Origin of the sequence: Streptomyces sp. Act143, assembly GCF_003143935.1 — a bacterium.
Lineage (GTDB): Bacteria > Actinomycetota > Actinomycetes > Streptomycetales > Streptomycetaceae > Streptomyces.
On record NZ_QFRX01000001.1, the window covers coordinates 5,835,816 to 6,060,845 of the forward strand.

Sequence of the window (225,030 nt, forward strand, 5' to 3'; positions counted from 1 at the left end):
GATGGTACTGCAGGGGGGACCCTGTGGGAGAGTAGGACGCCGCCGAACAAAATTTGAGAAAACCCCGCACCGGTTCGGTGCGGGGTTTTCTGCGTTTAGGCTCGGGGATATGCGCTACGACCTCGTGATCTTCGACAATGACGGTGTCCTCGTGGACAGCGAGCCGATCTCCAATCGACTGCTGGCCGCCTATCTGACGGAGCTCGGGCATCCGACCTCGTACGAGGACTCCATCCGGGACTACATGGGCTCCGCGATGCATCGGATTCATGATCTGGTGCTGGAGCGCACGGGGGAGCGGCTGCCGGAGGATTTCGACGACGTCTTTCACCGGCGGGTGTTCGAGGCGTTCGAGCGGGAGCTGAAGCCTGTGGAGGGCGCGGTGGACGTGCTCCAGGAGCTGGCCGGCGCCGGGGTGCCGTACTGCGTTGCCTCGTCCGGGAGTCATGAGCGGATTCGGGTGGGGCATCGGACGACCGGGCTGGACCGGTGGTTCGAGGAGTCGCGGATCTTCAGTTCGCAGGACGTGGGGCGGGGGAAGCCGGCGCCGGATCTGTTTCTGTATGCCGCTGAGCGGATGGGGGTGGCGCCGGGGCGGTGTGTCGTCGTGGAGGACAGTCCGCTGGGGGTGCAGGCGGCTGTCGCGGCCGGGATGGACGTGTACGGGTTCACGGCGATGACGCCTGCCGCCAAGCTGGCCGATGCCACTCAACTCTTCCGCGACATGAGGGACTTGAGCGGTCTGCTGGTGTGATCCCGGGCCTGACATTTGTCATGCCTGGCTCTGGACGATCGTTTCTACTGGGGGAGCCCAGGCGGACGAGAAGCTGAGGGCATGACGACGACGAGTGCGAACAAGCAGCAGAACCCCTTCCGCCCGCTGCTCCTGGACGTGGCGGTGCCTGTCGGGTCGTACTACCTCTTCCGGGAGGCCTTCGGGATGAGCACCTTCGCGGCGCTTGCCTGGAGCAGTGTCGCGCCGGCCCTGCGGACGGTGTGGGGGGTCGTCAAGGAGCGGAAGGTCAACGGGCTCGCCGGGCTCATTCTGGTCGTGAACCTGATGTCTCTGCTGCTCAGCTTCGTCTCCGGGGATCCGCGGCTGATGCTCGCCAAGGACAGTGCGGTCAGCAGCACGATCGGGATCGGGATTCTGGTGTCGGTGGTGTGGGGGCGGCCGATGATGACGGCCGGGCTCAAGCCCTTCCTGGTCAAGGCCGATGTGGCCAAGCAGGCTGCCTGGGACCGGCTGCTGGGTGGCGGCACTGCGAGGTCGGCGGACTTCCTGCGGGCCGAGCGGGTCTTCTCCGTGGTGTGGGGTGTGGTGCTGCTCGGGGAGTGCGTGGTGCGGATCGTGGGGGCGTACACCGCGCCCGTGGACACCATGGTGTGGCTCGGGTCGGTGATCATGGTCGTGGCGATCGGGCTCGGGATCGTCGTCGGTGGGGCGCTGGGCGCCGGGCCCATGGAGCGGATGATCGCCGCCGAGGTCGAGGCCGCCGAGGAGGCCATGAAGGCTCAGGTCTCCGTCGCCGCCTGATCGCACCGCCGTGAGCCGAAGCTGAAGGAAATTCATCTTTGGCTGGATCTACCCACGGGTAGCCCGGGGCCCTACGCTCGCCGCCATGACAGATGTGCTGCGGCGCGGTAGGGCCTCGTTGGCGTTCAGCTTCTTCGCGCAGGGGGTGGCCTTCGCTCTGCTCGTGACGCGGATTCCGGCGATCCAGGACCGGTACGGGGTCTCCGACGCGTTGCTGCCGGCCTTTCTGGCCGCGGTGCCGGTGCTGGCCGGGGTCGGAAGTGTGTCGACCGAGAAGCTGGTGAAGCGCATACCGCCGAGTCGGGTGCTGCGGTGGGCCCAGCCGGTGGTGCTGCTGGCGCTGCTCGGGGTCGGGGCGGGGGACGCGACGGTCGAGCTGGGGGTGGCGCTGGCCGCCTTCGGGCTGGCCGTGGGTGCGCTGGACGCCTCGATGAACATGCTCGGGGTCAGTCTGCAGCGGGCGTACGGGCGCAGCATCATGCTCAGCTTCCATGCCGTGTTCAGCCTGGGTGGGATCGTGGGGGCCTCGTTGGCGTGGGTGGGGGCGCACTGGGATCTGGCGCTGTTCGTGTCGTATCTGCCGGTGGTGGCCGTGCTGCTGCCGGCCGCGTTCGTCGGGAGCCGGTGGTACGTCGACGGGGGCGGCGCTGCCGAGTCGGTGGCGGAATCCGGGGTCTCCGGCACCTCAGGGACCTTGGATGCCTCAGGGGCCTCAGGGGCCTCAGGGGTTTCGGCGGGTGGGGGTGTGGTCTTCAAGGCGCTGTTGCCGTTCTGCCTGGTGATGACCTTCGCGTACATCGGGGACTCGACCGTTTCCAACTGGAGCGCGAAGTATCTGCAGGACGTGCTCGGGAGCAGTGAGCAGCTGGCGACCGTGCCGTACAACGTCTATATGGTCACCACCCTGCTCGGGCGGGCCATCGGGGATCTCGGGGTGCGGCGGTTCGGGGCCGTGGTGGTCGTGCGGATGGGGGCCGTCGTGGCGGCGATGGGGTTCGCCGTGGTGGCGTCGGCGCCCGGGGCATGGGTGGGGATGCTCGGGTTCACGCTGCTCGGGCTGGGGTTGTGTGTGCTGGTGCCACAGACCTTCGCGGCGGCCGGACGGTACGCCTTCGAGAATTTCGGTCCTGGGGCCTCGGACGCGGCTGTCGCGCGGCTCAATGTGTTCAATTACGTCGGGTTTTTGGTCGGTTCGCCGTTGGTGGGGGCGTTGGGGGACGCGTGGAGTTATCGCGGGGCGATGCTCGTGCCGATGGTGTTGGTGCTGGTGACGCTTGTGTACGCCCGGTCGTTCGGCACTCAACCGGACCGATACGGTGGCGGGCATGAGCGGCCGCGCACAGCTGATGTGGGACGAGGCAGTAACGGGCTATGACTTCGGTCCGGAGCACCCGATGGATCCGGTTCGGCTCGCCCTGACCCGGAGTCTGGTGGGTGCCTTCGGGCTGGACCGGGATGTGGAGGTCGTGGCCGCCAAGCCGGCGGGTGAGTCGACGCTGCGGCTGGTGCACCGGGAGGACTACATCGAGGCCGTGAAGGCGGCGTCGGAGAATCCCGGGGCGGCGGACGGGGCGTACGGGATCGGGACGCTCGACGACCCTGCCTTCGCCGGGATGCATGAGGTGTCCGCGATGATCGCCGGGCAGTCGGTGGGGGCGGCGGAGGCGGTGTGGCGCGGGGACGCGCTGCACGCGGTGAACTTCGCGGGCGGACTGCACCATGCGATGCCGGGGGGCGCGTCGGGGTTCTGCATCTACAACGACGCGTCCTTGGCCATTGCCCGGTTGCTGGAGCTGGGGGCCGAGCGGGTCGCATACGTGGATGTCGACGTGCACCACGGGGACGGGGTGCAGGCGGCGTTCTGGGAGGACCCGCGGGTTCTGACGATCTCGCTGCACGAGCATCCCCGGACGCTGTTCCCGCAGACCGGGTGGGCCGAGGAGACCGGGGCGGCCGGTGCGGCCGAGGGGAGCGCGGTGAATGTCGCGTTGCCTGCGGGGACCGGGGATGCGGGGTGGTTGCGGGCGTTCCATGCGGTGGTGCCTGAGCTGCTCGCCGAGTTCCGGCCGCAGGTGCTGGTCACGCAGCACGGGGCGGACACGCACTTCGAGGACCCGTTGGCTCATCTCGCCGTGTCGTTGGACGCGCAGCGGGCTGTGCAGGTGGCCTGTCATGAGCTGGCGCACGAGTACGCCGACGGGCGGTGGGTGGCGTTGGGCGGGGGCGGGTACGCGGTCGTGGAGGTCGTGCCGCGGTCGTGGACGCATCTCGTGGGGATCGCTGCGGGGCGGGAGTTGGCGCCGGAGAGTGTGATTCCGGAGAGCTGGCGGCAGGAAGTGTTCGCGCGTACGCGGCAGTTGGCGCCCATGCGGATGACCGATGGGCGGTGGCCGGTGGGGTGGGCCGAGTGGGAGGCGGGGTACGACCCTGCGGATCGGCTGGACCAGGCGGTGCTGGCTACTCGACGGGCGGTGTTTCCGTTGCGGGGGTTGTTGGCGTAGGACTGCGACTGGGGCCGGGGCCGGGGCTTGGACTGGGGCTGGGGCTGGGGTCGGTGGGACCTGGTGGGGGCGGGCTGGGGGCTGGGCGGGGGTGGGTTTCGCTTGCCCGCGCTGGCGGGGTGCCGCTGCGCCCACCCGTGCCGCCCCAGCGGCACGACTGCCCGCAGCCAGGGGAATGGCAGCGTCCAGGGCCGAGGGGGAGGCTCCCTGCGGCTGCCCGCTGCGGCGCGGGCTGAGGTTGAGGCTGCCAGCTGCGGCGCAGGCTGACGTTGAGGCTGCCCGCTGCGGCGCAGGCTGTGGTCGAGGCTGCCCGCTGCGGTGCAGGCTGTGGTCGAGGGGTGTCTGTTGTGGGTGTGGTGGGCGTACGGCTGTTGGGTCGTTACGCCGACTGTGCGGTGTTTTCCCGTTCCGCTGCCGGTTGTCGTGTGCGTCCGTCACCATCGCTCCCGTGTTGAGCACCGGCGCCCTGCGCGCCCATCTGCTGGCTGCTCGTCTTGCCGGGCCCGTGGCCACCTCCCGTGAGGAGAGTCTGCGGAGTTATCGGCTTTTCGCCGCTCGGGACCCTCGGCTGCTGATCGGGCTTGATCCTGAATGGTCGTGGGGGCAGCGGGATTTGATTGAGTTGATGGCCGATAAGTGTGGGGTTTCTCGTGATTCCAGACATACAACCGGTCATGATGTGATCGATCCTGAACGGACGCTCGCCGCGCTCGACGCCTTCGCTGCTCGGCTCGCCGCCGTGGCGGAGCGTGGCGCCGCGGTGTTGCTCGGCACCGGACATCCGCACCGACTGCTCGGGTTCTACGCCGCCTTGGCGGACGCGTTGTCGGCGGCGGGATGTGCCGTTCTCACCCCAGCGCAGGGTCACTGTGTCGACATAACGACCCGGTTCGGCCTACGCACGTACAACCTTGACTACGTACGAGGAGTCGCGCTCGTGCGGGAACCGGACGGGTCGAGCTCCGGTTGTGCGACCGGCGTGCACACCCACTCGCCGCTCCCGGTTCGCACCGTGCTGGCGGCCGCCGCGGAGCGCGGCACAGGGCTGCCCGAGCTTGTCATCGGGGATCACGGGTGGGTCTGCGGGGCAGGTCAGCTGGGGTTTGAGGCCATTGGGCTGGCCGACACGGATGATCCCGCGTTGTTCGTGGGGGAGGCCGAAGGGGTCGTGTCCGTAGTCGTTCCACTTGATGACGCTGTGCGGTCTGATTACTACCGGCCGCTTACCCGCTACGTACTCAATCGAGCGTGTCTGTCACAGTAGGCCGCCGATGGGTGCACCTCTTCCCCACTCGCATCACCCGCCCCTACATTGGGGAGTGAGCACGCAACGACGAAGAGTCACCGGAAGGGGAAGCCGGTGGCCGTCGAGTGCGGAAGGTTCAGGTGTGTCATGGCTGCAGCTGGCGAGAGGCCTCTGAACGAGGTTCAGTTCCTTACCGTGGCGGAAGTCGCCTCGGTGATGCGAGTGTCGAAGATGACCGTGTACCGGCTGGTGCACAGCGGTCATCTGCCCGCGATCCGGGTGGGGCGGTCCTTCCGCGTCCCCGAGCAAGCGGTTCACGAGTACCTTCGTGAGAGTTATGTGGGGGTGGAAACCGCCTGATCAACGGTCGGCGACGGCCTCGATTACGAGCTCAGCGCTCGGGCGGGTAGGCTAGCCCCTCGTAGGTCGTGTGGGCCCATGGCGCCCAAACACCGAGTGATGAGAAGTGAGCGAGGGTAGTCGTGGGCTCTGTTATCAAGAAGCGGCGCAAGCGGATGGCCAAGAAGAAGCACCGCAAGCTGCTCAAGCGCACGCGCGTTCAGCGTCGTAACAAGAAGTAGTACGGCGCTGCGCAGGCAGTGTGCATTGTGGCCCCCCACCACACCCGGTGGGGGGCCACACGCATATCCGCCTCGATATCCAGGAACCCGGTTCCTTCACATGGCCTGGTCTGGTCGTACGACTGTGGATGTCGTCACTTCGTGCATTGGGCGGTCATCACAGCGCAACATCGACCCGCTAGGTTGGCCGGAGGGACGGGACGAGTGCTGGAAGGAAGGCGCTGATCTTGGGCAAGGTCGTGCTCGTGACCGGAGTGGCCCGTCAACTGGGGGGCCGGTTCGTCCGACGCATCCAGCGTGACCCGCAGGTGGACCGGGTGATCGCGGTGGACGCCGTGCCGCCCGAGCACCATCTGGGCGGTGCGGACTTCATCCAGGCCGACATCCGGCAGGCGACCATCGCGCGTGTGCTCGCCGAGACGGGCGCCGACACGGTCGTACACCTGGACGTGACGGCGATGGCGCTGGGCAGCGGCAGCCGGACCACGGTCAAGGAGACCAACGTCATCGGCACGATGCAGCTGCTCGGTGCCTGTCAGAAGTCGCCGACGGTCAAGCGGCTGGTGGTGAAGTCCAGTACGAACGTGTACGGGTCCGCGCCCCGCGACCCCGCGGTCTTCACCGAGACCACCCCGCCCAAGTCCCTGCCCAGCGGCGGGTTCGCCAAGGACGCCGTCGAGGTCGAGGGGTATGTGCGCGGCTTCGCGCGGCGGCGGCCCGATGTCGCCGTGTGCGTGCTGCGCTTCGCGAACATCCTCGGGCCGAGCACCGACACGCCCCTTGCCTCGTACTTCTCGCTGCCGGTGCTGCCGACGGTGTTCGGCTACGACCCGCGGCTTCAGTTCGTCCACGAGGACGATGTGATCGAGGTGCTGCGCATCGCCTCGCACGAACCCGAGCGGGGCACGCTCAACAGCGGCACCTTCAATATCGCCGGCGACGGGGTGCTGCTGCTCTCGCAGTGCTCGCGGCGGCTGGGGCGGCCCACGGTGCCGCTGCTGCTGCCCGCCGTCACCTGGGCCGGCTCGCTGGTCCGCACGCTGGGAGTGACGGACTTCTCGCCCGAACAGATCCGGCTGCTCACCCATGGCCGGGTCGTGGCGACGGACCAGATGCGGGAGACGCTCGGGTTCCAGCCGAAGTACACGACGGCGGAGACCTTCGCGGACTTCGCGCGGGTCCGCGGCCCCGGGCTGCTGCCGCCGGAGGCCCTTGCGGGCGCCGTCGACCGGATCGCCGCGCTGCCGGCCCTGGGCGGCGGTCACCTTCCGAGCCACCCCCCGACGCAGAGCGCCAACTGAGGAGCGCATCAACGATGGCGGATGCCAAGGTCATTCCGTTCGACGACGACAGGTCCCGCGGGGCCGCCGTGCAGCGGCCGTCGCGGCGCCGAGGTACGGGGAGTCGGCGCAAGGAGTCCTCGCTGGTCCGTGAGGTCCAGCCCCTGCCCAGCAGGGCGCCGACGCAGGATGATGTCCCTGTGACGCGTGAGGAACAACCGCCGCCGGCCAGGCCGCAGGACGAGGGCGGTATCGAGCGGCGTATCGCCGGTGGTCTGTCGTTCCTGCGCCGCCGCCTCACTGGGGACTACGACGTCGACGACTTCGGTTACGACGAGGAGCTCACCGACCAGGTCCTGATGTCCCTGCTGCGGCCGGTGTACGAGAAGTACTTCCGGGTCGAGGTGAAGGGCATCGAGAACATCCCGGCGCAGGGCGGCGCGCTGATCGTCGCCAACCATTCCGGGACGCTGCCGCTGGACGGCCTGATGATGCAGGTCGCGGTGCACGACAACCATCCCGCGGGGCGGCACCTGCGCCTGCTGGCGGCAGACCTGGTCTTCATGCTGCCGGTGGTCAACGAGCTGGCCCGCAAGCTCGGCCACACCCTGGCCTGCGCTGAGGACGCCGAACGGCTCCTCGGCCAGGGCGAGTTGGTGGGGGTGATGCCGGAGGGCTTCAAGGGCATCGGCAAGCCGTTCAGCGAGCGCTACAAGCTCCAGCGCTTCGGCCGCGGCGGCTTCGTCTCGACGGCCCTGCGCAAGGGCGCCCCGATCATCCCGTGCTCGATCGTGGGCGCGGAGGAGATCTACCCGATGATCGGCAACGCCAAGACGCTGGCCCGCCTCCTGGGCTTCCCGTACTTCCCGCTGACGCCGACCTTCCCGTGGCTCGGCCCGCTCGGCGCGATCCCGCTGCCGACGAAGTGGACGATCCAGTTCGGCGAGCCGATCCACACGGACGGCTATCCGCCGGAGGCGGCGGAGGACCCGATGCTGATGTTCAACCTGACGGACCAGGTGCGGGAGCAGATCCAGCACACGCTGTACAAGCTGCTGGTGCAGCGGCGGTCGGTGTTCTTCTAGCCGGTCGTACGACGATGGGGGCGCCCTCCCCGGGGAGGGCGCCCCCATCGTCGTACCGCTGTGCCTAGTTGGCGTCTTCGCTGTCGATTCCCAGGCCCGGCAGCAGGCCCGGCAGGAGCGGGGAGATGGTGACCTCCGGCTCGTTGGTCGGCGTGGTGGAGGGGGAGGCGGTGCTTCCCGTCTCCGGTGGGTCGAGGAGGCCGCCGGTGTTGCCGCCGAGGAGGCCGTCCTCGCTGCCGGACGTGGCGGAGTGGCTGGGGCTGCCGGAGTCGGTGCCCGTGCCGTCCGAGGTGCCCTTGCCCTTGCTCGGTGCCGTGGAACGGTCGGAGCCGGACGCGCCCGTGGACGCCGTACCGGAACCGCCTTGCCTGTTGCCTGTGCCGCCGCCCTTCGTGGGGGGCTGGGGGAGCAGGGACTCGAGCGGGGCGACCTCTTCGTCTATGGCGTCGAACACCGACGACACCTGCTGACTGACGTCGCCCAGCTGGACGGGGAGGCGGTCACGGAGGGCGCCCCAGACCTCGCGGTGCGAGCGCGAGAAGGAGGAGAGGGCCTGGATGGGGCCGAGGGAGTCCGGGTCGCGTTCGTACGCCTCGTGCAGCAGGCGGTGGCCTTCGGAGGCGTCGTGCTGCATGCCGAACAGGGCACGGCGGATCTCGCCCAGCGACTCGTGGTCCAACTGGCCGCCGCGGTCGCGGTCCATCAGGCGACGGGCCTCGTTGAGCCGGGTGGAGGCCTGGTCGAGATAGGACTGGCCGCGTTCGTCGTCACCGTCGGACAGGTAGTTGAGCTTGAAGTCCTCGATGCCGCGCTTGAGGCCGTAGAGGGAGTCGCCCGGGAGGGCGTCCGAACTGGCCGCTGCGACTCCGCCGAAGGCTCCGGCGGCCACCCCGACACTGAGCCCGCCGGCGGCGAGACCCTTGGTGAGCCGGGAACGCGGTCGCAGTTTGCCCAGTCCGGTCGCCCGGTGGGCGCCCCGCGCGCGATGCGAGCGCTGCTCGGGCACCGACGCGTTGCCTGCCTCGCCTCCGACGGTGCCCTCTTGGAGCATGGCCTCGAACGCTGCCACCAGCTGGGCCCGCTGGACGACCTTGACCTCGGGATCCAGCTCCGGCTTCGGCAGCTCGCCGAGACATTCCGTGAGGGCCAGCATGCGCCCCTGCTCGGTCTGTTCGGCGGCGGCCGGGTCGGGCGCCGGTCCTTCGGCCTCTTGGGCCGCCGTGCCCCGGTCGGACTGGTCCTCCAGGGCCTGGGCGAAGGCGTTCGCCCGCCGGTGCGCCGATACGTTCGCGATCACTGGCGGCACCTCCTCTCGTCATGACGGTCGACTCCCCAGGGGGTCCTGAGGGTTGCACGCCCTGACCGCATGCACACGATCGAGTGATCGAAGTCGGCCGGGGAGTGACCACAGGGAGCCTGCATCCCGCACAACGAGCGGCGCGGCACTTGGGTTACGGACTGCGGATGATCGGATCGCGAAGTCAACAGACTTTAACTGACCGTGAGTTGGGCGTGGCAGAAAGTGGCGGAGAGTGGCGGAGGGCGGCCGGGGTCAGCGGGCGTCGTCCGGGAGGAGCCGGGCGAGGGTGCGGACGGCCCGGTACTGGAGGGTCTTGATGGCGCCCTCGTTCTTGCCCATCACGCGCGCGGTCTCGGCGACGGACAGGCCCTGGAGGAAGCGGAGCGTCACGCACTCCTGCTGCTGCGGGTTGAGGCGGCGGACCGCGTCCAGGAGGGCGGCGTTGGAGAGGGACTCCAGGACCGAGTCCTCCGGGGAGCGCTCGACCTCGTTGGCGTCGAGCATCTCGCCGGTGGTCACCTCCAGGCGGAAGCGGCTCGACTTGAAGTGGTCGGCGACGAGGTTGCGGGCGATGGTCACCAGCCAGGCGCCGAAGTCGCGGCCCTGCCAGGTGAAGGTGCCGATCCTGCGCAGCGCCCGCAGGAACGTCTCACTGGTGAGGTCCTCGGCGGTCGCCTTGCCGCCCACGCGGTAGTAGATGTACCGGTAGACGGTGTCGCTGTACTGGTCGTAGAGCCGCCCGAACGCGTCGGCCTCGCCGGCCTGGGCGCGTTCGACGAGGTCCATCATCCGGGCGCTGTCGCTGTCCGCGGCGGGACGGCGGGCGGTGGTGGCGGCGCCGGCCGAGCGTCCCCTTCTGCCGACGGCTGCGCTGCTCTCGGCCAGTGCGTAGCACGGGCCGGTTGGTGCGGTGGCTACGGCAAGGGCGGGGACGGCGTACGCGGTGGGGACGAAGCGCATGAGGTTGGTGACCGTCGCGCGCAGCGTAGCCAGGCCCGAGGCGTCAACCCCGACGTGTGAGTACACGGGACTCCCAGAGGCAGAGCTTCCATCACGTGCAGTGCGGGACCGTTCACCCGTCGTAGCGACGGAGGGGTACCGGATTGCGTCTGAGGAGAATAACGCTTCGTGCAGGCACTGCTACACCCAGTTGCTCTATTCATCGATTACGTCGCTTCTGTAACCGATTGATGCCCTCTCAAGTACCGCAGAGTGACCGGTTGTTGATCGCTTTGGATCGGGTTTCGGTCAGGAGCGGGGCGTGTTGTGGCCGTGTGCCGACAAGAGGACTGGATGAGGGTGGTGGGGGGTATCGCTCGTCTTTTGGGAGGACAGAAGACAAAGCCCACTTACCGGCGGCGGCGATGCAAAGCGATCGCCGCTGCGGTTCCTCCTGCCACCGCTCCCACTCCGGCCGCCGCCGGGATGCCCACCTTCGCGGCCTTCCTCCCGGTGCGGTAATCGCGCAAACGCCAGTCCAGTTGGCGGGCGTGCTTGCGCAGCTTTGTGTCCGGGTTGATCGCGTAGGGGTGGCCGACCAGGGAGAGCATGGGGATGTCGTTGTGGCTGTCGCTGTAGGCGGCGCAGCGGGAGAGGTCCAGGCCCTCCGCCGACGCCAACGCGCGTACCGCTTCCGCCTTCGCGGGCCCGTGCAGGGGTTCGCCGACCAGCTTGCCGGTGTAGACGCCGTCCACGGATTCCGCGACCGTGCCCAGCGCGCCGGTCAGGCCGAGACGGCGGGCGATCACCTGGGCGATCTCCACCGGTGCCGCGGTGACGAGCCACACCTTCTGGCCCGCGTCCAGGTGGGCCTGGGCGAGGGCGCGGGTGCCGGGCCAGATGCGCTCGGCCATGTACTCGTCGTAGATCTCCTCGCCGATGGACATCAACTCGGAGACGCGGTGGCCCTGGACGATGGAGAGCGCCGAGTCGCGGGCCTCCTGCATGTGCTCCGGGTCCTCGATGCCGGCCAGCCTGAACCACGCCTGCTGCCAGGCGAACCTGGCGAGGTCGCGGGTCTCGAAGAACTTCCGCTTGTACAGGCCCCGGCCGAAGTGGAACAGCGAGGCGCCCTGCATCACGGTGTTGTCGAGGTCGAAGAAGGCGGCTGCCTTGTCGTCGCCGAGTACCGGGAACTCCGGTTCCTCGCCCGGGCCGGGGCCCGGCGCGGAGGTCTCCTCGACCTCCTGCTCCTGTGACGACTTGCGCGCGGCCTCCGCCGAGGCCTCGCCTGCCAACACGCTCCGCGCCGTGGCGGAGCGCCTACGGGGAGTGAGCCATCCGAGAGCGGCCATGGCGTGAGCATAGCCAGTTTGTTCGGGGGTTCCGGAGTCGAGAGGTTTGGAGGGTGTGAACTCTCCGAGACTCTGTCGTTAAAGAACTGCTCGCAGGCCGGTTGGGGGGCGCGGGACAATGGCTGGTATGAGCCCCCTTTTCCGCCGGAAGTCCTCCGCAGCGCCCCAGGACAGGCTGGTCACCCTCATCCGCAAGCCCGGCTGTCATCTGTGTGATGACGCACAACTCGTCGTGGAGAAGGTGTGCGGCGAACTCGGTGCGACGTGGGAGCAGAAGGACATCTCCGCAGATCAGGCGCTGCACGACCAGTACTGGGAGCAGATTCCCGTCGTACTCGTCGATGGTGAACAGCACACGTTCTGGCGGGTGGACGAAGATCGACTGAGGCGGGCACTGACCGAGTAGTCCAAACGATCCGCAAACTCGCTTAGGATCGTTGGCGGCTTGGCCTTGGGGGTGGGATTCGTGAGGAGAGTGACCCGTTTTGCCCTCGAGACAGCAGTGCGTGACCCCGGTCACGTTGGCCGGGCAAATCGGACACCATCTTTGTGCACGCGTTCACAAAGACATAGCCTGCATTCGACGGGGCGGTCTAGGTACGTGTGACCGCCTGCAGCCCCGCTCTACCCGCAGGAGCACCGTGGCAACTGGCCGAACTCACCGACCGGCGACCCGTAGCCGAGGGATTCCCGAGGCCACCGTCGCCAGGCTTCCGCTGTACCTCCGCGCGCTGACCGCACTGTCGGAACGCTCGGTTCCCACGGTCTCCTCCGAGGAGCTCGCGGCCGCGGCGGGGGTCAACTCCGCGAAGCTGCGCAAGGACTTCTCCTACCTCGGTTCTTACGGAACGCGTGGTGTCGGGTACGACGTCGAGTATCTCGTCTACCAGATCTCCCGTGAGCTCGGGCTCACCCAGGACTGGCCGGTCGTGATCGTCGGTATCGGTAACCTCGGCGCCGCCCTCGCCAATTACGGCGGGTTCGCCTCCCGTGGTTTCCGGGTGGCCGCGCTCATCGACGCCGACCCGGCGATGGCCGGGAAGCCGGTCGCGGGCATGCCCGTGCAGCACACCGATGATCTGGAGAAGATCATCGAGGACAACGGCGTGAGCATCGGCGTCATCGCGACCCCGGCCGGTGCCGCGCAGCAGGTCTGTGACCGGCTGGTGGCGGCCGGTGTCACCTCGATCCTGAACTTCGCGCCGACCGTGCTGTCCGTCCCGGACGGCGTCGACGTGCGCAAGGTGGATCTGTCGATCGAACTCCAGATCCTCGCCTTCCACGAGCAGCGCAAGGCCGGCGAGGAGGCCGCCGGTGCCGACGGCGCCGCCCCGGCCGTCGCCGCGCGCGGTGAGTCCGCCGACCAGGGACCCGACGGGGACGTACCCGCCGTGATGCCGGCATGAGTCTCCTCGTCGTAGGGCTGAGCCACCGCAGCGCCCCGGTCAGCGTGCTGGAGCGGGCGGCGCTCCACGCCGACGCGCAGATCAAGCTGCTCCAGGACACGGTCGCCGCGGAGCCGGCCGCCGAGGCCGCGGTGCTCGCCACCTGCAACCGCATCGAGCTGTACGCCGACGTCGACAAGTTCCACGCCGGTGTCGCCGAGCTGTCCACGCTGCTCGCCCAGCACAGCGGGGTGGGGCTCGACGAGCTCACTCCCTATCTGTACGTGCACTACGAGGACCGGGCCGTCCATCACCTGTTCTCCGTCGCCTGCGGGCTCGACTCCATGGTCGTCGGGGAGGGGCAGATCCTCGGGCAGATCAAGGACTCCCTCGCCAAGGCGCAGGACCTGCACACCGCCGGGCGGCTGCTGAACGATCTCTTCCAGCAGGCGCTGCGGGTCGGCAAGCGGGCGCACTCCGAGACCGGGATCGACCGGGCGGGGCAGTCGCTGGTCACCTTCGGGCTGGAGCAGCTCGCTGCGGGGGGTGAGGTCGCGGACTGGGCTCGGGGGAAGAAGGCGCTGGTCATCGGGGCCGGGTCGATGTCCTCGCTGGCCGCGGCCACGCTGGTGCGGGCCGGGGTCGGTGAGGTGGTCATCGCCAACCGGACCGCGGAGCGGGCCGAGCGGCTGGCCGAGATCCTCAATGACGGGGCGTCCTCTCCTGGGGACGTGGTGGCCCGCGCGGTACCGATGGATGCGGTGCCGGGCGAGCTGACACGTGCCGATGTCGTGGTGTCTTGTACGGGCGCGACGGGGCTGGTGCTCACCGGGGACGCCGTTTCGGTGGCTGTCGGTGGGCGGGTGCCGGACGTGGGGGCCGGGGGCGGGGGCGTCGCGCAGCCCGGCGCTGACGGGGTGCCGCCTGCGCCCACCCGTGCCGCCCTAGGCGGCACGAATGCCCGCAGCTTGGCGGACCGGAATGCCGCAGGCTCCGCGGATGACGAGAACTGTCCGCTCGATCTGAACGCCGTTCAGGCCACGCCCGGTTTCTCCGTGCTCGGGGAAGCCGCCGTCGCCGGGATGGCCGCCGCCGAGCTCGAGCAGCATGCCGCCTGGGTCGACAACGCGCCCCGGCCGCAGGGCTCCGGGTCCGTCGTCGACGAGGCCGAGGCCATCGCCGCGCTCGCCGCCGCCGCGGCCCGCGTCGGGCGGATTCCCGAGCGGCGTCGGCCCGAGCCGCCCGCCGAGGGGCCGCAGCCCGTCCTCTTCCTGCTCGACCTCGCCATGCCGCGGGACATCGACGCCGCCGTGCACCGGATCGCCGGGGTGCGGCTCGTGGACATCGAGTCGCTGGCCGAGGCTTCCGCCGACGCTCCCATGGCCGCCGACGTCGATCAGGTGCGGCGGATCGTCGCCGATGAGGTGGCGGCCTTCGGGGCGGCGCTGCGGGCCGCGCACATCACGCCCACCGTCGTCGCGCTGCGCACCATGGCCGCCGATGTCGTGGCCATGGAGATGGCGCGGCTGGAAGGCCGGCTGCCCGGGCTCGACGACAAGCACCGCGGCGAGATCACGCAGACCGTGAAGCGCGTGGTGGACAAGCTGCTGCACGCACCGACCGTACGGGTCAAGCAGCTCGCGGCCGAACCCGGCGGTGCCGGGTACGCGGACGCGCTGCGGACCCTGTTCGACCTCGACCAGGAGACGGTCGCCGCCGTCTCGCGGGCCGAGGACAGCACCACCGATGAGGAAGGCCGAGGGTCGGCATGAGTACCAAGGCGCTACGGCTCGGGACCAGGCGGAGCAAGCTCGCCATGGCCCAGTCCGGGCAGGTGGCGGACGCCGTGAGCCAGGTGACCGGGCGGCCCGTCGAGCTCGTCGAGATCACCACGTACGGGGATGTGAGCAGGGAGCAGCTCGCGCAGATCGGTGGCACCGGTGTGTTCGTCACCGCGCTGCGGGACGCGCTGCTGCGCGGTGAGGTCGACTTCGCCGTGCACTCGCTCAAGGACCTGCCGACCGCGCAGCCCGAGGAGCTCTCGCTCGCCGCGATCCCGGTGCGCGAGGACCCGCGGGACGTCATCGTCGCCCGCGACGCGCTGAAGTTCACCGACCTGCCCCGCGGGGCGCGGATCGGGACCGGCTCGCCGCGGCGCATGGCCCAGCTGAACGCGTATGCGCGGGCGCACGGCCTCGACATCGAGACCGTTCCGATCCGCGGCAACGTCGACACCCGCATCCGGTACGTGCACGACGGTGAGCTGGATGCGGTGGTGCTGGCCGCGGCCGGGCTGAACCGCATCGGGCGCGTCGAGGAAGTGACCGACTTCCTGTCGGTCGACACGGTTTTGCCCGCTCCCGGCCAGGGAGCACTCGCGATCGAATGCGCCGCGGACCACGCGGACCTGATCGCCGCGCTCGGCGAGCTCGACGACCCGTTCACGCGGGCCGCCGTGACTGCCGAGCGGTCGCTGCTCGCCGCCCTGGAGGCCGGTTGCAGCGCCCCTGTGGGCGCGCTGGCCGACCTCCTGGCCGACGGGCACGTTGTCAAGGAAATGCGCCTGCGGGGGATAGTCGGTACCACCGACGGCTCTCGTACGGTGCAGCTGTCCACCACCGGTCCCGTGCCCGAGACGTACGACCAGGCAATGGCGCTCGGCCGTGAACTCGCGGCCGAGATGCTTGCCCAGGGCGCGGCCGGTCTGATGGGGGAGCGAGCACAGTGAGCCCCACCACCCTTCCTGCCGCCGGTCCTGAGCACGGGCACGTCACCTTCCTGGGTGCCGGACCCGGGGATCCGGGGCTACTGACTCTGCGCGCCGTGGAGGCGCTGGCGAGCGCGGACGTTCTCGTCGCCGAGCACGAGGTGCTCGACGTCGTACGCGTCCACGCCCGGTCGGGCGTCGCCGTCGTGAACACGGAACCGGGGTCCTCCGCGGACCCGGTTCCGGGCACAGGCACGCCTCAGTTGACGGTTGTTGACGGCTCGTCAGCAACCGCTGGTGTCCCCGCCGTGAGGGATGCCGCACATCTTGTCATGGAGGCCGCGCGGGGCGGCAGGCGGGTCGTGCGTGCGGTGTCCGGGGACCCCGGACTCGACGCGTACGCCGCCGAGGAGATGCTGGCGTGCGCCCGCGCCGGGGTGCCGTTCGAGGTGGTTCCCGGTGTCGCGGCGGCCGTCGGTGTGCCCGCCTACGCCGGTGTCCCGCTGCGGGACGCGCAAGGCGCGGACGTGCGGTTCGTGGACGCCCGGACCGCCTCCGACCGGTGCTGGACGGAGGTGGGGGCCTCGGACGGCACGGTCGTCGTCTCGGCGACCCTCGACTCCGTCGCCGCCGCGGCGGGCGAGCTGGTGGCCGCCGGCCGCAAGCCCGACACCCCGATGACGGTGACGGTGGCCGGTACGACCACGCGGCAGCGGACGTGGACGGCCACCCTGGGCACCATCGCCCAGACCCTCAAGCAGGCCAAGGTACTGCCCTCGCCCGAGGGCGGGCGGCCGGTGATAGCCGTGGTCGGTGAGCGTTCTGCCGCCGCCCAGCGCGACCAGCTGTCGTGGTTCGAGAACAAGCCGCTCTTCGGGTGGCGGGTGCTCGTGCCGCGGACGAAGGAGCAGGCGGCCTCGCTCTCCGACCAGCTGCGCTCCTACGGTGCCGTGCCGCACGAGGTGCCCACCATCGCCGTCGAGCCGCCGCGCACGCCCCAGCAGATGGAGCGGGCGGTCAAGGGGCTCGTCACCGGCCGGTACGAGTGGATCGCCTTCACCTCGGTCAACGCGGTCAAGGCCGTACGGGAGAAGTTCGAGGAGTACGGGCTCGACGCCCGGGCCTTCGCGGGTATCAAGGTGGCCGCGGTGGGTGAGCAGACCGCCAAGGCGCTCATCGCCTTCGGCGTTAAGCCGGACCTGGTGCCGAGCGGCGAGCAGTCGGCCGCCGGTCTGCTGGAGGACTGGCCGCCGTACGACCCGGTGTTTGATCCCATTGACCGGGTCTTCCTGCCCCGCGCCGACATCGCCACCGAGACCCTGGTGGCCGGGCTGATCGAGCTCGGCTGGGAGGTCGACGACGTCACCGCCTACCGGACCGTGCGGGCCTCGCCGCCGCCGGCCGAGACGCGCGAGGCGATCAAGGGCGGTGGCTTCGACGCCGTTCTCTTCACGTCGTCCTCGACGGTGCGGAACCTGGTCGGTATCGCCGGCAAGCCGCACAACGTGACGGTGATCGCGTGCATCGGGCCCGCCACCGCGAAGACCGCCGAGGAGCACGGGCTGCGGGTGGACGTGATGGCGCCGGAGCCGTCCGTGCACAAGCTCGCCGAGGCGCTGGCCGACTTCGGGCTGAAGCGGCGCGCCGCGGCGGTCGAGGCCGGGGACCCGGTGACGCGGCCGAGCGAGCGGCGGCCGGGGGCGCGGAGGCGTCGTACGACGACGTGAGGTGCGTCGGGTGGATCGCGGTGTACGGCCGTCTGACCTTCTGGTCGGGCGGCCGTTGCCGTGTCCGGGGCCGACGGAGTGTTGGTAAAGGGGGGCCGGGGGCGGGCGTAGCTTAGGGGTATGTCGAAGTACGGATCGTTTCCTGGTAGTCGGCCGCGGCGGTTGCGGACCTCGCCCGTGATGCGGCGGATGGTCGCCGAGACCCGGCTGCATCCCGCCGACTTCATCCTTCCCGCCTTCGTCCGGGAGGGCGTCAGTGAGCCGGTGCCCATCACGGCCATGCCCGGCGTGGTGCAGCACACCCGGGACAGCCTGAAGAAGGCCGCCGCGGAGGCCGTCGCCGCCGGGGTCTCCGGGATCATGCTCTTCGGGGTGCCGGAGGAGAGCAAGAAGGACGCCCTGGGGACGCCGGGGACCGATCCCGACGGGATTCTGCAGGTCGCCCTGCGCGATGTGCGGGCCGAGGTCGGCGACGAGCTGCTGGTGATGTCCGACGTGTGCCTCGACGAGACCACCGATCACGGGCACTGCGGGGTCCTCGACAGCGAAGGGCGGGTCGACAACGACGCCACCCTGGAGCGGTACGCCGAGATGGCCCAGGTCCAGGCCGATGCCGGGGCCCATGTCGTCGGGCCGAGCGGCATGATGGACGGGCAGATCGGCGTCATCCGCGATGCCCTCGACCAGATCGGCCGGGAGGATGTCGCCATCCTCGCCTACACCGCCAAGTACGCCTCCGCCTTCTACGGGCCGTTCCGGGAGGCCGTCGGGTCCTCGCTGAAGGGGGACCGCAAGACCTACCAGCAGGACCCCGCCAACGCGCGGGAGTCGCTGCGGGAGCTGGCCCTCGATCTGGAGGAGGGGGCCGACATGGTGATGGTGAAGCCGGCCGGGCCCTACCTCGACATCGTGGCCCGGGTCGCGGACTCCGTGGACGTTCCCGTCGCCGCCTATCAGATCTCCGGCGAGTACTCGATGGTCGAGGCCGCGGCGGAGAAGGGCTGGATCGACCGGGAGCGGGCGATCCTGGAGACCCTGACCGGCATCAAGCGGGCCGGGGCCCAGAACATCCTCACGTACTGGGCCGTCGAGGCGGCTCGGATGCTCAACGACGGTCGTCAGTAGGACAGGGCGTCGTCCGCCGCGGTCTGCCAGTAGGTCGGCGTCAGGGTGCTGTCGTAGTACACGCCCTTCGCGGGGAGTGCCGGGGTCGCCGACGCTCCCCCGTCGCTGTTCGGGGTGCCCGCCTGGAACATCACCGTCAGCTTCCTGCCGGTCGTCCCGCCGTCGCCGCTGCCGTCGGCGGCCGACAGCAGCACGCCCGCGTAGCCGGACTCGCCGGGGTTCAGGGTGACGACCGCCTGCGGGTGCGAGGCCTCGACCGGGCGCGGCGCCCACTGCATCTCGTCGAAGCGCAGCACCGGGTAGTAGGTGAGGTTGCAGGGCTTGGAGCCGGTGTTCTCGACCGTCAGGAGCAGGTGGTTGAGGGGGCGCGAGACCGGCTGGGCGGTGACGGTGGTGTTCGCGCCGTTGCAGAAGGGGTAGGCGGCGGGGTCGGTGTCGTCGCTGTCCGCCGGTACTGCCGAGGACGGCTGCTGCCGCGAGGGCTGCTGCGACGGGGACTTCGTGGTGCCGCTCGCGGGAGTGGCGGACGGCTTGCCCGTCGTCGGCGTCGCCGTCGACGATGCCGTGGGCTTGGCCGCTCCCTCGTCCGTCGTGCCGCTTCCGTCGTTGCACGCGGTCAGTGCGAGGGTGGCGAGGGTGAGTCCGGCGGCGGCGAGCAGGTGGCTGCGTACGGTGCGCATGGCAAGTTCCCTTTCGGAAGCGCTGGTTGGGATGATCAGAGCTTGCGGGGTGTCTCGTCCCGGCCGCCACAGCTGACCGGCCAGTCGGGACGCTGGAACGCCGAAACGGCGTCTGACCTGGGAGAACAGTCCGTTCCTGGAACGCCGGAACGGGATGACACGGGGGTGGAGAACGGTGACCGACGGCTCCGGCGCGGATGCGTTCGCCGAGTTCCTGCGCGAGTTGAAGGACCGCTCCGGGCTGAGTTACGGGGTGCTCGCCAAGCGGCTGCACATGAGCACGTCGACGCTGCACCGCTACTGCAACGGCGATGCCGTACCGGCGGACTACGCGCCCGTCGAGCGGCTCGCGCGACTGTGCAAGGCCACGCCGGAGGAGCTCGTCGAGCTGCATCGGCGGTGGGTGCTGGCGGATGCGGGGCGGGGGAGGAAGGGAGCGGCTGGGGCCGCAACCGCTCCTGCGGCGGCGCCGGTTGAGCCGGTTGCGCCGGTCGATCCGGTGCCGGCCGTGTCAGAGGCGGCGGCCTCGGGTGCGGATGCGACCGATGCGCCCCCTCGTCGCCGTCGTCGTACCGCTCTCGTCGCCGCCGTCGCCGCGGCCGGTGTTCTCGGTGCCGTCGGGCTTGCCGTGAGCCTGCCCCTCGGTGGGGACGACGAGCGGGGTGAGCGTCCTGCCGGGTCCGTGTCCGCCGCCGGTGACGACGGGCCGGGGGAGAGCGCGGCAGCGTCCCCCTCGGCGTCGAAGAGCTCGCCGTCGGACAGCTCGCCGTCCGTCTCCCCCACGGCCACCGTGGGGGACAAGGCACGGGGGCAGGGCGCCGGCGGGAAGGCGACGTCCACTCCGTCGTCCGCCTCCACCGCCGCCCCGCTGACCGTCGCCGCCGCCCCCTACTCCTGGGAGAGCCCCTGCTCCCAGCGCTATCTCATCGACAAGCCGCCCGGCGAGGTGCCCCCGCCGCCCGTCGAGCAGGACGCGGCGGCATGGGTGGCCGCCACGGGAGCGGTGTCGTCGGGGGAGCAGTACCTGACGCTCACCGTGCAGGGCACCGGCGCGGAGACGGTCGTCGTCAAGGATCTGACCGTGCACATGGCGGGCAAGCGGTCGCCGCTCGCCTGGAACGACTACGCCATGGGGTATCCGGGCGTGGGCTGCGGCGGCAATGTGCCGACCCGGTCCTTCACCGTCGCCCTCGACGCGGCGCGGCCCGCCGTCGTGCCCGAGGCGGGGCACCGGGACTTCCCGTTCAAGGTGAGCGAGTCGGACCCCGAGGTGTACTACATCAAGGCCGACGCCTCCGCGTACGACGTCAGCTGGTATCTGGAGCTGGACTGGTCGAGCGGTGCGCGCAGCGGAACGCTGCGGATCGGCGACGGGGACAAGCCCTTCCGGACCAGTGGCAACAACGGGCGTCCCGCCTACGAGTTCCCGCTCGGCGGGGAGGCGTGGGAGGCGGGCGACGGGTCGTAGCCCAGGGACGTGGAGGACGACGGGCCCTCGTCGCGCAGGCCCTCGCCGTCCTCGCACGCCGTGAGGGTGAACACGGCGACCACGACCGCCAGCACGGCCAGCAGCCGGGTGGTGCGGGTGGTGCGGACGGTGGGTGCGGACCTGGACATGACGCGGCCCTCTCGGGTGGGGGGTTCGGCGGGCCCAGCTTGGGCGGCGGTGCGTTGCCGGCGCCAGGGGTGGCGCGGGGATTCGGGACGCGGGAACAACGGAACGGCCTCTGAGCTGCGGTTCTGTGGCGTCCCAGGCCGAGGCCGCGGGACGGGCGGACCGCATCCCGGAAAGCTACTTGTAGGCGGCAAGTAATTGTCTAGGGTGCTGCGCATGACCCTTACGAGCGCACCCACAGCATCCGCAGACGTCGCCGCCCCGGCGCCTCCGCTCGCCGCACGGGCCCGGTCGATCGGTGGTTCTCCGGTACGGGACATCCTCGCCGTCACCGCGCGGCCCGAGGTCATCAACTTCGCGGGCGGGCTCCCCGCGCCCGAGCTGTTCGACGCCGACGCCATCGCGGCCGCGTTCGACGCCGTGCTGGCCGAGGCACCCGCGCAGGCGTTGCAGTACTCCACGACGGAGGGCGAGCCGACGCTGCGGACCGCGCTCGCCGAGCGGACGTCGGTGCGCGGGCTGCCCACCACCGCCGACGACGTCCTCGTCACCACCGGCTCCCAGCAGGCGCTGTCCCTGCTCGCGACCGCGCTCGTCGAACCCGGCGACACCGTCCTCGTCGAGGAGCCCTGCTATCTCGCGGCACTTCAGGCGTTCGGGTTCGCGGGGGCGCGGGTGCTGGGCGTGCCCGGCGACGCCGACGGTCCGGACCCGGAGGCGCTCGCCGAACTCGTCGTACGGGAACGGCCGAAGCTGCTCTACACCGTGCCCACCTTCCAGAACCCCACCGGCCGTACCGTCCCCGCCGAGCGGCGGGCCGCGCTCGCCGGCGTCGCGGCGCGGCACGGGCTGTGGATCGTCGAGGACGACCCGTACGGGGAGCTGCGCTTCGAGGGGGAGCGGGTGCCGTGGATCGCCGCGCACGAGGAAGCGGCGGACCGCACCGTGCTCCTCGGCTCCTTCTCCAAGGTCATGGCCCCGGGCCTGCGGCTCGGCTGGCTGCGCGCGCCCGCGGAGCTGCGGCGGGCCTGCGCGATCGCCAAGCAGGCCGCGGACCTGCACACCCCGACCGTCAACCAGCTTGCCGCGGCACGGTACTTGGCCGACAACGACCTCGACGCCCACGTGGCGCGGGTCGCGGCGGTCTACGGCGAACGGCGCGACGCGATGCTCGCCGGGCTGGCGAACGTCCTGCCGGAGGGGTCGAGTTGGCAGCGGCCCGAGGGCGGGATGTTCCTGTGGGTGCGGCTGCCTTCGGCGTACGACACGACGGCGTTGCTCGGCGAGGTCGTGCGGCACGACGTCGCCTACGTGCCGGGTGCGCCGTTCTTCGCGGGGCGGCCCGACCGGTCCACGCTGCGCCTGTGCTTCGTCACCGAGACGCCGGACCGGATCGGGGAGGGGCTGCGGAGGCTGGGGGAGGGCCTCAAAGGCTGAGGCTCAGCGGGCGGACCGGATGAAGGCGGCCCAGGCGGCGGGGGCGAGCTTGAGGGTGGGGCTCGTCTCCGCCGGGTTCTTGGAGTCGCGGATGTGGATGGTGTGGGGGGTGGCGGCGACTTCGAGGCAGGCGCCGCCTTCGCTGCCGCTGTAACTCGACTTGCGCCACTCGTAGGCGACTTCGAGGCACTGGCCGCCCTCGTCTCCGCTGTAGGTCGACTTGAACCACTGAAGTGCTTCGGCGCTCATTGCTCTCCTAGCAGGCGGTCGAGCAGGCCCTTCGAGTCCTGAGGGGTCAGGGCCTGTGTCCGCAGCATCGCATACTTGCGCGCCAGCCTGGACACCTCGTCCGCGTCCGAGACCCATTGGCTGCCGCGTTGCGACTCGGTGTACGCGAGGTGCTGGTGGTCCGGGGTTTCGAGGAGCGTGAAGGGCCCGTTCATACCGGCGTGAGAGGGGCTGTCGAGAGGCAGGAACTGCAAGGTGATGCAGGGGAGTTCGGCGGACTCCCGCAGGTGCCGGACCTGATCGAGACGGGTCGCCGGTCCACCGATCATCATGTGCAGCACCGGCTCCCAGACCACGAAGCTCAGCGTCGGCGGGCTCTTGCGGCATAGGCCCGCGTCTGGAGCAGGCCCGGCAGCACCGCGTTGTCGTACCAGGACAACGCGATCGCCTCCCGCTCATGCTCCATATAGAGCTCGGCCCACATCGGGAACTGGTCGATCTCCGGCAGGTTGGCCACCCCCGCCGGAAGCACCCCCTTGGTGTCCAGGATCTCGTCCAACAGGCCCGCCAGATCCGGCTTCAGGGCTCGCCGGCCCTGCTCGATCGACGCGATCGTCTCCTCGTCCAGCCCGACGAGGGTGCCCAGCGCACCCTGGGTGTAGCCCGCGGAGCGCCTCGCCGCGCCCAGTTGCTTGCCCAGCATCTTCATCGAGGTCAGGTTCTTCGGCCGCGGCGGCTTCTTCGCGCTCATGCTGGTCTCAATCCCCCGGGCCCACGTACGTCACCGGGTGGGAGCCCGTACAAAAAATCTGTACGGGTTCACTCGGTGATCCACCGTAGTGACTCTGCGCGACATTCGTCCCGTGAATGAGGAAAGCCAACTTCCCTGTCAGCGGGACCAGTTCTACGCCCGGGACCGCCGATCCGTGCCTGCTGCCAGGAAGTTGGTGCGGTGGGCGCTGTTCTACTGGGGGCTCGGTGACTGGGAGCGGGGCGAGGACGTGTCGCTGTGTGTGAGCGAGCTCGCGACCAACGCCCTGCTGCACGGGGCACCGCCGGGGCGGGGGTTCCTGCTGCGGGTGCGGTACGACGGGGCCGTGGTGCGGGTGGAGGTGCACGACAGCGGGGGCGGGGAGCCATGTGTGCCGGACTGCGCGGATGAGGGCGGGCGCGGGCTGTTGCTCGTGAGCGCGCTCGCCGACAAGTGGGGGGTGGGACAGCGGGACCCCGGCAAGGTGGTGTGGTGCGAGTTCGTCCACCCTGCCGGGGCCCCGCTCAGTTAGCTACGCGCAGTTGTGCGCCCCGCTCGTGCTCGACGCCACCACCACGTCCGCGCCGCCGAGGGCGGTGATGTGGAGGGCGTTGACCGTCAGGCCGGTCGGGGTTTCGGTCTGTTCGTTGACCACCAGTTTGGCGGTGGGGCCGAGGTCGATGGAGTAGTTGGGGATGTTCGGGACCGTGACCGGGGTCCCGGCGATCGTGAGTTTCAGGTCCGTCGTGCCGGTGCTCGCCTCGCAGGTGCTCTTCGAGGTGGCCGTCACGCCCGTCGCCGCCACGACCGGGAGGCCGGGGAGGCCCAGACTGACCTTCGCCAGGCTCGACTTGGCCGTCGTACCGCTCGGGCCGGTCGTGGTGGTGACGTCGGCGCACAGGGCGTCCGCCGTCAGGACCAGGGCGCTGATGTTCTGGGTGCAGGGCGGGGCGGCCGTCTTCGTGTCCGCGGTGCGGACCTCGCCGGTGTCGGGGGTGGGCGCGATGACGACCGGGAGGACCAGGACGGGGACGGTGGCCGAGAGGCCGTACGCCCGGCCCGTGACGTACTGGAGTTTCAGCTCGGCCGTGGCCTCGGACGCCTTGTACGCCTCGTCGCCCGCGAACGCCGCCTTCACCGGAACCGTCGCCGTGTCCGTCAGCGGCTGCGCGACCTTCTCGATCGTGCAGGACGCCTTGCCCTCGGCAGACGTCTTCGCCTTGCAGGTCTGGTTCGCGCCCAGGGTGAGTGTGACCTCGCGGTCGGCGACCGGGGTGCCGGACTCCTTCTCCTTGAGCGTCGCCGACAGGGCGGCCGGGGAGCCGTTGGAGAGGGTCGCCGGGCCGTCGTAGGTGAGGGCCGTGTCCTTCTGGACCGGCGGTTCCGGGTCGCCGGGGCCGCCCGGTCCGCCGTCGCAGCCGTTGGTGCTGGTGATGAACTTCTCGCCGTACTCACCCGGGTACGGCGTCAGGACCTTGCCCTCCAGTTCGATGTCCTGGTGGACGCCGTTGAGTTCCTGCTCGTAGTGCAGGTGCGGGCCGGTGACGTTGCCGGTGCTGCCGACCGTGCCGATCAGCTGGCCCTGCCGGACCTGGGCGCCGTCGGGGATCTCGTAGGTGGCGAGGTGCATGTACTCGGTGATCCAGCCGTCGCCGTGGTCGATCCGGATGTACTGGCCACCGCCGCCGGGCTGGTTGTGCCGGGTCGCGGTGCCCGCGGCCGAGGCGAGCACCGGCGAACCGGGGGTCGCCCTGCCGTCGGAGCGGATGAAGTCCAGGACGTTTCCGTGGCCCGGGTAGGTCGAGTACGTCCACTGGGACTGGCACTCGAAGGGGGCCAGGAAGGCCGGTTTGGCCAGCGGGGCCGGTTCGTCGGCGGCCGCTGCCGTGGTCGGTACCGCCAGGGCCAGTGCCGTGAGCAGGCCCGTCAGTAATCTGTTGCGCTTCCTCATCGTGAACGTCCCCCGTTTCACGCGCAGTTGTAGGCGTCGCTCGCGGCCGACGCGATGGTCACGTCCACACCGCCCGCCGCCGTCAGGTGCGCCGCGTTGACCGTGATGCCGTTCGCCGTCTTGATCTGCTCGTTGATCACGAGCTTGGCGGCGGGGCCCAGGTCGATCGCGTAGTTCGGCAGGTCACCGACGTCGACCGGGGTGCCGGCGATCGTCAGCTTCAGGTCGGCGGTGCCGGTGGTGGCCGTGCAGCTGCCGGTCGCGGTCGCCGTGACACCGGAGAGGGCGACCACCGGCAGGCCGGGCAGGCCGATCCGGGCGTCCTCGACGGTCGCGGTCGAGGTCGCGCTGCTCGGGCCGATCTTCGTCTCCACCTTCGCGCAGAGGGTGTCGGCCGACAGCACCAGCAGGTTGATCGGTGCGGCGCAGGCGGGGGCCACCGTCTTGGCGTCCGCCGCGCGGACCGTGCCGGTGTCCGGGGTGGGGGCGATGCCGATCGGCAGGGCGAGGACGGGGATGTGGGCGGAGAGGCCGTACGCCCGGCCGGTGACGTACTGGAGCTTCACCTCGGCGGTGGCTTCGGACGCCTTGTACGCCTCGTCGCCCGCGAACGTCGCCTTCACCGGGACTGTCGCCGCGGCGCTGAGCGGCTGGGCGACCTTGTCGATCGTGCAACTCGCCTTGCCCTGCGCGTCCGTGTTCGCCTTGCAGGTCTGCAGGGCGTCCGTCGGGCCGAGGGTGAGGGTGACCTCGCGGTCGGCGACCGGGGTGCCGGCGTCCTTCTCCTTGAGGGTGGCCGACAGGGTCGCCGGGGAGCCGTTGGAGACGGTCGCCGGGCCGTCGTACGTCAGGGCCGTGTCCCTCTGGACCGGGGGCTGGGTGCCGCCCTGGCCCACGTCGAGGAGGTCGTTGTCGAGATCGAGGGTGATACCGCCGTACGTCTCCTTGTTGGGGTCGTCCGCGGTCGGGCCGTCGTACTGCTTGACCCGCTGGTGGTTCGCCCACAGGTCGGCCGGGATCGCCCGGTCCTCGGTCGTCGCCACCTCGTCCCAGCGGGCGAAGTTGATGACGTCGGGCAGGACGTAGCCGCCGCTGTTCGCCGCGACCAGGTCGGTGGCGAGGGAGGAGGCGCTGCCGTAGGCGCCGGAGCGGTAGCCCAGTTCGTGGATCGTGTTGGTCCAGGACTGCAGGAAGGCGAGGACCTTTTCCCTGCCGGAGTTGTAGTGCTCCATGTTGTAGTAGAGGACCGAGCCCGCCGGGAGGCCGTAGTTCTGGGCCTGCGCGACGGCGTCCCGGGCCGAGGCCGCGCCCTCCGGGACCGGGTCGGTGATCGGCACGCAGTCACCGGTGCAGCTGCCCGAACCGGCCTCCGCCTGTGGGCCGACGTAGATCGGGATGAAGCGCCAGCCGTTGGTGTACTGCGTCTGCACCCACTCGGCGCTCGCCTGGTCCTTGCAGCCCGCGTTGACGCCGCCGATGTAGAACCCGATCGCGCCGTACGGTGATGCGGCCTTCCAGGCGTTCATCGTGGCGGTCGGCGGGGCGGCGCAGCGGTCGAAGCCCTTGCCCTGGTAGGAGGTGGCGTCGGCGGGGACGGCCTGGACGGAGACGCCGGGGGCCCTGGTGCCGGAGGTGGCGGCAGGCGTCGCCTCGGCCGCCGGAAGCCCGGCACCGGTGAGGATGCGCTTGATCTCGTCGCGGTTCTCGCCGTAGGACGCGGTGACGGTGATGTCGTCGGCCGTCGCCCAGTAGGTGTGCGAGGTGCGGTTCTCCGCGACCCGCTCTTCGGACGAGCCGGCGCCCGGCTCCAGCACGAGCGCCTCGGTACGGCCCAGCACGTCGGCCGGGCAGTCCTGTTGCGTGGCCGGCTTGCCGAGGTAGACGGCGTGACGGTCGTAGCGGACGCAGGTGTCGGGGTGCTTGGTGAGGTCGACGACGTCCCAGTCGGCCGGGACGGTGAACGTGTGGCCCCGGTAGCTCACTTGGGTCGTGTCGGAGGCCGTTGCGGCCTGCACCGGGCTGCCCGGCGCGGTGACGGTGAGTGCGGTCGCGGCGGTGAACGCGAGCAGCGCGCCGCGGACTGAACGTATGGATCTGCGGTGAGTGTTGATGATTTCCCCCGTGGTGATGGCATCGGCTCATCCGGGCCGATGCGACTCGGAGTGACCACGGGGAGCGTGACGGGGGTGTTGTGTATCGGTCAACGACACGGGGGTGCGGGGCGGGGCTAACCGGACGCCGTTACGGGCGAGTACGGCGCGGGGCGGTTTCGGAGCGCCGCCTTGATGTGTGCAAAGCGTGGTGTGGGGGGTTGGTGAAGCGCCGGGTCCCGTTCGGGCGCCGAGTGACCTGGTGCGGCGGGGGCGCACCAGGTCTTCACAGACGGCTCACAGCGGGAGTTGACCGGATGTGGGGGTCTTCTAGAGGCGCTCGGGGGTGCGGATGCCGAGGAGGGCCATGCCCTGGTGGAGGGTGCGGGCGGTCAGGTCGCAGAGGAAGAGGCGGTTCTCCTTCTGCTCCTCCGTGTCGGCCTTCAGCACCGGGCACTGGTCGTAGAACGTCGTGAACAGCGACGCCAGCTGGTACAGGTACGCGGCCAGCTTGTGCGGGGCGTACTCGGTCGCCGCCTCGAAGACCGTGGCACCGAACGCGTCCACGTGCAGGCCCAACGCCCGCTCCGCCGGGGCGAGTTCCAGCTCCGGGTGGGCGGCCGGGGCCGCCCCCTCGGCCCTGCGCAGGATCGACTTGATACGCGCGTACGCGTACTGGAGGTACACGCTCGTGTCGCCGTTCAGCGACACCATCTGGTCCAGGTCGAACTTGTAGTCCCGGTTCGCCGAGGTCGACAGGTCCGCGTACTTGACCGCGCCGATGCCGACGTACCGCCCGTTCTCGACGATCTCGTCCTCGGTCAGGCCCACCTTCTCGGCCTTCTCGCGCACGACCGCCGTGGCCCGCTCGACGGCCTCGTCCAGCAGGTCCTCCAGCCGTACCGTCTCGCCCGCACGCGTCTTGAACGGCTTGCCGTCCGCGCCCAGCACCGTGCCGTAGGCCATGTTGTGCGCGGTGACGTCGTCGGTCAGCCAGCCCGCCCGGCGGGCCGCCTCGAAGACCATCTTGAAGTGCAGGGACTGACGAACGTCCACGACGTAGAGCAGCGAGGTCGCGTGCAGGTCGACGACACGGTTGCGGATCGCGGTCAGGTCGGAGGCCGCGTAGCCGAAGCCGCCGTCCGCCTTCTGCACGATCAGCGGGACCGGCTGGTCGTCCTTGCCGCGGATGTCGTCGAAGAAGACGACGAGCGCGCCCTCGGAGCGGACCGCGACGCCCATCTCCTCCAGGAGGCGGGCGGTCTCCGGCATGCCGTCGTTGTACGCCGACTCACCGACGATTTCGTCGTCCCGGATCTCCATGTCGAGCTTCTCGAAGACGGAGTAGAAGTAGACCTTCGACTCGTCCACGAACCGCTGCCACAGGTCGAGCGTCTCCTTGTCGCCGGACTGAAGGGCGACGACCCGCTTCCGGGCGCGCTCCTTGAAGTCCTCGTCGGCGTCGAAGACCGCGCGCGAGGCCTTGTAGACCCGGTTCAGGTTCGACATGGCCTGCTCGCCGTCCGTGTCGGTCTCCGCGGACAGTTCGTCCGGGTTCTCGATCAGGTACTGGATGAGCATGCCGAACTGGGTGCCCCAGTCGCCGATGTGGTGCCGGCCGATCGTCCGCTCGCCGGTGAAGTCGAGCATGCCGCGCAGGGCGTCGCCGATCACCGCGGAGCGCAGGTGGCCGACGTGCATCTCCTTGGCCACGTTCGGCTGGGCGTAGTCGATGATCGTGATACCCGGCTCGTCCTTGAGGGGGACGCCGAGGCGGTCGCCGTCGGCGGCGCGGGCGGCGAGGGTCTCGGTGATCGCCTTGTCGGAGACGGTGATGTTGAGGAAGCCGGGGCCGGAGACCTCGACGTCCTTGATCACCTCGCCGGTGGTGAGGTGGGCGACGACGTCCGTGGCCAGGTCGCGGGGGTTCGCCTTGTTCTTCTTGGCGAGGGCGAGGATGCCGTTGGCCTGGTAGTCGGCCCGGTCGCTGCGTCGGAGCAGGGGGTCGACGTCGGTGGTCTCCGGCAAGGCGGCGGAGATGGCGGACGTGAGCTGCTGCTCGACGGAGGCGCTGAGGGGCGTGACCGGGGCCATGGGGTGGGAGCCGTTCTCCTCGGGGTTGCTTAGACGGAGTCAGTATCCCACGGGGGGTAAAAGGGTTTTTGCGGCTGCGGGCCGGTGGGGGCTGGTCGCGCAGTTCCCCGCGCCCCTGGAGGCGGCTGCGCCGCCTTCGGGCGCGTCCGCGAAAAGGCGTTTTCGTGCTTGCCGATGGAACTGGGACAATGGCAACGCCAGCCGTAGACCGTACCGGCTGCTTCAGGAGAAAGAAGGACGTGCCCCGTGGCTCAGAGCACCGAGACCACCGACTGGGTCTCCCGTTTCGCGGATGAGGTCATCGAGGAGTCGGAGCGTCGGGCCCCGGGCAAACCGGTCGTCGTCGCGTCCGGGCTCTCCCCGTCCGGGCCCATCCACCTCGGCAACCTGCGCGAGGTCATGACCCCGCACCTCGTCGCCGACGAGATCCGCCGCCGCGGTCACCAGGTGCGGCACCTGATCTCCTGGGACGACTACGACCGGTACCGCAAGGTGCCCAAGGGCATCGCCGGGGTCGACGACTCGTGGGCCGAGCACATCGGCAAGCCGCTGACCTCCGTCCCGGCGCCGGCCGGGTCGACGTACCCGAACTGGGCCGAGCACTTCAAGGCCGCCATGGTCGAGGCGCTCGCCGAGCTGGGTGTGGAGTTCGACGGGATCAGCCAGACCGCGCAGTACACGGCGGGCACGTACCGCGAGCAGATCCTGCACGCCATGAAGCACCGCGCCGACATCGACGCGATCCTCGCCCAGTACCGGACGAAGAAGGCCCCGGCCAAGAAGCAGCAGCAGAAGCCTCTCGACGAGGCCGAACTGGAGGCCGCCGAGGGGTCCGGCGCGGCCGGTGAGGACGACGGGTCCTCCGGGTCGGCCGGGTACTTCCCGTACAAGCCGTTCTGCGGCAACTGCGAGAAGGACCTGACGACGGTCACCTCGTACGACGACGACACCACCGAGCTGTCGTACACCTGCAACGAGTGCGGCTTCGCCGAGACCGTGCGGCTGAACGAGTTCAACCGCGGCAAGCTGGTCTGGAAGGTCGACTGGCCGATGCGGTGGGCGTACGAGGGTGTCGTCTTCGAGCCCAGCGGCGTCGACCACTCCTCGCCTGGGTCCTCCTTCCAGGTCGGCGGGCAGATCGTCGGGATCTTCGGCGGCAAGCAGCCCATCGGGCCCATGTACGCCTTCGTCGGCATCAGCGGCATGGCGAAGATGTCGTCCTCGCGCGGTGGCGTGCCCACCCCCGGTGACGCGCTCCAGATCATGGAGCCGCAGATCCTGCGCTGGCTCTACGCCCGCCGCAAGCCCAACCAGTCCTTCAAGATCGCCTTCGACCAGGAGATCCAGCGGCTCTACGACGAGTGGGACAAGCTGGACGCCAAGGTCGCGGACGGGTCCGCCCTCCCGGCCGACGTCGCCGCGCACTCGCGTGCGGTGCGTACGGCGGGCGGCGAGCTGCCGCGGACCGCGCGTCCGCTGCCGTACCGGACCCTCGCGTCCGTCGCCGACATCACCGCCGGGCACGAGGACCAGGCGCTGCGCATCCTCAGCGAGCTGGACCCGTCCGACCCGCTGTCGTCCCTGGACGAGGCCCGTCCCCGGTACGACAAGGCCGAGGCCTGGATCAACACGCACGTCCCCGCCGACCAGCGGACCATCGTGCGCGAGGAGCCGGACGCCGAGCTGCTGAAGTCCCTCGACGAGGCGTCCCGGGAGTCCCTGCGGCTGCTGCTGGAGGGCCTTGAGGCGAACTGGTCGCTCGACGGGCTGACCCACCTCGTCTACGGCGTGCCCAAGGTGCAGGCCGGGTTCTCGGCCGACGCCACGCCCAAGGAGCTGCCGCCGGAGATCAAGACCGCCCAGCGGACGTTCTTCGCGCTGCTGTACCACCTGCTGGTGGGCCGCGACACCGGCCCGCGGCTGCCCACGCTGCTGCTGGCGGTCGGGCAGGAGCGGGTGCGGAGTCTGCTCGGCGAGTAAGCGGTAAGAGGTAATGCAGAAGGAAGGGGTCCTCTGGTGAGGGCCCCTTCCCCATGTGTTCTCGTTACGCGATGTGGTCCTCTTCCAGCTCCGCGTTGTACCGGTTCGTGAAGCGGTTGACCATGCGCTTGGCCTCGTCCGGCGGGAGCACCAGGCTGAACTCGGCCTCCACGTTCTCGCTGAACTCACGCGGGGTGGGGTAGCCGGTGCCGCCTATCGACTTCTTGAAGACCTGGTAGTACGACTCCTCGTCCGGCTCGGGGGAGCCGCCGCCCTCGCCGAGTTCACGGGTGCGGTTGGGGGTCACCGGGATGGGGAAGCTGCCGGTCTCCTCCGGAGAGGGCTCCTCGTACGTCGGCTGGTGCTGCTGCTGGTACTCCTCGGCCTGGAGCTGCTCCTCGTACCACTGCTCGTACTGCTGCTGCGGGTCGTACGTGGGGTCGTAGCCGCCCTGGTACTCGATCTGCTGGGGGGCGTTGAACCAGGGGCTCTCGTCCGGCTCCGGCTGGTACTGCTCCTGAGCGGGCGCCGCCTGCTGCTGCGGGACGGGTGCCGCCTCGACGGCCCGCGGGGCGGGCGCGGGCGCCTCGACCTGGTGCGGGGCCGGAGGCAGCAGCGCGGGCTCGATGCCCGCAGCCGCCAGGCCCGCCGGGGCCGTCTCCGCCAGCGGCACGCCGTAGCGGGCCAGCCTCAGGGGCATCAGGGACTCCACCGGGGCCTTGCGGCGCCAGGAGCGGCCGAAGCGGGAGCGCAGGCGGGCCTGGTAGACCAGGCGCTCCTGCTCCAGCTTGATGACCTGCTCGTAGGAGCGCAGCTCCCACAGCTTCATGCGGCGCCACAGCAGGAACGTGGGGACCGGCGAGAGCAGCCAGCGGGTGAGGCGGACGCCCTCCATGTGCTTGTCCGCCGTGATGTCGGCGATCCGGCCGATCGCGTGCCGGGCCGCCTCCACCGCGACCACGAAGAGGACCGGGATCACCGCGTGCATGCCCACGCCCAGCGGGTCCGGCCAGGCCGCCGCGCCGTTGAAGGCGATCGTGGCGGCGGTGAGGAGCCAGGCCGTCTGCCGGAGCAGCGGGAAGGGGATGCGGATCCACGTCAGCAGCAGATCCAGGGCCAGCAGGACACAGATGCCCGCGTCTATGCCGATCGGGAAGACGTAACTGAAGTTCCCGAAGCCCTTTTTGATGGCGAGTTCGCGGACTGCGGCGTACGAACCCGCGAAGCCGATGCCGGCGATGATCACTGCGCCGAACACGACCACGCCGATGAGAACGCGGTGCATCCGAGTCAGCTGCATTGGCGCGGCCACCCGTACTCCCCTCCCCTTGCGTGTTGTTGCGCGCAACAGAGTGGCACATGCGTGCGGCGCACGGGTGGCCGGTAGGGCTCGGCGGCCCTTTTCAGCGCTTCGTCAGCTCTTCTTCGCGGCCGACTTGGACGGAGATGCGGAGGGAGAGGCGGACTTGGACGCCGACTTGGACGCCGACTTCGACGGGGACGGGCTCGCCGCCGTACCGGCCGATCCGCCGGAGGTGTTCGCCTTCGTCACCGACGCCACCGCCTCCTTCGCCGCCGTCTTCACCAGCTTCGCGAGGGTGTCGGCGCTCGGCGTCTTCTCGCCGGCCAGACCCGCGCCGTTGTAGTCGAGGGTGACGACGACGTTCTCGACGCGTGCGACCAGCGTCTGCTGCTTGAAGGCGCCTTCCTTCTTCTTGAGGTCGTAGCGGACCAGCGTGGCCTGGTCGCCCGTGCCCGTCACCGGCTCCGACTTCGCGTTCTTCGCGCCCTCCACCGACTGGGCGTCCTGGACCTGCTTGTCGTAGTACTCCTGCGCCAGCTTGTCGCCCTCGCCGCGCGTCGCGTCGGAGTCGAAGCGGAGCAGGGAGACGTTCAGCCAGCGGAACTGGGAGCCCTTGACGCCGTTGTTGTCCAGGCTCGACCAGGAGCAGCTGCCGCGCGTCGCGATGTCGTCCGACTTGCCCTGTTTGCCGGACTTGGACGCCTTCGGGACCAGGTCGCCGAGCGTGTCCTTCGACAGGGTGTCGCACGCGTCCGGCAGCGACTTGTACGCCGCCGCCTGCACGGTCGGCGACGGGCTGGCGGACGCGGAGGTCTCGGAGCTCTTGCCGCCGCTGCCGGTGGCGCCGCTGTCGTCCGACGACGAGCCGGAGTCCGAGGAACAGGCCGTGGCCACCAGCATCAGGGGGACGGCGGCTGCGCCGAGAAGAACCCGGTGGGTGCGCTTCGCTCGCTTGTCACGCTGGTCGCTCTGTGCTGCTCGCTGCATGGTTCCTTCACTCATGACGCTGCTCGTGCTCCTGCGGTCGGATCGGGTCCGAGGGGCCACGGTACGCGGTGGGACAGCTGTGCGGTTCCGCTTCGCGAGCATCGCCGAACGTCACCGAGCGGCGTCAGCCCGCCATCGCGTCGGCCAGTTCGGCGGCCAGATTCCTTGCCCTGTCCTGCATTTCCTTGCTGTCCGGGGTGATGCCGAGCATGGTCGGCTGCTCCTCGTACTCGACCCTCACGATCACGTTGGACGTGCGGAACACCACAGTCACGGTGCGCTGCCGGGCGGTCGAACCCGAACTGCTCACCACGTCGTTCAGGAACGCCTCGTCGCCCAGGTCGTCCAGGACGCGCGGCTGGAGATCGGCGGCGTCGGAGTCGTCGGAGGGCGAGGGAGAGGAGGAGGCGGTGGAGGAGGCAGAGCCGGAAGCGGACGCGGCGGAAGAAGGCGAGGCCGACGCGGAGGCGGACGCGGCATCGCTCGGCGTCGGCGAGGAACTCACGTCCGACGTCGCCGACTCGGACGGCTCCGGCAGATGCGCGGCCGTCTGCTGCTCCGCGAACAGCGCCTGCGCCTGGGTGTCGTCGCTGACGGCGTTGTCGTACGACACGACACGCTCCAGGTCGACGAGGAGATGGTCGGTGGCGTCGGCCGACTCCACCTTCCACTGGCAGCCGACCTTGCGGTCCGTGTCGAAGGTGGTCGTCGGGGTGCCCTGGTACGCCTTCTCCTGCTGCTCCTCGTCGGCGAGTTGCTGGATGCCGGGCAGCAGCGCGTCGAGGGTGTCCTGGCCGACCGCGCCGCAGGGCTCCGGGAGGGTGCGGTAACGGCCGGGCTCGGCCACGGCGGAGGCGGTGCCTGCGTCGCCCGGGTTGGAGTTGTCGTCCGTACCGCCGGTGTCCGAGCCGCTGGTGCAGCCGGCGGCGAGCAGCGCCACGAGGAGGGCCGCGACGCCGGGTACGTACGCCTTCCGCTGCACGGTCGGCTCCTCTCGATGCTGCTGGTCGGTGCTTGTCACTGCTGGTTATTCGCTTGCCGGGCGTGGGTGGCCCCTGCGCACCATGTGTATCGCACGCACAGCCGTGGATGCCGGTCCGTCGCCCCTTTCGTTGACCTTGGCGCCGGTTTTGCGATGTGAGACTTTGCAACTGATTCCGGGGGAATGAGGACGATATGTCGTACGTGGAAATGCCGGGTGCGAAGGTTCCCATCCGTATGTGGACCGACCCCGCGGCGGTGGAGGAGGTCGCGCTCCAGCAGCTGCGGAACGTCGCGACCCTGCCGTGGATCAAGGGACTGGCGGTCATGCCGGACGTCCACTACGGCAAGGGGGCGACGGTCGGATCGGTCATCGCCATGCAGGGGGCGGTGTGCCCGGCCGCGGTCGGCGTGGACATCGGGTGCGGCATGTCGGCGGTGAAGACGTCGCTGACGGCCAATGACCTGCCGGGGGATCTTTCGCGGCTGCGGTCGAAGATCGAGCAGGCTATTCCGGTGGGGCGGGGGATGCATGACAGTCCTGTGGAGCCGGGGCGGTTCCATGGGCTGGCCACCGGTGGGTGGGAGGAGTTCTGGGGGCGGTTCGAGGGGGTTGCGGAGGCGGTGAAGTTCCGGCGTGAGCGAGCGGCCTTGCAGATGGGGACGCTCGGAGCCGGCAATCACTTTGTGGAAGTAAACATTTGCGACTCCGGGTTTGTGTGGCTGATGCTGCACTCCGGCTCGCGCAACGTCGGCAAGGAGCTGGCCGACTACCACATCGGTGTCGCCCAGAAGCTCCCGCACAATCAGGGCTTGGTCGACCGTGACCTGGCTGTTTTCGTGGCGGACACCCCGCAGATGGCGGCGTACCAGAACGACCTCTACTGGGCCCAGGAGTACGCGAAGTACAACCGCACCATCATGATGGCGCTCCTCAAGGACGTGATCCGCAAGGAGTTCAAGAAGGCCAAGCCGACCTTCGAGCCTGAGATCAGCTGCCATCACAACTATGTGAGCCGCGAGCGCTACGAGGGCATGGACCTGCTCGTCACCCGCAAGGGAGCGATCCGGGCCGGTTCCGGCGAATACGGGATCATCCCGGGTTCGATGGGGACGGGCTCGTACATCGTGAAGGGTCTCGGTAACGAGAAGGCGTTCAACTCGGCCTCGCACGGTGCCGGTCGGCGCATGAGTCGGAACGCGGCGAAGCGTCGCTTCACGACGAAGGACCTGGAGGAGCAGACGCGGGGCGTGGAGTGCCGTAAGGACTCCGGCGTCGTGGACGAGATTCCGGGTGCGTACAAGCCGATCGAGCAGGTCATCGATCAGCAGCGCGACCTCGTGGAGGTCGTGGCGAAACTGAAGCAGGTCGTCTGTGTGAAGGGCTGACGCGGCGGGTCGTGTGTCGTCAGCCCTTCGCGGGGGCCGGCTGGGACAGGCCCCGGGGCAGTCGCTTCTCCAGCAGGGTCACCGCGTAAGGGCTGCCCAACCCGCCGTCCTTCGCGGGCTGTTCGCCGACGACCGTGTAGCCCGCCGACTCGTAGTACGTGCGCAGGCGGGGGTTGGTGGCGAGGCAGTCCAGGCGGGCGTGGGGGCGGCCTGAGGCGGTGATGCGGGTTTCCGCGTGGGTCAGGAGGGCTCGGCCGGTGCCGGGTGGGGCCAGGTGGGGGACCGTCATCAGGCGGTGGATGTAGCCGGCGTCCGCGGGGCGGGGGCCCCAGGCCGCATCGTCGGTCCACCAGAGTTCGTAGGCGCCGGTCAGGTGGGGGCCGGAGTGGGCCAGCCAGACCTCGCCCTCCGTCATGCGGCGTACGAAGTGGGCCTCGTCCTTCTCCGACGGCTTCCACTGGTCGATGCCCCGGGCCAGCATCCACAGGGCCAGGGAGTCGCGGAGCCGGACCAGCGTCTCCGCGTCCGCCGGAGTCGCCCTGCGGTACGTCAGGGGCTGCCAGGAGGTGGGCGCCGGCTCCAGGAGGTTCGCGCGGAGTCTCGCCGACAGGGCGTCCGCGTCCAAGCCGAGGGCCCGGCTGACGTAGCCCTCCACCGAGCCGTAGCGGGACCTGAGCTCCTGGAGGAACAGGCGCATCACCGATTCCGGGGCCCTGCCGAAGCCCAGCCAGGTCGGTGCCTTGCCGCCGTTCCGCGCCTTCCAGTCGGCCAGCAGGGCCGGAGCGGCCAGTTCCGTGAGGCTGTAGTCCTCGATGATCGTGGCCTCGTCGACGCCGAGGAGGCCGAGGACGAGGGCCGCGATCTCGCCCGTGCGGTCCTTGCCCGAGGCGCAGTGGAAGGCCACCGGGGCGTCCGCCTCCGCGATCAGCTCCAGGGCCCGGCGGATCTCCTTCGCGCCGTCCTCCGCGACCTCCAGGTAGCGCTCGGCCAGATAGGGGCCGGGGTCGACGTCGGGGCCCAACGACGGCTGGTCGTAGGGGCGGTGCTCGATGCTGAGGTTGATCCAGTCGAGGGAGGGGGCGGCCGGGACGCGGCCCCTCGCCTCGATCTCCCAGTCATGACGCAGGTCGATCACCGTGCCGATGCCGAGGGACAGGAAGCGGTCCCAGTCGGCGGTGCCGGTCGTCAACTTGCCCAGGGAGTCCGAGCGGTAGAGGCGGCCCGGGCGGACGCGCCGGCCGTCGGCCGTCGTGTAGCCGCCCAGGTCACGGAAGTTGTGCAGGCCGTCGAAGGGTACGTGTCTGTCCACAGGCGGTGACCCTATGGTCCCGGCTCCCTGCCGCGCTCGGCTATTTCGCGTGCGTGACCGCGTAGATCATCACGAACGCGACGATGTGGATGCCGAAGAGGAAGTACCCGAGGTAGTACCAGACGATCCGCTCGCGCTTCTTCTCCAGCGCCAGGCGCCGCCGCTCCGACTCGTCGGCCTCGGCCATCACAGCTCCCTGTGCACCTTGGTGTTCGACGCCTGGGCGCGCGGGCGCAGGACCAGGAGGTCGACGTTGACGTGGGCGGGGCGGGTGACGGCCCAGGTGATCGTCTCGGCGACGTCGTCGGCCGTCAGGGGCTCGGCCACGCCCGCGTAGACCTTCGCCGCCTTCTCCTCGTCGCCGCCGAAGCGGGTGAGGGCGAACTCGTCCGTCTTCACCATGCCGGGCGCGATCTCGATCACGCGCACCGGCTGCCCGACGATCTCCAGTCGGAGGGTCTCGGCGAGGACGTGGGCGCCGTGCTTGGCGGCCACGTAGCCGCCGCCGCCCTCGTAGGTGCCGTGGCCGGCGGTGGAGGAGACGACCACCACCGTGCCGTCGCCGCTCGCGATCAGCTTGGGCAGCAGGGCCTGGGTGAGGTTGAGGGTGCCGATGACGTTCGTCTCGTACATCGTGCGCCAGTCGGCCGGGTCGCCGGTCGCGACCGGGTCGGCGCCGAGCGCGCCGCCCGCGTTGTTGACCAGGACGCCGATCGTCTTGAAGGCGGTGGCGAACTCGTCGACGGCGGCGCGGTCGGTGACGTCCAGCTGATAGGCCGTGGCCTGGTGGCCCGCCGCGTTGATCTCCTCCGCCAGCGCCTCGATACGGTCCTTGCGGCGGGCGGTGAGGACGACCCGGTACCCGGCAGCGGCCAGTCCACGGGCCGTGGCGGCACCGATTCCGCTGCTCGCACCGGTGACGACGGCGATGCGGGAGGCGGCGGACGGGGCGGCGGTGGCCATGGGGTGCTCCTCGGGCGTGGTGGTGTGCGGGGCGGACTTCCGCCCAGGATAGGCGGGGTGCGGGGGATTCCCCGGGGCGGTCCGTATGGCGGAGACCTCGGCGGGCGGCGGCGCGGCTCACTGTCCTCGGGGCGCGTACATGATGACCGCCATGCCCGCGAGGCAGACCAGGGCGCCCGTGACGTCCCAGCGGTCGGGGCGGTAGCCGTCCGCGGCCATGCCCCACAGGATCGAACCGGCGACGAAGACCCCGCCGTACGCGGCGAGGATGCGGCCGAAGTGGGCGTCCGGCTGGAGGGTGGCGACGAAGCCGTAGGCGCCGAGGGCGAGCACGCCGCCGCCGATCCACAGCCAGCCGCGGTGCTCGCGCACGCCCTGCCACACCAGCCAGGCGCCGCCGATCTCGAAGAGGGCGGCGACGACGAAGAGGGCGGCGGAGCGGATGACGTTCATGGTCGGCAGGTTCGCACGGCGGCTTCACCTGATGGACGGCGCCTGCCCGCGGCTGCGCGTGGGATACATCCGTACGACCACGGTGGAGTCTCCTCTGAGGAGTGGGCGGTATGCGGGTTCGGGTGTTGGGTGCGTGCGTGGCGGTCGGGGCGGCAGCGGTGTGCGGGGTGGCTCCGGCTGCGGAGGCCGCGGAGGCCGTGCCTGACGTGCAGGCCGTGCAGGCAGTGCAGGCCGTGCCTGACGTGCGGGCCGTGGGCGGGCCCGACGACGGATGGGTGGCCTACGCCCCCGAGGCCGACCTCGCCTATCACGGTGCCGCGAGCATGGCCTCCGGCCGGGTCGACGTCCGGTTCACACCGCGCAACCACGGGCCGTCCGCCGTCCCGGACGCGACGGTACGGCTGCGCTGGTCGGAGCCGCTCGCCAACCGGCAGCAGCTTCCGGACGGGTGCGCGCGCTCGGGCGCGCGGGTGGTGCTGTGCCGGGTGGGGGCGCTGGCGGCGGACGGGCTGGGGGAGCGGATCGAGCTGCGGGTGCGGTTGCGGGGGGAGCCGTCGGAGGTGCTGCTGGAGATGGACACGGTGTGGAGCGCGGGGGTGGTGGACCGTAATCGGGCGAACGACCGGCAGCGGGTGCTGGTGCTGGACACCGGGGACTCGTACTACTTCTGAACGCCTGCTTCTGGCCCCTGCTTCTGACCGGTCCAGGGTCGGGGGTGTGTGCGTCGTACGCTTTCTGCACGGCGCAGACGACGGAGGTGCGGGGCGGTATGAGCGGAACGGCGCGGGAGCGGCTGCTGGACGAGCTGTCGGTCGTCTCCCGCCGGTACATGGCCTCGTACGCCCTCTTCAACCAGGCGGTCGCCGACCACCTCGGCCTGCACCCCACCGATCTGCAGTGTCTGAACCTGCTGACCCTGGAGGGCGGTCCGGTGACGACGGGCCGGATCGCCGAGCTGACCGGGCTGACGACCGGGTCGGCGACCCGGCTGGTGGACCGGCTGGAGCGGGCCGGTTACGTGGTGCGGGAGCGGGACGCGGAGGACCGGCGGCGGGTGCTGGTGGCCACCGTGCCGGAGAAGATCGTGGAGTTCGGGCGGATGTGGGACCGGCTCGGGGGCGGCTGGACGGCTCTTTTCGACGATCTGGACGCCGGCCAGCTCGGGCTGATCGTCGAGCACATGAGGCGGACGACCGAGTTCAGCGCGCGGCAGGTGGAGCGGTTGCGGGCCGGGGAGTTCTAGGCGACCTGCTCGTCCTGTGCGTCGTAGCGTTCGCGGGCCTCGTGGACCTCTTCGATGTGGGTCTCCGCCCAGTCCTTCACGGCCGTCAGGAGCAGGGCCAGGCTGTGGCCGAGCGGGGTGAGTTCGTAGTCGACGCGGACCGGCACGGACGGGGTGACCGTGCGGGCCAGGATGCCGTCGCGTTCCAGTGAGCGCAGGGTCTGGGTGAGCATCTTGGGGCTCACGCCGGCGATCTTGCGGCCGAGGTCGCTGTAGCGCATGGTGCCGGCGGCGAGGGCGGAGACGACCAGGCTGACCCACTTGTCGCTCAGGCGGTCCAGGAGCTGGTTGGTGGGGCAGCCCCTGATGAACGCGTCGTACTCGACACGGGCCTGTTCGCGGCGCTGGGCCGCCGTCATGGTCGCCATGACTCACCTCCGGGGGACAAACGCACTCTCAGGTAACTACTTACCAGGAGATAGTAGCTCTTCCTAGGGTTGTCGGCAGATGGAGCGCGGTCGCCGAGGAGCTCGGCGGTCGCCAACAGCCGGTTTACTCAAGGGAGTTGGCAGTCATGCGTGCTGCGGTCGTGAACGCGTTCGGTGGGGTCGAGGTCGTCGAGGTCGTGGAGACCGAGGTGCCCGAGCCGGGCGCGCGCGAGGTGCGGATCAAGGTGGCGGCGGCCACGGTGAACCCCGTCGACGCCGGGGTGCGGCAGGGCTTCTTCGGGGGCGCGGGCAAGCAGATCGGGCTGGGCTGGGACGTCGCCGGGACGGTGGACGCGGTGGGCGTCGCGAGCGCCTGGAGTGTGGGGGACCAGGTCGTCGCCCTCGACTACGGGATGGTGAAGCCGCTGGGCACCCACGCCGAGTACGTCGTCGTGCCCACGGACGCGGTGGCGCTGGCGCCCCGGACGGTGGGGGCGGTGGAGGCGGCGACGCTGCCGCTGAACGGGCTGACGGCCGCGCAGGCGCTGGATCTGCTGGGGCTGTCGGCGGGGCAGTCGCTGCTGGTGACCGGGGCCGCGGGGGCCGTTGGCGGCTTCGCGGTGCAGCTCGCCGCGGAGCGGGGGGTCGTGGTGACCGGGCTGGCCCGGGCGGCGGACGAGGAGTTGGTGCGTTCGCTCGGGGCGTCGGATTTCGTCGTCGAGGGGCGGGCCGGCGCGTTTGACGCGGTGCTGGATGCGGCGGTGCTGGGGGCGGGGGCCCTGGAGTGGGTGCGGGACGGGGGCACCTACGTGGGAGTCATTCCGCAGGCTGCTCCCGAGGGGGTACGGGGGGTGCGGGCCACGGCCGTCGAGGTCAGCGCCGATGGCGGACGGCTCGCGGAGCTGGCCGGTCTGGTGGATTCCGGGGTGCTGAGCCTGAGGGTGGCCGAGACCTTCTCCCTGGAGGACGCGGGAAAGGCGCATGCGGTGCTGGCCGGGGGCGGGGTCCGGGGACGGGTCGTGCTGGTGCCGGGTGCCTAGGAGCTCGGGGGCCCGGTTGATCGGCGGGTGCGGGTTGACTGTGGCTTGTCGCGCAGTTCCCCGCGCCCCTTCGGCGGCGTCAGTGATGCTGTTCCTTTTGCGGGCCGGCCGGCAGCAGGGCCGTCAAGGGCAGGCATGTCGTCACCGCCGCCGCCACCACCAGCAAGCTCATCGTGCCGTTCGTGTGGAAGTACACCGTCGTCACCGCCGCCGCCCCCGTCGCGTTGGCCAGTTGCTGGACCGCGTTCAGGGAGCCGCTCGCGCTGCCGGCCTCGGTGGGGGCGATGTCGCCGATCGTGAGGTCGTAGATCGTGCCGAAGCAGGTGCCCATGCCGATGCCGAGGATCACGAGGGGCGGGGTCAGGGCCCAACTGGTGGTGTGCGCGCCTGAGTGGTGGACGACGAGGGTCAGCCAGACGCAGCCCGCCAGGAGGATCAGCAGCCCCGTCACGGCGAGGCGGCGGCCGTAGGTGTGGATCAGGCCGTGGCAGGCGATCGAGGCGATGACGATGCCGAGGGTCAGGGGGATCAGGCCCAGCGCGGTGCCGGCGGGGGTGCGGCCCAGGCTCTGCTGGAGGAAGAGGGAGATGACGTAGAGGAGGCCGGCCGTCGCGGCGAAGGCGACCACGCCGAGGGTGAGGCCCGCCGCGAAGCCGCGGTTGCGCAGGAGCGAGGGCTCGATGAGCGGGTGGGCGGCGGTGCGCTGGCGGTGGCAGAAGGCGGCGAACGCCGCGAGGCCGAGGAGCAGCAGGGCCAGGGGGCGGGTGGTCCAGCCCTGTGCCGAGCCGTCGATCAGGCCGCCCAGTACGCCGAGCATCGCGCCCGCCAGGAGGGCGGAGCCGGGGCCGTCGACGGAGACGGAACGGTCGCCGGTGTCGCGGGGGAGCAGGCGGGTGGCGGCGAACAGGGCGGCGCCGCCCAGGAGCAGGTTGATCAGGAACATGGGGCGCCAGCCGAGGCCCGCGAGGTCGGCGTCGACCAGGAAGCCGGCCAGGACCGGGCCGCCGACGGCGGAGAGCCCCATCGCCGGGCCGAACAGGGCGAAGGCCTTGCCGATCTGGTCGCGGGGCCAGGTGGCGCCGAGGATGCCGAAGCCCTGCGGGATGACCAGGGCTCCGAAGGCGCCCTGGAGCAGGCGGGCGGCGACGAGGGCCGCCGGGGTGGGGGCGAGGCCGCAGGCCAGGGAGGCGGCGACGAAACCGGCGAGGCCGGCCAGGAACAGCCTGCGGCGGCCGTATCGGTCGCCGAGCCGCCCGCCGGGGACGAGGAGCACGCCGAGGGCGAGGGCGTAGGCGGCGCCGAGCCACTGGACGAGGCCGGGGCCGCCGCCGAGGTCGGCGGTGATGGTCGGGGCGGCGATGTTGGTGATCGTCGCGTCGAGGAGGTCGAGGACGTCGGCGGCCAGGATCACGGCCAGGATCGCCCAGCGGGTGCGGGCGGGGAGAACGCCTCCCGATCTATTTTCGTGATGCAGTATCTGTGTCACGCAGATAAATATGGGAGACGGCCCGCCGGGGTGTCAACCGGGATTCGTGTGGAATAACGGGGGCGCCGTGGCCGTTCGACGGTATGGTTGAACGGTCAACAACTTGGAGGGTGATCGGCCATGCAGTTCGGGATCTTCAGCGTCGGCGACGTCACGCCGGACCCCACGACGGGCCGGACACCGACCGAGCGCGAGCGCATCAAGGCCATGGTCGCCATCGCGCTGAAGGCCGAGGAGGTCGGCTTGGACGTCTTCGCGACCGGCGAGCACCACAACCCGCCGTTCGTGCCGTCCTCGCCGACCACCATGCTCGGCTACATCGCGGCACAGACCGAGCGGCTCGTGCTGTCCACCTCCACGACCCTCATCACCACCAACGACCCCGTGAAGATCGCCGAGGACTTCGCGATGCTCCAGCACCTGGCCGACGGGCGCGTCGACCTGATGATGGGGCGCGGGAACACCGGGCCGGTCTACCCCTGGTTCGGGCAGGACATCCGGCAGGGCATCAACCTCGCCATCGAGAACTACGCGCTGCTGCGCCGGCTGTGGCGCGAGGACGTCGTCGACTGGGAGGGCAAGTTCCGCACCCCGCTCCAGGGCTTCACCTCCACCCCGCGACCGCTGGACGGGGTGCCGCCCTTCGTGTGGCACGGGTCCATTCGCTCGCCCGAGATCGCCGAGCAGGCCGCCTACTACGGCGACGGCTTCTTCCACAACAACATCTTCTGGCCGGCCGACCACACCAAGCGGATGGTCGAGCTGTACCGGACGCGGTACGCGCACTACGGGCACGGGACCGCCGAACAGGCCGTCGTCGGGCTCGGTGGCCAGGTCTTCATGCGGGCCAGGTCCCAGGACGCCGTGCGGGAGTTCCGGCCGTACTTCGACAACGCGCCGGTGTACGGGCACGGGCCCTCGCTGGAGGACTTCACCGAGCAGACCCCGCTGACCGTGGGCTCCCCGCAGCAGGTCATCGAGAAGACGCTGAGCTTCCGCGAGTACGCCGGTGACTACCAGCGCCAGCTGTTCCTGCTGGACCACGCGGGGCTGCCGCTGAAGACCGTCCTCGAGCAGCTCGACATCCTCGGCGAGGAGGTCGTTCCGGTGCTGCGCGAGGAGTTCGCGAAGGGGCGGCCGGATGATGTGCCGGAGGCGCCCACGCACGCGTCGCTGCTGGCCGGGGTGAAGAAGGAGACTGTGTCATGAAGCTTGTCGTCGTCTCGGCGGGACTGAGCGTGCCCTCCTCGACACGGCTGCTCGCCGACCGGCTGGCCGCGGCCGTGGGGCGGCGGACACCCGTGGAGGTGCGGGTCGTCGAGCTGCGTGAACTCGCCGTGGAGATCGCGCACTTCTTCACCAACGGGTTTCCCGGCAAGGCGCTCGCCACCGCGCAGGAGGCGGTGGCGGGGGCCGACGGGCTGATCGTCGTCACGCCGGTGTTCTCGGCGTCGTACAGCGGGCTGTTCAAGTCGTTCTTCGACGTCCTCGACAAGGACGCGCTGGCGGGGAAGCCGGTGCTGGTCGCCGCGACCGGGGGCAGCGCGCGGCACTCGCTGGTGCTGGAGCACGCACTGCGGCCGCTGTTCGCCTACCTGCGGGCCGTCGTCGTGCCGACCGCCGTCTACGCCGCCTCGGAGGACTGGGGCGCGGAGGGGCTGGAGAGCCGGATCGAGCGGGCCGCGGGGGAGCTGGCGGGGCTGATGGCCGGACTGTCCGGCACCAGGGTCGGCACCGGCACCGGGGCCGCGGTGGCCGGCACGGCCGAGAAGGACAGGGCGGCCGGGGCGGCCGGGGAGACGGCGCGGGGCGGGGCGGACATCGAGGTCGTGCCCTTCGCCGAGCAGCTGGCCGCGCTGTCGCCGCGGCGGTGAGCGGGCGGCGGGGGCGCGGCGGGGGTCCGGGCGCGGTTGCGTCTGTCACGGTGAGAGGCCGGTAAAAAGGCTGATCGTCGGGTCGCTCACCCGGCTGAAGCGGCGGATGCCTTGGCAGTATGGAGGCGTGCCTCAGACCGTGCTGCTCGCCGAAGACGACCGCGCCATCCGTCATGCGCTGGAGCGCGCCCTGACCCTGGAGGGCTACCGGGTCACCGCGGTCGCCGACGGGGTCGAGGCGCTCGCGCAGGCCCACCGCACCCCGCCGGACGTGCTGGTCCTCGACGTGATGATGCCCGGGATCGACGGGCTCCAGGTGTGCCGGGTGCTGCGGGCCGAGGGCGACCGGACGCCGATCCTGATGCTGACGGCGCTCGTGGAGACCCAGGACCGGATCGCCGGGCTGGACGCGGGCGCCGACGACTATGTGCTCAAGCCCTTCGACGTGGAGGAGGTCTTCGCGCGGCTGCGGGCGCTGCTGCGGCGGACCGGGGGCGCGGGACCGGGCACCGGCGGAGCCGCCGCCGCGCCGGGTGCCGGCGGCGCCGCGAACGGGACTGCGGAGGCCGCCGCCGACGTGGCGCAGAAGGTCGCGGCGGAGCGGTACCTGGAGGCCGCCGGGCTGCGCATGGACCCGCAGGCGCGGCGGGCCTGGCGCAACGGGCGGGAGCTGGAGCTGACCCGTACCGAGTTCGAGCTGCTGGAGCTGCTGGTCCGCAACGCCGGGATCGTGCTCGACCACTCGACCATCTACGACCGGATCTGGGGCTACGACTTCGGGCCGGGCTCGAAGAACCTCGCCGTCTACGTCGGCTATCTGCGCCGCAAGCTCGACGAGCCGGGGGCACCGCAGCTGATCCACACCGTGCGCGGCGTGGGGTACGTGCTGCGGGAGGACTGAGTGGGGCGCCTCGCGCGGCTGCTGCGTCGGCGGCGGCCCGGGCTGGTGTCCCTGGGAACCACGTTCGCGGTCTCCTTCGCGGCGGTCACCGCCGCCGTCACCGTCCTCGTCGGCATCCTGTCGTACAGCGCGGCGGCCCGGCTGGTGCGGGTGGACCAGCAGTCCGTGTTCGACGAGGTCGTGCAGGACCTGCGGGACGAGGTGCGGCAGCACCGGATGGCGCCGGAGGACTTCTCCTCGTCGGCGCCCGGACACGATCTGGTGCGGCCTGCCCGTACGGATGTGCAGGTGCTGGGGGCCGACGGGTCCGTCGTCGATCCCGGCAGTCCCGGGCTGCCCGTGACCGGCGGCGACCGGGAGATCGCCGGGGCCGGGGCGGCCGGGGAGCTGACCCAGCACAAGGACGTCGACGTCGGCAGCGACGTGTACCGCGTGGCCACCGTGTCGCTCGGGGGCGGGCGGGGGGCCGTGCAGGTCGCCCAGGAGTTCAGCGACACCGAGGATCTGCTGCAGGCGCTTCAGCAGCGGACGCTCATCCTCATGGCGGCCGTGGTGGTCGGGGCCGGGCTGTTCGGGTGGTGGCTCGCCCGGCGGATCACCCGGCGGCTGGTCGTGCTGACCTCCGCCGCCGAGGACGTCGCCCGTACCCGGCGGCTCGGGGTGCAGGTGCCGGTCACCGGATACGACGAGGTGGGGCGGCTCGGGCGGGCCTTCGACCGGATGCTCGGGCGGCTCGCGCAGTCGGAGGAGGACCAGCGGCGGCTGGTGCAGGACGCCGGGCACGAGCTGCGGACGCCGCTGACCTCGCTGCGGACCAACATCTCGCTGCTGCGGCGGATCGACGAGCTGCCTCCGGAGACGCGGGAGGAACTGGTCGCGGACCTCGGGCAGGAGGCGCGTGAACTCACCGATCTGGTGAACGAGCTGGTCGAGCTCGCGGCCGGGCAGTCCGACACCGAGCCGCCGCAGCGGGTCGACCTCGCCGACATCGCGGAGGACGTGGCGGGGGTGGCCCGGCGGCGCACCGGGCGGGAGATCCTGGTGCGGGCGAGCGGGGACACCTCGACGGACGGGCGGCCGGGGATGCTGACCCGGGCGGTGTCCAACCTCGTGGAGAACGCGGTGAAGTTCGACCGGGAGGGGCGGGCGCCGGTCGAGATCCGGGTGTCCGGGCCGGCCCGCGCGGGCGTGGTGCGGGTGGAGGTCCTCGACCGGGGGGCCGGGATCGGGGACGAGGATCTGATGCGGGTCTTCGACCGGTTCTACCGGGCCGCGGACGCACGGTCGCTGCCCGGGTCGGGGCTCGGGCTGTCGATCGTGCGGGAGGTGGCGCTGGCGCACGGCGGGGCACCGTTCGCCGTGCGGCGGGACGGGGGCGGGATGGCGATCGGGTTCACCGTGGGGGGCGGGGCCTGAACGGGCCTGCGGCGGCTTTCCCTCGCGCGCAGCATGGAGGGCGTCGGTGCGGGCGGTGGTGGCGGTGGCGGTGGCGCCGGCGGTGCCGCGGACCGACGGTACGAAGTGAACGAGTCGAACGAGTCGAACTCGCCGAACGCGCCAACGCGCCGAATGAGTACCCGTACCCAGACCGGAGCGAGTGATCGCGCCCATCCGGCGCGCCCCCGCGGCGGCCTAGCGTTCCGGCATGGCCTCGAACGACTCCTCCTCCCGCCCCTCCGCCGCCGGCGCGCTCGGCTGCGGCTGTGTCGCGCTGGTCGCCCTGCTCGGTGTCGTCGTCGTGCTGTTCGTCGGGCTCGCCTGGGGCTCGGCGGGGTCGCCCGACTATCCCCGCGTCGCGCCCGAGGAGATGGCCGATCGGGCCTTCGAACGGTCCCAGGAGGCGTACGGCGTCCTGGGGTTCACCCGGACCGTGCCGCCGGGCGTCGAGAAGGTCGGGGTCAGCACCGAGAACACCTTCGACTCCGGCTTCTGCTACGACGGGGGCCTGCTGGGCCTGGACGACAAGACCGTCGACGGCGCCTACACGATGAGCCACGACTGGGCCCTGGACCGGGTGCCGGCGAGCCAGGCCGTGCCCGGGCTGCGGCGGCTGCACGAGCGGCTGAAGGACGACGGCTGGGAGATCACGTCCTACCGGGAGGGCACGGACGGGCAGGACTGGAGCCTGTTCGTGCAGCGGGACGGCGGCGACGAGCGGATGTCCTTCACGTGGTTCCCGGACCGCGGGTACTTCATCGGCGGTGCCAGCGTCCCCTGCGCGTACGACCCCGCCTGGGCGGAGGGGGACGTCGGGCCCGCGGGGGACGACGTGCGGCCGCCGGTGTTCGGGCCGGCGTCCTAGGGCCTGTCATCAAATTCCCGCCTGCCCGGCGACGCCTGGCACGCGCGCTCGCCTAGCGTCCGTCCCGGGCGCGCCGTCACGCGGCGCGCAGTGCCGTCGCCCCCTGCCGCCAGGCTCCCAGCAGCCTGGCGGCCAGGCGGTCCTCCAGATGCGTGGTCGCGCGGACGCCGAAGACCACGTCCGCGTCCAGGTCCGGCTCGCTCGCCAGCAGACCGTCGACGACGTCCTGCCGTACGACCTGCTCGTGCACGGCGTCGGCCTCGACGTGCTCGGTGTAGAACCGTACGGCCGCCGGCCCCGCCCCCGCCCGGCGCAGCGCCTCGGCGAGACGGCGGGAGCCGGGGGAGGAGGTCACCTCCACGGCGGCGAAGTGACCGACCAGCGCGCCGCGCAGCGCCCGGTGCAGGCCGAACAGGGACATCAGGTTGACGGTGGCGAGCGCCTCGGCGGGGGCCGCGTCGACGTAGTGGCCGTACGCCGTCTCCAGGTTCAGGTCCGCCATCAGGGCGGCGAACAGTTCCGCGTGGATCTCGTCCGGGCGGCCCGCGCCGAACTCGTCGAACTCCACCGCCACCATCCCCGCCTTGGCCCGCCCGTACAGCCGGGGGAGGACCCAGGCGTGCGGGTCGGCCTCCTTGAGGTGGTAGAGCGAGCGCAGGGCCGCGTACTCCCGCAGGTGGTCGAGGGTGCCCTCGTCGCGCAGGAAGTACGACACGCTCGTGCCGTCGGGATCGCCGGTCGGTTCGACCTGGAGCTCGTCGAGGGCGTCGGCGGCGGTGGTGTCGGTGGCCGGTACGTCCTCGCGCAGGGCGGTGCGGAAGCGGTCCTCCAGGGCGGCGCGGAAGGCGAGCAGGCCGCTGTCCCACTCCAGGGTGTCGGGGACGTCCCGGAAGCCGCGGTAGTGCAGCTCGTAGAGGGTGTAGAGGGCGAGCTGGAGGTCGTCGTCGTAGGGGTCGCAGGCGGCGGAGTCCGGCATGGCCGCCGGGGCCGGCGCGCCCAGGAGGGCGGCTCGCACCGCGGCGGACAGCGGGCCCCGGGGGGCGGGGAGCGGCGGGGGCCGGTGCCGGGAGTCGCCGGTCATGCCGGGCCGCCTTCGCCGGTCTTGTCGCCGCGGCGCTCGCGGCGGCGGTGGCTGGTGTCGCACCACGGGTACAGGCGGCTGCGGCGGCAGGTGCAGACGGCCACCTCGAAACGGTCGGACACCGTCACCCGGCCGTGCTCGTCGACGACTTCGACCGGCCCCTCGATCAGCAGGGGCCCGTCGCGCTGGACACGGACGCGGCGGGGGCGTTCAGACGGAACGGCCACGGATCACCACCAGTTCCTCGGTCGGGTCGCCGTTCACCAGGCCCCGGTCGCGCAGCCAGCCGAGCCGGGAGCGCAGCACCGGGCCGAAGGGCAGCCGGGTGCGGTCGACGACCTCCGCGTGCAGACCGGCCTCGGTGAGGCGGGCCAGCGTGGCGTCGACGCCGCACAGGTGCGAGTGGACGAGCAGCAGGGCGCCCGCGGGCCGCAGCACCGTCGGCGCGGAGTCGCAGACCCGGTCGATCAGCAGCCGGCCGTCCGGGCCGGCGTCCCAGGCGCGGGCGATGCCGCGGGGCGGGGCGGCGTCGGGGGCGGGCACGTAGGGCGGGTTGGCGAGCACCAGGTCGAAGCGGCGGCCGGGCACCGCCGAGGCGAGGTCGCCGTGGCGGACGCGCAGGCTCTGGCCGTTCAGCACGGCGTTGAACCAGGCGGTCGCGACCGCCCGCCAGGAGATGTCGACCGCGGTGACCCGGCCGCCGAGCCGCGCCGCCTCGACGGCCAGGGCCCCGCTGCCGGTCCCCAGGTCCAGGACGTCCGTCCGGCCCGTGATCGGTTCCCGGTGCAGAGCCCGCCCCAGGAGCCGGGTGTCGGCCTGCGGCGCGTACACGCCCCGCGGGACCCAGCAGCGGCGCGGGTCGGCGGGGGCGGGGCAGCCGACTGTGGTGGGGGTCATGGGTCTCCTGCGGGGTGATGGGGCCGGTGGGGTTCGTCGGGGCCGACAGAGCCCCGAGGAGGTGGGTACCTCGGGGCTCGATCCGGTCAGCCCGGTGCCTGCAGCGGCCGGGCCGCCAGGGCGCGGGCGACGCCGTGGAGGTTGTCGGCCATGGCGCGTCCGGTGCTGTGCGCCCAGTCGCGGCCCTTCTCCTCGTCCAGGTAGTCGGGGCCCGGTCCGGGGCCGAGATGCCAGTACGTCCAGGCCTGGCCGGGGATCGTGTAGCCGATGTCCGCCAGCGCTCCGGAGATCTCGCTGATGACGTGGTGGGCGCCGTCCTCGTTGCCGGTGACGACCACGCCCGCCACCCGGTTGTAGGCGACGGGGCGCTCCTCGTCGTCCGTCTCGCTCATCATCGCGTCCATGCGTTCCAGGACGCGCTGCGCGACCGAGGACGGGCGGCCCAGCCAGGTGGGGGAGGCGACGACGAGGATCTCCGCGTCCAGGAGCCGGTCGTGCACGCCGGGCCACTGGTCGCCGTCCCCGGCGTCGGTGACCACTCCGGGCGCGATGTCGAGGTCGACGGCCCGGACGGTGCCGACCTGGACGCCGTGTTCGTGGAGCCGTTCGCCGACCACCTCGGCCAGGGCCTCGGTGTTGGAGGGCTCGGGGCTCTGCTTGAGGGTGCAGTTGATGACGAGTGCCTTCACGGTTTCCTCCGGGCCGGGGAGGCCCTCGGTCGGTCCTCGGTCAGTCGTCGCCGCGGACGATGTTCCACTCGCCGCTCTTGTCCGTGGCGGACGGGCGGCTCCCGTCGTCGACGGGGGAGAGGCAGGTGCGTACGCCCTTGTCGCGTACGGCGCGGGCCTTGCGCCAGCCTGTCCTCGCCACGCGGAGGACGTCGGCCGGGTCGTTCTGGACGGTGGGCGCGGTCACGGCGGTTCAACTTCTTTCTGTCTTGTCGAGATGGCGACCGAGTTCCCTCCTGGGGCGCCTGAAAACGGTCGTGGGCGTCGGCCGCGTTCAGATGTCGCGCTGCTCCAGCGGTCGTACGGCCGGACCCTGGAGGATGCTGCCGTCCGGCGCGAACCGGGAGCCGTGGCAGGGGCATTCCCAGGCCTGCTCCGCGTGGTTGAAGGCCACGACACAGCCGAGGTGCGTGCAGTTCGCCGACACCGCCCGCAGCCGGCCGTCCGCGTCCCGGTGCACGGCACAGCGGTGGCCGCCCACCCGCAGCACCGCGCCGTCGCCCGGCGCGAGGTCCTCCGGAGCGGGCCCCGACAGGGGCGGCAGCCGGTCGCCGACGAAGTGCCGGGCGACCTGCGTCTGGTGCTTGAGGAAGGACACGCCCTCGCGGACGACGGACCCGAGGCGCCGCGGGTCGTACAGGCCGGCCCACGCGACCTCGCGGCCCGCCATCAGGTCGGTGAGCAGACGGCCCGCCATGATGCCGCCGCTCAGCCCCCAGCCGCCGAACCCGGTGGCCACGTAGGTGTGCCGGCTGCCGGGGTGGAGCGGGCCGACGAGGGGCACGGAGTCGGTGGAGTCGTTGTCCTGGGTCGCCCAGCGGTGGGTCAGCGTCAGCCCGCGGAAGCGGTCGTCGGCCCACTCCGCCAGCCGGGCGAAACGCTTGTCGACGTCCGCGGTGCCGGGGGTGAAGTGCTCGCCGGTGACGATCAGCAGCCGTACGTCGTCGCTCCGGCCGTCGCCGTAGGGCGCGCTGCGCACCGAGCGGGTGTTGCTCTCCGGCGTGATGTACATGTCGCGCGGGGCGCGGCTCGCGTCGATGGTCCCGGCCACCACCAGCTCACGGCGGGGCGAGAGCCGGGTGAACAGCAGGGCCCGGTCGAACACGGGGTAGTGGGTGGCCACGACCACGTCGTTCGCCCGCACCTTCACCCCGGCGTCGGTCGTCAGGACGCACGGCTCGCCCTCGGTGAGCGCGACGACCCGCGTCTCCTCGTACACCGTGCCGCCGCGCCGGCGCAGGTCGTCGGCGAGTGCCAGCAGGTACTTGCGGGGATGGAACTGTGCCTGCCGCGGCACCCGTACCGCGCCCGCCACCGGGAAGGGCAGCTCCGTGCCGGTGACGAAGGAGGCGGCGAGTCCCGCCTCGCGTGCCGCCGCCGCCTCGGACCGCAACTCGTCGACGCCGGCGGCGTCCTCGGCGTACGTGAACGCCGCCGCCTCCTCCCAGTCGCAGTCGACGCCCAGCTCCGCCACGATCTCCGCGGCGTGCCGGATGGCGTCCGTCTGCGAACGGGCGTACAGCCGCGCCCCCTCGGCGCCGCGCGTGCGGCGCAGCCGGTCGTAGACGAGGGTGTGCAGGGCGGTCAGCTTCGCCGTCGTACGGCCGGTCACCCCGGCGGCGAGCCGGCCGGCCTCCAGCACGGCCACCTCGCGGCCCTCCCGGACCAGTTCCCAGGCCGTGCTCAGTCCCGCCATACCGCCGCCGACCACCGCGACGTCGACGCTGAGGTCGCCGGCGGGCGGGGGCGCGGGGGTGCCGGGCGGGGCGGTCTCGAGCCAGTACGGCCCCCGGAGTCCTGCGTCGGCGTTCATGGCCGTCTCCTGTCTCGTGGTTGTCACTGATCGCGGTTCTGCAGCAGCCGCAGCACCGCCTCCTCCACCGCTCCCTGCGTGGCCGGTTCGCCGAACCGGACGTCCGCGCCGAGACGGTCCAGGGACGCGGCGATCGTGCGGCCCTCCTCGTAGAGCTCGACGACCCTGGGGTTGATGTACGAGGCGCGGCAGACGGCCGGGGTGTTGCCCAGGTACCCGGCCACCTCGCGGACGGCCCGGTTCACGGCACGGGTCCGGGCCGCGCGGGACTCCGCCGCGACGGGCTGCGCCACGGCGAGCGCGACCGCCGCGAGCACGGTGGCGTGCCAGGTGCGGAAGTCCTTGGCGGTGAGGTCGGTGCCCGCGCGCTCGCGCAGATACGTGTTGAGGTCGCCGGCGTGCACGTCGTGCCAGGCGCCGCCCTGCCAGTAGACGAAGAGGCGTTCGCCGCCGCGGTCGCCGCGCCGCAGCAGCGCCCGGACCGTCCGGCACACCGCGTCCTCGGCGAGCGACTGCTCCACGTCCTTGGAGTTCTTGGCGGGGTAGGCGAAGCACACCTCGCCCGCCCGGCAGGTGGTGTGCTCGCGGAGCAGGGTGGTGAGGCCGTGGGTGTCGTTGTCGCGGCGGTAGGAGTCGTTGCCGATCCGGAAGAACCCCAGGTCGAGCAGGCGGGCCGCGCAGCCCAGCACCCGCTCCCGGCACAGGCCCCGGGCGCCGAGGTCCGCGGCCAGGCGCTCGCGCAGCCGGGGCAGGGCCGGGACCACCTCCAGGACGTGCCGGTGCTTGGCCGCCTCCTGCTGCTCGCGGAACCGCGGGTGGTACAGGTACTGGCGGCGCCCCGCGGCATCGGTGCCGGTCGCCTGGATGTGCCCGTTGGCGGCCGGGCAGATCCACACGTCGGTCCAGGCGGGCGGTACGACGAGCTCGCGCAGGCGTTCCTTCTCGGCCGCGTCCGTGATGGCGCGGCCGGCCGGATCGACGTACCGGAATCCGCGACCGCAGCGCACGCGGGTGATGCCGGGGCCGTTCAGGTCGCTGGTGCGCAGCCGTGCCGTGCGCCGCGAACCGCCCGGCCCCCGCCCCGGGTTCACCGCCACGGTGTGCCGGGCCCCGCGGCCCCGGGGCCGGCGTCCGTCCCGTCCTCCGTGGCGCGGCACAGCAGCCGGAACCCCTGGAGCAGGGTCAGCGGCCACAGCACGGCGAAGCACCACAGCACGGCGGGTTCGGAGGTGCGGACGCCCATGACGACGAGGAACACCGACGCGCTCAGCAGGGCCGCCGTCGACAGCGGCAGCCAGCGGCGCGAGACGGGGCGGCGCGCACCGGGGCGCACCAGCCGGTGCGCACGGCGGCGGACTTGGCGGCGCATACGGCGGGTGAGGCGCCGGTCGGCGCTCAGTTCCGCTTCCATGCGGCTGAGGGCGAGACGTTCGTGCGGGGAGAGCACGACGTCGTCGGGGTCACTGCGCTCGTTCACGATCGGCACCTCTCTCGTCCCCGGCCGGGTTCCCCGGCCGAGTTCCCCGCCGGGATGAGGCGACGCCTGTCGGGTACTCGGCGCCGTGCACGCAAGGAAGCGACACAGGGAGGAACCCATGAGCACGGTGAAGAAGGCGGTCGAGGTGGAGGTGCCGCTGCACCGGGCGTACAACCAGTGGACCCAGTTCGAGGAGTTCCCGAAGTTCATGGAGGGCGTCGAGGAGGTCACCCAGCTCGACGACCGGCACAACCACTGGACCACCAGCATCGGCGGCATCAAGCGCGAGTTCGACACGGAGATCGTCGACCAGCTGCCCGACGACCGGATCACCTGGCGCTCCATCGGCGGCGACACCCGGCAGCGCGGCTCCGTCCGCTTCGAGCGGGTGGACGACATGCACACCAAGGTGGAGCTCACGATGGAGGTGGAGCCCACCGGCATGGCCGAGCGCGGTGCGGACGCGCTCGGCGTGATCGACCGCAGGGTCTCCGGCGACCTGCACCGCTTCAAGGAGTACGTCGAGAGCGGCGCCGACAGCGGCGGCTGGCGCGGCCGCATCCGCCCCGAGGACCCGGGCATGTCGCCGCTCTGACCGGCACGGCTGACCGCAACTGATCGCTCCTCGTCGCCGGGAGGCAGACCATGCAGTCCGAGGTGGACCGGATCGCGCAGCCCTGGGGCGAGCGCACCCCGTATGACCGCGGCGGTGCGTGGCCGGTGCGCGTCGACTCCTTCCTGGCGCCCGGGGTCACCGCGGACGGGGTGCGGCGGTGGGTGCCGTCGGCGTCACTGCTGCACTCCAACGGGGACGCGATGGACATCGCGGTCGCCGACGGCCGGATCGTGGGCGTGCGCGGCCGGGCCGGGGACCGGGTCAACCATGGCCGGCTGGGCCCGAAGGACCTGTACGGCTGGCAGGCCAACCATGCCCCGGACCGGCTGACCACCCCGCTGGTCCGGGCGGACGGCCACCTCGTGCCCTGTTCCTGGGACCTGGCCATGGAGCGGATCGTCACCCGCACCCGGGAGCTGCTGGCGGAGTCGGGGCCGGACGCGCTCGGCTTCTACACCAGCGGCCAGCTGTTCCTGGAGGAGTACTACACGCTGGCGGTGATCGCCCGCGCCGGTCTGGGCACCGGCCACCTCGACGGCAACACCCGGCTGTGCACGGCGACCGCCGCCGAGTCGCTGAAGGAGACCTTCGGCTGCGACGGCCAGCCCGCCTCGTACACGGACGTCGACCACGCCGATGTCATCGCCCTGTTCGGGCACAACATGGCCGAGACCCAGCCGGTGCTGTGGATGCGGGTCCTGGACCGGCTGGCGGGCGGCGATCCGCCGCGGCTGCTGTGCGTCGACCCGCGTCCCACGCCGGTCGCCCGCCACGCCACCGTCCACCTCGCCCCGCGCTCCGGCACCAACGTGGCCCTGCTGAACGCGCTGCTGCACGAGATCATCCGCACCGACCGCGTCGACCACGCCTACGTCGACGCCCACACCGTCGGCTACGAGCAACTGGCCGCGCAAGTGGCCGAGTTCACCCCCGCCCGGGCCGCCGGCATCTGTGACGTAGCGGCCGCGAAGATCATCGAGGCGGCCGAACTGCTGGGCGGCGCCGAGCGGTTGCTGTCCACCGTGCTCCAGGGCGTCTACCAGTCCCACCAGGCCACCGCCGCCGCCTGCCAGGTCAACAACCTCCAGCTGATCCGGGGCATGCTCGGCCGCCCCGGCTGCGGGGTGCTCCAGATGAACGGCCAGCCCACCGCGCAGAACACCCGTGAGTGCGGCGCCGACGGTGACCTGCCCGGCTTCCGCAACTGGCAGAACGACGACCATGTGGCCGACCTCGCCCGGGTCTGGAACGTCGAGCCGTCCCGCATCCCGCACGACGCCCCGCCCACCCCGGCGATGGAGATCTTCGGCAAGGCGGAGGAGGGCGACATCCGGCTGCTGTGGATCTCCGGCACGAATCCGGCGGTGTCCCTGCCCGAGCTGCACCGCATCCGCGCCATCCTGGGCCGCGACAGCCTGTTCACGGTCGTCCAGGACCTGTACCTCACCGAGACCGCGCAGTTCGCGGACGTCGTCCTGCCCGCCGCGACCTGGGGCGAGAAGACCGGCACGTTCACCAACACCGACCGCACGGTCCACCTCTCCGAGAAGGCCGTCGACCCGCCCGGCGACGCCCGGCCCGACCTGGACATCCTGCTGGACTACGCCCGCCGCATGGACTTCCGGGACAAGGACGGCCACCCGCTGATCCCCTGGCACGACCCCGAGTCGGCCTTCCGCGCCTGGCAGGAGTGCAGCCGCGGTCGCCCCTGCGACTACACCGGCCTCAGCTACGACCGCCTGCGCGATGCGGGCGGCATCCAGTGGCCCTGCACGGACGCGGCACCCGACGGCACCGAACGCCTCTACACCGACGGCATCACCTGGGCGGCGCCGGATGCCTGCGAGTCGTACGGCAAGGACGTGATGACCGGCGAGCCGATGTCCGAGGACGACTACCGCTCGCTCAACCCGGACGGCAAGGCGGTGCTGAGGCCGGCGGAGTACGAGCCGCCGGAGGAACCCACCGACGACGCCTACCCGTTGCAGCTGAACACCGGCCGCACGATCTACCACTTCCACACCCGCACCAAGACCGGCCGCGTCCCCCAACTGAACGCCGCCGCCCCCGAGGTGTGGGTCGAGATCTCCGCCGCGGAGGCCGCGCGGCACGGCGTGGCGGAGGGCGACCTGGTCGAGGTCGGCAGTCGGCGGGGTGCACTGCGCGGCCGGTTGCGTGTGACGGGCATCCGGGACGGCATGGTGTTCCTGCCGTTCCACTACGGCTACTGGGACACCGCGGAGGGCGACCGGCCCGGCAAGGACGGCGGCCGGGCGGCGAACGAGACGACCGTCACCGACTGGGACCCGGTCTCCAAACAGCCCCTGTTCAAGACCGCCGCCGTCCGCCTGACCCTCGTCGAGCACACCGACGGAGCGATCAGCCCGGCCCCCACCACCACGGCCTCCGCCCCGGCCGGCCCCTGCCCGGCACCGCCTACGACGGGCGGCGCGGCGGCCCTGGCGGGACAGACCGACAGCCCCTGAGGAGAAGTGGCCGAGCGCGGCAGACCTCGGCTCAGGGCCACACCAGGCAGTACGGCTGGTGGCCCGCCTCGTGGAGGCGGTGGCTGAAGTCCTGCCACTCATGCAGCAGCTGATACACGTTGAACGCGTCCCGCGGGCCGCCCCGGTCCGGGACCGTCGACCAGATGAACGCCGCCGCGCCCACCGCTTCCTCGCCGATGCCGCGCAGCGGGTCGACGACCGTCATGGGGAGCTTGACCACCGCGTAGTCCGGGTGCAGGACGACCAGTTCCAGCGGGGGCACCCGGTGCAGGGGAACGCCTTCTATGCCGGTGAGGACCATCGCGGCCATCGTCTCCGGCTTGATCTTGGTGAACATGCCGTTCATGCCGAGCTCGTCGCCGCCGAGTTCCTCGGGGCGCATCGAGATCGGGACACGGGCCGCGGTCGCGCCGTCGGGCGCGCCGAAGTACTTGTACGTCACCCCCACCCGACCACCATTCCTGCTCCCCGCCCTCAGCCGGTCGATCCGACGTTCGATACGTCGCTCGTCCTGCTCCGACTCACTCGGTACGCGTGCCGCTTCCGCTGCTTCCTCCGCGTCGCGTCGGTGCCTTCCCCGCCGGGCACGTCGAGGACCCAGGTCGTCAGTCCCCTCGCCCAGTCCGCCACCGCGATGCATATCTCCACCCGACTGCTTTTCTAGGACGCGTGGCCCCGGCCGCGCAACCCGATCATCGTGTCAGTGACCTCCCCCACGGCCGCCCGCCGAAACGTGCGTTGAAACACCTGTCCGCAGGATCCCCACGAGGATCTTCGCGGCCTGACGAACACCACGGGCCGTACGAGCTGTGTGTATCAGGTCCCAGTTTCGCAGATGCCACCGCACCTCAGCCCGCGGTCAGCCGGGGCGGCTGGCCTACCCTGAGGAGGAACGTCGGCAACCGGAGTCCGAGAAGTCGGAGAAGTCGCAGGTCATGAGCGAAACGCCCTATTCATACGATGCGCCTGCCTCACAGGCCCTGTTCGACCGTGCGGCCGCCGTCACACCAGGCGGCGTGAACTCCCCGGTGCGCGCCTTCCGCGCCGTCGGCGGCACGCCCCGGTTCATGGTGTCCGGCAAGGGCGCCTGGCTGACCGACGCCGACGGACGCGAGTACGTCGACCTGGTCTGCTCCTGGGGCCCCATGATCCTCGGGCACTCGCACCCCGAGGTCATCGCCGCCGTGCAGGACGCCGTCTCGCGCGGCACCTCCTTCGGCACTCCCGGTGAGGGCGAGGTCGCGCTCGCCGAGGAGATGGTCGACCGGATCGACCCGCTGGAGCAGGTGCGGCTGGTCTCCAGCGGCACCGAGGCCACCATGTCCGCCATCCGCCTCGCCCGCGGCTTCACCCGGCGGACCAAGGTCATCAAGTTCGCCGGGTGTTACCACGGTCACGTCGACTCGCTCCTCGCCGCCGCCGGCAGCGGGGTGGCCACGTTCGCGCTTCCCGACACGCCCGGCGTCACCGGTGCCCAGGCCGGCGACACCATCGTGCTGCCGTACAACGACCTCGAAGCCGTGCAGGAGGCCTTCCACCGGCACCCCGGCGAGATCGCCTGTGTGATCACGGAGGCCTCGCCCGGCAACATGGGCGTCGTGCCGCCGAGGCCCGGCTTCAACCAGGGGCTGAAGGACGCCTGCGCCAAGAACGGCGCCCTCTACATCTCCGACGAGGTCATGACCGGCTTCCGGACCAGCCGCGCCGGGTGGTTCGGGATCGACGGGGTCCGCCCCGACCTCATGACCTTCGGCAAGGTCATGGGCGGTGGCTTCCCCGCCGCCGCCTTCGGTGGCCGCGCCGACGTGATGGCCCACCTCGCCCCCGCCGGGCCCGTCTACCAGGCCGGCACCCTCTCCGGGAACCCGGTCGCCACCGCCGCCGGACTCGCCCAGCTGCGGCTGCTCGACCAGGCGGCGTACGACAAGGTCGACGCCGTGTCGGCGCAGATCCAGTCGCTCGTCACCGAGGCGCTCGCCAAGGAAGGCGTCGCGCACCGGCTCCAGACCGCCTCCAACATGTTCTCCGTCTTCTTCACCGACCGTGAGGTGCGCGACTACGAGGACGCCAGGAAGCAGGAGTCCTTCCGCTTCACCGCGTTCTTCCACTCGATGCTGGCGCAGGGCGTCTATCTGCCGCCCTCCTCCTTCGAGTCGTGGTTCGTCTCGACCGCTCACGACGAGCGGGCGGTCCAGAAGATCGCCGACGCCCTCCCGGCGGCGGCCCGTGCGGCAGCGGAGGCCACGGCAGCATGACCACCAGCACCGACATCACCGTCGTCCACCTCATGCGGCACGGCGAGGTCGCCAACCCGGACGGCATCCTCTACGGCCGCCTCGCCGGGTACCACCTCTCCGAGCTGGGCCGGCAGATGGCCGACCGGGTCGCCGAGCACCTCTCCCCGCGGGACGTGACGTACGTCTGCGCCTCCCCGCTGGAGCGGGCGCAGGAGACCGCGACGCCGATCGCCAAGGCGCACGGCCTCGACCTCGCCACCGACGAGCGGCTCATCGAGGCCGACAACGTCTTCCAGGGCAAGACCTTCGGCGTCGGCGACGGGGCGCTGAAGAACCCCGACAACTGGAAGCACCTCGTCAACCCCTTCAAGCCGTCCTGGGGCGAGCCGTACGTCGACCAGGTCGTCCGCATGATGGGGGCGCTGGACGCCGCCAAGGACGCGGCGCGGGGGCACGAGGCGGTGCTGGTCAGCCACCAGCTGCCGATCTGGATCGTGCGCTCGTACGTCGAGCGCCGCCGGCTGTGGCACGACCCGCGCAAGCGGCAGTGCACGCTGGCGTCCCTGACGTCCTTCACGTACCAGGGCGACAAGATCGTGTCCGTGGGATACAGCGAGCCGGCGATCGATCTGGTCCCGGCGCATCTGCGGGCGGGCGCCAAGCCGGTGAAGGGCAAGGACAAGGCCTTCGGGGCGTAAAACGGACAGCCGTGAGCCCTATGACACGTTCGTGACATTTGTTGTGAAAACCCTGTAAACGAGGGGAACCTCCCCGCTCGTCACGTCCTCTGAATGGGTGACCACCAGAGAACGTGACGAACGGGGATGCCATGCGCACTCTCAGCCGCAGGGGAGCCATCGGACTCGGCGTCGGGGGCGCCGCCGCCCTCGGGCTCGCGGGGTGCGGGACGCTCAACCCCTCAGACGGTCCGAGGCCGGCATCGGGTTCCGCCACCCCCGGCAACAAGCCCGGCAGCCAGGCCCACCGCGCCCGCCCCATCGGCGACGGCTCCACCTCGTACACCGGCAAGCAGCCCGGCCAGCCCGCGAAGCCCGAGCCGCTGGGGCCGGGGCAGACCCCGCCGCAGTTCGTCGTCTTCTCCTGGGACGGAGCCGGGGAGGTCGGCAACGGCCTCTTCCCGCGCTTCCTGGACCTCGCCAAGGAACACGGCGCGCACATGACCTTCTTCCTCTCGGGCCTCTACCTCCTGCCCGAGTCGAAGAAGCGGCTCTACGACCCGCCCAACAACCCCGTCGGCGCCTCCGACATCGGCTACCTCACCGACGAGCACGTCAAGGCCACCCTCACCAACGTCCACCGCGCCTGGCTCGAAGGGCACGAGATAGGTACCCACTTCAACGGCCACTTCTGCGGCGGCTACGGCAGCGTCGGCAACTGGACGCCGCAGCAGTGGCGCAGCGAGATCGACCAGGCGAAGTCCTTCGTGAAGGAGTGGCGCACCAACACCGGGTGGACCGACCTGCCGTCACTGCCCTTCGACTACGACAAGGAACTCGTCGGGGGCCGTACGCCCTGTCTCCTCGGCCAGGACAACCTGCTGCCCACCGCGAAGGAGCTCGGCTGGCGGTACGACGCCTCCTCGCCCGGCGGGCGCCAGGTGTGGCCGGAGAAGAAGGGCGGGCTGTGGGACCTGCCGCTCCAGCAGATCCCGTTCCCCGGGCGCAGCTTCGAGGTCCTCTCGATGGACTACAACATGCTCGCCAACCAGTCGGTCAACTCCACCAACGCGCCCAGCTACAACTACCCAGCCTGGCGCAAGCAGTCCGCCGACGCGTACATATCGGGCTTCAAGCGGGCATACGAGACGAACCGCGCCCCCTTCTTCATCGGCAACCACTTCGAGCACTGGAACGGCGGCATCTACATGGACGCCGTCGAGCAGGCCCTGAAGCACATCGCCGCGGAGAAGGAGAAGGGCGAGGATGTACGCCTCGTCTCCTTCCGGCAGTTCGTCGACTGGATGGACGTGCAGAAGCCCGAGGTGCTGGAGAAGCTGCGCGGGCTCGACGTGGGACAGACCCCTGCCGGGGGCTGGGCCTCCTACCTGAAGGAGACCTCGGGAAACGCCGCCTGATATGCGGGTTTCCGCCCGTGAGGGGGGTGCGCAAGATCCCCTGAACGGGCATGCGAAACTTTTCACATGAGTGCCGCCAGCAGCGCCCCCCAGCGCCCGAACCGCACCACACGCACCCGCCGCCGCGCCCTTCTTCTCACCGGAGCCGCCGCGGCCGCCGCGCTGACCCTGTCCGCGTGCAGCTCCGGCGGAGTGTCGGGGGGTGGCGGCGACACCAACTTCGTGACCGGCAACAACGGCGTCGACACCGTCGCAGAGGGCAAGCGGAGCGCGGCACCCGTGCTGTCCGGCGAGAGCATCGACGGCAAGAAGCTGTCCACCGCCGACTACAAGGGCAAGGTCCTCGTCGTCAACGTGTGGGGTTCCTGGTGCTCTCCGTGCCGGGCCGAGGCGAAGAACCTCGAAGCCGTCTACCAGGACGTCAAGGACCAGGGCGTCGAGTTCGTCGGCCTCAACACCCGGGACGCCAGCACCACCCTCGCGAAGTCCTTCGAGAAGGAGTTCGGGATCACCTACCCGAGCATCTACGACCCCACGGGCAAGCAGATGCTCCGGTTCAAGAAGGGCACGCTCAACCCCCAGCTGATCCCCTCCACGCTCGTCATCGACCGTGACGGCAAGATCGCGGCCCGCGCGCTCCAGGCCCTCAGCGAGGACACCCTCCGCGGCATGATCAAGCCCGTCCTCGCGGAGAAGTGACGTGAGCGCAGTCGTCACCGGAGCGACCACGCTCGCCGCAGGGGTGGGACAGAACGACACCGTCATGAGCGGCGCGCTGCTGCTCGCGCTGCCGATCGCCCTGCTCGGCGGGCTCGTCTCCTTCTTCTCACCTTGCGTCCTGCCGCTCGTCCCCGGCTACCTGTCCTACGTCACCGGCGTCAGCGGCACCGACCTCGCCGAGGCGCGGCGCGGACGGATGGCTGCCGGTGCCTCCCTGTTCGTTCTCGGCTTCACCGTCGTGTTCGTCTCCGGCGGAGCGCTGTTCGGCTACTTCGGACAGACCCTCCAGGAGGAACGGGACGTCCTGTCCAAGGTGCTCGGCGTCCTCATGATCCTCATGGGTGTCTTCTTCATGGGGATGATGCCCTGGCTCACCCAGCGCGAGTTCCGCTTCCACACCAGGCCCGCCACCGGACTCGCCGGTGCCCCCCTCCTCGGCGCCCTGTTCGGCATCGGCTGGACGCCCTGCATCGGACCCACGCTGTCCTCGGTGCAGACCCTCGCCATGCAGGACGGCAGCGCCCTGCGCGGCGCCATACTGACCGTCGCCTACTGCCTCGGCCTCGGTGTTCCCTTCGTGCTCGCTGCCGTAGCCTTCCGCAAGGCGCTCGGCGCCTTCGCCTGGGTCAAGCGGCACTACGTCTGGGTGATGCGCATCGGCGGCACCATGATGATCCTGACCGGCGTGCTGCTGCTGACCGGCGCGTGGGACAGCATCGTGCAGGACATGCAGGCCTGGTCCAACGGCTTCACTGTGGGGATCTGATCGATGAGCAAGACGACAACCGAGCCGACCCCGCCCGCCGGTGACGAGGACCTCGGCGCCGCCGGCTCCCAGCTGTCCACCGCGCCCGAGGACACCCTCAACGTGCCCTCCCTGGGCGTCATCGGCTGGGCCCGCTGGTTCTGGCGGCAGCTGACCTCGATGCGGGTCGCGCTGCTGCTGCTCCTGCTGCTGTCGCTCGGCGCGATCCCCGGCTCGCTGATCCCGCAGTCCGGGACCGACGAGACGAAGGTCGCCGACTTCCGCAAGAACAACCCCACCCTCGGCGACCTCTACGACAAGCTCGGCCTCTTCCACGTCTACAGCTCGGTGTGGTTCTCCGCGATCTACATCCTGCTGTTCGTCTCCCTCATCGGCTGCATCATCCCGCGCACCTGGCAGTTCGTCGGCCAGCTGCGCGGTCGCCCGCCGGGCGCCCCGAAGCGCCTGACCCGGCTGCCCGCCTACACCACCTGGCGCACCGAGACCGAGCCGGAGCAGGTCCGCGAGGCCGCCCTCGCCCTGCTGCGCAAGCGCCGCTTCCGCGCCCACCAGGTGGGCGACGCCGTCGCCGCCGAGAAGGGCTATCTGCGCGAGGTCGGCAACCTGGCCTTCCACATCGCCCTGATCGTGATGCTGATCGCCTTCGCCTGGGGCCAGCTGTTCAAGATGGAGGGCAACAAGCTGATCGTCGAGGGCGACGGGTTCTCCAACACCCTCACCCAGTACGACGACTTCAAGTCCGGCAGCCTCTTCACCCAGGACGACCTCGACCCGTTCAGCTTCACCCTGAACGACTTCCAGGGCACCTACGAGAAGACCGGCCCCAACCGCGGCACCGCACGCACCTTCCAGGCCGACGTCTCCTACAGCGTGGGCGCGTACGGCAAGGACAAGAAGACGATCGTCAAGGTCAACGAGCCACTGGAGATCGGCGACTCGAAGGTCTATCTGACCGCCCACGGCTACGCGCCCGTCATCACGGTCCGCGACGGCAAGGGCAAGGTGGTCTACCACGCCGCCGTGCCGCTGCTGCCGCTGGACAGCAACATCACCTCCTCCGGTGTCGTCAAGGTCATGGACGGCTACCGCGACGCCAAGGGCGCGCGGCAGCAGCTGGGCTTCGAGGCCTTCTTCCTGCCCACCTACACCCCCGGCAACGAGGTGTCCTCCACCTTCCCCGCGCTGGGCAACCCGGTGCTGAACCTGGCCGGCTACTACGGCGACCTCGGCGTCGACTCCGGTGTCCCGCAGAGCGTCTACCAGCTCGACAAGACGCACCTGAAGGAGTTCAAGGGTGCCAAGGGCCAGCAGCAGCGGGAGAACCTGCGGCCCGGCGAGACCATGAAGCTCCCGAACGGCGCCGGCTCGATCACCTACGAGTCCACCGAGGAGTGGGCCAACTTCCAGGTCACCCGCCAGCCCGGCAGCGGGTGGGCACTGGCCGGCGCCCTCGCCGCGATCTTCGGCCTCGCCGCCTCCTTGTTCATCCAGCGCCGCCGGGTGTGGGTGCGGGCGGTCAAGGGCGACGACGGCGTCACGGTCGTCGAGATGGCGGGACTCGGCCGCAGCGAGTCCGCGAAGGTGCCCGAAGAACTCGGAGCCCTCGCCGAAACCCTCTATGACCGGGCTCCCGGAGCACCCGAACCGCACGAAGACTCCACTGACACCCCCGACCCCCAAGTCGTCCCTGCCGAAAGGCCCGAGAAGTGACTCTCGCCGCCGCGACGGATCTGGCCGCCGCCACCAACGAACATCTCGCGAACCTCAGCAACACGCTGATCTACTCCGCGATGGCCGTCTACACGCTGGCCTTCTTCGCCTACATCGCCGAGTGGCTCTTCGGCAGCCGCAGCAAGGTCGGCCGCACGGCCGCCGCGCTCACCGCCCAGCCGGAGGCCACGAAGGCGCCGGCGGTCACGGTGAAGAAGGGCGGCTCCACCGCCGTACTGGAGCGGCCGAAGGTCGTCGTACGGACCGCCGCCGGTCAGCGGGACGTGCCGGACGGGCCCGGGGCGCACGGTGGGGACGAGCAGGGCGACCTCTACGGGCGTATCGCCGTCTCCCTCACGGTGCTCGCCTTCCTCATCGAGCTCGCCGGGGTCATCGCCCGCGCGGCCTCGGTGGAGCGGGCGCCCTGGGGCAACATGTACGAGTTCAACATCACCTTCTCCACGGTGGCCGTCGGGGTGTACCTCGGGCTGCTGGCGCTGAAGAAGAACGTGCGCTGGATGGGGCTGTTCCTCATCACCACGGTCCTCCTCGATCTCGGTCTCGCCGTCACTGTCTTGTACACCGCCAGCGACCAGTTGGTTCCCGCCCTCCACTCGTACTGGCTGTACATCCACGTCTCGACCGCGATCTTCTGCGGCGCGGTCTTCTACGTGGGCGCGATGGCCACGCTGCTGTACCTGTTCAAGGACTCGTACGAGAACAAGCTCGCGACCGGCGGCAAGCCGGGCAAGTTCGCCTCCTCCTTCCTGGAGCGGCTGCCCGCCTCGGCGTCCCTCGACAAGTTCTCCTACCGCGTCAACGCGGCGGTCTTCCCCCTGTGGACCTTCACGATCATCGCGGGCGCCATCTGGGCCGGTGACGCGTGGGGCCGCTACTGGGGCTGGGACCCCAAGGAGACCTGGTCCTTCATCACCTGGGTCGCCTACGCCTGCTACCTGCACGCCCGGGCCACGGCCGGCTGGAAGGGCCGCAAGGCCGCCTACCTGGCCCTGCTCGCCTTCGGCTGCTGGCTGTTCAACTACTACGGGGTGAACATCTTCGTCTCCGGCAAGCACTCGTACGCGGGCGTGTAGGACGCCGGCACCGAAGGCCGGCTGGCGGCCCTGACCATGTGCGTCCTCCCCGGCCGAGGGGCACGCTGGTGTCATGAGCGGATCCGTCGAGCAGGGCACCGGCCAGACCCACGGGAACACGCGCATGCTCCACTTCCTGGTGCGGCTCCCGAGGCCCATGGAAGAGGTGTGGCCGGCGCTCGCCACGGCCGAGGGGCTCGCCGCCTGGTGCACCGCCGTAGAGGTCCTCGAACCCCGGCTCGGTGGCGCCGTCACCCTGGGTGGGCTGGGGGCCGGGCAGGTCACCGCGTGGGACGTGGACCGGGTCGCCGAGTACACGGTGCAGGACGGCGGGCGGATCAGGTTCCATCTGGAGCGGGACGGGGACGACGGCAGCGCGCTGCGGTTCACGCACGAGTTCCAGGGGGATGCCGCGAGCGAGCCGCTCTGGCGGGGACGCTTCGAGCGGCTCGTCGACGTCCTCAGCCGACCGTGATCGAGTCCAGCTGGGCCCGCAGATACACATGCGAGTCCACCGGCTCGTACGCCACCCGCCCGATCGGCGCCGGCACCGACTCCACCCGCGTCCCCGGCGTGCACTCGCCGAAGTAGACCAGGGACATCAGCTCCTCGGCGGGCGCGTCGGCGGGCGGCGGGAGGACGCGGTGGCGGCCCGAGCGCCAGCGGTCGCCCGTCCAACGGGCCATCAGATCACCGATGTTGATGGTGAAGGCGTCCGGGTCGAAGGGCGCGTCCTCCCAGCCACCGGCGTCCGTCCACACCTGCAACCCGCCCTTCCCCGCCTGCCGGTCGAGGATCGTCACCGTGCCGAAGTCGGTGTGCGGGCCGATCCGGAACTGCCCGGGCTCCGGCTCACCGATGACCTCGGTCCCCGGGTACCAGTTGATGTTGAAGCCGTACGTCGGGTGGTCCATGTGGCGGGAGAAGAAGTCGGGCTCCAGGCCGAGGGCCTCACCGAGCAGCGAGAGCAGGTCCTTCTCCAGCTCGGCCATCTTCCCCAGGTATTCCTCGCACAGTGTCCGCAGCTCCGGCACCTCCTCGGGCCACACGTTCGGCGCGTACCACTCCGCGTTGACCACCGGGTCCTCGAAGGGCTCGTGGGTCGCGAAGGTGAGGGACTCCTTCAGGTCCGGCGGGGTCTCGGTGCCCTCCGAGTAGCCGTTGGCCTCCGCGCCCGGGCCGAGCCAGCCGCGCCCGCCCACCTTCACCTCGTACGCCTGCTTGACGTCGACCGGAAGCCGGAAGAAGGACCGTGCCGCCTCGCGGATGCGGGTGCGCAGGGCGGGGTCCACGCCGTGTCCGGTGACCAGCAGGAACCCGGCGGTCTGCAGGGCCTCGTCGACGGTCCGGGCGATGGCGGCCCGGGTCTCGGGGTCGCCGTCCACCCAGGGCTTCAGGTCGACGGTCGGGATACGGGGCTCACTCACCGATGTCCTCATTCCACAGAGCCGGGTTCTTCTCGATGAAGTCGCGCATCATCGCGACGCACTCGGGATCGTCGAGGAGCACGATCTCCACGCCGTGCTCCGCCAGCCAGTCGTGCCCGCCGTGGAAGGTGGCCGCCTCGCCGACCACCACCCGCGCGATGCCGAACTGGCGGACCAGACCGGAGCAGTACCAGCAGGGGGAGAGAGTCGTGACCATCGTCGTGCCCCGGTACGTGCGCTGCCGGCCCGCCGCGCGGAACGCCGCCGTCTCCGCGTGCATCGAGGGGTCGTCGTCCTGGACGCGCCGGTTGTGGCCGCGGCCGAGGAGGGTGCCGTCGGCGCCGTAGAGCGCGGCGCCGATCGGGATGCCGCCCTCGGCGAGGCCGGCGCGGGCCTCGGACACGGCTGTCGCCAGCCACGTGCGGAAAAGATCCATGCCCTCACTCTGCTGCGGCGGAAACACGAGGGCAACGTGCGGAAAGTACTCTCCGGGCAGCCCGCGGCCGGACGAACTGTCGGGCGGCCCACAGCCGGACCACTGCCGGGAGGCGCGCATGCCCGCACTCACCCTCCGCGAGATCCTGGCCCTCGACCCCGTCCGTGCCGCCGGGCCCGAGCTGCTCGCGGGAGCCGAGGCACTGGACCGGCCCGTGCGCTGGGTCCACTCCAGCGAGGTCTACGAGGGCGCCAACTTCCTCGACGGCGGCGAGCTGCTCCTCACCAACGGGTTCGGGCTCGCCCAGTCCGGCGACGAGGAGGCGCGCCGGCGGTACGTCCGGGAGCTGGCCGCCCGGGACGCGGCCGGCCTCGCGGTGGAGGTCGGGCGGTCGCTGCCGGCCATGCCCGCCGAGGTGACCGACGAGGCCCGCAGGCTCGGCCTGCCGCTGCTGGCGCTGCGCCGGGTCGTGCCCTTCGTGCGGATCACCGAGGCCGCCAACCGGGCGATCGTGACCCGGGGCCTGTCGGGGCGCACCGTCGTACGGCCGTGGGGCGGCGACCACACCGCCGCGCTGCTCGCCGACCTCGCCGACCGGGCGGCGCTGAACCAGCCCGAGGTGGAGGCGCGGGCGGCGCTCGCGGGCTTCCACCCCGGCCCCGGGGCGCGGCTGCTCGGGGTGTCCGTGCACGGCGTACGGGAGCCGGGGGTGGTGGACCGGGCGGTACGGCAGCTGGGCGGGGCGGGGGTGGTGCGCGCGGTGTTCCCGGGGGACCTGCTGGCGCTGCTCGCTCTGCCCGGAACCCGGTCCGGCGACCCGGTGCGGGCCGTGCAGGACGCCTTCCGCGCCGCCGCCGAACCGGGGGCCACCGTTGCCGTCGGGCACGCGGTCGCCGCCGGGAGCGGCTGGCTGCGCTGGAGCGACACGCTGCGGGCGGCCCGTACGACGCTGGAGCTGGCCCTGACCGTGCCGGCCGCCGAACCGTCCGCTCCCGACGGTCCGTTGGTGACCTCCTCGCGGGCCCTCGCCCTGGAGCGGGAGCTGACGCGGGGCGGCGTGGACGCCAACCGGGAACGCCTCGCCGGGATGGTCCAGCACGCCCTGGGCCCGTTGCTGGAGTGGGAGGCGGTCCATGCGAGCGACCTGGTGCGGACGCTGGAGGTCCATCTGCGCAACGGCTGCTCGCCCACTCGCACCGCCGCCCTGCTGCACATCGGCCGCCAGTCCCTCTACCAGCGCCTGGAGCGGATCGAGTCCCTGCTGGGGCTGGAGATCGGCGACCCGGATCTGCTGGGGGAGCTGCTGGCCGCCGCCTGTGCGCATCGGGTGGTCCAGGGCAAGGCGGGGGAGCGGCCGGTGGCCGTGGTTCAGCGCAGGGTGACGGCGCTGGGGCCGTTGAAGGGAGCGTAAGCCCACGGGGTGTCCGGACGCCCGAAGGCCGGCCCCGGTGACCGGGGCCGGCCTTCGACACGCTCTGTACGGCGGTCAGTCCGTGCCGGACTCCATCGCCGCGCGGTCCAGCAGGGCCTCGTCCTCGGAGACCTCGCCGCGGGAGGCGATCGCCTCGGCGCCGCCCTCGGGCAGCTCCGGCATGGTGCCGATCAGGCCCGTCGCGGCGGCCTGGGAGGCGCCGATGGTGGGGCTGCCGGTGCCGATCAGGCCGAGGCCGACGTACTGCTCCAGCTTGGCGCGGGAGTCGGCGATGTCGAGGTTGCGCATGGTCAGCTGGCCGATGCGGTCGACGGGGCCGAAGGCCGAGTCCTCGGTGCGCTCCATGGAGAGCTTGTCCGGGTGGTACGAGAACGCCGGGCCGGTCGTGTCGAGGATCGAGTAGTCCTCGCCGCGGCGCAGCCGCAGGGTGACCTCGCCGGTGATCGCCGCGCCGACCCAGCGCTGGAGCGACTCGCGGATCATCAGCGCCTGCGGGTCCAGCCAGCGGCCCTCGTACATCAGGCGGCCGAGGCGGCGGCCCTCGATGTGGTACTGGGCGAGGGTGTCCTCGTTGTGGACGGCGTTGACCAGGCGCTCGTACGCGGCGTGGAGGAGGGCCATGCCGGGCGCCTCGTAGATGCCGCGGCTCTTGGCCTCGATGATCCGGTTCTCGATCTGGTCGGACATGCCCAGGCCGTGCCGGCCGCCGATGGCGTTGGCCTCCATGACGAGGTCGACCGCGGTGGCGAACTCCTTGCCGTTGATCGTGACCGGGCGGCCCTGCTCGAAGCCGATGGTCACGTCCTCGGTGGCGATCTCGACCGACGGGTCCCAGAACTTGACGCCCATGATGGGGTCGACGGTCTCCAGACCGGTGTTCAGGTGCTCCAGGGTCTTCGCCTCGTGCGTGGCGCCCCAGATGTTGGCGTCGGTGGAGTACGCCTTTTCGGTCGAGTCCCGGTAGGGCAGGCCGTGGGCGACCAGCCACTCGGACATCTCCTTGCGGCCGCCGAGCTCCGTCACGAAGTCCGCGTCCAGCCAGGGCTTGTAGATCCTGAGGTGCGGGTTGGCGAGCAGGCCGTAGCGGTAGAACCGCTCGATGTCGTTGCCCTTGAAGGTCGAGCCGTCGCCCCAGATCTGGACGTCGTCCTCCAGCATCGCCCGGACCAGCAGCGTGCCGGTGACGGCACGGCCGAGCGGGGTGGTGTTGAAGTACGCCCGCCCGCCGGAGCGGATGTGGAACGCGCCGCACGTCAGCGCGGCCAGGCCCTCCTCGACCAGCGCGGCGCGGCAGTCGACCAGGCGCGCGACCTCGGCGCCGTACGCCTTGGCGCGGCCGGGCACCGAGGCGATGTCGGGCTCGTCGTACTGGCCGATGTCGGCGGTGTAGGTGCAGGGGACGCTGCCCTTGTCGCGCATCCACGCGACCGCGACGGAGGTGTCGAGGCCGCCCGAGAAGGCGATGCCGACGCGCTCGCCGACGGGGAGGGAGGTGAGGACCTTGGACATAGGAAGATTATGCATGGAGATGCATGGTCATGCAAACCTTCGAATAGATTTCCCGGAGGTGGCGCCCGTCACGCTCCAGTCGCCGGCGTCACTCTCCGGCCACCGACCTCCAGATACGTTCCGGCAAGATCCGCGCCGCCTCGTCCAGATCCACGTCGTCGAAGCCGGACAGCCAGCGCCGGGCCACCGCCACCACCGGCCCCAGCACCAGCGACTCGATCACCGGCACCGGCAGCGGGGCCAGCTCCCCCGACGCCACCCGCGGCTCGATCCACAGCGCGAAGGGCGACAGCCGCGCCTCCTGGGCGTCGCGCAGCTCCTTGCCGTGCGCCATGCCGCGCCGGTCGGCGAGCGGGGAGTGCAGCAGCAGGGCCGCGTCGTGGTGCTCCCGGACGAACGCCAGATACGACCGCACGAGCGCCCGGACACCCGAGCGGGCGGTACGGGTCTGCTGCAACGCCGTCGCCAGCTCGCCCAGCAGCCGGCCCAGCCAGCGGTGCATCAGTGCGTCGGTCAGCCCGTTGAGGCTGCCGAAGTGGTGGTAGAGGCTGCCGAGGCTGACGCCACTGGTCCTGGTGATCGCGGTGACGGTCAGGCCCTGCTCGCCCGACTCCGCGTACACGCGCAGCGCGGCGTCCAGGAGCAGCTCGACGGTGGCCTCGCCGCGTTGTTGCTTGGGGCTCATCGCGGCCAGAGTAGAACAAGCGTCTTTCTGAAGTGAATTTCTAGAAAAGATCTCCAATTCCGCCGCGCGGTCGTCCACACTCGTCCTGTGTCGCAACAGGAGATCTCCATATCGCTGACGCCGCAGCAGGCCGCTGCCGGCGCCGTCGTCACCGTGCCGCTGCCCACGGGTGCCGTCCGGGTCCGCATCCCGCCCGCGCGGGACGGCGACCTCGTACGGCTGTGGGTCGGCGAGCAGCAGGTGCTGCTGCGCGTCCGGGTCACCGCGGGCGCGTCGGGCGGCAGCGGCGGGGCGAAGTGGACAGGGGTTCTCGCGGTCGCGGCGCTGGTGGTGTTCGTGGCTGTCGTCGCCAACGGGGGAGGCGACGACAGCGCGGACGACGCCTCGCCGTACAGCTCGTACAGCGGGTACAGCTCGCCGTCGTACTCGTACTCGGGCACCTACGAGCCGTACACCGAGGACCCGTACTCGGAAGACCCCTACGACTACGGCACCGAGGACCCGTATGCCGAGGAGACGGAGGCCGAGACCCCCGACCCCTACACCTCCGGCACCTGTCTCAACGGCACGCTCCCCGACTCCACCACCGCGCAGGAGGTCGACGACGTCGAGGAGGTCGACTGCTCGGCGTCGGACGCGCACTACCAGGTGATCCAGACGATCCCCTTCAGTTCCGACATGAGCCGGTGCAACGCCAACCCGCGCACGGAGTACGCCTTCTCGTACCGCTACACCCTCAACGGCGCGGCGATCAACGAGTACGTGTACTGCCTGGTCGGCCTCGGCTCCTACGCGCGCTGAGCCGCCTGCCACTCGGCCGCGTAGTCGTCGAAGATCCGCCGGAGATGGTGGCCGATCTTGAGGTAGTCGAGGTCGTCGAGGTTGGCGAGGGAGACCCGGACCGACCACTCGGGGCCGTCGAAGCCGCCGCCGTTGAGCAGCACCACATGGGTCTGCTCGGCGAGGCGGAACAGCGGGTCGACCGGCTCGTAGTTCTTCCGGAGGTAGGTCGCGAAGTCCTGCCCGTGGACGCGTTCGGCCTCGGCGAGCAGGTCGAGCTCGACGTAGTAGCCGGCCCGCTGCGGGTCGTCGGCGATCTTCATCTGCGCGCCCTCCAGCAGCAGGTCGAGGCGCTGCTGGACGATCGCGCGGACCTTGTGCTTGTACGCCTGCCCCTCGTCCAGCAGGTCGAAGAGGGCGAAGAGCACCATCATGACCTGCTGGGGCAGGGAGAGACCGGCGGTGTGGTTCAGGGCGACCTGGCGGGAGTCGGCCACCAGCCGGTCGATGAACCTGATCTTCTCGGGCTCCAGGGTCAGCGTGCCGTAGCGCTTGCTCAGCCGGTCCTTCTCCGGCTGCGGCAGCGCGGCGATCATCTCGTCGATGACGTTGTCGTCGTGCAGTCCGATGACGCCGAGCCGCCAGCCGGTGGCGCCGTAGTGCTTGGAGAAGGAGTACACGAGGAGCGTGTTGCGGGGGAGTTCGGCGGCGATGGAGCGGAAGTTCTCGACGAAGGTGCCGTACACGTCGTCCGTCACGATCAGCAGGTTCGGGTTCTCCGTCGCGACGATGTCCTTGATCTGCTGCGTGACGCGTTCGCTGAGTGCCAGGGACGGCGGGTTGGACGGGTTGACCAGGCAGACCAGCTTGACCGAGGGGTCCGCCAGCTTGGCGACCTCCTCCGCCGGATAGCGCCACTCGCGGACCCCGACCTCGGTGAAGAGGCCGGCGTTGACGTGGACGACGTCGAACTCGTACGTGTCGAGTTCGGGGATCTCGATGTACGGCGTGAAGACGGGGACCATCAGCGCGATGCGGTCGCCCTTCTTCAACAGCCCGTTCTTCATCAGGGAGTCGAAGACGTAGCACATGGCCGCCGTGCCGCCCTCGGTGGCGAACAGGCTGAGCGGGTTGTCCGCCGGGGGCCGCTTGTCGTACATCTCGTCGGCGACGTAGGCGCGGACGACCTGCTCCGCGTGCGTCAGCATGCGGTCCGGCACCGGGTAGTTGTCGCCGGTGATGGAGTCGGTCAGCTCGTGGACGAAGGCGTCCTTGTCGAAGCCGAAGCGCTCCAGGGCGTACGCCACGCACTTCTCCAGCAGCTGGATGCCGGGCAGGTCCGGGTGCCGGCGCACGAAGAGGTCGAAGCGGTCGCCGGCGCCCTGGCGTTCGGGCATGCCGCCGAGGTTGTCGGCCGTCCACACGCGTCTCGACTCCGCGAGGGCGAAGTAGCCGAGCGCGTAGAACGCCTCGCGGGGGCCGGTCGCCACCCAGTTGGGGTTGCCGCGGCCCGCGTTGAGCATCTGGACGGACGACTTGTCCTTCTGGCCGGGCTTGTCCTCCTGCACGGCTTTGGCCAGCTGGATGAACCTGTCCTTGAGCTCGAAGGGGGACAGCTGGGCGAGGGACCGGATCTCCTCGCGGGAGAAGGTCGTCTTGGGCATGGCCGGGCTCCTAATGGTGGATGAGGACGATGACGGCGCCCCAGATGGTCAGGAGCACGTTTCCGACGGCGTACGGAATGGTGTAACCGAGCGTCGGGATCTGGGACTTGGAGGACTCGTTGATCGCCCCGATCGCGGCCGTGGTGGTCTGGCCGCCGGCCAGGACGCCCATCAGGATCGGGAAGCGGATCTTCTGGAGGTGATGGCCGACCAGGAAGCCGACGATCAGCGGTACGACGGTGGCGACCGCCCCCCACAGCAGCAGGCCCCAGCCCGCCTGGGAGAGACCGGAGGTGAAGCCGGGCCCCGCGTTGATGCCGACGACGGCCACGAACAGGCACAGCCCGAGCGTGTCCATGAACCACTGGGCGCCGGGCGGGACATTGCCGTACGTCGGGTACTTGCCGCGGATCCAGCCGAAGACGAGGCCCATGATCAGGGCGCCGCCGGAGGTGGACAGGCTGATCGGGACGCCCGAGACGGTCAGCGCCGGGATGCCGATGCAGCCGCCGAGGAAGATGCCGACGCCCACCCAGGTCATGTCGGTGGCGAAGCTGGTCGGGACCGGTTTGCCGATCTCGTGGGCCGCCGGGTCGACCAGGCGCTTGGGGCCGGAGAGGAGGAGCGTGTCGCCGCGTTCCACCTTCGTGGACAGCCGGTAGGGGAACTCCGAGCCGGAGCGGTACAGCTTGTCGATGTACACCCCGACCATGAACGGCTCGCGCCGCAGCTCCCCGATCGTCTTGCCCAGGTGGGCCTTCTCGGAGACGACGACGTGCATGGACTCCGTCTGGTAGCCGAGGAGTTCGACGTCGTCGGCCTCGGCCCCGATGTGGGTGCGTGCGTCGAAGTCGACGAGGTCGTGCCGCAGCGCCGACACGGCGACCACGTCGCCCTCGCGCAGGCTGGTCCGCTGGTCGTGGTCGAGGATCGTGCCGGCGCGGCGGACCTGGGTGAGGTAGACGCGGCGGCCCAGTTCCTTCTGCTGGTTCTCGAAGTCGTCGATGGTCCGGCCGACCAGGTCGGGCCGCTGCACGGTGTAGGCGCGCAGCACGACCTCGTAGTAGCCCTCGCCCAGGTCGGGGTTCTCGTCCGGCGCGTCCAGCTCCTTGGCGAGGGCGGCGCTCTCGGCGGCCAGGTCCCTGCGGTAGAGCCGGGGCAGCAGGCCGGCCAGCAGCAGCGCGCACAGGATGGTGCCGAGCGGGTACGTCACCGCGTACGCGATCGGCACCAGGTTCTCCTCGGTCTTCAGCTGGGCCGAGGTGTAGCCGGGCAGCGAGCCGATGGCGTCCTGGGCGACACCGATGACGGCGGACTGGGTGAGCGCCCCGCCGAGCAGCCCGGCGGACAGGCCGGGGCCGTAGCCGAGCATGGCGGCGAAGCCCCAGCACACCAGCAGGCCCGTCACGCACACCACGATCGCGTTGACGACCTGCGGCAGGCCGTCCTTCTTCAGTCCGCGGAAGAACTGCGGGCCGACCCGGTAGCCGAGGGCGAACAGGAACATGATGAAGAACAGGCTCTTCACCGTGTCGTCGATCTCGACCTCGAACTGCGCCCCGAGGAACAGCCCCACCACCAGGCAGCCGGTGACGGCGCCCAGCGCGATCGCCCGGTAGCGGATCTTCCCGACCAGGAAGCCGATGGCGACGGTGATGAAGACCAGGAGCTCGGGATGTGGGTGGAAGATGTTCCGGTTGAGGAAGTCGATCACGGGTGAATCCCCTCGTGGAGACGTCAGGCGTCAGGCGCCGAGGATGCCGACGAGGATCGGCCCGGTCAGCGGCAGCAGGAAGTTGGAGAGGGTGTACGTGATCGTGTAGCCGAGCAGCGGCACGGTGGACTGGGCGACCTGGCTGATCGCGGTGATGGCCGGGGTCGAGCACTGCTGCCCGGCGATCGCACCGATCAGCAGCGGCTTCTCGATCTTCAGCAGCTTCAGGCCGACGACCAGCGAGATCGTCGCCGGGATCAGCACCATGGCGATGCCGGCGAACGGCAGCAGGGCGCCGTACTCCTTCAGCAGCGGCCACGCCTGCGGGCCGGAGGTCAGGCCGGTGCAGGCGATGAAGACGGCCAGGCCCATGTCCTTCAGGGTGCTCGCGGCCTGGGTGGGGAAGGCGCCGAAGGTCTGCCGCAGCGAGCGGAACCAGCCGAAGAGCAGCCCGGAGATCAGACAGCCGCCGCCGGTCCCGAGGGACAGCGGCACGTCCCCGGCGTGCACGATGATCTGGCCGAGCAGCGAACCGGCGACGATGCCGGCGCCGATGTAGATGAAGTCGGCGGCGTCGTTCTTCACCACCGCGCCGATCTTCTTCACCAGCCGGTCCAGGCCCGACCGGGCGCCGACCAGGGTGAGCACGTCGCCGCGTTGCAGGACGGTCTCGCCGGACGCCGGCATGTGCTGCTCGTTGCGGACCACCTCGGTGACGTACACCCCGGAGGCGGTGAACTCGGGGTGCTCCGCGCGCATCTCGTCCAGGGTCAGCCCGGCCGTGGCCTTCTCGGTGACCGCGACCTGCTTGGTGGCCAGCGGGCTCTCCACGCCCGGGATGCCCGGGGTCTCGGGCCCGATGTGCCGGCCCGCGTCGATCACCTCGGCGCGCCGGCCGACGACGAGGACCAGGTCGGACAGCGTCAGCTCCAGCTCGGGCGCGACGGTGAGCGCCCGGCTGCCCCGCTTGACCGCCTCGACGGTGACGAGTCCGCCGTCGAGGGACTCCAGCTCGCCCACCCGCAGGCCGTCGGCCAGGGTCACCAGGTAGGTGCGGCCGACCATGCCGGGCAGTCCGGGCAGCTCGTCGTTCTCCAGCGCGCCCTTGCCGCCGCGCATCGTCTGCCACAGCTCGCGGGACGCGTCGCGCAGGTTGATGCGCAGCAGCATCGGCATGATCTGGCTGCTGTAGAGGACGATCGTGATCAGGCCGAAGAGGTAGCAGACCGTGTAGGCGGTGGCCACGTTCCCCTGGTACTCGGCGATCTGCGCCGCCGTCAGCCCGCCGAGCTTGCCGATCGCCTCGGTCGCCGTGCCGACCACCGCGGACTCGGTGGCGGCGCCCGCGAGGATGCCGGAGGCGGTGCCGACGTCGAGATCGAAGGCCTTCGCCAGCCCGTACGCGATCGAGATGACGCACACCAGCTCGATCAGGCACAGCACGCCGAACCGGAGGCCCTTGCGGTTGAGGTTGGCGAAGAACTGCGGCCCGGCCATGTAGCCGAGGGAGAAGATGAACAGCGCGAAGAACACCGTCTTCACGTCGTCGCCGACTTCCGCCTTCGTCCAGGCCCCCAGCAGCAGCGCGACGATCAGCGTCCCCGCGATCCCGCCCAGCGTGATGGGTCCGACCCGTAGCTTCCCGACCAGGTATCCCGCGGCCAGGCACAGGAACAGCGCCAGCTCCGGGTGGTCCTTGATGACGCCCATGCCCCTGATCCTTCGGGGCGCCGCCGCAGGTCACCACCCGCGAGGGCTGTTCAGGTGAGGCGCCGCGGCAGGCTCGTACCGCTCAGCCGCCGACCGTCAGCAGCAGCTTGCCCGTGCTCCTCCGCGTCCCCATCAGCCGGTGCGCCTCCGCCGCCGCCGTCAGGTCGAACTCGGCGGTGACGGGCAGGGTGACCGTCCCGTCGGCGACCTTCGCGAACGCCCGCTCGGCCAGCGCCCGCAGCTCGTCCGGGGCGGTCCGGGCGAGGGTGAGGATGGAGAAGCCGCCGACCGTGATGCCGTACGGGTACAGCTCGGGCTGGCCCACGCTCCACGCCTCCGCCCCGCTCGCGTTGCCGAAGGAGACCAGGCGTCCGAAGACGGCGAGCGAGGCGAGGCCGGCGCGCAGGGTGTCGCCGCCGACCGGGTCCAGGACGAGGTCGACACCGCGGCCGTCCGTCGCCGCCCGCACCGGCTTCTCGAAGTCGCCGACGAAGACCTCGTCGTATCCGTGCTCCCGTGCGTGAGCGGCCTTCGCGGTGCTCGACACCACGCCGTACACCGTGCCGCCGGCGGCCTTCGCCAACTGGCCGACCACCGTGCCGACACCGCCCGCCGCGCCCTGCACGAGCACGCTCTCGCCGGGCTGGAGCCGGCCCACGGAGTGGACCAGGGCGTACGCCGTCGGCAGCACGGTGGGCAGGGTCGCGGCGGTGCGCAGGTCGACGCCGGCCGGGACCGGGAAGACGGTCGCCACGTCGGCGACGGCCACGTCCGCGTAGGCGCCGCCCTCGGTCAGGGCGGTGACCTCCTGGCCCACGGTCAGGCCGGTGACGCCCTCGCCCAGTGCCCGGACCCGCCCGGAGACCTCCAGGCCGGGCACGAAGGGCAGCCGCGGCACCCGGTAGCCGGAGTCCCGTGCCTTGAGGTCGGCGAAGTTGATCCCGGCGTACGCCACGTCGACGCTCACCTGCCCGGGGCCGGGCTCGGGGACCTCCGCCTCGACGGCCTTGAGGACCTCGGGACCGCCGTACTCCTGGAACTCGATCGCGCGCATGCCGCACACCCCGTTCTGGACCGCTCAGACTGTTCAATGAGAAGCGAACACTCATGACTGTATGGTTTTCATCGAACACTCTGCAAGGGGATACGGAAGGCGGATGGGCGTCATGGCAGGAACCAGTCATCGGGCCGCCCCCGAGCACACCCACCCGGACGACGTCCCGGTCCTGACCGCGCTCGCCGCGCTCGCCGATCCCGTACGGGCGCAACTGGTGCGGGAGTTGGCCGCCTCCGAGGACTGGTCGCGCAGTTGCGGCACCTTCGACGTGCCCGTCGGCAAGGCGGCCAAGAGCCACCACTTCGCGGTCCTGCGCGCGGCCGGGCTCGTCGAGCAGCGCGACGAGGGGCCCAGGCGGGTCAACCGGCTGCGGCGGGAGGAGTTCGACGCCCGGTTCCCGGGGCTGCTGGAGCTGGTGCTGCGGGGCGACTGAGTGAACGCCTGCGCCCACTCCCGCGTCACAGTCGCATGAGGAACCGCAGCTGGATCCTGGCGGCCCTGGCCACCGCCGGTGTGGTGGTGGGGGCGGCCCTGTACGTCGACGAGTCGGAGACCGGGCACGCGGTCATCGACGTGGAGGCGACCGTCTCGCCGTCGCCGCCCGCCGAGGACTGGTGCGTCGGCACCCGGTCGAGCCCCGCGGACGGCGACGCCCCCGACGACAGCCCCCTCAACCGCACCCTCGCCCGCATCGACAAGCTCGCCGCGGACCGGTACGCCGACGTCTACACCGGCATGGGTGTCGACGAGGACGCGGGCGCCGCCGATGTCTGGCGCATCCCCTCCCACGACTTCGACACGGCCGCCTGCGACGCCGCCGAGAAGGGCGTGAAGCTGCGGCTGCACCCGGCCGACGTCGATCGCAGGACCCTCGACGCCCTCGCCGAGCGGATCAGCGAGGACATGACCCGCTGGGACGGCACCTTCCAGATGCGTGAAGTCGGGGTCGACGAGCGGGGGTTCGTGCATGTCGGGGTCGACGACCCGAAGAAGGCCGAACCCCTCATCGAGAAGGAGTTCGGCCCCCGGTACATCAAGGTGGAGTACGTCGACCAGGCCTACGCGGTCGAGGGCTGAGGCGCCTTGGAGGCCTTCCGCAGGACGGCGTACAGTCCCGCGCTCACCACGAACCCGACCAGGCAGGTGATGTCCCCGAAGGACGGCCACCGCTCCGGCACCCACCCCACGTACTTCTCCTGGTTGGAGAAGAGCGGCACGGACACCGCGATGCCGGTCAACAGGGCCGTGACACCGGGCCAGTTGGAGAACCCGCGGTCGCTCAGCCGTCCCGCCAGTTCCGCCACCGGCGTCCGCGACCGCGCCCACCGCTCCACCAGCACCACGCCCAGCCACGGCCCCACCCAGTACGCGATCACCAGCAGGAACGCCTCGTAGGCGTGCCCGGCGTCCGCGAGCGACGCCCACGCCGCCCCCGTACCGGCGAGCCCGCACAGCACGACGATCGCGCTCCGCCCCAGCCAGGCGGGCAGCTTCAGGCCCAGCGAGGTGATCGACATGGCGGAGGAGTAGACGTTGAGCGCGTTCGCCGACACCGCGCCCAGGATGATCGCGAGGAGCACCGAGTTGCCGAGCCAGCCCGGCAGATGGCCCGTGAAGGCCGCCGTCGGGGTCGCGCCCTGCGGTGCCACGATCGTCGCCGACGCCGCGCCGATCACCGAGACCACCGCGATGGACACGAACAGCCCCACCGCCGGGCAGACGACCGTCTGCCACCGGCTCGCCGTGCGCGGGAGATAGCGGGAGTAGTCCGACGCGCCCGGGTTCCAGCCCGCCGCGTACCCCCACGCCGTGCTGAACGCCAGCAGGAAGCCGCCGATGCCGCCGCCCGCCCCGGCGCTCAGGTCACCGGCCTCCTTGAAGGTCCACACCCCGGCCAGCAGGAAGATCACCGCCAGCGCCGGGAACGCGTACTTCTCGAAGGCGTGCACGAAGTTGTGGCCGATGAAGCCGATCACGATCTCGGCGGCGACCACGATCAACAGGGACGGCAGCGGACGCAGGCCCGTCAGCGTGTTCAGCGCGAAAGCGGCGCTCACACTGTTCACCGCGAACCAGCCGACCCCGGCCACCAGGGCGTTCACACCCGACGGCAGCAGGTTGCCGCGATAGCCGAACGCGAGCCGGCCGATCGCCATCTGCGGCACGCCGAAGCGGGGACCGTCCAGCGACAGCACCCCTTGCGTCAGGGCGCCGAGCGCCGTCCCCAGGAGCAGCGCCGCCGTCGCCGCCCAGAAGCTCAGTCCGAAGAACAGCACCGAGATCACCCCGATGTACACGGTGGCGAACTCGATGTTCGGGGACGCCCACGTCCACAGCAGTTGCAGGGGGCTGCCGTGGCGCTCGGCGTCGGGGATCGGCTCCGAGCCGGCCGTCTCGACGGCGATGACCTTGTCGCCGTACGCGGGGGCGGCCGTGCCGGCCGTGGTGGCTGTCGTCATGCGAGGTAAGTGTCCGGTCGTGACGGGCCGCCCGACAGGGGCGCGTTGTCCGCTTCGGAAGCCTCACCGGCGTACAACCTGCACGCATCGGCGGGGCCGATGGCCCCATCGGCAGGACCCCCCACTGGCGCGTGGACCTGCACCGATGCCCGCTCCTACCGTCAGGGACATGACCTCCGACCGCAAGGGCATCGCCCAGCTCACGACCGCCATGATCCTCTCCGGCACCCTCGGCGTCTTCGTCGTCGAGTCGGGTGCCTCCCCCTTCGACGTCGTCTTCTTCCGCGTGGTCTTCGGTGCCCTCGCGCTGGGCGGGTACGTGGTGGCCCGCGGCTGGCTCCGCGACCACGGCTTCACCCCCCGCACCCTCGGACTCGCCGTCCTGGGCGGGGTGTTCATCGTCTTCAACTGGGTGTTCCTCTTCGAGTCGTACGAGAACACCTCGATCTCCGTGGCCACGGTCGTCTACCACACCCAGCCGTTCTACGTCGTGCTGCTGGGCGCCCTCCTGTTCCGCGAGCGGCTGACGGCGGCGAAGGCGGGCTGGATCGCGCTGGCCTTCGCGGGCCTGATCCTCGTCTCGGGCGTCACACCCGGCGACTTCACCGGCGGCGGGACGTATCTCCTCGGCGTCGGACAGGCGTTGCTCGCCGCGCTCCTCTACGGTCTGTCCACCCTCGTCACCAAGCGGATCACCGGAGTCCGCCCGCACCTCATCGCGCTCGTCCAAGTCCTCGTCGGCATCCCCTTGTTGCTTCCCTTCGCCGACTTCGGCGCGATGAGCGGCGCGAGCGCGGGCGACTGGGGCTGGCTGGCCGGGCTCGGGTTCATCCACACCGGGCTGATGTACGTCCTGATGTACGCCGCCTACGCCCAGCTGCCGCTGTCGAAGATCGCCGTCCTGGCCTTCGTCTACCCGGCCGTCGCGATGGGCATGGACTGGGCGGTGTACGGCCACCACATCGGCCTCGTCCAGGCGCTGGGCGTCCCGCTGATCGTCCTCGCGAGCCTCAAGGTCACCCTTGCTCGGACACCAGCTTCCGCGCCTGCTCCGCGAACAGCCGGGCATGCGCCGGCAGCCGCTTCCCGGCCCGCCACGCGAGCTGCGTCCGGAGCGTGAACGGCGGCTCCCAGTCCAGTCGTACGAGAGAGCCCTCCGCGAGTTCGGCGGCGACCGTGATCTCCGGCAGCAGCGCGATGCCGAGACCGGCCGCCGCCGCGCGTTTGGTGGCCTCGATCGTGCCGAACTCCATGAAGTCGACCGGTCCGCCCCGGGAGTTGAGCTCCCGCTCGAACAAGTCCCGGTAGGCACAGCCGGGTTCGGTGGCCAGGAGGGACTGGCCGAGCAGGTCGGCGGACGTCAACTCCCGTCCTCTGAGCGCGTGTTCCGGCGCCGCCACCAGCGCCAGCGGTTCCACCGCCAGCACCTCGCTGTCCAGGCCCGGGTGCTCGGTCTCCGCCTCCATCAGGAAGCCCACGTCGTAGGTGCCCTGCCGCAGCGCCTGCCGGGTCTCGTCACCGAGGGTCGTGCGCAGGGACAGCCGTACCTTCGGATAGCGGTGGTGGAACAGCTCCAGCAGCGGCGGCAACCGGTACGAGGTCAGCGACTCCATGGTGCCGACGGCGAGGGTGCCGGAGGGCTCCTCGGTCCCGGCGACGGCCGCCCGCGCCTCCTCGCCCAGCTCGATGATCTGCCGGGCGTAGGGCAGCAGCCGCTCCCCGGCCTCCGTCAGCCGGATACGGCTGCCGAGCCGGTCGAACAGCTCCACGCCGAGCGAGTCCTCCAGGGCGCGGATCTGGCCGGTGACGCTGGACTGGGCGTAGCTCAGCTCGGCCGCGGCCCGGGTGAAGCTGAGGACAGCGGCGACCTTCTCGAAGGTGACCAGCAGCCGCAGCTCCACGTCAGGGCTCGTCCCGCTTCTTGCGGTCCCGGTCCTCGTCCTCGTCGAGGGACTTCAGGAACTCGGGGTTGTCGTCGGGGGCGACCCAGCGCTGCGACTGACCCGCCCGCACGCCCGACCAGCCCTCGGCGGCCAGGCTGCGCTTCTTGCCCGCGATCAGCCAGGAGATGGAGCCCACCAGCGGGAACAGCAGCACGAGGATCGCCCACAGCGGCTTGGGCATGTGCCGGACGTCCTCGTCCTGCGTGCTGATGCAGTCGATGAACGCGTAGATGCTCAGCGCCAGCGGCACGAGGAACATCAGCACCCGGAGCATGGGCCCTCCCACGGGACGGTCGTCGGGGCCGCGATCACAGCCCCCAGGTACTGGGCCAGGGTAGCCCGTACCGGATACTGGGACGCATGGCTTACGACGATCTTCGCTCGCTGCTCAGGGCCCTGGAACGCGAGGGCGACCTCAAGCGCGTCAAGGCCGAGGTCGACCCGTACCTGGAGGTCGGGGAGATCGTCGACCGGGTCAACAAGGCAGGCGGCCCCGCGCTCCTCTTCGAGAACGTGAAGGGCTCCTCGATGCCCCTCGCGATGAACGTCTTCGGCACCGACCGACGCCTGCTGAAGGCGCTCGGGCTGAAGTCGTACGGCGACATCTCGGACAAGATCGGCGGGCTGCTGCGCCCCGAGCTGCCGCACGGCTTCGTGGGCGTGCGGGAGGCCTTCGGCAAGCTCGGCGCGATGGCGCACGTGCCGCCGAAGAAGGTGAAGTCCGGTGACGCGCCGGTGCAGGAGGTCGTCCTCACCGGCGACGACGTCGACCTGGACCAGCTGCCGGCGCTGTTCACCTGGCCGCAGGACGGCGGCTCCTTCTTCAACCTCGGGCTGACCCACACCAAGGACCCCGAGAGCGGCATCCGCAATCTCGGCCTGTACCGCCTCCAGCGCCACGACAAGCGCACGATCGGCATGCACTGGCAGATCCACAAGGACAGCCGGAACCACTACCAGGTGGCGGCCCGCCGCGGTGAGCGCCTCCCGGTCGCGATCGCCTTCGGCTGCCCGCCCGCGGTGACCTACGCCTCCACCGCCCCGCTCCCCGGTGACATCGACGAGTACCTGTTCGCCGGGTTCGTCGCCGGCAAGCGGATCGAGATGGTCGACTGCAAGACGGTGCCGCTGCAGGTGCCGGCGCAGGCCGAGGTCGTCATCGAGGGCTGGCTGGAGCCGGGCGAGATGCTCCCCGAGGGCCCCTTCGGCGACCACACCGGGTTCTACACCCCGCAGGAGCCGTTCCCGGCGCTGCGGATCGACTGCGTGACGATGCGGAAGCGGCCGCTGCTTCAGTCGATCGTCGTAGGGCGGCCCCCGACGGAGGACGGCCCGCTGGGTCGTGCGACGGAGCGCTTCTTCCTCCCCCTGCTGAAGATCATCGTGCCGGACATCGTGGACTATCACCTGCCCGAAGCGGGCGGATTCCACAACTGCGCGATCATCTCGATCGACAAGAAGTACCCCAAGCACGCCCAAAAGGTGATGCACGCTGTGTGGGGCGCCCACATGATGTCCCTGACGAAGTTGATCGTGGTCGTCGACTCGGACTGCGATGTCCACGACCTCCACGAGGTGGCCTGGCGGGCGCTCGGCAACACGGACTACGCGCGCGACCTGTCGGTCGTCGAAGGACCCGTCGACCATCTCGACCACGCCTCCTACCAGCAGTTCTGGGGCGGCAAGGCGGGGATCGACGCGACGAAGAAGTGGCCCGAGGAGGGCTACACCCGCGACGGCGGCTGGCCGGACATGGTGGTGTCCGACCCGGAGACGGCGGCGAAGGTCGACCGCCGCTGGAAGGAGTACGGCCTGTGAGTTCCGCGTCTGCCGCGATCCCCCAGCCGGGACGTACGAAGGCGTTCCTGCGCCTGGTGATGATCGAGCACTCGGTGTTCGCGCTGCCGTTCGCGTACATCGCGGCGCTCACCGCGATGTTCCAGTGGGACAGGAACATCCACTGGGGCCGGCTGCTGCTGGTCACCATCTGCATGGTCGGCCTGCGGACCTTCGCCATGGCCGTCAACCGGATCATCGACCGGGAGATCGACGCGCGGAACCCGCGCACCGCCCACCGCGAGCTGGTGACCGGCGCGATGTCGGTCAAGCACGCCTGGACCGGCGCGCTGGTCGCGGTCGTGGTCTTCCTGGGCTCGGCGGCCCTGCTGAACCCGCTGTGCCTGGCCCTCGCCCCGGTCGCCGTGATCCCGATGGTGGTCTACCCCTACGGCAAACGCTTCACGAACTTCCCGCAGGCCATCCTCGGCCTCGCCCAGGCCATGGGCCCGATCGGCGGCTGGCTGGCGATCACCGGCGAGTGGTCCTGGGACGCGGTGATCCTGGGCCTCGCGGTCGGCATCTGGATCGGCGGCTTCGACCTGATCTACGCCTGCCAGGACGTCGAGACCGACCGCGAGATCGGCGTCATGTCGGTCCCGGCCCGCTTCGGCATCCCGGCGGCCATCTGGGGCGCCCGGGTCTGCCACTTCCTGACCATGTCCCTGCTGGTCTGGTACGCCGTGGCCACGGACGCGGGCGGGTTCTTCTGGGTCGGCCTGATGATCGTCGCCGGCGCCTTCGTCTACGAGCACAACATCGTCCGCCCCCATGACCTGACCCGCCTGAACAGGGCGTTCTTCAGCGTCAACGGGTTCATCGGCATTGCCCTGTTCGTGTGTGCGCTGCTTGATCTCCTGGTTCGGGGCCTGACCGTGTAACTACGGTGCGGCCTGCCATCGAGTGCAGACACAGGGAGGCCGATGTGGCCGTGCCGTTCAGCGACGACTTCGAGTTCTGTCCCGATCTCGCGGTCATTCCGGCGGCCGAACAGCATCGCAATCTGACCGCCTACCCGCCCGACCTGATCGAGCTCGCCATCGAGGTCGTCTCGCCGAGCAGCGTCCGCAACGACTACGAGGTAAAGGACAAGCAGTACGCGGTCCAGGGCATCCCGAACTACCTGATCTTCGATCCCCGCGACGGGCACTTGGCCACCCGGTGGAATCCGGGCCCCGAGGGGTACCTCGGGCGGGACACCATTCCGTACGGCGGGAAAGTCACCGTCGAGACCAAGCTCGGGCGCCTCACCATCGACACGCGGCGCCTCCCTGTGGATCCCGAGGCGCCTGCCCAGTCCTGAGCACCTCTCTCCTCACCGGTACGCTCAAGATGTGAACGCAGGAGAAACGCAGCGCGTGCCTTGGATCGTGGGGGTGTCGGGTGCCTCCGGGACGCCGTACGCGGCCGCTGTGCTGCGGGCGCTGCTGGAGGCGGGGGAGAGCGTCGACCTGGTCGTCAGCAGGGCCTCGCGGCTGACGCTGCTGGACGAGACCCGGATCTCGTTCCGGGACGCGCACTGGCAGGACGACCTGCGGGAATGGCTGGCCAGGGGCGCCGACGGCAAGCCCGGGACCTTCGACGTCGACATCACGCGCGTGCGGTACTGGAACGCCGGTGACCTCGCCGCGGGCCCGTCGTCGGGGTCGTATCCCGTCAAGGGCATGCTGATCGTCCCGGCCTCCACCGCCTGCGTCGCCGGAGTCGCCCTCGGGCTCTCCAAGGACCTGCTCCAGCGCGCCGCGAGCGTGACCCTCAAGGAGCGCCGCACGCTCGTGGTCGCCGTACGGGAGACCCCCTTGAACGGCCAGACGCTGCGGCACCTCGTCGCCCTCGACGACCTCGGCGCCACCGTCGTGCCCGCCTCACCCGCCTTCTACGCCGGCGCCACCCACATCCAGGACCTCGTCGACTTCGTCGCCGGACGGGTCCTCGACGTGGCGGGGGTCGAGCACCGGCTGTACCGGCGGTGGAAGGGCGAGCTCGGCGGCGGGTCCGGAACCCCCACGACGTGAGCGCCATCTGAGCAAGTCGCAGTACCTCTCATCACTTCGGGAACTTTCGGGATCCTCTTCAGCGGAAGGCTTCGATCGCATGGACGCGGTGGACAGGCAGCTCATCCAGGCTCTGAGGGAGAACGGCCGGGCTTCCTACGCGGAACTGGGCCGCCTCGTCGGTCTGTCGGGACCCAGCGTCACCGACCGCATCAACCGGCTGGAGGCGGCCGGTGTCATCACCGGCTACCGCGCCACCGTCGACGCCGCCTCGCTCGGTCTCGGCGTCACCGCCCTCATCGGCATCTCCCTCTCCGACGCCGCCGACCACGAGGACGTGGCCCGCCGGATGAAGGACCTGCCGGAGATCGAGGACTGCTGGTTCATCGCGGGCGACGACTCGTTCATGCTCAAGGTGCGGGCCAGCGACGTCGACGGCCTGGAGAAGATCATCCGGCGGCTCAGCGGGACCAAGGGCGTCTCCCGGACCCGTACCACCATCGTGCTCTCCACCAAGTGGGAGAACCGGGTCGGGGAGCTGCCCGAAGAGGCGTAGCCGTACGGTTGGACAGGTCGTCGTAGAAAGGTTGTGGCATGGACGTCGGACTCAAGCGCGAGCTGGAGGAGAAGGTACGGGCGGGTGTGCGCCTGACCCGCGAGGACGGCATCGCGCTCTACGAGTCGGACGACCTGGCCTGGCTCGGCGGCCTCGCGCACGAGGTGCGCACGCGCAAGAACGGTGACGTCGTCCACTTCAACGTCAACCGGCACCTCAACATGACCAACGTGTGCACCGCCTCCTGCGCCTACTGCTCCTTCCAGCGCAAGCCGGGGGAGAAGGACGCGTACACGATGCGCATCGAGGAGGCGGTGAAGCTCGCCAAGGCGATGGAGGGCGAGAACCTCACCGAGCTGCACATCGTCAACGGGCTGCACCCCAGTCTGCCGTGGCGCTACTACCCGCGGTCGCTGCGGGAGCTGAAGGCGGCGCTGCCGAACGTCTCCCTGAAGGCGTTCACCGCGACCGAGATCCACCACTTCGAGACGATCTCCGGGCTGAGCGCGAGCGAGATCCTCGACGAGCTGATCGACGCCGGGCTGGAGTCGTTGACCGGCGGTGGCGCCGAGATCTTCGACTGGGAGGTCCGGCAGCACATCGTGGACCACAAGACCCACTGGGAGGACTGGTCCCGCATCCACCGGCTGGCGCACGAGAAGGGTCTGAAGACCCCGTGCACCATGCTGTACGGCCACATCGAGGAGCCGCGGCACCGGGTGGACCACGTGCTGCGGCTGCGTGAGCTCCAGGACGAGACCGGCGGCTTCCAGGTCTTCATCCCGCTGCGCTACCAGCACGACTTCGTCGACATGAAGGACGGCAAGGTACGCAACCGGCTCCAGGCGCGTACCCAGATGGCGACCGGCGCGGAGGCGCTGAAGACCTTCGCCGTGTCGCGGCTGCTCTTCGACAACGTCCCGCACGTCAAGGTGTTCTGGGTGATGCACGGCGTCCAGACCGCGCAGCTGGCGCTGCTGCACGGGGCCGACGACATGGACGGCTCGGTCGTCGAGTACAAGATCACCCACGACGCGGACAACTTCGGCACGCCGAACAAGCTGACGCGGGACGACCTGCTGGACCTGATCCGGGACGCCGGTTTCCGGCCGGTGGAGCGGAACACCCGGTACGAGGTGATCCGTGAGTACGAGGGCCCCGACCCGGCGCGCCGCGAGTCGCCGCAGCCGATGCGGGTGTGAGCGGTTCCGCACGGGGGGTACTCGGCGTCCGTGACTGCGGAGGACGCCTACACCGCCGCGCCTTTCGTCCCTGACGGGGGCGGCCTCGGCGCGCTGCGGAAGGCCGCCGCCGGCTGCCACGGCTGCCCCCTCCACCGCGACGCCACCCAGACCGTCTTCGGCGAGGGCGACGCCCACGCGCGCCTGATGCTGGTCGGTGAGCAACCCGGCGATCAGGAGGACCGGCAGGGCAAACCCTTCGTCGGCCCCGCCGGGAAACTCCTCGACCGGGCCCTTGCCGAGGCCGGTCTCGATTCGGGCGACGCCTACGTCACCAATGCCGTGAAGCACTTCAAGTTCACGCAGGCCGAGCCGCGCAAGCGGCGTATGCACAAGGCGCCCAGCCTGCGGGAGATGACCGCCTGCGGGCCCTGGCTGGCGGCGGAGCTGGCCGTCGTGGAGCCGGAGCTGATCGTGATCCTCGGTGCCACCGCCGGGAAGGCGCTGCTCGGGTCGTCGTTCCGGGTCACGCAGGTGCGCGGGACCGTGCTGGAGGAGGAGATCCACGGCAGGCCCGAGCGGCTGGTGCCCACCGTGCACCCGTCGTCCGTGCTGAGGTCGGACGACCGGGAGGCCGCGTACCAGGGCCTCGTCTCCGATCTGAAGGTGGCGGCCCGGGCCCTGGGGTGACCCGACCCCCTGCCTAGACTCGGGGCTCATGGACCTGACGTACCGCCTCGACCCCGAGCTCACCCCCGGCCTCCTCGACCAGCTGACCCGCCTGTGGGTGGCCGTGAACAACGCGGGCGGGGCCGTCGGGTTCGTCGGGACGACGACGTACGAGGAGGTCCGGCCGGGGGTGGACCGTTACGCGGAGTCGGTCGCGGCGGGCCGGCACCGGTTCCTCGCCGGTCTGGATGCGGCGGGACGGCTCCGGGCGACGGCCTTCTTCGGGTTCAACGAGCATCGCCTCCAGAGGCACTACGCCTGGCTCTACACCGTCATGATCGACCCGGAGCTGCAGGGCGGCGGCCACGGGCGGACCCTCCTGGCGGAGGCCGAGCGGCACGCCCGTGCCTTCGGGCTGGAGGCGCTGAAGCTGACCTGCCGGGGCGGGCTCGGGCTGGAGCGGTTCTACGCGTCCGCCGGGTACAAGGAGGTCGGCCGGGTGCCGGACGGGCTGCGCATGTCCGCGGACGACTACCGCGACGACATCATGATGTGGCTGCCGCTGACCTGAGGCCTGCTGCCGACCCGAGACCCCCTGCAAGATCGGGGAGCGGGCGTGCTTCACTGGAAGGCACCCTTTGGGAACTTTCAGGGGAACTTTCAGCCGGAACGGAAGAGTGGATTGAGATGCTCCGCTACACACTGATGCGCCTCGGGATCTTCGTGGGCTGCCTCGTGGTCGTCTGGGGCCTCGTCTACTCCGGCGTCGCCCCGCGCGGCCTCGGTGACTCCAACGGCATGTGGGTCGTCCTGCTCTCCCTGGTGATCTCGGCCCCGATCAGCTTCGTCGTCCTGCGCAAGGAGCGCGACCGCGCCTCCGTCCAGGTCGCCCAGCGGGTCGACCGCATGAAGTCCAACCTGGAGGCCAACCGCAACCAGGAGGACATCGCCGACGACGCGGCGCGGGCGCAGGGCCAGGCGTCGTAGTCCTGTCACCCGGTCCTGTCACGTCGGCGGACGTCTTAGTCTTGGCCTCATGGGTGCCGTGAAGACCAAGCGGATGCCGCGCGCGGTCCGTGAGCAGCAGATGCTGGACGCCGCCGTGCAGACCTTCGGCCGCCGCGGGTACATGGCCGCCTCGATGGACGAGATCGCCGAACTCGCCGGTGTCTCCAAGCCGTTGGTGTATCTGTACCTGAACTCGAAGGACGACCTGTTCACGGCCTGCATCCGCCGTGAGGCGCAGGCGCTCACCGAGGCCGTGCGCTCCGGTGTCCGCACCGACCTGCCGGTCGACCGGCAACTCTGGGACGGGCTGCTGGCGTTCTTCACGCACACCGCCGAGAACCCCGACGGCTGGTCCGTGCTGCACCTCCAGGCCCGTATCCACGGCGAGACGTTCGCCGGTGAGGTCGCGGTGATGCGGGAGGAGATCGTCGCGTTCGTGACGCAGTTGATCGTCGTCGCGGCGCGGGAGGCGCACCGGGACCCCGATCTGGCCGAGCGGGAGGTCGCCGGGCTCGCGGAGGCGCTGGTGGGGGCCGCCGAGTCGCTGGCCGCGTGGGCCAACGCCACGCCGGGTGTCACCGCCCGGCAGGCCGCGGCCACCCTCATGAACTTCGCCTGGGCCGGGCTGGGCGACCTCATGGCGGGCCGCCCCTGGTCACCGCCGCCGGGATGACACCTGGCATGCCGGCGGCGCCGAGCTGCGCATCACCGAGCTGAGCCTGATCGGCGGGGTCAGCGTCCGCCGCTGAGAGCGCTGTGCACCGTGCCGGTGAGGTGCAGGCGGTCGCCGTGTCGCAGTTCGAAGCGGTCGCCCCGCGCTGCGTACGTCACCTTCCCCGGCAGCAGCACCGGTGCTCTGAACTCCGCCCGCACCACGGCTGCTTGCGGTGTGCCGTGTGCGGCCAGGCAGCGGGCGACCGTCCACATGCCGTGGGCGATCGCGCGCGGGAAGCCGAAGAGGCGGGCGGTCAGCGGATACAGGTGGATGGGATTGCGGTCGCCGGACGCGGCGGCGTACCGGCGGCCGATGTCCCCGGCCAGCCGCCACTCGGCGACGGAGGGAAGGGCCGGCTCCGGCTGCTCCTTGCGCCCGGTGACGGCTGCGGCGGCTTCGGCGGCCTCGGCGGCTTCAGGTGTGCGGTGCCGTGCCAGGTAGGTGCTGCGCGACTCCCACACGACGTCCGGGCCGACCCGCATCTCGGTGATGACCGCCGCCTCCGTGCCGCGCCGGTGCGGGGCCAACCCATCGATGTACACGCCGAGTTCGTAGGACCCGGTCGCGGGCAGCGGCCGGTGCCGGGTGATGTCGATCGACGTGTGGACCAGGCCGAGGAGCGGCAGCGGGAAGTCCCGGGCGCTCATCAGCCGCATCGCCGACGGGAATCCGAGGACGTGCGGATACGTCACCGGCAGCGCGTCGTCGCCGGTCGCGAACCCGCAGACCCGCTCGTACGCCGCCAGCCGCGCCAGGTCGACGCGCAGGGCGGGCAGCACCAGCCGGGTGCGGGGGAAGTCCGCGTCGGGGCGGGGCCGCTTGACGGGGGACAGCAGCGCGCCCCGGGCGAGCAGCGGCGCCAGGGCGGGCGGGCGGCGCAGGACGACGTCCGTCATCACGCCCCCAGCAGGCTCTGGCCGCAGACCCGTACGACCTGCCCGTTCACCGCGCCCGAGGCCGGGTGCGCGAGCCATGCCGTCGTCTCGGCCACGTCGACCGGAAGACCGCCCTGCGCGAGGGAGTTCATCCGGCGCCCGGCCTCCCGGATGAGGAGCGGGACCGCGGCCGTCATCTTCGTCTCGATGAAGCCGGGGGCCACGGCGTTCACCGTCACCCCGTGCTCGGCGAGCGCGCGCGGGGCGAGGGCGCGGACCAGACCGACCACTCCCGCCTTGCTCGCACCGTAGTTGGTCTGCCCGGCGTTGCCCGCGAGCCCCGCGATGGAGGCCGTGGCGACGATCCGGCCGCCCTCCCTGAGCGTCCCCGCCGACAGCAGCGCGTCCGTCGTGCGCAGCACGCTCGCCAGGTTCACCTCCAGCACCGAACTCCACCGCTCGGCAGGCATGTTGACCAGCCGCCGGTCGCGCGTGATGCCCGCGTTGTGGACGAGGACGTCCAGCCCGTCGGGGAACGCCGCGGCGATCCGTTCGCCCGCGTCGGCGGCCGTGATGTCGAGGGCGAGGGCAGCACCGCTGAGCCGCTCGGCGAGCTGCCGGGCCTCCGCCTCGGCCTGGGGCACGTCGAGTACGACGACCCGGGCGCCGTCCCTGGCCAGCGTCTCGGCGACGGCCGCGCCGATACCGCGGGCCGCCCCGGTGACCAGGGCGGTGCGCCCGGCGAGGGGCCGCTCCCCGTCCACGTCGGCCGGTCCCGCCGCGTCGCCGGTCTCGATCACCTGGCCGCTGACATAGGCGGACTTGGGGGAGAGCAGGAAGCGCAGGGTCGACTCGGCCGCGGCCCGGTCGGTCAGCCGTACGAGATTGACGGTCCTGCCCCGCCCGATCTCCTTGCCGAGCGAGCGGGTGAAGCCCTCCAGGGCCTGCTGGGCCGCCGCCTGGTGGTGGTCGGCGGGGTCGAGGGGCGCGCCGAGGACGACGATCCGCCCGCTCGCGGCGACCGAGCGGACGACGGGGTGCAGGGCCGCGTGCACGTCGGCGAGTCCTTCGACGTCCCGGACGTGGGTGGCGTCGAGGACGACGGCGCAGGGGCGCTCGACGGGGCCGGGGGCCGGTTTGCCCGCGGTCAGGTGGAGGACCTCGCCCTCCAGCACGGGGTGCCCGGGGGACCAGCGGACGAGTTCCGTCGGTTGTGGCAGCCCCAGTCGGCGGGACAGGAAACGGCCGGGCGCGGTGCCGGTGAAGCGCAGATAACGGTCGGCCATGGCCGTCTCCCCACTCGGTGCTCTCTTGCTGACTCTGGAGTAAGGTTACCGGAGGTAAGCTTATGTGACGCAGGAGGAGCAGGTCGAGATGAGCCGTCTTCAGGCAGCCGCGCCGCGGCGCGTCGCGATCATCGGCGGCAGCCGCATCCCCTTCGCCCGCTCCGACGGCCCCTACGCCACCGCCTCCAACCAGGAGATGCTGACCACGGCCGTGGACGGCCTGGTGACCCGCTTCGGCCTCGAACAGCCCGGCGCGGTCGGCGAGTTCGTCGCCGGAGCCGTCCTCAAGCACGCCCGTGACTTCAACCTGGCCCGCGAGACCGTCCTCGGCTCGGCGCTGGACGCGCGGACCCCCGCGTACGACATCCAGCAGGCCTGCGGCACCGGCCTCCAGGCCGTCATCGCCGCCGCCAACAAGATCGCCCTCGGCCAGACCGAGTCGGCGATCGCGGGCGGAGCGGACACCGCGAGCGACGCCCCGCTCGGCGTCAACGACGACCTGCGGCGCATCCTCCTGGAGGCGCGCAGGGCGAAGTCGGCGGGCGGCCGGCTGAAGGCGCTGGCGAAGATCCGCCCGAAGCATCTGGTCCCCGACATCCCGCGCAACGCCGAGCCCCGCACCGGCCTGTCGATGGGCGAGCACGCGGCGCTCACCGCACGCGCCTGGGGCGTCTCGCGCGAGGCCCAGGACGAGGTGGCGGCGAGCAGCCACCAGCGGCTGGCGGCGGCGTACGAGCGCGGCTTCTTCCAGGACCTGGTGGTCCCGTTCCGGGGTCTGGCCCGGGACCAGAACCTGCGACCGGGGTCGACGGTGGAGAAACTGGCCGCGCTGAAGCCGGTGTTCGGCCTCGACGCCCCCGGCCCGACGATGACGGCCGGGAACTCGACGCCCCTCACCGACGGCGCCGCGGTCGTGCTGCTCGCCTCGGAGGAGTGGGCGGCGGAGCGCGGCCTGGAGCCGCTGGCGTATCTGACGGCGTACGAGACGGCGGCCGTGGACTTCGTCACCGGCGACCCCGCCGAGGACGGTCTGCTGATGGCCCCGGCGCACGCCGTGCCGCGCCTGCTGGAGCGGGCCGGGCTCGGGATGGACGACTTCGACCTGATCGAGGTCCACGAGGCGTTCGCGTCCCAGGTCCTGGCGACGCTGGCGGCCTGGGAGAAGGCGGGGCTGGCCCCCGTGGACCGCGCCCGCCTGAACGTGGCCGGTTCCTCCCTCGCCACCGGCCACCCCTTCGCGGCGACCGGCGCGCGGATCGTGGCGACGCTGGCCAAGCTGCTGGCGGAGCGCGCGGAGTCCGGCCAGGGCCCGGGACGCGGGCTGATCTCGGTGTGCGCGGCGGGCGGGCAGGGGGTGACGGCGGTGCTCGAACGGCCCTGATCCCGGCGGCGGCCGGACAGTGGTTCACACATATCCCGGCGGCGGCCGGACAGTGGTTCACGCATAGCTGACAAAGGCTCACTTTGCGCCAGATGTTGCACAGACCCGGCCCCGGAGCCTCCCTGAACCCTCACAAGCCCGCCACGTGGGCCTCCTAGGATCGCCGGGTCCCCCAGACCTAACTGCCGGTAACCCCCCGAGTCGCACTCGCCGGTGAACGTCCAGGTACGTCCGCTGCGTACCTGTGCAGCAGAGCGGTATCCAGCTGCGCGCCCCAGGAGCTGCCCATGTCGTCGTCCCTGCCCTACGCCGCTGCCACCGACTACGACGGCGCGCCCGTGCTCGTGGCACCGGAGATACGTCGGCTGGACGGCGAGGTCCGGGAGGTCTCCGTCCCGCCGGTCGTGCCGCCGGTGACCCACGGCTCCCTCGCCGACCTGCCGTTCGAGAACGCGGAGGCGGCTCCCCGGGACCGGGTGCTCAGCCGCCGTACAGCGGACGGGGGCTGGTCGGACGTGACGGCCGCGGACTTCGCGGCCCAGGTGCTGGCACTGGCGAAGGGCCTGATAGCCGAGGGCCTCGTCCCCGGCGACCGGGTCGCCGTCATGGCCCGCACGATCTACGAGTGGACCCTCCTCGACTTCGCCGCGTGGGCGGCCGGCCTGGTCACCGTCCCCATCTACCCCACCTCCTCCGTCTTCCAGACCCGCTGGATCCTCCAGGACTCGGGCGCGGTGGCCCTGGTGACGGAGAGTGTCTCCCAAGCCTCCGCGCTCGGACCCGAGTTGAACCGCCTGCCCGATCTGCGCCACCTGTGGGTCGTCGAGAAGGGCCACGTGGACCGCCTGGCGGAGCTCGGCAGCCAGGTACCCGACGCCGAAGTCGACGTACGCCGGGGCATGCTGGTCCCCGACACCCTCGCGACGGTCATCTACACCTCGGGCACCACCGGCCGCCCCAAGGGCTGCGCCATCTCGCACGGCAACTTCCTCTCCGAGGTCGACAACGCGATCGAGATCCTCCACCCGGTCTTCAGGTCCAGGTCCGACGAGGAACTCGCCACCCTCCTCTTCCTCCCCATGTCCCATGTCTTCGGCCGCATGGTGGCGGTGGCGTGCGTCCGCGCCCGGGTCCGGCTGGGCCACGCGCCGAGCCTGAAGTCGGACGACCTGCTCGACGACCTGGCGAGCTTCCGCCCCACCTTCCTCCTCGCCATCCCCTACATGCTGGAGAAGGTCTTCAACAACGCGCGCGCCAAGGCGGAGAGCGGCGGCCGGGTCTCGGCCTTCGACCGCGCCGCGAACGTGGCGATCCGGTACGGCGAGGCGCTGGAGGAGAAGGCGGCGGGCACGGGCAGCGGCCCCGGTACCGCCCTGAAGGCGGCCCGCACCTTCTACGACCCGCTGGTCTACCGGCGCATCCGCACCGCCATGGGCGGCCGGGTCCGCCACATCATCTCCGGCGGCTCACCGCTGGGCCGCACCATCGCCGCGTTCTTCGCCGGGGCGGGCATGGAGATCTACGAGGGCTACGGCCTGACGGAGACGACGGGCGCGGCAACGGTGACGCCCCCGCTCAAACCCCGCCTGGGCACGGTCGGCTGGCCGCTGCCCGGCATGAAGGTCCGCATAGCGGCGGACGGCGAGATCCTCCTCTCCGGCGGCCCGGTGTTCCGCGGCTACTGGGACCCGAACGCGGGCGGCGTGACACCGGCGTCGACGGACGGCTGGTTCGCGACGGGCGACATCGGCAGCCTGGACGACGAGGGGTATCTGACCATCACCGGCCGGAAGAAGGAGCTCCTGATCACGGCGGGCGGCAAGACGGTCGCCCCCGCCCCCCTGGAGAACTGGCTGCGCCAGCACCCCCTGATCTCCCAGTGCATGGTCGTGGGCGACCGCCGCCCGTACGTCGCCGCCCTCATCACCCTCGACATGGACGGCGTCACCCACTGGCGCCAGATGAACGGCAAGCACCCGGTCCCCGCCGAACTCCTCACCGGCGACGACGAGTTGCGGGCGATCATGCAGCGGGCGGTCGACGAGGCGAACAAGCTGGTGTCCCGGCCGGAGTCGATCCGCCGCTTCGCGGTCCTGCCGCGGGACTTCACGGAGACGGAGGGGCATCTGACGCCGTCGATGAAGCTGCGGCGGGAGACGGTGATGCAGGAGTTCGCGGGGGAGATCGAGGCGCTGTACGAGCGCTGACGCCGAGCCGCGCCGATCGGCGGATCCGCCCCACCACCCCCTGACGCACCGCTACCGTCCTGTGCATGGCGCGGGACACGGAACAGGTCACGGCGGGCGGGGAGCGGGCGGTCGGGGCGGGGGGTGACGTCAAGGTCGCGGTGACCGGGGACCTGAGCAGCGGGACGTACATCGAGAACCTGTACGTCCAGCAGACGCCGGCTCCGGCGGCCGTCTCGGACGCGGAGGCCGAGGACGCCTTGCGGCGCTACGCGGGGCGGGTCCGCGAGACCTACGGGCGCCTGGACCTGGAGGTGCTGATCCCCACGGAGGAGGGGGAGCATCCGCCCGTCGGGCTGGACGAGGTGTTCGTGGCGCCGACGGTACGGGCGGACCCGCCGCCGGTGGAGCTGCCGCGGGACATCCGGCAGCGGCTGGCGGACGCCGGGGAATGGCCGGCGAGCCTGCCGCCGGGACTGGAGCGGGAGGCGCTGGAACGGGCCCGCCGGGCGTACGCGGAACGACCGGCACGCGACGCCCTGGACGTGCTCGCCGACCCCGCCGAGAGCCGCCTCGTCCTGCTCGGTGACCCCGGCGCGGGCAAGTCGACACTCGCCCGGCACCTCGCCCTCGCCCTCACGCAGGAGGCGCTCGCGGCCGGCGATCCGCTGACGCCGCTCGCCGGCCGGGTGCCCCTCGTCGTGGAGCTGCGCGAGTACGCGGTGGGGGAGTGGCGGGAGCGGACCTTCGAGGACTTCCTCGCCTATCTGCACAACACGAAGGGCATGGCGCCACCGAGGCCCGTCGTCGCGCGGCTGCTGGCCGAGGGCCGGGCCGTGGTCGTCTTCGACGGCCTCGACGAACTCTTCGACCCCGCCGCCCGCCAGCAGGTCAGCCACCGCATCGCTGACTTCGCGGACCGGTACGGCGGCCCCGGCGGCGTCCGTGTGGTCGTGACCTCGCGCGTCATCGGCTACCGGCGCGGCGTGCTCGAACACGCCGGGTTCTCCCACCACATGGTCCAGGACCTCAGCACCCGGCAGATCACGCGCTTCGCCCGCCAGTGGTACGCCACCGCCTACCCCCACGACGAGGAACGCGCCGCCCGCCTGTGCCGACGGCTGACCGAGGCCGTGGGCCACTCCCGTCCCGTCGCCGAACTCGCCGGCAACCCGCTGCTGTTGACGATCCTCGCCATCGTCGGCCGGCGCCGCGAACTGCCCCGGGACCGCCAGGGCGTCTACCGGCACGCCGTCGCGGTGCTGGTGGCCCACTGGGACGAGCACGCCAAACACCTGCGGGCGCCGAACGACGTCGAGGCCCTGTCATACCTGGGCGACGAGGACCGGCACGAACTGCTGCGCCTGGTCGCGCGGCGTATGCAGGAGGGCGAGGGCGGCATCGCGGGCAACCACATCCACCATGACGTCCTGCTGGAGACATTCCGGGACTACCTGCGGGAGCAGTACGAACTCCCCCTCGCGCAGGCCGTGTCGGCGGCCCGGGCGATGGTGCGGCAGTTCCACGACCGCAACTTCATCCTCAGCCACTACGGGGGCGGGGTGTACGGGTTCGTCCACCGGGCCTTCCTGGAGTACCTGGCGGCCGTGGACATCGACCACCGGTACACCCGCGAACGGGAGTGGACGCCAGAGGAGTTCATCGAGGAGATCTTCGCAGGGCACGCGGACGACCCAGCCTGGCACGAGGTGCTGCTGCTGGTCGTCGGGCAACTCGGGGAACGGGAGGCGGGGGCGGCGGTCGACCGGCTGCTGGAGCTGCACCGGCGGCGGGTCGGGATGGTCTGGAAGGGCGGGCTGCTGGCCCTGGCGGTGCGGGCTCTGGCGGAGGTCCGGAGGCTGGGGGCGCTGACGGCTCAGAGCAGGGCCGTGGTGGACGCGATCATCATGGGGCTGGAGTCGGCGGACTCAAGGTTCGGCCTGCTGTTCGACGACGAGGGCATCGTCTCCGCGCTCGGGACGTTTCCCCCGCACTGGAGCGGGAGGCCCAGACTCCTGCGCTGGTTCCACCTGCGCGGCCAGTTCAGGCACCGGCCGCAGCCCGGGAGGATCGCGGCCGCGCTCTACCAAGGAACGGCATGGCCGAAGGCCATGGCGGTCCTCGCCGATGTGACGCACGCCCGGAAGGCGCTGTTGGAGATGTTGGCAGCGCGCTGGGGCCATGAGCAGGACGTGCGTCGGCTGCTCCAGGAAGGGGCAGTGGCCGAACCGGACGAGTACGTGCGCAAAGCGGCGCTGGGGCTTCTGGCGGAGATCGACGGAGCCGAAGTGAGCGAGCTCGTCAAGGACCGCTCCATTGCGGACCCCTCGCTGGTCGTGCGGGCCTTCGCACTGTCGATGCGGGACGACGCCGAGGAGCTGTGGGAGCCCTTCTTGGAGATCGTCCGATCCAGAGGCAATGCTCATGAGCGGGCCGAAGTGGTGGATCTCCTCGCCGAGCACCGGATCCAGGACCCGGTGGTCGGAGTGCTGCTGTGCCGGCTGGCCGTCGAGGATCCCGGGGACGATGTCCGCCAGCGCGCGGTCGCGGGTCTGGAAAGCCTGCTCGACGACAAAGATGTGCGGGCGTTGATACGAGACCGGGTCACCGGCGACCCGAGCGCTGTGGTCCGCAACAGGGCCATGCTGCTGCTGGTCGAGCAGTTCGGGGACTGGGAGGTCGCCCGCAGAGCCGCCGTCGAGGACAACCACTGGTACGTCCGGACGGACGCCTTGTTCGCGTTGCGGACGCTTGGCCGCGACGACGCCGATACCTGGGCATTCCTCCGTCAGCGCGCCCTCAGGGATCTCAACTCCCGAGTCCGGAGCGTGGCGTGCACGGTGCTGGCGCAGACGACGGGGTCCCACCCCGGCACCTGGGAATTCCTGCGCGGGCGCCTTGCCGAGGATTCCAGTGGCCAGGTGAGGGACTCCGCGCTCAGTGGGTTGGTGAAGCTGGGGGAGGACAAGGAAGAGACCTGGCAGATCGTCCGCGAGCGTCTTCGTGACGATCCCAACCACGATGTGCGTGAGTCCGCCCTGACCGACCTGTGCGGATACCGGAGCGACGAGGCCGTCACGTGGGAGCTGGCATGCGACCTCCTGGTCAACGACCCGCATGACGGCGTCCGCGCGGAGGCGCTGCGTGCTACGAGGCACTGCCGGGGTGCGGCCGACACCCAGGCCCTGATCCGTACCCGCGTCGCCGAAGACCCCAGTCCGCGGGTGCGGGAAGTGGCACTCGCCCTGTTGGCCACGACGGCGGGAGACGACGACACGACCCGCGAGCTCCTCGGTGTCCGGGCACTGGACGATCCCGATCCCAGGATTCGAGCCGTCGTCCTGCAATGGTGGGCTGTACGCGAGACGGGAGAGAACGGCGCCGCGTTCCTCCGTGACCGGGCCGTCGCCGATCCCCACCCCTGGCCGCGCATCGCCGCCGTCCAGTCCCTGGCCTTCGGCTGGCCCGCCCACCCGGCGACGGTTCCGCTGCTGCGGGAGCGGGCCGAGGCGGACGAGGACGAGGACGTCCGTACGGAGGCGGTGCGGGCCGTGGCGACGGCGGGGGCGCTAGCGCCGCTCGCCGAGCAACTCCCCTGAGAGGAAGGCGGACCAGGCGGCGGGGGTGAGGGTGAGGTGGGGGCCGGTGGGGTGCTTGGAGTCGCGGAGGTGGATGGTTCGGGGAGTGAATGCCACTTCGAGACACTCGCCGCCCTCACCGCCGCTGTAGCTGGACTTGAACCAGTTGAGCTGCTCGTTGTTCATAGCTGCTCCAGCTTCTGCTCGATCAACTTCCGGGTCTCCGAGGGGGAGAGGGCCATTGCTCGCATGATCCCATAGCGGTCTACGATCTTGCGGACTTCTTCCGAGTCGGTGATCAGCCGGGGGTGCCCCTGGACCTCCGTATACGCCACCTGCCCATGCCCCTTGGGCGTCAGCAGGTTGAACGCGCCGTCCATGTTGGGGTGGTCCTCTACTCGGGTCGGCATTACCTGGATTTCAAGGTTCTGCATCTGCCCCACGCTCAGCAGGCGCCGAAGCTGAGCCGCATGCACACGTCGCCCGCCGATCGGCCGGTCCAGCACGATTTCTTCGAGGACGTAGCTCACGATCGGCGCTGGCCGACGCTCGAAGACCTGCTGCCGTGAGAGTCGGTCCGCAACACGCCTCTCGATCGTCTCCTCATCCAGGAACGGCCGTCGCTTCGTGAAGACGGCCCGTGCATAGTCGTCGGTCTGCAACAGGCCCGGAACGCCATGGTTGGCGTAGAAGTGCAGCTCGACCGCCTCCGCCTCCAACCCCGCGTAATCCCGATACCACTCCGGATGCCGAGTCCGAGCCTTCGTCAGCGCCGCCTCGACCTCGGGAACGACCTCTCTGAACAGCCCTCCGGCGTCTAGGAGTTCCTCCGCCTTGAGCAGCACCTCGGGCCGAATCCTCCGTACGCCCCGCTCCATCGCGGAGATCGCGTCAGGCCCGTACCCCGCAAGCTCCCCGAACTCCGCCTGCGTCAGCCCCTTCCGCTCCCGCAGAAACTTCACCATCTTGCCCAGCGCGACGAACAACCCAGCCGTCCCGTCCGTCTCCGCAGGCGTCTCAGGCCGCCGTTCGCTCACCCACCTCACCCCTCCCACCCGACAACCCGTACACACGACTCACCGCGCCCGTACAGCTACCCAGAGTCGCCGAGTCGTACCTGGCCAGCGTAAGGACAACCCACCACGCTCAGTCACATGAACGCCGAAATCTCCACCCGCCTCAGCGCCACCCCGCGCGGCGCCCGCCTGGCCCGACGGCTCACCGCGCAGCAGTTGGACGCCTGGGGCCATCCCTACGACAGCGAGGTCAACCACGCCGCCCAACAGGTCGTCGCCGAACTCGCCGCCAACGCCGTCACGCACGGCAGGGTCCCCGGCCGCGACTTCGAACTCCGGCTCGTACTCACCGCGGAGGACACCGTCCGTGTCGAGGTGAGCGACGCCCGCCACGACCGCCGACTCCGCTACGTCACCGACCCGGACGCCGCCAACGGCCGCGGTCTGATCCTCGTGTCGGTGCTCGCGCAGACCTGGGGCGTCGCGGAGCGCAGCGTGGGGAAGACCGTGTGGGCCGAGATCCCCGTCAAGGAACCTGCCGTTCCCGCCGTTCCACGACCGTGTCCGCGAAGGCTCGCGCCGCCGGGCTGAGCGCCTCCCACCGTCGTACCGCCCACCCCACCGGAAGGGGGCGCAGGCCGGGCACCGGGATCAGCCGGAGGTCCTCCGTCGCCACCAGCCCCGGCAGCACCGGCACCACCGCCCGCCCCACCCCCAACTCGGCCAGCAGCAGTGCCGTGTCCCAGTCGGCGACGTTCGTGTCGTAGGTGAAGCGGACGCCCAACTCCCCTCCCGCCGCCTCCAGATGAGCGGCGGACGCGGAGTTCGGAGGCAGTCGTATCAGCCGTACGCCCTCAAGGTCCGCCCCCTCCAGCTGCTCCCGCCCCGCCGCCAGCGGATCGTCGGCTCGCACCGCCAGCACCCACGGCAGCTCCGCCACCACCCGCTGGTCGATCCCCCGTACCGGCGCCCCGACCGTGATCCAGGCGAGGTCGAGCGTTCCGTCGGCCAGTGCCTCGAAGCTGCCCCGCCCCGAACTCACCGTCCGGAACTCAAGGTTGACCTTCGGATGCCGGCGCCGGAACGCGACCACCGCGTCGCCCATGAAGTGCCGCACGGTCGTCGCGCCCGTCGCCACCCGCACGTACCCGCTCGCCCCGTCGGCCAGTTCGCGCACCTGCCGTACCGCCCCGTCCAGGCCGGACAGCCCTTCCGCCGCCGCCGTCTCCAGCAGCCGCCCGGCCTGCGTCGGCACGACCCCGCGTGCCTGCCGCTCGATGAGCGCGACCCCCGTCTCCCGCTCCAGCCGCTTCACGTGCTGGCTCACCGCGGACTGTGTGCAGCCGAGATCCCGCGCCACCGCGCTGAGGCTCCCCGCCCGGCACACCGCCACGAACACCCGCAGGTCATCGAGAGTCATGCACCCAAGGTAATGCTTGGGTACACCCGATAAATCCCAAGGATTGACTGTGCCGTGCGGCCGTACGACGATCTCCTCAGGGCCCCACGGGCGGCAACCCGCTCCACCCGGGACGGAGCGGGTGCCGACCCACCCAGCAGTGAGGAAGCCCTCATGACCCACGACCGGTTCGCCCAAGCTGACGCCTTGCTCAAGGAGTTGGGCGCCGCGCACACCCCTCACCCCGGTGGCACCCTGCTCGCCCATCTCCACCGGGTGCGCGACCGCCTCGCCGCCTGGGGCGCGCGCCCCGCCCTCCAGCTCGCCGGCCTCTGCCACGCCTTCTACGGCACCGACGGCTTTCCCCACCCCCTGCTCCCGCTCGATCGCCGCTCCGACCTCAGGGAAGCGATCGGTGAGGAGGCGGAGGCGCTCGTCCACTTCTATGCGAGCTGCGACCGGGAGGCGACCTATCCGACCCTCGCCACCCCCGAAGCCCCGTTCCGCGACCGCTTCACCCGTCGCACCCACACCCCGGCCGAGTCGCTCCGCCGGGACTTCGCCGAGCTGACCGCCGCCAACGAGATCGACCTCGCCGCCGCGGACCCTGACTTCCGGGACCGGCACGGCCCCGCTCTGCTCGGCCTGTTCACCCGCTTCCGCGCGCTGCTGAGCGAAGCCGCGTGGCAGGACTGCGCAGCGGTCCTGGACCCGCCAACTCCGCCGCACAGTCCTTGACTTCACATGGTCACCGCGCCACATTCCCCTTTCTGACACACACTCAGAAAGTGGGAGCGGCCCCATGAACCCGACTCGAAGACACGTACTCGGCACCTCGGCCGCCGCCGGACTCGCCCTCGCCACGGCCGGACTCCCGCAGTCCGCCGACGCCGCCGACCTCCCCCTCCTCGGCACCTGTGACGTCGTCGTCATCGGCTCCGGCGCGGCCGGGATGACCGCCGCCCTCACCGCCGCCAGACAGGGGCTGAGTGTCGTCGTCCTCGAAAAGGCGCCCACCTTCGGCGGGTCCGCCGCCCGCTCCGGTGCCGGGATCTGGATACCCAACAACCCCGTGCTCCTCGCGGCCGGTGTGCCGGACACCCCCGCCAAGGCCGCCGCCTATCTGGCCGCCGTCGTCGGTCCCGACGTACCCGCCGCCCGGCAACAGGCTTTCCTCGCCCACGGCCCCGCCATGATCTCCTTCGTCATGGCCAACAGCCCGCTCCGCTTCCGCTGGATGGAGGGCTACAGCGACTACTACCCGGAGCAGCCGGGCGGTCTCCCCAACGGCCGTTCCATCGAACCCGACTACCTCGACGGCAACATCCTCGGCGCCGAACTCGCCCATCTGAACCCGCCGTACATGGAAGTTCCCGACGGCATGGTGGTCTTCAGCGCCGACTACAAGTGGCTCGCCCTCGCCGCCGTCAGTGCCAAGGGCCTCGCCGTCGCCACCGAGTGCCTGGCGCGGGGGACGAAGGCCCTCGCCCTCGGGCAGAAGCCCCTCACCATGGGGCAGTCGCTCGCGGGCGGCCTGCGCAAGGGGCTCATGGACGCGGGAGTCCCCGTCCGGCTCAACACCCCGCTCACTGACCTCCTCGTCGAGAACGGCACCGTCACCGGCGCCGTCACCCCCTCCGGCCTCTACCGCGCCCGCCGCGCCGTGGTCGTCGGCTCCGGCGGCTTCGAGCACAACCTCGCCATGCGGACGCAGTACCAGCGGCAGCCCATCGGGACCGACTGGACCGTGGGCGCCAAGGAGAACACCGGCGACGGCATCCGTGCCGGACAGCGGGCCGGCGGTGCCCTGGCCCTCATGGACGACGCCTGGTGGGGGCCCGCGATCCCGCTGCCCGGCCAGCCCTACTTCTGCCTCGCCGAACGCACCCTGCCGGGCGGGCTCATGGTCAACGCGGCCGGCGCGCGCTTCGTGAACGAGGCCGCCCCGTACAGCGACGTCGTCCACGTCATGTACGACCGGAACCCCACCGACCCGGACATCCCGGCCTGGCTGATCGTCGACCAGAACTACCGCAACCGGTACCTGTTCAAGGACGTCGCCCCGACGCTCGCCTTCCCCGACGACTGGTACAGCTCGGGGGCCGCCCACAAGGCCTGGACCGTCGACGCCCTCGCCACCGCCATCGGCATCCCGCCCGCGGCCCTGCGCACGACCGTCGCTCGCTTCAACTCCCTGGCCCTGCAGGGAAAGGACCCCGACCAGCACCGCGGCGACAGCGCCTACGACCACTACTACACCGACCCCGCGGTCCTCCCGAACTCCTGCCTCGCGCCCCTGTGGCTGCCCCCGTACTACGCCTTCCGTATCGTCCCCGGCGACCTCGGCACCAAGGGCGGCCTCGTCACCGACGCCCGCGCCCGCGTGCTGCGGGACGACGGCACGGCGATCCCCGGGCTGTACGCCGCCGGGAACGCCAGCGCCGCCGTCATGGGGCACAGTTACGCGGGCGCGGGCTCGACGATCGGGCCCGCGATGACCTTCGGCTACATCGCGGCGAAGGACATCGCGGGAACGCTTTAGACGGCCGCCGGCCTCCGCGCGATCAGGCACGCCTGCGGGGTCGGCTCCTGCTCCTGCGGCGCCCGAACCGTCCGCGACAGGACCTCGAAACCGGCGGCCTCCAGCAGGCCGCCGACGAACTCGGGCTGCCGCCGCTGGAAGTCGAGGATCACGTCATGGCCGAAGGGCTTGTCGTGACGCTTCGGCTCGTCGCCCACCTGGAAGCCGACGAGGAGGTGACCGCCGGGCTTCAGCACGCGCCGGAACTCACTGAAGAGGGCGGGCAGTTCCTCCACAGGGGTGTGGATGGAGGAGTACCAGGACACCGCCCCCGCGAGCGCACCGTCCGCCACGTCCAGATCCAGCATCGACCCCTGCACGAAGAGCAGGTCCGGATTCTCCCGGCGCGCGATGGCGAGCATGCCCGCCGAGAGGTCCAGCCCGAACACGTCCAGGCCCAGCGACCTGAGGTGCGCGGTGGCCCGGCCGGGCCCGCACCCGAGATCGGCCACCGCGCCGCCGGGACCGACGAGTTCGGCGAACACCGCGAACATCGCCCGGTCCACCGGCGCCCCCGCGAACGGATCACGGAACCGTTCGGCGTAGTCCTCGGCGACGGTGTCGTAGAACACCCGGGTGCGGGTCAGGAAGTCAGAGACCGGGACGTCCGGGGCCGGGGTGTCAGAGGCCGGGAGGTCAGCGGCCGGGGTGTCCGAGGCCGGGATATCGGTGATCGGGGAATCGGAGTCGGTCATGGCGCGCGACCCTACAACCCGCCACTGACACCCCGGCCTCCCGGGCGCTACCCCACCCCCACCGCCCGCAGCACCGCCGCCGTCCCCGCCGCCCCGAGCACCACGACCACGAACGGCGCCCTGCGCCAGGCCAGCACGCCTCCGACCAGCACCCCGGCCGGCCGCGCCCACCCCGCGAACCCCCCGCCCTCGGTCAGCGCCCCGGTCGCGAGCAGCGCGGTCAGCAGGACGACCGCGCCCGCCGACAGCAACTCCTGCGTCCGGGGCGGCAGTTCGATCCGCCCGTGCAGCGCCGGCCCCACCAGCCGGAAGGCGTACGTCCCCACCGCCAGCGCCAGGATCATGGCCACGGTCGCGCTCATGCCGTACGCCCCCGTCCCCGTCCGTAGGCGAGCAGACCGGCCAGCGCCAGCAGTACCGGCACGCCCGCGGGGGCGACCGGTGTGAGGGCGAGGGCCAGGGCGGCGCCGAGCAGTGCCGAGCGCCGTACGGCGGAATCCGCCCGCAGTGCCGGAAGCACCAGCGCCATCAGTACCGCCGGGAAGGCCGCGTCCAGGCCGTAGCGGGCCGTGTCGCCGATCGCGTCCCCGGCGAGCGCGCCGATGGCCACGCCCGTGTTCCAGACGGCGAACAGGCCGAGCCCGGAGACCCAGAACGCCGTACGGCGCCGTACCGGATCGGGCTGGGCCAGGGCGAAGGCCACCGTCTCGTCGGTGACCAGGTGCGCCCCCACGAACCGGGACAGCCGTCCCCGGCCGAGGGTCTCCGCGACGGCGAGGCTGTAGGCGGCCGTGCGGGTGTTGAGGAGCAGGCCGGTGGCTGCCGCGGCGAGCGGCCCGCCTCCGGCCAGCAGGACGCCGACCGCGCTGAACTGGGCGGAGCCCGCGTAGACGACCAGGGACATGACGACGGGGACCCACACCGGCAGGCCACCGGCGACGGCGATCGCGCCGAAGGAGACGCCGACGACGCCGCTGGCGAGCCAGACGAGGGAGGCGTCCCGGATCAGGTCCGTGCGGGCGTGCCCGCGGGGTGTTCGCTCTGCCGTACGCATGTTCTCTACAGTGGACGGGAGAGAGCCTGTTCGTCAAGGCGAACGATCGTACCGATGGAGCGAACGCACATGTCCGACAACCGTCTGCCGCTGGAGTGGATCGCCGCCTCCCTGCGCCGTGAACGCACGCGCAAGGGCCTGTCGCTCTCCGAGCTGGCGAAACGGGCCGGGATCGCGAAGTCCACCCTGTCCCAGCTCGAAGGGGCGAGCGGGAACCCGAGCGTGGAGACGCTGTGGGCGCTGGGGGTGGCGCTCGGGGTGCCGTTCAGCGCGCTGGTGGAGCCGCCGGCGTCGTCCGTGCAGGTGATCAGGGCGGGGCAGGGGCCGACCGTGGCGTCCGAGAAGGCCGACTACGCGGCCACGCTGCTGTCCGCGAGCCCGCCCGGGGCGCGGCGGGACATCTACCACCTGCGGGCCGAGCCGGGAGCCGTACGGGAGTCGGAGCCGCACATCCCGGGGAGCGTGGAGCATCTGGTGGTGTGCGAGGGGAGAGTGAAGGCGGGGCCTCGGGGCGAGGAGGTCGAGCTGGACCCCGGCGACTATCTGACGTACCGCGGGGATGTGCCGCACTCGTACGAGGCGCTCGTGCCCGGGACATCGTTCGTGCTGGTCATGCAGCACGTGTGAGCTTGCGGGCCGGGAAAGGCAGGAGCCCCGTCGCCGTGCGGCGCGGGGCTCCTTGGGTACTGCTCTCAGGTCCGGATCAGAGACTCAGAAGTCTCAGACGGGGGTGACGTTCTCCGCCTGCGGGCCCTTCGGGCCCTGGGTCACGTCGAAGGAGACCTGCTGGTTCTCCTCCAGCGAACGGAAACCGCTCGCGTTGATGGCGGAGTAGTGGACGAAGACGTCCGGGCCGCCGCCCTCCTGGGCAATGAAGCCAAAGCCCTTTTCGGCGTTGAACCACTTCACGGTTCCGGTAGCCATAAGCCCTCCTTGGGCCCAAAGGGTTGCCCTGCTCCAGAACCTGCGATTGTGAAAACAGTGCTGCACAACTGCATACGTCTGAAAACGACTAGAGCCTGCGGTTACATGCTCCGCAGGCTCTGTACTGCAAGGGAAACCAAACTGCAACTTGCGGCGAGCCTAGCATGTGGGCAGCCGAAAGCAATAGAGGTCAAGATCACGTCACCCGGATGTTTGATCTCGCTCGTGTCGGGTTGACGGCGGGGGTGGTCATCGTACGTCAGCCCTCAGGGTCTAGCCTCACGATGTGGACAATTCACGCACCCGGCCGCGCGTCGGCCACATCCAGTTCCTGAACTGCCTGCCCCTGTACTGGGGGCTGGCGAGAACGGGCACGCTCCTCGACTTCGAGCTCACCAAGGACACCCCGGAGAAGCTCAGCGAGAAGCTCGTGCAGGGCGATCTCGACATCGGGCCCATCACCCTCGTCGAGTTCCTGCGCAACGCCGACGACCTGATCGCCTTCCCTGACATCGCTGTCGGGTGCGACGGCCCGGTGATGTCCTGCGTGATCGTCTCGCAGGTGCCGCTGGAGGAGCTCGACGGGGCGAGGGTGGCCCTGGGCTCCACGTCCCGTACCTCGGTCCGCCTCGCGCAGCTCCTGCTGTCCGAGCGGTACGGCGTCCGGCCCGACTACTACACGTGCCCGCCCGACCTCAGCCTGATGATGCAGGAGGCGGAGGCCGCCGTCCTCATCGGTGACGCGGCGCTGCGGGCCAACCTGCTCGACGGACCGAAGTACGGCCTGGAGGTCCACGACCTCGGTTCGCTGTGGAAGGAGTGGACGGGGCTGCCGTTCGTCTTCGCGGTGTGGGCGGCACGCAAGGACTACGCCGAGCGCGAGCCGGTGATCACCCGCCGGGTCCACGAGGCCTTCCTCGCCTCCCGGAACCTCTCCCTGGAGGAGGTCGGCAAGGTCGCCGAGCAGGCCGCCCGCTGGGAGGAGTTCGAGGAGGAGGTGCTGGAGACGTACTTCACCACCCTCGACTTCCGGTTCGGCGGCCCGCAGCTGGAGGCGGTCGCGGAGTTCGCGCGCCGGGTGGGGCCGACGACGGGATTCCCGGCGGACGTGAAGGTGGAACTGCTTCGGCCGTAACCTGCATCTGAGCCTTGAGGGGGCTCGTGGCCGACGGGGGAAGGGGGCGGTCGTCGTGCAGCCGCTCGGAGTCGACGAACCCACGGTGGTGGGGCCCTACCGGCTGCTCGGCCGGCTCGGCTCCGGCGGCATGGGCCGGGTCTACCTGGGCCGCAGCGCGGGTGGCCGCACGGTCGCCGTCAAGATCGTGCACCCGCACTTCGCCCTCGACGAGGAGTTCCGAGCCCGCTTCCGGCGCGAGGTGGAGGCGGCCCGGCGGGTGGGCGGCGCCTGGACGGCCCCGGTGCTGGACGCCGACCCGGACGCGGCGGTGCCGTGGGTGGCCACGGGGTACGCGGCGGGCCCGTCGCTGACGGCGGCGGTGACCGAGAACGGTCCGCTGCCCGCGCCGTCGGTACGGGTCCTGGGGGCGGGCCTCGCGGAGGCGCTGACGGCCGTGCACGAACTGGGCCTCGTCCACCGGGACGTGAAGCCGTCGAACGTGCTGCTGACCCTGGACGGCCCGCTGCTGATCGACTTCGGCATCGCGCGCGCCACGGACGGCACCGCGTCCCTGACATCGACCGGGGTCTCGGTCGGCTCGCCCGGATACATGTCGCCCGAGCAGATCCTGGGCAAGGGCGTCTCGGGGGCGGCGGACGTCTTCTCGCTGGGAGCGGTGCTGGCGTACGCGGCGAACGGGGCGTCGCCCTTCCCCGGGGACTCGTCGGCCGCGCTGCTCTACAAGGTCGTGCACGAGGAGCCCGAACTGGGCTCCCTGAGCGGTGAGTTGCGGGAGCTGGTCACGGCCTGCCTGGCCAAGTCGCCCGCGGAGCGGCCGACTCCGGCGGAGGTGTCCCGGCGGCTCGCCCCGGAGGGCGCGGCACGGCTGGTCGCGGGCGGGTGGCTGCCGGGGGCGCTGGTCGAGAGGGTGAGCCGCAGCGCCGTACAGCTGCTGAACCTGGAGGCGGTGGGGGAGACGGCCGGGGCGGCGGCCGGGGAGCCGGCTTCGGGGGTCGTGGGGTTCAGCAGCGCCGCGGTGCTGCCTGGCGTGACGCCCACCGTGGGGGAGTTCGGGCCGGCGCCGGTCATGCCGGCGGTGACGCCCGCTGTCTCGGTGCCCGAGCCTCGTGATGCCGTGCCGGGGACGGCGGTTGACGCTCCGCGCGGGAAGCTGTCCGTCACCGTGGCGGCTGACACCGCTCCGGCGGCGGGGGGACGGGGCCGCAGACTCAGCTGCACGGTGGCCCTCGCGGTCGCGGGGGCGCTGGCGGCGGTGACGGTGGGGTCGGTGTTCGGCTTCGACCTGCTGCCCACCGACCAGGGTGACTCCGACGCGGGCGGCAGCGCAGGCGCGTATTCGCCGCAGCCGACAGCGAGTTCGGCGCCGACGGGCAGCACCGGCGCGGACGACACGGCCCCCGGGGCCGGGACCGTCCCTGATCGCTACCTCGGCACCTGGGAGGGCCAGGCCACCGGTTCCGGCATCCCGATGGGCACCTTCCGGCTGACCGTCAAGGAGGTGGCCGTGGGGCAGGAGCTGGGCCGGCTCAGGCAGACGGACATCCTCGGCGGCGTCTGCAACGACGTCCTGACCCTGAAGCAGGTGACGAAAACACAGCTCGTCGCGACGTCCGTGGGCGCCAAGGGGAACCACGACGGCTGCAACCCGGCCGCCCACACGGTCCGCCTGACACCGGTCGGCGACGACCTGAGGTACGTCTCGGAGAGCGAGGCGGAGGGGAACCCTGAGGCGCGGTTGTCGAAGGTCGAGTAGGCCAGGGGAGGCGGGCGGTGGCGCTCACGCGGAGTCGACCAGGACCGCCGCCCCCGCCACCAGCCCGGCGTAGGCCAGCACCAGCAGCAGCGCGAAGAGGACCAGCAACCAGCCGGTGACGATGCCGGCCAGGGCCAGCCCCCGGTCCCGGCCGCCCAGCCGCTTGCCGCGGCGCCGACCTAGATGCCCGGCGGGGATCGCGACGACACCGGTGACGAACACGCAGAACGTGTACAGGCCGCCGTACAGCAACCACAGCACCGGCGTCATGACGATGCCCGCGATCAACCCGGCGCCGAGCGACGCGGCCCAGATGCTGATCCGCGCAGGTGTGTTGCGGGCACCGCCCCCGACCGCCGCGGCACCCGCCGCCTCGCGGCTCACCCCGGCACCACGACCGTCCGCAGCTCCCCGTCCCCGAGATGCAGCATGCCCTTGCCCGGGGTGATCTGGCCGCCGACCAGGCCGCGGTTGAGGCGGACGCCGATGAGGTCGCCGGAGGAGGTCTCCTGGGGGGAGAGCAGGATGCCGCGGCGGGCCTTCTTGGCGTCGACCTGCCAGCCGGAGAAGCCGGAGCAGACGTCCTCCTCGTCACCGGCGATGACCATCGCGAGGCCGCGTTCGGCGCCGCGCGAGACGAGCTTCTTCAGCTGGCTCTCGGCGTCGCAGTCCTCCAGGATCTCGCCGTCGTCGACGAGGACGACGATCGGCTCCTCCAGGCTCGCCTCGTCCATCAGCTCCTCGAACTCGTCCTCGTCGATGTCGTCACCGGTGAAGACCTTCAGAACGCCTTCTGTGCCGTCCAGTTGACGGAGCGGGGACTGGCGCGGGGCCGCGATGACCAGTCGTACGCCCTGTGTGAGGTAGGACTGCGCGAAGTTCATCAGGACCGTCGAGCGGCCGGACTTGGCCGGGCCCGCGACCACGAACGTCGGCACCCCCTGCGACAGGTCCGGGCCGAAGCCGACGATCTCGTCGCCACCGATGCCGACCAGACCCCACAGCTTGGCGCGGGACGCCTCCGGGTCGCGCATCTCCCAGGCCTCCGGGAAGGAGACCCGGCTCGGCAGGCTGTCGACGCGGAACGGCCGGTGCGAGCGCGGCACGGCGGCGTCGCGCGCGGCCGCCGCCTCGCCGATCGCCGCCAGCGCCGCCGCCTGGCCCTGACCCGTGGTGTCCTCGGAGAGCAGCGCGAACTGCGTCTCCGTACCGAACTCGTTGCGGAAACCGCGGCCCGGCGGAATCTCCTCCGGCACCTTGCGGGCCGGGATGCCGAGCGCCGAGAAGTCGCTGCGGTCGGCGAGCCGCAGACCGTACTTGTCCTCGGTGAGGGTCGCGATCCGGCCCACCAGCAGCGTGCGGTCACCGGTGAGGACCAGGTGGATGCCGACCGAGGCGCCCTCGCGCATCATCGTCTGCAACTCGTCCGTCAGCGAACCGTGGTCGACCTCGCCGAGCGTGGGCACCCAGCCCTCCCAGCGGTCCAGCAGCACCACGATGTGCGGCAGCCGCTCGTCCTCGGCGACCGAGGCACGCTGCTCGCCGATGTCCGCGAACCCCTTGTCGGCGAGGAGGTTCTGGCGGCGGTCCATCTCGCCCTTGAGCCGGTTGACGAGCCGTACCACCCGCTCGGTCTGGTTGCGCCCGACGACCGCGCCGACGTGCGGCAGCCGGGTCAGCGCGTTGAGCGCGCCGTTGCCGCAGTCGATGCCGTACATGTGCACGTCGGCGACCGAGTGCGTCCGCGCGATCGAGCCCGCGAGCGTCCGCAGCACCTGCGAACGGCCGCTGCGCGGCGCACCGCCGATCATCAGATGCCCGAAGGATGCGAAGTCGACGGCGACCGGGCGGCGCGCCTGCTGCGCGGGCAGGTCCTCGACACCGTACGGCGCGGGCGGCAGCTTGCCCGGCCCGCCGGCGAACGCGGGCACCTGGATGTCGTCGAGGAGCAGCGTCTCGTCGAGCGCGGGCAGCCAGGGGCTGTGCTGCGGCGGGATGCCGAGCGAGCTGTTGGCGTCCCGGATGGTGTCGACGAGGACCTTGAGGTCGGTGATCTCCTCGTCCTCACGGGACTCGGCCTTGGGCTTCACGAGGGCCGCGCGGCCCAGGTCCTCCCAGGACAGCGGACCCACCCACGGCATGAGCACCGCGGGGTCGGCGGCACCGGGCCGCCGGCCACCCACACGCCCCGACTGGAAGGGCACAAGGGAGGCGTGCCCGAGCCGCACGTACGCCCGGCCCGGGGTGCTCTTGCTGATGTGCCCGGCCTCGGGGGAGTCGATGACGTCCGAGGACTCGCCGCCGTCGGTCACGCGCAGCGCGATGCGGAGGTTGGTGTTGGCGCGGATCTCCGGGGACACGACACCGGAGGGCCGCTGTGTGGCGAGGAGCAGATGAATACCGAGCGACCGCCCTCGCTGAGCGATGTTGACCAGACCCGTGACGAAGTCGGGCAGGTCACGCACCATGGACGCGAACTCGTCGATGACGATGAGGAGTCGGGGCACGGGCGCGTGCGAGGGATCGCGCCGGACCAGGTCCTGATAGTCCTCGATGTCCTTGGCGTCGGCGGCGGCGAGGATGTGCTCGCGCCGGTGCAGCTCGGCGCCGAGGGACTCCAGGGCCCGCTCCACCAGGTGGGCGTCGAGGTCGGTCACCATGCCGACGGTGTGCGGCAGATGGACACAGTCCTTGAACGCCGCGCCACCCTTGTAGTCGACGAGCACGAACGTCATGTTCTCGGGCGTGTTGGCCACGGCGAGCGCGGCCACGATGGTCTGCAGCAGCTCCGACTTACCCGAACCGGTGGTGCCGGCGATGAGGCCGTGCGGACCGTCCTTGCGGATGTCGATGCCGAAGGGCCCGTCGTACGACTCACCGATCACGGCGAGCGTCGACTGCCCGCCCATCCGCCAGCGGGCGACGATGGCGTCACTGGTCGGCGGTTCGAGCTGGAGCACGTCGAGGAGCCGGGAGGCGGCGGGCAGGGCGGAGTCCTCGGTCTCCCCGCTGATGTCCCGGAGCGGCGAGAGGGCGCGCGCGAGCCGCAGACACCAGGTCGGCGACACGAAGTCGGGCCGCACGTCCTTGATCCGCTCGGCACCGGCCTCCTCCACGCGCAGCCGCAGCTTGTCGGCGGCGGCTTCGGTGTGACTGCTGTCCTGGCCGGTGTGGTGCCAGGCCTGGAAGGAGGGGAAGCCGCCACCGGCGACCGGCTGCTGCGACTGGGCCTGCTGAAGGTAGTCGTACTCCTGCGCGGGCGGCTCGGCGACGACGTACGCCTGGCACTCGCCCGGCAGGAACCGCTCCTCGGCGTCGAGGCAGAGGGCGTACAGGGAGACGGCGGGCCCTTCGCGCAGAATCCGCACGACACCGGGAAGGGAGCGCAGCCGCCGCGACCCGTCCCACACGACGACGATGTCCGGGTCGCTGAACCCTGTGCCCTGCCCCTTGTTCTGCTCGGCGGCCTTCTTGCGGGCGTCGAGGATCTGGGTCAGCTCACCGATACGGGCGCCGACGGTCTCGGCGTCGGTGCCGATGAGGACGTTGACGTCCTGCCCGGAGCCGGGTCTGGCGTGCGGCAGCCAGCGGGTCCAGTCCCAGGACTCCTGCGCGGAGTTCTCACTCAGCACGTAGAACTGCACGTCCATGGGGCTGTGCAGGGCGGCTGTCTGCGCGACGGCCCAACGCCCCATGGCGCGGGCGGAGTCGCCGGGCCCGGCCATGCCGATGACCCCGAGGGACCGGAGGGAGAGCGCGACGGGAGCGTCCTCGATCTTCCAGGTGACCTGCCGCTTGTGATCGAGCTGCTCGGGGTCGTCGAGGACGACTTCCGAATCCAGCTGCCCGGTCCCGACCCGGATGAGCAGATGATCACGGTCGGTCCGCCGCCGCTCCCAGAGACGGGTGCGGGGCCCGGTGCCGAGGGAGAGGACGGTGGCGGGGTCGGGAATGGCGTGCCGCCGGTCCGTCCGCTCGGCGACGAGGGCGTCCTGGGCGTCCTTCTCGACTTTCTCCTTCTGCTCCTCGTACTCCTTGACCTGCTTGGCGTGGGACTTGCGGCCGTGCTTCTTGTCGTTGAAGTAGTTGGCGAAGAGCAGGATGGGGCTGAGGCCCGCCATGATCAGGTAGTACCAGCGCTGGAAGATCAGCACGGAGACGATGGCACCGACGAGCGGCGTGAGCGCCATCAGCCAGGGCAGCGGGCGCGCCTCGTACTCCCGCGGCGGCGAAGGCAGCCGGAACTTGGTCTGCCGGTCCGGGGGCCGCAGCCGCGGGGGCCGGTTGTAGTCGAGCCCGATGCCGTCGTCGGACCACTTGAGGGCGGCGTTGGGCGGCGAGTAACGGGTCAGCTCCAGCAGGGTGTTGCCGACGGCGATCTGCCCCCCGAGCGGCCAGTCGGTCTTGTCCTCCTCCACGGCGGTGCCGTCGAGCGTCACGGGCGCGGGGTCGTCGTCGCTCTCGGCCTTGGTGTGGACGGTGACCTGGCAGGTGCCGTCGGTGGCGACCGACAAGGTGAGGGCGCGGGCGTCGAGTTCGGGGTCGTCGATGCGGATGTACGAGGCCGGCCCGCTGCCGATGTCGTAGCGCCCGACGCCGAGCCGGTGCACGAACCCGGCGACCGGGCCGCCGACGACGCGCAGTTCGACGAGGCCGGTGGGTTCGCCGGGAAGGCATCCGGCGGGATCCTGGAGCGATACGACCGCGCCGTCGCGGAGGGGGGAGTTGACGACGGTGGCGGACGGATCGACGCCGTATCCGTCGACGTAGAGGAGGGGGGCGTTGTGGGCGGGGATCTGGTGCTGCTGAAGCCCCAGCGGAATGACCTGAGCGCCACCGGCGGCCCCGACCTGCTTGGCCAGCTCCTGGGCGATGTCCCCCACGGTGGACTCGGGATCGGCATCGAGCACGACATCGGCGGTGCCGCCGCCGAACGGGTCGACGACGGTCAGAGTCAGGCGCACGGTATGTCCTCCCCACGGCCACTGTGGCCCCCGTGGCTGCTTCTGCAACGCAGGCCACGGCAGGAATCGACGATATCCGGTGGGTGTGACAACTGGGGAGCGGGGAGGCGAGGGCGGGGTGCGGTGCTGTGGATAACTTCCCGATGGCAACGGCGCGTGCACGAGTTCGTGACGTCTTCACGACGTCTTGTTCACAACCGGGGATGTGACACCTCAGGTCCCACCCGTAAGCTGCTGCACCAAGAGCGGACGATCACACCGGCTGCCCCGGTTGCCCCGGTTGCCTCCGGGCCACCCAGAGCGGCCTGGCTGCCGATCGCTCTGCAAACAGGGAGCCACGGGGGTTGGCCCTGCGGCGTTTTGATGGGAGCGGCCACATGGCCAAGGACCTTGATGTCACATATCAGGACATGCGCGACGCTGCGAAGCACGTCGTCAAGGAGAAGGAAAAGCTCCAGGAGAAGCTCGACGGGCTGAAGAAGTACATCAACAACCTCGTCCAGTCCGGCTACGTGACGAAGAGCTCGTCCAAGGCCTTCGACGAGAACTTCGACGAGTTCGTCCGCGGCACGAAGGACACGCTGGACGGTCTGGACGGCATGGGGGACTACCTCACGACCGCTGCGGACAAGTTCGAGCAGATCGATGAGGAGCTGGCCAAGTCGGCTCGTAAGTAATCCTGCCCGACTGCCGGGCCGGCCTGCTGGAGTTTGACGGCGCGGTGCCTGCTTGCGGGCACCGTGCCGTCGCGTTGGTCGTGAGTGGGTTTTCGACGGAAGGAACGGCGGTCGTGAGCGACCTCACCGCCTGCGGCATCGTCTGTCCCACGGACTGGGTGCCGCTTCCCATCGACCCGTCGGATGACGTGAAGAGCTGGGCCAAGAGCACCGCGAAGGCCCTTCGTGATCGCAGCAAAGCGGCCGGTCATGGCGTGGACGGACGGGCCCTGCGGGACGACCTCCGGGCCAGGGCCGAGGACAGCCGATCTCGCGAGCCCTTCTACGCCTTCGCCTTCTATCCCGACGGTTTCGACACCGCACTCGCCGTCCTGGAAGTGGACCTCATCCATCCGGACGCGACAGTCCCGAGGATCACGCTCGACTGGCTGGCGGACACGTTCAGCGCACACGACTTCGGCCTGCCCCGCATCGCGCACGCCGAGTTGCCGATCGGCCCGGCGGTGCGGTTGCGGCAGAACTTCGCGCTGGATGCCCCGTCGGCTGCGCCCACCGGAACCCCGCTGAGAACGGTGACCTACGGGGTTCTTCCCACCGGCGCCGATAGTGCCGTCATGCTCCTCGTGTCGTGGACGGTGCCGGGCCTCGACGAGGAGATGGAGGAAGCCGCGGACAGCATTGTGCGGACTTTGACGGTGGAAATCTCGATTTCACCTGATGGTGGGCAGATCCCCGGGGAGCATGACGGTGACCACTCGCGACGGTGATCCTGATGCGCTCCCGGCGGACTACACCTTCGCGTTCGACTTCCAGACCGGTTGGGCCGACCTGACGCTGGAGGAGACAGACTTCGGTACGGCCTGGGGCGTGGCCACCGCGGCCGTGGCGACGGATCTCGAGGCATCCCGGCTCAGGCTCAAGCCAGCCATGTCGATCCGGGACCTACGCCGCAGAGCGCTCACCCTCAACCGGACCGGAACACACGTTGCCCCCCTTCTGTTGAAATCCTCCGACGCGGCGATCGTCGGCGCCCCGGACGCCCGCACCCTGACCCTGCCGGCCGGTCCGGCGGCCCGCGACCAGGGGGCGGCGCGGACGCAACGAGCCTTTCTGGGGCTGGGCAGGGCGAGGACCGTCGAGTACATCTGCTACGCGGTGTGTCCGCCTGGGGTGGCGGAGATCGGTGTCGTCTCAGTCATGTGGGAGCCGGGGGAGGGCGGTGGGCAAGTCAGCCGGTTGGTGGCTGAGTTGGTGGGGACGATGTGGGTCGTGGCGGTGGAAGTCGACGGGGACCGGAGAACGGTGGACATCAGGACCGGTGACTGAGACTGCGGCCCCGTTGCGTGCTCAGGCTCAGGAGTTGGGCTAATGCGAGGGGGGCGGACCTCAAAGGGCCATCCCGGGAAGCCGGAGCGTCCGTGCGAAGTCGTCCAGTGCCTCCATCGCGGCGGCGATCACTTCCGGATCGTCGTGGTGGCCGCGGAGCAGGACGTCGGGGAGGCCTGGCGGGGTGTGCCAGTGGTACGTCACCGAGGTCATCATGATGGTGCTGTCCGCAGGGTAAGAGCGGGTGACCCGGACCCCGTCCCCGCCCAGGTGCGACGAGGCGAACGGCACGCTGCCGGTTCGCTGCTGCCACTCGGGGATTTCCGGGTGCGGCACCGTGAGCGCGGTGATTCCCTCGCAGGAAGCCACGCCTGGGGCCTCACAGTGGATGCGGGTGGCGTGCATCACCAGCGGCATGTAGGTCAGGGGGACGGGGTGGTAGATGAACGCCTCGTCGGCCTGGAGTTTGTCCCGGAGCGTGACGATCGTCTGCTCGTAGAAGCTCTTGTGGAATCGGCGGAGTTTGCGGGTGAGCTCGATGTCGTGGACGGCGGCCAGACCAGTCAGGTGCAGGTCCAGCCATTCCTTGAAGGTCTTCTTGTCGATCTGAAGGTGGAGATAGCCCCAGAGGTCTGGGTTGGCATCCGTATCGATGTGGAGCGGGGCGCCGAGGTCGGTGCTCCAGAGGGTGCTTTCGGACATGGGCGGTCTCTTTCGTGGGGGCACTGCGAAGGAGCCTTCAGGCGTAGCTCCAGCGGAAGGTGTCCATCACGGCATCGAACAACTCCACGAGGGTGTCGTAGAAGACGGGATCCGAGCCGGGTGCGATCAGGGGGCTGAAGGAGAAGGCGAGATGCTGGTCAGGTCTGCTGTTCGGGACGGTGACGAAGTACTCGACCCGACGGTGCGCGACGTCGACGCCCTGTGCCGCGTCTGTGGGTACCTCTCGTTCCGAACGGAGAGCCGCAGTGTCGTCGAGTTCCCGTGTCTCGGCACCGGGGATCTCCGAGGCGAGCGAGGCCAGGGCTGTTTCCGGGCCGCTGGGCCTGACTCGGGGGATTTCGATCGGCTCCGAAGCCACGAACGAAACGCGGAACGTCGTCCTTGGGGAAGCCGACGGGCAATTTTGCGACGGTCTTCCGGACGATGCGGTCCATCGCTGCCTTGGTGCCCGTGCGTGGTGGGATCACGTCTCAGCCGGGCGGCGGCACCAGGTTGAAGCCGAAAGGGGGGCCGGCGGTGCTTAATGGTCGTCATGGCGCCCCCGCGCTATTTCCACGGCGTAGGCAACGCCTACGAAGAGCGCCCAGAGCGGGGCGGCGATCACGCCCAGCCAGAAGCCGAAGAACGGTGAGGGCAGGAAGAAGCCACCGCCCATGGCGAGGTCCCCGCGTGCGGTAGGGCGGACGATCCGTGGACCGGGGGTATTTCACGAACACCCAGACGTAGTGCAGAAGGCAGCCGACGATCCCGGCCTCGTAGACGTAGAGCACGTCATTCCTCAGGGACTTCGGCACCAGGATCATGACTTCCAATACCGGCAGGAACAGCGGCATCCCGATGATCAATGCCAGCCGGAGCCGCCGGTTGGGGCCGGTGCCCAGCCCGGTGCGGGCGGCTTCGGCCTCGGCAATGCCACGCGCATTGTTCAGGTCCATGATCATTCGTCACCAGTGGGGGTCGAGGGCGGGCTCCCGGGCCTGACGTGCCCACCCCCGCGCCTCCTACGGGACGCGGCCCGAAGGGGGCTCCGGGGCATGCCGGCTGCGCAGCTCGCGCAGTTCCTCGGGCGACCAGTCCTCCAAGTGGTATTCCGTGACGTCTACTTCGGTGCCGTCGGCATCCATGGTCATGCTCTCGCCGTGGATGCCGTAGAAGGCAGTGGTGGTGCTCGGCGCCAGAATCTCCACGCCGTAGCAGCCGCACGCGCGGCGGGTGATTGCGGGCGCCGAGGCGTCGGGAGCCTGAGCGGAGGCGAAGACCTCGACGGTCTTGCGCTGGGCGGGTGTGAGTGATGTGAGGGGCACGAGGGCCGGGTGGTCGGCCAGGTATTCCATGGCGAGCCGCCTCCAGTGGGAGTAGAGCCTGCACCAGGAGCCGTCCGTGAAGAGAATCCTGAAGTCGTTGCCCCCTTTGAAGTCCCGCCGCACGACTTCGGCGATGTTGGAGCGCGGGGTCTCCCACAGCACTTCGTCGTCGACGGGCGGCTGCGTGCCCCGTTCGCGGTGGTGCAGCCCAACGACGATCACGCGCTGGTCGGTGACGATTAGGTGCGTGCGGTAGCGCTTCTGATCCATGCGGGCAGGGTCCAACTGCCAAGGCAGGGTGCGGGCGATGCTGCCGGGTGCGCCCCAGAGGACGGGAAAGTCGGCGACCTCGTTCGCTGGGTCGTCGGAGGTCTTGGAGCCGGTGTCGCCGAAGGAGCCCTGGGTGCCGGGGACGAGAGAACTCACAACGGCGGCGGCTACGTTGCCCAGGAAGAACCCGAGACTCGTGACGGCACCTCGCCCCATGGCCCCACTGGCAGACCGGGCCGTGTATGTGGGCCCTTGGGGCCAGCCGGGCAACTCGGCCTGGATGTCATTGCCTTCGGTGTCCCGGAACCAGCGCATGCCGCGGACGGGCATGGCGGCGCCGGTGGCGAAGGTGACGGGGACGCGGGCCAGGAGGGTTTCGGTGAGGGGCGGGCACCAGACACTCACGGCGCGTAGATTCCCAGTGATCGAGCAAGAGACTCCAAGTCTTCTGCAGCCTGCATGATCCGTGCGACGTCCTCAGTGGCCGTCCAGATCACGACGTCGGCTCCATGCTCCGGAACCTGCCAGGCATAACGAACGCAGGCGAGCAGGTGCCGCGAATTCTCTTGAGGGACATAGCGAAAAACGGTCAGGCCTTCCCCGAGCTTGGGGGACTTGAAGCGTTTGACGACCGGAGGTTGGACGGCGCTCCTGTCATCAGCCAGGGTCAGCGCTCGGAGGGTCGGCTCGCGGGCCTCTGTCGAGGGCCCGATCGCCGCCAGGACCGGCAGCGGAAGGTCAGTCGGATGATCGCGATGAAGGAAGAGCCAGTGGTCTGAGCCTGGTGGAGAGAAAGCCTCGGCACAGCGTTCCAGCGTGCCTGCCACGAAGTCGACACCGTTCGGTCCGGGGTCGAGTTCACGGTCCAGCCACAGATCCTCGGCTTCCTCACGGCACCAGGAGCGGATGTCGTCCCACTCTTCAAAGGGTCCCGTTTCGCCTCCACGTGGCGGGAGAACAGTCCACGGGTAGGGGTCGATGTCTTCGATGTCGATGACGGGCAGGAAGTCGCTCACCCTCGCCTCCAGCGGAAGGTCGCCATGACGGCGTCGAACCATTCGACGAGAGCATCGGCCAGCTCATCGCGCGCGTCCCCGCCTCCGACCGTCGAGAAGGCAGCGATGAACCACCGGGCGTGATCGTCGGGTACGGCAATAATGTATTCGACACGGCGCGATGCGAGTTCGGCACCACGTGTGGGGTCGGCGTCGACCACGTGCTCACGGCGAACAGCAAGAGCCCCATCGATCTCCCCTGAACTCAGGTCGGCGTTGTCGACGCCATCCCGCGCCAGCAGCTGAACAGCCACATCAGCCGGCTCGGCTTGGCCCGAACCCTGTTCGTGCCGGGGCAGGAGAGTCTCTGAAACGACAATGGACGCACCCAGGTTGACATCCGCTGTCGGTTTCACCGGGAGATACAGGTCCAGGGCCTTTCCCTGCTGTGCCTGGGCGACTGCTGCCCGAAAGCGCCGCTCGAGCTCGCGCTTGTACGGGCCGATCTTGTCTTGCGGGGCGTCCTCAGGGATGCGCGAGAAGGCGGTCTTCAGGATGCGCTGGATGGCTTCCTCGGTGCCCTGCCGCAGTGGCACCTGATCCCACTGCCCGGGAAGGAGGACGCGGTAGCCGGTCACGGGATGACCGGCATCGGCGACTGACTTCGTCTGCTCTTCAGCCTGCATGCGCCGGCTCCCTCTGCTCAAGTTTCCAAATTGCCACAAGGCCGCTAATGCTTGCCGCGACGGCGATCCAGAGCACCCACACGCCTTGGAACAGAGCGAAGGCGAGACCATAGATCAAGTAGAAGCGCAGCGCCCACTTGAGGATGGTGAGTTCGCTGCTGAGATATCGCCAGTCCGACGGACGTCGGCACAGGAATACCAGGATCCCCGGAGTGAGTGAACACAGTGACCACTCCCATGTGGGCATCGGGAGCAGCTCGTTGTTGAAGAGATCCTTGGTCATGGGGCCTGCGAACAGACGGATGAGAGCCAACACGAAGATCCATTTGACGGCGCCCAGGCCGTAGGCGATGCGTTGTGTGCGCTGGTCGCCCTCGCTCGTGTCCTTCGGGCGCTGCTGATCGGTCATCGTCGAGTCTTCCTCACCATTGTGACGTCATGGGCACCGGTGCCGTCATGCGGTCCTTCATTCTGCTGTACCCGTCGTCAGTGACGGAGTCCGCGCTCTTGTCGGCGGCATCGAGCCCGGTGCTGACGGCCCACGACCCCTGGAGGAGGTCCTTATTGCGCTCAGCTTGGCGAGCGTTGTCGGCGAGGCTGGTGTTGTCGGGGTAGGCATCCCGCCACTTCTTGATGTCCTTCACCTGCTGGCCAACCTTTGCGTCACCCAATACGCTGGCCTTCTCTTTTACGGAGATCTGCGGCATTTCGGCGTCACGCACCTCGCCCTCCGCCTTCTGGCCTGCTTTGCGGTTTTTCTCCAGCATCTTCTGGAGTCGCGCATTTGCCTTCTGGCGGTTGGCGCTGGAGGTGCCGCCGCGCTTCCTGGCCGCCCGCGTGGCGGACTTTCTGGCTCCTTGGTTACGGGCTGCGGATTGTGCGGCCTTCTCGGCGTTGGCGAGGCCGCCGGCGGTCTTGCGGGATGCTTGCTGCAAAGCCTTGATGGCTTTTGCTGCTTTAATTCCGTTGCGGGCCATTTTCAGTGCGCCGATGTCCATCACCACGTCGAACCATGAACCATTTCCTGTGGCCGCTTGAGTCAGATGGATGGCGGCCACTACTACGGTGAGAACAAGTGCGATGACACCGATCGCCGGGAAGAACATGGCGAGAATACCAACGCCTGTGGCGATCCAACTGGCCCAGTCGGCGACGGTACTGAGCCATTCCTGGTCGGCGACCCACCCTTTGAAGTCGTTCCACCAGCTGTCTCTCATGTCGTCGTCGATGGACGACCGGATCTTGCCGGCGAAGTGAATTGCACGTTCCTGGTAGTCGCCTTCCGCCGTGTTGAGGCGCTTCCGGGCGTCTTCGAGGTCCTCTTTGGCCTGCTTGAGAACGGGATCTTCCTTCGGGGAGTCACCCGAATCTCCGTCCTTCTTCTTGGATTTCGACTTGTCTTCGGGTTTGGCGCTACGGCTGTCGATGACCTGCTGGGCTTCCTTGGCATCGCTCAGCGCCTTGTCTGCCTTCTTCTGGAACTCTTCCAGATCGTCAGCCCAATGGGAGAGATGTCCTTTGACCTCGCGGTAACGGTCCTCTGCCAGGTCCAGTTTCCGCCCCAAGCCCCGAGCGTTCTCGGACAGCTCGTCCGCGAAATCGCCCTTGAGGTTGTCGGCGTCCGCCATGGCTGTGAGCGCCTGGGCCTGTGTGCGCAGGTACTCGGCGATCTTCTTCATGTGCTTGACCTGATCGCGAACACCCTCAGGGTCGCCGGGTACGGGATCGCTCTCGCGCAGCGGATGCCAGTCCTTGGGCCTTGCCATTCTTGTCCCCCACAGACAGCGCTTCAGTAGGTGATAGGGTTCTTCTTACTTTTTCTTCTTGCCAGTCTTGGCAAGTTCGTTATCGAGGCCAATGAAGGCGTCCCGGGTACCCTCGACCATCTTTCCGACGCTGTCCAAATCCTCTAGGAGCTTCTTCCGGTTGTCGTCCCAGTTATCGATGAAATCAGTCATGGCCTTCTGGAGCTCAGACGCGCCGACGACGGAAGTGATTTCTTTCTTCCATTCGCCGAGTTCCTTGAACTCTTTCTTGATCTCGCTGAGTTGTGTTGCAGAATTGTTGAGCAGGTCGTAGTCCACGATCAAGTCCGACATCGATCCTCCTTCTCCGTGCGTTCCCTCACGATCGCATGGGACTGTCGCTCCGACGTTGTGGCACGCAATGTATGCGGGTCATTCTGAAGCGCGAGAGCACAGGAACTGCTCACGCATACGGATCCCATCGTGTGCTGTCAGCGGTTGACGGCCTGGATTTCCTGGACGGTCACGGCTTGTTCGTTGCCGAAGGTGCCGTCGGGCAGGTCGCCGCCGGCGCCGCCCGTGCCGGTCCAGGAGATGTCCCAGGTGATCGTGGCGCGGAGTTTGTATGTGCCGTTGCCCGAAGAACGCAGGTACTTGAGGCCGCAGGGCGGGGTCTCGTCCGACTTGCCCTTGGCGTACGGTTCGCCGATCGAGCCGTCGGCGTTGATCACGCACTGGCCGGACGCCGGGTACGTCTGGGCGTCGTCCGTTCCCGGCTCCAGCTTGAGGGACACCGGCTTGGCCGTGGTCGTCGCCTGGATGTTGAAGCCCGGGACGTTGATGGCCGCCGTGGCCCGGACCTCGTCGAAGACGGTCTTGTCGAGCCAGGCCCAGGTCGGGAGGTTCACCTTCGTCGTGGCTGCGGGGGCGAGGGTGACCTTGGTGTCCGGCAGCGTCATGTGCTGGTACGCCAGGGCTGCCAGCATCTCCGGCTTGATGGCTTCCGGGTACTGGGGCGGCGGGGTGTCGCCGTTGTCGACCCAGAAGGGGAGCTCGTTGCAGGAGCTGCGCTTGAGTATGTCGGGCTCGTTGGGGTTCTCCACCCCGGCCCAGAACATTCCCTCGCCGTCCTTGTCGACGTTGTAGTCCTTGTAGCCGGGGGTGTCGGTCCAGCCGTACTCGTCCTCGTAGTGCTGCTGCACCTGGCCGATCGCCGTTCCCGCGGTGCCGCCCATGCCGGGGGTGTTCTTGGCCTTCTCGATCTCCCCGGACATCTTCTTCTTGAAGTCCTTGGCGCCGAGGTAGGGGGCGTACCAGCAGGGCGGGGGCGTCCAGTTGACGTCGGAGGACGTGACGTTGCCGGTGCTGCCGTTCTTGGTGACGGAGCCGGAGTACTGGATTTTGGCGGCGGCGTAGATGCCCTTGTCGTCGCTGCCGGCCGACTGTTGTGCCTCGTCGCCCTTGCCGGTACCCACCCCGGTTCCTGCGTAGGCGGGAGCTGTGAGGGTGAGGGCACCTACGGTCAGCGTCAGTACCGCGGTAGCGAGAAGCGGGCGAAGCGTGCTCATCACTGGCACTTCGCCGCCTTCTCTTCGACGTACACCTTCGAGGCCTGCCACAGATCCGCGCCCGTGGGGTACTTGACCATGATGATCTTGTAGTAGTCGAAGTCGACGATGCTGGGTTCGGTCTTGAGGACCTTCCCGGTCTTGGTCTCCTTGGCGTAGAACTTGGTCGAGTCGGAGCAGAACGCCACCTCTACCGACTCGCCGTTGGCGGCGGACCGGGTTGTGGCGTCGTAGTGGCGCCGGGTGCCGGTGACTGTCCAGCCGCCGTCGATGTAGGCGTTGATCTGCGTGGTCGCGTACTTCAGTCCCCCGCCGGTGGCATACGTGGAGACGGCCGCGTTCTTCGTCGTGTGCCTGTCGACGCCCTGGTAGATGGCGCGGAGGAAGTTCGCGGCGTCATCCATCGCCGCTGCTTCGTTCTTTTCCTTCGGCTTGGCCCAGTCGAAGACGAAGTCGACGTCCTTGGGCAGCGACACATCCACCCCATCCGGCTTGTCCTCTGCCGGCGCCCCCGACGCAGACGCCGACGCGCTCGGCGTCGCCGACCCCTGATCAGCGCCGGCGATCTTGTCGTTGTCGCTGGCTTTGTCGTCCCCGCTGCCGCAGGCCGTCAACAGCAGTGAGGCCGTTGCCACCAGCGCGGCAGCAACGGGCAAAGAGCGGCGCTTCACAGTGAACTCCCCGTGAGACATAAGTTCAGTCAAGTGATCTGACGGTATCGGTGAGGTTCTCTGTTTCGCCAGAGCGAACTTGCCTGTGAACGAGGCAATTCCGGACGTACGGGGCGCTTGCGGATGTGAGTCGTGTCCTGATCGTGCCCGAACGGGGGACGGCCTCGGCCTCGCCGCCCTCGGCGCCGGCGAGGAGATCGGCAGTGGGCTGCTGGACGCCACGGGGATCGGAGCGGCCATCGGCATCCCCATCAACGTCGCCGCCGCCGCGCAGATCGGTGTGGGGCTGTCCGTGGCGGGCGCCGGGAGGGCGAACATCATGCAGGACGCGGCGGGGCCGGACCGCCGGATCCGGCCGCGCGGCCACGGGGGAGGCCAGAGCCGCTCAGCAAGAACGATGCCGCCGAGACGGTACGTGCGAAAGGCCGGGAGGTGCATCCGCGGAGACCCTGGCAAAAAGGCAGGGCTACGACGTGGAACAGAGAACCCCCGTTCCATCTGGTCGGCCGTCCAGAAGAAGGTCGACGCAGGTCAGACAGATGGGGTGGTTCTCAATTTGAGGGACAGCGACGCGGACCTGGGAGCATTGCGGTCGCAGTTCCAGAACTGGCCCATGGGTGGGCTGAAAGAGGTCACGGTCATCGATCGGGCCGGCAATGTCGTCCACCTCTATCCGTAGGATCAGATCAGCATGGCAATCTCTTACGACCTCGACTGCGCGACCGAGACGTCGACGGCCGAAGTCGCGGCTCGGCTGGCTGAGATCGGTAGGGGCATCGGCGTATTCGATGCCACGGTCACTCCCGAACTGCTCGTCGACCCCGGTGCGAACACCCGGCACGGCACCTGGATTCGGGTGGCCCGACAGGGAACGCCGCACCCCTGGCACCCGGTTGTCGCAGACCTGGGGTTCACGCCTACCGTCTCTGCTGCCTTCCGCATGGCCAAGGACACCGAGATCAGCGACCAGCAGGACGACATGCTCCGCCTGGTGCTCGCCTTGCTGGAGCAGATCGATGGTGACGCGGTGCTTCACTACCAGTACGAGGCGATCTGGCTGCTCCGGAAAGACGGCGAGCTGAGCCTGAGCGAGAACGACGACCTCTGGCGACCCCACCGGATTCCCTTCGTGACCCGGCCTTACCGGCGTGAGACGCATCGGTTCGAGGACTGAGGGCGGATTCGGCCGACCGGCCGATACGGCCGTGGTTCACTGCGTCGGTATCCCTCGGCGTCACTCAGCATCGCTCGGTGGCATTCAGTGGCATTCGGTGGCATTCGGTGTCGTTCGGTGTCATTCCTGCGCGTGCGTGAAGTCCCCCCGCGCCAGCCGAACCGTCAGCGAATCCTCGCCCCGCAGGAGCGACCCGTACCCCGTCGCCGCCCACACACTCCGCTCGGCCGGCACCTCGAAGTACGGGACCTGGTGTCCGTCCGTCGTGGTGTCGGTGAGGACCTCGGGGGCGCGGTGGTGGCGCAGGGCGCCGGTACAGGCGGCGCAGGTCGCCACCTGGGCGCGGTCCCGGCGGCCCAGGGGGCGCCAGGTGGTGCGGCGGGTCGCTCGGCCGTGCAGGGGATTGAAGAAGCAGAGGGGGAGGGCGGACACGGTGTCGGTCAGGGCGTCCCGGCCCTCCGTCACCAGGGCGAGTACGCCTGCCAGGTCGGGCAGGCCGCGCGCGGCATCCAGGACCTTGGAGGCAGCGGAGTACGCGTCCAACGCCCGTTCCAGAGACGGTGTCGCGCCCGGTGATGCCGCCTGGGCCGCCTCGCCGAGTGCGATGACCTCGGCCTCCGCACGGCGGCGCAGGGCGCTCTCGTCGGCCGCTTCGGCCGCCGCGAAGACCGCTTGCGGGTAGGCGAAGGGCGAGGGCGGTGGGGGGCCGCCTGCCCTGCGGCGCCTTCGTACGAGGAGCAGGGCACCCAGCGTCAGCAGAGCGAGTGTCGGGATGGCCGGCAGCAGCCATGCCCACGTCGATTCTTGCGTATCCGGCTCGGGCGTGGGCGTGGGGGAGGGCGCCGGGGCCGAGGTGCCCAGGTCTTGGATCGCCTCCTCGTACACCCTTGTCCCGTTCCCCGCCGCCACCAGCTCCACGGCCTTCGCGGTCAGGTCCGCCAACCCCGCGTCCCGTGTCTCGTCCAGGAAGCCCGCGGCGGCCACGGCGTCGTGGGTCTGGTGGGTGTCGGCGGGCCACTCGTAGCCGTTGAGTGAGTCGGTGAAGTCGCCGTCCGTCGTGATGAGGATGAACTCGCGGAGCCCCAGGCGGTCGTGGATCACCGACGCCAGGGTGTCCGCCTCGCCGTCGAAGTTGTCGCCCTTCGTGAGGGGGGTGAGGACGACCTTGATGGGGAGGCCGGTCGCCGCGATCTGCTTCGTCAACTGGCGCCGGCGGGAGGGCGGTACGGCGTCGGCGTAGGCGTCGGACACGTAGACGGGTGACTTGCGCAGGGCGTTCGCGATGTGTTCGCCGGGGGACTCGGCCGCTCCCGCGGGGGAGCCCGAGAGCATCGACAACACCAACGCCAGCAGGGCGGTTGCCAGAGCGCGACGCATGTTCCTACGGCGCATGTGCCGCCTCCCGTACCTTCCGGCCGAGCTTCGTGAAACCGTCCGGGACCGCCGACAGCAGCTCGTCCTCGTAGTACGGCACCCCGTTGGGCGGCAGCTTCAGCAGACGGGCCGGGATCTTGTGCGGGTCGTCCAGGCAGACCTCGCACAGCGGGAGCATCCGCCTGCGGGTCTCCACGCTGGACGTCCGGACGTGGCGGCTGGTCCTCGCCGGGCCGTGCAGGGGGTTCACGCCGCAGCACAGGGTGCTGTCGTCGCCGGTGAGGGCGGCGCGGGTCGCCCGGGCCAGGACGATGATCGCGGTGAGGGTCGCCGGGGACAGATCGTCCACGCTGTCGCCCTGCGGCGCCAGGAGCATCGTCGCGTCGTAGCGGTTGCGGGCGCGGGTGTCGGCCGACTCACCGGTGCCGAATGCGCGTGTCAGCGCCTGGAGTTCGCAGCGGGCCGTGTCGCGCAGGTAGGGCTTCGTCGGCATGGCCGGGGACACGGTCGGCAGGGTCGAGGGCTCCAGCGGTTCCGGGTTGCGGCGCAGGAGCGACTTGCGGGTGAGGCCCAGGGCCGCCGCGACCAGGGCCAGCAGCGCGCTCGCCGCGAGGGTGCCGATGACCAGACCCGGCCAGAAGTCGCCGTAGAAGAGCGGGTTGAGCTCGTCCTCGGTGAGCGGGTCGGTGATCGGGTACGGGTCGCCGGGTGTCGTCGGGTCGTCCGTGCGCTCAGTCTCGTCCAGGGTGGTCATGACGGTGGTGAGGCGCTCGCCGAGGAGGTGGTCGTCGGCCTCGTCCGCTTTCTCGTCGCCGTAGGTGACGGACTCCGGGAGGTCGTAGAGGAGGCTGTAGGAGTCCAGGCCCAGGCCGTAGTTGAAGACGTCGATGTAGCCGTTCAGGGGGTCGGCGACGATGTACACGCCGTCCTTGCCCAGCTTGTCGTGGACGGCGTACGCGAAGTTCTCCTCGTCGCTGCCGGACTCGTCCTCGTACAGCTGCGGGACGAGGGCCATGAAGACCGGCCCGCCGCCCTTCGAGGACTGGAACTTCGCGATGCGGGCGTGGAGTTGATCGAGTTGCGGCTTGTCCAGGGCGCGGGGGCTCTCCGGGTCCTGGTAGACCGGGTCCTGGGACAGGCCCTCGGCGACGCGGTCGAGACGGGCGTTCAGGTCGATGGCCCGGGGGCGCGGGGAGGCGCTCGATGTCGTCTGGTCGAAGACGTGCGGGGCGGTCACGGCGATCGCGACGCCCGTGGCGACGGCGGCGGCAGGGAGCAGCCAGCGGTGCCAACGTGGGGTCGGATCGCGCTTCTTGAGGGGCACCGGCGCTCCCGGCCTGCGGCGCCACCATCGTCGTACGTAAGGCACCAGCAGCAGCATCGCCAGCGGTACGCCCGTGAGGGCGATGCCGGTGAGGAACGACTGGTTGTCGCGGTCGCTCGGGCCGATGTACATGTCGGCGGGCTCGCCGTCGGCGTCGTACCTGGCGCGGGCCGTCTCCGCGCGGGCGGCGGCCTTCTCGCCGCCTTCCGCGATGACGTCGACGAAGCGCTCGAAGCTGCGCAACGGTCCTGCGTCGTAGGGGAGTTCGTAGGAGGCGGTGGTGACCGCGTCGTCGGCGGGGGCACTCACGCCGTACGCGGTCGCGTCCGTGACCGACGAGTCGTCGATCAGGACGTAGAGGCCGTCCTTGCCGAGGCGGTCGTGCACCGCGCCGAGGAGCGCCTCGCCGTCGGCGGCCTCCATCGGGAGGACGAGGACGTAGGTGGGGACGCCGGTGCGCTTCGCGAGCTTGGTGAAGGCAGGGGTGGTGGACTTCGGGATCTCACGCGGGAGTTGGTCGGTGACGTAGACCGGGCTCGTGCGGAGCTGCTCGGCAAGGTAGGCGGCCTGGGTGTCGGTGGCGGGCTCGGCGGCGTGGGCTGTCGGGGTGACGGTCGCGAGGAGAGCCATCAGGAAGGCGCCGACCGTGAGGAAGGCGCAGACCGTGAGGAAGGCCGGGGAGGGCCTCGGCCCCGTTGTCGCGTGAGCCGCCGTCGTCCGCGTCGCCGCCCGCATCGCCGTGTTCCCCCGTTCCCCGCCTGTTTTCACGCGCGGCACTCTACTGGGACGGTTCGCTAGTGCGAAAGCTCTGCAGGGGGAGGCCGCGCTGTCCGGTGACGGGAGATGGGACCAGGAGCCGTCCGTGAAGACGATCCGGAGGTCATGCCCCGCGACGCCGTACGTTCTGCGTTCGCTCGTCGCGACGGTGGTCAACTCGGTTTGCCACAGCACCTCTTTCCATGGCTCCCGAGGGTCGTCCAGTGCGCCGAGGAGGACGAAGCGACGGTCGGTGAGTACGGCGTGGGTGGCGTCGGTGCCGGTGTCGGGGCGGCGGGCCGGGGCGAGTTGCCAGGGGAGGGTGCGGGCGACCATCACCGTCGGACACGGGCGGTACGACGGGCCCGTCGGCCGGCCAGGCGACTCGGTTTGTATGTCGCAGCGTTCGGGGTCGCGGGACCATCGCCGCCGTCCTTTGACGCGGAGAGCGGCGCCCGTCGCGAAGGAGACGCGGGCTTTGACGATGACGTGTTCGTCGGGGGCGGGCTTGCAGTGTGCGCTCGTGATGTGCCGGTGTTCGCTCCTGCGCCTGATCCTGAGTCTGCCCCGTTCTCTCCGCTCCTGCCCTGCTGCCGCTCGGTCCCTCCTCCGCCATGGATCAGCGGCAGAGCTTCTCTATGTCCTCGTCGAACGTCGGGAACTCCGTCCGAGCCTCCGCGAAGATCTCGTGGGCCGAGCGGCACGGGGTCGTCGCGTGGAGGTGGGCGAGGGAGGCGAAGTGGTCGTTCTGGCGTGGGGTGCGGCTGGGGAACAGGGTTGCCTCCAAGGGGCCGAAGCCGTCAGCCAGTACCCACAGGAAGTCCGACAGGTTCCCGGCCACCACAGCGGTCTCGCCCTCCGAGCTCAGGAACACGACCGGCTGGTCGGCGAGTGGGCGGCCCTCGCGGACGGACCAGAGCGCGGCGCCTCCCCCTGTACCGTCCTGGCCGAAGAACCGGTACGCGGAGCCGTCGAGGTCGTGGTTGCCGGTCCACTGGCGCAGCCAGGCCGTGGCGTCGTCGACGGGGAGGAAAGCGTCGTACGGCTCGAAGTCGATGCCGTCGCCGTCGTCGTATGCGAACTCGGCCTGGCATATGGCCGCCAGGGTGGGTGGGAAGGCGTATTCGGCCTCGGGGGTGGCGTTGTCGGTGGTGGCGATCATGGGGACAGAGTAGGGACGAGCACTGACATCGCCGACCGGTGAGGAGCATCCGAGATGTGGCGGGAGATTGTCGCGGCGTACCCGGAGGCACGGGCGGCCACCCCTGCCGACCCCGCCGCGCTCGACCGTGCCGAGGCCGGCCTCGGGCAGCGGTTGCCGCCCGGGCTGCGGGCGCTGCTGCTGGAGTGCGACGGGGTGGTGGGGCAGACCGGCGAAGACGTCGTCTGGTCGGCGGCGCGCATCCTCGACGACAACCTCGCCTTTCGCCGTACGCCCGCATTCCGTTCGCTGTACATGCCGTTCGAACCGTTGATGTTCTTCGGGGACGACGGCGGGGGTGACCAGTTCGCCTTCGTGCGGGTGCCGGAGCGGGACCACGACGTGTTCGTGTGGGACCACGAGACCGACTCCCGCAGCTTTGTGGCCGGAAACCTGGAGGCCTATCTGCGGCACGCCCTCGACCCCGAGGAGTTCTAACCGAGCTTCGCGTTCTGCGCCTTGACCACATCCTCGGGGACCGTGGCCTGGGCCGAGCGGCCGTTGATGAAGCCGCCGCTGTCGATCGAGAAGTAGTTGACGATCGTGTCGCCGAAGCGGAAGGTCTGGGTGCGCATCGTCTGAGTGCCCTGGTAAGGGACCGTCGAGACGGTGGCGATCGACTCGTCCGCGCCCGTGGCCGCCGGAGCCGTCTCCTTCTTCACCGAGGAGTAGGTGGTGGAGGCCTTCGCGGACTTCGCGGTGTAGCCCGCCGTGCAGGCGGAGGCCGCCTCTGCCAGGCCCTTCATCGCCGCCTCGGCCTTGCCCGGCGCGTAGGTGGCGAGGGTGATGTAGGTGTAGACGGTCCTGCCGTTGTCGGCGATGCGGACCAGCGACGCCTCGGGGTCGCCGAGGGGGAGGTAGTTCGTCGCGTACGCCATCGGGGCGCAGACCTTCTTGTCGAGCAGCTTCGCGGGTTCCTTCGCCGGGTCCGCGGCGGGCTTCGTAGCGGCTGCCGTGGCCGTGGCCGTGGCCTTCGCCTGGTCGGTCGTCCTCGCGTCCGAGTCTCCGTCCGCTCCGCCGCACGCCGTCAGCGTGACGAGCGACAGCGCGGACAGCAGCGGGAGGGCGGCCAGTGCGGCGCGCTTCATTAAGGGGACTCCGCGGTCTTCGTCTGTGCCTTCCGTGTCATGCATGTCATGCATGACGTGCATGTTTTGCGTGCCTTGCGTGTGTTTACGGGACGTATGTTCCGTGCAGCAACTTCTGCAGCTGCGGTGAGAGTTCGGGCACCTGCGCCCCGGCCGCCTGCGCCGCCGCGACCGCCCGGACGTACTCCGTCGCCTCCGCCCTCAACCGCGCCTTCTCGCTGCCCTGATTGCGGCCGATGAGCCACACGATGAACGCGAGGGGGATCAGGGCGAGGGCCCCGTAGCCGATCGGCTCCGTCTCCGACCAGGCCCACCCTGCGCCGACGGCGCCCGCGATGATCAGCAGACAGCCCGCCTCGTCGTGCCAGCCCCCGGTGTCGGCGATGCGCTCGTACTCGGCGACGGCGGCCGGCTTCGGCGGGACGGGGGCGGGAACGGGGGCGGGGACGGAGGCGTGCGGGACAGGGGCGGAGGCGTGCGGAGCGGGGGCGGTTGAGGGCGCGGGCGTGGGCACCGCGGGCGTCTCCGCCTTCGGGTACGTCGGGATCGGCAGCACCGCCTTCCCGCCCCCGCCCCCGGCCTCCGGCCGACCCTCCAGCCACGGCGGGATGTGCGCCAGCGGCAGCCCGTGCGCCCGGGCCACGCCGAGCACCTCGCGGTACCCGGCGAGGGCGGGGTGCTCCAGCTCGCGCCGCCAGCCCTTGCGGACGTGGACCAGCGCTGCGACGGCCGCGATCAGGGGAGGGCCCGCCAGCGCCGCCTGCGTCGGCCCCAGCGCGGGGACACCCATGGCCGTGAACACCCAGCACACGACGGCCACCAGGGTCAGACCCGCCACCCAGGCCAGCGGCCTGTGTTGCGCCGCGTGCGCGGCCGTGCGGCGCTCCGCCAGCAGAACGGACACCGCGCGGTCGTCGGTGTAGTCGACGCCGGTGCGCGCGGCTGTCGCCCGCACCACCTCCAGCACGCGGGGGTCGGACGCCAGCGCCGCCCCTCCGATCGGCAGGAGGTCCGTCTCCGGCTGTGTCATCGCTACAACTCTCCGTGTACGTGGTTCGGGCAAAAGATCATGGCACGGCGCTTCCGGGCCTTCGTGAGTGAATCGTGCAGGCCTCATGGCCGGGTCGTGACGAACACTCCGGCGCGGGTGGAGTGGCATACGGCGCATCGATTCGCTGCCGCACAGGTCACGACCCTTCTCCGGCTGCCGGACAACTGAGCCGAACGCCCCTGAAGTTGCAGATGAATAACGGGGGGCGGGGTGAGGAGCATGACGCCGAACGCGCCTTGAGGGGCTTATGTGCGGCTGATACGGTGCGATGGCTTGACACTCACCCCAGCGATGGCTATTCGCACAAGTCGAGTGGACCTGGGTGAAGTGTCCTAATTTTCAGCTGTTTTGGCAGACTCTTTTCTTGGGTGTACGGGGAGCGGTTGCGTGAAGATCCAAGAGCGTACGGGGGCGGGTCAGGGTCGTTCCGCCGTTCCGGCTCAGCCTTCGGTCGGTGACCGGCTTCCCACACCTCCTCGCGAGCGCAAACCGGCGCTGGCCGCGTTGGCGGTGCTGCTGATCCTGGTGGGGGCGCTCGGCGCGACCATGCTGGTGCTCCAGGCCGGCGACCGGATCGAGGTCGTCAAGGTGACCAAGGAGATCCCGGCCGGCGAGTCGGTCAACAGCAGTAACGCGACCTCCGTGCTGGTCGCCAAGGACGACAGCATCAACTACGTCGAGTGGGGCGACCTGGGAACCCTCTCGGCCTACAAGGCCAAGTCCACGATCTACGCGGGCACGGTCGTCATCGGCGACATGTTCACCAAGGGCACCAGCCTGCCCGCGGGCAAGGCCGCCGTGGGCGTGGCCCTCAAGGAGGGGCAGTACCCCGCCGACATCAAGGCCGGCGACACCGTTGCCGTCTACAACGTGGAGACCAGCTCCTCCAGCTCCAACTCGGACTCGAACGGCAACAACTCGGCCTCCGCTTCGTCGGGCGGCGTGATCGTCGACAGCGCGAAGGTCGACAAGGTCGCCGAGGACAGCGACGCGACCGTGAGTACGGGCAACCTCTCGCTCACGCTCCTCGTCGACCAGGACGACGCGGCCGCCGTGGCCAAGGCGGCCTCCGCGGGTGCCGTCGCCGTCGTGCACGTCTCCGGCAACTAGAAGGCGGCTCTGACCTCATGGCGCTCATCGCTCTCGCCGCCGACAAGGGTTCCCCCGGCGTCACCACCGCGGCCGTCGCCCTCGCGGCGGTCTGGCCCCGGCGCGTCCTGCTCGCCGAGACCGACCCGGCGGGCGGCGACCTCGTCTACCGCAGTGCCGCCGCGCACGGAGGCCCGCTCAACCCGAACACCGGCATGCTGTCCATCGCCGCCACCGCGCGCCGCGGACTCGTCCCCGACCAGATCTGGGACCACGTCCAGCCGCTGAGCGGCGGGCTCGAAGTGCTCGTTGGCCTGGGCAACGCCGAGCAGGCCGCCGGTCTCGCCGGTCTGTGGCCCACGCTCGGCCATTCCTTCGCCTCGCTCGCCGAGTCCCCGAACGCTCCCGCCGACGTCATCGCCGACTGCGGCCGCATCGCCGGTGACACCCCGGTCGTGGACCTGTTCCCGCACGCCTCACTCGTGCTGCTCATCTCGCGGACCGAGCCCGAGGCCATCGCCCGCGTCCGCGACCGCGCCGCCGCCCTGGGCAACAAGCTGCACGGCGGTCAGCGCGGTGCCGCCACCCTCGGCCTGCCGATGATCGGTGTCGTCCTCATCACCGACACCAACGACGCCGCGAAGATCGCCGGCCAGGTCAACGACATGCTCGTCCACGCCCAGACCGGCGCCCGGGTGGTCGGCACCATCGCCGACGACCCCGCCGGTGCCGACCAGTTGGCCGGCCGCAAGCGCGGGCGCCTCGACAAGTCGCTGCTGATCCGCAGCGCCCGCAAGGTCACCGCGGACCTCTACCAGCAGTACGGCGCCGCCTGGTCCGTACCCACCCAGGCTCAGCACGGCCAGCTGAACGGCCATGCGGAGGCCGGGCGATGACCGCTGTCGACCATCAACTGGTCAAGCGGTTCCGGCAGGACGCCGGTGACCGGATCGCCGAGCAGCGGCGCCAGGACCAGGTCGCCGGTGTCACGCCGATGTCCAGCGAGGACGAGCGGCACTACGCCCGCGCGGTCATAGCCCAGATCCTGGAGGACTACGCCCGGACGGAGATCAACGCCGGTCGGACGCCACTCGACGCGGAGACCGAGGAGCAGTACGCCGCAGCCGTGCACGCCGCGCTGTTCGGCGTGGGACGGCTTCAGCCGCTGCTCGACAACCCCGAGGTCGAGAACATCGACATCAACGGGTACGACCAGGTCTTCGTCGGCTACTCCGACGGCCGCGAGGCCAAGGAGGACCCGGTCGCCGAGTCCGACGAGGAGCTCATCGAGCTCATCCAGGTGCTCGGCGCGTACTCCGGCCTGTCGTCCCGTCCCTTCGACTCAGCCAACCCGCAGCTCGACCTCCGCCTCCCGGACGGCTCGCGTCTGTCGGCGGTCATGGACGTCACCCGGCGCCCCGCGCTGTCTATCCGTCGCGCCCGCATGGGCAAGGTCTTCATCTCCGACCTCGTCGGCAACGGCACCCTCACCCCCGAGGTCGCGCACTTCCTCGCCTGCGCGGTCCGCGCCCGCAAGAACATCATGATCGCGGGTGCGACCAACGCCGGTAAGACGACGCTGCTGAGGGCCCTGGCGAACGAAATCCCGCCGCACGAACGCCTCATCACCGTCGAACGTGCTCTGGAGCTCGGCCTCGACACCTTCACCGACCTCCACCCCAACGTCGTCGCGTTCGAGGAGCGGCTGCCCAACTCCGAGGGCCAGGGCATGATTTCCATGGCCGAGCTGGTACGGCGTTCGCTGCGTATGAACCCCTCCCGCGTCATCGTCGGTGAGGTGCTCGGCGACGAGATCGTGACCATGCTCAACGCGATGTCGCAGGGCAACGACGGCTCACTGTCCACGATCCACGCCAACAGCTCGCACGAGGTCTTCAACCGTATTTCCACCTACGCGCTCCAGGCGTCGGAGCGGCTGCCCATCGAGGCCAGCCAGATGCTCATCGCCGGCGCGGTCAACTTCGTCGTGTTCATCCAGCGGCGCAACAACTTCCAGTCGGGCGGCCGACTTCAGCGCATGGTCACCTCCATCCGCGAGGTCAACGGCGTCGACGGCCGGGTGCTGTCCAGCGAGGTGTTCGCCGAGGCCCCGGACGGCCGGATCGTGCCGCACGCGCCCATCGCCTGCGTGGACGAGCTGATCGCGCAGGGCTACCGGCCCACGGGAATGTGGGGGTGACGTACATGACTCAGGACCTTGCCGCACCGGGCTCGCTCGGTTCCATGGGCGGGCTGTTCTCGACCACCGTGCTCTACGCGCTGGCGTGCGGTGTCGCCGTCGGCGGTGGCCTCGCGCTGTTCATGGTCGCCGTACGCGGTCTGCCCGCGAAGCCCGACCACGAGAAGCAGAAGGCCGCCGAGCGGGCGAACGAGCTGATCCGGTTCGCCGGTCAACGGGGTTCGCTCGCCGCCATCGTCGGGCTGGTCGTGCTGCTGCTCACCCGCTGGGCGGTGGCCGGGATCGCCGCCGGGGTGCTCGTCTTCTTCTGGGACCGCCTCTTCGGCGGTGCCGCGGAGGAGCGTGCCGCCATGCGCCGCGTGGAGGCCCTCGCCTCCTGGACCGAGTCGCTGCGTGACACCATCGCCGGTGCGGTCGGCCTGGAGCAGGCGATTCCGGCGTCCGCGCGTGCCGCGGCCCCCGTGCTGCGTCCGCACCTGGACGCGCTCGTCGACCGGCTGCGGTCCCGTACCCCGCTGCCGGACGCGCTCCAGCACCTCGCCGACGAGATCGACGACGCGTCCGCCGACATCATCGTCGCGGCCCTCATCCTCAACGCCCGGCTGCGCGGCCCGGGTCTGCGCCAGGTGCTCGGCGCCCTCGCGAAGTCGGCGCGCGAAGAGGTCGACATGCGGCAGCGCGTGATGGCGCAGCGGTCGTCGACGCGCCGCTCGGTGCAGATCGTCGTCGCCGTCTCGATCGCGTTCGTGCTGGGCCTGTCCATCTTCAACCGGGACTTCGTCGAGCCGTACGGCACGGCGGTCGGCCAGCTCGTCCTCGCCTGTGTCTGCGGCCTGTTCGCGCTCGGCTTCTGGTGGCTGCGCAAGCTGTCCACCATCGAGACGCCCGAACGCTTCCTGGTCAAGGACCAGTCCGGGGTCCAGTTCGTCCGGCCCCGGACGCCGTCCCAGCCGCTCCAGCAGGAAGAGGGGGTACGTCGATGAGTCTGACGATGCCGGTCGTCATCGGCGCGGTCTTCGGTCTGGGCATCTACGTCCTCGTCCGCGCCCTCATGCCGAGCAAGCGCAGCGCGGTCTCGCAGGTCGCGCGGATCGACGCGATGCGGGCGCGCGGAGCGGCGTACGAGTCCCCCCGGGCCTCCGCCGCCGAGGGCCGCCTCGGCTCCCTGCGGGCCGATGTCGGGGTGCGCGTCGCCGAGTTCTACCTCCAGCAGGGCTGGGAGCAGCGGTCGCTGCGCGCGGACCTCGCCGTGCTGGACCGCAGCTGGGAGAAGTTCCTGGCGACGAAGGTGCTGCTCGGCGTCGCGGGCCTGTTCTTCGGCCCCTTCCTGTTCGCGGTGGCGTGGACGCTGAGCCTGGGCAGCAGCCCGATCATCCCGGTCTGGCTGGCGCTCACGTTCGCGGCCGTCTTCTTCTTCCTCCCCGACCTGGAGGTACGGCGGGACGCGGCCGAGAAGCGGCGCGACCTGCGGCGGGTGATCGGGGCGTACCTCGACCTGGTGTCGATGAGCCTCGCCGGCGGACGCGGTCTGCCGGAGGCCCTGATGGCGGCGGCGGAGGTCTCGGACGGCTGGGCGACCCAGCGCATCCGCAATGCCCTGGCCGACGCCCGCATCACCGGCCTCAGCCAGTGGCAGGCGCTGGGCCAGCTCGGTGAGGAACTGGGCGTGGAGGAACTGAAGGACCTTTCCGCCTCCCTGGCCCTGGTCGCCGACGACGGCGCGAAGGTCCGTGAGTCCCTGGCCTCCCGTGCGGAGACCATGCGCCACCGCGAGCTCGCCGAGATCGAGGGCAGCGCGGGTGAGAAGTCGCAGTCGATGCTCGTGGCGCAGCTGCTGCTGTGCGCCGGCTTCCTGGTGTTCCTGATCTTCCCGGCGGCCATGCGGGTGTTCCAGGTGTCCTGAGCCGAGTCCCTGAGTCGCTTCCAGAACTGCTGCCAACCGCTGCCAACCGCTGTATCGAGAGGACAACACATCATGAACGGACGGAACTTCAGCACCGGAATCCCCGCGGTGGACTTCCTGGTCACCTTCCTGAGCGCCCGCGTCGAGCGGGCCCGCTCCGGCGAACTGGACCGCGGTGCCTCCGCGGTGGAGTGGGTCATCATCTCCGCGGTCGTCGTGGCGATCGTCGGTGTCGTGGCCGCGATCATCAACGCCGCGCTGAGCGAGGGCGCGAACAAGGTCGGCAACTGCATCAAGGGTGCCGACGCGGGCAAGACCTGCTGATCTCATCTGTTACGGGGGCGAGTTGACGGGGTTGCGCGTGGGCGTTGGCGTGGGCAGATGGATGCGCCGCAGGGTGGAGACGGCTCGGAAAGAGGCGTCCGCCCGCGGCGACTCCGGCATGACCGCGATCGAGTTCGTGCTGCTCACCCCGGTCCTGTTCTTCATGATCTTCGCGACGGTCCAGTTCGCGCTGTACTTCTTCGCCGACCATGTCGCCCAGGCGGCGGCCCAGGCGGGCGCCCGCAAGGCCCGGGCGACGGCCGACGCCCAGCCGGGCGGCTGGCGCGGGGAGGCGCAGGACGTCGTCGACAGCTACATCAGCCAGCTCGGTCCGCAGCTGGTGCTGTCGCCCCGTGTGACGATGCTCCAGCCCGAGCAGAACACGGTGGGCGTGGAGATCACGGCGAAGGTGCCGACCGTGTTCCCGGGCCTGGACCTCACGGTGCACGCGCAGTCGCAGGGGCCGGTGGAGAGGTTCGTGCAGGAGGGCGGGAACTAGACCATGAGGTTCTCCGAGTTCTCTGCCGGGTCGGCCCGCGTCCGTGCCCGTCGGTGCGGGCAGGACGACCGGGGCCTGTCCACGGTCGAGGTCGTGATTCTGGCCCCCGTGATGATCCTGTTCATCCTGGTCCTGGTCGCCTTCGGGCAACTCGTCGACGGCCGCGGAGCGATCGACAGCGCGGCCCGGGACGCGGCGCGCGCCGGATCGATCCAGAAGGACCACGCCACGGCCATGTCCGAGGCCCGCAAGGCGGCCGAGGCCGACCTCGCGGACGTCTGCTCGGGCCCCGTGACGGTGAACCAGACGAGCGCCGGCTTCGAGGCGGCCACCTTCTTCACGGTCGAGGTGAGCTGCGAGGTACGCGGCCTGGCGATGCTGGGCCTGGACGTCCCGACCACCCTGACGGCGAGCTTCAGCTCCCCGCTCGACCCCTTCCGGAGGACGGTGTGACGGGCATGAGAGACCTCCTCCACACCTGGGTGTCCTCCCGCCGGGCCGCGATGGACGACCGCGGCTCGGGCGCCGGCGCGGTCATCATCTTCGCGCTCGTCTTCCTCTCGCTCTCCGCCTTCGTGATCGACGGCGGCCTGTCCATCAGCAAGCGCGAACGCGCCGCCGACATCGCCGAACAGGCCGCTCGTTACGCCGCCCAGGACATCGACCTCGAATCCCTCTACGACGACGAGAACGGCCCCGCCCCGATCAACTTCGGGAACTGCGACGCCCGCGTGAAGGCGTTCGCCCGCGAGATGGACATGTCCGGCGCGGACATCGCCGCGACCCACTGCGTGGCGGCGGACGCCGAACAGGTCGAGGTCGAGGTGCAGTTGACGTACTCGCCGGTGTTCACGGGGATGTTCTACGGCGGGGATGTCGTCGTGCACGGCCAGGCGGTCGCGGAGAACGAGGTCGGCTGAGACCGGCCGGGGCTGTGGCCCGGGCCGGCCGCCTACTTCTCCTTCTTCGGCCGCTTGTCCTCGGTCTTCATCTTGTCGTTGACCTGCTTGGCCAGCTCGTCGTCGAGCTTCTTGAACTCACGGACGACGGCGTCCGACATCTTCGCCAGCGCGTCGAGCTGCTGCGTGATGTCCTCGCGCCCGTCCTCCCAGTTGGACTCGAAGTCGTCGAGGGCGTCGTTGACGCTGCCGTCGCCGATGTCGTCCTTGTACTGTTCGAAAAGCTTCTTGGTGTGGTTGAGGCGGGTCTTGATCGACCGCAGCCGGCGTCCGTAGTCCTCCAGCTCGCTCAGTGGGAGCGAGAGGTCGCTCTTGCCGTTCTGTCCCATGTCCCCGTCCCCGTCCCCCGGTCCCGATCTCGTAGTCTGACGTGCACGGTACAACGCAACGGTTGCAGCGAGCGATCGGGCAAACGGATGCGGAGCAGAACGCAGAACGGGGAAGGTCGACGTCATGGCCCGCTACATGGAGGCGCTCACGGTCGAGCGCGGGGGTTTCCGGATCAAGGTCCCCGAGTCGTGGTGGGAGTTCGACGTACGTCCGGAGTCCCGGGACGACTCGATCCGCCGCATGGTGAACGACCGCATCGCCCAGCGCCCGGAACTGGCCCAGTACAAGGACGTCTACAACGACTTCCTCCGCAAGGCGGCGGCCGACGCCTGGAAGTCGGGCGCCCTCTACTGCGGCTGCATGGCGGAGAACTTCGGCGGCGACACCCCGATCACGGGATCGGTGACGGTGTCGATGGTCGGCGGCCGCAACGAACGCGGCGAGCCCCTCTCCACCGACCCCTCCGTCATCGCGAGCCAACTCGCCGTGAAGGAGGCGAAGAAGGAAGGCGACTCCTGGCGCAAGGTGACGACCGTCGACATCCCCGGAGTCGGCCCGGCGGCACGCACCTACGGCATCGAGGACATCGTCGTACCGGGTGACGCGCTGAACCGCACGATCCGTGCGGTGCTGATGCAGACGTACATCCCGGTGCCGGGGCAGGAGGGCAAGGTCGCCCTGGTGGGCGGCAGCAGCCAGGTCCTGGACCTGGCGGACTCCTTCTTCGACATCTTCGACGCGATCACGTCGACGTTCCGGTTCACAGGGTGACGGCTTGACGAGCGGTGGGGCCGGCGCGACGCCTGAGCACAACTGGAAGACCGGTGAGGGTGTGTCGGGCATCGACGACCCCGCCGAGGTCGATGCCGCGTTCGAGCGTGGGGAGTGGCCCATGGGTACGGCGGTGATCGCCCTGGCCCTCCATTGCTCGTTGGAGGAGGCGTCGCCCCGGATCATCAGGGCGATGCAGTTGCCGGACCGCGATCAGCGTGGCTTCGCGTATACGGCCGCGGGTGTCGCAGCCCGTCTCAACGGCGCGTTGACACCGGAGCTGTACGCCGCTTTGCGTGCGGAGGGACACAGGGGCTTCGCGGTGAATGCTGTCGACGACACGCTGGATTACGTCCCGTTCCGCGACCTGCCGTTGTGGTTCAAGTGGCGGAAGATCGCGTCAAGGGTGGCGGACAAGGTGGAGACCTGGAGGCTGAACGTCACGTACGCGACGGAAAGCGCTTGGGAGATCATTTGCGAACGCCGAGCTGGCTGAGCTTCGCATCGAACGACCGTTCCCTGTAAGTTCGCGTGTGCACAGAGCTGTTGTTGACGATGCGTGCGTGACGGGGGTTGCGGTATGGCGGGGCATCGGCCCACGGACTGGCATGTCCTGGATCTGGAGAAGGATCCGACGCCGGGGGATCCGGACCGGATCAAGCTGCTGGCCAAGACGCTGCACGACTTCGCCGACGATGTCTCCGACGCGCTGCGCCTGGTCAATGGCATGGCGGGTGAGGACACCCTGCTGGAGTGGGCGGGCAAGTCGGCGGAGGTCTTCAAGGACGAGTTCGGGGATGTCCCGAAGAACCTGAAGAAGCTGAAGAAGTCCTACGACTTGTGCGGGGACGCGCTCGCCGACTTCTGGCCGAAGCTGGAGCGCGCCCAGGCCCTGGCCGACCGGGCGCTGGCCAAGGGCCGGGAGGCGCAGAGCGATCTGTCCTCGGCCAACTCCCGTCTTGCCTCCGCTGATTCGTGGGTGACGCGGGCGAACAAGGAAGCCGACAAGTACAAGGACGACCCCACCGGCAGCAAGTCCGGCGGAGACAAGCCCGACGAGGGCAAGGTCCGGGCCGCCACGCGGGACGCCCAGCATGCCAAGTCCGCGCAGACCAGCGCCCAGACGGACGTCAACAACGCCGAGGGTGCGCTGGCCGCGGCGAAGAAGATGGCCGAGGACGCGCGCAAGATGCGTGAGGAGGCCGCGCACACCGCGAAGACGAAGATCGACGAGGCGTCCGATGCCGGTATTCAGAACCGGTCGTGGTGGGAGGAGGTCGGCGACTGGTTCACGGACAACTGGGACAACATCGTCGCCGTCTGCAAGATCGTCGTGGCGGTGGTCGGTGTCATCGCGATGATCATCGGTGGGCCGATCCTGGCCGCGATCGTCGTTGTGGCCGCGCTCGTCGTGCTCGCCGACACGCTCTACAAATACTCCAAGGGCCAAGCCTCCCTATGGGACGTAGCGTTCGCCGCGATGGACTGCATACCCGGCGGCAAGGGCATCACGAGTCTCGGCAAGCTGGCCAAGGGCATGAAGTCGCTGGGCAAGGGCGGCCTCAAGGCCATGGTCAAGGGACTGGGCAAGAACGGTCTGCGCAAGGGAGCCGACGACGCCATCGGGAAGGGCAAGCCACCGAAGGGCCGCTGCAAGAACGGCGATCCCGTCGACATGGTGTCCGGTGAAATGCTGATGACCGCGACCGATGTCCTGCTTCCCGGGGTCCTGAGGCTCGGCGTCGCCCGCACACACCTGTCGACGTATCGCTGGGGTCGCTGGTTCGGTTCCTCGTGGACCTCCACGCTGGACCAACGACTGGAGCTCGACGACGAGGGGGTCCTGTTCGCCACAGAGGACGGCATGATCCTGGTCTATCCCGTCCCTGAGGACGACGGCGAGGTCATGCCGCTGGAGGGGCCGCGGTGGCCCTTGTCCTGGGACGGCCGACGCCCCGGCGGTATGCGAGTCACGGATCCGATGTCCGGTATCACCCGCTGTTTCGCTCCGGTGGAGACTCCGGCACACGATGTCACGTTCACCATGCCCCTCCAATCGCTGACGGACCGCAATGGCAACCGGGTCGACTTCGAGTACGGAGCGGATGGCAGGCCACTCTCTCTGCGTCACTCTGGCGGCTACCACGTGGCCGTCGACTCCGCCGACGACAAGGTGACGGGGCTGCGTCTGGTCGACTCCGGCGGTGAGTCGACGGACCTGGTGCGATACGGCTACGAGGGCGGCCGGCTCACCGAGATCATCAACTCCACAGACCTGCCGTACCGGTTCACGTACGACATCGACGACCGCATCACCTCATGGACCGACCGCACGGGCTCCTGGTATCGATTCGCCTACGACGAGGCTCACCGCGTCATACGAGGTGAAGGTGTCGACTCCATCCTGAACTGCACCATCTCCTACGACACGGAGAGCCGCACTACCCGTTACACGGATTCGCTCGGCCGCACCACGACGTACCACTACAACGACAGGCTGCAGCTTGTCTCGTCCACGAACGCACTCGGACAGTCGTTGACGAACGAGTGGGACCGCCACGACCGACTCCTCGCCCAGACCGACGCACTGGGCCGGACCACCCGTTATGGCTACGACGCCGTCGGCAACCTCACCACGGTCATCCGTCCCGACGGCGCGGTCTCCGAGGCCGAGTACGACGAACAGCACCAGTTGGTGCGGGCGGTCAGGCCGAGCGGAGCGATATGGCGATACTCCTACGACCGCTTCGGCAACCACATCTCCTCCCTCGGTCCCTCCGGTACCGAGACGCGCTACGAGTACGACCGGACCGGCGGCCTCGTCGCCGTGACGGACGCCGCTGGGCGCACCAGCCGGGCTCGGTGTGACGCCGCGGGGTTGCCGATCGAGTTCGCCGACGCACGGGGCGCCGTGAGCCGCATCGAGCGTGACGCCTTCGGCCGGATCAGCAGCTACACGGATGCGTCGGGGCGAGTCACGCGTCTGCGTACGAATGTCGAGGGAAGGACGGTGTGGCGTCAGGCACCCGACGGAACCGAGGAATCCTGGACCTGGGACGCCGAAGGGCACCTGCTGTCCCAGACCGATGGCCTGGGGCGCACCACCACGTTCGAGGTCGCTCCCTTCGGGAGGGTGACGACTCGCAGGCTCGCCGACGGCACCAGCCACTCCTTTGCCTACGACACCGAGCTCAACCTGGTTCGGGTGACCGCCCCCCAGGGCAACACATGGGAGTACGACTACGACGAAGCCAACCGCCTCGTGTCCGAGACCGACTTCGGCGGACGCACCCTCGGCTATGAGCTGAACGCCATGGGCGAGCTCCTGTCACGCGTCAACGGTGCAGGCGAGACGGTCGTGTTCCTCAGGGACGTTCTGGGGCGCACGGTCGAGACGCAGTACGACGGTGTCTCCGCCCATTACACCTACGACACGGCAGGACACCTGATCCGGGAAGACTGTCCGGACGTCACCGTCGAGCGCGCCTACAGCCCGGATGGCCTGCTCCTCGCGGAGAGCGTCAACGGCAGGACGACGACGTTCGAGTACGACGCGCTCGGGCGACGGGTCGCGCGGCGTACCCCCACGGGGATCGAGTCGACGTGGACGTACGACGACATGGGGCGGCCCCTGGCGCTTGAGTCGGACGGCCGCCGTATCGGATTCAGTTTCGGCGATCAGGACCGTGAGACGGCCCGCCGGCTGCCGGGCGGTGTCATCCTCGACCAGTCCTGGGACGACGCGGGCAGACTCTCCGTCCAGCGGCTGGTCCGTGCCGGGGCCCTCGACGCGGACGAGGCCCTGCTCCAGCAGCGCACCTACACATATCGGCCGGACGGAGTACCGACTGCGGTCGAGGAACTCAGCGGTGCGACCCGCAGCTATGCCCTCGACCTGGCAGGCCGGGTCACTGCCGTGGACGCACGCGGATGGCACGAGAGCTACCAGTACGACGAGCTGGGCAACGTGACGCGAGCATCGACTCCCGTCGCCGACGACGAGGACACGTACCGGACGTTCACCGGAACGCGGATCCGGCGGAGCGGGCGCACCCATTACGAACGAGATGGCGAGGGGCGCGTCGTACGCACTGTCCAGCGGCTGCTCAACGGGCAGCGACGGGTGCGGACGTACACCTGGAACAGCCGTAGTCAGCTGATCGGGGCGACGACCCCGGACGGGCACCGGTGGACGTACCTCTACGACCCCGCCGGCCGCCGCGTGGCGAAGCGGCGGATGGGCGAGGACGACGGTGTCGCGGAGGAGATCCTCTTCTCCTGGGACGGTACGCGTCTGGCTGAGCAGGTGACTCCTGACGGCCGTGCCATGACGTGGGACTACATCCCGGGCAGCCATCACCCGGTCGCCCAGCTCGACCGGGTCGCGGTGGACACGAAGGCACGGTTCCAGGCCATCGTCGCCGACCTTTCCGGTGCACCGGCCGAACTGGTCTCCGAGGAGGGCGAGGTGGTGTGGCAACGACGCACCACGCTGTGGGGGAGTCTTCTCCCCGGTCACGGGGCGCGAGCCGACGATGGCGACGTCGTCTGCCCACTGAGCTTTCCCGGACAGTACGCCGACGACGAGACCGGCTGGCACTACAACTTCATGCGGCACTACGACCCGCTCACCGGGCAGTACGTCAGCCCTGACCCGCTCGGGCTCGCGCCTGCCACGAACGACAGTGCCTATGTCCCCAACCCGTACCGGTGGAGCGACCCGCTCGGCCTGTGGTGGCAGGACCCGAACAACAACAACCGGTTCGCACGGGATCCGAGTCTGCCCGAGGGGGACCGGGAGTACACGCGGGAGAACCAGTACCCGTCTGGCTACCGCCAGTCCACCCATGACTACATGGTCGAGAACTACACGGACGAGGGGCAGGCGCTCGGCGGTGTGCCGCGCGACGACAACGGCCAGCGCATTCCACGGGACCAGTTGACGTGGCGCAACGGCAACGACCAGGTGATCTGGGATCCCCGGGCGGAGAATCCCAGGCCCTTCAACCGTACGGTGACCTATGAACACCTCGACCCCGTGGTCAAGCACTGGAATCGAGAGGGCCGCTTCAGCGACCGTGCCACCCGAAACGACTTCTACAACAACACGGACCACCTCGAACCGATGGAATGGCGGGAGAACTCGAGGGGCGGCGGACGTATGACCGACACGTACATCCAAGAGGTCGGGGACGGGTACTCATGCGACTGATCATGGAGGAGTCTTGGACATCCGTTCCGTAGTCACGGAATTCCGCAACGTCACGCCGCTGGAGGGTCTGACCGACGCCTGGAGCTGGTCGCCCACACCGCGGGTCACGTTCGCGGGGGCACTGTCAGCCGACGGGAAGCGACTGCTGCAGTTGAGTGGCCGCAATTCCTATGACCGGGAACTGGCCACGGCCACGCTGCTGTTCGCGCGTGAACACGAGGACGAGATCTTCGTCCGCAATCCCTTTCTCGGCGCGCTCGAAGGCTTCGAACCACCCGCCGGGCGGTCCTTCGACGCGGTCGTCGGCATCGCACCCGAGGTGCACGAGTTCTACCGGGTGGAGAAGCCGGAGCTGACTGCGCACGTCCGGCTGGCCTTCCCGGCGTACTCCTGCGAGTTCTCCGGCGCCGAGACGCTCGAAGAGGCCATCACGCGTTACCGCATGCTCCGCCTCAACAACCTCGACCGCGGGCCACTGCCCTTCCTGAAGATGCGGTACGCCAATACCCGCACCCGCGGTCGCAGCACGAACCCGGGCCGCGGCCTCACCGAGCCCCAACGGCTGGAGGAGGAGCTCCGCGAGATGGAAGGCGGAGCGGGGAGCATCGTCGAGTTCGAAAACCGGCACGGCCACGTCTGGCGCGTCATGTGGGACGGGGTGTGGCTCGTCGCGGAGTGGGACACGCAGGACGGGGTGCCGCGCGAGATCGGGATCGAGGAACTCGTCGACTTCGCCCTGGCCCGGCTGCGGGACTGAGGGCCGCCTGTTCTGTCTCTCCGTGATCCGCACCACCACCGAAGAGGCGTCAGCGAGAACAAGCAGTGCTCCGGCAGTCCAGGCCACGAACACCGGCATCACCGGTCCGGTGCGAGGCGGCTTCCTTCCGCGATCGCGGTGGCATGAGGAAGGCGGCGACGGCGGTCGGCGCTGGGTGTACCGCGGCAATGACCAGACCGGTGGCGCGACCGGCGGCGGCTCGGGCTCGACGGCCGCCGCCGGTCCCGTTCCTGGAGACCGCCGTGGGGTGAGGTTCGTGTGGTGGGTCCTCTTGAGCACAACCCCACGGTCAAGATCCAGGCCATGGGTGACGGCTTCGACGTCATTGTGATTCTCCGGGACCAGGAGACGGTCAATGCCGTGGATGTCTCCGCCCCCGAAGACGAGGAATCGGACGTGCGGGTCCTGTGGCGGGGCAACGACGTCTTCCGGACCCCGGCGCGTGAGCTGCTGAAGATCTTCTCCGCCGCCGGCTACGAGATCGATGACTCCCATCCGGAGGAGCCGGTGGTGCGGGACCTGACGATCGTCTTCAGCCGCGAGACCTCGCAGGAGGTACCGGTGGACCCGGAGGACGGCCTTCCCCTCTATTTCACGGCCGCCCTCGTCTCCCACGAGAACCCGGCCTTCTGACGGCAGCGCGGTCCACCGGGCAGGTTCCGGTCCTGCGTGGCCGCTCGCGGCGAGCACCCGTGTTTGACCTGCGTCACTCCCGGGGTATTCTCTCCGGCTCGATTGGCGGACCCCCCACCCCATATGGCAGACTGTCCGAGTTGCTCGGTCGAGTGTTGATGCTGCGCGCCTCCCGCCGGGAGGACCGGAAGCGAGTCCCACAGTACTCGTCGCCCTAACTGCCACACGGCAGCGCTGGGGCGGACGTACGGGAATCTTTCGGGAAGCAAGGTGCGGCACCGACCAGGCGCCCGGTGATTCTCTTTCTCAGGCAAGGGATGTTCGAACAAGGGACATCTGTGTCAGCGAAAGCGCGACACGCCCGACCGCGTGGGTCGGAGCAGGGGTCAGGAACACCGGGTACCAGAGCGTTACGAGACAAAGGACTACTGAGTAGCCATGGCGGGACAGAAGATCCGCATCCGGCTCAAGGCCTACGACCACGAGGTCATCGACTCCTCGGCGAAGAAGATCGTCGAGACGGTGACCCGCACTGGTGCGTCGGTCGCGGGCCCGGTGCCGCTGCCCACTGAGAAGAACGTGTACTGCGTCATCAAGTCGCCGCACAAGTACAAGGACTCGCGCGAGCACTTCGAGATGCGCACGCACAAGCGCCTGATCGACATTCTCGACCCCACCCCCAAGACCGTTGACTCTCTGATGCGACTCGACCTCCCGGCCGGTGTCGACATCGAGATCAAGCTCTGAGGGTCGGTGAGCTGAGAATGGCTAAGCAGATCAAGGGCATCCTGGGCGAGAAGCTCGGCATGACGCAGGTGTGGGACGAGAACAACCGTGTTGTTCCGGTCACCGTCGTCAAGGCCGGCCCCAACGTCGTCACCCAGGTCCGCACGAACGACGTCGACGGCTACGAGTCCGTCCAGATCGCGTTCGGCGAGATCGACCCGCGCAAGGTGAACAAGCCCCTCAAGGGCCACTTCGCCAAGGCCGACGTCACCCCCCGTCGCCACCTCGTCGAGATCCGCACCGCGGACGCCTCCGAGTACACCCTCGGCCAGGAGATCACCGCTGAGGTGTTCGAGGCCGGGATCAAGGTCGACGTGACCGGCAAGAGCAAGGGCAAGGGCTTCGCCGGTGTCATGAAGCGTCACAACTTCAAGGGCCTCGGCGCCGGACACGGCACCCAGCGCAAGCACCGCTCGCCGGGCTCGATCGGTGGCTGCGCCACCCCGGGTCGCGTGTTCAAGGGCCTCCGCATGGCGGGTCGCATGGGCAACGAGCGGGTCACCACCCAGAACCTGACCGTCCACGCCGTTGACGCGGAGAAGGGTCTGCTGCTCATCAAGGGCGCTGTCCCCGGTCCGAACGGCGGCCTCGTCCTGGTCCGCACCGCGGCCAAGGGGGCCTGAGGTAACCGATGAGCACTGTTGACATCCTTTCGCCTGCCGGCGAGAAGACCGGTAGCGTCGAGCTCCCCGCGGAGATCTTCGGCGTGGAGAAGGTCAGCATCCCGCTGATCCACCAGGTCGTCGTTGCGCAGAACGCGGCTGCCCGCCAGGGCACGCACAAGACCAAGACCCGCGGCGAGGTTCGTGGTGGCGGTAAGAAGCCTTACCGTCAGAAGGGCACCGGCCGTGCGCGCCAGGGCTCTACCCGCGCGCCGCAGTTCGCCGGTGGTGGCGTCGTGCACGGTCCCGTGCCGCGTGACTACTCGCAGCGGACCCCGAAGAAGATGAAGGCTGCCGCGCTGCGTCACGCCCTCACCGACCGGGCCCGCAACAACCGCATCCACGTCGTCACCGGCGTGATCGAGGGCGACGCTCCTTCCACGAAGGCCGCCAAGTCGCTGTTCGGCAAGATCTCGGAGCGCAAGAACCTGCTCCTGGTCGTCGAGCGTGCCGACGAGGCCGCGTGGCTGTCCGCCCGCAACCTGCCCCAGGTGCACATCCTGGAGCCGGGCCAGCTGAACACGTACGACGTGATCGTCTCGGACGACGTGGTCTTCACCCAGGCCGCTCTCGAGTCCTTCGTCGCCGGCCCGAAGGCCAACGACACCGAAGGGACTGAGGTCTGATGGCCATCCGTCACCCCGCGATTGCCTCCAAGGCTGCGAAGAAGGCCAAGGCCGCGCGCGTCGCCAAGGCCCGCCGCCACGCCGCCGAGGGCAAGAACACCGTCATCACCGCGCCCAGCAAGGCGTACACGGACCCCCGTGACGTGCTGCTGAAGCCGGTCGTGTCGGAGAAGAGCTACGCGCTCCTGGACGAGAACAAGTACACGTTCATCGTCGACCCGAACGCCAACAAGACCCAGATCAAGCAGGCCGTCCAGGCGGTCTTCTCGGTCAAGGTCACCGGGGTCAACACGATCAACCGCCAGGGCAAGCGCAAGCGGACCCGCACCGGCTTCGGCCAGCGTGCGGCCACCAAGCGCGCGATCGTGACCCTCGCCGAGGGCGACCGTATCGACATCTTCGGCGGTCCGACCGCCTAAGGGCGGTCCGGATCGTCCGATATCGGACGAGGACTGAGAAATGGGAATCCGCAAGTACAAGCCGACTACGCCGGGCCGTCGTGGTTCCAGCGTCGCCGACTTCGTCGAGGTCACGCGGTCCACGCCGGAGAAGTCGCTGGTCCGCCCCCTGCACAGCAAGGGCGGCCGTAACAACGCCGGTCGTGTGACCGTTCGCCACCAGGGTGGCGGACACAAGCGCGCCTACCGTGTCATCGACTTCCGTCGCCACGACAAGGACGGCGTGCCGGCGAAGGTCGCGCACATCGAGTACGACCCCAACCGCACCGCGCGCATCGCGCTGCTGCACTACGCCGACGGCGAGAAGCGCTACATCCTCGCCCCGCGCAACCTGCAGCAGGGTGACCGCGTCGAGAACGGTCCCGGGGCCGACATCAAGCCGGGCAACAACCTGGCGCTCCGCAACATCCCGGTCGGTACCACGATCCACGCGATCGAGCTCCGTCCCGGTGGCGGCGCCAAGTTCGCCCGCTCCGCCGGTGCCTCCGTGCAGCTGCTCGCGAAGGAGGGCCAGATGGCTCACCTCCGCATGCCTTCCGGTGAGATCCGCCTGGTCGACGTGCGCTGCCGCGCCACCGTCGGCGAGGTCGGCAACGCCGAGCAGAGCAACATCAACTGGGGTAAGGCCGGCCGCAAGCGCTGGCTGGGCGTTCGCCCGACCGTCCGCGGTGTGGCGATGAACCCGGTCGACCACCCGCACGGTGGTGGTGAGGGCAAGACCTCCGGTGGTCGCCACCCGGTCTCCCCGTGGGGTCAGAAGGAGGGTCGTACTCGTTCGCCGAAGAAGGCTTCGAACAAGTACATCGTCCGCCGCCGCAAGACGAACAAGAAGCGCTAGGAGCGGGTTTAGATGCCGCGCAGTCTCAAGAAGGGGCCCTTCGTCGACGACCACCTGATCAAGAAGGTGGACGCCCAGAACGAAGCCGGCACCAAGAACGTCATCAAGACCTGGTCCCGTCGCTCCATGATCGTGCCGGCCATGCTCGGCCACACGCTCGCGGTGCACAACGGCAAGACCCACATCCCGGTGTTCGTCACCGAGTCGATGGTCGGCCACAAGCTCGGCGAGTTCTCGCCGACGCGCACCTTCCGGGGTCACGTCAAGGAAGACCGGAAGTCGAAGCGCCGCTAGTAGCGGATCGCACTTCAGACACGTAAGTAACTGAGAGGGACAACCATGGAAGCCAGGGCCCAGGCGCGGTACATCCGCGTCACGCCCATGAAGGCCCGCCGCGTGGTGGACCTGATCCGTGGCATGGATGCCACGGAGGCTCAGGCTGTTCTGCGATTCGCTCCGCAGGCAGCCTCTGTGCCGGTCGGCAAGGTGCTCGACAGCGCCATCGCCAACGCCGCGCACAACTACGACCACACCGACGCCGACAGCCTCTACATCTCCGAGGCGTACGTCGACGAGGGTCCGACCCTGAAGCGGTTCCGGCCGCGCGCCCAGGGCCGTGCCTACCGGATCCGCAAGCGGACCAGCCACATCACCGTGGTCGTCAGCAGCAAGGAAGGAACCCGGTAATGGGCCAGAAGGTAAACCCGCATGGGTTCCGGCTCGGTGTCACGACCGACTTCAAGTCGCGTTGGTACGCCGACAAGCTGTACAAGGACTACGTCAAGGAAGACGTCGCCATCCGTCGGATGATGACGTCCGGCATGGAGCGCGCCGGCATCTCGAAGGTGGAGATCGAGCGCACCCGTGACCGTGTCCGCGTGGACATCCACACCGCGCGTCCGGGCATCGTCATCGGCCGCCGTGGCGCCGAGGCCGACCGCATCCGCGGTGACCTCGAGAAGCTCACGGGCAAGCAGGTCCAGCTGAACATCCTCGAGGTCAAGAACCCCGAGACGGACGCTCAGCTGGTTGCTCAGGCCGTTGCCGAGCAGCTCTCCTCCCGCGTCTCCTTCCGCCGTGCCATGCGCAAGAGCATGCAGTCGGCGATGAAGGCCGGCGCCAAGGGCATCAAGATCCAGTGCGGTGGCCGCCTCGGTGGCGCCGAGATGTCCCGCTCGGAGTTCTACCGCGAGGGCCGTGTGCCCCTGCACACGCTCCGCGCGAACGTGGACTACGGCTTCTTCGAGGCCAAGACGACCTTCGGCCGCATCGGTGTGAAGGTCTGGATCTACAAGGGCGACGTCAAGAACATCGCCGAGGTCCGCGCCGAGAACGCTGCGGCCCGTGCGGGTAACCGCCCGGCCCGTGGTGGTGCCGACCGCCCGGCCCGTGGTGGCCGTGGTGGCGAGCGGCGCGGTCGCAAGCCGCAGCAGCAGGCTCCCGCCGCCGAGGCCCCCCAGGCCGAGGCCGCTGCTCCGGCTGCTGAGAGCACCGGAACGGAGGCCTGACCGACATGCTGATCCCCCGTAGGGTCAAGCACCGCAAGCAGCACCACCCGAAGCGCTCCGGCGCTGCCAAGGGCGGCACGCAGGTTGCGTTCGGCGAGTACGGCATCCAGGCGCTCACCCCGGCGTATGTGACGAACCGCCAGATCGAGGCCGCTCGTATCGCCATGACGCGTCACATCAAGCGTGGTGGCAAGGTCTGGATCAACATCTACCCGGACCGTCCCCTCACCAAGAAGCCTGCCGAGACCCGCATGGGTTCCGGTAAGGGTTCGCCGGAGTGGTGGATCGCCAACGTCAAGCCCGGACGCGTGATGTTCGAGCTGTCGTACCCCAACGAGAAGATCGCCCGTGAGGCGCTGACCCGTGCGGCCCACAAGCTGCCGATGAAGTGCCGGATCGTCAAGCGCGAGGCAGGTGAAGCGTGATGTCGGCCGGTACCAAGGCGTCCGAGCTGCGCGAGCTGGGCAACGAGGAGCTGCTGAACAAGCTCCGCGAGGCCAAGGAAGAGCTGTTCAACCTCCGCTTCCAGGCGGCCACGGGTCAGCTCGAAAACCACGGTCGGCTGAAGGCCGTCCGTAAGGACATCGCGCGGATCTACACCCTGATGCGCGAGCGTGAGCTGGGCATCGAAACGGTGGAGAACGCATGAGCGAGAGCAACGTGACTGAGAACGCAGAGGCCCGCGGCTTCCGCAAGACCCGTGAGGGTCTCGTCGTCAGCGACAAGATGGACAAGACCGTCGTCGTCGCCGTCGAGGACCGCGTGAAGCACGCGCTGTACGGCAAGGTCATCCGCCGTACGAACAAGCTCAAGGCGCACGACGAGCAGAACGCTGCCGGCGTCGGCGACCGGGTCCTCCTCGCGGAGACCCGCCCGCTGTCGGCGACGAAGCGCTGGCGCGTCGTCGAGATCCTCGAGAAGGCCAAGTAATTTCCTGCGGGGCACCCCCCGCAGGTCAGTTCCGCCAGGCTCGGCAGGGGCTCCCTCGTAAGAGAAGGGCCCCTGCCGGGAACCGGCAGACAAACAGGAGATAGACGTGATCCAGCAGGAGTCGCGACTGCGTGTCGCCGACAACACTGGTGCGAAGGAGATCCTTTGCATCCGTGTGCTCGGTGGCTCCGGTCGCCGCTACGCGGGCATCGGTGACGTCATCGTCGCCACCGTCAAGGACGCGATCCCCGGTGGCAACGTGAAGAAGGGTGACGTCGTCAAGGCGGTCATCGTTCGCACCGTCAAGGAGCGCCGCCGTCCGGACGGCTCGTACATCCGCTTCGACGAGAACGCCGCCGTCATTCTGAAGAACGACGGCGACCCTCGCGGCACCCGTATCTTCGGCCCCGTCGGCCGTGAGCTGCGCGAGAAGAAGTTCATGAAGATCATCTCGCTCGCGCCGGAGGTGCTGTAAGCATGAAGATCAAGAAGGGCGACCTGGTCCAGGTCATCACCGGTAAGGACAAGGGCAAGCAGGGCAAGGTCATTGCCGCTTACCCGCGCGACGAGCGCGTCCTGGTCGAGGGTGTCAACCGGGTCAAGAAGCACACCAAGGCCGGTCCGACCGCTCGCGGTTCGCAGGCCGGCGGCATCGTCACGACCGAGGCGCCGATCCACGTCTCCAACGTCCAGCTGGTCGTTGAGAAGGACGGCAACAAGGTCGTCACGCGTGTCGGTTACCGCTTCGACGACGAGGGCAACAAGATCCGCGTTGCCAAGCGGACGGGTGAGGACATCTGATGGCTACCACCACCACTCCGCGTCTCAAGACGAAGTACCGCGAGGAGATCGCGGGCAAGCTGCGTGACGAGTTCAAGTACGAGAACGTCATGCAGATCCCCGGCCTCGTGAAGGTCGTGGTCAACATGGGTGTGGGCGACGCCGCCCGCGACTCCAAGCTGATCGAGGGCGCCATCCGCGACCTCACCACGATCACCGGTCAGAAGCCGGCCGTCACCAAGGCCCGCAAGTCCATCGCGCAGTTCAAGCTGCGTGAGGGTCAGCCGATCGGTGCCCACGTCACGCTCCGTGGCGACCGCATGTGGGAGTTCCTGGACCGCACCCTGTCGCTCGCGCTGCCGCGCATCCGCGACTTCCGTGGTCTGTCCCCCAAGCAGTTCGACGGCCGTGGCAACTACACCTTCGGTCTCACGGAGCAGGTCATGTTCCACGAGATCGACCAGGACAAGATCGACCGCGTCCGGGGTATGGACATCACCGTGGTCACCACGGCGACCAACGACGCTGAGGGCCGCGCGCTCCTTCGTCACCTCGGCTTCCCGTTCAAGGAGGCGTGAGCGAGATGGCGAAGAAGGCTCTGATTGCCAAGGCTGCTCGTAAGCCCAAGTTCGGTGTGCGTGCGTACACCCGCTGCCAGCGCTGCGGCCGTCCGCACTCCGTGTACCGCAAGTTCGGCCTGTGCCGCGTGTGCCTTCGTGAGATGGCTCACCGTGGCGAGCTGCCGGGCGTGACCAAGAGCTCCTGGTAGTCCCCGCTTTTTAGGGATTCCCGAAGCTCTCGGTAAGCAATGGGCGTGTCAGACGCCCTCCCCTCCATGGCTTAGGCTGGGAGGGTTGGGCGTCTGACGACTGCCCGTACGACTTACTACGCCGTAGGTCCACCGCGCCGCACCCGTCCCGTCTCGGATCGGGGAGAGGGATGGCGCACCAGGAAACCCCGGCGAGAGAGGCCGAAGGCCAATTCATGACCATGACTGATCCGATCGCAGACATGCTTACGCGTCTGCGGAACGCGAACTCGGCATACCACGACTCCGTGACGATGCCCGCTTCCAAGATCAAGTCGCACATCGCGGAGATCCTCCAGCAGGAGGGCTTCATCACGGGCTGGAAGGTCGAGGACGCCGAGGTCGGCAAGAACCTCGTTCTCGAGCTGAAGTTCGGCCCGAACCGTGAGCGCTCCATCGCGGGCATCAAGCGGATCTCCAAGCCCGGTCTCCGGGTGTACGCGAAGTCCACCAACCTGCCCAAGGTCCTCGGTGGCCTCGGCGTGGCGATCATCTCCACGTCGCACGGTCTCCTGACCGACAAGCAGGCCGGCAAGAAGGGCGTGGGTGGGGAAGTCCTCGCCTACGTCTGGTAGCGGAAGGGAACGGAGGAAACAGCTATGTCGCGTATTGGCAAGCTCCCCATCACGGTTCCCGCCGGCGTGGACGTCACCATCGACGGCCGTACGGTCTCGGTCAAGGGCCCCAAGGGCACGCTGACCCACACCGTCGCTGCGCCGATCGACATCGCCAAGGGTGAGGACGGCGTTCTCAACGTCACCCGCCCCAACGACGAGCGTCAGAACAAGGCCCTCCACGGCCTGTCCCGCACGCTGGTGGCGAACATGATCACCGGCGTGACCGAGGGTTACGTGAAGAAGCTCGAGATCAGCGGTGTCGGTTACCGCGTGCAGGCCAAGGGTTCGAACCTCGAGTTCGCTCTCGGCTACAGCCACCCGATCACCGTCGAGGCGCCCGAGGGCATCACCTTCAAGGTGGAGACCCCGACCCGCTTCCAGGTCGAGGGCATCGACAAGCAGAAGGTCGGCGAGGTTGCGGCCAACATCCGCAAGCTGCGCAAGCCCGACCCGTACAAGGCCAAGGGCGTCAAGTACGAGGGCGAAGTCATCCGCCGCAAGGTCGGAAAGGCGGGTAAGTAAGCCATGGCATACGGACAGAAGATCCTGAAGGGCGACGCCTACAAGCGCGCCGCGATCAAGCGCCGTCACATCCGGATCCGGAAGAACATCTCCGGTACGGCGGAGCGTCCTCGCCTGGTCGTTACCCGCTCGAACCGCCACATCGTGGCCCAGGTGATCGACGACATCAAGGGTCACACCCTGGCGTCGGCGTCCACCCTGGACACGTCGGTCCGCGGTGGCGAGGGCGACAAGTCCGCGCAGGCCAAGCAGGTCGGCGCCCTGGTCGCCGAGCGTGCCAAGGCCGCCGGTGTCGAGGCCGTCGTGTTCGACCGTGGTGGCAACCAGTACGCCGGGCGCATCGCCGCCCTGGCGGACGCCGCCCGCGAAGCCGGCTTGAAGTTCTGAGCCGTTCGTAGCTAGCGGAAAAAGAGAGAGGTAATTCCAATGGCTGGACCCCAGCGCCGCGGTGGCGGTGCCGGTGGCGGCGAGCGGCGGGACCGGAAGGGCCGTGACGGCGGCGCAGCTGCCGCCGAGAAGACCGCTTACGTTGAGCGCGTTGTCGCGATCAACCGTGTCGCCAAGGTTGTGAAGGGTGGTCGTCGCTTCAGCTTCACCGCGCTGGTCGTGGTGGGCGACGGTGACGGCACCGTGGGTGTCGGTTACGGCAAGGCCAAGGAGGTGCCGGCCGCCATCGCCAAGGGCGTTGAGGAGGCCAAGAAGCACTTCTTCAAGGTCCCCCGTATCCAGGGCACCATCCCGCACCCCATCCAGGGTGAGAAGGCTGCCGGCGTCGTGCTGCTCAAGCCCGCGTCCCCGGGTACCGGTGTTATCGCCGGTGGTCCGGTGCGTGCCGTGCTCGAGTGCGCCGGTATCCACGACGTGCTGTCGAAGTCGCTCGGCTCCGACAACGCGATCAACATCGTGCACGCGACCGTGGAGGCCCTGAAGGGCCTGCAGCGTCCCGAGGAGATCGCGGCCCGCCGTGGTCTGCCGCTCGAGGACGTCGCCCCCGCGGCTCTGCTCCGTGCGCGTGCCGGGGCGGGTGCGTAATCATGGCTCAGCTCAAGATTACGCAGGTCAAGTCCTACATCGGCAGCAAGCAGAACCACCGTGACACCCTGCGCTCCCTTGGTCTCAAGGGCATCAACACGCAGGTCGTCAAGGAGGACCGCCCCGAGTTCCGCGGCATGGTGCACACCGTCCGCCACCTCGTGACGGTCGAGGAGGTCGACTGATCATGGCGGAGAACAACCCGCTCAAGATCCACAACCTCCGTCCCGCCCCGGGCGCCAAGACCGCCAAGACCCGTGTGGGTCGTGGTGAGGCGTCGAAGGGTAAGACGGCCGGTCGTGGTACCAAGGGTACGAAGGCCCGTTACCAGGTTCCGGAGCGCTTCGAGGGTGGCCAGATGCCGCTCCACATGCGCCTTCCGAAGCTGAAGGGCTTCAAGAACCCGTTCAAGACCGAGTACCAGGTCGTGAACCTCGACAAGCTGGCCGCGCTCTACCCCGAGGGTGGCGAGGTCACGGTCGAGGGTCTGGTGGCCAAGGGTGCCGTTCGCAAGAACAGCCTCGTCAAGGTCCTCGGCCAGGGCGAGATCTCCGTGGCGCTGCAGGTGACGGTCGACGCCGTCTCCGGCTCCGCCAAGGAGAAGATCACCGCCGCCGGCGGCACCGTCACCGAGCTCGTCTGAACACCACAGGCGATCGCTCGATGACTTGAACGATCCCGACCGGGGATACCCCACAAAAGGGGTATCCCCGGTTGGTCGTTCCTAGGGTGGCAGTCTCGCCGGTAAGGTGGCCTGCACTGCCAACTTTCACGGGGTGCTTCACCCGAGGCACCTTGAGCGGCAGTTGGCCGTTACGTATTCGTCTGTATCCGTCGAACCTCAAGACCGTCACCCTTGACGCAGTAGCGCGGGGGTCGCAGGAGGCACCGTGCTCACCGCGTTCGCCCGGGCGTTCAAGACGCCCGACCTGCGCAAGAAGCTGCTCTTCACGCTGGGCATCATCGTGGTGTACCGGGTCGGTACCCACATCCCCATCCCGGGCGTCGACTACAAGTCCGTCCAGCAGTGCGTCGACGAGGCGTCCGCGAACCAGGGCCTCTTCGGTCTGGTCAACATGTTCAGCGGTGGCGCGCTGCTCCAGATCACGATCTTCGCGCTGGGGATCATGCCGTACATCACGGCGAGCATCATCCTTCAGCTGCTGACCGTCGTGATCCCGCGCCTGGAAGCCCTCAAGAAGGAGGGCCAGGCCGGTACGGCGAAGATCACGCAGTACACCCGCTACCTGACCGTGGCCCTCGCCATCCTCCAGGGCACCGGCCTCGTCGCCACCGCCCGCAGCGGCGCCCTCTTCTCCGGCTGCACGGCCGCGTCGACCATCGTCCCGGACCGCTCGATCTTCACCACGATCGTCATGGTCATCACCATGACCGCGGGCACCGCCGTCGTGATGTGGCTCGGTGAGCTCATCACCGACCGCGGTATCGGCAACGGCATGTCGATCCTGATGTTCATCTCGATCGCCGCGACCTTCCCGTCCGCGCTGTGGGCCATCAAGAAGTCCGGCACCCTGGCCGACGGCTGGATCGAGTTCGGCACCGTCATCCTCGTCGGCCTGGTCATGGTCGGCCTGGTGGTCTTCGTCGAGCAGGCCCAGCGCCGCATCCCCGTGCAGTACGCGAAGCGCATGATCGGCCGCCGCGCCTACGGCGGTACGTCCACCTACATCCCGCTGAAGGTGAACCAGGCGGGTGTGATTCCCGTCATCTTCGCGTCGTCGCTGCTCTACATCCCGGCTCTCATCGCCCAGTTCTCGAACAGCAACTCCAGCTGGAAGACCTGGATCGAGACCAACCTCACCAAGGGCGACCACCCGATCTACATCACGATGTACTTCTTGCTCATCGTGTTCTTCGCCTTCTTCTACGTGGCTATCTCGTTCAACCCCGAGGAAGTCGCGGACAACATGAAGAAGTATGGTGGCTTCATCCCGGGCATCCGGGCTGGCCGACCGACCGCTGAGTACCTGTCGTACGTGCTCAACCGGATCACCTGGCCGGGTTCGCTGTACTTGGGGCTGATCGCTCTCGTGCCGACGATGGCGTTGGTTGGTTTCGGGGCAAACCAAAACTTCCCGTTCGGCGGGACCAGCATCCTGATCATCGTGGGTGTGGGTCTTGAGACGGTGAAGCAGATCGAGAGCCAGCTTCAGCAGCGCAATTACGAAGGGTTCCTCCGCTGATGCGAATCGTCCTCGTCGGGCCGCCTGGCGCCGGAAAGGGAACGCAGGCCACGCGCCTCGCCGAGAAGCTGCGTGTCCCGCACATCTCCACGGGCGACCTGTTCCGCGCCAACATCAGCAAGCAGACGGAGCTCGGCAAACTCGCGAAGTCCTACATGGACGCCGGAAACCTCGTCCCCGACGAGGTCACCATCGCGATGGCCAAGGACCGTATGGAGCAGGCGGACGCCGTGAACGGCTTCCTCCTGGACGGCTTCCCGCGGAACGTCTCGCAGGCCGAGGCGCTGGACGAGCTGCTGAGCACCGAGGGCATCAAGCTGGACGCCGTACTGGACCTGGAGGCCCCGGAGGAGGAGGTCGTCAAGCGGATCGCCGGCCGGCGCATCTGCCGCAACGACTCCGCGCACGTCTTCCACGTCTCGTACAAGAAGCCCGCCAAGGAAGGCGTCTGCGACGTCTGCGGCGGCGAGCTGTACCAGCGTGACGACGACTCCGAGGCCACCGTCCGGACGCGGCTGGAGGTCTACCACACGCAGACCGAGCCGATCATCGACTACTACAAGGCCCAGGGCCTGGTGGTGACGATCGAGGCCATGGGTCCGGTGGACGAGGTCACCACTCGTGCGCTGGCCGCGCTGAAGCGTGAGGGCGACGACCAGTAGTCGTCGTCCTGGTACGGCCGTGGAGTCCTGAGGGACTGCACGGCCGTACTGTTGTGTAGGTAACCCGAACCGGTCGACTGACGGAGAGCGCAGGACCCCCATGGTGCAGATCAAGACCCCCGAGCAGATCGCCAAGATGCGTGAGGCGGGCCTTGTCGTCGCCGCCATCCACGCGGCCACCCGTGAGGCCGCGGTGCCGGGGGCGTCCACGAAGGACCTGGACGAGGTCGCGCGCAAGGTCATCGCCGAGCACGGCGCGAGGTCCAACTTCCTCGGGTACGGCGGCTTCCCCGCGACGATCTGCACCTCGGTCAACGAGGTCGTCGTCCACGGCATCCCCTCCGACGAGGTCGTCCTCAAGGACGGCGACATCATCTCCATCGACGCCGGCGCGATCGTCGACGGCTGGCACGGCGACGCGGCCTACACCGCCTTCGTGGGCTCTGGTCACGCCCCGGAGCTGATCGAGCTCTCCCGGGTGACGGAGGAGTCGATGTGGGCCGGTATCGCGGCCATGAAGCAGGGCAACCGGCTCGTGGACGTCTCCCGGGCCATCGAGACGTACATCCGCCGGCAGCCGAAGCCGGGCGGCGGCAAGTACGGGATCGTCGAGGACTACGGCGGCCACGGCATCGGCACCGAGATGCACATGGACCCGCACCTGCTGAACTACGTCGACCGGCGCCGGGGCAAGGGGCCGAAGCTGGTCCCGGGTCTCTGCCTCGCCATCGAGCCCATGGTGTCGCTGGGCACCCCGCGGACCGAGGTCCTGTCGGACGACTGGACGGTCATCACGACCGACGGCACCTGGTCCTCGCACTGGGAGCACTCGGTGGCCCTCACGGCCGACGGCCCGCTGGTGCTGACGGCTCCCGACGGGGGCAAGGCGAAGCTGGCCGAGTACGGCGTGGTCGCCGCGCCGGACCCGCTGGCCTAGGTCCGCGCTTAATGATCTCCGCTGCCGGGCATCCTTCCTCGATTCGTCTTTCCGGGTGCGCTGACGTAGACTGACTCGTCGGCTCTCGTGCACCCGCATGTCCGCATGCGCCCGCAAGGGAAAGTGCGGGAGTCGATCAAGGTAGTCGATTCGAAGGGCGAAGCGTGGCCAAGAAGCAAGGTGCCATCGAGATCGAGGGCACTGTCGTCGAGTCTCTTCCGAACGCCATGTTCAAGGTCGAGCTCCAGAACGGCCACCAGGTCCTGGCACACATCAGCGGCAAGATGCGTATGCACTACATCCGCATCCTCCCTGACGACCGGGTCGTGGTGGAGCTGTCTCCGTACGACCTGACGCGTGGCCGGATCGTCTACCGCTACAAGTAGATCTTGCCCGCACTCCGTCCTCGGACGGGGTGGTGGCACTGACCCGGAGAACCTCACCCAATGAAGGTCAAGCCGAGCGTCAAGAAGATCTGCGACAAGTGCAGGGTGATCCGCCGTCACGGTCGGGTCATGGTCATCTGCGAGAACCCGCGCCACAAGCAGCGCCAGGGCTGACGCACGACCAATCCCTCTGCATCGACATCGCAGAGATTCGCGCGACGCGAGCTGAATTGTTCATACGCAGGGCCCAGGCGGCGTGCGCCGTCTGACACCCCCGGTTCGGAGGCCGGGGACCCAGTTCGTACCTGGTACGGCGGCTGGGAGCCGGTTCTGCGGAAGACCTCCGAAGATCACCAGGAGCCATTGAATGGCACGCGTTTCCGGTGTTGACATCCCGCGCGACAAGCGCGTGGAGGTCGCCCTCACCTACGTGTTCGGCATCGGCCGGACCCTCTCCCAGCAGACGCTGGCCGAGACCGGCATCGACCCGAACACCCGCGTTCGCGACCTCTCCGAGGAGCAGCTCGTCGCGATTCGTGAGTACGTCGACAACAACATCAAGACCGAGGGTGACCTCCGTCGCGAGATCCAGGCCGACATCCGCCGCAAGGTCGAGATCGGCTGCTACCAGGGTCTCCGTCACCGTCGTGGTCTGCCCGTCCGCGGTCAGCGTACGAGCACGAACGCCCGCACCCGCAAGGGCCCGCGTCGCGCCATCGCCGGCAAGAAGAAGCCGGGCAAGAAGTAGTCCTCAGCGGACAACGCTTCATCAGCGGTCTTCGCTGTAGGACCGACCACCTCCCCGTAGGAGTTTGTAGATGCCCCCCAAGGGTCGTCAGGGCGCTGCCAAGAAGGTGCGCCGCAAGGAAAAGAAGAACGTCGCTCACGGCCACGCGCACATCAAGAGCACGTTCAACAACACGATCGTCTCCATCACGGACCCGTCCGGCAACGTGATCTCCTGGGCCTCCGCCGGCCACGTCGGCTTCAAGGGCTCCCGGAAGTCCACGCCGTTCGCCGCGCAGATGGCCGCCGAGTCGGCTGCCCGCCGCGCCCAGGAGCACGGCATGCGCAAGGTCGACGTGTTCGTCAAGGGCCCGGGTTCGGGTCGCGAGACGGCCATCCGTTCGCTCCAGGCGACCGGTCTCGAGGTCGGCTCCATCCAGGACGTCACGCCCACCCCGCACAACGGCTGCCGTCCGCCCAAGCGTCGCCGCGTCTGACGCACGGCTGCTTGGTCTGAGGTTTTCGGGCGGTACGGCTCTTCGGGGCCGTATCGCCCGTACCCTTGTCACATATCAGGGCGTCAAATAGCGGGCGCCCCTGACAGAAGGAACGCAACATGCTGATCGCTCAGCGTCCCTCGTTGACCGAAGAGGTCGTCGACGAGTTCCGCTCCCGGTTCGTGATCGAGCCGCTGGAGCCGGGCTTCGGCTACACCCTCGGCAACTCCCTCCGCCGCACCCTCCTGTCGTCGATCCCCGGCGCTGCTGTCACCAGCATCCGCATCGACGGCGTCCTGCACGAGTTCACCACCGTGCCGGGCGTCAAGGAGGACGTCACCGACCTGATCCTCAACATCAAGCAGCTGGTCGTCTCCTCGGAGCACGACGAGCCGGTCGTGATGTACCTGCGCAAGCAGGGCCCGGGTCTGGTCACCGCCGCCGACATCGCGCCCCCGGCCGGCGTCGAGGTGCACAACCCCGACCTGGTCCTCGCCACGCTCAACGGCAAGGGCAAGCTGGAGATGGAGCTGACCGTCGAACGCGGTCGCGGCTACGTCTCCGCCGTGCAGAACAAGCAGGTGGGCCAGGAGATCGGCCGTATCCCGGTCGACTCCATCTACTCGCCGGTGCTGAAGGTCACGTACAAGGTCGAGGCCACGCGTGTCGAGCAGCGCACCGACTTCGACAAGCTGATCGTCGACGTCGAGACCAAGCAGGCCATGCGCCCCCGCGACGCCATGGCGTCCGCCGGTAAGACGCTGGTCGAGCTGTTCGGTCTCGCCCGCGAGCTGAACATCGACGCCGAGGGCATCGACATGGGCCCGTCCCCCACGGACGCCGCCCTGGCCGCCGACCTCGCGCTGCCGATCGAGGAGCTGGAGCTCACGGTCCGCTCCTACAACTGCCTCAAGCGTGAGGGCATCCACTCCGTGGGTGAGCTCGTCGCCCGCTCCGAGGCCGACCTCCTCGACATCCGCAACTTCGGTGCGAAGTCGATCGACGAGGTCAAGGCGAAGCTGGCCGGCATGGGCCTGGCCCTGAAGGACAGCCCGCCCGGATTCGACCCGACCGCCGCCGCCGACGCCTTCGGTGCCGACGACGACGCGGACGCGGGTTTCGTGGAGACCGAGCAGTACTGATCAGTTCCTGATCATCGCTTGATCGGTCGTTGCCGGTGGGCATCCGCTCACCGGGTTCCTGACCCCGGTACCTGATACGGCCGGGGCAGACACACAGGAGAAAGAACATGCCGAAGCCCACCAAGGGTGCCCGTCTGGGCGGCAGCGCCGCGCACGAGAAGCTGCTCCTCGCGAACCTCGCGAAGGCGCTCTTCGAGCACGGCCGCATCACCACCACCGAGGCGAAGGCCCGCCGTCTGCGGCCGTACGCCGAGCGTCTGGTCACCAAGGCGAAGAAGGGCGACCTTCACAACCGCCGCCAGGTGCTCCAGGTCATCACGGACAAGAGCGTCGTGCACACGCTCTTCACCGAGATCGGCCCGCGGTACGAGAACCGTCCGGGTGGCTACACCCGTATCACCAAGATCGGTAACCGCCGTGGCGACAACGCGCCCATGGCTGTCATCGAGCTGGTCGAGGCGCTGACGGTCGCGCAGCAGGCGACGGGTGAGGCCGAGGCCGCCACCAAGCGTGCCGCGAAGGACGCCGAGGCCGCCGAGCCCAAGGTCGACACCACCAAGGCTGACGAGGCTCCGGCCGAGGAAGCTGCCGAGGAGTCGAAGGACGCGTAAGCGTCTGCGGGGAGCTGTTCGGTTGGCCGCTGCGGGTTCGTCGTGGCTGATCGCGCAGTTCCCCGCGCCCCTGAAGGGGCGCGTTGGCGGGTCCGTTCCTTTCCAGGAGCGGGCCCGCTTTTGTGTACCTGAGAGGATCTCCGAGTGAGTGACGAAGTAGAGCCCGGCCATGTTCGTGTGCGCCTCGACCTGTCCTACGACGGGACCCAGTTCTCCGGCTGGGCCAAGCAGGCCGGGGGGCGGCGGACCGTCCAGGGGGAGATCGAGGACGCGCTGCGGACCGTGACGCGGTCCGGGGACACCACCTACGAGCTGACCGTGGCCGGGCGGACCGATGCCGGGGTGCATGCGCGGGGGCAGGTGGCGCATGTGGATCTGCCCGAGGCGGTGTGGGGTGAGCACCGGGAGAAGCTGCTCAAGCGGCTGGCCGGGCGGTTGCCCAAGGACGTGCGGGTGTGGGCGCTGACCGAGGCGGCCGAGGGGTTCAACGCGCGGTTCGCGGCGTTGTGGCGGCGGTACGTCTACCGGGTGGGGGACCGGCCCGGGGGCGTCGATCCGCTGCTGCGCAGCCATGTGCTGTGGCACGACTGGGAGTTGGACGTGGCGGTGATGGACGCCGCCGCCAAGTCCCTGGTCGGGGAGCATGACTTCGCCGCCTACGCGAAGAAGCGCGAGGGGGCCTCGACCGTGCGGGAGATCTTCGACTTCGGTGTGCGGCGGACCGCCGACGGGGTCGTGGAGATCGAGGTGCGCGCCGATGCCTTCTGCCACAACCAGGTGCGGTCCATGGTGGGCGCGCTGCTGTTCGTGGGGGACGGGCACCGGGGCGTGGAGTGGCCGCGGAAGGTGCTGGACGCGCGGGTCCGGGACAGTGCCGTGCATGTCGTACGGCCGCACGGCCTGACGTTGGAGGAAGTCGCCTACCCGGCCGCCGAGTTGCTGGCGGAGCGGCAGCGGCAGGCGCGGCGGGTGCGGGGGCAGGTGCACTGAAGGGGGCCCCGCGGACGCGGGACCCCCTTCAGCGGGCGTCAGTCCTGCGCGCGGAAGCGGGTCCGCAGGCGCAGGGCCGCCCAGCCGAGCGCGGTGAGCGCCGCGGCGGCCCCGGCGAGCGTGCCGATGCCGGCGGCGCCGGTCAGGGCCAGGCTGCCCGAGTCGTCACCGCTGTCGTCCGAGGCGCTCGCGGTGGTGTCGGACGACTCCGAGGGGCTCGGGGACGGGGAGGCCCCGCCCTCCTCGGCCGCGACGACCTTCAGGGTGAAGCGGGCGGTGGCATCGTCGACCGTCGCCACGACGGTGTAGGTGCCCGCCGCGTCACCGGCGGTCAGCTCGGGGGCCGAGACCTCGCCGCGGCCGTTCGTGGAGACGGTCGCCGTGGGCTCGCCGCCCTCGAACGTCGGGGCGCCCTCGGCGTCGCCCTCCACGCTGAACTTCACCGGGATGTCCGCCACCGGGACACCCGGCTTGGCGATCTTGACGCTCAGCGGATCGGCGAAGGCCTCGCCGGGCTTGGCCTGCTGCTCGTCGCCGCCGGTGATCTCGATGGCGTAGATGCCCTCCCTGACGTGGGCGGTGAACGTCGTGGAGGCGTCACCGGAGGCGGCCCGTACCGTGAAGTCGCCCTCGGCCTTGCCGGTGATGACGGCCGGGGACTGCGCGCGGCCCTGGTCGTCCGTCCACACCTCGGTCGGTTCCTCGTCCCACCGCAGCCCGAGCTGGTCGGGGTCCTCCAGGGTGAAGGTGACCTTGCGGCCGGCGAGCGGCTTGCCGTCCTTGTCGCGGGTCACGACCACCAGCGGGTCGGTGAGCGAGGACGGCAGGACGTTCTGGTTGTCGCCGGACTCCCGGGTCAGCTCGGCCACCTCGGGGGTGGAGCCTTCGGGAGCGTTCCACTGGAAGACCACGCGGCCGTCGCCGCCGCGCTGGTTGGGGCCGCCCTCGCCGACACCGGAGAGGACCGGGGACAGCTCCCCGTAGGGGTCGGCGGTCCAGAACGGGTCGTTCCGCGCCGCCGGGGTGGAGGTGGGGCTGGTCAGCATGCGCACGTCGGACATCCGCTCGGCGTCGGCGTAGCTGGAGCCGCCCGCGCCGCTGCCGCTGTCGCCCGACGCGGTCTTGGCGGCGCCGCCGCCACCGCCCGCGTAGCCCCCGCCACCGCCGCCGGCCTCCGTCCCGCCCGCGCCGCCGGCGCCGCCCTGTGCGGCATCCGCGCCCGCCGAGGCGCCCTCGCCGCCGGCCGCGCCGCCCTGGGCACCCTTCGCGCCTTTGCCGCCGAGGTCGGTCTCCCCGGCGTCCAGGCCGTCCGGTGCGCCGCCGCTGCCGCCCCTGCCGGCCCCTCTGACGCCGAGGCCGCCGCCGCCACCGCCGGCCGCGATGAGCAGCGGCGAGCCGTCGGAGGCCCGGACCCCGGAACTGGCGCCGCCGCGCTCGCCCCAGCTGCCGTTGGCCTCACCGCCGAGCGCGTCGCCGAAGAACTTCCGGCCCTGGTACCAGCCGCCGACGTTCACGGTCAGGTGCTCGCCCGGGGTGACCTTCAGCTCGCCTGCGACGTAGGCGCCCGCACCGCCGTTGGCGAAGGGGTTGCCGTCACCGCCCATGCCCCAGGCCCGGACGTCCAACTCGTCCACTCCGACGGGTACTTGGAAATCCACGGCGGCGCCGCTGTGATCGAAGATGCGGCAGTCGGTGAAGCCCTCCTGCGGCGTGCAGTTCTCCGTCTCGATCGCGGCGGCCGGCCAGGCTCCCCCCAGGCCCAGGCTCGCCACGAGAAGTGCGGCAGCGCCGACGGCTCTGCTGCTCCGGCGCAGCCCCGATGAACCTCTGTTCATAACCCCCTCCAAATGGACAGTGAGCAGCATGCTCAGCTGTCACTCTGCAATTTACTGTTCCAGCCGTCACATTGGACACATAGAATCCGAAGACAGTTGTGCAGCACAGGGGTTGCAATCCGGAGAATCTCGGATTCCGCCCCAGGTGTCAGTGAGATCAATGGCGCGATAGGCGGCGCCTGCTTTCGGCTGGAGGCCACTTTGAAGAGAAACACCGGGGATTCCGCATCTCTGGGCCGGCGCTCCGCGCTGCGTCTGGCAGGGCTCGGCGGTCTGGCCACGGCCGGTGCGCTGGGCCTGCCGAACACCGCGCGCGCCGCGGCTGTGGACGGTCTCGGGGCGCCGCCGTACGCCCCGAGCGGGCGTCGGCCGCGCTTCCGCCGGGCCACCTGGAGCCAGCAGTTCCAGTCGGGGCACGGCTGGACGGCCGCCGGGGCGGGCACCGCCTCGTCGAACCCGAACGACACCGAGGTCTTCGCCCGGGGCACCCAGTCGGTACGGGTGACCACCGCCGGCAGCGGCGTGCAGTCGTACGTGCGCCGGACGGGCATGGGCGCTCTGGACCTCACCGGCAAGATGATCCGGCTGGTCTTCCGGGTCGAGGACGTCACCCACCTCAGCCGGATCGTGTTCTACGCGGGCACCAACAGCCTGGCGAACAACTTCTGTTGGCGCCTGCACACGCACGCGGCGACCGGCGCCAACTACGTCCAGTCCGGGGAGTGGGTGACGGTCCACCTCCAGTGGTCCGACGTGACGACCGCGGCCGGGACGTTCACGCTCTCCGCGCAGGGGCTGCCGTCGGTGCGGTCGGGGTTCACCGACTTCTCGTTCGCGGTGTACGACGACGCCGCCGGTCCGGTGACGTACCACCTCCAGGCGGTCGAGCTGGTGCCCGACACCACGTCCGTCTTCCCGAAGGGTGCGGTCTCCCTCACCTTCGACGACTCGCACGTCTCCATCCACGATCTCGCCCGGCCGGTCATGGACCCGTACGGAATGCCCGGCACCGTTTACAACATCGCCGATGCGATAGGCACCGGTTCCTTCCTGACAATTGAGCAGATGCGCTCGCTCCAGGACTTCTCCGGCTGGGAGATGGCCGGGCACTCGTACGCCACCTCGGCGCACACGGCGAGTTATTCCAAGCTCACCGCGCAGCAGGTCGACGACGATTTCCGGATGCTGCGTGAGTGGCTGGTGGGAAAGGGCTTCACCAGTGAGCACTTCGCCTATCCGCACGGCGCTTTTCAGAAGACGACGGACGGTGTGCCGGTCGATCTGCTCGCCGCCCGGCATTTCACCACGGCCCGTTCCATCATTTCCGAGACGTCCGAGAGTTCGGCGCCGGCCATGCCGTTCCGGCTGAAGGCGCTGACCGGCATCAACGACGGATCGGGTATCGGCGGCACCACGCTGTCCAAGGTGATCGGCGCGGGTGGTCCGCTCGACCGGTGTGCGGGGGGCGGCGGGTGGCTCATCCTCTGTCTGCACAGGATCGTCGCGGGGACGCCGACGGCGAGCACCGAGATCAGCCAGGCGGGTCTGGGCCGGCTGATGGAGGAGATCCAGAAGCGCGGCATCGCGGTGCTCACCGTCCAGGAGGCGATGGAGTACTACACCTGACCGCCCCTAGCGGCCCTCTCCGAACCAGCCGTCGTCCTGCTGCTGTCCGGCCGGATACGTCTCGTTCTCCGGCACCCACTGCTGCTGCTGTTGGTGGTGGTGGGGTGCCTGGGGCTGCTGCGGGATGTGCGGTATGTACGGCTGCTGCCCGTATCCCTGGGGCTGGGCTCCCTGGGGCTGGGCGGCGTGGCCCTGCCACTGGTCGTACGGCTGCGCGGGCTGCTGCTGGTACGGAGCCTGGCCGTGGCCCTGGACGGTGTACGCGCCGGCGCCGTGGGGTGGGACGGGCTGCATCTGGTGCTGCTGCGGGTAGTGCTGAGGATGCTGCTGCTGGGGGTGCTGCTGTGCCGTCTGTGTCACCCCGTTCCACGCCACCGCCTGCTGGGGCACGGAACGGCCCATGGTCCGCAGATCGCCCTGGGTGTGGCCGGTGTAGGCCTGGGTCATGGCGTGGGCGTTGTGCGGGGAGGCGTGCGGTGCCGTGCGGGCCAGGGCGATGCCTTCCAGCCGCATCATCTCGATCGTCGAGGAGACCTGCGGGGACGAGTACTCGTCCTCCTCCTCCCAGACCGCCGAGACATCCTGCTCGTGGTCACCGGCGACCGACACCTCGACGCCGCCCTGGCGGGTGCCCCAGCTGCCCTTGTGCAGGGTGAGCAGGGCGTAGAACCGCAGCGGCGTCAGCAGCACCAGCTGGATGACGCCGTACAGCGGAGCCAGCAGGAACATGCCGAACCGCTTGATCAGGCCCATGCCGCGGCGCGGGAAGTCGAGGTAGCGGACGTTGCGCAGGTACCCCATGAGGACCATGAAGACCAGGTAGTCACCGATGTGGTTGACGAACCGTTCCGGGTGCATGGCCGGGAGGATGACCATCGAGTAGAACATCGCCGAGCCGAAGATCAGCCACAGCGCGAGTTCCATGCAGGTCAGCCAGAAGGCGGGCCGGTACTTCTTCTGGTGCGTGAACGCCCACAGGGACTCACGGAAGAAGGACTTGTTCCAGCGCACCTGCTGGCGCAGGAAGTGCGGCAGCTTCTCGGGTACGGCGGTGTAGCCGACGGCCGTCTCCTGGAAGACGACCTGGCCTTCCATGAGGCAGTAGTTGGTCATCCGGCGGTCGTCGCCGAAGACGGCGGGCTTGCCGAGGAACTGCTGGTTGAGGAAGTCCGGCAGGTACTTGCGCACCAGCGTGCCGCGGTACACCGACAGGGCACCGCAGCAGCACAGGACCGACTTCAGCCGGGAGTACGCGGCCCGCTCGAAGAGGAACGAGTTGCCGTACCGCAGGTCCTGAAGGCGTGTGAAGATGTTGCTGTCGTGGTTGAGCGCGAGCACCATGCCCGTGGAGGCCATGATCTTCGGGTTGGCCATGGGCAGCAGCAGCTCGCGGACCGTGTCCCTGGACAGAATGGTGTCGGAGTCGACACACAGGAACAGGTCGGAGTAGGGAGCCGCCTCGAAGCCGAGGGCGAGGGCCTCGCGCTTGCCCTTGTTCTCGGGCTGGATGCTGACCGTGTACTTCACGCCCCGCGCCTCGAACTCCTTGCGGAGTTTCTTGGCGGCCTTGATGCCGGCCTGGTCGGCGCTGCAGTCGTCGATGATGTGGATCTCGTTGGGCAGCCGGCTCTGCGCGAGCAGGCTGCGCATGCCCTGCTCGAACATCACCGGGTCCTCGTTGTAGATCGGGATGACCGCGGTGACCCAGGAGTTGTCGAGGAGCAGCAGCTCCTCGCGGTCCGCCTTGGCGGGCCGGTAGAAGAGCGCGCCGAACATCTTCAGGGCGAGCAGCCCCAGCGCACCGAACGAGTACAGGTGCAGCGAGCTCGGGTCCAGCTTGGTCACGATCACGGCGGCGATGGCGAGGAAGACGAAGTACGAGATCCTCAGATGTCGTCGGCGTTTGTGCCGGCGACGGCCGTCGGAGTCGACGGCCCCGGGTACGTAACCGTCACTCACAGCTTGACCACCTGCGGGTGGTCGGCCGACTTGCCGCGCGTGTCGAAGAGCAGGCGGGCGTGGTCGGCCAGGCGGTCGAGGTCGAGCTCGCTGTGCTGCTGGAGCAGGATGGTCAGGTCGGCCTGGGCCGCGCCTTCGAGGTAGTCCCCGACGCGGGGCACCGCGGTGCCCTCGACGGTCCAGTCGGCGACCCGGGGGTCGTAGTAGGAGAGCTCGGCACCGCGTTCGAGCAGCAGCTCGGCCACGTCCACGGCCGGGCTCTCCCGCTGGTCGGAGATGTCCGGCTTGTAGGTCACGCCGAGCAGCAGGACCCGCGAGCCGCGGATCGGCTTGCCGTGCTGGTTGAGCAGGTCGGAGGCGCGCGAGACGACATGGGCGGGCATCCGCTGGTTGATCTCCTGGGCCAGCTCCACGAAGCGGAACGGGATGCCGAGGGAACGCACCTTGTACGACAGGTAGTTGGGGTCGATCGGGATGCAGTGGCCGCCGACACCCGGGCCGGGGTAGAAGGGCGCGAAGCCGAACGGCTTGCTGGAGGCGCAGCGGATGGCGTCCCACAGGTCGACGCCGATCTCGCGGCAGAACATCGCCATCTCGTTGACGAGCGCGATGTTCACGTGCCGGTAGGTGTTCTCCAGCAGCTTGGCCATCTCGGCCTCGCGGGTGCCCCTGGCCTCCACCACGCTGCCCACGAAGCGCTCGTACAGCGCGCGGGCCGCCTTGGTGCAGTCCGGGGTGGTGCCCCCGACCACCTTCGGCGTGTTCTCCAGGCCGTAGGTCGGGTTGCCCGGGTCGATGCGCTCGGGGGAGAAGGCGAGGTGGAAGTCGATCCCCGCCTTCAGACCGCCGGCCTCCAGCCGTGGACGGACGACCTCCTCGGTGGTGCCGGGGTAGGTCGTCGACTCGAGGACGACCAGGGTGCCCGGCCTGAGGTGGGCCGCGATGTCCGCCACGGCGGAGTCCACCGCCGCGAGGTTGGGCGCGCCGTGCTCGGTCAGCGGGGTCGGCACACAGATCACGACGGCTGCCGACTCCGCGATGACCTCGGGCGAGTCGACCGCCCGGAAGCCCTGGTCGAGCATGGCGCGGACATCGGCGTCGCTGATGTCGTCGACGTGTGAGGACCCCGAGTTCAGCCCCTGGACCACCGGTGCGCTGCGGTCGAGGCCGACCACCTTGAGACCGGAAGCGCTTGCCGCACGGGCAAGCGGCAGCCCTACGTAGCCGAGCCCGATGATCACGAGATCGACAGAGGTTTTTCGGTTCACAACAAGCTTCCCACCCCGCGCCCAAGCCCCCCACGAGCCCTGATGGCAAGGCGCACAGTCATCATTCGAATAAAGGAGCCGGAATCGTAACAGTGTGCCCACGAGTCGCACACGATTCGTACATAGTCGTGATTCTCACGTTCAACTTCGTACAACCCTTGCCATTGCCTGTGAGTCGGCTCGACCGAGGTCGGCCGGCTCGGTACGCGCCCGTGGCGCGGAAAGCGGTTCCGACCTACTCTCACTGCCGATCCATCCGCCGGGCGCACGCCCCGCGCCCTGAAGGAGACCTGCCGTGGCGTCGTCCCGCCGTCAACCCCGCCGCCCCAGCCGGGCCGGCCGTGTGTTCAAGACCCTGCTGGTGGTGGCCGTCCTCGCCGGCGGTGTCCTGGCCGCGAGACCGGTCTGGGACCACTTCCATCCGGAGCCCGCCGAGCTCACCGTCCGCTACCGGACGGCGACGGAGGCGAAGGCCGATGCCGTACGGCCGTGGCTGGAGGTGTTCAACACGTCCGAGAAGACCGTGCCGCTGAGCGATGTCTCGCTGCGGTACTACTTCACGGCCGACGAGGGCGCGTCGTACGCCTTCAACTGTGTGGAGGCCGCCATGGGGTGCTCGAACCTGACCGGGGCCGTGGTCGCCATGGACACGCCCCACGACGGTGCCGATCACTACCTTCAGCTCGGGTTCACCGGGAAGGCGGGCTCACTGAAGCCCGGCGCGAACAGCGAGGGGCTGGAGATCCAGCTCTACCGGACCGACCACAAGCCGGTGCAGCAGACCGGCGACTGGTCCTTCGACGACTCCAAGCGGGCCTACCAGGACTCCGACCGCATACCCGCCTACAAGCGCGGTGCGCTGGTGTGGGGCGAGGAGCCCGGCGGGGAGGCCGCCGAGGCGGCGGCCACACCCGCCGCCGAGCCGGTGGTCGAAGCCCCCGAGGGCGGCTTCTTCGACGACTTCAACTACCGGGGTCCCAAGGACACCGCCCTGTTCAAGCACGGCTGGCTGGTGCGCACCAGTGAGGGCGGCCCCGGCATCGACGGCACCTGGACGGCCGACGGTGTGTCCTTCCCGGGCGACGAGAAGGCGCTCGGCGGGCAGGTCCTCAACCTGCGCGCCGCCACCGACGGCACGAAGGCCGGTACCGAGCAGGCCGCGCTCGGCTCGAAGAAGGCCGAGTTCCGCACCGGCACCTACGCGGCCCGGATCCACTTCACCGACAAGCCGACGACCGGCGAGAACGGCGACCACATCAACCAGACGTTCTTCACGATCGGCGGCTCGGGCGACAAGTACAGCGAGCTCGACAACGAGTACATGCCGAACGGCGGCTGGGGCGCGCTCGGGCCGAAGCTGGACACCACGTCCTGGCGCAATGCCGAGGACGGCGACCGCGTGACCCGCAAGCACCTGAGGAGCCTGGCCGGCTGGCGCACCGTGCTGATCACGGTGACGAAGAGCTCCGTCACGTACAGCATCGACGGGGAGAAGCTCTACCGCAGCGGCTCGGACTACGCCCCGCGGGCCGACATGGCGATGAACTTCAACACCTGGTTCGTCGATCTGCCCTTCACCGGTGAACGCGCCTGGGACATGAAGGTCGACTGGGTCTACTTCCAGTCCGGCGAGAAGCTCACGGCCAAGGAGGCGGAGAAGGCCGCCAAGGGCTTCCGGGACAACGGTCTGAGCTGGTTCGACACGCTGCCCGCCGCCTGAGCCGGCGCCCCGGGGGCGTCGGTCAGCCGGCCTCCGCCGCTGCCGACGCCTGGGCCTCGCCGCGGCGGCGGATCTGGCGGAAGGCGAACTCCGCCAGATCGTTGCCGATCTTCTCGACCTGGGTGCTCTTGGTGGTGACGTCCTTGCCGTCGAGGAAACCGGCGGTGGTGAAGTAGGCGTAGCGGCCGTAGGAATTGGTCGTCGTACGGCACACCGCGGAGTTGCAGAACGGCTTGATCCCGTCGCCGGACAGGGAGGCGATGACGCTCCGGTCGTCGGCCTGGCCCTTGGCCTTCTTCGCCTCGGCCTCGGTGTCGAAGACGGCCACGCCGACCGTGACCGCGACGCCGTCCTTCATGTAGGACACCCGCATCACGCTGGTGCAGCCGTTGGCGGTGAGGACCTTGCCGAGGGTGCCGGCCGCGTTGGCGGCCGAGGCGCACTTCTTGGTGTCGGCCGTGGCGCCCTTCTTGTAGACCGTCTCGCCCATGGTCAGCTGTGTGCCGGGGAAGAGGATCTCCGCGCTGAGCGGGGCGGTGTCCTTGGTCCTGCTGGAGATGAAGTCCTTCGGGTCCAGCGGCGGCGGGGCGCTGGTCGGCGCGAAGGAGGGCGCCGTCGCGGACTGGCTCGGGATGTCCGCCGTCGCGGGCAGCGAGGACGTGGTGGACGCCTCGTCGTCGCCGCCGTTGGCGGAGACCACGGCCATGGCGACGGCGGTGCCTATCGCCGCGGTGGCCAGGGCGCCGCCGACGATGAACAGCAGCTTGCGCCGCTTGTTACGGGTCTCCGATGCCTCGGCGAGCGCCGCCCAGTCCGGGGTCTGGCCGTCGTTGCCGCCGTTCCACGGCTGCTGGGAATTCGGTTTCCAGGGATCCCACTGGGACTGGGGTCCCCCCTGCTGCCCAAAGCTCATGGGGCGCATCATAGAGGTGGGGCGGGTGGGGCCCGGTGCGTGTGCTCGTTTTGACCCGTCCGGGGCACCGCTAGTACCCTTGCCGTTTGTTATGCGTATTGGCTTGGTCGTTCTGACGCCAGAAGCCCATACGTAGGTTCCCTGGAGCAGTTACCAGTGGGCGGCATACGGGCAGCGTTCCCGGCATATTTGTCGTCCCCAGCTGCACGATCGCTTCAAGGATGCCTGTGTCAGCACCCATCCCTGAAGAAGAAGGCTGAGAAGTGCGTACGTACAGCCCTAAGCCCGGCGATGTGACTCGCCAGTGGCACGTCATTGACGCTCAGGACGTCGTCCTGGGCCGTCTCGCCACCACCGCCGCGAACCTCCTCCGCGGCAAGCACAAGCCGACCTATGCCCCGCACATGGACATGGGCGACTTCGTCATCATCATCAACGCCGACAAGGTGCACCTGTCCGGCAACAAGCGGACCCAGAAGCTGGCGTACCGCCACTCCGGCTACCCGGGTGGTCTGCGTTCGGTCCGCTACGACGACCTGCTCCGCGACAACCCGGAGAAGGCCGTCGAGAAGGCCATCAAGGGCATGATCCCCAAGAACTCCCTGGGCCGTCAGATGCTCTCGAAGCTGAAGGTCTACTCGGGCGACCAGCACCCGCACGCTGCCCAGCAGCCGGTGCCGTTCGAGATCACCCAGGTCGCGCAGTAAGTCCGGCCACCCCCTAAGACTGAACAGAATCTGAGGAGAATCGTGGCCGAGACCACCGTTGAGCAGCCGGTCGAAGAGACCGAGCTTGTCGACATCGACAGCTACACCACCGAGTCGGACGTCCCCGTCGAGGGCGAGTACACCTCCGAGTCGCTCGCGTCCCGCTTCGGCGACCCGCAGCCGGCCGCCGGCCTGGGCCGTCGCAAGAACGCCATCGCCCGCGTCCGGATCGTCCCGGGCACCGGCAAGTGGAAGATCAACGGTCGCACCCTCGAGGACTACTTCCCGAACAAGGTGCACCAGCAGGAAGTCAACGAGCCCTTCAAGGTGCTCGAGCTCGAGGGCCGCTACGACGTCATCGCCCGCATCGCGGGTGGCGGTGTCTCCGGTCAGGCCGGTGCGCTCCGTCTCGGTGTCGCCCGTGCGCTGAACGAGGCCGACGTCGACAACAACCGCGGCCCGCTCAAGAAGGCCGGCTTCCTCCGCCGCGACGACCGTGCGGTCGAGCGCAAGAAGGCCGGTCTGAAGAAGGCCCGCAAGGCTCCGCAGTACAGCAAGCGTTAAGCTTCGCTGCCTGCAGCCCGTACTCGCATACGTTCGCAGTACGCAGTACGTCCGAACGCCCCGGCGGCACGCCACAGTGCTGTCGGGGCGTTCGTTTATCACAGCCGTGGGCGTATAACGGCACAAGACGCTCAAAGGCTTGTGTGATCGGGTGATCCTGGGCGATCTCCGAAGGTGACCTCGAAAGTGACGCTTCATCAGGAGGACAAGTGGGACGACTCTTCGGCACGGACGGCGTGCGCGGCGTCGCCAACGCGGACCTGACCGCCGAGATGGCGCTCGGTCTGTCCGTCGCGGCGGCCCACGTGCTGGCCGAGGCGGGCACCTTCGAGGGCCACCGGCCGACGGCGGTGGTCGGACGGGACCCGCGTGCGTCCGGGGAGTTCCTGGAGGCCGCCGTGGTGGCGGGCCTGGCGAGCGCCGGCGTCGACGTCCTGAAGGTCGGCGTGCTGCCGACCCCGGCCGTGGCGTACCTCACGGGCGTGCTCGGCGCCGACCTCGGCGTCATGCTGTCCGCCAGCCACAACGCGATGCCCGACAACGGCGTCAAGTTCCTCGCCCGCGGCGGGCACAAGCTCGACGACGAGCTGGAGGACCGGATCGAGGCCGTCTACGAGGCCCACCGGCACGGCGAGCCGTGGGAGCGGCCGACCGGTGCGGGCGTCGGACGGGTCCGTGAGTACAAGGAGGGCTTCGACCAGTACGTCGCCCACCTCATCGCCGTCCTCCCGAACCGGCTCGACGGGCTGAAGATCGTCCTCGACGAGGCGCACGGCGCCGCCGCGCGGGTGTCGCCGGAGGCGTTCTCCCGGGCCGGGGCCGAGATCATCACGATCGGGGCCGACCCGGACGGGCTCAACATCAACGACGGGTGCGGTTCCACGCACCTCGGGCTGCTGAAGGCGGCCGTCGTCGAGCACGGGGCCGACTTCGGCATCGCGCACGACGGGGACGCGGACCGCTGCCTCGCCGTCGACCACACCGGTGAGGAGGTCGACGGGGACCAGATCATGGCGGTGCTCGCGCTGGCCATGCGGGAGCGCTCCGCGCTCCGGTCCGACACCGTGGTCGCGACCGTGATGTCCAACCTCGGGTTCAAGCTGGCGCTCGAGCGGGAGGGCCTGACGCTGGTGCAGACGGCTGTGGGCGACCGGTATGTGCTGGAGTCCATGAAGGAGCACGGGTACGCGCTCGGGGGCGAGCAGTCCGGGCACGTGATCATCCTGGATCACGCCACCACCGGGGACGGCACCCTGACCGGGCTGATGCTCGCGGCGCGGGTCGCGGAGACCGGGCGGTCGCTGCGGGAGCTGGCGGCCGTGATGGAGCGGTTGCCGCAGGTGCTGATCAATGTGCCGGACGTGGACCGGACCCGGGTCGGGAAGTCCGCGGAGCTCGCGGCCGCTGTTTCTGAGGCCGAGCGGGAACTCGGTTCCACCGGGCGGGTGTTGTTGCGGCCTTCCGGGACCGAGCCGTTGGTGCGGGTGATGGTCGAGGCGGCGGACATCGATCAGGCGCGGTCTGTGGCCGGGCGGTTGGCCGATGCGGTGAAGTCGGCGCTGGGTTGAGACGCCGGGTTCGGGGTGGGGGTGCTGTGCTGTGCGGGCTGCGGGTTCGCCGTGGCTGGTCGCGCAGTTCCCCGCGCCCCTAGGGGCGTTTCCAGAGCCACTTCTGGAGGAGCAGGGTGAGCGTTCCCGCCAGCACGATCCCCAGCAGGTTCAGCAGGAGTTGCTCCGTCGAGCCCCACGCCTGCTGGTACTCGCTGTAGCTGAAGGCGACCGCCGCGTTCGCCGCTGCCGGGACCGTCGTCACCGAGATGGCCACGCCCACCAGGGCGCCCGACTTGGCCGAGGTGAGGGACAGGGTGCCCGCGCAGCCGGCGAGGACCGCGACGACGAACGAGAACCAGTCCGGCCGGTAGATGAAGTTGGTGTTGGGGCGCGCGGCGTCCAGCTGCTCGTCGCTGAAGAGGTGCACCGAGTCCATGAAGTAGCTGAAGCCCACCGTCACCGCCATCGCCACCGCGAAGCCCACCAGCAGCGCGATCAGGGAGCGCAGCGCCAGCCGCGGGTGGCGTTGGACGATCGCCGTGCTGAAGGCGGCCAGCGGGCCGAACTCCGGGCCCACGGCCATGGCGCCGACGATCAGGATCGCGTTGTCCAGCACCACGCCGCAGGCCGCGATCATGGTGGCCAGCGTGATGAAGGCGAGGTAGGTGACGGAGAGCGTTGACTCCTCGTGGGTGGCGTCGGTGAGGTGGTCCCACAGGACCGCGTCGGCGCCCTCGCCCGGCGCCTCCTCCTCGGCCTTGTCGGCCCTCCTGGACAGCGACAGGTCGATGTTCTCGACGGCGATCGAGCCGGTCTTGTCGAGGTCCAACTCCTGGAGTGCGCCGATGAGTTCGTCGCCCGCCTCGCGGGCCACGTCGCACATCACCACGTCCCCGGCCGGATTGCGGGCGGCGCCCGGCACCACGACCAGATGCGTGGTGCCGACCGTCTTCTCGATCAGTCGGACCACGTCGTCCGTGCTGTCGGACGGCGTGATCAGACGCAGATGCAACATGACGTCTTTTTAACAGGCTCCGGTCACTTGCTCACAGCTTGCGCAGGCTCAGCCGGCGGACCTTGTGGTCCGGGCCCTTGCGGATGACGAGGGTGGCGCGGCCCCGGGTGGGGGCGATGTTCTCGACCAGGTTCGGCTTGTTGATGGTGCGCCACTGGGTGCGGGCGTAGTCGAGGGCCTCCTCCTCGGAGACCTGGGTGTACTTGCGGAAGTACGAGTTGGGGTCCTGGAAGGCCGTCTGGCGCAGCTTCTTGAAGCGGTTGAGGTACCAGCGCTCGACGTCGTCGGGGTTGGCGTCGATGTAGACGCTGAAGTCGAAGTAGTCGGCGAGGCCGACGCGGGTGCGGCCGTCCTTGCCGGGGAGCGCCGGCTGGAGGACGTTGAGGCCCTCGACGATCAGGATGTCCGGGCGGCGCACCACGAGTTTCTCGCCGGGGACGATGTCGTAGATGAGGTGCGAGTAGACGGGCGCCGTCACCTCGTCCTTGCCGGCCTTGATGTCGGCGACGAACTTGGTCAGGGCCCGGCGGTCGTAGGACTCCGGGAAGCCCTTGCGGGACATCAGGCCGCGCGCCTGGAGCTCCTTGGTGGGCAGCAGGAAACCGTCCGTCGTCACGCGCTCCACGCGCGGGTGCTCGGGCCAGCGGGAGAGCAGGGCCGTCAGGAGGCGGGCGACCGTGGACTTGCCGCCGGCGACCGAGCCCGCGACCCCTATGACGAAGGGGGTGCCGGTCTGGGTGCCCTGTTCGCCGAGGAAGGTGTTCAGGGCGCCTCTGAGGCCGTCCGTGGCGCCGACGTAGAGGTTGAGGAGGCGGGAGAGCGGGAGGTAGATGTCCCGCACCTCGTCGAGGTCGATGACGTCGCCGAGGCCGCGCAGCCGCTCGACCTCCTCCGCCGTCAGGGGCAGGGGCGTCTTGTCGCGCAGCGCGCTCCACTCGGCACGGGTGAGGTCGACGTAGGGAGTCGCCTCCGGCTTGTTCCGGTGGGCGCTCCGGGGGGTCGAGGAGACCGGAGAGATCACAGTCCATTGTTAACGGAGTTTGAACGAGATGGCGGGTGGGGTCCGTCACGCCTTGACCGAGCCTCGTACGCCGGGGTCCGTACACCCGCGTTGCACCCGCGTTCGTATGCCCGTGGGAATTTCCGATATCGGGCACACGGAAGCCCTTTCGTCCGCCTGATGGTGCGTAGGCTGCCGCGCATGTGCGGAATCGTGGGATACGTGGGGTCGCAGTCCTCGCTCGAGGTCGTGATGGCCGGACTGAAACGACTGGAGTACCGGGGGTACGACTCGGCGGGTGTCGCCGTGCTCGCCGACGGCGGGCTCGCCGCCGCCAAGAAGGCCGGCAAGCTCGTCAATCTGGAGAAGGAGCTGGTCGACCGGCCGCTGCCGACCGGCGGCACCGGGATCGGGCACACGCGCTGGGCCACGCACGGCGGGCCGACGGACGCCAACGCGCATCCGCACCTGGACAACGCCGGCCGGGTCGCGGTCGTCCACAACGGGATCATCGAGAACTTCGCCGCGCTGCGGGCCGAACTGTCCGAGCGCGGACACGACCTGGCGTCCGAGACCGACACCGAGGTCGTCGCGCATCTGCTCGCCGAGGAGTTCTCCTCGTGCGGGGACCTCGCCGAGGCGATGCGGCTGGTGTGCCGACGCCTGGAGGGGGCGTTCACGCTGGTCGCCGTGCACGCCGACGAGCCGGACGTGGTCGTCGGGGCGCGGCGGAACTCGCCGCTGGTGGTGGGTGTGGGGGAGGGGGAGGTGTTCCTCGCGTCCGATGTGGCGGCCTTCATCGCCCACACCCGGTCCGCGATCGAGCTCGGCCAGGACCAGGTGGTCGAGCTGCGCCGCGAGGGGGTGACGGTGACCGGCTTCGACGGCCGGCCGGCCGAGGTCAGGTCCTACCACGTGGACTGGGACGCCTCCGCCGCCGAGAAGGGCGGCTACGACTACTTCATGCTCAAGGAGATCGCCGAGCAGCCCAAGGCGGTCGCGGACACGCTGCTGGGGCGCATCGACGCGGCCGGGTCGCTGACCCTGGACGAGGTGCGCATTCCGCCAGGGGTGCTGCGGGAGGTCGACAAGGTCGTCGTGGTGGCGTGCGGTACGGCCTTCCACGCGGGGCTGATCGCCAAGTACGCCATCGAGCACTGGACGCGCATCCCCTGCGAGGTGGAGCTGGCGAGCGAGTTCCGCTACCGCGACCCGATCCTGGACCCGCGGACGCTGGTGATCGCCATCTCCCAGTCCGGCGAGACCATGGACACGCTCATGGCCCTGCGGCACGCCCGCGCCCAGGGCTCCAAGGTGCTGGCCATCTGCAACACCAACGGCTCGACGATCCCGCGCGAGTCGGACGCGGTGCTCTACACGCACGCCGGGCCGGAGGTCGCGGTCGCCTCGACGAAGGCGTTCCTGACGCAGCTGGTGGCGTGCTACCTGGTCGCGCTGTACCTGGGCCAGGTGCGGGGGACCAAGTGGGGCGACGAGATCGTGGCCGTCATCCGGGACCTGTCGAGGATCTCCGCCGAGGTCGATCGCGTGCTGGAGACGATGGAGCCGGTACGGGCCCTCGCGCGGTCGCTCGCCGACAAGAACACCGTGCTGTTCCTGGGCCGGCACGTCGGCTACCCGGTGGCCCTCGAAGGGGCTCTGAAGCTCAAGGAGCTCGCCTACATGCACGCCGAGGGGTTCGCGGCGGGTGAGCTCAAGCACGGGCCGATCGCGCTCATCGAGGACGATCTGCCGGTGGTGGTGGTCGTGCCGTCGCCGCGCGGTCGGTCGGTGCTGCACGACAAGATCGTCTCCAACATCCAGGAGATCCGGGCCCGAGGGGCGCGCACGATCGTCATCGCGGAGGAGGGCGACGAGGCGGTGGTGCCGTACGCGGACCACCTGATCCGCATTCCCGCGACTCCGACCCTGCTCCAGCCGCTGGTCGCCACGGTTCCGTTGCAGGTGTTCGCGTGCGAGCTGGCGACGGCCCGGGGCAACGAGGTGGACCAGCCGCGGAACCTGGCGAAGTCGGTGACGGTGGAGTGAGCCGAGCGGGCGGGCCCTCATAGGGTGCTCGGCATGAGCATCATCGGCGTCGGGATCGACGTGGCGGAGATCGAGCGGTTCGGGGCGGCGCTGGAGCGGACGCCGGGGATGGCGCAACGGCTCTTCCTGGAGAGCGAGTTGCTGCTGCCCAGCGGCGAGCGGCGGGGGATCGCCTCCCTCGCCGCCCGCTTCGCCGCGAAGGAGGCGCTCGCCAAGGCCCTCGGCGCACCCGCCGGGCTGCACTGGACCGACGCCGAGGTGTACGTCGAGGACAGCGGGCAGCCGCGGCTGCGGGTGACGGGGACGGTGGCGGAAAGGGCGGCGGAACTCGGCGTGCGGTCCTGGCACGTGTCGCTGAGCCATGACGCGGGGGTGGCGTCGGCTGTGGTGGTGGCGGAGGGGTAGTCCGGGGAGACTCGTCCTCATGCGGACTGCTTACAGCGTGGAGACGGTCAGGGCGGCGGAGCGGGAGCTGATGGCTCGGCTGCCGGAGGGAACGCTCATGCAGCGGGCGGCGGCCGGACTTGCTGCCGCCTGCGCCGACTTGCTGGGGCGGGTGTACGGCAGCCGGGTGGTGCTGCTGGTGGGGAGCGGGGACAACGGCGGCGACGCCCTGTACGCCGGGGCCCGGCTCGCCCGGCGCGGGGCGGGCGTCAGCGCCGTCCTGCTGAATCCGGAGCGGGCCCATGCGGGCGGGCTGGCGGCGCTGCGGCGGGCGGGCGGGACCGTGGTGGCCGCCGGTGGCGCGGAGGACGTGATCCTGCGGGCCGATCTGGTGCTGGACGGCATCGTGGGGATCGGCGGGAAGGGCGGGCTGCGGGCGGACGCCGCCTCGCTCGTGTCCGTGGTCGAGGACGCGCGCGCCGCCGTCGTCGCCGTCGACCTGCCCAGCGGGGTCGACCCCGGCACCGGGGAGGTGCGGGGGGCTGCCGTACGGGCCGATCTCACCGTCACCTTCGGCACCCACAAGCCGGGGCTGCTGATCGATCCGGCGCGGGAGTACGCCGGGGTCGTGCGGCTGGTGGAGATCGGGTTGTCCCTGCCCGCGGAGGCCGAGCTGGAGGCGTTGCAGCACGCGGATGTCGCCGCCCTGCTGCCGGTGCCCGGGGCCGAGAGCGACAAGTACCGGCGGGGTGTCGTGGGGATCGCCGCCGGGTCCGCCCGGTATCCGGGGGCCGCCGTGCTCGCCGTGGCCGGGGCGCTGCGGGGCGGGGCGGGCGCCGTGCGGTACGTCGGGCCGGCCGGGGACGCCGTCATCGCGCGGTTTCCCGAGACGCTCGTCTCGGACCAGGGTCCGGCGAAGGCCGGGCGGGTGCAGGCGTGGGTCGTCGGGCCCGGGGCGGGCGACGACGCGGCGTCCGTGGCGGAGGTGCTGGAGGCGGAGGTGCCGGTGCTCGTCGACGCGGACGGGTTGCGGCTGGCCGACCGGGAGGTGGTGCGGCGGCGGAGCGCGCCGACGCTGATGACCCCTCACGCGGGGGAGGCCGCGGCGTTGTTGGGGGTGGCCCGGGAGGAGGTCGAGGGGGCTCGGCTGGCGGCGGTGCGGGAGTTGGCGGGGCGGTACGGGGCGACGGTGCTGTTGAAGGGGTCGACGACGCTGGTCGCCGATGCGGGGGGCGGTGCGGTGCGGGTGAATCCGACCGGGACGGGGTGGCTGGCGACGGCGGGGAGCGGGGACGTGCTGTCGGGGCTGACGGGGTCGTTGCTGGCGGCGGGGCTCGGTGCGGTGGACGCGGGGAGCGCGGGGGCGTATCTGCACGGGCTGGCCGGGCGGCTCGCGGCGGACGGCGCGCCGGTGGGCGCGGGCGACGTGGCGGGGGCCGTGGGGGCGGCGTGGCGGGATGTGACCGGGTAGCGGAAGGGGGCGCGGGGGCGGCGCCGGTGGGCGGGCGTCGGTGCTGAGCTGTCGTAAGGCTCCGCAAAAAGGGTGACCCCGCCGCGCGCCACCCCCGGCGCGGCGGCGGCCCGGGTTTCTCTGATCGCATGATCAGCAGACGTATCGCCTACCGAAGCGTGGCTGTGATGATCGTCGCCGCCACTCTGCTGCCCGTCGGGACCGCCTCCGCCGAGCCGCCGCCGCCCGCTGCCGGGCCCGAGGCCGAGCTCGTGCCCGGGGTGTACCAGCCCTGGCAGGTCGACACCCCCGACCAGGTGCTCGCGCCCAAGGTGTACACGCCAGGGGCGGCCGAGGACGCCGTCGAGCCGGCCGACGCCGCCGTGGGGGCGTACGACCTGGTCGAGTACGTGCCGCTCGGGGACGCCGTCGCGCGGGTGACGTGCACCAAGTCGACCGGGCCCTTCCAGCGGCAGGTCGAGAAGTGGCTGAAGCGGAAGGCGGACGGAAAGCAGTCGGCCGCCGACTGCAAGGCCATCCGGGCGTTCCAGAGGAAGCAGAAGATCACGCCCGCCATCGGGTTCGCCGGGCCCGTGACCTGGGCTCGGATGCAGTTCCTGGCCGCGAGGGACAACCCCAACGCGGCCAGGAAGTGCCCGGTCCGCTCCTACCGCGTCGCCTGCGTCGATCTGACCCGGCAGATCACCTGGGTGCAGAAGGGGAAGAAGGTCGTCTACGGGCCGGTCCCGATGCGCAGCGGGCGGGCCGGTTACCGGACCCGGGCCGGCTGGCACAAGGTCTACTGGAAGCACAAGAACCACGTCTCGACGCTGTATCACCAGCCCATGCCCTACGCGCAGTTCTTCGACGGCGGGCAGGCCTTCCACGCCGTCTACGGCTCCATCTTCACCACCGTCGGCTCCATGGGCTGCGTCAACCTGCGCCTCGGTGACGCCCGGAAGCTGTGGGGCGTGCTGAAGAAGGGCGACCGGGTGTTCGTGTGGGGGAGGCGGTACGGGACGTAGGCGTACGAAGGGGTGTCCGACCCCTCTGAGACACTGGGGGCGTCATGAGTGAGACAGCTGCCCAGTCGAGCGCGCCCCTGCGTGCCCGCGCCGAGATCGATCTGGCCGCCCTGCGGTCGAACGTGCGGACCCTGCGCGCCCTCGCGCCGGGCGCGGCCCTGATGGCCGTGGTCAAGTCCGACGCGTACGGCCACGGGGCGGTGCCCTGTGCCCGCGCGGCCGTCGAGGCGGGGGCGGCCTGGCTGGGCACCGCCACGCCCGAGGAGGCCCTCGCGCTGCGTGCCGCGGGCATCCGTGACGTGCGGATCATGTGCTGGCTCTGGACGCCGGGCGGGCCGTGGCGGGAGGCCGTGGAGGCCGATCTCGACGTGTCCGTCAGCGGGATGTGGGCGCTGCGGGAGGCCGTCGAGGCGGCCCGTGCCGTCGGGCGCACCGCGCGGGTGCAGCTCAAGGGCGACACCGGGCTCGGGCGCAACGGCTGCCAGCCGGGCGCCGACTGGGCCGAGCTGGTCTCCGAGGCGCTGCACGCCGAGCGCGCCGGGCTCATCCGGATCACCGGACTCTGGTCGCACTTCGCCTGCGCCGACGAACCCGGGCACCCCTCCATCGCCGCCCAGCTCTCGACGTTCCGGGAGATGGTGTCGCACGCCGAGCAGGCCGGCGTCCGCCCCGAGGTGCGGCACATCGCCAACTCGCCCGCCACGCTGACCCTTCCCGAGGCCCACTTCGACCTGGTGCGGACCGGGGTCGCCGTCTACGGCATCTCGCCCAGCCCCGAGATCGGCAGCTCGGCGGAGCTCGGGCTGCGGCCGGTGATGACGCTCAGCGCGTCGGTCGCGCTGGTCAAGCGGGTGCCGGGCGGGCACGGCGTCAGCTACGGACACCACTACATCACCCCGGGCGAGACCACCCTCGGCCTCATCCCGGTCGGCTACGCGGACGGCATCCCGCGGCACGCCTCCGGCACCGGCCCGGTGCTGGTCGGCGGGAAGTGGCGGACCGTGGCGGGGAGGGTGGCCATGGACCAGTTCGTCGTCGATCTGGGGGGCGACGAGCCCGCCGTCGGCAGCGAGGCCGTGCTCTTCGGGCCCGGCGACCGCGGTGAGCCCACCGCCGAGGACTGGGCGCAGGCGGCGGGGACCATCGCGTACGAAATCGTCACCCGGATCGGAACACGCGTTCCCCGCGTCTATGTGAACGAGGGACAAGCTGGGTAATCGCCTCAGCAGCGACCACCAGTCCAGCAGCCCGGCGAAGAGGAGCGGTACGTGAGCGAGAGCAGTGCGGAGGCCGTCGTTGCCGTCGCCTCCGCCACGGGGACGGCCGGGAACTGGCGCCGGGCGACCGGTATCGCCGGGGCCGCGATAGGGGTGGTCGCGGCGGGAGCCGCGGCCGGTGTCGCGCTGGAGCGGATGACCGTCGGACGCGGGATGCGCAAGAAGGCGCGGCTCGCCCTCGACTCGGCGGGCCCGTACGGCTCGCTGCGCGGGATGCCGGGCAAGGCGTACGCCGACGACGGCACGGAGTTGTACTACGAGGTCGACGACGTCGAGCCGGAGGGCGGCTCCGCGCCCCGGCGACGACGGCTCTTCGGGCGGAAGGCGCCGCTGCCCGTCACCGTCGTCTTCAGCCACGGCTACTGCCTGAGCCAGGACTCCTGGCACTTCCAGCGGGCCGCGCTGCGCGGTGTCGTGCGGACCGTGCACTGGGACCAGCGCAGCCACGGGCGGTCCGGGCGGGGTGTGCGGCAGGTCCAGGACGACGTGCCGGTCGACATCGAGCAGCTCGGGCGCGACCTGAAGGCCGTCATCGACGCCGCCGCGCCCGAGGGGCCGCTGGTGCTCGTCGGGCACTCCATGGGCGGGATGACCGTCATGGCGCTCGCCGACCAGTATCCGGAGCTGGTGCGGGACCGGGTCGTCGCCGTGGCTCTGGTGGGCACGTCCTCCGGGCGGCTCGGCGAAGTCAACTTCGGGTTGCCCGTCGCGGGTGTGAATGCGGTGCGGCGGGTGCTGCCGGGGCTGCTGAAGGCGCTGGGGCAGCGGGCCGAGCTGGTGGAGAAGGGGCGGCAGGCCACCGCCGACCTGTTCGCCGGGATCATCAAGCGCTACTCGTTCGCGTCGCGGGACGTCGACCCGGCCGTCGCACGGTTCGCCGAGCGGATGATCGAGGCGACGCCGATCGACGTGGTCGCCGAGTTCTACCCGGCCTTCAACGACCACGACAAGACCGAGGCGCTCGCCCACTTCAGCGACATGCCGGTGCTGGTGCTGGCCGGGATCGGGGACCTCGTCACGCCCAGCGAGCACAGCGAGGCCATCGCCGGGCTGCTGCCCGACGCCGAGCTGGTGCTGGTGCCGGACGCGGGGCATCTGGTGATGCTGGAGCACCCGGAAGTGGTCACCGATCGCCTCGCCGACCTCCTCACCCGCGCGGGTGCCGTGCCGGCAGGGGCTACGGTTGGCGGTTATGGAAGCAGCAGTACCGCACAGCCCGGTTGAGACCGAGCTGACCGTCACCTCCCCCGAGCAGATGCGCGAGCTGGGCCGGAAGCTGGCCAAGCTGCTGCGGGCCGGGGACCTCGTGATGCTCAGCGGGGAGCTCGGCGCGGGCAAGACGACACTGACCCGGGGGCTGGGCGAAGGGCTCGGGGTGCGGGGCGCCGTCACCTCGCCGACCTTCGTGATCGCCCGTGTGCACCCCTCCCTCGGCGACGGCCCGCCGCTCGTCCATGTCGACGCCTACCGGCTGGGCGGCGGGCTCGACGAGATGGAGGACCTCGACCTCGACGTCTCGCTGCCCGAGTCGGTGATCGTCGTGGAGTGGGGCGAGGGCAAGGTCGAGGAGCTGACCGAGGACCGGCTCCAGGTGCAGATCCACCGGGCCGTCGGCGACACCGTCGACGAGGTACGGCACGTGACCCTGACCGGGCTGGGCGAGCGCTGGGCGACGACCGGGCTGAGCGTGCTCACCGCCTGACCGGACGCGACCGTTCCGAGTGGCGCGTTATTTTCGGTGAACGTTCCGACAATCCGTCGGCAAGATATTGCATTCGGCGTCTTGTGCGTGGTCACATGGTACCCAGTTCGTAGTTAGGTCTACCTAACCACGTCCGCCCCCGGTGCTCAGGAGGCGACCATGTCGGCCACGGAACGAGACGAGGCGACGCCGCGCGCGGTGTTCGCGGTGCCCATGCGCGACCTGCTGGCGGCCTGCGCCGCGGCGGACGCGATCTCCACCCCACCCCGCGTGCCCGACCGCGAGACGGTCCAGCGCGAACGGCACCGCGAAGCCGCCTGAGATCTGATCCGCCGGAGGCCTGATCCTTCGGACCGGCCCTAGCGGATCACGATCACCTTCTGGCCGATCGTCGCGAAGCTCCACATCGCGGCGCCGTCCTTGCGGGTCTCCCGGATGCCGCCCGTCTTCACCGAGGGGTCGGACTGCGGGGTGGCGCCGTCGACGGCGGCACTGAAGCCGATCGTCACGCTGCCGACGCTGGTGAAGCGGACGACGTGCTCGATGGGGGTGCCGTCGGTGCCGGTGACCGAGTTCGAGCGGGACGTGACCCAGTAGGAGCCCGGGGCCGGGTCGACCGTGCCGGGGCTGACCTTGAACGTCCGTCTGACCTTGTTGCCCGCTTCGACCAGCCAGACCCGGTCGTCGTCCACCGAGTACACCACCCGTTCACCCGTTCCGGAACCGGCCGGCAGGGCGTCGGGGTGACCGGTGTCCCGGGGCGCCTTGGCGGTCCCGGTGCCGGGAGAGTCGGCGGCGTGCGGCCGGCCGAGGGTCTCGGGCACGGTCGCCGAGGCCTGGTAGGCGAGGACACCGACCGTGACGAGGGCCGCCGCGGTGAGCCCGGTGACGATACCGGCGCTGGTGCTGGGCACGGTGGTCCACCTCTTCGTCGTACGCAGTGATCCTTCGCGACGTTAGCAGTCGGCGGGTGCCGCACCGGGGCGGCGATGTGCGCGGCGCGGTAGCCGTAGGCTGTTTGCGTGCTCTTGCTCGCTCTGGATACCGCCACCCCCGCAGTCACCGTCGCCCTGCACGACGGAACGGACGCCGTCGCCTCCTCCAGTCAGGTGGACGCCCGCCGGCACGGCGAGCTGCTGCTGCCGGCCGTCGACCGCGTCCTCGCCGAGGCCGGGCTCAGGCTCGACGCCGTCACCGGCATCGTCGTAGGCATCGGACCCGGCCCCTACACCGGACTGCGCGTCGGACTCATGACCGCCGACACCTTCGGACTCGCACTCGGCGTGCCCGTGCACGGCGTGTGCACGCTCGACGGGCTCGCGTACGCCACCGACGCCGAGGGCCCCTTCGTCGTGGCGACCGACGCCCGGCGCAAGGAGGTCTACTGGGCGCGCTACGCCGACCGCCGCACCAGGCTCACCGAACCCGCCGTGGACCGGCCCGCCGACATCGCCGAGCAGGTCGCCGGGGTGCCCGCCGTGGGTGCCGGCGCGCTGCTCTACCCCGACACCTTCCCGGACGCCCGCGCGCCCGAGCACGTGTCGGCGGCGGCCCTGGCCGCGCTGGCCGCCGAGCGGCTCGCCGCGGGCGAGGAACTCCCGGCGCCCCGGCCGCTGTACCTGCGCCGGCCCGACGCCCAGGTCCCCAAGAACTACAAGGTGGTCACCCCCAAGTGACCCCCGTACTGCGTGAGATGCGCTGGTGGGACATTGATCCGGTGCTGGAGCTGGAGAAGGACCTCTTCCCCGAGGACGCCTGGTCGCGGGGCATGTTCTGGTCCGAGCTGGCCCACGCGCGCGGCGCCACGGCCACCCGGCGCTACCTGGTCGCCGAGGAGGACGGACGGCTCGTCGGGTACGCCGGGCTCGCCTCCTCCGACGAACTGGCCGACGTGCAGACCATCGCCGTCGCCCGCGACCACTGGGGCACCGGCCTCGGCGGGCGGCTGCTGACCGAACTGCTCCAGGCGGCCACCTCGTTCGAGTGCGCCGAGGTGATGCTGGAGTGCCGGGTCGACAACGACCGCGCGCAGAAGCTGTACGAGCGGTTCGGCTTCGCACCCATCGGCTTCCGGCGCGGCTACTACCAGCCCGGCAACGTCGACGCCCTCGTGATGCGCCTGATCATCGACCCTGCGAGTGAAGAGAAGAACCATGGCTGACGAACCACTCGTCCTCGGCATCGAGACCTCCTGCGACGAGACCGGCGTCGGCATCGTCCGCGGCACCACGCTGCTCGCCGACGCCATCGCCTCCAGCGTCGACGAGCACGCCCGCTTCGGCGGTGTCGTGCCGGAGGTCGCCTCCCGCGCGCACCTGGAGGCGATGGTCCCGACGATCCAGCGCGCCCTGAAGGACGCCGGTGTCAGCGCCAAGGACCTGGACGGCATCGCGGTCACCGCCGGTCCCGGCCTCGCGGGCGCCCTGCTGGTCGGCGTCTCGGCGGCCAAGGCCTACGCCTACGCGCTCGGCAAGCCCCTCTACGGCGTCAACCACCTCGCCTCCCACATCTGTGTGGACCAGCTGGAGCACGGCAGTCTGCCCGAGCCGACGATGGCCCTGCTGGTGAGCGGCGGTCACTCGTCCCTGCTGCTGTCCACGGACATCACCACGGACGTCCGGCCGCTCGGCGCGACCATCGACGACGCGGCCGGCGAGGCCTTCGACAAGATCGCCCGCGTCCTGAACCTCGGCTTCCCGGGCGGTCCGGTCATCGACCGGTACGCCAAGGAGGGCGACCCGGACGCGATCGCCTTCCCGCGCGGTCTGACCGGGCCCCGCGACCCGGCGTACGACTTCTCCTTCTCCGGGCTGAAGACGGCCGTGGCCCGCTGGATCGAGGCGAAGCGCGCCGCGGGCGAGGAGGTGCCGGTGCGTGACGTCTCGGCCTCCTTCCAGGAGGCGGTCGTGGACGTGCTGACCCGGAAGGCCGTGCGGGCCTGCAAGGACGAGGGCGTCGACCACCTCATGATCGGCGGCGGGGTCGCGGCCAACTCGCGGCTGCGGGCGCTGGCCCAGGAACGCTGCGATGCGGCCGGCATCCGGCTGCGCGTCCCGCGGCCCAAGCTGTGCACGGACAACGGGGCGATGGTGGCCGCGCTGGGCGCCGAGATGGTCGCCCGCAACCGGCCCGCCTCCAGCTGGGACCTGTCGGCCGACTCCTCGCTGCCGGTGACGGACCCGCACGTCCCCGGGCACGACCACGTCCACGAGGTCAGCAAGGAGAACCTGTACTCGTGACCGTCGCGTTGATGTGGGAGGCGCGGGCCGCGGAGGGCCGGGGCGAGGAGCTGCTGGCCTGGGCGCGGGCCCAGGAGCTGGCCGTGGAGCCCGTGCGCCGGGAGAGCTTCCGGGCCCCCCAGGACCGGGTGCTGGTCATCACCTGGTGGGACGCCGGCTACGACGCCGTACTGCCCGAACTGCCCGAGCCCGACGGTGAGTTGGTGACGCGGGGCGTGCACCGGTGGCGGTTCGAGTCGGTGGCGGTGGATCAGGGCTGAAGGGCGGACAGGGCCCCGGCCGAGGTCGCGAGCGTCGCGGACGCCACGGCCGTGACGAGTGACCGCTCCCGGACCGGCCCGGCTCCCTGTGCGTTCACGGCATCCCCCGACGCCCACCCTCGGAGGCGTCGGCGGATTCCGGCACCGGGAGCCGGCGTTCGGACCCCTTCGTGATCAGGCGGTTTCCTCCGTTGCCGGTGCGACCTCCGTCTCGCAGCGCAGCCTGCGGTCGGCGCCCACCTCCCGCACCGGGCCGGTGAGCGTCAGCCGGGCGGTGTGGCGCACCTCGGCGCTGGAGGCCGCCAGCCGCAGTTCCAGGGCGCCCGGCTCCACGACCCGGCGGCCGGTGCGGTCGGTGAACGCCGAGTGGTCGGCGTGGAAGCGGAAGGTCACCCGGCGCGTCTCGCCCGGGTCGAGTTCGAGGCGCTGGTAGCCGATCAGGCGGACGTCCGGGCGGGTCACCGTGGCCACCGGGTCGTGCAGGTACAGCTGCACCACCTCGGCGCCCGCACGGTCACCGGTGTTGCGGACGGCGACCGTCACGTCGTACGAGCCGTCCGTGGTGATCTCCGCCCCGGCGGCGTCCTGGGCGGCGTACTCCCAGGCGAACGTCGTGTACGAGCGGCCGTGGCCGAAGGCGTACAGCGGGGTCGGGTCCAGGTTGCTGACCTCGCCCGCGAGGCCCAGCGGCGGCTGGAGGTAGGTCCAGGGCTGGCCGCCGGGCACCTGCGGCACGCTCACCGGCAGCCGCCCGGAGGGGTTGACGCGGCCCGACAGCACTCCCGCGACCGCCGGGCCGCCCTCCTCGCCCGGGAAGAAGGCCTGCACGGCGGCGGCCAGCCGGCCGTGCCAGCGGCCGAGCGCGTACGGCCGCCCGGTCAGCAGGACGAGGACCACGGGCACTCCGGTGGCGACCAGCGCGTCCAGCAACTCACCCTGGACACCCGGCAGTTGCAGGTCCGTCGCGTCGCAGCCCTCGCCCGAGGTGCCGCGCCCGAACAGGCCCGCCCGGTCGCCGAGGACGGCGACGCAGACGTCCGCCTCCGCGGTCCGTGCGACCGCCTCCTCGAAGCCGCCGGTGCCGGGGTCGTCCACCCCGCAGCCTTCCGCGAACGTCACCTTGGCGTCCGGGAGTTCGGTGCGCAGCGCCTCCAGGACGGTCGGGATCTCGATGCCCATCGGGATGTCGGGGTGGTGGGTCAGGACGTGGGACGGGAAGGAGTAGCAGCCGAGCATGGCGAGCGCGTCGGCCGCCCTGGGGCCGACCACCGCGATCCTCGTGTCGGGGGAGAGCGGCAGGACGCCGTCCGGATTGTCCAGCAGGACCACCGACTCCTCGGCGAGGCGGCGGGCCAGGGCGCGGTTCGCCGTCGAGTCGAGGTCGATCCGACCGGCGGGCTCGGGGCCCCAGTCCTCGTCCAGCAGGCCCAGTTCGCACTTCTGGAGCAGGACGCGGCGGGCGGCCCGGTCGACCAGCTCCTCCGGGACCTCGCCCGCCCGTACGGCCTCCAGAAGGGGCTTGCCGTAGCACTTCAGGGTGGGCAGTTCCACGTCGAGGCCCGCCGCGAGCGCCGCGTGGGCGGCCTCCGCCTCCGTACCGGCGACCCGGTGCTGGGTCTGGAGGAAGCCGACGCCGAAGTAGTCGGCGACGACCGTTCCGGTGAACCCCCACTGCTCGCGCAGGAGTTCGGTGAGCAGACCGGGGTCGGCGGAGGCCGGGATGCCGTCGGTGTCGGTGTACGCGGCCATCACCGAGCGCGCCCCGCCCTCGCGCAGCGCGAACTCGAACGGCGGCAGCGTCACGTCGGCGAACTCGCGCACGCCCGCCCGGACCGGGGCCAGGTTGCGGGCGCCCGCGGAGGCGGCGTACCCGGCGAAGTGCTTGAGCGTGGCGACCACGCCGGCCGACTCCAGACCGCGGACATAGGCGGCGCCGACCGTGCCGACCAGGTACGGGTCCTCGCCGATGGTCTCCTCGACCCGTCCCCAGCGCGGGTCGCGGACGACGTCCAGCACGGGGGCGAGGCCCTGGTGGACGCCGACCGCGCGCAGGTCGGCGCCGATGCGCCGGCCCATCTCCTCGACGAGCGGCGGGTCGAAGGCGGCGCCCCACGCGAGCGGGACCGGGTACGCGGTCGCCTGCCAGGCGGTGAAGCCCGCGAGGCACTCCTCGTGCGCGAGCGCGGGGATGCCGAAGCGGCCCGCCTCCGCGATACGGCGCTGGGCGCGGGCCAGTGCCTGCGCGCCCAGCGCCGGGTCCACGGGGGCGGTGCCGAAGGGGCGGGTGAGCTGGCCGAGCCCGTGGGTGATGAGCTCGTCCCAGTCGTAGTCGGCGGTCATCTCGCGTTGCAGCGGGGCGACGCCGTCCCCGTCGGTGCTGGCTCCCACCCACACGCCGTACAGCTGGGCGGTCTTCTCCTCCAGAGTCATCCGGGAGAGGAGGTCGTCGACGCGGGCGGCGGCGGGCAGGGCGGGGTCACGCCAAGGCGCGGTGGTCATGAAACTCCTGTCGGGTCGAACGACCTCTCACGAAGGGCTCTCACGAACGTCTCTCGCGAATGTTTCGATGTGTAATCCGAATGTTTTGGGAACCTAGGCCGGTGAGAAGGGTTCGTCAAGAGGTCGTGCAGGGATACGATCGCCGCCATGACACCCCCGGAGCCCGGTGAAACCCGGACAGCAGGACGTTCGACGCAGACCGCGACGCTCGCCGAGATCGCCCGCGAGGCAGGCGTCTCCGCGCCGACTGTTTCGAAGGTCCTCAATGGACGGGCCGATGTCGCCCCGGCGACCCGGACCCGAGTCGAGGAGCTGCTGCGCGCCCACGGCTATCGCCGACGACGGGCCGAGGCGAGCCGCTCCCCCCTCATCGACCTGGTCTTCCACGAGCTGGAGAGCGCCTGGGCGATGGAGGTCATCCGCGGCGTGGAGAACGTGGCGCGGGACGCCGGGCTGAGCGTGGTGCTCAGCGAGAGCGCGGGCCGGCTCACCCCGGGCCGGACCTGGGCCGACCAGGTCGCCGCCCGGCGCCCGCACGGCGTCATCCTCGTGCTGTCCGGGCTCGACGAGTCCCAGCGCGCCCTGCTGACCAGCCGCTCCATCCCGTTCGTCGTCATGGACCCGGCCGGCGACCCCGGCGCCGACGTGCCGTCCATCGGCGCCACCAACTGGCAGGGCGGCCTCGCCGCCACCCGGCACCTGGTCGAACTCGGCCACACCCGGATCGGCGCCATCAGCGGCCCGTCCCGCATGATGTGCAGCCGGGCCCGTGTCGACGGCTACCGGGCCGCGCTGGAGACCGCCGGGCTGCCCGTCGACCCCGCGCTGATCAAGAACGGCGACTTCCACCACGAGGCCGGCTACCGGCTCGGCCTGGACCTGCTGCGCCGCGAGGACCGGCCCACCGCCGTCTTCGCGGGCAACGACCTCCAGGCGCTCGGGCTCTACGAGGCCGCGCGGGAGCTGGGGCTGCGCATCCCGGACGACCTGAGCGTCGTCGGCTTCGACGATCTGCCGGTCGCGCCCTGGGTGGGGCCGCCGCTGACGACCGTACGGCAGCCGCTCACCGAGATGGCCGAGGCGGCGGCGAAGCTCGTGCTCGACCTCGCGCGCGAGGAGGGAACGCCGGCGGCGACGCGGGTGGAGCTGGCGACGAGTCTGGTGGTGCGCAGCAGCACGGCGGCGCCGCCTGTGCATTAGGGAGGGAGAGGCGTCGCCGTATTGACGGGTGTGCCGTGGCACCCCACACTGCCCCGAAGTCAATCGGTTGTTCGACCGAAACTTTCGGAGGCACCCGCGATGAGATCTCTGAGAACCGGCTTATCCCTGACGCCCCTCCTGGCGGTGCTCGGCGCCCTCCTGTGCACGGCGCCCGCGGCGCACGCCGCCGACACCCCGCTGCGCGACCTCGGCGCCGCCAAGGGCAAGGTCATCGGCACCGCTGTCACCGGCTCCAAGCTCACCGGGACCTACGGTGACCTCGCCGGGGCGCAGTTCGGTTCGCTGACCCCCGGCAACGCCATGAAGTGGGGCTCGGTCGAGCCGGCCCGGGGCAGCTTCGACTGGGCCGAGGCCGACCGGATCGTGAACTTCGCCGAGGCCCACGGCCAGCAGGTGCGCGGCCACACCCTGGTCTGGCACAGCCAGAACCCGAGCTGGCTGACCAACGGCACCTGGACACCGGCCCAGCTGAGCACCCTGCTCGACGACCACATCGCCACCGAGGTCGGCCGCTACAAGGGCCGCCTGGCCGCCTGGGACGTGGTGAACGAGCCGTTCAACGAGGACGGCACCTACCGCTCGACCCTCTGGTACAACGGCCTCGGCTCCGGCTACATCGCCCAGGCCCTGACCGCCGCCCGCGCCGCCGACCCGGCCGCCAAGCTGTACATCAACGACTACAACGTCGAGGGCGTCAACGCGAAGAGCACGGCCCTGTACAACCTGGTCAAGTCGCTGAAGGAGCAGGGCGTCCCGATCGACGGCGTCGGCCTCCAGGCCCACCTCGTCCTCGGCCAGGTGCCCGCCACCCTCCAGCAGAACATCCAGCGCTTCGCCGACCTCGGCGTGGACGTGGCGATCACCGAGCTGGACATCCGGATGGCGCTGCCGGCGGACAGCGCCAAGCTGGCCCAGCAGAAGGCCGACTACAAGGCGGTGACGGCGGCCTGCGTGGCCGTCGCGCGCTGCGTCAACCTCACTGTCTGGGGCTTCGCCGACTCCGACTCCTGGGTCGACAGCACCTTCCCGGGCTACGGGGCGGCGACGCCGTACGACGCGAACTACGCGCCGAAACCGGCCTACTACGGCATCGCGGAGGCGCTGGGCGGGACGACGACACCGCCGCCGACGGGGGCCTGCACGGCGACGTACAGCGTGCCGAGCCAGTGGAACACCGGGTTCACCGGGAACGTGACGATCTCCTGCTCGGGTGCCTCGCTGTCGTCCTGGAAGGTGACCTGGACGTACGGCGCCGGGCAGCAGATCACCCAGGCATGGAACGCGACCTGCACCCAGTCCGGCGCGGCCGTCAGCTGTGTCAACGCCTCCTACAACGGGAGCGTCCCGGACGGCGGCTCGGTGAGTTTCGGGTTCAACGCGTCATGGAGCGGGAGCAACCCGCTACCGACCGTGACGGTAAGTTGAGAAAAGTTAGATTTTCCGAAGAAAACTGCCTCCGGGCGGTACGCCCGTAATAATTCGGACTTACGTTCCTCTCCGTGAACGGAGACGACGAAGGCAGACCAGTGGGCCGGCGGCGGTCGCGGATATGGAAGGCCGCCGGCCTCACTCTCGCGGGCGTGCTGGTGGCGGGAGCCGCCACCGGCGGCTGGGTGTACTGGCACCTGAACAGCAACATCAAGAGCGTCGACATCGACCAGGCGCTCGGCGACGACCGCCCGGCGAAGCCGACGGTGACCCCGTCCCCCTCCGCCTCCGCGAGCCCGCTGCCGACCGAGGCCCTCAACATCCTGGTCCTCGGCTCGGACTCACGCAGCGGCAAGGAGAACCAGGCGCTCGGCGGCGGCGACAGCACCGGCGCCCGCTCCGACACGGCGATGGTCGTGCACATCGACGCGGGCCGCACCGCGGCCACGGTCGTCAGCATCCCGCGCGACACGCTCGTCACCCGCCCGTCCTGCCCGCTGGAGGACGGCGGTTCGACGGCGGTGGCGTACCGGGCGATGTTCAACAGCGCGTACTCGGTGGGCGGCCCGGTCTGTGCCGTGAAGACCGTCGAGTCGATCACGAACGTCCGCATGGACCACTACCTGGAGATCGACTTCGCGGGCTTCGCGAAGCTGGTGAACGCCCTCGGCGGGGTCACGGTGACGACGGACGAGGACATCGACGACTCCAGCAGCCATCTGACGCTGGAAGCGGGCACCCACCACCTGAACGGCAAGCAGGCCCTCGCGCTCGCCCGCACCCGGCACGGCATCGGCGACGGCAGCGACCTCGGCCGGATAGGCCTCCAGCAGAAACTGGTGAAGGCCCTGTTGGAACAGATCTCCTCGACCGACCTGCTCACTTCCCCCACCAAGCTCTACTCGGTCGCCGACGCGATCACCGGCAGCCTCACCACCGACACCGGCCTCGACTCGCTGACCGGACTGATGGACCTCGGCCGGAGCCTGCAGGGGCTGTCGGCGGACCAGGTGAAGACGGTGACGATGCCGGTCGTGCAGGCGCCCTCGGACCACAACCGGGTGGTGGCGGACGAGCCGGAGGCGAGCGAGCTGTGGGAGTCGCTGCGGTGACGGCAACCCCTGGGCGGGGCGGTGCGGTCGCTGCGGGGACGGCCGACGGGCGTGGTGACGGACTCGGCGTTCGTGTTCGGGGGAGCTCAAGGAGTTTGCCGACCGACGCGTCGCTGACCTGCGGAAACGGCGCCGCGAAAAAATCTTGGGGAATTTCCGGCGCCGGTGTCGATTCCGTCGCCCTCCGATCGACGCATGGTTGAGCGGCCGGAGAAAAGAAGCCCCGGCCCCGACCAAGGAGCCTCAGATGCCCCGCTACCTCTCCCTCGTGCAGATCGACGAGTCCAACGCCCCCGCCGAAGGCCCCAGCCCCGAGCTGATGGAGCGGATGGGGTCGCTGATCGAGGAGATCACCAAGGCCGGTGTCATGCTCGACACCGCCGGTCTCACCCCGTCCGCCCAGGGCACCCGCGTGCACTGGGAGGGCGGGAAGCTCTCCGTCACCGACGGGCCCTTCACCGAGGCCAAGGAGGTCGTCGGCGGGTACGCGATCATGCAGTGCAAGGACAAGGCCGAGGCGCTGGAGTGGACCAAGCGGTTCCTCCAGGTGCACGAGGAGTACTGGACCGTCACCTGCGAGGTGCGGGAGATCGCCGAGGGCTGAGTTCTCCTTGGCGGGCGGCGCCCGCGGGTGTTGCATGGGGGACTGTGAGCCCACAGTCCCCCCAGCCCCACGGCGACCCGCGGCACGCCATCGAGACCGTCTTCCGGATCGAGTCGCCCCGCATTGTCGCCGCCGTCACCCGCACCGTCCGTGACGTCGGCATCGCCGAGGAACTCGCCCAGGACGCGCTCGTCGCCGCCCTGGAGCAGTGGCCGCGCGACGGTGTCCCCGACAACCCGGGCGCCTGGCTCATGACCGCCGCCCGGCGCCGGGCCGTCGACCTGGTCCGGCGCCGCGAGAACTACGCCCGCAAGCTCCAGGAGATCGGGCGGGAGCTGCCGGAGACGGTCCCGTTCGACGAACCCGCCGACCCCGACGACATCGACGACGACCTGCTCCGGCTCGTCTTCACCACCTGCCATCCGGTCCTCTCCGCCGAGGCCCGCGTCGCCCTCACCCTCCGGCTCCTGGGCGGCCTCACGACGGCCGAGATCGCCCGCGCCTTCCTCACCCCCGAGGCGACCGTCGCCCAGCGCATCGTCCGCGCCAAGCGCACCCTCGCCACCAGGAACGTCGCCTTCGAGGTGCCGTACGGCGTCGAGCGCGAGGCCCGGCTGGGTGACGTACTCGACGTCATCTACCTCGTCTTCAACGAGGGGTACGCCGCCACCGTCGGCGACGACTGGCTGCGGCCGGGGCTCTGCGAGGACGCCCTGCGGCTGGCCCGCCTGCTGTCCGGGCTGATGCCGAAGGAGCCCGAAGTGCACGGCCTCGCGGCGCTGTTGGAGTTCCAGGCGTCCCGCACCGCCGCCCGCACCGGCCCCGACGGCGCTCCCGTCCTCCTCAGGGATCAGAACCGCCGCCGCTGGAACCGCATGCTCATCGCCCGCGGCATCAGGGCACTCGAGCGGGCGGAGGCCACCGCCACCGGCGCCCCCGGCCCGTACGTCCTCCAGGCCACCATCGCGGCCTGCCACGCGCACGCGTACACCTACGAGGAGACCGACTGGGCCACCATCGCCGCCCTGTACGGTCTGCTGGCCGCCCGCGCCCCGTCCCCGGTCGTCGAACTCAACCGCGCGGTCGCCGTGTCGATGGCCGAGGGACCGGAAACGGCCCTGGAGATCGTCGACGCCCTGACCCCCCACCTGCGCGACTATCACCTGCTGCCCAGCGTGCGCGGCGACCTCCTGCACCGGCTCGGCCGTACGGCGGAGGCGGCGGCCGAGTTCCAACGCGCCGCCGCCCTCGCCCGCAACGAACGCGAGCGGGAACTGCTGCGGCGCCGCGCGCGGGAGGCTCAGGCCGGCTGACCGAGCAGCATGGTGGGGGCGCCGGCGACCCGGGTGAGGAAGACGGTCAGCGCGGCCTTGCCGTGCGGTTTCGGCAGGGCCTTCCTGCGCAGCTCCTCCGGCTCCACCGCCGAACCCCGCTTCTTCACGGTGAGGATTCCGACCTCACGCTCACGCAACAGCGCCTTCAGCTTCTTCACGTTGAAGGGGAGTTGGCCGGTGATCTCGTAGGCGGTGGCGTACGGGGTCACGCGCAGCTCGTCCGCGGTGATGTACGCGATCGTCTCGTCGATCAGCCCGCCCTCCAGATCCTCGGCCACCTCGGCGACCAGGTGGGCGCGGATGACGGCGCCGTCGGGCTCGTACAAGTACCTTCCGACAGGCCGGACTTCGGGGTCGGGGAGGCCGCGGCCGAGGAGGGTGCGGGGGCCCGGGAGGAGGGTGGCGCGGACTCCGCCAGGCTCGGTGCCGAACCACAGCACCGCCTCCTTCACGTCCCCGCCGTCCGAGATCCACTCCGCCTCGGCCTCGGCGGGGATCGCCTCGTGGGGGACGCCGGGTGCGATCTTCAGGGCGGCGTGCGGCGCCTTCGCCGCCGCCTGTACCGCCCAGGACAGGGGAGGGGAGTAGGCCTCCGGGTCGAAGATCCTGCCGCGACCGCCGCGTCGCGCCGGGTCCACGAACACCGCGTCGTACGCGGACGTGTCGACCTCCGTGACATCCGCCTCCCGCACCTCGATCAGCCCGGCCAGCCCCAGCGCCTCGGCGTTCGCCCGTGCCACGGCCGCCGTGAACGGGTCCCGGTCCACGGCGAGGACCCTGATCCCGGCCCGTGCGAGGGCGATCGCGTCGCCGCCGATCCCGCAGCACAGATCGGCGACGGACCGCACGCCCAGCGCCCGGAAGCACTCCGCGCGATACGTGGCCACGCTCGCCCGCGTCGACTGCTCGACCCCGTTCGGGGTGAAGAACATCCGCTCCGCGTCCTCGGTCCCGAACTTCGCCGCCGCCCGCTGCCGCAGCCGCGCCTGGCCGAGCGCCGCCGACACCAGGTCCGCGGGGTGCTCGCGGCGCAGCCGGGTGGCGACGGTGAGTTCGTCGGCGGGGGCGGTGCCGCGCACTTCGTCGAGGAGGGCGCGGCCCTCGGGGGTGAGGAGGGGGGTGAGGTCGGTCACCGGTTCATTGTGGGCCAGTCGGTGGATGGTCCGCTTCCGGCGGCGGTGTCGGCCCGGGCGTGGAGCGGTGGCCTGCGAAGATCCAGCGCCATGGGATCAGTAGTACAAACTGACAAAAACAGGCCGAAGTGGGGGGTCCGGGGCACCCTCGCCGTCCTGGCCCTCGCCGTGGTCGCCTCCGGCTGTGCGCAGGGCGAGAGCACCAAGGTCCGCCCGGCGCCCGGCCAGCAGCCCCTGAAGGCGCCCCCGGCCCGCGCGCTCGACGCGTACGCCACCAAGCTGCGCGCCTCGGCGCGGATCGCCGAACGCTGGGGTCTGGCCAGGGTCCCGCTGACGCCCCCCGCGCCGCCCGCGAAGAAGCCGCACATCACCACCCGTAAGGGCTTCGAGGTCGACGGTCACGAGGAGCGCGGCCTGCCGCCCGTCTTCACCACGATCCCCACCAAGCAGAAGATCGTCTTCCTCACCATCGACGACGGCGCCGAGAAGGACCCGGCGTTCCTGCGGATGATGAGCGAGCTGAAGATCCCGTACACCGCCTTCCTCAGCGACTACCTGGTCAAGGAGGACTACGGGTACTTCAAGCGGATGCAGGACCGGGGGACGGTGCTCAACAACCACACCCTCCACCACCCCTACCTGCCCGGGCTGTCCCCCGCCCGCCAGAAGCGCGAGATCTGCGGCATGCAGGACGTGATCGAGAAGCGCTACGGCAAACGGCCGCTGCTGTTCCGCCCGCCCTTCGGCAACTACGACGAGGACACCCTGGTCGCGGCGAAGGCGTGCGGGGTGAAGTACGCGCCGATCTGGAACGAGGAGGTCTTCGTCGACCACTGGGAGTACCGCGAGTGGGACCGGAAGATCCACCCGGGCGACATCGTGCTGAGTCACTTCCGCGGCCGGGAGGACTGGAAGGGCACCATGCCGGACATGGTCAGGCGCTTCCTGGACAAGATCACGGCCGAGGGGTTCGCGGTGGCCCGGCTGGAGGACTACTTGTGAGGGCCTTGACGGCCGCTGTGGCGATGGCCCTGCTGCTGACCGGCTGCGCCCAGTCCGTCGACCCCCTCGAACGGCTGGGCAGGAAGGCGGTCACGTACGGCGCCAAGGGGGTGCGGTCCGGGCCCGCCGTGCCGGTGGTGACGCGGGTCCGCACCGCCGACAAGGTGGTCTTCCTGACGTACGACGACGGCGCCGAACGGGACCCGCGCTTCGTCCGGCTGGTCCGCGAACGGCGGCTGCCCGTCAGCATGTTCCTCACCGACAGCGTGGCCGGGCCCGGCTACGGCCACTTCGCCCGGCTGCGGTCGGTGGGGGCCGGTATCCAGAACCACACCCTCGACCACGCCGCCCTGCGCGGCCTGCCCTACGCCGGCCAGCGCGCCGAGATCTGCGGCCAGCAGGACAAACTCGCCGCCCGCTTCGGCGTCCGCCCGCGCTACTTCCGGCCGCCCTACGGCACGTACGACACCACGACCCTGCGCGCGGCGACGGACTGCGGCATCGGGGCGGTCGTGCTGTGGCGGGTGTCGATGGAGGACGGCAGACCGGCCTACGCGAGCGGAGAGCACCGCCTGCTCCCCGGCGACATCGTCTCCCTGCCGTCGACGGAGGCGACCGGGCTGACCCTGGTGGAGCGCACGACACGCCTGCTGCGGGAGATCGGGAAGGCGGGTCTGCGGGTGGGGCGGCTGGAGGACTACCTCTGACAGCGGGAGGGCTGCCGCTGTCAGCATCCGATGTAGGGACGCAATTAGCAGTCCGCTTGACCGAGTGCTAATCACGGTCATAGTCTCGGCTCTGGCACTCCCCCCTGGAGAGTGCCAATACGCGACGGGCAGGTCCGGCACCCGCGACGACGGATCGACCTGGTCGCCACCTCAGACAGTTAACCCCGTGAGATCTCCGAAGGGGGAGGTCGGATCGTGACGACCGCCAGCTCCAAGGTTGCCATCAAGCCGCTCGAGGACCGCATCGTGGTCCAGCCGCTCGACGCCGAGCAGACCACGGCCTCTGGCCTGGTCATCCCGGACACCGCGAAGGAGAAGCCCCAGGAGGGCGTCGTCCTCGCCGTGGGCCCGGGCCGCTTCGAGAACGGCGAGCGTCTGCCGCTCGACGTCAAGACCGGCGACATCGTGCTGTACAGCAAGTACGGCGGCACCGAGGTGAAGTACAACGGCGAGGAGTACCTCGTCCTCTCGGCTCGCGACGTGCTCGCGATCATCGAGAAGTAAGTCACCCCGAGCATTCAGTTGCTTCACGCTGCGCCCCTGGCCCCCGCGACCACATAAGAACCCGGGCGCCCGGGGCGCAGTGTCTTTTTTTCACCGACAGATTTCGAGAGGGCTCCCGCTGTCATGGCGAAGATCCTGAAGTTCGACGAGGACGCCCGTCGCGCCCTCGAGCGCGGCGTCAACAAGCTGGCCGACACGGTCAAGGTGACGATCGGCCCCAAGGGCCGCAACGTCGTCATCGACAAGAAGTTCGGCGCCCCCACTATCACCAACGACGGTGTCACGATCGCCCGTGAGGTCGAGATCGAGGACCCGTACGAGAACCTCGGCGCGCAGCTGGTGAAGGAGGTGGCGACCAAGACCAACGACATCGCGGGTGACGGTACGACCACCGCCACCGTGCTCGCCCAGGCGCTGGTGCGCGAGGGCCTGAAGAACGTCGCCGCGGGTGCCTCCCCGGCGCTGCTCAAGAAGGGCATCGACGCCGCCGTCAAGGCCGTCTCCGAGGACCTGCTCGCCTCGGCCCGCCCGATCGACGAGAAGTCCGACATCGCCGCCGTGGCCGCGCTCTCCGCGCAGGACCAGCAGGTCGGCGAGCTCATCGCCGAGGCGATGGACAAGGTCGGCAAGGACGGTGTCATCACCGTCGAGGAGTCCAACACCTTCGGTCTGGAGCTGGACTTCACCGAGGGCATGGCCTTCGACAAGGGCTACCTGTCGCCGTACTTCGTGACGGACCAGGAGCGCATGGAGGCCGTCCTGGAGGACCCCTACATCCTCATCAACCAGGGCAAGATCTCCTCCATCCAGGACCTGCTGCCGCTGCTGGAGAAGGTCATCCAGGCCGGCGCCTCGAAGCCGCTGCTGATCATCGCCGAGGACGTCGAGGGCGAGGCCCTGTCGACCCTGGTCGTGAACAAGATCCGCGGCACCTTCAACGCCGTCGCCGTGAAGGCCCCCGGCTTCGGTGACCGCCGCAAGGCGATGCTCCAGGACATGGCCGTCCTCACCGGCGCCACGGTCATCTCCGAGGAGGTCGGCCTCAAGCTCGACCAGGCCGGTCTGGACGTGCTGGGCTCCGCCCGCCGCGTGACCGTCACCAAGGACGACACCACCATCGTCGACGGTGCCGGTTCCTCCGAGGACGTCGTCGGGCGCGTCAACCAGATCAAGGCCGAGATCGAGAACACCGACTCCGACTGGGACCGCGAGAAGCTCCAGGAGCGCCTCGCGAAGCTGGCCGGCGGCGTGTGCGTGATCAAGGTCGGCGCCGCCACCGAGGTGGAGCTGAAGGAGAAGAAGCACCGTCTGGAGGACGCCATCTCCGCGACCCGCGCCGCGGTCGAGGAGGGCATCGTCTCCGGTGGTGGCTCCGCGCTGGTCCACGCCGTCAAGGTCCTCGAGGGCAACCTCGACAAGACCGGCGACGAGGCCACCGGCGTCTCCGTGGTCCGCAAGGCCGCCGTCGAGCCGCTGCGCTGGATCGCCGAGAACGCCGGCCTGGAGGGCTACGTCATCGTCTCCAAGGTCGCCGAGCTCGACAAGGGCAACGGCTACAACGCCGCCACCGGCGAGTACGGCGACCTGGTCAAGGCCGGCGTCATCGACCCGGTCAAGGTCACCCGCTCCGCCCTGGAGAACGCCGCCTCCATCGCCTCCCTCCTCCTGACGACCGAGACCCTGGTCGTCGAGAAGAAGGAAGAGGAGGAGCCGGCGGCCGCTGGTCACAGCCACGGCCACGCGCACTGAGCCCAGTAGCTCCTAGAGGGCCCGGCATCCAGGGATGGGTGCCGGGCCTTCGCGTTGCGGGGCGGTTGCCGACCGTTCCTCATGCGGCCGCCGCGGTCTCAACGCGGTTGTTGCTCCACTTCTCCGCGATCTCCTTCGCGAGTTCGAAGCATTCGCCGTCGGCCTTTCCCTCGTACGCCCTGAAGTCCCGCTCGATGAGCGCCGCGTCGGGATGCCTGCTCTCGTAGCGCCGCTGCTCCGTCTCCGAGAAGCACGAGCGCAGGGCGCTGAAGAGCGCGGCCGCCGACGAGCGCACCTCCTCGTCCTCACCGCTCTTGAGAGCGCAGTCCCGCCAGACGTGCAGCGGGAAGTCCTGCATCTGATCGCCCTCGCACCACCAATCCCGGTCCTGGGAGAGCAGTACCTCGGCCGTGGCCTGCAGCACGAACATCTTGGCCAGCACGGGGACACCCCTGCTCACGTCCCAACCGTCCATGAAGTGACCGGGGAACGCGTACTCGCCCCGGTTGGTGGGGTTCGTCAGGCTCTTCGCGTGCAGCAGCAGCAGGGAGGCCGCCTCGACCAGCGTGGTGTCGTCGGCGAACTGCGCCTCCATGTGGTACGGGTGCTTGAGCGCGCCGTCGGCCAGTATCTCGTCGATGATCCATGTGGCTGTTCCGTTGTCCACGTCTCCCGCATCCCACGCGGGTTCGAGTATCCGGATGGCAACGCGCGGCTGACCGATCAGGATCGTGGCGCTGAGGGTGCCCGACAATCGCTGCGGTGTTCCGGGGGGAATCGCCTCCAGCAGGCTTGTCACATCGAGCCGCTGCCGCTCGCGGGCGTTGTGCTCAGCGGTGAGCAGTGTGCCGAACAGCGTGGCCGCGGTGGCGAGACCGCCTCCGATGAAGGTGGCGAAGACCGTCAGCTCCTCGCCCTCGGGAGAGGAGCCGACAGAGAACCCGAACAAGCCCGCGTGGAGCGCCAGCACCACGGCCATCCACAGCATCACGGCGGCGATGGCCGCGAGGAACAGATAGCCGGCGCTCTGCACGGGATTGCGCCGAGCCCAGATGCGGAGCGCCCCCGTGACCCGTCGCAGCCGGCCCATCAACCGGCCCTCCTGGCCCGCCTTATCTGGGCCTGCGGCCGGTCGTCCCCGTACATGTCCTCGATCTCGACCGCCGACGCCTCGTCCTTGCCCCGGTACCAGGCCCCGGCCTTCTTGGCCTCGTCCTTGCTCAGGAAGCCTATGAAGTCCTTCCGCTTACCGCTCTCGATGACTGCCGCCGCCCTTTCGTACACCCCCTGCTCCATCTGTTCCACGGGCAGCCCGATGTCCTTGGCCTCGTGGAATTCGATGGGGAACAGATGGTGGGTGTACTCGAAGACGAGTCGTGTGGCGATCTCCTTGATGAGCTTGTCGTCGACCTCCTCCGTACGCATACGCAGGAGCCGGCGGGCGTAGAACTCGCCGATCCTGAGGCTCCTGCCCCAGCCGCCGAAGTCCAGTGCCGAGACGCTCCCCATCAACGGCTGGACCATACCCAGCGTGTATGCGCTGGCGATGTTCAGCAGATCGCTGACGGCGACCTTTCCGTTCGTCTCCCTGATGAGCTTGGGCAGGAACATCTGGAACGTCCGGATTCCGAAACCCCGGACGTAGTCGACGCTCTGGTAGCAGTCGAGTGCCGACACGAAATTCGCCGGGTTGCGTGGATCGGGGATCTGCGTGTCCAGCGGGCCCAGTTCACCGAAGGCCGACAGATAGAGTTTGTCCGCCCCGAGGGCCAGGAGCGTGCTGGCGCTCTTTGCCCGGCCGGGCACATAGACGCTGACGTTCTTCGAGTACTCCGCCAGGTAAAGCGCCGAGGAATACGCGCTGTCGAGGCTGCCGCCGGGAGAGTCCAGGAGCACGTTGAGCGCGATGTCGGAGGTGTCCTCTCCCGGCGCCGGATACCCGAAGGCCTCGCACAGCATGTCCCGGAGGTTTCCCTCCGTGCCCTTCTTCCTGTTGTCCGAGATGAACTCGCCGCGGATGAGCAGCCAGGCTCCGCCGACGTACTGCGCCAGCTCCAGTCCCGCCTTCTTGACTTCCTCGACCTCGGAGAGGGTCATCCTCTCGGCTTCCGAACGCAAGCCCACGTCAAGCGCGCTGGCTCGTTCTTCGTGTGACGCCGTGCCGTTCGTGTACTGATCGTTCATCGGAGTCCGCCTCCGAGTGAGTGTGCCCCCCGTAAGTCCGGAGATCTTCTCCGAAATGGGCATGTGTGGAACTTTCAGCGTCCAGCCGTGCGGGGCCGACGTCAGCGTGCCGAAGGTCCTGGGGGTGTGGCCCGGATGTCCCAAATCCGAGGAGCTCAGGCGGGGTTGACGGGTCTTCGGCGGCAGCGGAAGGTCCGGCACCCCGGGCGAGTCCCGGAGGTGCCGGACCTTGCCGGTGGTTACTGCTCCAGCGCGTCCAACGCCCCCAACTGCCCCATCAGCCCCATCCGGTCGTACTGCCACCAGCCCTCGGCGAGCTTCCCGCCGGCGGCGCAGCGGTGAACGGTCGTCCCGGTCATCGTCACCTTCTTCCCCGTGGCCGTGAGGCCCAGGAACTCCCCGACATGGGTGCCGTTCCAGGTCCACCGGGTGCACACCCGGTCGCCCTGGGCGAGCTGGTCGTGGAGGGTGAAGCCGAAGTCGAAGCCGCCCCGCCACATCTCGATCCCGCGGCGGACGGCGTCGAGGCCGATCGCGTCCTGCTCACTGGCGGGATCGTGGTCGCGGTAGTCCTCGGTGAGCAGGCCGTGCAGCGCGGGCAGCTCTCCTCGTCCGCCGAGCATCTCGAAGAACCTCCGCGCGGTGGCGGAGTGGAGCTGCTCGTCCCGCACCACGTCCAGGTCAGTGAAGGTGGGCATCCCGTCGCAGAGAGCCACCATCTCCTGGAAGATCTTGTCCGTCTCGGGCAGGTTCGAATTCCGCATCGCCTCCTCGTACGACGGGAACTCCACGATCTCGATGAAGTGCGACGCGTCCGAGCGGTCCTTGCCGATGAGGTCGTGCGTCGCGGTCCGCTTCCCCTTGGTCTGCTCGACCCACCTGTCCATCAGCCGGTTCATCTCGTCGAACCGGCTGGTTCTGCAGTCGATGAGCTGTACGAAGGTCATGGCACTCTCGCCTCCGGCCCCCTGGGTCCGGTCTGAACAGCACCATTGTCCTCCCCTTTGACCTCATGAGCGCGGTCCGGCACCTCGGCAGGCGCCTACTGCGGCCCGTACCTCCGCCCGGTCCGCGAAGTGATCCCCCCGATCAGCCCCCGGGGCACCACCTTCACCACGCCCATCAGCGCCTTGTACCGCGGGTCCGGGATCGACAGCGTCTTCCCCCGGGCCAGGTCGTGGAGCGCGGACGCCACCAGCTTGTCCGCGTCCAGCCACATCCATCCCGGGATGTTGTCCGTCCCCATCCCGGCCCGCTGATGGAACTCGGTGCGCACGAACCCCGGCGCCAGGGCCATCAACCGCACCCCGCTGCCCGCCAGATCCTTGGCCGCGCCCTGCGTGAACTGCACGACCCACGCCTTGGAGGCGCCGTACGTCCCGCGCGGCACGAAGGCGGCCACGGAGGCGACGTTCACGACACCGCCGCGCCCGCGCTCCCGCATCGCCTCCGTCGCGGCCGACGTCAGCCGGAGCACCGCCTCGCAGTGGACCTTGAGCATCCTCAGCTCGTCGGCCATGGAGACGTCGAGGTAGCGGCCCTTGTTGCCGAAGCCGGCGTTGTTGACCAGCAGGTCGACGGGGCGGCGGCGGTCGGAGAGGCGGGCGGCGACCGACTCGATGCCCTCGTCGGTGGCCAGGTCCGCCGTCAGGACCTCCACCTCGACGCCGTGCCGGTCGTGCAGTTCGGTGGCCTGTTCACGCATCCGCTTGGTGTCGCGGGCCACCAGCACCAGGTCATGCCCGTCAGCCGCCAGCCGCCGAGCGAACGCGGCACCGATGCCCGCGGTCGATCCCGTAATCAATGCCGTTGTCATGGCGCAAGGTTAATGACCCGGACCGCATGCGTCCGGTTGCCGTCAGGCCTTGGACCGCCCGTACTTCTCCAGGTATTCGTGCGCGGACCGGCGCACCTCCGGGTGCAGCGCCTCACCCGCGGCCAACATCCGTGGCAGCAGGGCCCGTTCGGTGGTCGTCGCCCGGAACGCCAGGGCGACCGTGACGTCGTGGCCGGGCCGGTGCACGATCTCGACCGGGTCCCCGGCCCGGAACTCGCCCGGCTCGATCACCCGCAGATACGCCCCCGGCGCCCCCTGTGCCGTGAACCGCTTCACCCACCGCTGCTCGCCCATGTGGCCCTGGAAGGTGCCGCAGGGAATGCGCGCGCTGGTGATCTCCAGCACCACCTCGGGCCCGATCCGCCAGCGCTCGCCGATCAGCGCCCCGGACACGTCCAGACCGAGCGTGGTGATGTTCTCCCCGAACGCGCCGTTGGCCAGCGCGCGCCCCAACTCGCGCTCCCAGGCGTCCAGATCCTCCCGGGCCACGGCGTAGACCGCCTGGTCGTCACCGCCGTGATGCTGCCGCTTGCACACGTCGTCCCCGGCGAGGCCGCTTCCGCCGATCCCCTTCGGCCCGGGCGCCGCCACCCGCACCGGCCCCGTCACCGGCTGCTTGTCGATCCCGGTCAGCCCCTCGGGGTTGTCCGTGTACGGCACGGCCTTCGCCCGGCCCAGGTTCACAGAGAGAAGCTTCATGAGCGGCACGGTAAAGGGCCGGTCATCAAAGTCGCTACGCATTATTAGCCGTGGCATCAAAGAACGCCTTATCCTCGATTTGTGATCGAAGCCCGCCATCTCCGCGTCCTGCGCGCCGTCGCCACCACCGGCTCCTTCTCCGCCGCCGGTCGCGAACTGGGCTGCACCCAGCCCGCCGTCAGCCAGCAGATGAAGGCCCTGGAGGCGTCCGTGGGCACGCCGCTGCTCGTCCGCAGCGGGCGCGAGATGCGGCTGACGCAGGCGGGCGAGGCCCTCGTCCGGCACGCCAACGGCATCCTCGCCGGGCTCACCGCCGCCGAGGAAGAGGTCGCCGCGATCGCGGGCCTGCGGGCCGGCCGGGTCCGGCTCGTCTCCTTCCCCAGCGGCAGCTCCACCCTTGTCCCCACCGCCCTCGCCGCGCTGCGCGCCGCACACCCCGGCACCCGCGTCTCCCTGGAGGAGGCCGAACCGCCGCAGTCCGTCGAGATGCTGCGGACGGGCGACTGCGACATCGCGCTCGCCTTCCGGTACGAAGGCGCCGCGGGCGGCGGTGACGAATGGGAGGACCTCGTCGTACGGCCCCTGCTGCGGGACCGGCTCGTCGCCCTCGTACCCGAACGGCACCGCCTCGCCCGGGTCGCCTCCGTCGGCATCGGCGAACTGGCCCGCGAGTCCTGGATCGCCGGATGCCCGCGCTGCCGGGGGCAGTTGGTGGAGGTGTGCGAGGGCGCCGGCTTCACGCCCCGCATCGACTTCGCGACCGACGACTATCCGGCGGTGGTCGGCCTGGTGGGCGCGGGCCTCGGGGTGGCCGTCCTGCCGCAGCTCGCCGTCGAGTCGGTACGGCCCCGGGGCGCACGCACGGTGACCCTGGAACCGGCCGTCCGCCGGGAGATCGTCGCCCTGACCCTGCCCGACCTGGCCCAGGTGCCGGCCGTGGCGGCGACGCTGGACCGGCTCGCGATCGCCGCGGGGCGGCAGCAGCCGTAGAGAGCAGCAAACACCCGTAGAAAGCGGCAGCAGGCCCAGTACAGCGGCAGCAACCCCGGAAAAGTGAAGGGGCACGCGTGCGCGTGCCCGTTTTGGAGAAACGTTCCTTCAGTTGTTCGAAACGGCGTGCCCGCCGCTCGACGCCGCCGTCACCAGGCGGTTGCGCGCCCGGCCCATGAGCTCTTCGCGCTCGTCCTCGGTCAGCCCGCCCCATACGCCGTACGGCTCTCTCACCGCCAACGCGTGCGCCGCGCACTGCGCGCGCACCGGGCACCTCATGCAGACCTCCTTGGCCGAGTTCTCACGAGCGCTCCGCGCCGCACCGCGCTCGCCCTCCGGATGGAAGAAGAGCGAACTGTCGACCCCGCGGCAGGCAGCCAGGAGCTGCCAGTCCCACAGGTCCGCGTTCGGTCCGGGAAGGCGGGAGAAATCTGCCATTGCGTGACCCCTTGTAGCCGTTCTGTGGCGGATACGGTGTCCACGACCGTACATCTACGATCTAAGGAGATGAAAATATGACTCATTGCGAATCTAGCCTCAGACACCAGCAAAAGGGAAGAAATAGGGCTGAATGGGGCACCGGTTGTGATGAAACGTTGTGGGTCCGCCCTGCATGTCTGCACCGTGTCCGCGCCCTCACGTAGAGTGCCGAAGACGGCGCACGGCCCCGTAACTCTTTCGAGTGACCGTCGTTGAGAGTGCGGAGGCGGTTGAAGCTACAAGTGCTCGGGCAGGCGTCCGAGACGGTCGACCGCACAGGTGACGATTCGTACCAGCCTGGAGGCTCAAGGTGACGTGCATCAGCTGCGGAGGGCGGCCATGACATCCGTCCTCGTCTGCGACGACTCCCCGCTTGCCCGAGAGGCGCTCCGCCGCGCGGTCGCGACCGTGCCCGGCGTCGAGCGCGTGACGACCGCGGCCAACGGCGAGGAAGTCCTCCGCCGCTGGGGCGCGGACCGCTCGGACCTGATCCTGATGGACGTACGCATGCCCGGACTGGGCGGCGTCGAGACCGTGCGGCGGCTGCTGTCCGCCGACCCCGGTGCGCGCATCATCATGCTCACCGTCGCGGAGGACCTGGACGGCGTCGCGCTCGCGGTGGCCGCGGGTGCGCGGGGCTACCTGCACAAGGACGCCTCCCGGGCCGAGCTGCGGGCCACGGTGACGCAGGCCCTGGCCGACCCGACCTGGCGGCTCGCCCCGCGTCGGCTGCGTTCCGCCGAGATGGGTGCCGCGCCCACGCTCACCGCGCGTGAGATCCAGGTGCTCGAGGGTATGAGCCACGGGCGGTCCAACGCGGAGATCGGGCGGGAGCTGTTCCTGTCCGAGGACACCGTCAAGACGCATGCGCGACGGCTGTTCAAGAAGCTGGGTGCGTCCGACCGGGCGCATGCCGTCGCGCTCGGGTTCCGGTGGGGCCTGGTTCGCTGAGAGCCCGGCCGTCCGGGCCGTCGCTCTGGTGCTGGTGCGTTGTGGCTGGTCGCGCCCACGCGGCGGAGCCGCACATGGTGCAGCCCCGCGCCCCTTCGGGCGCGGGCCTCTGTGCCCGGTGCTTGTTTCGGCGCCGATGCCGCATCCTTGAGGTGTGGAGTCTCTCGGGGACGAGTCGGTCGAGCGGAAGGGGAGGGCGCAGGAGATGAGTTCCGGCGCACCTGCTCATAACGCTTCGGTGCACAACAGCGGGCGCGATGCCACGGATGAATCGGCCACAGTGCACCATGGACCGATGCGCGAGGACGAGACGACGGTGATCGGTGGGCTTGTCCATCGCGCCGTCGACGGGGATGAGCAGGCGACCCACGACCTGCTGGCCCATGTCCACCCACTGGCGCTGCGCTACTGCCGTACGCGGCTGTCGCGGCTCCCCGGCGACGCACGTCACTTCGTGGAGGACCTCGCCCAGGAGGTCTGCGTCGCGGTGCTGCTCGCGCTGCCGCGCTACCGGGACACCGGGCGCCCCTTCGAGGCCTTCGTCTTCGCCATCGCCGCCCACAAGGTCGCCGACCTTCAGCGCGCCGCCATGCGGGGGCCCGGGTCCACGGCCGTTCCGTCCGACGAGATGCCCGAGCGGCCCGACGACTCCCTCGGCCCCGAGGAGCGGGCGCTGCTCAGCAGTGACGCCGAATGGGCCAAGAAGCTCCTGGCCAATCTGCCCGAGAACCAGCGGGAGCTGCTGCTGCTGCGGATCGCGGTGGGGCTGACGGCGGAGGAGACGGGACAGATGTTGGGAATGTCACCGGGCGCGGTCCGGGTGGCCCAGCACCGGGCGCTGAGCCGGTTGCGAGCGCTCGCAGAGCAGTAGTCCCCGGTAGTTGCACGGCAGTTCGCGGCGGTTCCCCGGCTTTGTGGCTTTGTTGAACAGGTCGCACCTCAGTTCCGTACGAACATACGAAGCCGGTAGCCGGACGGAACCGTGGAATTCGGGACCCTTCCTTCCCGTTAGCATGGACATCCGCACCGATCAAGGCCATTGGGGAAGGTGTCATGACTGCAAACGTCGACGGAGTGCCCGCCAAATTCGCGACACTCGGGCTGACCTACGACGACGTGCTGCTGCTGCCGGGCGCGTCGGACATGGCGCCCGACGAGATCGACACCGCCTCGTACGTCTCCAAGAACGTGCGGGTGAACATCCCGCTGCTGTCCGCCGCCATGGACAAGGTCACCGAGTCGCGCATGGCGATCGCGATGGCCCGCCAGGGCGGCGTCGGCGTACTGCACCGCAACCTCTCCATCGAGGACCAGGCCAACCAGGTCGACCTCGTCAAGCGCTCCGAGTCCGGCATGGTGGCCGACCCGATCACCGTGCACCCGGACGCCACGCTCGCCGAGGCCGACGCGCTGTGCGCCAAGTTCCGCATCAGCGGCGTCCCGGTCACCGACCCGAGCAAGAAGCTGCTCGGCATCGTCACCAACCGCGACATGGCCTTCGAGAGCGACCGCACCCGCCGGGTCCGCGAGGTCATGACGCCGATGCCGCTGGTCACCGGCAAGGTCGGCATCTCCGGCGTCGAGGCCATGGAGCTGCTGCGCAAGCACAAGATCGAGAAGCTTCCGCTGGTCGACGACGAGGGCGTCCTCAAGGGCCTCATCACCGTCAAGGACTTCGTCAAGGCCGAGAAGTACCCGAGCGCCGCGAAGGACGCCGAGGGCCGCCTGCTCGTCGGTGCCGCGGTCGGTGTCGCCGGTGACGCCTTCGAGCGCGCCCAGGCCCTGATCGAGGCGGGCGTCGACTTCATCGTCGTCGACACCGCGCACGGCCACTCCCGGCTGGTCGGCGACATGGTCGCCAAGATCAAGTCCAACCACACGCGCGTGGACGTCATCGGCGGCAACATCGCCACCCGTGACGGCGCCCAGGCGCTCATCGACTCCGGCGTGGACGGCATCAAGGTCGGCGTCGGCCCCGGCTCCATCTGCACCACCCGCGTCGTCGCCGGCATCGGCGTCCCGCAGGTCACGGCCATCTACGAGGCCTCGCTGGCCGCCAAGGAGGCCGGCATCCCGGTCATCGGCGACGGTGGCCTCCAGTACTCCGGCGACATCGCCAAGGCGCTCGTCGCGGGCGCCGACACCGTGATGCTGGGCTCGCTGCTCGCCGGCTGCGAGGAGTCCCCGGGCGAGCTGCTGTTCATCAACGGCAAGCAGTTCAAGTCGTACCGCGGCATGGGCTCGCTCGGCGCCATGCAGTCCCGCGGCGACCGCAAGTCCTTCTCCAAGGACCGCTACTTCCAGGAGGGCGTCGCCTCCGACGAGCAGCTGGTCCCCGAGGGCATCGAGGGCCAGGTGCCCTACCGCGGCCCGCTCTCCTCGGTCGTCCACCAGCTGGTCGGCGGCCTGCGCCAGTCGATGTTCTACGTCGGCGGCAGGACCGTGCCGGAGCTCCAGGCCAACGGCCGGTTCGTCCGCATCACGTCGGCGGGCCTGAAGGAGTCGCACCCGCACGACATCCAGATGACGGTCGAGGCGCCGAACTACAGCCGTAAGTAGTCCGCAGGTCTCCCCAGGGCGGCTCCGGAGCATCCGGGGCCGCCCTTGTCGTACCCGTCGGGGATACTGGAAGACGCTGAAACGCATCACGAAAGGCCACCCACGTGACTGAGATCGAGATCGGGCGCGGCAAGCGCGGCCGCCGGGCGTACGCCTTCGACGACATCGCCGTCGTCCCCAGCCGTCGTACGCGCGACCCGAAGGAGGTCTCGATCGCCTGGCAGATCGACGCCTACCGCTTCGAGCTGCCGTTCCTGGCCGCCCCCATGGACTCGGTCGTCTCCCCGGCCACCGCCATCCGCATCGGCGAGCTCGGCGGCCTGGGCGTGCTGAACCTCGAAGGTCTGTGGACGCGGTACGAGGACCCGCAGCCGCTGCTCGACGAGATCGCGGGGCTGGACGCCGAGACCGCCACCCGCCGCCTCCAGGAGATCTACTCCGCCCCCATCAAGGAGGAGCTGATCGGCGCGCGCATCAAGGAGGTGCGCGACTCCGGCGTGGTCACGGCGGCGGCGCTCTCCCCGCAGCGCACGGCGCAGTTCTCCAAGGCGGTCGTGGACGCGGGCGTGGACATCTTCGTCATCCGCGGTACGACGGTCTCGGCGGAGCACGTGTCGGGTTCGCACGAGCCGCTGAACCTGAAGCAGTTCATCTACGAGCTCGACGTCCCGGTGATCGTCGGCGGCTGCGCCACGTACACCGCGGCCCTGCACCTGATGCGCACCGGTGCCGCGGGTGTCCTGGTCGGCTTCGGCGGCGGCGCCGCGCACACGACGCGGAACGTGCTCGGCATCCAGGTGCCCATGGCGACCGCCGTCGCCGACGTGGCGGCGGCCCGCCGTGACTACATGGACGAGTCCGGCGGCCGGTACGTGCACGTGATCGCCGACGGCGGTGTCGGCTGGTCCGGCGATCTCCCCAAGGCGATCGCCTGCGGCGCGGACGCCGTGATGATGGGCTCCCCGCTCGCCCGTGCCACGGACGCGCCGGGCCGCGGCCACCACTGGGGCATGGAGGCGGTGAACGAGGAGCTGCCGCGCGGCAAGAAGGTCGACCTCGGCACGGTCGGCACCATCGAGGAGGTCCTGACCGGCCCGTCGCACATCCCGGACGGCTCGATGAACTTCTTCGGCGCCCTGCGCCGCGCCATGGCCACGACCGGGTACAGCGAGCTCAAGGAGTTCCAGCGCGTCGAGGTGACGGTCGCGGACTCGCAGCACAAGCGGTAGGTCGTACAGCCGCACATCCGGACATCCGTGCTGTCGCACGGTGCGGTCGCGGACCGTGCGTGAAGGCCCGTCCACCGGGGAGGTGGGCGGGCCTTCACGCGTGCCGTGTGCCGTGCGGTGACGATCCCGTGCTTCTCAGAGGCGGTGTGCCGCCCCCGTCGGGGTCGCGCCCCGGGTGTCCAGCAGCAGCTGTGCCTTCACCGACAGGCCCTGGAGGTCGTACGTGCGGTGGTGCTGGAGCAGGATCGTCAGGTCCGCGTCGGCGGCGGCCTCGTAGAGGGAGTCCGCGCGGGGGACCGGGCGGTCCAGGACGTTCCAGGAAGGGACGTGCGGGTCGTGGTAGCTGACCGAGGCGCCGAGCTCCATCAGCCGGACCGCGATCTCGCGGGCGGGGGTGGCCTGTTGGTCGGCGAGGTCGGGCTTGTAGGTGACGCCCAGGAGCAGGACGCGGGCGCCTCGGGCCGACTTGCCGTGCTCGTTGAGGAGGGTCGCGGCGCGCTGGACGGCGTAACGCGGCATCTGGCTGTTGACCTGCTGGGCGAGTTCGACCATCCGCAGGCCGCGGCCGACGGGGGCGCCGGTGAGGTCCTGCGGGGCCGCGTGGCCGCCGACGCCGGGGCCGGGGCGGAAGGACTGGAAGCCGAAGGGCTTGGTCTCCGCGCAGCGGATCACGTCCCACAGGTCGACGCCGAGGTCGTGGCAGAGGACGGCCATCTCGTTGACGAGGGCGATGTTGACGTGCCGGTAGTTGGTCTCCAGGAGCTGCACGGTCTCCGCCTCGCGCGGTCCACGCGCGCGTACCACCTTGTCGGTGAGGCGTGAGTAGAAGGCGGCAGCGGACTCGGTGCAGGCGGGGGTCAGGCCGCCGATCACCTTGGGGGTGTTGGCGGGGGTGAAGTCGCGGTTGCCGGGGTCGACCCGGCTGGGGGAGTAGGCGAGGTGGAAGTCGCGGCCCGCGCGGAGGCGGGAGCCCTCTTCGAGGAGGGTGCGCAGGAAATCCTCGGTGGTGCCGGGGAGTACCGGGGACTCCAGGATGACCGTGGTGTGCGGGCGCAGCTGCGCGGCGAGGGTGCGGGCCGCGGACTCCACCTGGGTGAGGTCGAGGCCGCCGTCGGCGGCGCGCGGTGTCGGGGCGCAGATGACGGCGGTGCGGACGCGGCCGAGTTCGGCGGGTGAGGTGGCGGGCCGGAAGCCCCCCGAGAGCATCCGGCGCAGTTCGGCGGGGGTGAGGGAGCCGGCCTCCGGCCCGGTGCGGTAGCCGAGCGTGGGGATGCCGGCTGCGACGGCGGCCTGGGCCAGGGGGAGTCCGTAGGGGCCGAGTCCGATGACGGCGAGATCTGCGGGCATGGCGTGGACCGTCCTTCCCAGAGCCGAAGCGGGAGAGCCGAGGCTGAGTAACCGAAGCGGGACAGGTGCGCAAGCCCTGTGGACAGGATGAGCGAGCGCAATGTCAGACTAGGAGTAAATCTGACCGAAATACGAGATTGATTCCTTGTGTCTTCCCCTGGGATCTCTCGAACTCCGGGCCACATCCTGTGGAAGTTGTCCACAGGCTGGGAGCGACTGGTGGCTGAAGTCGGGCAAGCCGGTCAGAATTTGGGCATGAGGGATACGGACCGGGTCACTCCTGAAGCGGCGTGACCGGCGTGACCGACAGCGGGAGGCAGCGGTGAGGACAGCGACACTGGGGCCGGCGCAGCGGGCCGAGGCACTCGCCTCCATGGCCGAGCGTGAGCTGGACCTACTGGTGGTGGGCGGCGGTGTGGTCGGTGCCGGGACTGCCCTGGACGCCGTCACGCGCGGGCTGTCCGTCGGCCTGGTCGAGGCGCGTGACTGGGCGTCGGGCACCTCCAGCCGGTCGAGCAAGCTCGTTCACGGCGGCCTGCGTTATCTGGAGATGCTCGACTTCGCGTTGGTGAGGGAGGCGCTGAAGGAGCGCGGCCTGCTGCTGGAGCGGCTCGCCCCGCATCTGGTGAAGCCGGTGCCCTTCCTGTATCCGCTGCAGCACAAGGGCTGGGAGCGGCTGTACGCCGGTTCGGGCGTCGCGCTCTACGACACGATGTCGATGGCCCGCGGGCACGGCCGCGGGCTGCCGATGCACCGTCACCTGAGCCGCCGTCACGCCCTGCGGGTCGCACCCGCGTTGAAGAAGGACGCCCTGGTCGGCGCGTTGCAGTACTACGACGCCCAGATGGACGACGCCCGCTTCGTGGCCACCCTCGTGCGCACGGCGGCGGCTTACGGCGCGACGGTCGCCAACCGCGCGCGCGTGACGGGATTCCTGCGCGAGGGCGAGCGGGTCGTCGGCGCGCGCGTGCAGGACGTCGAGGCCGGCGGGGAGTACGAGATCCGTGCCAAGCAGATCGTCAACGCCACGGGCGTGTGGACCGACGACACCCAGGCCATGGTGGGCGAGCGCGGGCAGTTCCACGTCCGCGCCTCCAAGGGCATCCACCTCGTCGTCCCTAAGGACCGCATCCACTCCACGTCCGGGCTGATCCTGCGCACCGAGAAGTCCGTGCTGTTCGTCATCCCGTGGGGGCGGCACTGGATCATCGGCACGACGGACACCGACTGGGACCTCGACAAGGCGCATCCGGCCGCGTCCAGCGCGGACATCGACTATCTGCTGGAGCACGTCAACTCGGTGCTCGCGGTGCCGTTGACGCGGGACGACGTCCAGGGCGTGTACGCGGGCCTCAGGCCGCTGCTGGCCGGCGAGTCGGACGCCACGAGCAAGCTGTCCCGCGAGCACACCGTGGCCCACCCCGTGCCGGGCCTCGTGGTGGTGGCGGGCGGCAAGTACACGACGTACCGGGTCATGGCCAAGGACGCGGTGGACGAGGCGGTGCACGGGCTCGACCTGCGGGTCGCGGAGTGCGTCACGGAGGACGTGCCGCTGCTGGGTGCCGAGGGGTACCGGGCGCTGTGGAACGCGCGAGCGCGGATCGCCGCGCGGACGGGGCTGCACGTGGTGCGGGTGGAGCACCTGCTGAACCGATTCGGCTCGCTGGCCGAGGAGGTTCTGGCGCTCATCGCGGCGAATCCCTCGCTGGGCGAGCCGCTGGCCGCCGCCGAGGACTACCTGCGCGCCGAGGTCGTCTACGCCGCCTCGCACGAGGGGGCGCGGCATCTGGACGACGTGCTGACCCGGCGCACCCGCATCTCCATCGAGACCTTCGACCGGGGCACCCGGAGCGCACGCGAGGCCGCGGAGCTGATGGCGCCGGTGCTGGGCTGGGACAAGGACCAGATCGAGCGCGAGGTCGAGCACTACGAGAAGCGGGTGGAGGCCGAGCGGGAGTCGCAGCGGCAGCCGGACGATCTGACGGCGGACGCGGCGCGGTTGGGGGCGCCGGACATCGTGCCGTTGTAGAGGATTGGTGGTGGGCCTCGCCGGCGGAGCTTCGTCGGCGAGGCCTTTTCGGGTGCGGGGCTCATGGCCGGGAGCTGCTTGGGTGCGCCTCTTCGCGAGCCCGGTCTCTGGCCGGGCTTCGCGGTGGATCGAGTTCACTCGAACGGGTGTCGCGAGTCGGGATCTTCGTTCGGAACCCGGGCGTTCTACGAGGTGCGGGGGCAGAACTCGGCGGCGAGCAGGGCCGGTTCGAGGTCGGGGTCTGCGATCGCGGTCGTGTTCACGCGGAAGGTGAGGACACGACGACCGCCGACGGTGGCCGCGGTGCGCACGTAGCTGCCGGCGATACGGCCGTTGTGCCCCCACACCGTCGTGCCGCACGGCAGCTTCACCGGAAACAGCCCCATGCCGTACAGGCCGTGTGCGGCACGGGTGTCGAGCATCTCGCGCAGCCAGTGCGGGGGCAGCAGCCGGCCGCCGAGGAGCGCCGCGTAGAAGCGGTCCAGATCGGCGAGGGTGGTCACCAGCTCGCCCGCGGCCCCGGCCGCCCGCGGGTCGAGCTCGGTGACATCGGTGCCGTCGGTGTCGTGGGCGCGGCCGTGCGGAGCGGGGAGGGAAACGCGTGAACCAGGGAAGGAGGTGCCGGTCAGGCGCAGCGGAATGAGGATGCGGTGCACGGCCTCGGAGGCGTAGGAGTGGCCCGTGACCTGCTCGATGACCATGCCGAGGACCACGTAGTTGGTGTTCGAGTAGGAGTAGCGGCCGGGGTGGGACGGCGGGTGGGTGAGCGCGATGCCCACGGCCTGAAGAGGGGAGAGGGGAATCAGTCCGCGGGTGTCCACGGTGAAGTCGTACAGGCCGCTGGTGTGGGTGAGCAGGGCGCGCAGGGTCAGCGTGCGGCCGTCGTTGCCGGTTCCGCGCACCAGGCCCGGCAGGTGCTGGTCGACGGTGTCGGACAGAGACAGCCGGTGTTCCGCGGCCAGTTGGAGGATCACGGTCGCGATGAACGACTTCGTGATGCTGCCGGCGCGGAAGTGGTCGGCGCGGGCGATGCCTGGCCCGGCCTCGGCGTAATGCGTTCCGGTCTCCTCGCGGGCCAGCAGGGCGGCGGCCGGTGCCCTGCCCGTGGTGAGCAGCAGCGGGAGGACCGTGTCCGTCGGTGCGGTGGCGGGGGCGGAGGAGGCGGTCGGGGTGAGGGCGAGGAGCGCCACGGACAGGGGTACGGCCAGCAGTGTCCGAAACGGTGGCATGGCGGGTCCTCCTGTGTCGCGGCCCATCATCCATGGTGGCCGAAAATGAGCGTCCGGTGGTCCTGGAACGAGAGACACGGGGTGGGGTCAGGGTGTCTTTGAGGCGGCTTTGGGGTGCCTTTGGGGTGCGTGGCCGCCACGCGCTGTGAGGGGCCGGTCGCCCTGATGGTCGGCTTGTCGTCAGGGGCACCCTGGGCGTTGGGCACTTGTCGGGTGAGGGACAATGGAGGCTCTGTCAGGGCGGGTTGTATGAGGGGACGCATGTCGGAGGCGGAGCGGGCGGGGGCATCCCGTCAGGACAAGAGCGAACGTCTCCTCGCCGGGCGGTACCGGTTGGGAGCAGTGCTCGGCCGCGGCGGCATGGGCACGGTGTGGCGCGCCGAGGACGAGACCCTGGGCCGGATCGTCGCCGTGAAGGAACTGCGGTTCCCCTCCAACATCGACGAGGAGGAGAAGCGCCGGCTGATCACGCGCACGCTGCGGGAGGCCAAGGCGATCGCGCGGATCCGCAACAACAGCGCGGTGACGGTCTTCGACGTGGTCGACGAGGACGACCGGCCGTGGATCGTGATGGAGCTCGTCGAGGGCAAGTCGCTGGCGGAGGTGATCCGTGAGGACGGCCTGCTGGAGCCGAGGCGTGCCGCGGAGGTCGGGCTCGCGGTGCTCGACGTGCTGCGCTCGGCGCACCGCGAGGGCATCCTGCACCGGGACGTGAAACCGTCCAATGTGCTGATCTCCGAGGACGGCCGGGTCGTGCTCACCGACTTCGGCATCGCGCAGGTCGAGGGCGACCCGTCCATCACCTCGACCGGCATGCTGGTCGGCGCGCCCTCCTACATCTCCCCGGAGCGTGCCCGCGGGCACAAGCCGGGTCCCGCGGCCGACCTGTGGTCGCTGGGCGGACTGCTGTACGCGTCGGTGGAAGGTGTGCCGCCGTACGACAAGGGGTCCGCGATCGCGACGCTCACCGCGGTGATGACCGAGCCGCTGGAGGAGCCGAAGAACGCGGGGCCGCTGAAGGACGTCATCTACGGCCTGCTGACCAAGGACCCCGAGAAGCGGCTCGACGACGCCGGTGCCCGCGTGATGCTCAACGCGGTGATCCACGCGCCCGAGCCGAAGGCGGGCGAGCCGGAGCCGGCGCCGGACGCGACGAAGGTCGTGCCGCTGCCTCCGCAGCCCGATCGGGGTGCGGGGGACGCCGGGGAGCGGCTGCGGGGGGCGCTGCGTTCCGTGCGGAAGGCGGCGGGCGCGGCCGGGGCGGTCGGGGCCGCGGCTGCTTCCCGGGCCAAGACCGGGGCCGGTAAGGGCAGTTCGGGCGGCGCAGCAGCCGCTACGGCCGCTGGTACTGGTACCGGCGCTGGTGTCACCGGTGGGCCGGCTTCCGGGACGGGTGCCGGAGTCGGTGGCGGTGTGGCTTCGGGCCCGGGTGCGGGTTCGGGCTCCGGCTCGGTCGGCGTGGGTGGTTCCGGGGCCGGTGGTGCGGGTGCCCGTGATGCCGGTGTCCGTGGTGCCGGTGCTGCGGGCGGGGCGGGCTCGGCGAGCACCGCGGGTACGGGGACTGGCGGGCGGAGTTCGGGGTGGCCCGTGATGACGCCGCCGGATCTGCCTCCGCGGCCGGTGCCGAGGGCGCCGCTCACCGATGTGGTGCCCCGGCGGACGTTGGTGATCATCGCGGTGGCCGTCGTGCTCGCCGTGGTCGCGGCCGTGCTGGCGTTCACATTCGGCGGGGACGACGACTCGTCCGCCGACTCCGCGGGTGGCGGCGGCGCCAAGTCCTCCGCCAGTGCGAGCGCGCGTGCCTCCACCAAGGAGGACCAGGGCGGCGGTGCCCAGACGGACGGCCGGGCGAGCCAGTCGGCGGAGGCCGGAGCCCCGTCCCAGGGCACCCCGAGCAACAGTCCCACCGCGACCGGCGGCAGCGACGGGAGCGGTGCCGCCGACGGTGGCAGCATCGCGGTGAAGACGTACAAGGGCGGGCAGGGGTACTCGATCGGGTTGCCCAAGGGCTGGAAGTTCCAGTCCTCGGGGTCGGCGGGGGATCGTTTCACCGGTCCCGACGGGCAGAAGCTGCTGGTCGGCTGGACGTCCACACCGAAGGACGACCCGGTGGCGGACTGGGAGGCCCAGGAGCGGTACATGGTGCGTTCCCAGTACGACCGGATCCGCATAGCGAAGGTGGACTACCGGGGCTGGCTCGCGGCCGACTGGGAGTTCACCTATGTGGAGCGCGGGACGAAGTACCGGTCCATCGACCGGGGGTTCGTCGTCAACGACCATCTCGGATATGGGTTGATGTACACGGCGAAAGCCGCCAATTGGGGCAGCGAGCTGCGTAAGGACACCTGGCAGACGCTCGCGAAGACGTTCGAACCGAAATCGTGAAGTGACCGTGGGGTGACCGGTTCCGCGTTTCGGACATGAGATCTGGCATCCCCTCTTTGCGGGTTGCCTCCGGCACGTATCGTGAGTGCTTGCGGACCGTACGCATCCAGGTATGGGTACGGAACGGGACGCGGGGCGAACGGATTTGACCGACCGGGCTGCCGGGGGAGGCAACGTGGACGACTATGCGGGACGGGTACTCGCCGACCGCTACCGCCTGCCGCTGCCCCCTTCCGACGAGTACGAACTCACCGAGACCCGGGCCTTTGACACCTACAGCGGGCAGGAAGTCCTGGTCAGGCAGGTGCCGTTGCCGGAGGTCGTCGAGGCCGAGGTGCTCGACGCCGAGGGGCTGCCCGACGGTTTCACGGCAAGGGACCCGCGGGACAGGGGAGTTCGGCGGGCCGGGGCGGCGGCGCGGACCAGTACGCGACGGCCGACCGACCCGGCCGTGCGGCGCGCTGTGGAGGCCGCGCAGGCCGCCGCGCAGATACCCGACCATCCGCGGCTCGACCAGGTCTTCGACGTGTTCGCCGAGGGCGGGTCGCTGTGGATCGTCAGCGAGTTGGTGGCCGCGCGGCCCCTGGCGGCGCTCCTCGCGGAGAAGCCGCTGACGCCCTACCGGGCGGCCGAGGTCGCCTCCGACGTGCTGATGGCCCTGCGGGTGCTGCACGCGCACGGCTGGGTGCACCGGAACATCACCGCCCGTACCGTCCTCGTCTGCGACGACGGCCGTGTGATGCTGACCGGGCTGGCGGTCGGCGCGGCGGAGGAGGCGCTGTGCGGGTACGACCCGGTGCCCGCTCCTGAGGGTGACGGGGGCGGTGGCGTCGCGCGGGGGACGGGCGCGTCTGGTGGGACGGATGTGCCGGGGACGTTCGGGGGTCCGGGGCGTGTGACCGGGACCGGCGGGGCGCGTGGTGCCGCCGGGCCCGTGGGTGCCATGGATCCCGAGGCCGCGCGGCGGGCGGCCATCGAGGCTCGGGAGGCCGGGGGGCTGCCGGGGCTCGGCAATGACACGACGGGCGGTACGGGCGGTACGGGCGGGTCGGGCGCGGTGGAGCGCCGGGCCGTGGAGACGACCGGCGGTGACGTGCGGGCGGCGCGGGCAGGAGCGATCGCCGCGTATCGCGCGGGCGCACGGGCCGCCGCCCGCGTCCAGGAGGCCCAGCAGAACGGCCACGCCGCCCTGCCCGGAGCCCGCCCGGCACCGGAAGAAGGCACCTCCGCGACGGGGGCCGCACCAGGCGGGACGGGGGGTGTCCCCGGCCTCGGCGGCGCGCCCGCGACCAGGGCCTTCCCCGGCCACGACCCCGGCCATGACCCTGACGGATGGGCCGTACCCAGCCCCGCTGGACAGCCCCATCCAAACCCCGGTGGACAGGCCCTGTCCGGCACGGGTGGGCACGGCGTGCCCGGTTCCGGTTCTCCGCTGGACGGTGCCGTCGCGCCCGGACGGGAGGAGCGGGGGCGGCCTGGTGCCGTCCCTCCGGGGCAGATAGCCGACCCCTATGGCGTGCGGGCCGGTTCCTGGCACGGGGCCGCTCCCCGTGGCGGCGGTGCCGCGCTGCCGACCGCAGGGCAGGGCCGTACGGCCGCACTGCCCCCCGCGGGCGCCGGCCACACACCGCGCGTTCCCGAGTCCGCGCCCGCCCCGAGCCGTTGGGACGAGCTCGTCGCCGCCGCGCCCGCGCCCCGTGGCCCCGCCACCGCGCTGGCCGCCGAGCGGGCGCGGCAGGCCAGGATGGCCGTGGTCGGACCGGTGACCGAGCGCTGGGCGCCGGAGCAGGCCGGGCCGGTGCACGAGAACTGGCAGCTGGCCGCGCCGATCGGGCCCGCGACCGACCTGTGGGCGCTGGGCGCACTGCTGTTCCGGGCCGTGCAGGGGCACGCGCCGTATCCGGAGGAGTCGACCGCGGAGCTGGTGCAGATGGTGTGCGCCGAGCCGCCGGCCTTCGCAGAGGAGTGCGGACCGCTCCGGCCGGTCGTGGAGTCGCTGCTGCGTCAGGACCCCACCGAGCGGCTGGACTTCGAGGAGCTGCGGGGCTGGCTGCGCTCGCTCGTGCGGTCCGCGCCGGAGCCGGAGGCGGGCGCGCACGTCGTCGCCGCGCCGCCCGTCGAGGGCAGCCGACTGCCCGTCGTACGGCGGCGCGGGGAGCTGGTGCGCAGGCGGCGCGCCGGGCTGCCCGCGACCAGTGCGCACGGACGGCACAAGCGCGCCAAGACCGGTCGGCAGGAGGAACGTTCCCCGCGCCGCCTCGGCCGCACGCTGCTGCTGCTCGTGCTGCTGCTGATGGCGGGGGCGATCGCGTACGCCATGCTG

230 protein-coding genes and 1 pseudogene (1 of these 231 cut by a window edge) are annotated in these 225,030 nt (G+C 70.2%); 147 read left to right on the forward strand and 84 right to left on the reverse strand.

The annotated features are described in order from the left end of the window. Positions 1–109 precede the first annotated feature (109 nt). From DI272_RS26550 to DI272_RS26590, 9 genes are all read left to right on the forward strand, one after another. Complete coding sequence (locus DI272_RS26550) at positions 110–754, forward strand: HAD family phosphatase (protein WP_109497763.1); 645 nt, start codon at positions 110–112, stop codon at positions 752–754. Between the two features lie 81 nt (positions 755–835). Then, a complete protein-coding gene (locus tag DI272_RS26555; protein ID WP_109497764.1) occupies positions 836–1,537 on the forward strand; it encodes a VC0807 family protein in 702 nt (233 codons plus the stop codon). A gap of 85 nt (positions 1,538–1,622) precedes the next feature. Further along, on the forward strand, positions 1,623–2,912 hold the full coding sequence (locus DI272_RS26560; RefSeq protein WP_109497765.1) for an MFS transporter: 1,290 nt from the start codon (positions 1,623–1,625) through the stop codon (positions 2,910–2,912). Then, on the forward strand, positions 2,863–4,038 hold the full coding sequence (locus tag DI272_RS26565) for an acetoin utilization protein AcuC (protein ID WP_109497766.1): 1,176 nt from the start codon (positions 2,863–2,865) through the stop codon (positions 4,036–4,038). The genes DI272_RS26560 and DI272_RS26565 overlap by 50 nt, the downstream gene beginning before the upstream one ends. Positions 4,039–4,486: 448 nt before the next feature. Next, a complete protein-coding gene (locus tag DI272_RS26570; protein ID WP_109497767.1) occupies positions 4,487–5,302 on the forward strand; it encodes a phosphatase in 816 nt (271 codons plus the stop codon). Positions 5,303–5,431: 129 nt separating this feature from the next. Then, positions 5,432–5,644 carry a helix-turn-helix domain-containing protein gene (locus DI272_RS26575; protein WP_004984898.1) on the forward strand — a complete coding sequence of 71 codons (213 nt, stop codon included), beginning with the start codon at positions 5,432–5,434 and terminating at the stop codon, positions 5,642–5,644. 122 nt (positions 5,645–5,766) lie between these two features. After that, entirely contained in the window at positions 5,767–5,865 is a 99-nt protein-coding gene (locus tag DI272_RS26580; RefSeq protein WP_003948845.1) for a 30S ribosomal protein bS22, read from the forward strand. A gap of 227 nt (positions 5,866–6,092) precedes the next feature. Next, positions 6,093–7,166 (forward strand): NAD-dependent epimerase/dehydratase family protein, encoded by a 1,074-nt coding sequence (locus DI272_RS26585; protein ID WP_109497768.1) that lies wholly within the window; start codon positions 6,093–6,095, stop codon positions 7,164–7,166. A 14-nt stretch (positions 7,167–7,180) separates the two neighbouring features. Next, positions 7,181–8,230 carry a lysophospholipid acyltransferase family protein gene (locus DI272_RS26590; RefSeq protein ID WP_109497769.1) on the forward strand — a complete coding sequence of 350 codons (1,050 nt, stop codon included), beginning with the start codon at positions 7,181–7,183 and terminating at the stop codon, positions 8,228–8,230. A 64-nt stretch (positions 8,231–8,294) separates the two neighbouring features. Here DI272_RS26590 and DI272_RS26595 read toward each other — a convergent pair whose 3' ends face one another. The 3 genes from DI272_RS26595 to DI272_RS26605 all read right to left on the reverse strand — a co-directional run bounded on the left by DI272_RS26595 (position 8,295) and on the right by DI272_RS26605 (position 11,824). Next, positions 8,295–9,527 carry a DUF5667 domain-containing protein gene (locus DI272_RS26595; protein ID WP_109497770.1) on the reverse strand — a complete coding sequence of 411 codons (1,233 nt, stop codon included), beginning with the start codon at positions 9,525–9,527 and terminating at the stop codon, positions 8,295–8,297. Positions 9,528–9,782: 255 nt separating this feature from the next. Continuing rightward, positions 9,783–10,556 carry an ECF subfamily RNA polymerase sigma factor, BldN family gene (locus tag DI272_RS26600; protein ID WP_109497771.1) on the reverse strand — a complete coding sequence of 258 codons (774 nt, stop codon included), beginning with the start codon at positions 10,554–10,556 and terminating at the stop codon, positions 9,783–9,785. Between the two features lie 323 nt (positions 10,557–10,879). Then, the gene (locus DI272_RS26605; RefSeq protein ID WP_109497772.1) at positions 10,880–11,824 is read right to left on the reverse strand and encodes an HAD family phosphatase; all 945 of its coding nucleotides are present in this window, start codon (positions 11,822–11,824) and stop codon (positions 10,880–10,882) included. A gap of 118 nt (positions 11,825–11,942) precedes the next feature. Between DI272_RS26605 and DI272_RS26610 the strand changes: the two genes are divergently transcribed. From DI272_RS26610 to hemB, 6 genes are all read left to right on the forward strand, one after another. Continuing rightward, positions 11,943–12,230, forward strand: a complete 288-nt coding sequence (locus DI272_RS26610) for a glutaredoxin family protein (protein ID WP_109497773.1) — start codon at positions 11,943–11,945, stop codon at positions 12,228–12,230. A 235-nt stretch (positions 12,231–12,465) separates the two neighbouring features. Beyond that, positions 12,466–13,230 (forward strand): redox-sensing transcriptional repressor Rex, encoded by a 765-nt coding sequence (locus DI272_RS26615; protein WP_109497774.1) that lies wholly within the window; start codon positions 12,466–12,468, stop codon positions 13,228–13,230. Further along, a complete protein-coding gene (locus tag DI272_RS26620) occupies positions 13,227–14,981 on the forward strand; it encodes a glutamyl-tRNA reductase (protein ID WP_109497775.1) in 1,755 nt (584 codons plus the stop codon). The genes DI272_RS26615 and DI272_RS26620 overlap by 4 nt, the downstream gene beginning before the upstream one ends. Further along, positions 14,978–15,937, forward strand: a complete 960-nt coding sequence (hemC, locus tag DI272_RS26625; RefSeq protein WP_109497776.1) for a hydroxymethylbilane synthase — start codon at positions 14,978–14,980, stop codon at positions 15,935–15,937. Before DI272_RS26620 ends, hemC begins: the two co-directional genes overlap by 4 nt. Continuing rightward, complete coding sequence (locus DI272_RS26630; protein WP_109497777.1) at positions 15,934–17,643, forward strand: uroporphyrinogen-III synthase; 1,710 nt, start codon at positions 15,934–15,936, stop codon at positions 17,641–17,643. The genes hemC and DI272_RS26630 overlap by 4 nt, the downstream gene beginning before the upstream one ends. A gap of 120 nt (positions 17,644–17,763) precedes the next feature. Then, a complete protein-coding gene (hemB, locus tag DI272_RS26635) occupies positions 17,764–18,768 on the forward strand; it encodes a porphobilinogen synthase (protein ID WP_109497778.1) in 1,005 nt (334 codons plus the stop codon). Here the strand turns inward: hemB and DI272_RS26640 are convergent. Further along, the gene (locus tag DI272_RS26640) at positions 18,762–19,448 is read right to left on the reverse strand and encodes a DUF4232 domain-containing protein (RefSeq protein ID WP_109497779.1); all 687 of its coding nucleotides are present in this window, start codon (positions 19,446–19,448) and stop codon (positions 18,762–18,764) included. The genes hemB and DI272_RS26640 overlap by 7 nt on opposite strands. 175 nt (positions 19,449–19,623) lie before the next feature. Here DI272_RS26640 and DI272_RS26645 point away from each other — a divergent pair, with 175 nt between their 5' ends. Continuing rightward, positions 19,624–20,916 carry a helix-turn-helix domain-containing protein gene (locus DI272_RS26645; protein ID WP_375138070.1) on the forward strand — a complete coding sequence of 431 codons (1,293 nt, stop codon included), beginning with the start codon at positions 19,624–19,626 and terminating at the stop codon, positions 20,914–20,916. On the opposite strand, the gene DI272_RS26650 is transcribed toward DI272_RS26645, so the two are convergent. Next, positions 20,865–21,065 (reverse strand): hypothetical protein, encoded by a 201-nt coding sequence (locus DI272_RS26650; protein ID WP_109497781.1) that lies wholly within the window; start codon positions 21,063–21,065, stop codon positions 20,865–20,867. The genes DI272_RS26645 and DI272_RS26650 overlap by 52 nt on opposite strands. A 214-nt stretch (positions 21,066–21,279) precedes the next feature. On the opposite strand from DI272_RS26650, the gene DI272_RS26655 reads away from it, so the two are divergent. After that, positions 21,280–22,500, forward strand: a complete 1,221-nt coding sequence (locus DI272_RS26655; protein ID WP_109497782.1) for a PLP-dependent aminotransferase family protein — start codon at positions 21,280–21,282, stop codon at positions 22,498–22,500. A gap of 3 nt (positions 22,501–22,503) precedes the next feature. Here DI272_RS26655 and DI272_RS26660 read toward each other — a convergent pair whose 3' ends face one another. Continuing rightward, positions 22,504–22,749: a DUF397 domain-containing protein gene (locus tag DI272_RS26660; RefSeq protein ID WP_109497783.1), complete on the reverse strand. Its 246-nt coding sequence runs from the start codon at positions 22,747–22,749 to the stop codon at positions 22,504–22,506. Then, positions 22,746–23,479, reverse strand: a pseudogene (locus DI272_RS26665) (Scr1 family TA system antitoxin-like transcriptional regulator). The gene DI272_RS26660 and the pseudogene DI272_RS26665 overlap by 4 nt, the downstream one beginning before the upstream one ends. Positions 23,480–23,591: 112 nt before the next feature. On the opposite strand from DI272_RS26665, the gene DI272_RS26670 reads away from it, so the two are divergent. Beyond that, complete coding sequence (locus DI272_RS26670) at positions 23,592–24,011, forward strand: ATP-binding protein (RefSeq protein WP_109501052.1); 420 nt, start codon at positions 23,592–23,594, stop codon at positions 24,009–24,011. Here the strand turns inward: DI272_RS26670 and DI272_RS26675 are convergent, their stop codons facing one another. The 3 genes from DI272_RS26675 to argS form a co-directional block, all read right to left on the reverse strand. Beyond that, a complete protein-coding gene (locus tag DI272_RS26675) occupies positions 24,012–25,430 on the reverse strand; it encodes a M23 family metallopeptidase (RefSeq protein WP_109497784.1) in 1,419 nt (472 codons plus the stop codon). It abuts the gene before it with no gap. 17 nt (positions 25,431–25,447) lie between these two features. Continuing rightward, on the reverse strand, positions 25,448–27,412 hold the full coding sequence (locus DI272_RS44915) for a choice-of-anchor P family protein (RefSeq protein WP_258314684.1): 1,965 nt from the start codon (positions 27,410–27,412) through the stop codon (positions 25,448–25,450). A gap of 438 nt (positions 27,413–27,850) precedes the next feature. Then, the gene (argS, locus tag DI272_RS26685) at positions 27,851–29,614 is read right to left on the reverse strand and encodes an arginine--tRNA ligase (RefSeq protein ID WP_109497785.1); all 1,764 of its coding nucleotides are present in this window, start codon (positions 29,612–29,614) and stop codon (positions 27,851–27,853) included. A 246-nt stretch (positions 29,615–29,860) separates the two neighbouring features. On the opposite strand from argS, the gene lysS reads away from it, so the two are divergent. Further along, positions 29,861–31,594 carry a lysine--tRNA ligase gene (gene lysS / locus DI272_RS26690; protein WP_109497786.1) on the forward strand — a complete coding sequence of 578 codons (1,734 nt, stop codon included), beginning with the start codon at positions 29,861–29,863 and terminating at the stop codon, positions 31,592–31,594. Between the two features lie 64 nt (positions 31,595–31,658). Here the strand turns inward: lysS and DI272_RS26695 are convergent, their stop codons facing one another. From DI272_RS26695 to DI272_RS26705, 3 genes are all read right to left on the reverse strand, one after another. Continuing rightward, positions 31,659–32,879 carry a DUF2637 domain-containing protein gene (locus tag DI272_RS26695; RefSeq protein WP_109497787.1) on the reverse strand — a complete coding sequence of 407 codons (1,221 nt, stop codon included), beginning with the start codon at positions 32,877–32,879 and terminating at the stop codon, positions 31,659–31,661. 129 nt (positions 32,880–33,008) lie between these two features. Next, the gene (locus DI272_RS26700; protein ID WP_258314685.1) at positions 33,009–33,884 is read right to left on the reverse strand and encodes a DUF3558 domain-containing protein; all 876 of its coding nucleotides are present in this window, start codon (positions 33,882–33,884) and stop codon (positions 33,009–33,011) included. A gap of 124 nt (positions 33,885–34,008) precedes the next feature. Continuing rightward, positions 34,009–34,866 carry a hypothetical protein gene (locus tag DI272_RS26705; RefSeq protein WP_109497789.1) on the reverse strand — a complete coding sequence of 286 codons (858 nt, stop codon included), beginning with the start codon at positions 34,864–34,866 and terminating at the stop codon, positions 34,009–34,011. A gap of 194 nt (positions 34,867–35,060) precedes the next feature. Between DI272_RS26705 and DI272_RS26710 the strand changes: the two genes are divergently transcribed. Further along, positions 35,061–36,254, forward strand: coding sequence for an RtcB family protein (locus tag DI272_RS26710; RefSeq protein WP_109497790.1), 1,194 nt, complete (start codon positions 35,061–35,063; stop codon positions 36,252–36,254). Positions 36,255–36,273: 19 nt separating this feature from the next. Here DI272_RS26710 and DI272_RS26715 read toward each other — a convergent pair whose 3' ends face one another. The 4 genes from DI272_RS26715 to DI272_RS26725 form a co-directional block, all read right to left on the reverse strand. Then, positions 36,274–37,563 carry a tyrosine-protein phosphatase gene (locus DI272_RS26715; RefSeq protein ID WP_109497791.1) on the reverse strand — a complete coding sequence of 430 codons (1,290 nt, stop codon included), beginning with the start codon at positions 37,561–37,563 and terminating at the stop codon, positions 36,274–36,276. A gap of 40 nt (positions 37,564–37,603) precedes the next feature. Further along, complete coding sequence (locus DI272_RS44635) at positions 37,604–37,750, reverse strand: hypothetical protein (protein WP_181387318.1); 147 nt, start codon at positions 37,748–37,750, stop codon at positions 37,604–37,606. Then, on the reverse strand, positions 37,750–38,526 hold the full coding sequence (locus tag DI272_RS26720; RefSeq protein WP_109497792.1) for an SDR family NAD(P)-dependent oxidoreductase: 777 nt from the start codon (positions 38,524–38,526) through the stop codon (positions 37,750–37,752). The genes DI272_RS44635 and DI272_RS26720 overlap by 1 nt, the downstream gene beginning before the upstream one ends. Before the next feature lie 117 nt (positions 38,527–38,643). Next, positions 38,644–38,979, reverse strand: a complete 336-nt coding sequence (locus DI272_RS26725; protein ID WP_109497793.1) for a YnfA family protein — start codon at positions 38,977–38,979, stop codon at positions 38,644–38,646. Between the two features lie 110 nt (positions 38,980–39,089). On the opposite strand from DI272_RS26725, the gene DI272_RS26730 reads away from it, so the two are divergent. Next, a complete protein-coding gene (locus DI272_RS26730) occupies positions 39,090–39,650 on the forward strand; it encodes a hypothetical protein (protein ID WP_181387319.1) in 561 nt (186 codons plus the stop codon). Between the two features lie 98 nt (positions 39,651–39,748). Further along, positions 39,749–40,222, forward strand: a complete 474-nt coding sequence (locus tag DI272_RS26735) for a MarR family winged helix-turn-helix transcriptional regulator (RefSeq protein ID WP_109497794.1) — start codon at positions 39,749–39,751, stop codon at positions 40,220–40,222. Here the strand turns inward: DI272_RS26735 and DI272_RS26740 are convergent. After that, a complete protein-coding gene (locus DI272_RS26740) occupies positions 40,219–40,629 on the reverse strand; it encodes a helix-turn-helix domain-containing protein (protein ID WP_109497795.1) in 411 nt (136 codons plus the stop codon). The genes DI272_RS26735 and DI272_RS26740 overlap by 4 nt on opposite strands. Positions 40,630–40,775: 146 nt before the next feature. Between DI272_RS26740 and DI272_RS26745 the strand changes: the two genes are divergently transcribed. Beyond that, positions 40,776–41,669 (forward strand): NADP-dependent oxidoreductase, encoded by an 894-nt coding sequence (locus DI272_RS26745; protein ID WP_109497796.1) that lies wholly within the window; start codon positions 40,776–40,778, stop codon positions 41,667–41,669. 79 nt (positions 41,670–41,748) lie between these two features. On the opposite strand, the gene DI272_RS26750 is transcribed toward DI272_RS26745, so the two are convergent. Then, on the reverse strand, positions 41,749–43,155 hold the full coding sequence (locus DI272_RS26750) for an MFS transporter (RefSeq protein WP_258314686.1): 1,407 nt from the start codon (positions 43,153–43,155) through the stop codon (positions 41,749–41,751). Between the two features lie 120 nt (positions 43,156–43,275). On the opposite strand from DI272_RS26750, the gene DI272_RS26755 reads away from it, so the two are divergent. The 5 genes from DI272_RS26755 (at position 43,276) to DI272_RS26775 (ending at position 48,232) form a co-directional block, all read left to right on the forward strand. After that, positions 43,276–44,364, forward strand: a complete 1,089-nt coding sequence (locus tag DI272_RS26755; protein WP_109497797.1) for an LLM class flavin-dependent oxidoreductase — start codon at positions 43,276–43,278, stop codon at positions 44,362–44,364. Next, positions 44,361–45,029 (forward strand): FMN reductase, encoded by a 669-nt coding sequence (locus tag DI272_RS26760; RefSeq protein WP_109497798.1) that lies wholly within the window; start codon positions 44,361–44,363, stop codon positions 45,027–45,029. The genes DI272_RS26755 and DI272_RS26760 overlap by 4 nt, the downstream gene beginning before the upstream one ends. 127 nt (positions 45,030–45,156) lie before the next feature. After that, positions 45,157–45,930, forward strand: a complete 774-nt coding sequence (locus DI272_RS26765) for a response regulator transcription factor (RefSeq protein ID WP_109497799.1) — start codon at positions 45,157–45,159, stop codon at positions 45,928–45,930. Further along, entirely contained in the window at positions 45,931–47,346 is a 1,416-nt protein-coding gene (locus DI272_RS26770; RefSeq protein ID WP_109497800.1) for an ATP-binding protein, read from the forward strand. A 229-nt stretch (positions 47,347–47,575) separates the two neighbouring features. Continuing rightward, complete coding sequence (locus DI272_RS26775) at positions 47,576–48,232, forward strand: hypothetical protein (protein WP_109497801.1); 657 nt, start codon at positions 47,576–47,578, stop codon at positions 48,230–48,232. Positions 48,233–48,308: 76 nt separating this feature from the next. Here DI272_RS26775 and DI272_RS26780 read toward each other — a convergent pair whose 3' ends face one another. From DI272_RS26780 to DI272_RS26815, 8 genes are all read right to left on the reverse strand, one after another. Next, positions 48,309–49,313: an iron-containing redox enzyme family protein gene (locus DI272_RS26780; protein WP_109497802.1), complete on the reverse strand. Its 1,005-nt coding sequence runs from the start codon at positions 49,311–49,313 to the stop codon at positions 48,309–48,311. Next, a complete protein-coding gene (locus DI272_RS26785) occupies positions 49,310–49,540 on the reverse strand; it encodes a CDGSH iron-sulfur domain-containing protein (protein WP_109497803.1) in 231 nt (76 codons plus the stop codon). The genes DI272_RS26780 and DI272_RS26785 overlap by 4 nt, the downstream gene beginning before the upstream one ends. After that, a complete protein-coding gene (locus DI272_RS26790) occupies positions 49,524–50,210 on the reverse strand; it encodes a HemK2/MTQ2 family protein methyltransferase (protein WP_109497804.1) in 687 nt (228 codons plus the stop codon). Before DI272_RS26790 ends, DI272_RS26785 begins: the two co-directional genes overlap by 17 nt. Positions 50,211–50,296: 86 nt before the next feature. After that, entirely contained in the window at positions 50,297–50,899 is a 603-nt protein-coding gene (locus DI272_RS26795) for a flavodoxin family protein (protein ID WP_109497805.1), read from the reverse strand. A 40-nt stretch (positions 50,900–50,939) separates the two neighbouring features. After that, positions 50,940–51,125 (reverse strand): hypothetical protein, encoded by a 186-nt coding sequence (locus DI272_RS26800; protein ID WP_109497806.1) that lies wholly within the window; start codon positions 51,123–51,125, stop codon positions 50,940–50,942. Positions 51,126–51,212: 87 nt separating this feature from the next. After that, positions 51,213–52,751 (reverse strand): FAD-dependent oxidoreductase, encoded by a 1,539-nt coding sequence (locus DI272_RS26805; protein ID WP_109497807.1) that lies wholly within the window; start codon positions 52,749–52,751, stop codon positions 51,213–51,215. 23 nt (positions 52,752–52,774) lie between these two features. Further along, entirely contained in the window at positions 52,775–53,848 is a 1,074-nt protein-coding gene (locus DI272_RS26810; protein WP_375138071.1) for a DNA topoisomerase IB, read from the reverse strand. Continuing rightward, positions 53,839–54,228 carry a DUF3040 domain-containing protein gene (locus DI272_RS26815; protein WP_258314687.1) on the reverse strand — a complete coding sequence of 130 codons (390 nt, stop codon included), beginning with the start codon at positions 54,226–54,228 and terminating at the stop codon, positions 53,839–53,841. The genes DI272_RS26810 and DI272_RS26815 overlap by 10 nt, the downstream gene beginning before the upstream one ends. Before the next feature lie 118 nt (positions 54,229–54,346). Here DI272_RS26815 and DI272_RS26820 point away from each other — a divergent pair, with 118 nt between their 5' ends. Both DI272_RS26820 and DI272_RS26825 read left to right on the forward strand, forming a co-directional pair. Continuing rightward, complete coding sequence (locus tag DI272_RS26820) at positions 54,347–54,823, forward strand: SRPBCC family protein (protein WP_109497809.1); 477 nt, start codon at positions 54,347–54,349, stop codon at positions 54,821–54,823. 50 nt (positions 54,824–54,873) lie between these two features. Beyond that, a complete protein-coding gene (locus DI272_RS26825; protein ID WP_109497810.1) occupies positions 54,874–57,330 on the forward strand; it encodes a molybdopterin oxidoreductase family protein in 2,457 nt (818 codons plus the stop codon). 31 nt (positions 57,331–57,361) lie between these two features. Here DI272_RS26825 and DI272_RS26830 read toward each other — a convergent pair whose 3' ends face one another. Next, positions 57,362–57,991, reverse strand: coding sequence for a hypothetical protein (locus DI272_RS26830; protein WP_181387320.1), 630 nt, complete (start codon positions 57,989–57,991; stop codon positions 57,362–57,364). Positions 57,992–58,286: 295 nt separating this feature from the next. Here DI272_RS26830 and hemL point away from each other — a divergent pair, with 295 nt between their 5' ends. The 8 genes from hemL to DI272_RS26870 all read left to right on the forward strand — a co-directional run bounded on the left by hemL (position 58,287) and on the right by DI272_RS26870 (position 66,448). Beyond that, the gene (gene hemL, locus DI272_RS26835) at positions 58,287–59,606 is read left to right on the forward strand and encodes a glutamate-1-semialdehyde 2,1-aminomutase (protein ID WP_109497811.1); all 1,320 of its coding nucleotides are present in this window, start codon (positions 58,287–58,289) and stop codon (positions 59,604–59,606) included. Then, on the forward strand, positions 59,603–60,286 hold the full coding sequence (locus tag DI272_RS26840; RefSeq protein WP_109497812.1) for a histidine phosphatase family protein: 684 nt from the start codon (positions 59,603–59,605) through the stop codon (positions 60,284–60,286). The genes hemL and DI272_RS26840 overlap by 4 nt, the downstream gene beginning before the upstream one ends. A gap of 131 nt (positions 60,287–60,417) precedes the next feature. Then, entirely contained in the window at positions 60,418–61,683 is a 1,266-nt protein-coding gene (locus tag DI272_RS26845; protein ID WP_109497813.1) for a hypothetical protein, read from the forward strand. 66 nt (positions 61,684–61,749) lie between these two features. Beyond that, a complete protein-coding gene (locus DI272_RS26850; RefSeq protein ID WP_109497814.1) occupies positions 61,750–62,382 on the forward strand; it encodes a TlpA disulfide reductase family protein in 633 nt (210 codons plus the stop codon). A 64-nt stretch (positions 62,383–62,446) separates the two neighbouring features. Next, positions 62,447–63,169, forward strand: coding sequence for a cytochrome c biogenesis CcdA family protein (locus DI272_RS26855; protein WP_109501056.1), 723 nt, complete (start codon positions 62,447–62,449; stop codon positions 63,167–63,169). A gap of 3 nt (positions 63,170–63,172) precedes the next feature. Continuing rightward, the gene (locus tag DI272_RS26860) at positions 63,173–64,879 is read left to right on the forward strand and encodes a cytochrome c biogenesis protein ResB (RefSeq protein ID WP_109497815.1); all 1,707 of its coding nucleotides are present in this window, start codon (positions 63,173–63,175) and stop codon (positions 64,877–64,879) included. Next, positions 64,876–65,973, forward strand: a complete 1,098-nt coding sequence (gene ccsB, locus DI272_RS26865; protein ID WP_109497816.1) for a c-type cytochrome biogenesis protein CcsB — start codon at positions 64,876–64,878, stop codon at positions 65,971–65,973. The genes DI272_RS26860 and ccsB overlap by 4 nt, the downstream gene beginning before the upstream one ends. A 73-nt stretch (positions 65,974–66,046) precedes the next feature. Continuing rightward, positions 66,047–66,448 carry an SRPBCC family protein gene (locus DI272_RS26870; RefSeq protein WP_109497817.1) on the forward strand — a complete coding sequence of 134 codons (402 nt, stop codon included), beginning with the start codon at positions 66,047–66,049 and terminating at the stop codon, positions 66,446–66,448. On the opposite strand, the gene DI272_RS26875 is transcribed toward DI272_RS26870, so the two are convergent. Beyond that, positions 66,435–67,412: an isopenicillin N synthase family oxygenase gene (locus DI272_RS26875; RefSeq protein ID WP_109497818.1), complete on the reverse strand. Its 978-nt coding sequence runs from the start codon at positions 67,410–67,412 to the stop codon at positions 66,435–66,437. The two genes, DI272_RS26870 and DI272_RS26875, sit on opposite strands and share 14 nt — an antisense overlap. Continuing rightward, the gene (locus DI272_RS26880) at positions 67,393–67,836 is read right to left on the reverse strand and encodes a nucleoside deaminase (protein WP_109497819.1); all 444 of its coding nucleotides are present in this window, start codon (positions 67,834–67,836) and stop codon (positions 67,393–67,395) included. Before DI272_RS26880 ends, DI272_RS26875 begins: the two co-directional genes overlap by 20 nt. A gap of 118 nt (positions 67,837–67,954) precedes the next feature. Here DI272_RS26880 and DI272_RS26885 point away from each other — a divergent pair, with 118 nt between their 5' ends. Continuing rightward, on the forward strand, positions 67,955–69,247 hold the full coding sequence (locus DI272_RS26885) for a PucR family transcriptional regulator (protein WP_109497820.1): 1,293 nt from the start codon (positions 67,955–67,957) through the stop codon (positions 69,245–69,247). 75 nt (positions 69,248–69,322) lie between these two features. Here the strand turns inward: DI272_RS26885 and argG are convergent, their stop codons facing one another. Both argG and DI272_RS26895 read right to left on the reverse strand, forming a co-directional pair. Beyond that, the gene (gene argG, locus DI272_RS26890) at positions 69,323–70,777 is read right to left on the reverse strand and encodes an argininosuccinate synthase (protein WP_109497821.1); all 1,455 of its coding nucleotides are present in this window, start codon (positions 70,775–70,777) and stop codon (positions 69,323–69,325) included. 88 nt (positions 70,778–70,865) lie between these two features. Beyond that, entirely contained in the window at positions 70,866–71,462 is a 597-nt protein-coding gene (locus DI272_RS26895) for a TetR/AcrR family transcriptional regulator (RefSeq protein WP_109497822.1), read from the reverse strand. Between the two features lie 87 nt (positions 71,463–71,549). On the opposite strand from DI272_RS26895, the gene DI272_RS26900 reads away from it, so the two are divergent. Beyond that, complete coding sequence (locus DI272_RS26900; RefSeq protein WP_109497823.1) at positions 71,550–72,263, forward strand: hypothetical protein; 714 nt, start codon at positions 71,550–71,552, stop codon at positions 72,261–72,263. Here the strand turns inward: DI272_RS26900 and DI272_RS26905 are convergent. The 4 genes from DI272_RS26905 to DI272_RS26920 form a co-directional block, all read right to left on the reverse strand. Next, positions 72,251–73,906, reverse strand: a complete 1,656-nt coding sequence (locus DI272_RS26905) for a bifunctional aspartate transaminase/aspartate 4-decarboxylase (RefSeq protein WP_109497824.1) — start codon at positions 73,904–73,906, stop codon at positions 72,251–72,253. The two genes, DI272_RS26900 and DI272_RS26905, sit on opposite strands and share 13 nt — an antisense overlap. A 10-nt stretch (positions 73,907–73,916) precedes the next feature. Further along, entirely contained in the window at positions 73,917–75,620 is a 1,704-nt protein-coding gene (gene aspT / locus DI272_RS26910; RefSeq protein WP_109497825.1) for an aspartate-alanine antiporter, read from the reverse strand. A gap of 30 nt (positions 75,621–75,650) precedes the next feature. Continuing rightward, positions 75,651–77,330 (reverse strand): aspartate-alanine antiporter, encoded by a 1,680-nt coding sequence (gene aspT, locus DI272_RS26915; protein WP_109497826.1) that lies wholly within the window; start codon positions 77,328–77,330, stop codon positions 75,651–75,653. A gap of 82 nt (positions 77,331–77,412) precedes the next feature. Then, entirely contained in the window at positions 77,413–78,384 is a 972-nt protein-coding gene (locus tag DI272_RS26920; RefSeq protein ID WP_109497827.1) for a zinc-binding dehydrogenase, read from the reverse strand. A 112-nt stretch (positions 78,385–78,496) separates the two neighbouring features. On the opposite strand from DI272_RS26920, the gene DI272_RS26925 reads away from it, so the two are divergent. Together DI272_RS26925 and DI272_RS44640 are read left to right on the forward strand one after the other, a co-directional pair. Next, the gene (locus tag DI272_RS26925) at positions 78,497–78,820 is read left to right on the forward strand and encodes a helix-turn-helix transcriptional regulator (protein WP_109501057.1); all 324 of its coding nucleotides are present in this window, start codon (positions 78,497–78,499) and stop codon (positions 78,818–78,820) included. A 35-nt stretch (positions 78,821–78,855) separates the two neighbouring features. Continuing rightward, positions 78,856–79,464, forward strand: coding sequence for a hypothetical protein (locus DI272_RS44640; RefSeq protein WP_258314688.1), 609 nt, complete (start codon positions 78,856–78,858; stop codon positions 79,462–79,464). On the opposite strand, the gene DI272_RS26935 is transcribed toward DI272_RS44640, so the two are convergent. Beyond that, positions 79,446–80,846: a cytosine permease gene (locus DI272_RS26935; RefSeq protein WP_109497828.1), complete on the reverse strand. Its 1,401-nt coding sequence runs from the start codon at positions 80,844–80,846 to the stop codon at positions 79,446–79,448. The two genes, DI272_RS44640 and DI272_RS26935, sit on opposite strands and share 19 nt — an antisense overlap. A 169-nt stretch (positions 80,847–81,015) precedes the next feature. Here DI272_RS26935 and DI272_RS26940 point away from each other — a divergent pair, with 169 nt between their 5' ends. Next, a complete protein-coding gene (locus DI272_RS26940; protein WP_109497829.1) occupies positions 81,016–81,966 on the forward strand; it encodes a DMT family transporter in 951 nt (316 codons plus the stop codon). Here the strand turns inward: DI272_RS26940 and DI272_RS26945 are convergent. Together DI272_RS26945 and DI272_RS26950 are read right to left on the reverse strand one after the other, a co-directional pair. Then, positions 81,863–82,747 (reverse strand): LysR family transcriptional regulator, encoded by an 885-nt coding sequence (locus tag DI272_RS26945; protein WP_109497830.1) that lies wholly within the window; start codon positions 82,745–82,747, stop codon positions 81,863–81,865. The genes DI272_RS26940 and DI272_RS26945 overlap by 104 nt on opposite strands. Position 82,748: 1 nt before the next feature. Then, a complete protein-coding gene (locus DI272_RS26950) occupies positions 82,749–83,063 on the reverse strand; it encodes a PLD nuclease N-terminal domain-containing protein (RefSeq protein WP_109497831.1) in 315 nt (104 codons plus the stop codon). Positions 83,064–83,149: 86 nt separating this feature from the next. Between DI272_RS26950 and DI272_RS26955 the strand changes: the two genes are divergently transcribed. The 10 genes from DI272_RS26955 to DI272_RS27000 all read left to right on the forward strand — a co-directional run bounded on the left by DI272_RS26955 (position 83,150) and on the right by DI272_RS27000 (position 90,706). Then, positions 83,150–84,607 carry a menaquinone biosynthesis decarboxylase gene (locus DI272_RS26955; protein WP_109497832.1) on the forward strand — a complete coding sequence of 486 codons (1,458 nt, stop codon included), beginning with the start codon at positions 83,150–83,152 and terminating at the stop codon, positions 84,605–84,607. Next, positions 84,604–85,506 carry a menaquinone biosynthesis prenyltransferase MqnP gene (mqnP, locus tag DI272_RS26960; protein ID WP_109497833.1) on the forward strand — a complete coding sequence of 301 codons (903 nt, stop codon included), beginning with the start codon at positions 84,604–84,606 and terminating at the stop codon, positions 85,504–85,506. The genes DI272_RS26955 and mqnP overlap by 4 nt, the downstream gene beginning before the upstream one ends. A gap of 44 nt (positions 85,507–85,550) precedes the next feature. After that, positions 85,551–85,928 carry a Uma2 family endonuclease gene (locus DI272_RS26965; RefSeq protein WP_258314689.1) on the forward strand — a complete coding sequence of 126 codons (378 nt, stop codon included), beginning with the start codon at positions 85,551–85,553 and terminating at the stop codon, positions 85,926–85,928. Between the two features lie 55 nt (positions 85,929–85,983). Continuing rightward, the gene (locus DI272_RS26970) at positions 85,984–86,640 is read left to right on the forward strand and encodes a UbiX family flavin prenyltransferase (RefSeq protein ID WP_109497835.1); all 657 of its coding nucleotides are present in this window, start codon (positions 85,984–85,986) and stop codon (positions 86,638–86,640) included. A gap of 79 nt (positions 86,641–86,719) precedes the next feature. Further along, complete coding sequence (locus DI272_RS26975; RefSeq protein WP_079306730.1) at positions 86,720–87,175, forward strand: Lrp/AsnC family transcriptional regulator; 456 nt, start codon at positions 86,720–86,722, stop codon at positions 87,173–87,175. A gap of 38 nt (positions 87,176–87,213) precedes the next feature. Continuing rightward, positions 87,214–88,377, forward strand: coding sequence for an aminofutalosine synthase MqnE (gene mqnE / locus DI272_RS26980; protein ID WP_109497836.1), 1,164 nt, complete (start codon positions 87,214–87,216; stop codon positions 88,375–88,377). 30 nt (positions 88,378–88,407) lie between these two features. Next, entirely contained in the window at positions 88,408–89,046 is a 639-nt protein-coding gene (locus tag DI272_RS26985) for a UdgX family uracil-DNA binding protein (RefSeq protein ID WP_109497837.1), read from the forward strand. A gap of 28 nt (positions 89,047–89,074) precedes the next feature. Then, positions 89,075–89,596, forward strand: a complete 522-nt coding sequence (locus DI272_RS26990; protein WP_109497838.1) for a GNAT family N-acetyltransferase — start codon at positions 89,075–89,077, stop codon at positions 89,594–89,596. A 116-nt stretch (positions 89,597–89,712) separates the two neighbouring features. Further along, a complete protein-coding gene (locus DI272_RS26995) occupies positions 89,713–90,012 on the forward strand; it encodes a DUF4229 domain-containing protein (RefSeq protein WP_109497839.1) in 300 nt (99 codons plus the stop codon). A gap of 49 nt (positions 90,013–90,061) precedes the next feature. After that, entirely contained in the window at positions 90,062–90,706 is a 645-nt protein-coding gene (locus DI272_RS27000; RefSeq protein ID WP_109497840.1) for a TetR/AcrR family transcriptional regulator, read from the forward strand. A 59-nt stretch (positions 90,707–90,765) separates the two neighbouring features. Here DI272_RS27000 and DI272_RS27005 read toward each other — a convergent pair whose 3' ends face one another. Together DI272_RS27005 and DI272_RS27010 are read right to left on the reverse strand one after the other, a co-directional pair. Further along, a complete protein-coding gene (locus DI272_RS27005) occupies positions 90,766–91,644 on the reverse strand; it encodes a MaoC/PaaZ C-terminal domain-containing protein (RefSeq protein WP_109497841.1) in 879 nt (292 codons plus the stop codon). After that, on the reverse strand, positions 91,644–92,909 hold the full coding sequence (locus DI272_RS27010; RefSeq protein WP_109497842.1) for a 3-oxoacyl-ACP reductase: 1,266 nt from the start codon (positions 92,907–92,909) through the stop codon (positions 91,644–91,646). Before DI272_RS27010 ends, DI272_RS27005 begins: the two co-directional genes overlap by 1 nt. An 88-nt stretch (positions 92,910–92,997) precedes the next feature. Here DI272_RS27010 and DI272_RS27015 point away from each other — a divergent pair, with 88 nt between their 5' ends. The 3 genes from DI272_RS27015 (at position 92,998) to DI272_RS46035 (ending at position 100,075) form a co-directional block, all read left to right on the forward strand. After that, positions 92,998–94,290 carry an acetyl-CoA C-acetyltransferase gene (locus DI272_RS27015; RefSeq protein WP_109501058.1) on the forward strand — a complete coding sequence of 431 codons (1,293 nt, stop codon included), beginning with the start codon at positions 92,998–93,000 and terminating at the stop codon, positions 94,288–94,290. 287 nt (positions 94,291–94,577) lie between these two features. Then, positions 94,578–96,497, forward strand: a complete 1,920-nt coding sequence (locus DI272_RS27020; protein ID WP_109497843.1) for a long-chain fatty acid--CoA ligase — start codon at positions 94,578–94,580, stop codon at positions 96,495–96,497. A gap of 65 nt (positions 96,498–96,562) precedes the next feature. After that, entirely contained in the window at positions 96,563–100,075 is a 3,513-nt protein-coding gene (locus tag DI272_RS46035) for a HEAT repeat domain-containing protein (protein WP_109497844.1), read from the forward strand. Here DI272_RS46035 and DI272_RS27030 read toward each other — a convergent pair. After that, entirely contained in the window at positions 100,046–100,240 is a 195-nt protein-coding gene (locus DI272_RS27030) for a DUF397 domain-containing protein (protein ID WP_109497845.1), read from the reverse strand. The two genes, DI272_RS46035 and DI272_RS27030, sit on opposite strands and share 30 nt — an antisense overlap. Then, complete coding sequence (locus DI272_RS27035) at positions 100,237–101,091, reverse strand: helix-turn-helix transcriptional regulator (protein WP_109497846.1); 855 nt, start codon at positions 101,089–101,091, stop codon at positions 100,237–100,239. The genes DI272_RS27030 and DI272_RS27035 overlap by 4 nt, the downstream gene beginning before the upstream one ends. A gap of 117 nt (positions 101,092–101,208) precedes the next feature. Between DI272_RS27035 and DI272_RS27040 the strand changes: the two genes are divergently transcribed. Beyond that, positions 101,209–101,661, forward strand: a complete 453-nt coding sequence (locus tag DI272_RS27040; RefSeq protein ID WP_109497847.1) for an ATP-binding protein — start codon at positions 101,209–101,211, stop codon at positions 101,659–101,661. On the opposite strand, the gene DI272_RS27045 is transcribed toward DI272_RS27040, so the two are convergent. Then, positions 101,597–102,490, reverse strand: coding sequence for a LysR family transcriptional regulator (locus tag DI272_RS27045; RefSeq protein WP_109497848.1), 894 nt, complete (start codon positions 102,488–102,490; stop codon positions 101,597–101,599). The genes DI272_RS27040 and DI272_RS27045 overlap by 65 nt on opposite strands. A 153-nt stretch (positions 102,491–102,643) precedes the next feature. On the opposite strand from DI272_RS27045, the gene DI272_RS27050 reads away from it, so the two are divergent. Continuing rightward, the gene (locus DI272_RS27050; protein ID WP_109497849.1) at positions 102,644–103,207 is read left to right on the forward strand and encodes a DUF6817 domain-containing protein; all 564 of its coding nucleotides are present in this window, start codon (positions 102,644–102,646) and stop codon (positions 103,205–103,207) included. A 64-nt stretch (positions 103,208–103,271) separates the two neighbouring features. Further along, positions 103,272–105,011 carry a 3-oxosteroid 1-dehydrogenase gene (kstD, locus tag DI272_RS27055; RefSeq protein ID WP_109497850.1) on the forward strand — a complete coding sequence of 580 codons (1,740 nt, stop codon included), beginning with the start codon at positions 103,272–103,274 and terminating at the stop codon, positions 105,009–105,011. On the opposite strand, the gene DI272_RS27060 is transcribed toward kstD, so the two are convergent. The 3 genes from DI272_RS27060 to DI272_RS27070 are packed head-to-tail and all read right to left on the reverse strand — an operon-like array spanning position 105,008 to position 106,799. Continuing rightward, a complete protein-coding gene (locus DI272_RS27060) occupies positions 105,008–105,745 on the reverse strand; it encodes a class I SAM-dependent methyltransferase (protein WP_109497851.1) in 738 nt (245 codons plus the stop codon). The two genes, kstD and DI272_RS27060, sit on opposite strands and share 4 nt — an antisense overlap. 47 nt (positions 105,746–105,792) lie before the next feature. Next, positions 105,793–106,107, reverse strand: coding sequence for an AzlD domain-containing protein (locus DI272_RS27065; RefSeq protein WP_109497852.1), 315 nt, complete (start codon positions 106,105–106,107; stop codon positions 105,793–105,795). Then, complete coding sequence (locus DI272_RS27070) at positions 106,104–106,799, reverse strand: AzlC family ABC transporter permease (protein ID WP_109497853.1); 696 nt, start codon at positions 106,797–106,799, stop codon at positions 106,104–106,106. The genes DI272_RS27065 and DI272_RS27070 overlap by 4 nt, the downstream gene beginning before the upstream one ends. A 69-nt stretch (positions 106,800–106,868) precedes the next feature. On the opposite strand from DI272_RS27070, the gene DI272_RS27075 reads away from it, so the two are divergent. Continuing rightward, positions 106,869–107,426 carry a helix-turn-helix domain-containing protein gene (locus DI272_RS27075; RefSeq protein WP_109497854.1) on the forward strand — a complete coding sequence of 186 codons (558 nt, stop codon included), beginning with the start codon at positions 106,869–106,871 and terminating at the stop codon, positions 107,424–107,426. A 93-nt stretch (positions 107,427–107,519) separates the two neighbouring features. Here the strand turns inward: DI272_RS27075 and DI272_RS27080 are convergent, their stop codons facing one another. After that, a complete protein-coding gene (locus DI272_RS27080) occupies positions 107,520–107,723 on the reverse strand; it encodes a cold-shock protein (protein ID WP_003992177.1) in 204 nt (67 codons plus the stop codon). A gap of 286 nt (positions 107,724–108,009) precedes the next feature. Here DI272_RS27080 and DI272_RS27085 point away from each other — a divergent pair, with 286 nt between their 5' ends. Together DI272_RS27085 and DI272_RS27090 are read left to right on the forward strand one after the other, a co-directional pair. Beyond that, positions 108,010–108,858, forward strand: a complete 849-nt coding sequence (locus tag DI272_RS27085) for a menaquinone biosynthetic enzyme MqnA/MqnD family protein (RefSeq protein WP_109497855.1) — start codon at positions 108,010–108,012, stop codon at positions 108,856–108,858. Positions 108,859–108,913: 55 nt separating this feature from the next. After that, positions 108,914–110,614, forward strand: coding sequence for a serine/threonine-protein kinase (locus DI272_RS27090; protein ID WP_109497856.1), 1,701 nt, complete (start codon positions 108,914–108,916; stop codon positions 110,612–110,614). Between the two features lie 24 nt (positions 110,615–110,638). Here DI272_RS27090 and DI272_RS27095 read toward each other — a convergent pair whose 3' ends face one another. Beyond that, positions 110,639–110,998, reverse strand: coding sequence for a DUF4190 domain-containing protein (locus DI272_RS27095; RefSeq protein ID WP_109497857.1), 360 nt, complete (start codon positions 110,996–110,998; stop codon positions 110,639–110,641). Next, positions 110,995–115,578 carry an FtsK/SpoIIIE domain-containing protein gene (locus DI272_RS27100; RefSeq protein ID WP_109497858.1) on the reverse strand — a complete coding sequence of 1,528 codons (4,584 nt, stop codon included), beginning with the start codon at positions 115,576–115,578 and terminating at the stop codon, positions 110,995–110,997. The genes DI272_RS27095 and DI272_RS27100 overlap by 4 nt, the downstream gene beginning before the upstream one ends. Positions 115,579–115,988: 410 nt before the next feature. On the opposite strand from DI272_RS27100, the gene DI272_RS27105 reads away from it, so the two are divergent. The 3 genes from DI272_RS27105 to DI272_RS27115 all read left to right on the forward strand — a co-directional run bounded on the left by DI272_RS27105 (position 115,989) and on the right by DI272_RS27115 (position 117,581). Further along, positions 115,989–116,255 carry a WXG100 family type VII secretion target gene (locus DI272_RS27105; RefSeq protein WP_059193207.1) on the forward strand — a complete coding sequence of 89 codons (267 nt, stop codon included), beginning with the start codon at positions 115,989–115,991 and terminating at the stop codon, positions 116,253–116,255. Between the two features lie 113 nt (positions 116,256–116,368). After that, positions 116,369–117,022 (forward strand): hypothetical protein, encoded by a 654-nt coding sequence (locus tag DI272_RS27110; protein ID WP_109497859.1) that lies wholly within the window; start codon positions 116,369–116,371, stop codon positions 117,020–117,022. After that, positions 117,003–117,581: a hypothetical protein gene (locus DI272_RS27115; protein ID WP_109497860.1), complete on the forward strand. Its 579-nt coding sequence runs from the start codon at positions 117,003–117,005 to the stop codon at positions 117,579–117,581. Before DI272_RS27110 ends, DI272_RS27115 begins: the two co-directional genes overlap by 20 nt. Before the next feature lie 60 nt (positions 117,582–117,641). On the opposite strand, the gene DI272_RS27120 is transcribed toward DI272_RS27115, so the two are convergent. From DI272_RS27120 to DI272_RS27175, 11 genes are all read right to left on the reverse strand, one after another. After that, the gene (locus DI272_RS27120) at positions 117,642–118,283 is read right to left on the reverse strand and encodes a hypothetical protein (protein ID WP_109497861.1); all 642 of its coding nucleotides are present in this window, start codon (positions 118,281–118,283) and stop codon (positions 117,642–117,644) included. A 37-nt stretch (positions 118,284–118,320) separates the two neighbouring features. Beyond that, positions 118,321–118,662 (reverse strand): hypothetical protein, encoded by a 342-nt coding sequence (locus tag DI272_RS27125; RefSeq protein WP_258314690.1) that lies wholly within the window; start codon positions 118,660–118,662, stop codon positions 118,321–118,323. A gap of 172 nt (positions 118,663–118,834) precedes the next feature. Then, positions 118,835–119,245: a hypothetical protein gene (locus DI272_RS27130; RefSeq protein ID WP_258314691.1), complete on the reverse strand. Its 411-nt coding sequence runs from the start codon at positions 119,243–119,245 to the stop codon at positions 118,835–118,837. A gap of 60 nt (positions 119,246–119,305) precedes the next feature. Continuing rightward, on the reverse strand, positions 119,306–120,283 hold the full coding sequence (locus tag DI272_RS44645; protein WP_181387321.1) for a hypothetical protein: 978 nt from the start codon (positions 120,281–120,283) through the stop codon (positions 119,306–119,308). Further along, the gene (locus tag DI272_RS27145; protein WP_109497863.1) at positions 120,280–120,894 is read right to left on the reverse strand and encodes a hypothetical protein; all 615 of its coding nucleotides are present in this window, start codon (positions 120,892–120,894) and stop codon (positions 120,280–120,282) included. Before DI272_RS27145 ends, DI272_RS44645 begins: the two co-directional genes overlap by 4 nt. After that, positions 120,891–121,559, reverse strand: coding sequence for a hypothetical protein (locus tag DI272_RS27150; RefSeq protein WP_109497864.1), 669 nt, complete (start codon positions 121,557–121,559; stop codon positions 120,891–120,893). Before DI272_RS27150 ends, DI272_RS27145 begins: the two co-directional genes overlap by 4 nt. Further along, entirely contained in the window at positions 121,549–121,968 is a 420-nt protein-coding gene (locus tag DI272_RS27155; RefSeq protein WP_109497865.1) for a hypothetical protein, read from the reverse strand. Before DI272_RS27155 ends, DI272_RS27150 begins: the two co-directional genes overlap by 11 nt. A gap of 13 nt (positions 121,969–121,981) precedes the next feature. Continuing rightward, positions 121,982–123,325, reverse strand: coding sequence for a putative T7SS-secreted protein (locus tag DI272_RS27160; protein WP_109497866.1), 1,344 nt, complete (start codon positions 123,323–123,325; stop codon positions 121,982–121,984). A 45-nt stretch (positions 123,326–123,370) separates the two neighbouring features. After that, positions 123,371–123,658, reverse strand: a complete 288-nt coding sequence (locus tag DI272_RS27165; protein WP_109497867.1) for a hypothetical protein — start codon at positions 123,656–123,658, stop codon at positions 123,371–123,373. Positions 123,659–123,795: 137 nt separating this feature from the next. Continuing rightward, entirely contained in the window at positions 123,796–124,872 is a 1,077-nt protein-coding gene (locus tag DI272_RS27170) for a hypothetical protein (protein ID WP_109497868.1), read from the reverse strand. Continuing rightward, positions 124,872–125,543 (reverse strand): hypothetical protein, encoded by a 672-nt coding sequence (locus DI272_RS27175; protein WP_109497869.1) that lies wholly within the window; start codon positions 125,541–125,543, stop codon positions 124,872–124,874. Before DI272_RS27175 ends, DI272_RS27170 begins: the two co-directional genes overlap by 1 nt. A gap of 85 nt (positions 125,544–125,628) precedes the next feature. On the opposite strand from DI272_RS27175, the gene DI272_RS27180 reads away from it, so the two are divergent. Both DI272_RS27180 and DI272_RS27185 read left to right on the forward strand, forming a co-directional pair. Further along, a complete protein-coding gene (locus DI272_RS27180) occupies positions 125,629–126,222 on the forward strand; it encodes a hypothetical protein (RefSeq protein WP_109497870.1) in 594 nt (197 codons plus the stop codon). Between the two features lie 12 nt (positions 126,223–126,234). Further along, positions 126,235–126,717: a SitI3 family protein gene (locus tag DI272_RS27185; RefSeq protein WP_109497871.1), complete on the forward strand. Its 483-nt coding sequence runs from the start codon at positions 126,235–126,237 to the stop codon at positions 126,715–126,717. 120 nt (positions 126,718–126,837) lie between these two features. Here DI272_RS27185 and DI272_RS27190 read toward each other — a convergent pair whose 3' ends face one another. The 3 genes from DI272_RS27190 to DI272_RS27200 all read right to left on the reverse strand — a co-directional run bounded on the left by DI272_RS27190 (position 126,838) and on the right by DI272_RS27200 (position 131,333). Next, entirely contained in the window at positions 126,838–128,094 is a 1,257-nt protein-coding gene (locus DI272_RS27190) for a hypothetical protein (protein WP_258314692.1), read from the reverse strand. Positions 128,095–128,098: 4 nt separating this feature from the next. Further along, entirely contained in the window at positions 128,099–130,507 is a 2,409-nt protein-coding gene (locus tag DI272_RS27195) for a hypothetical protein (protein WP_258314693.1), read from the reverse strand. A 283-nt stretch (positions 130,508–130,790) separates the two neighbouring features. Beyond that, positions 130,791–131,333 (reverse strand): SMI1/KNR4 family protein, encoded by a 543-nt coding sequence (locus DI272_RS27200; RefSeq protein WP_109497874.1) that lies wholly within the window; start codon positions 131,331–131,333, stop codon positions 130,791–130,793. Positions 131,334–131,387: 54 nt separating this feature from the next. Here DI272_RS27200 and DI272_RS27205 point away from each other — a divergent pair, with 54 nt between their 5' ends. Continuing rightward, positions 131,388–131,810 (forward strand): SMI1/KNR4 family protein, encoded by a 423-nt coding sequence (locus DI272_RS27205; RefSeq protein ID WP_109497875.1) that lies wholly within the window; start codon positions 131,388–131,390, stop codon positions 131,808–131,810. On the opposite strand, the gene DI272_RS27210 is transcribed toward DI272_RS27205, so the two are convergent. Continuing rightward, the gene (locus tag DI272_RS27210; RefSeq protein WP_109497876.1) at positions 131,807–132,460 is read right to left on the reverse strand and encodes a hypothetical protein; all 654 of its coding nucleotides are present in this window, start codon (positions 132,458–132,460) and stop codon (positions 131,807–131,809) included. The genes DI272_RS27205 and DI272_RS27210 overlap by 4 nt on opposite strands. Positions 132,461–132,545: 85 nt before the next feature. Beyond that, complete coding sequence (locus tag DI272_RS27215) at positions 132,546–133,490, reverse strand: hypothetical protein (protein ID WP_109497877.1); 945 nt, start codon at positions 133,488–133,490, stop codon at positions 132,546–132,548. Positions 133,491–133,898: 408 nt separating this feature from the next. Between DI272_RS27215 and DI272_RS27220 the strand changes: the two genes are divergently transcribed. From DI272_RS27220 to DI272_RS27260, 9 genes are all read left to right on the forward strand, one after another. Next, positions 133,899–134,621, forward strand: coding sequence for a hypothetical protein (locus DI272_RS27220; RefSeq protein ID WP_109497878.1), 723 nt, complete (start codon positions 133,899–133,901; stop codon positions 134,619–134,621). A gap of 17 nt (positions 134,622–134,638) precedes the next feature. Next, positions 134,639–135,496, forward strand: coding sequence for a hypothetical protein (locus DI272_RS27225; protein ID WP_109497879.1), 858 nt, complete (start codon positions 134,639–134,641; stop codon positions 135,494–135,496). Beyond that, the gene (locus tag DI272_RS27230) at positions 135,493–136,800 is read left to right on the forward strand and encodes a CpaF family protein (RefSeq protein ID WP_109497880.1); all 1,308 of its coding nucleotides are present in this window, start codon (positions 135,493–135,495) and stop codon (positions 136,798–136,800) included. The genes DI272_RS27225 and DI272_RS27230 overlap by 4 nt, the downstream gene beginning before the upstream one ends. A gap of 44 nt (positions 136,801–136,844) precedes the next feature. Continuing rightward, positions 136,845–137,783 (forward strand): type II secretion system F family protein, encoded by a 939-nt coding sequence (locus DI272_RS27235; RefSeq protein ID WP_181387554.1) that lies wholly within the window; start codon positions 136,845–136,847, stop codon positions 137,781–137,783. Further along, entirely contained in the window at positions 137,780–138,703 is a 924-nt protein-coding gene (locus DI272_RS27240) for a type II secretion system F family protein (protein ID WP_181387322.1), read from the forward strand. Before DI272_RS27235 ends, DI272_RS27240 begins: the two co-directional genes overlap by 4 nt. 72 nt (positions 138,704–138,775) lie before the next feature. Continuing rightward, positions 138,776–139,027 (forward strand): hypothetical protein, encoded by a 252-nt coding sequence (locus tag DI272_RS27245; protein WP_109497881.1) that lies wholly within the window; start codon positions 138,776–138,778, stop codon positions 139,025–139,027. A 61-nt stretch (positions 139,028–139,088) separates the two neighbouring features. Then, positions 139,089–139,526: a TadE/TadG family type IV pilus assembly protein gene (locus DI272_RS27250; RefSeq protein WP_109497882.1), complete on the forward strand. Its 438-nt coding sequence runs from the start codon at positions 139,089–139,091 to the stop codon at positions 139,524–139,526. A 3-nt stretch (positions 139,527–139,529) separates the two neighbouring features. Then, positions 139,530–139,979 (forward strand): TadE/TadG family type IV pilus assembly protein, encoded by a 450-nt coding sequence (locus tag DI272_RS27255; protein ID WP_109497883.1) that lies wholly within the window; start codon positions 139,530–139,532, stop codon positions 139,977–139,979. A gap of 5 nt (positions 139,980–139,984) precedes the next feature. Next, positions 139,985–140,446: a pilus assembly protein TadG-related protein gene (locus tag DI272_RS27260; protein ID WP_109501061.1), complete on the forward strand. Its 462-nt coding sequence runs from the start codon at positions 139,985–139,987 to the stop codon at positions 140,444–140,446. A 32-nt stretch (positions 140,447–140,478) separates the two neighbouring features. Here DI272_RS27260 and DI272_RS27265 read toward each other — a convergent pair whose 3' ends face one another. Further along, positions 140,479–140,814 (reverse strand): hypothetical protein, encoded by a 336-nt coding sequence (locus DI272_RS27265; protein ID WP_109497884.1) that lies wholly within the window; start codon positions 140,812–140,814, stop codon positions 140,479–140,481. Positions 140,815–140,938: 124 nt separating this feature from the next. On the opposite strand from DI272_RS27265, the gene DI272_RS27270 reads away from it, so the two are divergent. From DI272_RS27270 to truA, 36 genes are all read left to right on the forward strand, one after another. Next, positions 140,939–141,586: a hypothetical protein gene (locus DI272_RS27270; protein WP_109497885.1), complete on the forward strand. Its 648-nt coding sequence runs from the start codon at positions 140,939–140,941 to the stop codon at positions 141,584–141,586. A gap of 4 nt (positions 141,587–141,590) precedes the next feature. Next, entirely contained in the window at positions 141,591–142,082 is a 492-nt protein-coding gene (locus tag DI272_RS27275) for a hypothetical protein (protein ID WP_109497886.1), read from the forward strand. A gap of 84 nt (positions 142,083–142,166) precedes the next feature. Further along, a complete protein-coding gene (locus DI272_RS27280) occupies positions 142,167–146,798 on the forward strand; it encodes a DUF6531 domain-containing protein (protein WP_109497887.1) in 4,632 nt (1,543 codons plus the stop codon). Positions 146,799–146,811: 13 nt separating this feature from the next. Further along, positions 146,812–147,555: a hypothetical protein gene (locus tag DI272_RS27285; protein ID WP_109497888.1), complete on the forward strand. Its 744-nt coding sequence runs from the start codon at positions 146,812–146,814 to the stop codon at positions 147,553–147,555. Positions 147,556–147,834: 279 nt separating this feature from the next. Then, positions 147,835–148,209, forward strand: coding sequence for a hypothetical protein (locus tag DI272_RS27290; protein WP_109497889.1), 375 nt, complete (start codon positions 147,835–147,837; stop codon positions 148,207–148,209). 438 nt (positions 148,210–148,647) lie between these two features. Beyond that, the gene (gene rpsJ, locus DI272_RS27295; RefSeq protein WP_003948644.1) at positions 148,648–148,956 is read left to right on the forward strand and encodes a 30S ribosomal protein S10; all 309 of its coding nucleotides are present in this window, start codon (positions 148,648–148,650) and stop codon (positions 148,954–148,956) included. Positions 148,957–148,973: 17 nt separating this feature from the next. Further along, positions 148,974–149,618: a 50S ribosomal protein L3 gene (gene rplC, locus DI272_RS27300; RefSeq protein ID WP_020135811.1), complete on the forward strand. Its 645-nt coding sequence runs from the start codon at positions 148,974–148,976 to the stop codon at positions 149,616–149,618. A gap of 8 nt (positions 149,619–149,626) precedes the next feature. Continuing rightward, complete coding sequence (rplD, locus tag DI272_RS27305; RefSeq protein WP_097267808.1) at positions 149,627–150,283, forward strand: 50S ribosomal protein L4; 657 nt, start codon at positions 149,627–149,629, stop codon at positions 150,281–150,283. Next, the gene (gene rplW, locus DI272_RS27310; protein WP_079308659.1) at positions 150,283–150,702 is read left to right on the forward strand and encodes a 50S ribosomal protein L23; all 420 of its coding nucleotides are present in this window, start codon (positions 150,283–150,285) and stop codon (positions 150,700–150,702) included. The genes rplD and rplW overlap by 1 nt, the downstream gene beginning before the upstream one ends. Before the next feature lie 40 nt (positions 150,703–150,742). Next, entirely contained in the window at positions 150,743–151,579 is an 837-nt protein-coding gene (gene rplB / locus DI272_RS27315; RefSeq protein WP_059192905.1) for a 50S ribosomal protein L2, read from the forward strand. A gap of 12 nt (positions 151,580–151,591) precedes the next feature. After that, positions 151,592–151,873, forward strand: a complete 282-nt coding sequence (gene rpsS, locus DI272_RS27320) for a 30S ribosomal protein S19 (protein ID WP_023547380.1) — start codon at positions 151,592–151,594, stop codon at positions 151,871–151,873. Between the two features lie 45 nt (positions 151,874–151,918). After that, entirely contained in the window at positions 151,919–152,266 is a 348-nt protein-coding gene (rplV, locus tag DI272_RS27325; protein WP_019329637.1) for a 50S ribosomal protein L22, read from the forward strand. After that, the gene (rpsC, locus tag DI272_RS27330) at positions 152,266–153,087 is read left to right on the forward strand and encodes a 30S ribosomal protein S3 (protein WP_079308658.1); all 822 of its coding nucleotides are present in this window, start codon (positions 152,266–152,268) and stop codon (positions 153,085–153,087) included. Before rplV ends, rpsC begins: the two co-directional genes overlap by 1 nt. Before the next feature lie 5 nt (positions 153,088–153,092). Then, positions 153,093–153,512 (forward strand): 50S ribosomal protein L16, encoded by a 420-nt coding sequence (rplP, locus tag DI272_RS27335; protein WP_009327094.1) that lies wholly within the window; start codon positions 153,093–153,095, stop codon positions 153,510–153,512. Next, a complete protein-coding gene (gene rpmC, locus DI272_RS27340) occupies positions 153,512–153,736 on the forward strand; it encodes a 50S ribosomal protein L29 (protein WP_059079052.1) in 225 nt (74 codons plus the stop codon). The genes rplP and rpmC overlap by 1 nt, the downstream gene beginning before the upstream one ends. After that, positions 153,733–154,017: a 30S ribosomal protein S17 gene (rpsQ, locus tag DI272_RS27345; RefSeq protein WP_058923761.1), complete on the forward strand. Its 285-nt coding sequence runs from the start codon at positions 153,733–153,735 to the stop codon at positions 154,015–154,017. Before rpmC ends, rpsQ begins: the two co-directional genes overlap by 4 nt. A 106-nt stretch (positions 154,018–154,123) precedes the next feature. After that, a complete protein-coding gene (rplN, locus tag DI272_RS27350) occupies positions 154,124–154,492 on the forward strand; it encodes a 50S ribosomal protein L14 (protein WP_003998823.1) in 369 nt (122 codons plus the stop codon). 2 nt (positions 154,493–154,494) lie between these two features. Next, positions 154,495–154,818 carry a 50S ribosomal protein L24 gene (rplX, locus tag DI272_RS27355; protein WP_053674523.1) on the forward strand — a complete coding sequence of 108 codons (324 nt, stop codon included), beginning with the start codon at positions 154,495–154,497 and terminating at the stop codon, positions 154,816–154,818. Next, positions 154,818–155,375 (forward strand): 50S ribosomal protein L5, encoded by a 558-nt coding sequence (rplE, locus tag DI272_RS27360; RefSeq protein WP_109497890.1) that lies wholly within the window; start codon positions 154,818–154,820, stop codon positions 155,373–155,375. The genes rplX and rplE overlap by 1 nt, the downstream gene beginning before the upstream one ends. A gap of 5 nt (positions 155,376–155,380) precedes the next feature. Further along, positions 155,381–155,566 carry a type Z 30S ribosomal protein S14 gene (locus tag DI272_RS27365; RefSeq protein WP_003956452.1) on the forward strand — a complete coding sequence of 62 codons (186 nt, stop codon included), beginning with the start codon at positions 155,381–155,383 and terminating at the stop codon, positions 155,564–155,566. A 215-nt stretch (positions 155,567–155,781) separates the two neighbouring features. Next, positions 155,782–156,180, forward strand: coding sequence for a 30S ribosomal protein S8 (gene rpsH / locus DI272_RS27375; protein ID WP_007384075.1), 399 nt, complete (start codon positions 155,782–155,784; stop codon positions 156,178–156,180). 24 nt (positions 156,181–156,204) lie between these two features. Further along, positions 156,205–156,744 (forward strand): 50S ribosomal protein L6, encoded by a 540-nt coding sequence (gene rplF / locus DI272_RS27380; protein ID WP_109497891.1) that lies wholly within the window; start codon positions 156,205–156,207, stop codon positions 156,742–156,744. 3 nt (positions 156,745–156,747) lie between these two features. Continuing rightward, positions 156,748–157,131: a 50S ribosomal protein L18 gene (gene rplR, locus DI272_RS27385; protein ID WP_089099426.1), complete on the forward strand. Its 384-nt coding sequence runs from the start codon at positions 156,748–156,750 to the stop codon at positions 157,129–157,131. Between the two features lie 39 nt (positions 157,132–157,170). Beyond that, positions 157,171–157,776, forward strand: a complete 606-nt coding sequence (gene rpsE, locus DI272_RS27390; protein WP_009190144.1) for a 30S ribosomal protein S5 — start codon at positions 157,171–157,173, stop codon at positions 157,774–157,776. Between the two features lie 2 nt (positions 157,777–157,778). Then, the gene (rpmD, locus tag DI272_RS27395) at positions 157,779–157,961 is read left to right on the forward strand and encodes a 50S ribosomal protein L30 (RefSeq protein WP_003974250.1); all 183 of its coding nucleotides are present in this window, start codon (positions 157,779–157,781) and stop codon (positions 157,959–157,961) included. A gap of 2 nt (positions 157,962–157,963) precedes the next feature. Continuing rightward, positions 157,964–158,419, forward strand: a complete 456-nt coding sequence (rplO, locus tag DI272_RS27400; RefSeq protein ID WP_067018996.1) for a 50S ribosomal protein L15 — start codon at positions 157,964–157,966, stop codon at positions 158,417–158,419. A gap of 247 nt (positions 158,420–158,666) precedes the next feature. Beyond that, entirely contained in the window at positions 158,667–159,980 is a 1,314-nt protein-coding gene (gene secY, locus DI272_RS27405; protein ID WP_109497892.1) for a preprotein translocase subunit SecY, read from the forward strand. Continuing rightward, a complete protein-coding gene (locus tag DI272_RS27410; protein ID WP_109497893.1) occupies positions 159,980–160,642 on the forward strand; it encodes an adenylate kinase in 663 nt (220 codons plus the stop codon). Before secY ends, DI272_RS27410 begins: the two co-directional genes overlap by 1 nt. A 100-nt stretch (positions 160,643–160,742) precedes the next feature. Continuing rightward, positions 160,743–161,579 carry a type I methionyl aminopeptidase gene (map, locus tag DI272_RS27415; protein ID WP_109497894.1) on the forward strand — a complete coding sequence of 279 codons (837 nt, stop codon included), beginning with the start codon at positions 160,743–160,745 and terminating at the stop codon, positions 161,577–161,579. A gap of 164 nt (positions 161,580–161,743) precedes the next feature. After that, complete coding sequence (gene infA / locus DI272_RS27420; RefSeq protein WP_003948620.1) at positions 161,744–161,965, forward strand: translation initiation factor IF-1; 222 nt, start codon at positions 161,744–161,746, stop codon at positions 161,963–161,965. 60 nt (positions 161,966–162,025) lie between these two features. Continuing rightward, positions 162,026–162,139 carry a 50S ribosomal protein L36 gene (gene rpmJ / locus DI272_RS27425; RefSeq protein WP_003998809.1) on the forward strand — a complete coding sequence of 38 codons (114 nt, stop codon included), beginning with the start codon at positions 162,026–162,028 and terminating at the stop codon, positions 162,137–162,139. Positions 162,140–162,332: 193 nt separating this feature from the next. Continuing rightward, a complete protein-coding gene (rpsM, locus tag DI272_RS27430; RefSeq protein ID WP_030571236.1) occupies positions 162,333–162,713 on the forward strand; it encodes a 30S ribosomal protein S13 in 381 nt (126 codons plus the stop codon). Between the two features lie 70 nt (positions 162,714–162,783). Next, positions 162,784–163,188 (forward strand): 30S ribosomal protein S11, encoded by a 405-nt coding sequence (gene rpsK / locus DI272_RS27435; protein ID WP_003956432.1) that lies wholly within the window; start codon positions 162,784–162,786, stop codon positions 163,186–163,188. A gap of 119 nt (positions 163,189–163,307) precedes the next feature. Then, positions 163,308–164,330, forward strand: a complete 1,023-nt coding sequence (locus DI272_RS27440) for a DNA-directed RNA polymerase subunit alpha (RefSeq protein ID WP_003966937.1) — start codon at positions 163,308–163,310, stop codon at positions 164,328–164,330. A gap of 107 nt (positions 164,331–164,437) precedes the next feature. Further along, positions 164,438–164,941: a 50S ribosomal protein L17 gene (gene rplQ, locus DI272_RS27445; protein ID WP_109497895.1), complete on the forward strand. Its 504-nt coding sequence runs from the start codon at positions 164,438–164,440 to the stop codon at positions 164,939–164,941. A gap of 144 nt (positions 164,942–165,085) precedes the next feature. Then, positions 165,086–165,931 (forward strand): tRNA pseudouridine(38-40) synthase TruA, encoded by an 846-nt coding sequence (gene truA, locus DI272_RS27450; protein ID WP_109497896.1) that lies wholly within the window; start codon positions 165,086–165,088, stop codon positions 165,929–165,931. A gap of 38 nt (positions 165,932–165,969) precedes the next feature. Here truA and DI272_RS44250 read toward each other — a convergent pair whose 3' ends face one another. After that, on the reverse strand, positions 165,970–167,766 hold the full coding sequence (locus tag DI272_RS44250) for a glycine-rich protein (protein WP_181387323.1): 1,797 nt from the start codon (positions 167,764–167,766) through the stop codon (positions 165,970–165,972). A gap of 201 nt (positions 167,767–167,967) precedes the next feature. On the opposite strand from DI272_RS44250, the gene DI272_RS27460 reads away from it, so the two are divergent. After that, positions 167,968–169,392 carry a polysaccharide deacetylase family protein gene (locus tag DI272_RS27460; protein ID WP_258314694.1) on the forward strand — a complete coding sequence of 475 codons (1,425 nt, stop codon included), beginning with the start codon at positions 167,968–167,970 and terminating at the stop codon, positions 169,390–169,392. 6 nt (positions 169,393–169,398) lie between these two features. Here the strand turns inward: DI272_RS27460 and DI272_RS27465 are convergent, their stop codons facing one another. After that, positions 169,399–171,351 (reverse strand): glycosyltransferase, encoded by a 1,953-nt coding sequence (locus DI272_RS27465; protein WP_109497898.1) that lies wholly within the window; start codon positions 171,349–171,351, stop codon positions 169,399–169,401. Beyond that, positions 171,348–172,619, reverse strand: coding sequence for a nucleotide sugar dehydrogenase (locus DI272_RS27470; RefSeq protein ID WP_109497899.1), 1,272 nt, complete (start codon positions 172,617–172,619; stop codon positions 171,348–171,350). Before DI272_RS27470 ends, DI272_RS27465 begins: the two co-directional genes overlap by 4 nt. 295 nt (positions 172,620–172,914) lie before the next feature. Here DI272_RS27470 and DI272_RS27475 point away from each other — a divergent pair, with 295 nt between their 5' ends. Further along, positions 172,915–174,339: a cellulose binding domain-containing protein gene (locus tag DI272_RS27475; RefSeq protein WP_109497900.1), complete on the forward strand. Its 1,425-nt coding sequence runs from the start codon at positions 172,915–172,917 to the stop codon at positions 174,337–174,339. 22 nt (positions 174,340–174,361) lie between these two features. Here DI272_RS27475 and DI272_RS27480 read toward each other — a convergent pair whose 3' ends face one another. Then, the gene (locus tag DI272_RS27480) at positions 174,362–175,252 is read right to left on the reverse strand and encodes a hypothetical protein (protein WP_109501062.1); all 891 of its coding nucleotides are present in this window, start codon (positions 175,250–175,252) and stop codon (positions 174,362–174,364) included. 263 nt (positions 175,253–175,515) lie between these two features. Here DI272_RS27480 and rplM point away from each other — a divergent pair, with 263 nt between their 5' ends. The 3 genes from rplM (at position 175,516) to glmM (ending at position 178,091) form a co-directional block, all read left to right on the forward strand. After that, positions 175,516–175,959: a 50S ribosomal protein L13 gene (gene rplM, locus DI272_RS27485; RefSeq protein WP_109497901.1), complete on the forward strand. Its 444-nt coding sequence runs from the start codon at positions 175,516–175,518 to the stop codon at positions 175,957–175,959. A gap of 42 nt (positions 175,960–176,001) precedes the next feature. Then, a complete protein-coding gene (gene rpsI / locus DI272_RS27490) occupies positions 176,002–176,523 on the forward strand; it encodes a 30S ribosomal protein S9 (RefSeq protein ID WP_109497902.1) in 522 nt (173 codons plus the stop codon). Positions 176,524–176,732: 209 nt separating this feature from the next. Next, positions 176,733–178,091, forward strand: coding sequence for a phosphoglucosamine mutase (glmM, locus tag DI272_RS27495; RefSeq protein ID WP_109497903.1), 1,359 nt, complete (start codon positions 176,733–176,735; stop codon positions 178,089–178,091). Positions 178,092–178,170: 79 nt separating this feature from the next. Here the strand turns inward: glmM and DI272_RS27500 are convergent, their stop codons facing one another. Together DI272_RS27500 and coaA are read right to left on the reverse strand one after the other, a co-directional pair. Continuing rightward, a complete protein-coding gene (locus DI272_RS27500) occupies positions 178,171–179,088 on the reverse strand; it encodes a DUF389 domain-containing protein (RefSeq protein ID WP_109497904.1) in 918 nt (305 codons plus the stop codon). 31 nt (positions 179,089–179,119) lie between these two features. Further along, entirely contained in the window at positions 179,120–180,109 is a 990-nt protein-coding gene (gene coaA, locus DI272_RS27505; RefSeq protein ID WP_109497905.1) for a type I pantothenate kinase, read from the reverse strand. A gap of 180 nt (positions 180,110–180,289) precedes the next feature. Here coaA and glmS point away from each other — a divergent pair, with 180 nt between their 5' ends. The 8 genes from glmS (at position 180,290) to DI272_RS44650 (ending at position 188,296) form a co-directional block, all read left to right on the forward strand. Beyond that, on the forward strand, positions 180,290–182,137 hold the full coding sequence (gene glmS / locus DI272_RS27510) for a glutamine--fructose-6-phosphate transaminase (isomerizing) (protein WP_109497906.1): 1,848 nt from the start codon (positions 180,290–180,292) through the stop codon (positions 182,135–182,137). A gap of 33 nt (positions 182,138–182,170) precedes the next feature. Next, entirely contained in the window at positions 182,171–182,542 is a 372-nt protein-coding gene (locus DI272_RS27515; protein ID WP_109501063.1) for a holo-ACP synthase, read from the forward strand. 19 nt (positions 182,543–182,561) lie between these two features. After that, positions 182,562–183,992, forward strand: a complete 1,431-nt coding sequence (locus DI272_RS27520) for an NAD(P)H-hydrate dehydratase (protein WP_109497907.1) — start codon at positions 182,562–182,564, stop codon at positions 183,990–183,992. A gap of 128 nt (positions 183,993–184,120) precedes the next feature. Further along, entirely contained in the window at positions 184,121–184,996 is an 876-nt protein-coding gene (locus DI272_RS27525; RefSeq protein ID WP_181387324.1) for a L,D-transpeptidase family protein, read from the forward strand. A 44-nt stretch (positions 184,997–185,040) separates the two neighbouring features. Next, on the forward strand, positions 185,041–186,213 hold the full coding sequence (gene alr, locus DI272_RS27530) for an alanine racemase (RefSeq protein WP_109497909.1): 1,173 nt from the start codon (positions 185,041–185,043) through the stop codon (positions 186,211–186,213). A 51-nt stretch (positions 186,214–186,264) separates the two neighbouring features. Continuing rightward, on the forward strand, positions 186,265–187,497 hold the full coding sequence (locus DI272_RS27535; RefSeq protein WP_109497910.1) for an alpha/beta fold hydrolase: 1,233 nt from the start codon (positions 186,265–186,267) through the stop codon (positions 187,495–187,497). Further along, positions 187,466–187,975: a tRNA (adenosine(37)-N6)-threonylcarbamoyltransferase complex ATPase subunit type 1 TsaE gene (gene tsaE / locus DI272_RS27540; protein ID WP_109497911.1), complete on the forward strand. Its 510-nt coding sequence runs from the start codon at positions 187,466–187,468 to the stop codon at positions 187,973–187,975. The genes DI272_RS27535 and tsaE overlap by 32 nt, the downstream gene beginning before the upstream one ends. A 159-nt stretch (positions 187,976–188,134) precedes the next feature. Further along, entirely contained in the window at positions 188,135–188,296 is a 162-nt protein-coding gene (locus DI272_RS44650) for a hypothetical protein (RefSeq protein ID WP_181387325.1), read from the forward strand. A 38-nt stretch (positions 188,297–188,334) separates the two neighbouring features. Here DI272_RS44650 and DI272_RS27545 read toward each other — a convergent pair whose 3' ends face one another. Next, on the reverse strand, positions 188,335–188,889 hold the full coding sequence (locus tag DI272_RS27545) for a hypothetical protein (RefSeq protein ID WP_109497912.1): 555 nt from the start codon (positions 188,887–188,889) through the stop codon (positions 188,335–188,337). A 108-nt stretch (positions 188,890–188,997) separates the two neighbouring features. Here DI272_RS27545 and tsaB point away from each other — a divergent pair, with 108 nt between their 5' ends. Genes tsaB through DI272_RS27565 form a run of 4 tightly spaced genes read left to right on the forward strand, consistent with a single transcriptional unit; the run spans position 188,998 to position 191,474 of the window. Then, entirely contained in the window at positions 188,998–189,651 is a 654-nt protein-coding gene (gene tsaB / locus DI272_RS27550; protein WP_109497913.1) for a tRNA (adenosine(37)-N6)-threonylcarbamoyltransferase complex dimerization subunit type 1 TsaB, read from the forward strand. 17 nt (positions 189,652–189,668) lie between these two features. After that, positions 189,669–190,136: a ribosomal protein S18-alanine N-acetyltransferase gene (gene rimI / locus DI272_RS27555; protein WP_109501064.1), complete on the forward strand. Its 468-nt coding sequence runs from the start codon at positions 189,669–189,671 to the stop codon at positions 190,134–190,136. Beyond that, the gene (tsaD, locus tag DI272_RS27560) at positions 190,129–191,214 is read left to right on the forward strand and encodes a tRNA (adenosine(37)-N6)-threonylcarbamoyltransferase complex transferase subunit TsaD (RefSeq protein WP_109497914.1); all 1,086 of its coding nucleotides are present in this window, start codon (positions 190,129–190,131) and stop codon (positions 191,212–191,214) included. Before rimI ends, tsaD begins: the two co-directional genes overlap by 8 nt. Further along, positions 191,211–191,474: a hypothetical protein gene (locus DI272_RS27565; protein WP_109497915.1), complete on the forward strand. Its 264-nt coding sequence runs from the start codon at positions 191,211–191,213 to the stop codon at positions 191,472–191,474. Before tsaD ends, DI272_RS27565 begins: the two co-directional genes overlap by 4 nt. A 174-nt stretch (positions 191,475–191,648) precedes the next feature. Here the strand turns inward: DI272_RS27565 and DI272_RS27570 are convergent, their stop codons facing one another. Then, on the reverse strand, positions 191,649–193,973 hold the full coding sequence (locus DI272_RS27570; RefSeq protein WP_109497916.1) for a glycoside hydrolase family 3 N-terminal domain-containing protein: 2,325 nt from the start codon (positions 193,971–193,973) through the stop codon (positions 191,649–191,651). A gap of 147 nt (positions 193,974–194,120) precedes the next feature. On the opposite strand from DI272_RS27570, the gene DI272_RS27575 reads away from it, so the two are divergent. The 5 genes from DI272_RS27575 to DI272_RS27595 all read left to right on the forward strand — a co-directional run bounded on the left by DI272_RS27575 (position 194,121) and on the right by DI272_RS27595 (position 199,651). Further along, positions 194,121–195,173 (forward strand): LacI family DNA-binding transcriptional regulator, encoded by a 1,053-nt coding sequence (locus DI272_RS27575; RefSeq protein ID WP_109497917.1) that lies wholly within the window; start codon positions 194,121–194,123, stop codon positions 195,171–195,173. A gap of 99 nt (positions 195,174–195,272) precedes the next feature. Continuing rightward, complete coding sequence (locus DI272_RS27580; RefSeq protein ID WP_109497918.1) at positions 195,273–196,619, forward strand: endo-1,4-beta-xylanase; 1,347 nt, start codon at positions 195,273–195,275, stop codon at positions 196,617–196,619. A gap of 74 nt (positions 196,620–196,693) precedes the next feature. After that, a complete protein-coding gene (locus tag DI272_RS27585) occupies positions 196,694–197,734 on the forward strand; it encodes an LCP family protein (protein WP_258314695.1) in 1,041 nt (346 codons plus the stop codon). Between the two features lie 247 nt (positions 197,735–197,981). Next, the gene (locus DI272_RS27590) at positions 197,982–198,338 is read left to right on the forward strand and encodes a YciI family protein (RefSeq protein WP_109497919.1); all 357 of its coding nucleotides are present in this window, start codon (positions 197,982–197,984) and stop codon (positions 198,336–198,338) included. A 44-nt stretch (positions 198,339–198,382) separates the two neighbouring features. Beyond that, the gene (locus DI272_RS27595) at positions 198,383–199,651 is read left to right on the forward strand and encodes an RNA polymerase sigma factor (RefSeq protein ID WP_109497920.1); all 1,269 of its coding nucleotides are present in this window, start codon (positions 198,383–198,385) and stop codon (positions 199,649–199,651) included. On the opposite strand, the gene DI272_RS27600 is transcribed toward DI272_RS27595, so the two are convergent. Then, a complete protein-coding gene (locus tag DI272_RS27600) occupies positions 199,639–200,805 on the reverse strand; it encodes a methyltransferase domain-containing protein (RefSeq protein WP_109497921.1) in 1,167 nt (388 codons plus the stop codon). The genes DI272_RS27595 and DI272_RS27600 overlap by 13 nt on opposite strands. 90 nt (positions 200,806–200,895) lie before the next feature. Between DI272_RS27600 and DI272_RS27605 the strand changes: the two genes are divergently transcribed. From DI272_RS27605 to groL, 4 genes are all read left to right on the forward strand, one after another. Then, positions 200,896–201,807, forward strand: coding sequence for a polysaccharide deacetylase family protein (locus DI272_RS27605; protein ID WP_109501066.1), 912 nt, complete (start codon positions 200,896–200,898; stop codon positions 201,805–201,807). Positions 201,808–201,830: 23 nt separating this feature from the next. Then, positions 201,831–202,514: a polysaccharide deacetylase family protein gene (locus DI272_RS27610; protein WP_109497922.1), complete on the forward strand. Its 684-nt coding sequence runs from the start codon at positions 201,831–201,833 to the stop codon at positions 202,512–202,514. Positions 202,515–202,730: 216 nt separating this feature from the next. Beyond that, on the forward strand, positions 202,731–203,039 hold the full coding sequence (gene groES, locus DI272_RS27615) for a co-chaperone GroES (protein ID WP_055493212.1): 309 nt from the start codon (positions 202,731–202,733) through the stop codon (positions 203,037–203,039). A 123-nt stretch (positions 203,040–203,162) separates the two neighbouring features. Next, the gene (groL, locus tag DI272_RS27620; RefSeq protein WP_109497923.1) at positions 203,163–204,788 is read left to right on the forward strand and encodes a chaperonin GroEL; all 1,626 of its coding nucleotides are present in this window, start codon (positions 203,163–203,165) and stop codon (positions 204,786–204,788) included. 79 nt (positions 204,789–204,867) lie between these two features. Here groL and DI272_RS27625 read toward each other — a convergent pair whose 3' ends face one another. The 5 genes from DI272_RS27625 to DI272_RS27645 form a co-directional block, all read right to left on the reverse strand. Next, positions 204,868–205,878: a hypothetical protein gene (locus DI272_RS27625; RefSeq protein WP_109497924.1), complete on the reverse strand. Its 1,011-nt coding sequence runs from the start codon at positions 205,876–205,878 to the stop codon at positions 204,868–204,870. Then, complete coding sequence (locus tag DI272_RS27630; RefSeq protein ID WP_181387326.1) at positions 205,878–206,972, reverse strand: hypothetical protein; 1,095 nt, start codon at positions 206,970–206,972, stop codon at positions 205,878–205,880. The genes DI272_RS27625 and DI272_RS27630 overlap by 1 nt, the downstream gene beginning before the upstream one ends. 239 nt (positions 206,973–207,211) lie before the next feature. After that, on the reverse strand, positions 207,212–207,919 hold the full coding sequence (locus tag DI272_RS27635; RefSeq protein WP_109497926.1) for an ester cyclase: 708 nt from the start codon (positions 207,917–207,919) through the stop codon (positions 207,212–207,214). 95 nt (positions 207,920–208,014) lie between these two features. Further along, positions 208,015–208,788, reverse strand: a complete 774-nt coding sequence (locus DI272_RS27640; protein ID WP_109497927.1) for an SDR family oxidoreductase — start codon at positions 208,786–208,788, stop codon at positions 208,015–208,017. 42 nt (positions 208,789–208,830) lie between these two features. Then, positions 208,831–209,508 carry an MOSC domain-containing protein gene (locus tag DI272_RS27645; RefSeq protein ID WP_109501067.1) on the reverse strand — a complete coding sequence of 226 codons (678 nt, stop codon included), beginning with the start codon at positions 209,506–209,508 and terminating at the stop codon, positions 208,831–208,833. 81 nt (positions 209,509–209,589) lie between these two features. Between DI272_RS27645 and DI272_RS27650 the strand changes: the two genes are divergently transcribed. After that, complete coding sequence (locus tag DI272_RS27650; RefSeq protein WP_109497928.1) at positions 209,590–210,498, forward strand: LysR family transcriptional regulator; 909 nt, start codon at positions 209,590–209,592, stop codon at positions 210,496–210,498. 108 nt (positions 210,499–210,606) lie between these two features. On the opposite strand, the gene DI272_RS27655 is transcribed toward DI272_RS27650, so the two are convergent. After that, the gene (locus DI272_RS27655; RefSeq protein ID WP_109497929.1) at positions 210,607–210,936 is read right to left on the reverse strand and encodes a WhiB family transcriptional regulator; all 330 of its coding nucleotides are present in this window, start codon (positions 210,934–210,936) and stop codon (positions 210,607–210,609) included. Between the two features lie 381 nt (positions 210,937–211,317). Between DI272_RS27655 and DI272_RS27660 the strand changes: the two genes are divergently transcribed. The 4 genes from DI272_RS27660 to DI272_RS27675 all read left to right on the forward strand — a co-directional run bounded on the left by DI272_RS27660 (position 211,318) and on the right by DI272_RS27675 (position 215,717). Next, positions 211,318–211,929: a response regulator transcription factor gene (locus DI272_RS27660; RefSeq protein WP_003948568.1), complete on the forward strand. Its 612-nt coding sequence runs from the start codon at positions 211,318–211,320 to the stop codon at positions 211,927–211,929. A 295-nt stretch (positions 211,930–212,224) separates the two neighbouring features. Further along, positions 212,225–212,800, forward strand: coding sequence for a sigma-70 family RNA polymerase sigma factor (locus tag DI272_RS27665; RefSeq protein ID WP_059192858.1), 576 nt, complete (start codon positions 212,225–212,227; stop codon positions 212,798–212,800). 182 nt (positions 212,801–212,982) lie between these two features. Further along, on the forward strand, positions 212,983–214,488 hold the full coding sequence (guaB, locus tag DI272_RS27670) for an IMP dehydrogenase (protein WP_109497930.1): 1,506 nt from the start codon (positions 212,983–212,985) through the stop codon (positions 214,486–214,488). Positions 214,489–214,592: 104 nt separating this feature from the next. Continuing rightward, positions 214,593–215,717, forward strand: coding sequence for a GuaB3 family IMP dehydrogenase-related protein (locus tag DI272_RS27675; RefSeq protein ID WP_109497931.1), 1,125 nt, complete (start codon positions 214,593–214,595; stop codon positions 215,715–215,717). Positions 215,718–215,852: 135 nt separating this feature from the next. Here the strand turns inward: DI272_RS27675 and DI272_RS27680 are convergent, their stop codons facing one another. Further along, the gene (locus DI272_RS27680; RefSeq protein WP_109497932.1) at positions 215,853–217,064 is read right to left on the reverse strand and encodes a nucleotide sugar dehydrogenase; all 1,212 of its coding nucleotides are present in this window, start codon (positions 217,062–217,064) and stop codon (positions 215,853–215,855) included. Between the two features lie 322 nt (positions 217,065–217,386). On the opposite strand from DI272_RS27680, the gene DI272_RS27685 reads away from it, so the two are divergent. Continuing rightward, on the forward strand, positions 217,387–219,093 hold the full coding sequence (locus DI272_RS27685) for a glycerol-3-phosphate dehydrogenase/oxidase (protein ID WP_109497933.1): 1,707 nt from the start codon (positions 217,387–217,389) through the stop codon (positions 219,091–219,093). A 185-nt stretch (positions 219,094–219,278) separates the two neighbouring features. On the opposite strand, the gene DI272_RS27690 is transcribed toward DI272_RS27685, so the two are convergent. Continuing rightward, positions 219,279–220,322, reverse strand: a complete 1,044-nt coding sequence (locus DI272_RS27690; protein ID WP_109497934.1) for a serine hydrolase — start codon at positions 220,320–220,322, stop codon at positions 219,279–219,281. 261 nt (positions 220,323–220,583) lie between these two features. Between DI272_RS27690 and DI272_RS27695 the strand changes: the two genes are divergently transcribed. Next, on the forward strand, positions 220,584–222,707 hold the full coding sequence (locus DI272_RS27695; protein ID WP_109497935.1) for a serine/threonine-protein kinase: 2,124 nt from the start codon (positions 220,584–220,586) through the stop codon (positions 222,705–222,707). Positions 222,708–222,882: 175 nt separating this feature from the next. Next, a protein-coding gene (locus DI272_RS27700; RefSeq protein WP_109497936.1) for a protein kinase crosses the window boundary here: on the forward strand, positions 222,883–225,030 show its 5' portion. It continues 663 nt past the right edge of the window; 2,148 of the gene's 2,811 nt are visible here — the first part of the coding sequence; its start codon is at positions 222,883–222,885; its stop codon lies off the right edge, out of view.

Bases quoted from the DNA above. Each gene is read 5' to 3' on its own strand.
- DI272_RS26550 (WP_109497763.1), top strand. From the start codon at position 110: ATGCGCTACGACCTCGTGATCTTCGACAATGACGGTGTCCTCGTGGAC.
- DI272_RS26555 (WP_109497764.1), top strand. From the start codon at position 836: ATGACGACGACGAGTGCGAACAAGCAGCAGAACCCCTTCCGCCCGCTG.
- DI272_RS26560 (WP_109497765.1), top strand. From the start codon at position 1,623: ATGACAGATGTGCTGCGGCGCGGTAGGGCCTCGTTGGCGTTCAGCTTC.
- DI272_RS26565 (WP_109497766.1), top strand. From the start codon at position 2,863: ATGAGCGGCCGCGCACAGCTGATGTGGGACGAGGCAGTAACGGGCTAT.
- DI272_RS26575 (WP_004984898.1), top strand. From the start codon at position 5,432: ATGGCTGCAGCTGGCGAGAGGCCTCTGAACGAGGTTCAGTTCCTTACC.
- DI272_RS26590 (WP_109497769.1), top strand. From the start codon at position 7,181: ATGGCGGATGCCAAGGTCATTCCGTTCGACGACGACAGGTCCCGCGGG.
- DI272_RS26605 (WP_109497772.1), bottom strand. From the start codon at position 11,824: ATGGCCGCTCTCGGATGGCTCACTCCCCGTAGGCGCTCCGCCACGGCG.
- DI272_RS26610 (WP_109497773.1), top strand. From the start codon at position 11,943: ATGGCTGGTATGAGCCCCCTTTTCCGCCGGAAGTCCTCCGCAGCGCCC.
- DI272_RS26620 (WP_109497775.1), top strand. From the start codon at position 13,227: ATGAGTCTCCTCGTCGTAGGGCTGAGCCACCGCAGCGCCCCGGTCAGC.
- hemC (WP_109497776.1), top strand. From the start codon at position 14,978: ATGAGTACCAAGGCGCTACGGCTCGGGACCAGGCGGAGCAAGCTCGCC.
- hemB (WP_109497778.1), top strand. From the start codon at position 17,764: ATGTCGAAGTACGGATCGTTTCCTGGTAGTCGGCCGCGGCGGTTGCGG.
- DI272_RS26640 (WP_109497779.1), bottom strand. From the start codon at position 19,448: ATGCGCACCGTACGCAGCCACCTGCTCGCCGCCGCCGGACTCACCCTC.
- DI272_RS26650 (WP_109497781.1), bottom strand. From the start codon at position 21,065: ATGTCCAGGTCCGCACCCACCGTCCGCACCACCCGCACCACCCGGCTG.
- DI272_RS26655 (WP_109497782.1), top strand. From the start codon at position 21,280: ATGACCCTTACGAGCGCACCCACAGCATCCGCAGACGTCGCCGCCCCG.
- DI272_RS26660 (WP_109497783.1), bottom strand. From the start codon at position 22,749: ATGAGCGCCGAAGCACTTCAGTGGTTCAAGTCGACCTACAGCGGAGAC.
- DI272_RS26675 (WP_109497784.1), bottom strand. From the start codon at position 25,430: ATGAGGAAGCGCAACAGATTACTGACGGGCCTGCTCACGGCACTGGCC.
- argS (WP_109497785.1), bottom strand. From the start codon at position 29,614: ATGGCCCCGGTCACGCCCCTCAGCGCCTCCGTCGAGCAGCAGCTCACG.
- DI272_RS26695 (WP_109497787.1), bottom strand. From the start codon at position 32,879: ATGCACCGCGTTCTCATCGGCGTGGTCGTGTTCGGCGCAGTGATCATC.
- DI272_RS26700 (WP_258314685.1), bottom strand. From the start codon at position 33,884: ATGCAGCGAGCAGCACAGAGCGACCAGCGTGACAAGCGAGCGAAGCGC.
- DI272_RS26710 (WP_109497790.1), top strand. From the start codon at position 35,061: ATGTCGTACGTGGAAATGCCGGGTGCGAAGGTTCCCATCCGTATGTGG.
- DI272_RS44635 (WP_181387318.1), bottom strand. From the start codon at position 37,750: ATGGCCGAGGCCGACGAGTCGGAGCGGCGGCGCCTGGCGCTGGAGAAG.
- DI272_RS26720 (WP_109497792.1), bottom strand. From the start codon at position 38,526: ATGGCCACCGCCGCCCCGTCCGCCGCCTCCCGCATCGCCGTCGTCACC.
- DI272_RS26725 (WP_109497793.1), bottom strand. From the start codon at position 38,979: ATGAACGTCATCCGCTCCGCCGCCCTCTTCGTCGTCGCCGCCCTCTTC.
- DI272_RS26730 (WP_181387319.1), top strand. From the start codon at position 39,090: ATGCGGGTTCGGGTGTTGGGTGCGTGCGTGGCGGTCGGGGCGGCAGCG.
- DI272_RS26735 (WP_109497794.1), top strand. From the start codon at position 39,749: ATGAGCGGAACGGCGCGGGAGCGGCTGCTGGACGAGCTGTCGGTCGTC.
- DI272_RS26740 (WP_109497795.1), bottom strand. From the start codon at position 40,629: ATGGCGACCATGACGGCGGCCCAGCGCCGCGAACAGGCCCGTGTCGAG.
- DI272_RS26745 (WP_109497796.1), top strand. From the start codon at position 40,776: ATGCGTGCTGCGGTCGTGAACGCGTTCGGTGGGGTCGAGGTCGTCGAG.
- DI272_RS26755 (WP_109497797.1), top strand. From the start codon at position 43,276: ATGCAGTTCGGGATCTTCAGCGTCGGCGACGTCACGCCGGACCCCACG.
- DI272_RS26760 (WP_109497798.1), top strand. From the start codon at position 44,361: ATGAAGCTTGTCGTCGTCTCGGCGGGACTGAGCGTGCCCTCCTCGACA.
- DI272_RS26775 (WP_109497801.1), top strand. From the start codon at position 47,576: ATGGCCTCGAACGACTCCTCCTCCCGCCCCTCCGCCGCCGGCGCGCTC.
- DI272_RS26780 (WP_109497802.1), bottom strand. From the start codon at position 49,313: ATGACCGGCGACTCCCGGCACCGGCCCCCGCCGCTCCCCGCCCCCCGG.
- DI272_RS26790 (WP_109497804.1), bottom strand. From the start codon at position 50,210: ATGACCCCCACCACAGTCGGCTGCCCCGCCCCCGCCGACCCGCGCCGC.
- DI272_RS26805 (WP_109497807.1), bottom strand. From the start codon at position 52,751: ATGAACGCCGACGCAGGACTCCGGGGGCCGTACTGGCTCGAGACCGCC.
- DI272_RS26820 (WP_109497809.1), top strand. From the start codon at position 54,347: ATGAGCACGGTGAAGAAGGCGGTCGAGGTGGAGGTGCCGCTGCACCGG.
- DI272_RS26825 (WP_109497810.1), top strand. From the start codon at position 54,874: ATGCAGTCCGAGGTGGACCGGATCGCGCAGCCCTGGGGCGAGCGCACC.
- DI272_RS26830 (WP_181387320.1), bottom strand. From the start codon at position 57,991: ATGCATCGCGGTGGCGGACTGGGCGAGGGGACTGACGACCTGGGTCCT.
- hemL (WP_109497811.1), top strand. From the start codon at position 58,287: ATGAGCGAAACGCCCTATTCATACGATGCGCCTGCCTCACAGGCCCTG.
- DI272_RS26840 (WP_109497812.1), top strand. From the start codon at position 59,603: ATGACCACCAGCACCGACATCACCGTCGTCCACCTCATGCGGCACGGC.
- DI272_RS26845 (WP_109497813.1), top strand. From the start codon at position 60,418: ATGCGCACTCTCAGCCGCAGGGGAGCCATCGGACTCGGCGTCGGGGGC.
- DI272_RS26850 (WP_109497814.1), top strand. From the start codon at position 61,750: ATGAGTGCCGCCAGCAGCGCCCCCCAGCGCCCGAACCGCACCACACGC.
- DI272_RS26855 (WP_109501056.1), top strand. From the start codon at position 62,447: ATGAGCGGCGCGCTGCTGCTCGCGCTGCCGATCGCCCTGCTCGGCGGG.
- DI272_RS26860 (WP_109497815.1), top strand. From the start codon at position 63,173: ATGAGCAAGACGACAACCGAGCCGACCCCGCCCGCCGGTGACGAGGAC.
- DI272_RS26870 (WP_109497817.1), top strand. From the start codon at position 66,047: ATGAGCGGATCCGTCGAGCAGGGCACCGGCCAGACCCACGGGAACACG.
- DI272_RS26875 (WP_109497818.1), bottom strand. From the start codon at position 67,412: ATGAGGACATCGGTGAGTGAGCCCCGTATCCCGACCGTCGACCTGAAG.
- DI272_RS26880 (WP_109497819.1), bottom strand. From the start codon at position 67,836: ATGGATCTTTTCCGCACGTGGCTGGCGACAGCCGTGTCCGAGGCCCGC.
- DI272_RS26885 (WP_109497820.1), top strand. From the start codon at position 67,955: ATGCCCGCACTCACCCTCCGCGAGATCCTGGCCCTCGACCCCGTCCGT.
- argG (WP_109497821.1), bottom strand. From the start codon at position 70,777: ATGTCCAAGGTCCTCACCTCCCTCCCCGTCGGCGAGCGCGTCGGCATC.
- DI272_RS26895 (WP_109497822.1), bottom strand. From the start codon at position 71,462: ATGAGCCCCAAGCAACAACGCGGCGAGGCCACCGTCGAGCTGCTCCTG.
- DI272_RS26905 (WP_109497824.1), bottom strand. From the start codon at position 73,906: ATGCCCAAGACGACCTTCTCCCGCGAGGAGATCCGGTCCCTCGCCCAG.
- aspT (WP_109497826.1), bottom strand. From the start codon at position 77,330: ATGGGCGTCATCAAGGACCACCCGGAGCTGGCGCTGTTCCTGTGCCTG.
- DI272_RS26920 (WP_109497827.1), bottom strand. From the start codon at position 78,384: ATGCGCGCGATCGAGTTCCAGGAGTACGGCGGTCCCGAGGTCCTCAAG.
- DI272_RS26925 (WP_109501057.1), top strand. From the start codon at position 78,497: ATGGCAGGAACCAGTCATCGGGCCGCCCCCGAGCACACCCACCCGGAC.
- DI272_RS44640 (WP_258314688.1), top strand. From the start codon at position 78,856: ATGAGGAACCGCAGCTGGATCCTGGCGGCCCTGGCCACCGCCGGTGTG.
- DI272_RS26935 (WP_109497828.1), bottom strand. From the start codon at position 80,846: ATGACGACAGCCACCACGGCCGGCACGGCCGCCCCCGCGTACGGCGAC.
- DI272_RS26940 (WP_109497829.1), top strand. From the start codon at position 81,016: ATGACCTCCGACCGCAAGGGCATCGCCCAGCTCACGACCGCCATGATC.
- DI272_RS26950 (WP_109497831.1), bottom strand. From the start codon at position 83,063: ATGCTCCGGGTGCTGATGTTCCTCGTGCCGCTGGCGCTGAGCATCTAC.
- DI272_RS26955 (WP_109497832.1), top strand. From the start codon at position 83,150: ATGGCTTACGACGATCTTCGCTCGCTGCTCAGGGCCCTGGAACGCGAG.
- DI272_RS26975 (WP_079306730.1), top strand. From the start codon at position 86,720: ATGGACGCGGTGGACAGGCAGCTCATCCAGGCTCTGAGGGAGAACGGC.
- mqnE (WP_109497836.1), top strand. From the start codon at position 87,214: ATGGACGTCGGACTCAAGCGCGAGCTGGAGGAGAAGGTACGGGCGGGT.
- DI272_RS26990 (WP_109497838.1), top strand. From the start codon at position 89,075: ATGGACCTGACGTACCGCCTCGACCCCGAGCTCACCCCCGGCCTCCTC.
- DI272_RS26995 (WP_109497839.1), top strand. From the start codon at position 89,713: ATGCTCCGCTACACACTGATGCGCCTCGGGATCTTCGTGGGCTGCCTC.
- DI272_RS27000 (WP_109497840.1), top strand. From the start codon at position 90,062: ATGGGTGCCGTGAAGACCAAGCGGATGCCGCGCGCGGTCCGTGAGCAG.
- DI272_RS27005 (WP_109497841.1), bottom strand. From the start codon at position 91,644: ATGACGGACGTCGTCCTGCGCCGCCCGCCCGCCCTGGCGCCGCTGCTC.
- DI272_RS27010 (WP_109497842.1), bottom strand. From the start codon at position 92,909: ATGGCCGACCGTTATCTGCGCTTCACCGGCACCGCGCCCGGCCGTTTC.
- DI272_RS27015 (WP_109501058.1), top strand. From the start codon at position 92,998: ATGAGCCGTCTTCAGGCAGCCGCGCCGCGGCGCGTCGCGATCATCGGC.
- DI272_RS27020 (WP_109497843.1), top strand. From the start codon at position 94,578: ATGTCGTCGTCCCTGCCCTACGCCGCTGCCACCGACTACGACGGCGCG.
- DI272_RS46035 (WP_109497844.1), top strand. From the start codon at position 96,563: ATGGCGCGGGACACGGAACAGGTCACGGCGGGCGGGGAGCGGGCGGTC.
- DI272_RS27030 (WP_109497845.1), bottom strand. From the start codon at position 100,240: ATGAACAACGAGCAGCTCAACTGGTTCAAGTCCAGCTACAGCGGCGGT.
- DI272_RS27040 (WP_109497847.1), top strand. From the start codon at position 101,209: ATGAACGCCGAAATCTCCACCCGCCTCAGCGCCACCCCGCGCGGCGCC.
- DI272_RS27045 (WP_109497848.1), bottom strand. From the start codon at position 102,490: ATGACTCTCGATGACCTGCGGGTGTTCGTGGCGGTGTGCCGGGCGGGG.
- DI272_RS27050 (WP_109497849.1), top strand. From the start codon at position 102,644: ATGACCCACGACCGGTTCGCCCAAGCTGACGCCTTGCTCAAGGAGTTG.
- kstD (WP_109497850.1), top strand. From the start codon at position 103,272: ATGAACCCGACTCGAAGACACGTACTCGGCACCTCGGCCGCCGCCGGA.
- DI272_RS27060 (WP_109497851.1), bottom strand. From the start codon at position 105,745: ATGACCGACTCCGATTCCCCGATCACCGATATCCCGGCCTCGGACACC.
- DI272_RS27065 (WP_109497852.1), bottom strand. From the start codon at position 106,107: ATGAGCGCGACCGTGGCCATGATCCTGGCGCTGGCGGTGGGGACGTAC.
- DI272_RS27070 (WP_109497853.1), bottom strand. From the start codon at position 106,799: ATGCGTACGGCAGAGCGAACACCCCGCGGGCACGCCCGCACGGACCTG.
- DI272_RS27075 (WP_109497854.1), top strand. From the start codon at position 106,869: ATGTCCGACAACCGTCTGCCGCTGGAGTGGATCGCCGCCTCCCTGCGC.
- DI272_RS27080 (WP_003992177.1), bottom strand. From the start codon at position 107,723: ATGGCTACCGGAACCGTGAAGTGGTTCAACGCCGAAAAGGGCTTTGGC.
- DI272_RS27105 (WP_059193207.1), top strand. From the start codon at position 115,989: ATGCGCGACGCTGCGAAGCACGTCGTCAAGGAGAAGGAAAAGCTCCAG.
- DI272_RS27120 (WP_109497861.1), bottom strand. From the start codon at position 118,283: ATGTCCGAAAGCACCCTCTGGAGCACCGACCTCGGCGCCCCGCTCCAC.
- DI272_RS27130 (WP_258314691.1), bottom strand. From the start codon at position 119,245: ATGATCATGGACCTGAACAATGCGCGTGGCATTGCCGAGGCCGAAGCC.
- DI272_RS27150 (WP_109497864.1), bottom strand. From the start codon at position 121,559: ATGCAGGCTGAAGAGCAGACGAAGTCAGTCGCCGATGCCGGTCATCCC.
- DI272_RS27155 (WP_109497865.1), bottom strand. From the start codon at position 121,968: ATGACCGATCAGCAGCGCCCGAAGGACACGAGCGAGGGCGACCAGCGC.
- DI272_RS27160 (WP_109497866.1), bottom strand. From the start codon at position 123,325: ATGGCAAGGCCCAAGGACTGGCATCCGCTGCGCGAGAGCGATCCCGTA.
- DI272_RS27165 (WP_109497867.1), bottom strand. From the start codon at position 123,658: ATGTCGGACTTGATCGTGGACTACGACCTGCTCAACAATTCTGCAACA.
- DI272_RS27170 (WP_109497868.1), bottom strand. From the start codon at position 124,872: ATGAGCACGCTTCGCCCGCTTCTCGCTACCGCGGTACTGACGCTGACC.
- DI272_RS27185 (WP_109497871.1), top strand. From the start codon at position 126,235: ATGGCAATCTCTTACGACCTCGACTGCGCGACCGAGACGTCGACGGCC.
- DI272_RS27190 (WP_258314692.1), bottom strand. From the start codon at position 128,094: ATGCGTCGCGCTCTGGCAACCGCCCTGCTGGCGTTGGTGTTGTCGATG.
- DI272_RS27195 (WP_258314693.1), bottom strand. From the start codon at position 130,507: ATGGTCGCCCGCACCCTCCCCTGGCAACTCGCCCCGGCCCGCCGCCCC.
- DI272_RS27200 (WP_109497874.1), bottom strand. From the start codon at position 131,333: ATGATCGCCACCACCGACAACGCCACCCCCGAGGCCGAATACGCCTTC.
- DI272_RS27205 (WP_109497875.1), top strand. From the start codon at position 131,388: ATGTGGCGGGAGATTGTCGCGGCGTACCCGGAGGCACGGGCGGCCACC.
- DI272_RS27210 (WP_109497876.1), bottom strand. From the start codon at position 132,460: ATGAAGCGCGCCGCACTGGCCGCCCTCCCGCTGCTGTCCGCGCTGTCG.
- DI272_RS27215 (WP_109497877.1), bottom strand. From the start codon at position 133,490: ATGACACAGCCGGAGACGGACCTCCTGCCGATCGGAGGGGCGGCGCTG.
- DI272_RS27225 (WP_109497879.1), top strand. From the start codon at position 134,639: ATGGCGCTCATCGCTCTCGCCGCCGACAAGGGTTCCCCCGGCGTCACC.
- DI272_RS27230 (WP_109497880.1), top strand. From the start codon at position 135,493: ATGACCGCTGTCGACCATCAACTGGTCAAGCGGTTCCGGCAGGACGCC.
- DI272_RS27235 (WP_181387554.1), top strand. From the start codon at position 136,845: ATGGGCGGGCTGTTCTCGACCACCGTGCTCTACGCGCTGGCGTGCGGT.
- DI272_RS27240 (WP_181387322.1), top strand. From the start codon at position 137,780: ATGAGTCTGACGATGCCGGTCGTCATCGGCGCGGTCTTCGGTCTGGGC.
- DI272_RS27245 (WP_109497881.1), top strand. From the start codon at position 138,776: ATGAACGGACGGAACTTCAGCACCGGAATCCCCGCGGTGGACTTCCTG.
- DI272_RS27250 (WP_109497882.1), top strand. From the start codon at position 139,089: ATGCGCCGCAGGGTGGAGACGGCTCGGAAAGAGGCGTCCGCCCGCGGC.
- DI272_RS27255 (WP_109497883.1), top strand. From the start codon at position 139,530: ATGAGGTTCTCCGAGTTCTCTGCCGGGTCGGCCCGCGTCCGTGCCCGT.
- DI272_RS27260 (WP_109501061.1), top strand. From the start codon at position 139,985: ATGAGAGACCTCCTCCACACCTGGGTGTCCTCCCGCCGGGCCGCGATG.
- DI272_RS27265 (WP_109497884.1), bottom strand. From the start codon at position 140,814: ATGGGACAGAACGGCAAGAGCGACCTCTCGCTCCCACTGAGCGAGCTG.
- DI272_RS27270 (WP_109497885.1), top strand. From the start codon at position 140,939: ATGGCCCGCTACATGGAGGCGCTCACGGTCGAGCGCGGGGGTTTCCGG.
- DI272_RS27280 (WP_109497887.1), top strand. From the start codon at position 142,167: ATGGCGGGGCATCGGCCCACGGACTGGCATGTCCTGGATCTGGAGAAG.
- rpsJ (WP_003948644.1), top strand. From the start codon at position 148,648: ATGGCGGGACAGAAGATCCGCATCCGGCTCAAGGCCTACGACCACGAG.
- rplC (WP_020135811.1), top strand. From the start codon at position 148,974: ATGGCTAAGCAGATCAAGGGCATCCTGGGCGAGAAGCTCGGCATGACG.
- rplD (WP_097267808.1), top strand. From the start codon at position 149,627: ATGAGCACTGTTGACATCCTTTCGCCTGCCGGCGAGAAGACCGGTAGC.
- rplW (WP_079308659.1), top strand. From the start codon at position 150,283: ATGGCCATCCGTCACCCCGCGATTGCCTCCAAGGCTGCGAAGAAGGCC.
- rplB (WP_059192905.1), top strand. From the start codon at position 150,743: ATGGGAATCCGCAAGTACAAGCCGACTACGCCGGGCCGTCGTGGTTCC.
- rpsS (WP_023547380.1), top strand. From the start codon at position 151,592: ATGCCGCGCAGTCTCAAGAAGGGGCCCTTCGTCGACGACCACCTGATC.
- rplV (WP_019329637.1), top strand. From the start codon at position 151,919: ATGGAAGCCAGGGCCCAGGCGCGGTACATCCGCGTCACGCCCATGAAG.
- rpsC (WP_079308658.1), top strand. From the start codon at position 152,266: ATGGGCCAGAAGGTAAACCCGCATGGGTTCCGGCTCGGTGTCACGACC.
- rplP (WP_009327094.1), top strand. From the start codon at position 153,093: ATGCTGATCCCCCGTAGGGTCAAGCACCGCAAGCAGCACCACCCGAAG.
- rpmC (WP_059079052.1), top strand. From the start codon at position 153,512: ATGTCGGCCGGTACCAAGGCGTCCGAGCTGCGCGAGCTGGGCAACGAG.
- rpsQ (WP_058923761.1), top strand. From the start codon at position 153,733: ATGAGCGAGAGCAACGTGACTGAGAACGCAGAGGCCCGCGGCTTCCGC.
- rplX (WP_053674523.1), top strand. From the start codon at position 154,495: ATGAAGATCAAGAAGGGCGACCTGGTCCAGGTCATCACCGGTAAGGAC.
- rplE (WP_109497890.1), top strand. From the start codon at position 154,818: ATGGCTACCACCACCACTCCGCGTCTCAAGACGAAGTACCGCGAGGAG.
- DI272_RS27365 (WP_003956452.1), top strand. From the start codon at position 155,381: ATGGCGAAGAAGGCTCTGATTGCCAAGGCTGCTCGTAAGCCCAAGTTC.
- rpsH (WP_007384075.1), top strand. From the start codon at position 155,782: ATGACCATGACTGATCCGATCGCAGACATGCTTACGCGTCTGCGGAAC.
- rplF (WP_109497891.1), top strand. From the start codon at position 156,205: ATGTCGCGTATTGGCAAGCTCCCCATCACGGTTCCCGCCGGCGTGGAC.
- rplR (WP_089099426.1), top strand. From the start codon at position 156,748: ATGGCATACGGACAGAAGATCCTGAAGGGCGACGCCTACAAGCGCGCC.
- rpsE (WP_009190144.1), top strand. From the start codon at position 157,171: ATGGCTGGACCCCAGCGCCGCGGTGGCGGTGCCGGTGGCGGCGAGCGG.
- rpmD (WP_003974250.1), top strand. From the start codon at position 157,779: ATGGCTCAGCTCAAGATTACGCAGGTCAAGTCCTACATCGGCAGCAAG.
- rplO (WP_067018996.1), top strand. From the start codon at position 157,964: ATGGCGGAGAACAACCCGCTCAAGATCCACAACCTCCGTCCCGCCCCG.
- DI272_RS27410 (WP_109497893.1), top strand. From the start codon at position 159,980: ATGCGAATCGTCCTCGTCGGGCCGCCTGGCGCCGGAAAGGGAACGCAG.
- map (WP_109497894.1), top strand. From the start codon at position 160,743: ATGGTGCAGATCAAGACCCCCGAGCAGATCGCCAAGATGCGTGAGGCG.
- rpmJ (WP_003998809.1), top strand. From the start codon at position 162,026: ATGAAGGTCAAGCCGAGCGTCAAGAAGATCTGCGACAAGTGCAGGGTG.
- rpsM (WP_030571236.1), top strand. From the start codon at position 162,333: ATGGCACGCGTTTCCGGTGTTGACATCCCGCGCGACAAGCGCGTGGAG.
- rpsK (WP_003956432.1), top strand. From the start codon at position 162,784: ATGCCCCCCAAGGGTCGTCAGGGCGCTGCCAAGAAGGTGCGCCGCAAG.
- DI272_RS27440 (WP_003966937.1), top strand. From the start codon at position 163,308: ATGCTGATCGCTCAGCGTCCCTCGTTGACCGAAGAGGTCGTCGACGAG.
- rplQ (WP_109497895.1), top strand. From the start codon at position 164,438: ATGCCGAAGCCCACCAAGGGTGCCCGTCTGGGCGGCAGCGCCGCGCAC.
- DI272_RS44250 (WP_181387323.1), bottom strand. From the start codon at position 167,766: ATGAACAGAGGTTCATCGGGGCTGCGCCGGAGCAGCAGAGCCGTCGGC.
- DI272_RS27480 (WP_109501062.1), bottom strand. From the start codon at position 175,252: ATGAGCTTTGGGCAGCAGGGGGGACCCCAGTCCCAGTGGGATCCCTGG.
- DI272_RS27500 (WP_109497904.1), bottom strand. From the start codon at position 179,088: ATGTTGCATCTGCGTCTGATCACGCCGTCCGACAGCACGGACGACGTG.
- glmS (WP_109497906.1), top strand. From the start codon at position 180,290: ATGTGCGGAATCGTGGGATACGTGGGGTCGCAGTCCTCGCTCGAGGTC.
- DI272_RS27515 (WP_109501063.1), top strand. From the start codon at position 182,171: ATGAGCATCATCGGCGTCGGGATCGACGTGGCGGAGATCGAGCGGTTC.
- DI272_RS27520 (WP_109497907.1), top strand. From the start codon at position 182,562: ATGCGGACTGCTTACAGCGTGGAGACGGTCAGGGCGGCGGAGCGGGAG.
- DI272_RS27525 (WP_181387324.1), top strand. From the start codon at position 184,121: ATGATCAGCAGACGTATCGCCTACCGAAGCGTGGCTGTGATGATCGTC.
- alr (WP_109497909.1), top strand. From the start codon at position 185,041: ATGAGTGAGACAGCTGCCCAGTCGAGCGCGCCCCTGCGTGCCCGCGCC.
- tsaE (WP_109497911.1), top strand. From the start codon at position 187,466: ATGGAAGCAGCAGTACCGCACAGCCCGGTTGAGACCGAGCTGACCGTC.
- DI272_RS44650 (WP_181387325.1), top strand. From the start codon at position 188,135: ATGTCGGCCACGGAACGAGACGAGGCGACGCCGCGCGCGGTGTTCGCG.
- rimI (WP_109501064.1), top strand. From the start codon at position 189,669: ATGCGCTGGTGGGACATTGATCCGGTGCTGGAGCTGGAGAAGGACCTC.
- tsaD (WP_109497914.1), top strand. From the start codon at position 190,129: ATGGCTGACGAACCACTCGTCCTCGGCATCGAGACCTCCTGCGACGAG.
- DI272_RS27570 (WP_109497916.1), bottom strand. From the start codon at position 193,973: ATGACCACCGCGCCTTGGCGTGACCCCGCCCTGCCCGCCGCCGCCCGC.
- DI272_RS27575 (WP_109497917.1), top strand. From the start codon at position 194,121: ATGACACCCCCGGAGCCCGGTGAAACCCGGACAGCAGGACGTTCGACG.
- DI272_RS27580 (WP_109497918.1), top strand. From the start codon at position 195,273: ATGAGATCTCTGAGAACCGGCTTATCCCTGACGCCCCTCCTGGCGGTG.
- DI272_RS27590 (WP_109497919.1), top strand. From the start codon at position 197,982: ATGCCCCGCTACCTCTCCCTCGTGCAGATCGACGAGTCCAACGCCCCC.
- DI272_RS27605 (WP_109501066.1), top strand. From the start codon at position 200,896: ATGGGATCAGTAGTACAAACTGACAAAAACAGGCCGAAGTGGGGGGTC.
- DI272_RS27610 (WP_109497922.1), top strand. From the start codon at position 201,831: ATGGCCCTGCTGCTGACCGGCTGCGCCCAGTCCGTCGACCCCCTCGAA.
- groL (WP_109497923.1), top strand. From the start codon at position 203,163: ATGGCGAAGATCCTGAAGTTCGACGAGGACGCCCGTCGCGCCCTCGAG.
- DI272_RS27625 (WP_109497924.1), bottom strand. From the start codon at position 205,878: ATGGGCCGGCTGCGACGGGTCACGGGGGCGCTCCGCATCTGGGCTCGG.
- DI272_RS27630 (WP_181387326.1), bottom strand. From the start codon at position 206,972: ATGAACGATCAGTACACGAACGGCACGGCGTCACACGAAGAACGAGCC.
- DI272_RS27635 (WP_109497926.1), bottom strand. From the start codon at position 207,919: ATGACCTTCGTACAGCTCATCGACTGCAGAACCAGCCGGTTCGACGAG.
- DI272_RS27640 (WP_109497927.1), bottom strand. From the start codon at position 208,788: ATGACAACGGCATTGATTACGGGATCGACCGCGGGCATCGGTGCCGCG.
- DI272_RS27645 (WP_109501067.1), bottom strand. From the start codon at position 209,508: ATGAAGCTTCTCTCTGTGAACCTGGGCCGGGCGAAGGCCGTGCCGTAC.
- DI272_RS27655 (WP_109497929.1), bottom strand. From the start codon at position 210,936: ATGGCAGATTTCTCCCGCCTTCCCGGACCGAACGCGGACCTGTGGGAC.
- DI272_RS27660 (WP_003948568.1), top strand. From the start codon at position 211,318: ATGACATCCGTCCTCGTCTGCGACGACTCCCCGCTTGCCCGAGAGGCG.
- DI272_RS27665 (WP_059192858.1), top strand. From the start codon at position 212,225: ATGCGCGAGGACGAGACGACGGTGATCGGTGGGCTTGTCCATCGCGCC.
- guaB (WP_109497930.1), top strand. From the start codon at position 212,983: ATGACTGCAAACGTCGACGGAGTGCCCGCCAAATTCGCGACACTCGGG.
- DI272_RS27680 (WP_109497932.1), bottom strand. From the start codon at position 217,064: ATGCCCGCAGATCTCGCCGTCATCGGACTCGGCCCCTACGGACTCCCC.
- DI272_RS27690 (WP_109497934.1), bottom strand. From the start codon at position 220,322: ATGCCACCGTTTCGGACACTGCTGGCCGTACCCCTGTCCGTGGCGCTC.
- DI272_RS27695 (WP_109497935.1), top strand. From the start codon at position 220,584: ATGTCGGAGGCGGAGCGGGCGGGGGCATCCCGTCAGGACAAGAGCGAA.